Origin of the sequence: Cryobacterium arcticum (assembly GCF_001679725.1) — a bacterium.
GTDB classification, from domain to species: domain Bacteria; phylum Actinomycetota; class Actinomycetes; order Actinomycetales; family Microbacteriaceae; genus Cryobacterium; species Cryobacterium arcticum_A.
The window spans coordinates 2,918,337-3,145,355 of sequence record NZ_CP016282.1 but is presented as its reverse complement, the minus strand read 5'-3'; the positions used below and the strand labels follow the sequence as shown (position 1 = coordinate 3,145,355).

Annotated in this window: 213 protein-coding genes, 3 tRNA genes and 2 pseudogenes (1 of these 218 cut by a window edge); 120 read left to right on the top strand and 98 right to left on the bottom strand. The window is 69.4% G+C overall.

The window, feature by feature from the left end; translation table 11 throughout:
- Positions 1-48: 48 nt before the first annotated feature.
- The 5 genes from pstS to PA27867_RS14215 form a co-directional block, all read right to left on the bottom strand.
- Positions 49-1,146 carry a phosphate ABC transporter substrate-binding protein PstS gene (gene pstS / locus PA27867_RS14235; protein ID WP_066597396.1) on the bottom strand — a complete coding sequence of 366 codons (1,098 nt, stop codon included), beginning with the start codon at positions 1,144-1,146 and terminating at the stop codon, positions 49-51.
- Positions 1,147-1,359: 213 nt separating this feature from the next.
- A complete protein-coding gene (locus PA27867_RS14230) occupies positions 1,360-2,304 on the bottom strand; it encodes an NUDIX hydrolase (RefSeq protein WP_066597394.1) in 945 nt (314 codons plus the stop codon).
- On the bottom strand, positions 2,301-4,475 hold the full coding sequence (locus PA27867_RS14225) for an RNA degradosome polyphosphate kinase (RefSeq protein WP_066597392.1): 2,175 nt from the start codon (positions 4,473-4,475) through the stop codon (positions 2,301-2,303). The genes PA27867_RS14230 and PA27867_RS14225 overlap by 4 nt, the downstream gene beginning before the upstream one ends.
- 56 nt (positions 4,476-4,531) lie before the next feature.
- Positions 4,532-5,437: a mycothiol synthase gene (gene mshD / locus PA27867_RS14220; protein ID WP_066597390.1), complete on the bottom strand. Its 906-nt coding sequence runs from the start codon at positions 5,435-5,437 to the stop codon at positions 4,532-4,534.
- Positions 5,412-6,104 carry a winged helix-turn-helix transcriptional regulator gene (locus tag PA27867_RS14215; RefSeq protein WP_066597389.1) on the bottom strand — a complete coding sequence of 231 codons (693 nt, stop codon included), beginning with the start codon at positions 6,102-6,104 and terminating at the stop codon, positions 5,412-5,414. Before PA27867_RS14215 ends, mshD begins: the two co-directional genes overlap by 26 nt.
- A gap of 100 nt (positions 6,105-6,204) precedes the next feature.
- On the opposite strand from PA27867_RS14215, the gene PA27867_RS14210 reads away from it, so the two are divergent.
- Both PA27867_RS14210 and PA27867_RS14205 read left to right on the top strand, forming a co-directional pair.
- Positions 6,205-6,441, top strand: coding sequence for a hypothetical protein (locus tag PA27867_RS14210; RefSeq protein ID WP_084021183.1), 237 nt, complete (start codon positions 6,205-6,207; stop codon positions 6,439-6,441).
- 862 nt (positions 6,442-7,303) lie between these two features.
- A complete protein-coding gene (locus PA27867_RS14205; RefSeq protein ID WP_066597386.1) occupies positions 7,304-7,969 on the top strand; it encodes an FABP family protein in 666 nt (221 codons plus the stop codon).
- Positions 7,970-7,987: 18 nt separating this feature from the next.
- Here PA27867_RS14205 and PA27867_RS14200 read toward each other — a convergent pair whose 3' ends face one another.
- Positions 7,988-8,647 (bottom strand): Pr6Pr family membrane protein, encoded by a 660-nt coding sequence (locus tag PA27867_RS14200; RefSeq protein WP_066597384.1) that lies wholly within the window; start codon positions 8,645-8,647, stop codon positions 7,988-7,990.
- A 177-nt stretch (positions 8,648-8,824) separates the two neighbouring features.
- Between PA27867_RS14200 and PA27867_RS14195 the strand changes: the two genes are divergently transcribed.
- On the top strand, positions 8,825-10,006 hold the full coding sequence (locus PA27867_RS14195) for a YgfZ/GcvT domain-containing protein (protein ID WP_066597382.1): 1,182 nt from the start codon (positions 8,825-8,827) through the stop codon (positions 10,004-10,006).
- 76 nt (positions 10,007-10,082) lie between these two features.
- Positions 10,083-10,832 carry a phosphoglyceromutase gene (locus tag PA27867_RS14190; RefSeq protein ID WP_066597380.1) on the top strand — a complete coding sequence of 250 codons (750 nt, stop codon included), beginning with the start codon at positions 10,083-10,085 and terminating at the stop codon, positions 10,830-10,832.
- Between the two features lie 166 nt (positions 10,833-10,998).
- Here PA27867_RS14190 and phoU read toward each other — a convergent pair whose 3' ends face one another.
- Entirely contained in the window at positions 10,999-11,661 is a 663-nt protein-coding gene (gene phoU, locus PA27867_RS14185; RefSeq protein ID WP_066597379.1) for a phosphate signaling complex protein PhoU, read from the bottom strand.
- Positions 11,662-11,845: 184 nt separating this feature from the next.
- Between phoU and PA27867_RS14180 the strand changes: the two genes are divergently transcribed.
- Positions 11,846-13,000, top strand: a complete 1,155-nt coding sequence (locus PA27867_RS14180; protein ID WP_066597378.1) for a sensor histidine kinase — start codon at positions 11,846-11,848, stop codon at positions 12,998-13,000.
- Positions 12,997-13,677 (top strand): response regulator transcription factor, encoded by a 681-nt coding sequence (locus PA27867_RS14175; protein WP_066597376.1) that lies wholly within the window; start codon positions 12,997-12,999, stop codon positions 13,675-13,677. The genes PA27867_RS14180 and PA27867_RS14175 overlap by 4 nt, the downstream gene beginning before the upstream one ends.
- 159 nt (positions 13,678-13,836) lie before the next feature.
- On the opposite strand, the gene PA27867_RS21090 is transcribed toward PA27867_RS14175, so the two are convergent.
- Positions 13,837-14,388, bottom strand: a complete 552-nt coding sequence (locus PA27867_RS21090; RefSeq protein WP_084021181.1) for a hypothetical protein — start codon at positions 14,386-14,388, stop codon at positions 13,837-13,839.
- A 192-nt stretch (positions 14,389-14,580) separates the two neighbouring features.
- Here PA27867_RS21090 and PA27867_RS14165 point away from each other — a divergent pair, with 192 nt between their 5' ends.
- The 4 genes from PA27867_RS14165 (at position 14,581) to rlmB (ending at position 18,924) form a co-directional block, all read left to right on the top strand.
- The gene (locus PA27867_RS14165; protein ID WP_066597369.1) at positions 14,581-15,063 is read left to right on the top strand and encodes a CarD family transcriptional regulator; all 483 of its coding nucleotides are present in this window, start codon (positions 14,581-14,583) and stop codon (positions 15,061-15,063) included.
- 107 nt (positions 15,064-15,170) lie between these two features.
- Positions 15,171-16,412, top strand: coding sequence for a bifunctional 2-C-methyl-D-erythritol 4-phosphate cytidylyltransferase/2-C-methyl-D-erythritol 2,4-cyclodiphosphate synthase (locus PA27867_RS14160; protein ID WP_066597367.1), 1,242 nt, complete (start codon positions 15,171-15,173; stop codon positions 16,410-16,412).
- On the top strand, positions 16,409-17,824 hold the full coding sequence (gene cysS, locus PA27867_RS14155; protein ID WP_066597365.1) for a cysteine--tRNA ligase: 1,416 nt from the start codon (positions 16,409-16,411) through the stop codon (positions 17,822-17,824). The genes PA27867_RS14160 and cysS overlap by 4 nt, the downstream gene beginning before the upstream one ends.
- The gene (gene rlmB, locus PA27867_RS14150) at positions 17,824-18,924 is read left to right on the top strand and encodes a 23S rRNA (guanosine(2251)-2'-O)-methyltransferase RlmB (RefSeq protein WP_066597363.1); all 1,101 of its coding nucleotides are present in this window, start codon (positions 17,824-17,826) and stop codon (positions 18,922-18,924) included. The genes cysS and rlmB overlap by 1 nt, the downstream gene beginning before the upstream one ends.
- Positions 18,925-19,185: 261 nt before the next feature.
- Here the strand turns inward: rlmB and PA27867_RS14145 are convergent, their stop codons facing one another.
- Both PA27867_RS14145 and PA27867_RS14140 read right to left on the bottom strand, forming a co-directional pair.
- A complete protein-coding gene (locus tag PA27867_RS14145) occupies positions 19,186-20,490 on the bottom strand; it encodes a DUF4032 domain-containing protein (RefSeq protein ID WP_066597362.1) in 1,305 nt (434 codons plus the stop codon).
- Between the two features lie 166 nt (positions 20,491-20,656).
- Positions 20,657-21,754, bottom strand: a complete 1,098-nt coding sequence (locus PA27867_RS14140; RefSeq protein WP_066597361.1) for an ABC transporter ATP-binding protein — start codon at positions 21,752-21,754, stop codon at positions 20,657-20,659.
- Between the two features lie 285 nt (positions 21,755-22,039).
- On the opposite strand from PA27867_RS14140, the gene PA27867_RS14135 reads away from it, so the two are divergent.
- The 3 genes from PA27867_RS14135 (at position 22,040) to PA27867_RS14125 (ending at position 23,710) form a co-directional block, all read left to right on the top strand.
- Complete coding sequence (locus PA27867_RS14135) at positions 22,040-22,954, top strand: DsbA family protein (protein WP_066597359.1); 915 nt, start codon at positions 22,040-22,042, stop codon at positions 22,952-22,954.
- Positions 22,955-23,051: 97 nt separating this feature from the next.
- Positions 23,052-23,127 (top strand) — tRNA-Thr (locus tag PA27867_RS14130).
- Positions 23,128-23,173: 46 nt separating this feature from the next.
- Positions 23,174-23,710, top strand: coding sequence for a nucleoside deaminase (locus PA27867_RS14125; RefSeq protein ID WP_066597356.1), 537 nt, complete (start codon positions 23,174-23,176; stop codon positions 23,708-23,710).
- A 5-nt stretch (positions 23,711-23,715) separates the two neighbouring features.
- Here the strand turns inward: PA27867_RS14125 and PA27867_RS14120 are convergent, their stop codons facing one another.
- A complete protein-coding gene (locus tag PA27867_RS14120) occupies positions 23,716-25,134 on the bottom strand; it encodes a chloride channel protein (RefSeq protein ID WP_066597354.1) in 1,419 nt (472 codons plus the stop codon).
- Positions 25,135-25,348: 214 nt separating this feature from the next.
- On the opposite strand from PA27867_RS14120, the gene PA27867_RS14115 reads away from it, so the two are divergent.
- Positions 25,349-25,747: a PLD nuclease N-terminal domain-containing protein gene (locus PA27867_RS14115; RefSeq protein ID WP_066599991.1), complete on the top strand. Its 399-nt coding sequence runs from the start codon at positions 25,349-25,351 to the stop codon at positions 25,745-25,747.
- Positions 25,748-25,814: 67 nt separating this feature from the next.
- On the top strand, positions 25,815-26,420 hold the full coding sequence (locus PA27867_RS14110) for a sugar O-acetyltransferase (RefSeq protein WP_066597352.1): 606 nt from the start codon (positions 25,815-25,817) through the stop codon (positions 26,418-26,420).
- Between the two features lie 9 nt (positions 26,421-26,429).
- Here PA27867_RS14110 and PA27867_RS14105 read toward each other — a convergent pair whose 3' ends face one another.
- Complete coding sequence (locus tag PA27867_RS14105) at positions 26,430-26,672, bottom strand: SHOCT domain-containing protein (RefSeq protein WP_066597350.1); 243 nt, start codon at positions 26,670-26,672, stop codon at positions 26,430-26,432.
- A 77-nt stretch (positions 26,673-26,749) separates the two neighbouring features.
- On the opposite strand from PA27867_RS14105, the gene PA27867_RS14100 reads away from it, so the two are divergent.
- On the top strand, positions 26,750-27,724 hold the full coding sequence (locus PA27867_RS14100; RefSeq protein WP_066597346.1) for an SDR family NAD(P)-dependent oxidoreductase: 975 nt from the start codon (positions 26,750-26,752) through the stop codon (positions 27,722-27,724).
- Positions 27,725-27,827: 103 nt separating this feature from the next.
- Here the strand turns inward: PA27867_RS14100 and PA27867_RS14095 are convergent, their stop codons facing one another.
- Positions 27,828-28,382 carry a nitroreductase family protein gene (locus PA27867_RS14095; RefSeq protein ID WP_066597344.1) on the bottom strand — a complete coding sequence of 185 codons (555 nt, stop codon included), beginning with the start codon at positions 28,380-28,382 and terminating at the stop codon, positions 27,828-27,830.
- Positions 28,383-28,387: 5 nt separating this feature from the next.
- Positions 28,388-28,789, bottom strand: coding sequence for a peptide-methionine (R)-S-oxide reductase MsrB (gene msrB / locus PA27867_RS14090; RefSeq protein WP_066597342.1), 402 nt, complete (start codon positions 28,787-28,789; stop codon positions 28,388-28,390).
- A gap of 207 nt (positions 28,790-28,996) precedes the next feature.
- Between msrB and PA27867_RS14085 the strand changes: the two genes are divergently transcribed.
- From PA27867_RS14085 to groL, 5 genes are all read left to right on the top strand, one after another.
- A complete protein-coding gene (locus tag PA27867_RS14085; protein ID WP_066597340.1) occupies positions 28,997-29,305 on the top strand; it encodes a DUF3263 domain-containing protein in 309 nt (102 codons plus the stop codon).
- 49 nt (positions 29,306-29,354) lie between these two features.
- Positions 29,355-29,933: a LytR C-terminal domain-containing protein gene (locus tag PA27867_RS14080; RefSeq protein ID WP_066597338.1), complete on the top strand. Its 579-nt coding sequence runs from the start codon at positions 29,355-29,357 to the stop codon at positions 29,931-29,933.
- 213 nt (positions 29,934-30,146) lie between these two features.
- A complete protein-coding gene (locus PA27867_RS14075) occupies positions 30,147-30,350 on the top strand; it encodes a cold-shock protein (RefSeq protein WP_066597336.1) in 204 nt (67 codons plus the stop codon).
- 144 nt (positions 30,351-30,494) lie between these two features.
- A complete protein-coding gene (locus tag PA27867_RS14070) occupies positions 30,495-31,541 on the top strand; it encodes a DUF3048 domain-containing protein (RefSeq protein ID WP_157109242.1) in 1,047 nt (348 codons plus the stop codon).
- Positions 31,542-31,682: 141 nt separating this feature from the next.
- The gene (groL, locus tag PA27867_RS14065) at positions 31,683-33,311 is read left to right on the top strand and encodes a chaperonin GroEL (protein ID WP_066597333.1); all 1,629 of its coding nucleotides are present in this window, start codon (positions 31,683-31,685) and stop codon (positions 33,309-33,311) included.
- Between the two features lie 104 nt (positions 33,312-33,415).
- Here the strand turns inward: groL and PA27867_RS14060 are convergent, their stop codons facing one another.
- From PA27867_RS14060 to PA27867_RS14050, 3 genes are all read right to left on the bottom strand, one after another.
- The gene (locus tag PA27867_RS14060) at positions 33,416-33,706 is read right to left on the bottom strand and encodes a WXG100 family type VII secretion target (RefSeq protein WP_066597331.1); all 291 of its coding nucleotides are present in this window, start codon (positions 33,704-33,706) and stop codon (positions 33,416-33,418) included.
- Between the two features lie 147 nt (positions 33,707-33,853).
- Positions 33,854-35,671, bottom strand: coding sequence for a sensor histidine kinase (locus tag PA27867_RS14055; protein ID WP_066597330.1), 1,818 nt, complete (start codon positions 35,669-35,671; stop codon positions 33,854-33,856).
- Positions 35,672-35,699: 28 nt separating this feature from the next.
- A complete protein-coding gene (locus PA27867_RS14050; protein WP_066597326.1) occupies positions 35,700-36,392 on the bottom strand; it encodes a response regulator transcription factor in 693 nt (230 codons plus the stop codon).
- Positions 36,393-36,555: 163 nt separating this feature from the next.
- Between PA27867_RS14050 and PA27867_RS14045 the strand changes: the two genes are divergently transcribed.
- From PA27867_RS14045 to PA27867_RS14035, 3 genes are read left to right on the top strand one after another with little or no spacing between them, the layout of a single operon-like run.
- Positions 36,556-37,833 carry an NAD(P)/FAD-dependent oxidoreductase gene (locus PA27867_RS14045; protein WP_066597322.1) on the top strand — a complete coding sequence of 426 codons (1,278 nt, stop codon included), beginning with the start codon at positions 36,556-36,558 and terminating at the stop codon, positions 37,831-37,833.
- Positions 37,834-37,881: 48 nt separating this feature from the next.
- Positions 37,882-38,790 (top strand): dihydropteroate synthase, encoded by a 909-nt coding sequence (gene folP, locus PA27867_RS14040; RefSeq protein ID WP_066597320.1) that lies wholly within the window; start codon positions 37,882-37,884, stop codon positions 38,788-38,790.
- Positions 38,790-39,572, top strand: coding sequence for a pyrimidine reductase family protein (locus tag PA27867_RS14035; RefSeq protein WP_066597319.1), 783 nt, complete (start codon positions 38,790-38,792; stop codon positions 39,570-39,572). The genes folP and PA27867_RS14035 overlap by 1 nt, the downstream gene beginning before the upstream one ends.
- Positions 39,573-39,596: 24 nt before the next feature.
- Here PA27867_RS14035 and PA27867_RS14030 read toward each other — a convergent pair whose 3' ends face one another.
- The 3 genes from PA27867_RS14030 to PA27867_RS14020 form a co-directional block, all read right to left on the bottom strand.
- Positions 39,597-41,261 (bottom strand): DNA repair helicase XPB, encoded by a 1,665-nt coding sequence (locus tag PA27867_RS14030; protein WP_066597317.1) that lies wholly within the window; start codon positions 41,259-41,261, stop codon positions 39,597-39,599.
- Between the two features lie 64 nt (positions 41,262-41,325).
- The gene (locus tag PA27867_RS14025; protein WP_066597314.1) at positions 41,326-43,173 is read right to left on the bottom strand and encodes a helicase-associated domain-containing protein; all 1,848 of its coding nucleotides are present in this window, start codon (positions 43,171-43,173) and stop codon (positions 41,326-41,328) included.
- A 5-nt stretch (positions 43,174-43,178) separates the two neighbouring features.
- Positions 43,179-43,454, bottom strand: a complete 276-nt coding sequence (locus PA27867_RS14020; protein ID WP_066597312.1) for a hypothetical protein — start codon at positions 43,452-43,454, stop codon at positions 43,179-43,181.
- 94 nt (positions 43,455-43,548) lie between these two features.
- Here PA27867_RS14020 and PA27867_RS14015 point away from each other — a divergent pair, with 94 nt between their 5' ends.
- Positions 43,549-43,929 carry a cold-shock protein gene (locus tag PA27867_RS14015; RefSeq protein WP_066597311.1) on the top strand — a complete coding sequence of 127 codons (381 nt, stop codon included), beginning with the start codon at positions 43,549-43,551 and terminating at the stop codon, positions 43,927-43,929.
- A pseudogene (locus PA27867_RS14010) lies at positions 43,922-44,539 on the top strand (DUF3027 domain-containing protein); the annotation flags it as partial. The gene PA27867_RS14015 and the pseudogene PA27867_RS14010, both read left to right, overlap by 8 nt.
- A 129-nt stretch (positions 44,540-44,668) precedes the next feature.
- Here PA27867_RS14010 and PA27867_RS21200 read toward each other — a convergent pair.
- Entirely contained in the window at positions 44,669-44,902 is a 234-nt protein-coding gene (locus tag PA27867_RS21200; RefSeq protein ID WP_157109241.1) for a DUF2530 domain-containing protein, read from the bottom strand.
- Between the two features lie 8 nt (positions 44,903-44,910).
- Complete coding sequence (gene serC, locus PA27867_RS14005) at positions 44,911-46,026, bottom strand: phosphoserine transaminase (protein WP_066597305.1); 1,116 nt, start codon at positions 46,024-46,026, stop codon at positions 44,911-44,913.
- A 74-nt stretch (positions 46,027-46,100) separates the two neighbouring features.
- Between serC and PA27867_RS14000 the strand changes: the two genes are divergently transcribed.
- The 8 genes from PA27867_RS14000 to PA27867_RS13965 all read left to right on the top strand — a co-directional run bounded on the left by PA27867_RS14000 (position 46,101) and on the right by PA27867_RS13965 (position 52,426).
- The gene (locus PA27867_RS14000) at positions 46,101-46,814 is read left to right on the top strand and encodes a metal-dependent transcriptional regulator (RefSeq protein WP_066597304.1); all 714 of its coding nucleotides are present in this window, start codon (positions 46,101-46,103) and stop codon (positions 46,812-46,814) included.
- A 299-nt stretch (positions 46,815-47,113) separates the two neighbouring features.
- Positions 47,114-47,920 carry a C40 family peptidase gene (locus PA27867_RS21085; RefSeq protein ID WP_084021177.1) on the top strand — a complete coding sequence of 269 codons (807 nt, stop codon included), beginning with the start codon at positions 47,114-47,116 and terminating at the stop codon, positions 47,918-47,920.
- Between the two features lie 364 nt (positions 47,921-48,284).
- A complete protein-coding gene (locus tag PA27867_RS13990) occupies positions 48,285-48,788 on the top strand; it encodes an HNH endonuclease (RefSeq protein ID WP_066597303.1) in 504 nt (167 codons plus the stop codon).
- Positions 48,789-48,931: 143 nt separating this feature from the next.
- The gene (locus tag PA27867_RS13985; protein ID WP_066597300.1) at positions 48,932-49,246 is read left to right on the top strand and encodes a hypothetical protein; all 315 of its coding nucleotides are present in this window, start codon (positions 48,932-48,934) and stop codon (positions 49,244-49,246) included.
- Between the two features lie 67 nt (positions 49,247-49,313).
- Positions 49,314-49,670: a three-helix bundle dimerization domain-containing protein gene (locus tag PA27867_RS20710; RefSeq protein ID WP_066597297.1), complete on the top strand. Its 357-nt coding sequence runs from the start codon at positions 49,314-49,316 to the stop codon at positions 49,668-49,670.
- Between the two features lie 171 nt (positions 49,671-49,841).
- Complete coding sequence (locus PA27867_RS13975) at positions 49,842-51,071, top strand: CHAP domain-containing protein (RefSeq protein WP_066597295.1); 1,230 nt, start codon at positions 49,842-49,844, stop codon at positions 51,069-51,071.
- A 96-nt stretch (positions 51,072-51,167) separates the two neighbouring features.
- Positions 51,168-51,242: transfer RNA gene (locus tag PA27867_RS13970), tRNA-Arg, on the top strand.
- Between the two features lie 200 nt (positions 51,243-51,442).
- Positions 51,443-52,426 (top strand): Gfo/Idh/MocA family protein, encoded by a 984-nt coding sequence (locus tag PA27867_RS13965; RefSeq protein WP_066597293.1) that lies wholly within the window; start codon positions 51,443-51,445, stop codon positions 52,424-52,426.
- 499 nt (positions 52,427-52,925) lie between these two features.
- Here the strand turns inward: PA27867_RS13965 and PA27867_RS13960 are convergent, their stop codons facing one another.
- The gene (locus PA27867_RS13960) at positions 52,926-53,195 is read right to left on the bottom strand and encodes a hypothetical protein (RefSeq protein ID WP_157109240.1); all 270 of its coding nucleotides are present in this window, start codon (positions 53,193-53,195) and stop codon (positions 52,926-52,928) included.
- A gap of 405 nt (positions 53,196-53,600) precedes the next feature.
- On the opposite strand from PA27867_RS13960, the gene PA27867_RS13955 reads away from it, so the two are divergent.
- Positions 53,601-53,873: a DUF2277 domain-containing protein gene (locus PA27867_RS13955; RefSeq protein ID WP_066597288.1), complete on the top strand. Its 273-nt coding sequence runs from the start codon at positions 53,601-53,603 to the stop codon at positions 53,871-53,873.
- 57 nt (positions 53,874-53,930) lie between these two features.
- Here the strand turns inward: PA27867_RS13955 and PA27867_RS13950 are convergent, their stop codons facing one another.
- Positions 53,931-54,812: a hypothetical protein gene (locus PA27867_RS13950; protein WP_066597282.1), complete on the bottom strand. Its 882-nt coding sequence runs from the start codon at positions 54,810-54,812 to the stop codon at positions 53,931-53,933.
- Between the two features lie 141 nt (positions 54,813-54,953).
- Here PA27867_RS13950 and PA27867_RS13945 point away from each other — a divergent pair, with 141 nt between their 5' ends.
- Complete coding sequence (locus tag PA27867_RS13945) at positions 54,954-55,154, top strand: hypothetical protein (protein WP_066597280.1); 201 nt, start codon at positions 54,954-54,956, stop codon at positions 55,152-55,154.
- A gap of 66 nt (positions 55,155-55,220) precedes the next feature.
- On the opposite strand, the gene PA27867_RS13940 is transcribed toward PA27867_RS13945, so the two are convergent.
- The 6 genes from PA27867_RS13940 to PA27867_RS13915 all read right to left on the bottom strand — a co-directional run bounded on the left by PA27867_RS13940 (position 55,221) and on the right by PA27867_RS13915 (position 60,168).
- Positions 55,221-55,418, bottom strand: a complete 198-nt coding sequence (locus PA27867_RS13940; RefSeq protein ID WP_066597278.1) for a hypothetical protein — start codon at positions 55,416-55,418, stop codon at positions 55,221-55,223.
- Positions 55,419-55,557: 139 nt separating this feature from the next.
- Positions 55,558-56,499, bottom strand: a complete 942-nt coding sequence (locus PA27867_RS13935) for a S1C family serine protease (protein WP_236900716.1) — start codon at positions 56,497-56,499, stop codon at positions 55,558-55,560.
- Positions 56,500-56,567: 68 nt separating this feature from the next.
- Complete coding sequence (locus PA27867_RS13930) at positions 56,568-56,867, bottom strand: hypothetical protein (protein WP_066597273.1); 300 nt, start codon at positions 56,865-56,867, stop codon at positions 56,568-56,570.
- A 118-nt stretch (positions 56,868-56,985) separates the two neighbouring features.
- Complete coding sequence (locus tag PA27867_RS13925; protein ID WP_066597271.1) at positions 56,986-58,554, bottom strand: tripartite tricarboxylate transporter permease; 1,569 nt, start codon at positions 58,552-58,554, stop codon at positions 56,986-56,988.
- Between the two features lies 1 nt (position 58,555).
- On the bottom strand, positions 58,556-59,191 hold the full coding sequence (locus PA27867_RS13920) for a tripartite tricarboxylate transporter TctB family protein (protein ID WP_066597269.1): 636 nt from the start codon (positions 59,189-59,191) through the stop codon (positions 58,556-58,558).
- On the bottom strand, positions 59,188-60,168 hold the full coding sequence (locus PA27867_RS13915; protein WP_066597266.1) for a Bug family tripartite tricarboxylate transporter substrate binding protein: 981 nt from the start codon (positions 60,166-60,168) through the stop codon (positions 59,188-59,190). Before PA27867_RS13915 ends, PA27867_RS13920 begins: the two co-directional genes overlap by 4 nt.
- Before the next feature lie 111 nt (positions 60,169-60,279).
- On the opposite strand from PA27867_RS13915, the gene PA27867_RS13910 reads away from it, so the two are divergent.
- From PA27867_RS13910 to tcuA, 3 genes are all read left to right on the top strand, one after another.
- Complete coding sequence (locus PA27867_RS13910; protein ID WP_167550847.1) at positions 60,280-61,956, top strand: sensor histidine kinase; 1,677 nt, start codon at positions 60,280-60,282, stop codon at positions 61,954-61,956.
- Positions 61,953-62,654: a response regulator gene (locus PA27867_RS13905; protein WP_066597261.1), complete on the top strand. Its 702-nt coding sequence runs from the start codon at positions 61,953-61,955 to the stop codon at positions 62,652-62,654. The genes PA27867_RS13910 and PA27867_RS13905 overlap by 4 nt, the downstream gene beginning before the upstream one ends.
- Positions 62,655-62,765: 111 nt before the next feature.
- Positions 62,766-64,235, top strand: coding sequence for an FAD-dependent tricarballylate dehydrogenase TcuA (gene tcuA, locus PA27867_RS13900; protein ID WP_066597259.1), 1,470 nt, complete (start codon positions 62,766-62,768; stop codon positions 64,233-64,235).
- Between the two features lie 113 nt (positions 64,236-64,348).
- Here the strand turns inward: tcuA and PA27867_RS13895 are convergent, their stop codons facing one another.
- Complete coding sequence (locus PA27867_RS13895) at positions 64,349-65,782, bottom strand: PLP-dependent aminotransferase family protein (RefSeq protein WP_084021170.1); 1,434 nt, start codon at positions 65,780-65,782, stop codon at positions 64,349-64,351.
- A 37-nt stretch (positions 65,783-65,819) separates the two neighbouring features.
- Between PA27867_RS13895 and PA27867_RS13890 the strand changes: the two genes are divergently transcribed.
- From PA27867_RS13890 to PA27867_RS13880, 3 genes are all read left to right on the top strand, one after another.
- The gene (locus tag PA27867_RS13890; protein WP_420480677.1) at positions 65,820-66,755 is read left to right on the top strand and encodes a DMT family transporter; all 936 of its coding nucleotides are present in this window, start codon (positions 65,820-65,822) and stop codon (positions 66,753-66,755) included.
- A 321-nt stretch (positions 66,756-67,076) separates the two neighbouring features.
- Entirely contained in the window at positions 67,077-71,063 is a 3,987-nt protein-coding gene (locus PA27867_RS13885; RefSeq protein WP_084021431.1) for a Pls/PosA family non-ribosomal peptide synthetase, read from the top strand.
- A 7-nt stretch (positions 71,064-71,070) separates the two neighbouring features.
- Positions 71,071-72,405: a M1 family metallopeptidase gene (locus tag PA27867_RS13880; protein ID WP_066597255.1), complete on the top strand. Its 1,335-nt coding sequence runs from the start codon at positions 71,071-71,073 to the stop codon at positions 72,403-72,405.
- A 160-nt stretch (positions 72,406-72,565) separates the two neighbouring features.
- On the opposite strand, the gene PA27867_RS13875 is transcribed toward PA27867_RS13880, so the two are convergent.
- Entirely contained in the window at positions 72,566-74,416 is a 1,851-nt protein-coding gene (locus PA27867_RS13875; protein ID WP_066597253.1) for an alpha/beta hydrolase family protein, read from the bottom strand.
- Between the two features lie 718 nt (positions 74,417-75,134).
- On the opposite strand from PA27867_RS13875, the gene PA27867_RS13870 reads away from it, so the two are divergent.
- Positions 75,135-75,770, top strand: coding sequence for a TetR/AcrR family transcriptional regulator (locus PA27867_RS13870; RefSeq protein ID WP_066597251.1), 636 nt, complete (start codon positions 75,135-75,137; stop codon positions 75,768-75,770).
- Between the two features lie 34 nt (positions 75,771-75,804).
- Here the strand turns inward: PA27867_RS13870 and PA27867_RS13865 are convergent, their stop codons facing one another.
- Positions 75,805-76,200, bottom strand: coding sequence for a hypothetical protein (locus PA27867_RS13865; protein ID WP_066597250.1), 396 nt, complete (start codon positions 76,198-76,200; stop codon positions 75,805-75,807).
- Positions 76,201-76,363: 163 nt separating this feature from the next.
- Here PA27867_RS13865 and PA27867_RS13860 point away from each other — a divergent pair, with 163 nt between their 5' ends.
- Positions 76,364-78,754, top strand: coding sequence for an HAD-IC family P-type ATPase (locus tag PA27867_RS13860; RefSeq protein WP_066599981.1), 2,391 nt, complete (start codon positions 76,364-76,366; stop codon positions 78,752-78,754).
- Here the strand turns inward: PA27867_RS13860 and PA27867_RS13855 are convergent.
- Positions 78,736-79,146, bottom strand: a complete 411-nt coding sequence (locus PA27867_RS13855; protein ID WP_066597249.1) for a hypothetical protein — start codon at positions 79,144-79,146, stop codon at positions 78,736-78,738. The genes PA27867_RS13860 and PA27867_RS13855 overlap by 19 nt on opposite strands.
- A 108-nt stretch (positions 79,147-79,254) precedes the next feature.
- On the bottom strand, positions 79,255-80,007 hold the full coding sequence (locus tag PA27867_RS13850) for a 4'-phosphopantetheinyl transferase family protein (protein ID WP_066597247.1): 753 nt from the start codon (positions 80,005-80,007) through the stop codon (positions 79,255-79,257).
- Positions 80,008-80,178: 171 nt separating this feature from the next.
- Here PA27867_RS13850 and PA27867_RS13845 point away from each other — a divergent pair, with 171 nt between their 5' ends.
- The 4 genes from PA27867_RS13845 to PA27867_RS13820 all read left to right on the top strand — a co-directional run bounded on the left by PA27867_RS13845 (position 80,179) and on the right by PA27867_RS13820 (position 86,769).
- Complete coding sequence (locus tag PA27867_RS13845) at positions 80,179-80,796, top strand: hypothetical protein (protein ID WP_157109238.1); 618 nt, start codon at positions 80,179-80,181, stop codon at positions 80,794-80,796.
- Positions 80,797-80,859: 63 nt separating this feature from the next.
- On the top strand, positions 80,860-81,876 hold the full coding sequence (corA, locus tag PA27867_RS13840; RefSeq protein WP_066597243.1) for a magnesium/cobalt transporter CorA: 1,017 nt from the start codon (positions 80,860-80,862) through the stop codon (positions 81,874-81,876).
- 99 nt (positions 81,877-81,975) lie between these two features.
- On the top strand, positions 81,976-85,725 hold the full coding sequence (locus PA27867_RS13835; RefSeq protein WP_066599980.1) for an ATP-binding protein: 3,750 nt from the start codon (positions 81,976-81,978) through the stop codon (positions 85,723-85,725).
- 510 nt (positions 85,726-86,235) lie between these two features.
- Positions 86,236-86,769, top strand: a complete 534-nt coding sequence (locus PA27867_RS13820) for a hypothetical protein (protein ID WP_066597239.1) — start codon at positions 86,236-86,238, stop codon at positions 86,767-86,769.
- A gap of 392 nt (positions 86,770-87,161) precedes the next feature.
- Here the strand turns inward: PA27867_RS13820 and mscL are convergent, their stop codons facing one another.
- The 3 genes from mscL to PA27867_RS13805 form a co-directional block, all read right to left on the bottom strand.
- Complete coding sequence (gene mscL / locus PA27867_RS13815; RefSeq protein ID WP_236900714.1) at positions 87,162-87,653, bottom strand: large conductance mechanosensitive channel protein MscL; 492 nt, start codon at positions 87,651-87,653, stop codon at positions 87,162-87,164.
- A 90-nt stretch (positions 87,654-87,743) separates the two neighbouring features.
- Positions 87,744-88,130 (bottom strand): FmdB family zinc ribbon protein, encoded by a 387-nt coding sequence (locus PA27867_RS13810; RefSeq protein WP_066597238.1) that lies wholly within the window; start codon positions 88,128-88,130, stop codon positions 87,744-87,746.
- 67 nt (positions 88,131-88,197) lie between these two features.
- Positions 88,198-88,776: a 5-formyltetrahydrofolate cyclo-ligase gene (locus PA27867_RS13805; RefSeq protein WP_066597237.1), complete on the bottom strand. Its 579-nt coding sequence runs from the start codon at positions 88,774-88,776 to the stop codon at positions 88,198-88,200.
- A gap of 51 nt (positions 88,777-88,827) precedes the next feature.
- On the opposite strand from PA27867_RS13805, the gene galU reads away from it, so the two are divergent.
- From galU to PA27867_RS13765, 8 genes are all read left to right on the top strand, one after another.
- Positions 88,828-89,721 (top strand): UTP--glucose-1-phosphate uridylyltransferase GalU, encoded by an 894-nt coding sequence (gene galU, locus PA27867_RS13800; RefSeq protein WP_066597235.1) that lies wholly within the window; start codon positions 88,828-88,830, stop codon positions 89,719-89,721.
- A gap of 63 nt (positions 89,722-89,784) precedes the next feature.
- Entirely contained in the window at positions 89,785-90,444 is a 660-nt protein-coding gene (locus PA27867_RS13795) for a GNAT family N-acetyltransferase (RefSeq protein WP_084021166.1), read from the top strand.
- Positions 90,445-90,498: 54 nt separating this feature from the next.
- On the top strand, positions 90,499-91,488 hold the full coding sequence (locus PA27867_RS13790; RefSeq protein ID WP_066597233.1) for a hypothetical protein: 990 nt from the start codon (positions 90,499-90,501) through the stop codon (positions 91,486-91,488).
- A 55-nt stretch (positions 91,489-91,543) separates the two neighbouring features.
- A tRNA-Ala gene (locus PA27867_RS13785) sits at positions 91,544-91,619 on the top strand.
- A gap of 291 nt (positions 91,620-91,910) precedes the next feature.
- Positions 91,911-92,324: an ankyrin repeat domain-containing protein gene (locus PA27867_RS13780; RefSeq protein WP_066597230.1), complete on the top strand. Its 414-nt coding sequence runs from the start codon at positions 91,911-91,913 to the stop codon at positions 92,322-92,324.
- A gap of 161 nt (positions 92,325-92,485) precedes the next feature.
- A complete protein-coding gene (locus PA27867_RS13775; RefSeq protein ID WP_066597228.1) occupies positions 92,486-93,265 on the top strand; it encodes a hypothetical protein in 780 nt (259 codons plus the stop codon).
- 87 nt (positions 93,266-93,352) lie between these two features.
- The gene (locus PA27867_RS13770) at positions 93,353-94,489 is read left to right on the top strand and encodes a hypothetical protein (RefSeq protein WP_066597227.1); all 1,137 of its coding nucleotides are present in this window, start codon (positions 93,353-93,355) and stop codon (positions 94,487-94,489) included.
- 497 nt (positions 94,490-94,986) lie between these two features.
- Positions 94,987-95,232, top strand: a complete 246-nt coding sequence (locus tag PA27867_RS13765; protein ID WP_066597225.1) for a hypothetical protein — start codon at positions 94,987-94,989, stop codon at positions 95,230-95,232.
- A gap of 84 nt (positions 95,233-95,316) precedes the next feature.
- Here the strand turns inward: PA27867_RS13765 and PA27867_RS13760 are convergent, their stop codons facing one another.
- The 3 genes from PA27867_RS13760 to PA27867_RS13750 form a co-directional block, all read right to left on the bottom strand.
- Positions 95,317-96,849 carry a threonine/serine ThrE exporter family protein gene (locus PA27867_RS13760; RefSeq protein ID WP_066597223.1) on the bottom strand — a complete coding sequence of 511 codons (1,533 nt, stop codon included), beginning with the start codon at positions 96,847-96,849 and terminating at the stop codon, positions 95,317-95,319.
- A gap of 67 nt (positions 96,850-96,916) precedes the next feature.
- Positions 96,917-98,110 carry an acyl-CoA dehydrogenase family protein gene (locus PA27867_RS13755; RefSeq protein WP_066597221.1) on the bottom strand — a complete coding sequence of 398 codons (1,194 nt, stop codon included), beginning with the start codon at positions 98,108-98,110 and terminating at the stop codon, positions 96,917-96,919.
- A 10-nt stretch (positions 98,111-98,120) separates the two neighbouring features.
- Entirely contained in the window at positions 98,121-99,038 is a 918-nt protein-coding gene (locus PA27867_RS13750) for a DUF4349 domain-containing protein (RefSeq protein ID WP_167550845.1), read from the bottom strand.
- Positions 99,039-99,201: 163 nt separating this feature from the next.
- Between PA27867_RS13750 and PA27867_RS13745 the strand changes: the two genes are divergently transcribed.
- The 4 genes from PA27867_RS13745 to PA27867_RS13730 all read left to right on the top strand — a co-directional run bounded on the left by PA27867_RS13745 (position 99,202) and on the right by PA27867_RS13730 (position 102,252).
- Entirely contained in the window at positions 99,202-99,414 is a 213-nt protein-coding gene (locus PA27867_RS13745; protein ID WP_066597220.1) for a hypothetical protein, read from the top strand.
- Positions 99,415-99,438: 24 nt separating this feature from the next.
- Complete coding sequence (locus PA27867_RS13740) at positions 99,439-100,323, top strand: alpha/beta fold hydrolase (RefSeq protein WP_066597217.1); 885 nt, start codon at positions 99,439-99,441, stop codon at positions 100,321-100,323.
- A 112-nt stretch (positions 100,324-100,435) separates the two neighbouring features.
- Positions 100,436-101,224, top strand: coding sequence for a GNAT family N-acetyltransferase (locus PA27867_RS13735; protein WP_066599970.1), 789 nt, complete (start codon positions 100,436-100,438; stop codon positions 101,222-101,224).
- Positions 101,225-101,265: 41 nt separating this feature from the next.
- Positions 101,266-102,252, top strand: a complete 987-nt coding sequence (locus tag PA27867_RS13730; protein ID WP_066597215.1) for an aldo/keto reductase — start codon at positions 101,266-101,268, stop codon at positions 102,250-102,252.
- A gap of 90 nt (positions 102,253-102,342) precedes the next feature.
- Here PA27867_RS13730 and PA27867_RS13725 read toward each other — a convergent pair whose 3' ends face one another.
- Positions 102,343-103,161 (bottom strand): aldo/keto reductase, encoded by an 819-nt coding sequence (locus PA27867_RS13725; protein ID WP_066597212.1) that lies wholly within the window; start codon positions 103,159-103,161, stop codon positions 102,343-102,345.
- Between the two features lie 110 nt (positions 103,162-103,271).
- On the bottom strand, positions 103,272-104,480 hold the full coding sequence (locus tag PA27867_RS13720; protein ID WP_066597210.1) for an MFS transporter: 1,209 nt from the start codon (positions 104,478-104,480) through the stop codon (positions 103,272-103,274).
- Between the two features lie 175 nt (positions 104,481-104,655).
- Here PA27867_RS13720 and PA27867_RS13715 point away from each other — a divergent pair, with 175 nt between their 5' ends.
- The gene (locus tag PA27867_RS13715; protein WP_084021160.1) at positions 104,656-105,654 is read left to right on the top strand and encodes a sulfurtransferase; all 999 of its coding nucleotides are present in this window, start codon (positions 104,656-104,658) and stop codon (positions 105,652-105,654) included.
- Between the two features lie 222 nt (positions 105,655-105,876).
- Here PA27867_RS13715 and PA27867_RS13710 read toward each other — a convergent pair whose 3' ends face one another.
- Positions 105,877-106,743, bottom strand: coding sequence for a PhzF family phenazine biosynthesis protein (locus PA27867_RS13710; RefSeq protein WP_066597209.1), 867 nt, complete (start codon positions 106,741-106,743; stop codon positions 105,877-105,879).
- Positions 106,744-106,941: 198 nt separating this feature from the next.
- Here PA27867_RS13710 and PA27867_RS20705 point away from each other — a divergent pair, with 198 nt between their 5' ends.
- The 8 genes from PA27867_RS20705 (at position 106,942) to PA27867_RS13670 (ending at position 115,113) form a co-directional block, all read left to right on the top strand.
- Complete coding sequence (locus PA27867_RS20705) at positions 106,942-108,018, top strand: FecCD family ABC transporter permease (RefSeq protein ID WP_236900713.1); 1,077 nt, start codon at positions 106,942-106,944, stop codon at positions 108,016-108,018.
- Positions 108,015-109,118, top strand: coding sequence for a FecCD family ABC transporter permease (locus tag PA27867_RS20700; RefSeq protein WP_157109237.1), 1,104 nt, complete (start codon positions 108,015-108,017; stop codon positions 109,116-109,118). The genes PA27867_RS20705 and PA27867_RS20700 overlap by 4 nt, the downstream gene beginning before the upstream one ends.
- Positions 109,118-109,987, top strand: a complete 870-nt coding sequence (locus PA27867_RS13695; RefSeq protein WP_084021158.1) for an ABC transporter ATP-binding protein — start codon at positions 109,118-109,120, stop codon at positions 109,985-109,987. The genes PA27867_RS20700 and PA27867_RS13695 overlap by 1 nt, the downstream gene beginning before the upstream one ends.
- 66 nt (positions 109,988-110,053) lie before the next feature.
- Positions 110,054-111,079 (top strand): iron-siderophore ABC transporter substrate-binding protein, encoded by a 1,026-nt coding sequence (locus PA27867_RS13690; RefSeq protein WP_157109236.1) that lies wholly within the window; start codon positions 110,054-110,056, stop codon positions 111,077-111,079.
- A 227-nt stretch (positions 111,080-111,306) separates the two neighbouring features.
- Positions 111,307-112,203, top strand: a complete 897-nt coding sequence (locus PA27867_RS13685) for an ABC transporter substrate-binding protein (protein ID WP_066597208.1) — start codon at positions 111,307-111,309, stop codon at positions 112,201-112,203.
- Positions 112,204-112,387: 184 nt separating this feature from the next.
- Positions 112,388-113,284, top strand: coding sequence for an ABC transporter substrate-binding protein (locus PA27867_RS13680; protein WP_066597206.1), 897 nt, complete (start codon positions 112,388-112,390; stop codon positions 113,282-113,284).
- 3 nt (positions 113,285-113,287) lie between these two features.
- The gene (locus tag PA27867_RS13675) at positions 113,288-114,322 is read left to right on the top strand and encodes an amino acid ABC transporter permease (protein WP_084021156.1); all 1,035 of its coding nucleotides are present in this window, start codon (positions 113,288-113,290) and stop codon (positions 114,320-114,322) included.
- 38 nt (positions 114,323-114,360) lie between these two features.
- Positions 114,361-115,113: an amino acid ABC transporter ATP-binding protein gene (locus tag PA27867_RS13670; RefSeq protein ID WP_066599952.1), complete on the top strand. Its 753-nt coding sequence runs from the start codon at positions 114,361-114,363 to the stop codon at positions 115,111-115,113.
- A gap of 115 nt (positions 115,114-115,228) precedes the next feature.
- Here the strand turns inward: PA27867_RS13670 and PA27867_RS13665 are convergent, their stop codons facing one another.
- Positions 115,229-115,606, bottom strand: coding sequence for a DoxX family protein (locus PA27867_RS13665; protein ID WP_066597204.1), 378 nt, complete (start codon positions 115,604-115,606; stop codon positions 115,229-115,231).
- A gap of 122 nt (positions 115,607-115,728) precedes the next feature.
- Between PA27867_RS13665 and PA27867_RS13660 the strand changes: the two genes are divergently transcribed.
- On the top strand, positions 115,729-116,205 hold the full coding sequence (locus PA27867_RS13660; RefSeq protein ID WP_066597202.1) for a MarR family winged helix-turn-helix transcriptional regulator: 477 nt from the start codon (positions 115,729-115,731) through the stop codon (positions 116,203-116,205).
- Positions 116,206-116,603: 398 nt separating this feature from the next.
- Here the strand turns inward: PA27867_RS13660 and hrpA are convergent, their stop codons facing one another.
- Positions 116,604-120,614, bottom strand: coding sequence for an ATP-dependent RNA helicase HrpA (gene hrpA, locus PA27867_RS13655; protein ID WP_066597201.1), 4,011 nt, complete (start codon positions 120,612-120,614; stop codon positions 116,604-116,606).
- A gap of 86 nt (positions 120,615-120,700) precedes the next feature.
- Here hrpA and PA27867_RS13650 point away from each other — a divergent pair, with 86 nt between their 5' ends.
- The 7 genes from PA27867_RS13650 to pnuC all read left to right on the top strand — a co-directional run bounded on the left by PA27867_RS13650 (position 120,701) and on the right by pnuC (position 125,929).
- The gene (locus PA27867_RS13650) at positions 120,701-121,357 is read left to right on the top strand and encodes a hypothetical protein (protein ID WP_066597200.1); all 657 of its coding nucleotides are present in this window, start codon (positions 120,701-120,703) and stop codon (positions 121,355-121,357) included.
- Entirely contained in the window at positions 121,357-121,653 is a 297-nt protein-coding gene (locus PA27867_RS13645) for a transcriptional regulator (protein ID WP_066597199.1), read from the top strand. Before PA27867_RS13650 ends, PA27867_RS13645 begins: the two co-directional genes overlap by 1 nt.
- The gene (locus PA27867_RS13640) at positions 121,650-122,639 is read left to right on the top strand and encodes an ABC transporter ATP-binding protein (RefSeq protein ID WP_084021154.1); all 990 of its coding nucleotides are present in this window, start codon (positions 121,650-121,652) and stop codon (positions 122,637-122,639) included. The genes PA27867_RS13645 and PA27867_RS13640 overlap by 4 nt, the downstream gene beginning before the upstream one ends.
- Positions 122,636-123,463: an ABC transporter permease gene (locus tag PA27867_RS13635; protein WP_236900712.1), complete on the top strand. Its 828-nt coding sequence runs from the start codon at positions 122,636-122,638 to the stop codon at positions 123,461-123,463. The genes PA27867_RS13640 and PA27867_RS13635 overlap by 4 nt, the downstream gene beginning before the upstream one ends.
- 161 nt (positions 123,464-123,624) lie before the next feature.
- Positions 123,625-124,458 (top strand): aldo/keto reductase, encoded by an 834-nt coding sequence (locus PA27867_RS13630; RefSeq protein WP_066597197.1) that lies wholly within the window; start codon positions 123,625-123,627, stop codon positions 124,456-124,458.
- Positions 124,459-124,598: 140 nt separating this feature from the next.
- Entirely contained in the window at positions 124,599-125,180 is a 582-nt protein-coding gene (msuE, locus tag PA27867_RS13625) for an FMN reductase (RefSeq protein ID WP_066597195.1), read from the top strand.
- A gap of 80 nt (positions 125,181-125,260) precedes the next feature.
- Positions 125,261-125,929: a nicotinamide riboside transporter PnuC gene (gene pnuC / locus PA27867_RS13620; RefSeq protein WP_066597193.1), complete on the top strand. Its 669-nt coding sequence runs from the start codon at positions 125,261-125,263 to the stop codon at positions 125,927-125,929.
- A gap of 30 nt (positions 125,930-125,959) precedes the next feature.
- Here pnuC and PA27867_RS13615 read toward each other — a convergent pair whose 3' ends face one another.
- A complete protein-coding gene (locus PA27867_RS13615) occupies positions 125,960-126,670 on the bottom strand; it encodes a hypothetical protein (protein ID WP_066597192.1) in 711 nt (236 codons plus the stop codon).
- A gap of 338 nt (positions 126,671-127,008) precedes the next feature.
- On the opposite strand from PA27867_RS13615, the gene PA27867_RS13610 reads away from it, so the two are divergent.
- Both PA27867_RS13610 and PA27867_RS13605 read left to right on the top strand, forming a co-directional pair.
- Entirely contained in the window at positions 127,009-128,859 is a 1,851-nt protein-coding gene (locus PA27867_RS13610; RefSeq protein ID WP_066597191.1) for a thioredoxin domain-containing protein, read from the top strand.
- A 395-nt stretch (positions 128,860-129,254) separates the two neighbouring features.
- The gene (locus tag PA27867_RS13605; RefSeq protein WP_084021428.1) at positions 129,255-130,970 is read left to right on the top strand and encodes a stealth family protein; all 1,716 of its coding nucleotides are present in this window, start codon (positions 129,255-129,257) and stop codon (positions 130,968-130,970) included.
- Here PA27867_RS13605 and PA27867_RS13600 read toward each other — a convergent pair.
- The 3 genes from PA27867_RS13600 to PA27867_RS13590 all read right to left on the bottom strand — a co-directional run bounded on the left by PA27867_RS13600 (position 130,900) and on the right by PA27867_RS13590 (position 132,898).
- Positions 130,900-131,838, bottom strand: a complete 939-nt coding sequence (locus PA27867_RS13600; protein WP_066597190.1) for a phosphodiesterase — start codon at positions 131,836-131,838, stop codon at positions 130,900-130,902. The genes PA27867_RS13605 and PA27867_RS13600 overlap by 71 nt on opposite strands.
- A 168-nt stretch (positions 131,839-132,006) precedes the next feature.
- Entirely contained in the window at positions 132,007-132,459 is a 453-nt protein-coding gene (locus tag PA27867_RS13595; RefSeq protein WP_066599948.1) for an Hsp20/alpha crystallin family protein, read from the bottom strand.
- Positions 132,460-132,670: 211 nt separating this feature from the next.
- The gene (locus tag PA27867_RS13590; protein WP_066597188.1) at positions 132,671-132,898 is read right to left on the bottom strand and encodes a hypothetical protein; all 228 of its coding nucleotides are present in this window, start codon (positions 132,896-132,898) and stop codon (positions 132,671-132,673) included.
- Between the two features lie 116 nt (positions 132,899-133,014).
- Here PA27867_RS13590 and PA27867_RS13585 point away from each other — a divergent pair, with 116 nt between their 5' ends.
- The 7 genes from PA27867_RS13585 to PA27867_RS13555 all read left to right on the top strand — a co-directional run bounded on the left by PA27867_RS13585 (position 133,015) and on the right by PA27867_RS13555 (position 141,561).
- Positions 133,015-133,851 carry a phosphatase PAP2 family protein gene (locus PA27867_RS13585; protein WP_157109235.1) on the top strand — a complete coding sequence of 279 codons (837 nt, stop codon included), beginning with the start codon at positions 133,015-133,017 and terminating at the stop codon, positions 133,849-133,851.
- 90 nt (positions 133,852-133,941) lie between these two features.
- Complete coding sequence (locus tag PA27867_RS13580) at positions 133,942-135,195, top strand: type III polyketide synthase (RefSeq protein ID WP_066597185.1); 1,254 nt, start codon at positions 133,942-133,944, stop codon at positions 135,193-135,195.
- A 49-nt stretch (positions 135,196-135,244) separates the two neighbouring features.
- Positions 135,245-135,940: a methyltransferase domain-containing protein gene (locus PA27867_RS13575; protein ID WP_066599946.1), complete on the top strand. Its 696-nt coding sequence runs from the start codon at positions 135,245-135,247 to the stop codon at positions 135,938-135,940.
- The gene (locus PA27867_RS13570; RefSeq protein ID WP_066597183.1) at positions 135,933-137,096 is read left to right on the top strand and encodes an FAD-dependent oxidoreductase; all 1,164 of its coding nucleotides are present in this window, start codon (positions 135,933-135,935) and stop codon (positions 137,094-137,096) included. The genes PA27867_RS13575 and PA27867_RS13570 overlap by 8 nt, the downstream gene beginning before the upstream one ends.
- Positions 137,097-137,707: 611 nt before the next feature.
- Positions 137,708-139,387 (top strand): DUF7059 domain-containing protein, encoded by a 1,680-nt coding sequence (locus tag PA27867_RS13565; protein ID WP_066597181.1) that lies wholly within the window; start codon positions 137,708-137,710, stop codon positions 139,385-139,387.
- A 132-nt stretch (positions 139,388-139,519) separates the two neighbouring features.
- Positions 139,520-140,968 (top strand): flavin monoamine oxidase family protein, encoded by a 1,449-nt coding sequence (locus tag PA27867_RS13560; protein WP_066597180.1) that lies wholly within the window; start codon positions 139,520-139,522, stop codon positions 140,966-140,968.
- Positions 140,969-141,291: 323 nt separating this feature from the next.
- Positions 141,292-141,561 carry a hypothetical protein gene (locus PA27867_RS13555; RefSeq protein ID WP_157109234.1) on the top strand — a complete coding sequence of 90 codons (270 nt, stop codon included), beginning with the start codon at positions 141,292-141,294 and terminating at the stop codon, positions 141,559-141,561.
- A 104-nt stretch (positions 141,562-141,665) separates the two neighbouring features.
- Here PA27867_RS13555 and PA27867_RS13550 read toward each other — a convergent pair whose 3' ends face one another.
- Positions 141,666-142,436: a Pr6Pr family membrane protein gene (locus PA27867_RS13550; RefSeq protein ID WP_157109233.1), complete on the bottom strand. Its 771-nt coding sequence runs from the start codon at positions 142,434-142,436 to the stop codon at positions 141,666-141,668.
- Positions 142,437-142,548: 112 nt separating this feature from the next.
- On the bottom strand, positions 142,549-142,818 hold the full coding sequence (locus PA27867_RS13545) for an acylphosphatase (RefSeq protein ID WP_084021150.1): 270 nt from the start codon (positions 142,816-142,818) through the stop codon (positions 142,549-142,551).
- 119 nt (positions 142,819-142,937) lie between these two features.
- Here PA27867_RS13545 and PA27867_RS13540 point away from each other — a divergent pair, with 119 nt between their 5' ends.
- Positions 142,938-143,501 carry an alpha/beta hydrolase gene (locus PA27867_RS13540; RefSeq protein WP_066597175.1) on the top strand — a complete coding sequence of 188 codons (564 nt, stop codon included), beginning with the start codon at positions 142,938-142,940 and terminating at the stop codon, positions 143,499-143,501.
- A gap of 435 nt (positions 143,502-143,936) precedes the next feature.
- Here PA27867_RS13540 and PA27867_RS13535 read toward each other — a convergent pair whose 3' ends face one another.
- Positions 143,937-144,959 (bottom strand): LacI family DNA-binding transcriptional regulator, encoded by a 1,023-nt coding sequence (locus PA27867_RS13535; protein ID WP_066597172.1) that lies wholly within the window; start codon positions 144,957-144,959, stop codon positions 143,937-143,939.
- A gap of 190 nt (positions 144,960-145,149) precedes the next feature.
- Between PA27867_RS13535 and PA27867_RS13530 the strand changes: the two genes are divergently transcribed.
- The 7 genes from PA27867_RS13530 (at position 145,150) to PA27867_RS13500 (ending at position 154,719) form a co-directional block, all read left to right on the top strand.
- The gene (locus tag PA27867_RS13530) at positions 145,150-147,216 is read left to right on the top strand and encodes a beta-galactosidase (RefSeq protein WP_084021148.1); all 2,067 of its coding nucleotides are present in this window, start codon (positions 145,150-145,152) and stop codon (positions 147,214-147,216) included.
- Entirely contained in the window at positions 147,213-148,154 is a 942-nt protein-coding gene (locus tag PA27867_RS13525) for a carbohydrate ABC transporter permease (protein WP_066597170.1), read from the top strand. Before PA27867_RS13530 ends, PA27867_RS13525 begins: the two co-directional genes overlap by 4 nt.
- Positions 148,151-149,071: a carbohydrate ABC transporter permease gene (locus PA27867_RS13520; protein WP_084021146.1), complete on the top strand. Its 921-nt coding sequence runs from the start codon at positions 148,151-148,153 to the stop codon at positions 149,069-149,071. Before PA27867_RS13525 ends, PA27867_RS13520 begins: the two co-directional genes overlap by 4 nt.
- Positions 149,072-149,166: 95 nt before the next feature.
- Positions 149,167-150,498 (top strand): ABC transporter substrate-binding protein, encoded by a 1,332-nt coding sequence (locus PA27867_RS13515; RefSeq protein ID WP_066597168.1) that lies wholly within the window; start codon positions 149,167-149,169, stop codon positions 150,496-150,498.
- Between the two features lie 137 nt (positions 150,499-150,635).
- Entirely contained in the window at positions 150,636-152,735 is a 2,100-nt protein-coding gene (locus tag PA27867_RS13510; RefSeq protein WP_066597166.1) for an alpha-galactosidase, read from the top strand.
- Between the two features lie 114 nt (positions 152,736-152,849).
- A complete protein-coding gene (locus tag PA27867_RS13505; protein ID WP_066597165.1) occupies positions 152,850-154,055 on the top strand; it encodes an NmrA family NAD(P)-binding protein in 1,206 nt (401 codons plus the stop codon).
- A 124-nt stretch (positions 154,056-154,179) separates the two neighbouring features.
- Positions 154,180-154,719 (top strand): hypothetical protein, encoded by a 540-nt coding sequence (locus PA27867_RS13500; protein ID WP_157109232.1) that lies wholly within the window; start codon positions 154,180-154,182, stop codon positions 154,717-154,719.
- A 41-nt stretch (positions 154,720-154,760) separates the two neighbouring features.
- Here the strand turns inward: PA27867_RS13500 and PA27867_RS13495 are convergent, their stop codons facing one another.
- The 12 genes from PA27867_RS13495 to PA27867_RS13435 all read right to left on the bottom strand — a co-directional run bounded on the left by PA27867_RS13495 (position 154,761) and on the right by PA27867_RS13435 (position 168,940).
- Complete coding sequence (locus tag PA27867_RS13495) at positions 154,761-155,351, bottom strand: PepSY domain-containing protein (protein ID WP_066597162.1); 591 nt, start codon at positions 155,349-155,351, stop codon at positions 154,761-154,763.
- A 121-nt stretch (positions 155,352-155,472) separates the two neighbouring features.
- A complete protein-coding gene (locus PA27867_RS13490) occupies positions 155,473-156,921 on the bottom strand; it encodes a sensor histidine kinase (RefSeq protein WP_066597160.1) in 1,449 nt (482 codons plus the stop codon).
- Complete coding sequence (locus tag PA27867_RS13485) at positions 156,914-157,591, bottom strand: response regulator transcription factor (protein WP_066597158.1); 678 nt, start codon at positions 157,589-157,591, stop codon at positions 156,914-156,916. The genes PA27867_RS13490 and PA27867_RS13485 overlap by 8 nt, the downstream gene beginning before the upstream one ends.
- Before the next feature lie 443 nt (positions 157,592-158,034).
- Positions 158,035-159,702, bottom strand: a complete 1,668-nt coding sequence (locus PA27867_RS13480; RefSeq protein WP_066597155.1) for an MFS transporter — start codon at positions 159,700-159,702, stop codon at positions 158,035-158,037.
- Entirely contained in the window at positions 159,699-161,054 is a 1,356-nt protein-coding gene (locus PA27867_RS13475; RefSeq protein ID WP_066597154.1) for an NtaA/DmoA family FMN-dependent monooxygenase, read from the bottom strand. Before PA27867_RS13475 ends, PA27867_RS13480 begins: the two co-directional genes overlap by 4 nt.
- Positions 161,051-161,758 (bottom strand): cysteine hydrolase family protein, encoded by a 708-nt coding sequence (locus tag PA27867_RS13470; RefSeq protein WP_066597152.1) that lies wholly within the window; start codon positions 161,756-161,758, stop codon positions 161,051-161,053. The genes PA27867_RS13475 and PA27867_RS13470 overlap by 4 nt, the downstream gene beginning before the upstream one ends.
- Complete coding sequence (locus tag PA27867_RS13465; RefSeq protein WP_066597151.1) at positions 161,755-162,837, bottom strand: LLM class flavin-dependent oxidoreductase; 1,083 nt, start codon at positions 162,835-162,837, stop codon at positions 161,755-161,757. The genes PA27867_RS13470 and PA27867_RS13465 overlap by 4 nt, the downstream gene beginning before the upstream one ends.
- Positions 162,838-163,043: 206 nt before the next feature.
- The gene (locus PA27867_RS13460) at positions 163,044-164,141 is read right to left on the bottom strand and encodes an ABC transporter substrate-binding protein (RefSeq protein WP_066597149.1); all 1,098 of its coding nucleotides are present in this window, start codon (positions 164,139-164,141) and stop codon (positions 163,044-163,046) included.
- A 130-nt stretch (positions 164,142-164,271) separates the two neighbouring features.
- A complete protein-coding gene (locus tag PA27867_RS13455; protein WP_084021427.1) occupies positions 164,272-165,162 on the bottom strand; it encodes an ABC transporter permease in 891 nt (296 codons plus the stop codon).
- A gap of 5 nt (positions 165,163-165,167) precedes the next feature.
- Positions 165,168-166,061: an ABC transporter ATP-binding protein gene (locus PA27867_RS13450; RefSeq protein WP_066597147.1), complete on the bottom strand. Its 894-nt coding sequence runs from the start codon at positions 166,059-166,061 to the stop codon at positions 165,168-165,170.
- A gap of 4 nt (positions 166,062-166,065) precedes the next feature.
- Entirely contained in the window at positions 166,066-166,608 is a 543-nt protein-coding gene (locus PA27867_RS13445; protein WP_157109231.1) for a flavin reductase family protein, read from the bottom strand.
- Positions 166,609-167,437: 829 nt separating this feature from the next.
- Positions 167,438-168,940, bottom strand: a complete 1,503-nt coding sequence (locus tag PA27867_RS13435; RefSeq protein WP_066597139.1) for a PLP-dependent aminotransferase family protein — start codon at positions 168,938-168,940, stop codon at positions 167,438-167,440.
- 99 nt (positions 168,941-169,039) lie between these two features.
- On the opposite strand from PA27867_RS13435, the gene PA27867_RS13430 reads away from it, so the two are divergent.
- Positions 169,040-169,777 carry a pyridoxamine 5'-phosphate oxidase family protein gene (locus tag PA27867_RS13430; protein ID WP_066597138.1) on the top strand — a complete coding sequence of 246 codons (738 nt, stop codon included), beginning with the start codon at positions 169,040-169,042 and terminating at the stop codon, positions 169,775-169,777.
- Positions 169,778-169,994: 217 nt separating this feature from the next.
- Here PA27867_RS13430 and PA27867_RS13425 read toward each other — a convergent pair whose 3' ends face one another.
- Positions 169,995-170,408, bottom strand: a complete 414-nt coding sequence (locus tag PA27867_RS13425; protein WP_066597136.1) for a hypothetical protein — start codon at positions 170,406-170,408, stop codon at positions 169,995-169,997.
- Positions 170,409-170,708: 300 nt separating this feature from the next.
- Between PA27867_RS13425 and arsM the strand changes: the two genes are divergently transcribed.
- On the top strand, positions 170,709-171,473 hold the full coding sequence (gene arsM, locus PA27867_RS13420) for an arsenite methyltransferase (RefSeq protein WP_066597134.1): 765 nt from the start codon (positions 170,709-170,711) through the stop codon (positions 171,471-171,473).
- A 377-nt stretch (positions 171,474-171,850) separates the two neighbouring features.
- Here the strand turns inward: arsM and PA27867_RS13415 are convergent, their stop codons facing one another.
- On the bottom strand, positions 171,851-172,639 hold the full coding sequence (locus tag PA27867_RS13415) for an alpha/beta fold hydrolase (RefSeq protein ID WP_066597132.1): 789 nt from the start codon (positions 172,637-172,639) through the stop codon (positions 171,851-171,853).
- A gap of 507 nt (positions 172,640-173,146) precedes the next feature.
- On the opposite strand from PA27867_RS13415, the gene PA27867_RS13410 reads away from it, so the two are divergent.
- Entirely contained in the window at positions 173,147-173,737 is a 591-nt protein-coding gene (locus tag PA27867_RS13410) for an NADPH-dependent FMN reductase (RefSeq protein WP_084021144.1), read from the top strand.
- On the top strand, positions 173,734-174,384 hold the full coding sequence (locus PA27867_RS13405) for a flavin reductase family protein (RefSeq protein ID WP_084021142.1): 651 nt from the start codon (positions 173,734-173,736) through the stop codon (positions 174,382-174,384). The genes PA27867_RS13410 and PA27867_RS13405 overlap by 4 nt, the downstream gene beginning before the upstream one ends.
- A 376-nt stretch (positions 174,385-174,760) precedes the next feature.
- On the opposite strand, the gene PA27867_RS13400 is transcribed toward PA27867_RS13405, so the two are convergent.
- The gene (locus PA27867_RS13400) at positions 174,761-175,972 is read right to left on the bottom strand and encodes an MFS transporter (RefSeq protein WP_066597130.1); all 1,212 of its coding nucleotides are present in this window, start codon (positions 175,970-175,972) and stop codon (positions 174,761-174,763) included.
- 132 nt (positions 175,973-176,104) lie between these two features.
- Here PA27867_RS13400 and PA27867_RS13395 point away from each other — a divergent pair, with 132 nt between their 5' ends.
- The 4 genes from PA27867_RS13395 (at position 176,105) to PA27867_RS13380 (ending at position 179,427) form a co-directional block, all read left to right on the top strand.
- A complete protein-coding gene (locus PA27867_RS13395; protein ID WP_236900710.1) occupies positions 176,105-176,860 on the top strand; it encodes a GntR family transcriptional regulator in 756 nt (251 codons plus the stop codon).
- A 142-nt stretch (positions 176,861-177,002) separates the two neighbouring features.
- Positions 177,003-177,449: a VOC family protein gene (locus PA27867_RS13390; RefSeq protein ID WP_066597128.1), complete on the top strand. Its 447-nt coding sequence runs from the start codon at positions 177,003-177,005 to the stop codon at positions 177,447-177,449.
- 5 nt (positions 177,450-177,454) lie between these two features.
- Positions 177,455-178,123: a winged helix-turn-helix transcriptional regulator gene (locus PA27867_RS13385; protein ID WP_066597123.1), complete on the top strand. Its 669-nt coding sequence runs from the start codon at positions 177,455-177,457 to the stop codon at positions 178,121-178,123.
- Between the two features lie 503 nt (positions 178,124-178,626).
- Positions 178,627-179,427, top strand: a complete 801-nt coding sequence (locus PA27867_RS13380) for a nuclease-related domain-containing protein (RefSeq protein WP_167550844.1) — start codon at positions 178,627-178,629, stop codon at positions 179,425-179,427.
- Between the two features lies 1 nt (position 179,428).
- On the opposite strand, the gene PA27867_RS20290 is transcribed toward PA27867_RS13380, so the two are convergent.
- Both PA27867_RS20290 and PA27867_RS13375 read right to left on the bottom strand, forming a co-directional pair.
- Positions 179,429-179,917, bottom strand: a complete 489-nt coding sequence (locus PA27867_RS20290; RefSeq protein ID WP_084021138.1) for a DUF2809 domain-containing protein — start codon at positions 179,915-179,917, stop codon at positions 179,429-179,431.
- Between the two features lie 208 nt (positions 179,918-180,125).
- Entirely contained in the window at positions 180,126-180,983 is an 858-nt protein-coding gene (locus tag PA27867_RS13375) for an LLM class flavin-dependent oxidoreductase (RefSeq protein ID WP_066599924.1), read from the bottom strand.
- A 159-nt stretch (positions 180,984-181,142) separates the two neighbouring features.
- On the opposite strand from PA27867_RS13375, the gene PA27867_RS13370 reads away from it, so the two are divergent.
- On the top strand, positions 181,143-181,715 hold the full coding sequence (locus tag PA27867_RS13370; RefSeq protein WP_066599921.1) for a dihydrofolate reductase family protein: 573 nt from the start codon (positions 181,143-181,145) through the stop codon (positions 181,713-181,715).
- A 261-nt stretch (positions 181,716-181,976) separates the two neighbouring features.
- Here PA27867_RS13370 and PA27867_RS13365 read toward each other — a convergent pair whose 3' ends face one another.
- The 6 genes from PA27867_RS13365 to PA27867_RS13340 all read right to left on the bottom strand — a co-directional run bounded on the left by PA27867_RS13365 (position 181,977) and on the right by PA27867_RS13340 (position 188,643).
- Positions 181,977-184,310: a putative bifunctional diguanylate cyclase/phosphodiesterase gene (locus PA27867_RS13365; protein ID WP_066597122.1), complete on the bottom strand. Its 2,334-nt coding sequence runs from the start codon at positions 184,308-184,310 to the stop codon at positions 181,977-181,979.
- Between the two features lie 147 nt (positions 184,311-184,457).
- Positions 184,458-185,345, bottom strand: a complete 888-nt coding sequence (locus PA27867_RS13360; RefSeq protein WP_066597121.1) for a DUF2510 domain-containing protein — start codon at positions 185,343-185,345, stop codon at positions 184,458-184,460.
- Between the two features lie 85 nt (positions 185,346-185,430).
- Entirely contained in the window at positions 185,431-186,030 is a 600-nt protein-coding gene (locus PA27867_RS13355) for a hypothetical protein (protein WP_157109230.1), read from the bottom strand.
- A gap of 383 nt (positions 186,031-186,413) precedes the next feature.
- On the bottom strand, positions 186,414-186,854 hold the full coding sequence (locus PA27867_RS13350; RefSeq protein ID WP_157109229.1) for a hypothetical protein: 441 nt from the start codon (positions 186,852-186,854) through the stop codon (positions 186,414-186,416).
- A 281-nt stretch (positions 186,855-187,135) separates the two neighbouring features.
- On the bottom strand, positions 187,136-188,248 hold the full coding sequence (locus PA27867_RS13345; protein WP_084021136.1) for a hypothetical protein: 1,113 nt from the start codon (positions 188,246-188,248) through the stop codon (positions 187,136-187,138).
- 86 nt (positions 188,249-188,334) lie between these two features.
- Positions 188,335-188,643, bottom strand: a complete 309-nt coding sequence (locus tag PA27867_RS13340; protein ID WP_066597115.1) for a hypothetical protein — start codon at positions 188,641-188,643, stop codon at positions 188,335-188,337.
- A 229-nt stretch (positions 188,644-188,872) separates the two neighbouring features.
- Here PA27867_RS13340 and PA27867_RS13335 point away from each other — a divergent pair, with 229 nt between their 5' ends.
- Positions 188,873-189,259 (top strand): VOC family protein, encoded by a 387-nt coding sequence (locus tag PA27867_RS13335; protein WP_066597114.1) that lies wholly within the window; start codon positions 188,873-188,875, stop codon positions 189,257-189,259.
- A 165-nt stretch (positions 189,260-189,424) separates the two neighbouring features.
- On the opposite strand, the gene PA27867_RS13330 is transcribed toward PA27867_RS13335, so the two are convergent.
- The 5 genes from PA27867_RS13330 to PA27867_RS13310 all read right to left on the bottom strand — a co-directional run bounded on the left by PA27867_RS13330 (position 189,425) and on the right by PA27867_RS13310 (position 195,273).
- Positions 189,425-190,483 carry a magnesium and cobalt transport protein CorA gene (locus tag PA27867_RS13330; RefSeq protein ID WP_066597112.1) on the bottom strand — a complete coding sequence of 353 codons (1,059 nt, stop codon included), beginning with the start codon at positions 190,481-190,483 and terminating at the stop codon, positions 189,425-189,427.
- 857 nt (positions 190,484-191,340) lie between these two features.
- Positions 191,341-192,150 carry an ABC transporter ATP-binding protein gene (locus PA27867_RS13325; RefSeq protein ID WP_066597111.1) on the bottom strand — a complete coding sequence of 270 codons (810 nt, stop codon included), beginning with the start codon at positions 192,148-192,150 and terminating at the stop codon, positions 191,341-191,343.
- On the bottom strand, positions 192,147-193,202 hold the full coding sequence (locus tag PA27867_RS13320) for a FecCD family ABC transporter permease (protein WP_066597109.1): 1,056 nt from the start codon (positions 193,200-193,202) through the stop codon (positions 192,147-192,149). Before PA27867_RS13320 ends, PA27867_RS13325 begins: the two co-directional genes overlap by 4 nt.
- Positions 193,199-194,200: a FecCD family ABC transporter permease gene (locus PA27867_RS13315; protein WP_236900709.1), complete on the bottom strand. Its 1,002-nt coding sequence runs from the start codon at positions 194,198-194,200 to the stop codon at positions 193,199-193,201. Before PA27867_RS13315 ends, PA27867_RS13320 begins: the two co-directional genes overlap by 4 nt.
- A 44-nt stretch (positions 194,201-194,244) precedes the next feature.
- The gene (locus tag PA27867_RS13310) at positions 194,245-195,273 is read right to left on the bottom strand and encodes an iron-siderophore ABC transporter substrate-binding protein (protein WP_066597104.1); all 1,029 of its coding nucleotides are present in this window, start codon (positions 195,271-195,273) and stop codon (positions 194,245-194,247) included.
- A gap of 595 nt (positions 195,274-195,868) precedes the next feature.
- On the opposite strand from PA27867_RS13310, the gene PA27867_RS13305 reads away from it, so the two are divergent.
- Complete coding sequence (locus PA27867_RS13305) at positions 195,869-196,834, top strand: TIGR03557 family F420-dependent LLM class oxidoreductase (RefSeq protein WP_066597102.1); 966 nt, start codon at positions 195,869-195,871, stop codon at positions 196,832-196,834.
- Complete coding sequence (locus PA27867_RS13300; protein ID WP_066597101.1) at positions 196,831-197,493, top strand: HAD family hydrolase; 663 nt, start codon at positions 196,831-196,833, stop codon at positions 197,491-197,493. The genes PA27867_RS13305 and PA27867_RS13300 overlap by 4 nt, the downstream gene beginning before the upstream one ends.
- Positions 197,494-197,690: 197 nt before the next feature.
- On the opposite strand, the gene PA27867_RS13295 is transcribed toward PA27867_RS13300, so the two are convergent.
- The gene (locus PA27867_RS13295) at positions 197,691-198,026 is read right to left on the bottom strand and encodes a hypothetical protein (protein WP_066597098.1); all 336 of its coding nucleotides are present in this window, start codon (positions 198,024-198,026) and stop codon (positions 197,691-197,693) included.
- A gap of 73 nt (positions 198,027-198,099) precedes the next feature.
- Positions 198,100-199,101 (bottom strand): LacI family DNA-binding transcriptional regulator, encoded by a 1,002-nt coding sequence (locus PA27867_RS13290; protein WP_066597097.1) that lies wholly within the window; start codon positions 199,099-199,101, stop codon positions 198,100-198,102.
- Between the two features lie 273 nt (positions 199,102-199,374).
- Here PA27867_RS13290 and PA27867_RS13285 point away from each other — a divergent pair, with 273 nt between their 5' ends.
- The 6 genes from PA27867_RS13285 to PA27867_RS13260 all read left to right on the top strand — a co-directional run bounded on the left by PA27867_RS13285 (position 199,375) and on the right by PA27867_RS13260 (position 205,996).
- On the top strand, positions 199,375-200,631 hold the full coding sequence (locus PA27867_RS13285) for an ABC transporter substrate-binding protein (RefSeq protein WP_066597095.1): 1,257 nt from the start codon (positions 199,375-199,377) through the stop codon (positions 200,629-200,631).
- A gap of 29 nt (positions 200,632-200,660) precedes the next feature.
- Entirely contained in the window at positions 200,661-201,593 is a 933-nt protein-coding gene (locus PA27867_RS13280) for a carbohydrate ABC transporter permease (RefSeq protein WP_084021134.1), read from the top strand.
- Positions 201,590-202,492 (top strand): carbohydrate ABC transporter permease, encoded by a 903-nt coding sequence (locus tag PA27867_RS13275; protein ID WP_066597093.1) that lies wholly within the window; start codon positions 201,590-201,592, stop codon positions 202,490-202,492. Before PA27867_RS13280 ends, PA27867_RS13275 begins: the two co-directional genes overlap by 4 nt.
- Entirely contained in the window at positions 202,489-203,511 is a 1,023-nt protein-coding gene (locus PA27867_RS13270; protein WP_066597092.1) for an SDR family oxidoreductase, read from the top strand. The genes PA27867_RS13275 and PA27867_RS13270 overlap by 4 nt, the downstream gene beginning before the upstream one ends.
- 15 nt (positions 203,512-203,526) lie before the next feature.
- Positions 203,527-204,546, top strand: a complete 1,020-nt coding sequence (locus PA27867_RS13265; RefSeq protein ID WP_066597091.1) for an aldo/keto reductase — start codon at positions 203,527-203,529, stop codon at positions 204,544-204,546.
- Positions 204,547-204,736: 190 nt separating this feature from the next.
- Positions 204,737-205,996 (top strand): exonuclease domain-containing protein, encoded by a 1,260-nt coding sequence (locus PA27867_RS13260; protein WP_066597088.1) that lies wholly within the window; start codon positions 204,737-204,739, stop codon positions 205,994-205,996.
- Positions 205,997-206,543: 547 nt separating this feature from the next.
- Here the strand turns inward: PA27867_RS13260 and PA27867_RS21195 are convergent.
- A pseudogene (locus PA27867_RS21195) lies at positions 206,544-206,735 on the bottom strand (J domain-containing protein); the annotation flags it as partial.
- A 386-nt stretch (positions 206,736-207,121) separates the two neighbouring features.
- Between PA27867_RS21195 and PA27867_RS13255 the strand changes: the two are divergent.
- The 3 genes from PA27867_RS13255 to PA27867_RS13245 are packed head-to-tail and all read left to right on the top strand — an operon-like array spanning position 207,122 to position 209,947.
- Complete coding sequence (locus tag PA27867_RS13255) at positions 207,122-208,066, top strand: alpha/beta hydrolase (protein ID WP_066597087.1); 945 nt, start codon at positions 207,122-207,124, stop codon at positions 208,064-208,066.
- 4 nt (positions 208,067-208,070) lie between these two features.
- Positions 208,071-209,348, top strand: a complete 1,278-nt coding sequence (locus PA27867_RS13250; protein ID WP_066597085.1) for a sensor histidine kinase — start codon at positions 208,071-208,073, stop codon at positions 209,346-209,348.
- Complete coding sequence (locus PA27867_RS13245) at positions 209,345-209,947, top strand: response regulator transcription factor (RefSeq protein ID WP_066597083.1); 603 nt, start codon at positions 209,345-209,347, stop codon at positions 209,945-209,947. Before PA27867_RS13250 ends, PA27867_RS13245 begins: the two co-directional genes overlap by 4 nt.
- 141 nt (positions 209,948-210,088) lie before the next feature.
- Here PA27867_RS13245 and PA27867_RS13240 read toward each other — a convergent pair whose 3' ends face one another.
- The 6 genes from PA27867_RS13240 to PA27867_RS13215 all read right to left on the bottom strand — a co-directional run bounded on the left by PA27867_RS13240 (position 210,089) and on the right by PA27867_RS13215 (position 214,510).
- Entirely contained in the window at positions 210,089-210,688 is a 600-nt protein-coding gene (locus PA27867_RS13240; protein WP_066597081.1) for a class I SAM-dependent methyltransferase, read from the bottom strand.
- Positions 210,689-210,766: 78 nt separating this feature from the next.
- Positions 210,767-211,462, bottom strand: coding sequence for an alpha/beta fold hydrolase (locus PA27867_RS13235; protein WP_066597079.1), 696 nt, complete (start codon positions 211,460-211,462; stop codon positions 210,767-210,769).
- Between the two features lie 78 nt (positions 211,463-211,540).
- A complete protein-coding gene (locus tag PA27867_RS13230) occupies positions 211,541-212,509 on the bottom strand; it encodes a DUF3093 family protein (RefSeq protein ID WP_066597077.1) in 969 nt (322 codons plus the stop codon).
- Positions 212,510-212,512: 3 nt separating this feature from the next.
- Positions 212,513-212,863: a GntR family transcriptional regulator gene (locus PA27867_RS13225; protein WP_066597074.1), complete on the bottom strand. Its 351-nt coding sequence runs from the start codon at positions 212,861-212,863 to the stop codon at positions 212,513-212,515.
- 301 nt (positions 212,864-213,164) lie between these two features.
- Positions 213,165-213,470, bottom strand: a complete 306-nt coding sequence (locus PA27867_RS13220) for a CDGSH iron-sulfur domain-containing protein (RefSeq protein WP_084021130.1) — start codon at positions 213,468-213,470, stop codon at positions 213,165-213,167.
- Positions 213,467-214,510: an iron-containing redox enzyme family protein gene (locus PA27867_RS13215; protein WP_066597073.1), complete on the bottom strand. Its 1,044-nt coding sequence runs from the start codon at positions 214,508-214,510 to the stop codon at positions 213,467-213,469. The genes PA27867_RS13220 and PA27867_RS13215 overlap by 4 nt, the downstream gene beginning before the upstream one ends.
- Before the next feature lie 200 nt (positions 214,511-214,710).
- On the opposite strand from PA27867_RS13215, the gene PA27867_RS13210 reads away from it, so the two are divergent.
- Positions 214,711-215,409 (top strand): helix-turn-helix transcriptional regulator, encoded by a 699-nt coding sequence (locus tag PA27867_RS13210; protein WP_066597070.1) that lies wholly within the window; start codon positions 214,711-214,713, stop codon positions 215,407-215,409.
- A gap of 104 nt (positions 215,410-215,513) precedes the next feature.
- Positions 215,514-215,921, top strand: a complete 408-nt coding sequence (locus tag PA27867_RS13205) for a VOC family protein (protein WP_066597065.1) — start codon at positions 215,514-215,516, stop codon at positions 215,919-215,921.
- Between the two features lie 147 nt (positions 215,922-216,068).
- Here PA27867_RS13205 and PA27867_RS13200 read toward each other — a convergent pair whose 3' ends face one another.
- On the bottom strand, positions 216,069-216,548 hold the full coding sequence (locus tag PA27867_RS13200) for a DUF1579 domain-containing protein (protein ID WP_066597061.1): 480 nt from the start codon (positions 216,546-216,548) through the stop codon (positions 216,069-216,071).
- Between the two features lie 328 nt (positions 216,549-216,876).
- Positions 216,877-217,617, bottom strand: coding sequence for an alpha/beta fold hydrolase (locus tag PA27867_RS13195; RefSeq protein WP_066597060.1), 741 nt, complete (start codon positions 217,615-217,617; stop codon positions 216,877-216,879).
- A 73-nt stretch (positions 217,618-217,690) separates the two neighbouring features.
- Here PA27867_RS13195 and PA27867_RS13190 point away from each other — a divergent pair, with 73 nt between their 5' ends.
- The gene (locus tag PA27867_RS13190) at positions 217,691-218,389 is read left to right on the top strand and encodes a helix-turn-helix transcriptional regulator (protein WP_066597059.1); all 699 of its coding nucleotides are present in this window, start codon (positions 217,691-217,693) and stop codon (positions 218,387-218,389) included.
- A gap of 119 nt (positions 218,390-218,508) precedes the next feature.
- Here PA27867_RS13190 and PA27867_RS13185 read toward each other — a convergent pair whose 3' ends face one another.
- The 6 genes from PA27867_RS13185 to PA27867_RS13160 all read right to left on the bottom strand — a co-directional run bounded on the left by PA27867_RS13185 (position 218,509) and on the right by PA27867_RS13160 (position 224,912).
- Positions 218,509-219,744: an acyl-CoA dehydrogenase family protein gene (locus tag PA27867_RS13185; RefSeq protein ID WP_066597058.1), complete on the bottom strand. Its 1,236-nt coding sequence runs from the start codon at positions 219,742-219,744 to the stop codon at positions 218,509-218,511.
- A gap of 73 nt (positions 219,745-219,817) precedes the next feature.
- Entirely contained in the window at positions 219,818-220,606 is a 789-nt protein-coding gene (locus PA27867_RS13180) for a class I SAM-dependent methyltransferase (protein ID WP_066597057.1), read from the bottom strand.
- 9 nt (positions 220,607-220,615) lie between these two features.
- Positions 220,616-222,154, bottom strand: coding sequence for a putative bifunctional diguanylate cyclase/phosphodiesterase (locus PA27867_RS13175; RefSeq protein ID WP_066597056.1), 1,539 nt, complete (start codon positions 222,152-222,154; stop codon positions 220,616-220,618).
- Positions 222,155-222,193: 39 nt separating this feature from the next.
- Positions 222,194-222,565 (bottom strand): STAS/SEC14 domain-containing protein, encoded by a 372-nt coding sequence (locus PA27867_RS13170; protein WP_066597055.1) that lies wholly within the window; start codon positions 222,563-222,565, stop codon positions 222,194-222,196.
- A gap of 500 nt (positions 222,566-223,065) precedes the next feature.
- Positions 223,066-223,566 carry a hypothetical protein gene (locus tag PA27867_RS13165; RefSeq protein ID WP_157109228.1) on the bottom strand — a complete coding sequence of 167 codons (501 nt, stop codon included), beginning with the start codon at positions 223,564-223,566 and terminating at the stop codon, positions 223,066-223,068.
- A gap of 695 nt (positions 223,567-224,261) precedes the next feature.
- Positions 224,262-224,912: a TetR/AcrR family transcriptional regulator gene (locus PA27867_RS13160; protein ID WP_066599908.1), complete on the bottom strand. Its 651-nt coding sequence runs from the start codon at positions 224,910-224,912 to the stop codon at positions 224,262-224,264.
- A 151-nt stretch (positions 224,913-225,063) separates the two neighbouring features.
- On the opposite strand from PA27867_RS13160, the gene PA27867_RS13155 reads away from it, so the two are divergent.
- Both PA27867_RS13155 and PA27867_RS13150 read left to right on the top strand, forming a co-directional pair.
- The gene (locus PA27867_RS13155) at positions 225,064-226,719 is read left to right on the top strand and encodes an ABC transporter substrate-binding protein (protein ID WP_066597051.1); all 1,656 of its coding nucleotides are present in this window, start codon (positions 225,064-225,066) and stop codon (positions 226,717-226,719) included.
- A 75-nt stretch (positions 226,720-226,794) separates the two neighbouring features.
- Positions 226,795-227,019, top strand: the start of a protein-coding gene (locus PA27867_RS13150; protein ID WP_066597049.1) for an ABC transporter ATP-binding protein. Its footprint extends 600 nt past the window's final position; only the first 225 of its 825 coding nucleotides appear in the window; the start codon lies at positions 226,795-226,797; its stop codon lies beyond the right edge, outside the window.

Here is a 227,019-nt window from a genome sequence, read left to right as displayed (position 1 = left end):
GCGGAAGCCCGGCCGGGCAGGGTGCTGAGGTGTGGGCTCAGCGGATGTTTACTTGAGGGTGTCGAGAACCGCGGCGACCTTGGACTGCAGGTCGCTGGAGAGCGGTGCGGCGCCGGCGGAAGACGCGGCGACTTCCTGGCCGGCCTCGCTGGCCATGTAGCCGACGTACTCCTTGACGAGGGCGCCCTGTGCGGCGTCCGCGTACTCGGTGCAGACCACGGCGTAGCTGACCAGAACGAGCGGGTAGTGCGTCGCGTCGGTGGTGGTGCGGTTCAGCTTGATGGCCAGGTCGTTGTCGGCACGGCCGTCGACGAGCGGGGAGTCGTTGACGACGGCGGCTGCGGCCTCGGCGGTGTAACCGACGAATTCCTCGCCGACCTTGATCTTGGCGACTCCGAGGTCACCGGCGCGCGAGGCGTCGGCGTAGCCGATGGTGCCGGTGCCGTTGGTGACGGCGTCGACGACACCGGAGGTGCCCTGGGCGCCCTCACCGGACTGGTACGGGAACGGGTCGGCCGGCTTCTCGGTCCAGACGTCAGCGGCGTTCTGGTTGAGGTAGTCGGAGAAGTTCTTGGTGGTGCCCGAGTCGTCCGAGCGGTGCACGGCGGTGATCGCGGTGGCCGGAAGCTTGGCGTCGGCGTTCAGCGCGACGATGGCCGGGTCGTTCCAGGTGGTGATGTCGCCCTTGAAGATCTTGGCGAGGGTGGCAGCGTCGAGGTTGAGGTCGGTGACGCCCTCGACGTTGAAGATCACGGCGATGGGGGAGATGTAGACGGGGAGGTCGACGGCCGTGGTGTCCGGCGCGCAGGCGGCGAAGGTGCCGGCGAGCTCGTCGTCGTTGAGGTAGGAGTCCGAACCGGCGAAGTCGCTGCCGCCGGCGATGAAGGTCTCGCGACCGGCGCCGGAGCCCGACGGGTCGTAGTTGATGGTGACGTCCGGGTTGGCCGTCTGGAAGGCGGAGATCCAGGCCTCCTGGGCCGAGCCCTGCGACGAGGCGCCTGCGGCGTTGATCGTGCCGGACAGGGTGCTCTCGGTCGGGGCGTCGGAACCCGTGCTGGCGGGTGTTTCGTTCGACGCGCAGGAGGAGAGAACGAGGGCTGCGGCGATGGCAATGACCGCGGGGCGGCCAATACGCATGAGATTCACAAGGATCCTTTTCAGGTCGAATACAGGGAATGCGATCGCAGGAGAATCCCGCGAACATGGGCCGGTGCTGGCCCTCGTCAGACGCTATTCGCTGTGGTTAACGACACTCCCCCTCCCGGGTGAACGGGAGGTAAACGGCATCCGTCGCTTCGGGCTCGACGACAGAGCGCCCGCAGCCCGTTCCGGGGCTGTGGGCGCTCTGGTCGCGGCGGTCTATAGGCGCGGCGGGTGGGTCTCGATCGCGAGGATGCCCGCGCTCGGGTTGTCACTGGAGAGGTGCACGACGGAGAACCCGCTGGGCGCGAGCGCTGCGGCGTTGGAGACCTGCTGGGTCACCGGCGAACCGGTCGCCAGGGCGATCTCCCGCAGGATGTCGGGCAACACCGGTCCGTGGCTGCAGAGCACGGCGGTCTTGCGGGCGCGGATGCGTTTGCCCACGCTGTGGCGCACATCCGAGGTGCCGTCTTCCCAGGCGTCCTGGCTGATCAGGTCGGTGCGCTTGAACGGCACACCGGTGGCCGCCGACAGCGGGGCGACGGTGGTGACGCAGCGGGTGGCGGTGCTCGTGAAGATGCGCTGCGGATGCCAGGCGCTCACGGTGCCGGCCACGGCTGCGGCCTGCGTCACACCGCGTGCGCTGAGCGGGCGGGTGGCGTCGGGTCCCGGCCAGTCGTGCGGCGGGGTGGCCTTGGCGTGGCGGAGCGCGATGATCGCGAAGGTGCTCGTGATGCCCTGCGCCACGAGGCGGGCGAACGCGTCGATGATCTCCACGTCCTGGGCGTAGCTGAGGTAGGTCCTGGCCTTCTTGATGGTCACCCACTCCAGGGCGGCCACCTCGCCGTTGGGCACGAAGGTGGACTTGAGGATGTGCTCCGGCAGCACCTCGGCGGCCCAGTAGTGCACGATCTTGTCCTTGCCGTTGGGCATCGGGTACTCGGACACGCCCAGCGGCACGCCGAGCGCGATGGCCAGGCCGGTCTCCTCCTCGATCTCCCGCACGGCCGTGACCGGCAGTGTCTCGCCGGGGTCGACCTTGCCCTTGGGGATGGTGATGTCGCCGTGTACGGTGCGGTGGATCAGCAGAACGTGCATCTTGCCGTCGATCAGGCGCCAGCAAACTGCGCCGGCCGCGTACACGGCCGTGGCGGCGTCGCTCATCGGCGGCTCACCGGGCGCTTCCGCTGCCCGATCTGCTGCATCAGCCGGTTCTGCATGTCGTCGAGGGGTTTGCCCTCGGCGTCCTGGTGGTGCCGGGTCCACTCGCCGTTCTCGTCGAGCCACCACGACGAGGTGCGCTCGTCCATGGCGCGGGTGAACAGGGCGTCCACCTCGGTGAGGTGCCGCGGGTCGACCAGGCGCACGAGCGCCTCCACCCGGCGGTCGAGGTTGCGGTGCATCATGTCGGCGCTGCCGATGAACACCTGCGGCTCGCCCAGCGTGTGGAAGCAGAAGATCCGCGAGTGCTCGAGGTAGCGGCCCAGGATCGAGCGCACCCGGATGTTCTCGCTCATGCCGGGCACGCCCGGCTTGAGGCTGCAGATGCCGCGCACCCACACGTCGATCGGCACCCCGGCCTGGCTGGCCCGGTAGAGCGCGTCGATGATGTCCTCGTCGACCATCGAGTTCACCTTGATCCGGATGCCCGACGGCTTGCCGGCCGCCGCGTTCGCGGTCTCGTCGGCGATGCGCTTGAGCAGGGCCTTGCGCAGGTGCAGCGGGGCCACCAGCAGGCGCTTGAACTTCTTCTCGATGGCGTAGCCGGAGAGCTCGTTGAACAGCCGCGTGAGGTCCTTGCCGACCTGGTCATCCGCGGTCAGCAGCCCCATGTCTTCGTAGATGCGGCTGGTCTTGGGGTTGTAGTTGCCCGTGCCGATGTGGCTGTAGTGCCGCAGCACGCCCTTCTCGTAACGCACCACGAGCGCGAGCTTGCAGTGCGTCTTGAGCCCGACGAGCCCGTAGACCACGTGCACACCGGCCTTCTCGAGCTTGCGCGCCCAGGAGATGTTGGCCTGTTCGTCGAAGCGGGCCTTGATCTCCACCAGCGCGAGCACCTGCTTGCCCGACTCCGCGGCGGCGATCAGCGCCTCCACGATGGGGCTGTCGCCCGAGGTGCGGTACAGGGTCTGCTTGATGGCCAGCACATTGGGGTCGGCGGCGGCCTGCTCGAGGAACGCCTGCACGCTCGTCGCGAACGACTCGTACGGGTGGTGCAGCAGCACGTCGCCGCGGCTGATGGCGCGGAAGATGTCCGGGGTCTCGTTGGGTTCGCCGGTGAGCAACTGCGCGGCCGTGGTGGGCACGTGCTTCGTGTAGTGCAGGTCCGGGCGATCGATGCGCAGGTCGAACAGGCCGCCGAGGTCCAGCGGTGCGGGCAGTCGGTACACCTCCTGCTCGGTCACGTCGAGCTCGCGCACGAGCAGTCCCAGGGTCACCTCGTCCATGTCCTCGGTGACCTCGAGGCGGATGGGCGGGCCGAACCGGCGGCGCAGCAGCTCCTTCTCGAGGGCCTTGATGAGGTTCTCGGTGTCGTCTTCCTCGATCACGACGTCTTCGTTGCGGGTGACCCGGAAGACGTGGTGTTCGAGGATGTCCATGCCGGGGAACAGGTCTTCGAGGTGGTTGGCGATGAGGTCTTCGAGGGTGATGAACCGCACCTTGTCGACCGATTCGGTGCGGTCCACCCGCACGAAGCGGGGCAGCATCGAGGGCACCTTGAGCCGGGCGAACTCCTGCTTGCCGGTCTTGGAGCTGTGCAGCCGCACGGCCAGGTTGAGCGAGAGTCCGGAGATGTAGGGGAACGGATGCGCCGGGTCGACGGCCAGCGGCATCAGTACCGGGAAGATCTGGTTGGAGAAGTAGCCCCGCAGCGACCGGCGGTCCTCGTCGTTCAGGCTGTCCCAGGTGACGATGTCCACGCCGTGCTCGGCCAGGGCCGGGCGCACGAGCTCCTGGAACGCGTGGGCGTGCCGGTTCTGCAGCACGTGGGCGGCCTTCGAGATGTCGGAGAGCACATCCTGCGGGGCACGGCCGACGTTGGTGGGCACGGCCAGGCCAGTCAGGATGCGGCGCTTGAGGCCGGCGACGCGCACCATGAAGAATTCGTCGAGGTTGCTGGCGAAGATGGCCAGGAAGTTCGCGCGTTCGAGCACCGGAAGTGCCGGGTCTTCGGCCAACTCGAGCACCCGCTGGTTGAACGCCAGCCAGCTCAGCTCGCGGTCGAGGTACCGCTCGCTCGGAAGCGCCGGATCGTTTTTGCCGATCTGAGGGTCAAAATCGTCGTCAAGTTCACTCTCGAGCCCCGAGGTGCCTGGGATGTTGTCGCCGTCCATCTGTCCATCTTGACACCCGGCGCCGAGCGGGCGCGACGCCCACGGTGAACGGAGTCTTAACGCGGCGCCCTGCGGTACTGCACATCCACGGTGCGGTCGGCGAAACCGAGGCTGCGATACAGCCGCACCGGGCCGGCGCTTTCGGCCTCGACGTAAAGCTCGACGGCCGTGCAACCGCGCTCGCGGAGGCGCCGCAGGCCCGCGAGCATGAGGGCGCGGCCGAGGCCGGCTCCCGCGGCATCCGGGTGCACACCGAGCACGTAGATCTCACCGAGCGTGGCGCCGGGCTCTATCTTGAGCCAGTTGTATCCGACGATCCGGCCGGGCTCGCCGGCCTGGGTGTCGCGGGCCAGGAGCAGGTCGCCGGCGTCGAACCAGGGCTCGTCCATCCGATCGGCGAGGTCGGCCTCGGTGATGGCGCCCTGCTCCGGATGCGTGGCGAAGACGAGGGCGTTCAGCCGCACCCACTCCGCGGCGTCGCCGGCCGGTGCCGGGCGGAAGGTGTCGATGATCAGGCCGCTCGGCAGCTCCGGCGTCGTCTCGGCGTCCGCGTCCGTGAGCGGGCGTTCCAGTTGCAGCAGGGTGCGCTCGGCGCTGAAGCCGAACCTGTCGGCGAGGCGGCGGGCCGCGGGGTGGTCGCCGTGCGCCCAGGCGGTGAGGTCGCCGGACATGCCGCCCTCGTCCTCGAACAGGCGGCGCAGCGCGGCCGTGGCGTGGCCCCGGCGGCGGTATCGCGGGTGCACGACCAGGTCGATCTCGCCGCGGCCGAAGATCGCGGCGCCGACGGCGTCCTCGCCCTCGATCAGCAGCTGCGGCGAGCGCCGGCCGGAGCGGGCGTCGAGCATGGCCTGTTCGTTGAACGGGCGATAGCCATCCGTGTGCGCGCTCGCGTCGGCGACATCGTGGAACCGGGCCGCGAAGGCCGTGTCGGAGAGGTCAGGAGCCGACAGAGTGAGCGACACGTTCGCCGTCCTCCTCGTAGACGTTGAACCGGTAGCCGACGTTGCGCACGGTGCCGATCAGGGATTCCTGGTCGCCGAGCTTGGCGCGCAGGCGCCGCACGTGCACGTCGACGGTGCGGGTGCCGCCGAAGTAGTCGTAACCCCAGACCTCGCTGAGCAGCTGCTCGCGGGTGAACACCCGGGAGGGGTGCGCGGCGAGGAAGCGCAGCAGCTCGAACTCCTTGTAGGTGAGGTCGAGCGGCTTGCCGTGCACCTTGGCCGAGTAGCTGGCCTCGTCGATGACGACGCCGGCGGCGCGGATGGTGGGGGAGGGCTCGTTGTGCGGCGTGCGCCCGGCGGCCAGGCGGATGCGCGCATCCACCTCGGCGGGTCCGGCCGTGTCGAGCACGACGTCGTCCACGCCCCAGTCGGGGCTGACGGCGGTGAGGCCGCCCTCGGTGATGACGAGGAGCAACGGCACGCTGCTTCCGGTGGTGCGCAGGATCTGGCAGAGCGACTTGGCGGCCATCAGATTGGACCGGGCGTCGACCAGGATCAGGTCGGAATCGGGCGCGGTGATGAGCTGATCCGGCTGTGCCGGAATGAGTCGTGTGCTGTGCGACAGCAACGCCAGGGCTGGAAGAACTTCGTCGTTCATAGCCGAGGTTAGGATCAACAGCTGCGCCACGCAGGTCCTCCAAGTATCGTGCGGCCCATCCTAGCGTGCCACGGAAAGACACTTGGGCGTGCAGAATGGGACAGTGAGCTGGAAGCGTTTGAGTGTAGTGATGATTTGGCTGGTCGCCGTGGTCTGCGCGGTCCTGACCGGCGCGCTCGTCGCCCCGGAAAACCGGCTGGTCTGGGTCAGCCTGTCGCTGGCCGGCTGCACCATCCTCACGCTGGCCGCTCAGCTGTCCACGGGACAGAAAGAGGGCTACGTGCACCGGGTCACCCTCAGCCTGGTCGGCGCCGTCACAGTCCTGGCCACAGCCACCGGCGTGTTCGCCTTCTACGGTCTGGTCTGAGCCGCCCCCACAGACGTCGATCGAGCTTGTCGCGTTGATCGAGCCTGTCGCGTTGATCGAGCCTGTCGAGATCCCGCAACCACACGCTGATCGAGCCTGTCGAGATCTCGCCCCCATGCGTTGATCGAGCCTGTCGAGATCCGGCAACCCCACGCTGATCGAGCCTGTCGAGATCCGGCCCCCATCACTGCCCGTCACCAGGTCTCGACAAGCTCGACCGCCGAGGCGGGAACGACCCGTAGGTCGGCTCACGCACGGGTCGTCCCAACGCGTTGATCGAGCCTGTCGAGATCCCGCAACCATGCGTTGATCGAGCCTGTCGAGATCCCGCCCCCATGCGTTGATCGAGCCTGTCGAGATCCGGCCCCCATCACTGCCCGTCACCAGGTCTCGACAAGCTCGACCGCCGAGGCGGGAACGACCCGTAGGTCGGCTCACGCACGGGTCGTCCCAACGCGTTGATCGAGCCTGTCCAGATCCCTCCCCCATGCGTTGATCGAGCCTGTCGAGATCCCGCAACCATGCGCTGATCGAGCCTGTCGAGGTCCGGCCCCCATCACTGCCCGTCACCAGGTCTCGACAAGCTCGACCGCCGAGGCGGGAACGACCCGTAGGTCGGCTCACGCACGGGTCGTCCCAACGCGTTGATCGAGCCTGTCGAGATCCCGTGAGGCCGCGAAGCCACCGCACCACAGACTCTCCGCCCGATTCGGGCCTGCCGCGCCCGTCAGAGGCTAGAGTTGGGGCATGTCAACGCTCGCACTCGAAATCCTGTTCCTGGGCCTCCTCGCGCTGGCCAGCCTGTCGATCGCCTGGGTCTCCGGCGTCGTGCTGTTCAAGCTGTTCCGCGGCCAGCGGTAACGTGTACGAACTTCCGGTCGGCTTGCCGTCCGAGCTCGTCCCCCTGTCGTGGTTGATCGGGGTTTGGGAAGGATCGGGAATCCTCGACTACACGGTCGACGGCGAAACCGTCACCCGCGAGTTCGGGCAGCGCATCAGCTTCAGCCATGACGGCCTGCCGCACCTCAACTACAGCTCTTACACCTGGCTCGAGCCCGAGACCCCGGCGACGGATGCGTCAGCGCCCGACTCAGACGGCGCCACCGGTGAGCCCGTAGAAGCCGCGACCCCGATCCCACTGGTGACCGAGACCGGGTACTGGCGGCTCAGCCGTCCGCAGCAAGCCGGCGATGCGGGCCCTGGCCTGCTCCCCGGCGTCGGCCCCGCCCCGTTCCAGACCGCCGAGGCGGTGGAGACCCTGCGGAACACCGACGGCGGCTTCGACATCGAGGTGAGCCTCGTGCATCCCGGCGGAACCCTGGAGCTCTACCTCGGCCAGGTCAAGGGCCCCCGGATCGACCTCGCCACCGACGCGATCGTGCAGACCAGCGGCGCCAAGCCGTACGCGGCTGCGACCCGGCTCTACGGCCTGGTCGACAGCCACCTGCTCTGGGCGTGGGACATCGCCGCCCTCGGCCAGGACCTGCGCACGCACGCCTCCGGCCGGCTCAGCCGGGCGTCCTCCTAGGCAGACCGCCAGACCGGACTAGGCAGCCCGCCAGCCCGGCCCGGGCGTTTCGGCCGCCGGCGGCACCGTGAGGATGCGCACCCGGCTCAGGCCGAACACTGCCGCGCCCGCGGCGATGAAGGCCACCGCGATCAGCAGCACGTAGCCGAAGACCGAGCCGTACCCCATGGTCGGGCTGAGGAACGGGTACGGCACCCAGCCATCCGTCGCCCCGCGCAGCAACACCACAGTGGTCCAGAGCACCGGGTAGACCAGCACCGTCCAGAGCCGCCGCCACGGCTGGGCGCCCCGGTCGGCTACGAGCAGCCAGTCCACCAAGCAATACAGCGGGAACACCACGTGCAGCATGGTGTTGGCCCACGGCAGCGTGACCCCGCCGGTGAGGCCGGTCAACAGGGTGTTGTAGACGAGCCCGACCACGATTATGTAGGCCGTGGTCGCCGCGCGGGCCAGTTCCAGGCCGGGGGACACCCGCCGGCCCCGCAGGCCGAGCACGGCGGTGACGCCCAGCACGACGGCCGCGAGGATATTGCCCTGGATGGTGAAGAAGCCGAAGAAGTTGAACGGGTTCACCGTGCCGCGCCCGGCCGTGTCCAGGAACGTGGCGGCCACCGCGACCACCGTGGTCAGCGCCGCGAGCAGGCGGAGGGCCGCGACGTAACGGGCGGGAAGTGTCATCGGTGACTTTCGCTGTCTCACGGGTTCCGGCCGCCGGGCGGGAATACCCGATGCCGCACAGCCCGTTGGGTTAGCATATGGGCCTCGTGTTCCCGCTGTCGACCCTCCCGCATCGAGGCGCCGGATCGAGTGCCCGCCACCCAACGCCGTTGTAGACGCCGTTATGAAGGAGACCCGATGAGCACCGCCGCCCCGTCCGTACCCGCCGCAGCCTCACCGCTGCTGAGCCTGGACGGTGCCGTCGGAGCCGAGGGCATTGACGCCGGCGTGGCCGCGCACTACGGCGGACCGAACGCCGAACAGCGTCGGCTGTTGGGCGGCACTGCCGTCGTCGACCTGTCCCACCGCGGTGTGCTCTCCATCTCCGGCCCCGACCGGCTCACTTGGCTGAACTCCATGTCCAGCCAGGAGCTGCGCGGGCTCACCCCCGGCCAGTCCACCGAGACTCTGCTGCTCGACCCATCCGGGCACCTTGAGTACGCCATCGCGCTTGTCGACGACGGCGTCGAGAGCTGGCTGCTTGTCGAGGCCGCCGAGCTGCCCGGCCTGCACGCCTGGCTCGACCGGATGCGCTTCACCCTGCGGGTGCAGGTCGTCGACCACACCCTCGCCTACGCCACCATCGGCACCATGGCCGCCGACCCGGCCGCCGTGGCGCTCACCCCCGCGAGCCCGAACGGGGTGCCGCTCGTTTGGCACGACCCCTGGAACGCCGTGACCCCGGGCGGCTGGCAGTACGCCGCCGAGACCGGCCACCCCGGCGCGGCCTGGCAGTGGAGCGAGGTGCTCATCGACCGGTCGGCGCTGCCGGCCCTCCGCGACGCCGTGGCGGCCGGTACCGTGGCCGCCGCCGGTCTGCTGGCCCTGGAGGCGCTGCGCATCGCCGCCTGGCGGCCGCGCGGTGCCCTCGACGCCGACGAGCGCACCATCCCGCACGAACTGGACTGGCTGCGCACCGCCGTGCACCTCAACAAGGGCTGCTACCGAGGCCAGGAGACCATCGCCAAGGTGCACAACCTCGGCCACCCGCCCCGCCGGCTGGTGCTGTTGCACCTCGACGGCTCCGACTCCGTGCTGCCCGCCCACGGCGACGAGGTGCAGGGCGACCGGTTCGTCGCCGGCGGCGAGCCCGAGCGTCGCACCGTGGGCACCATCACCTCCAGCGCCATCCACTACGAGCTCGGTCCGATCGCGCTCGCCGTGATCAAGCGCACCGTGCCCGGCACGGTGACGCTGCACGTGCTCTCGCAGGGCCTCTCGATCACCGCCAGCCAGGAGGTCATCGTGCCCGAATCGGCCGGCTCCGTCGCCGAGATTCCCCGGCTGCCCCGGCTGGGCGTGCGGGCTCCCCGCGGCTGAGCGGGCGGCATCCGGCGGGACTTTCGTCACGCCGCCGGGTGCGGCAGGGCGGCGGACCGCTCGCTAGAGTTGGAGCATGTCTGCTCCTTATACCCTCATCCTCCTCCGCCACGGCAACAGCACCTGGAACCAGCAAAACCTCTTCACCGGTTGGGTGGATGTGCGTCTGAGCGACCAGGGCCGGGCCGAAGCGCTGCGCGCCGGCGAACTGCTGGCCGAGTCGGGCCTGCTGCCCGACATCCTGCACACCTCGCGCCTTACCCGCGCGATCCAGACCGCCGACATCGCCCTCGAAGAGGCCGACCGTCTGTGGATCGACGTCAAGCGCTCCTGGCGCCTCAACGAGCGCCACTACGGCGCCCTGCAGGGCCTGGACAAGGCCGAGACGCTGGCCAAGTACGGTCCCGAGCAGTTCCAGACCTGGCGTCGTTCGTTCGACGTGCCGCCGCCCCTGCTCGACGACTCCTCCGAGTGGTCCCAGGTGGGCGACGCCCGTTACGCCGACCTCGGCGACGACGTGCCCCGCACCGAGAGCCTCAAGGACGTCATCGCACGGATGCTGCCCTACTGGGAGTCCGACATCGCCGCTGACCTCCGCACCGGAAAGACCGTTCTCGTCACCGCGCACGGTAACTCCCTGCGCGCGCTGGTCAAGCACCTCGACGGCATCTCCGACGCCGACATCGCCGAGCTGAACATCCCCACCGGCATCCCGCTGGTCTACCGTCTCGACGAAGACCTCAAGCCCATCGGTGCGGGCGAGTACCTCGACCCCGCCGCCGCAGCGGCCGGCGCCGCAGCGGTCGCCGCGCAGGGCAAGAAGTAACCCCAGACCCCACAAGAAAAGCCCCCGTCGCAAGACGGGGGCTTTTGTCGTTGATCGAGCCGAAGCGGTGATCGAGCCGAACCGGTGATCGAGCTTGTCGAGATCCCTCACGAGGTCTCGACAAGCTCGGCCAGCGTGCAGGTCGAGACCAGCGGCTTGTCGAGATCTAGGCCTCGGTCGACGCCGGCTGCTGCCAGTCGCCGGTGCCCAGGTACTGCACCTTCTTGGCGATCGACACCGCGTGGTCGGCGAACCGCTCGTGGTACCGGCTGGCCAGGGTGGCGTCGACGGTGTCGGCGGCCTGGCCCTTCCAGGTCTCGCCGAGCACGGCGTCGAACACGCTCAGGTGCAGCGCATCGACCTTGTCGTCCTCGTTGCGGATCGCCTCGGCCAGCTGCATGTCCTCCGTGGTGAGCAGCTCGGCGAGCATCTTCGCGATCTTCACGTCGAGCGCGCCCATCTCGGCGAACGTCGGGCGCAGGCTCTTGGGGATCACCTTGTCGGGGAACCGGTACCTGGCCAGCTGGGAGATGTGCGTGGACATGTCGCCCATCCGCTCGAGCGAGGCGCTGATGCGCAGGGCGCTCACCACGATGCGCAGGTCGCGGGCGACCGGCTGCTGACGGGCGAGGATGGTGATGGCCAGCTCATCGAGTTCTACGGTGAGGGCGTCGATCTTGTCGTCGTCGGCGATGACCTCTTCGGCCAGCGCCACATCCGACTTGTTGAAAGCGTGGGTGGCCTTCTCGATCGAGATGGCCACGAGGCGCGCGATCTCGGCGAGACGATCCTGCACCTCGGCGAGCTCTTGCTGAAATACTTCACGCATGTGTTTGTGTGGTCCTTCCTGGTCGCGCCAAAGCGCGCGAACGCATGAGACCCGCCTGGCCCCCGGCCAATACTGGCGAACGCAGGTTAACGGCAGGTGCCGCACGATTGAACAGTTCCTAAAGTAGCGTGTGCTCACCCTTGCTGCTGCGAAAGCCCTGTGCAAGAGTCACTAATCTGGTGAAATGGAATCGACGTGGCTCGTGTTGCTGTCCCTGGCACTGGGCCTCACCGTCGGTGGAGGGTTCGTGACTCTCATCAATGTGGCCGAGCGGCACGGCAAACGGGCTGCCGAAGTGGTCAACCCCGCTGTCCCCGACGGCATCGACCAGGTTCTCGACGCCCTCGACAGCGCCGGCGTGGTGCTCGACCCGTCCAACAACGTCATCAAGACTTCTCCGGGCGCGCTGGCCATGGGCATCGTGGTGAACCAGCAACTGGCCCATCCGGAGCTCCTCGAACTGGCCCGCGGTGTGCGTCGCACGGGCGAATCGGTGTCGGAAGACCTCGTGCTCTCCCGCGGCCCGTTCGGTGACGCGAGCATGCACCTCAGGGTGCGCCTGGCCCGGCTGGGCTCTCGTTACGTGCTGCTGCTGGCCGAGGACCGCACCGAGGCGTTCCGGCTCGACGAGGTTCGCCGCGACTTCGTGGCCAACATCAGCCATGAGCTGAAGACCCCGATCGCCGCGGTGGGTCTGCTCGCCGAGGCCCTTGGGCATGCGGCGGACGAGCCCGTGCAGGTGCGCCGCTTCGCCGACCGGCTCACCACCGAGGCCGGCCGGCTGGCCCGGCTCACCCAGGAGATTATCGAACTGTCCCGGCTGCAGGCCCAGGATGCGCTGCGGCAGCCCGAGCTGCTCGACATCGACGACATCGTGGCCGCGGGCGTCGACCAGAACCGGGTCGTTGCCGACGCCGACCGCATCACCATCGCAGTGGGGAAGAAGTGCCGCGCCCAGGTGTACGGCGACGAACGCCTGCTCGTGATGGCCGTGCACAACCTGGTGGCCAACGCCGTGCACTACTCGACTCCCGGGTCCCGGGTCGGTGTGGGCGCCCGCGTCACCGACGGCGTGATCGAGGTCACCGTCACCGACCAGGGCGTCGGCATCCCGGAGAGCGACCTCGACCGCATCTTCGAACGGTTCTTCCGCGTCGACCAAGCCCGCTCCCGCAACACCGGCGGAACCGGGCTGGGCCTGTCCATCGTCAAGCACGTGGTGCAGATCCACGGCGGTGACATCCGCGTCTGGTCCCAACCCGGCAGCGGCTCGACCTTCACCATCCGCCTCCCCGAGGCCACCCACCCCGCTCCAGCGGCGACAGGAGACACCCCATGACCCGAATCCTTCTTGTTGAAGACGAGCAGGCGCTGAGCGAGCCGCTGAGCTTCCTGCTCGAACGGGAGGGCTACGAGGTGGCCGTTGCCGAGGACGGCCCGAGCGCCCTGGCCGAGTTCGACCGTGCCGGCGCCGACCTGGTGCTGCTCGACCTGATGCTGCCCGGGATCCCCGGCACCGAGGTGTGCCGCGAGATCCGCACCCGCTCAGCCGTGCCGATCATCATGCTCACCGCCAAGGACTCCGAGGTGGACATCGTCGTGGGGCTCGAGCTGGGGGCGGACGACTACGTCACCAAGCCGTACTCGACCCGGGAACTGCTGGCGCGCATCCGCGCCGTTTCGCGTCGGCACACCGACCCGGCCGACGCCGACGACAGCGTGCTGACGGCCGGCACCGTGCGGATGGACCTGGAGCGGCACACCGTGTCGGTCTCCGGCGCCGTGGTGAACATGCCGCTGAAGGAATTCGAGCTGCTCGAGTTCCTGCTCCGCAATGCCGGCCGGGTGCTCACCCGTGGCCAGCTGATCGACCGGGTCTGGGGAACCGACTACTTCGGCGACACCAAGACCCTCGACGTGCACATCAAGCGCATCCGTTCGCGCATCGAGGTGACCCCGTCCGAGCCCACGATGCTCGTCACCGTGCGCGGGCTCGGCTACCGCTTCGAGGCCTGACCCACAACAGGCTCCGGCCGCCCTGAGTTGCCGCAAGGTCCCCCTTCAGCACGTCCGGAGGGGGACTCTGTCGTATCTGGGCGGATGTCGTCCTGTCGAGAGGTGCAAAAATGCCCCCTGGCGCGCGGCCAGGGGGCATTCTGCTGCAACTCGAGCGGGCTACTCCGGCGCGGTGGTGGGTTCCGGCGTCGTGGTGGGGGCATCCGTGGGCGTCTCGGTGACGCCGGGCGTCGACGTCGGCACCACGGTGGGGGTGGGGGTGGGCACCAGCGTGGAGTACGCGTCGAGCGTGCCGTCGAGAACGGGAACGAGCAGCTCGATGCCGGTGAGGTCGCCGTACTGGAAGAACACCGGGAACAGCGAGCCTGCCGAGGCGTTGAGGCTCTGCACGCCCACATTCTCTCCGCCGGGCACGCCGATCTCGGTGGTGGCGTTGGGGTCGATGGTCACCCTCTGGGTGACCTTCTCGTCGGTGCCCTCGTACTGGACGAGCAGGTTGACGGACTTGGCGCTCTTGTTCACCACGTGCACGAGCAGGTTGGCGTTCTCACCGTCATCGGTGAGCAGGATCGCGTTGCGGATGGCCAGGTCGCCCAGGTTGCCGCTCACGCCGTCGCTCGCGTCGTAGTGGATCGTCGTCGCCTGGGGAGCGTACAGATTGCATCCGGTCGTTCCCAACAGGATTCCGGCCGCCACAACGACGGTTGCCATGGTTCGCGCTCTCACAAGACCTCCACAAGAGTTCAGCGTTCAGCCGAAGTGGCGTGAACGCTGCAGATTTCCGTTGAGTTTACCTTACGGATGCGTCCCGCCCGGGCGCGTCGTCTCCCCAGGCTCATCGGGCTCTCCGGAGGGTGTCGGAGTGGGGTGGTATCATAGACGTTGCTGAAGGGATATCAATACATGTTATTTGAAGTCGGCGAAACGGTCGTTTATCCCCACCACGGCGCTGCGACGATCACCGAGGTGAAAACTCGCATCATCAAGGGTGAAGAAAAACTGTATTTGAAGCTCAATGTCACCCAGGGGGACCTCACCATCGAGGTTCCGGCGGAGAACGTCGACCTCGTCGGCGTTCGCGACGTCATCGGGCAGGACGGCCTCGACAAGGTCTTCGAAGTCCTGCGCGCCCCGTTCACCGAGGAACCCACCAACTGGTCACGGCGGTACAAGGCCAACCTCGAGAAGCTCGCCAGCGGCGACGTGATCAAGGTGTCCGAGGTCGTGCGCGACCTGTGGCGCCGCGACCAGGACCGCGGCCTGTCCGCCGGAGAGAAGCGGATGCTCGCGAAGGCGCGGCAGATCCTCATCTCCGAACTGGCTCTGGCCGAGAAGACCGACGAGGAGAAGGCCTCAACCGTGCTCGACGAGGTGCTCGCCTCGTAACCCCACCCTGTTCCCTGACAGGCGGCGCCCACCGGTGCCGCCTGTCGCATGTTCGGCCCCACCTTTTTCGCTCCGCCTCACCGCGCCCCACCAGATAGCCTCCAGACATGACTGAATTACCGGTTCCCGCCGTCGCGGTCATCGTCGTCGCCGCCGGCAGCGGCAGCCGGCTCGGCCGCGACCAGCCCAAGGCGTTCGTGCCGCTCGGCGCGCACAGCATCCTCGAACACGCCCTCACCGGGGTGTTCGGCCTGGACGAGCCCGCACAGGTGATCGTCGTGGCGCCCGACGCCCAGCTCGACGAGGCCCGCAGCATCGCCGCCCGCGTGGCCGGGCCCGCCGCCGGATTCCTCGACGTCGTGGCCGGCGGCGACACCCGCCAGGCCTCGGTGGCCCGCGGGCTCGCCGCCGTGCGCGCCGGCGTCAGCGTCGTCCTCGTGCACGACGCCGCCCGGGCGCTCACCCCGAGCAGCCTCATCGCGGCCGTCGTCGCCGCGGTGCGCGCGGCCGGCCACGGCATCGTGCCCGGACTGCCCGTGGTCGACACCATCAAGAGCGTCACCGCCGACGCCACCATCCAGGGCACCGTCGACCGGTCGCTGCTGTCGGCCGTCCAGACCCCGCAGGGCTTTCCCCGTGCCATGCTCGACGCCGCGTTCGCCTGGGCCGCCGGCCTGCCGGGCACGGATGCCGCCGCGCAAGACCTCACCGACGACGCGGCGCTCGTCGCCGCGGCCGGCAACCCCGTCACCATGATCCCCGGCGACCCGCTGGCGTTCAAGGTCACCACCGCCTGGGACCTCCGCCGCGCCGAACTGCTGCTCGGCGAGAACGAGCCGGCCCCCGCCGCTCTGCCGCGCGTGGGCACCGGCCTGGACGTGCACGCCTTCGACGACACCAGCGCCCTGTGGCTGGCCGGCCTGCACTGGCCGGGGGAGCGGGGCCTGTCCGGGCACAGCGACGGGGACGCCGCCGTGCACGCCATCTGCGACGCCCTGCTCGCCGCCGCGGGCCTGGGCGACATCGGCCAGGTGTTCGGCACCGCCGACCCCCGCCTCACCGACGCCCACGGCGAGGTCTTCCTCGGCGAGACCCTGCGCCTGATCGACGAGGCCGGGTACCAGGTCGGCAATGTCACCGTGCAGATCATCGGCAACCGGCCCAAGCTCGCCCCGAGGCGGGCCGAAGCCGAGGAGTTGCTCAGCGGCATCCTGCACGCCCCGGTGTCCGTAGCGGCCACCACCACCGACGCGCTCGGCTTCACCGGGCGCGGCGAGGGCATCGCCGCGCTGGCCACGGCGGTCATCTACCCGAGCATTTACCGGCCCTCGCCTAAACTGGGCCAGTGAGCATGCGACTATACGACTCGAAGGCCCAGGCCCTTCGCGATTTCCTGCCGATCGTCCCCGGCCAGGTGGGTATCTACGTCTGCGGACCCACCGTGCAATCGTCCCCTCACATCGGTCACCTGCGCAGCGCCCTGGTCTACGACCAGCTGCGCCGCTGGCTCAGCTACCGCGGCAACGACGTCACCTTCGTCCGTAACGTCACCGACATCGACGACAAGATCCTGCTGAACGCCCAGGGCACCACCGAGCAGTGGTGGGCGCTGGCCTACCGCTACGAACTGGAATTCACCGCGGGCTACCAGAAGCTCGGCATCCTGGCCCCCACCTACGAGCCGCGCGCGACAGCGAGCGTGCAGGAGATGCAGAACATCATCGGCCGGCTCGTCGATGCCGGCCACGCCTACCCGGCCGCGGACGAGTCCGGCGACGTGTATTTCGACACCCAGAGCTGGCCCGCCTACGGCGAACTCACCCGGCAGAATCCCGACAACATGGAAGCCGCCGCCGACGCCGACCCACGCGGCAAGCGCGACGCCCGCGACTTCGCCCTCTGGAAGGGCCACAAGGAGGGTGAGCCCTCCTCGGCCGCCTGGGCGTCCCCGTGGGGTTCCGGCCGGCCCGGCTGGCACATCGAATGCTCCGCCATGTCGGCCCGCTACCTCGGCCCGCACTTCGACATCCACGGCGGCGGTCTCGACCTGCGCTTCCCGCACCACGAGAACGAGCTCGCGCAGTCCACCGCGGCCGGCGACGCGTTCGCCAACTACTGGGTGCACAACGGCCTGGTCAACACCAACGGCCAGAAGATGTCCAAGTCGCTGGGCAACTCGGTCTACGCGGCCGAACTGCTCGACCAGGCCCGCCCCATCGTGGTGCGGTACTACCTCGGTGCCGCGCACTACCGCTCCACCCTCGACTTCCACGAGGGATCCCTCGCCGAGGCCGAGGCCGCCCTCGAACGCATCGAGAGCTTCCTCGACCGCGCCGACCGGCGCCTGGCCGACACCCGCTTCGCCGGCTCCGGCGTCGAGATCGTTCCGGATGCCTTCGCCGAGGCCATGGACGACGACCTCGCGGTACCGCAGGCGCTCGGCGTGCTGCACGACACCGTGCGCGCCGGCAACGCGGCCCTCGACGCCGAAGACCTGCACGCCGCGGCGACCGCCCGCGGCCAGGTGCTCGCGATGAGCGAGGTCCTCGGCATCAACCCCCTGTCGCCCGGCTGGGCCGTTGCGACAGACGAACCCGCCATGGTGGCCCTCACCGCCCTCGTCGAGCGCCTGCTCGACGACCGGGAGACCGCCAGGCAGAGCCGCGATTACGCGGCCGCAGACCGTATCCGGGACGAGCTCGTCGCCGCCGGCATAACCATCGAAGACACCCCGTCGGGTGCACATTGGAGTTTTGACTGATGAAGAACACAGACCGCAAGTCGCGCACCGGCGCGGTGCGCAAGGGCAGCAGGGGACCGCAGGTCGGCTCCGGCGGACAGGGCCGTCAGGCCCTCGAGGGCAAGAAGCCCACCCCCAAGGCCGAAGACCGGCCGTACCACCCCGCCGGCAAGGCCAAGGCCGCCAAGGACCGCTTCGCCGCGGCCGGCGGCGGACGCAGCCGCGCACCCGGCGGCTCCGGCTCCGGCGCCCCGCGCTCGGGCCGCAACACCGGCACCGGCAACACCGGCGGCGGCGGCTCCTCCACCCGCAAGGCCAAGTCCGAGGCCGAGTTCGAGGTCGTCACCGGCCGCAACTCGGTGCTCGAGGCCCTGCGCGCCAAGATCCCCGCGTCGGCGCTCTACGTGGCCACGCGCATCGAAATGGATGACCGGGTCAAGGAAGTCCTCAAGCTCGCGACGACCCGCAACATCCCGGTGCTCGAGGTCATGCGCCCCGAGATCGACCGGCTCTCGGGCAAGGACGCCGTGCACCAGGGCCTCGCGCTCAAGGTGCCCGCGTACGAGTACGCGCACCCGGTGGAGCTGCTCGACCTCACCATCAGCCGCGGCCACAAGCCGCTGTTCGTGGCCCTCGACGGCATCACCGACCCGCGCAACCTCGGTGCGATCATCCGCTCCACCGCCGCGTTCGGCGGCCACGGCGTCATCGTGCCGCAGCGTCGCTCGGTGGGCGTCACCGCGTCGGCGTGGAAGACCTCGGCCGGTGCGGCCGCGCGCCTGCCCGTCGCCATGGCGAGCAACCTCACCCAGACGCTCAAGGCGCTCAAGGAACGCGGCATGCTCGTGATCGGCCTCGACGGCGGCGGCGACACGCAGCTGCCCGAGCTCGGCCTCGGCTACGCGGAGCGCCCCATCGTCGTGGTCGTCGGCAGCGAGGGCAAGGGCCTGTCCCGCCTCGTCACCGAGACCTGCGACGCCATCGTCTCGATCCCGATCAACGCGAACACCGAGTCGCTGAACGCCGGAATCGCCGCCGGCGTCACCCTGTATGAGATCTCCAAGCTGCGCGCGGACGCTCTTGCAGCGAAGGTCGCGAAGGCGGCCGCCGCGCAGGCGTAACAGCCCGCCCTGCACCCGAAACGGCGCAGATCATCCCGCTGGGTTGGTCTGCGCCGTTTTTTCCTGGCCACCGGAGAAGATGGCCGCGTGCTGCATCGGCACGACCAACCCGGCCTCCAGCCGTGACTGGCCCATTATTGCTAGTCGGATGCGTCCCCGGACTAGCGAATTTGGGCCACCCAGTGCGGGGGCAGGGTGCCGAGGGGCGCGGCGGTCGATGTGAATGACATCACCGTCCGCGCGGGCGGTCGGGGCCGGCGGTCAGACGTTCAGACGCCAGTCGTCGGCCTCGGCCTCGTCGGCGTCGATGCCTTCGGCTTCGAGGTCGGGGAGGCTGATCGGCGTGGTGGGCGGATCGATGACGGTGGCCTCGTCGCGACGGTGCCGCAGCACATCCTGCACGTACGAGGTTACGGCCTCGGCCAGCGGGATATCCCGGCTGGCGTTCTGCGCCATGTACCAGCGGTGGTCGAGCAGCTGGTGGAACACCTCGGCGGGCTCGAGCTTGCCCTTGAGCTCACGCGGGATGGCACGCACGACGGGTTCGAACACCCGCACCAGCCACTCGTGCGCCATCATCTCCTCGTCGGCGTCGGGGTTGCCGTAGGCGACACCGTAGGAGTCGAGGTCGTTGAGTAGACGGCGGGCCTGGTTCTCCTCGGCGTCGAGGCCGGTGAGGCGCAGCAGGCGGCGCTGGTGGTGGCCCGCGTCGACGACCTTGGGCTGGATGCGCACCGTCGTTCCGGTCTCATCGGTCTTGATGGCCAGTTCCTCGATGTCGAAGCCCAGGTGGTTGAGGCGCTCGACGCGCTCCGTGATGCGCCAGCGCTCGCTGCTCGCGAACGACTCCGACCCGGTGAGCTCCTTCCAGAGCAGCCGGTAGGCGGCGACGATGCCGTTGCTGACGATGATGGGGTCGAGTTCGTTGGCGACCCGGCCGCCGGCCTCGAGGTCCATCAGCTCGCCGGCGATGTTGACGCGGGCGATTTCGAGGTCGTTCTCGCGCTGGCCGTTGGAGAGGCCGCCCGGATAGAGCTGCCCGGTCTCCGCGTCGACGAGGTACGCGGCGAACGCGCCGGCGTCGCGGCGGAAGAGGGTGTTGGACAGCGACACGTCGCCCCAGAACAGGCCGACCATGTGCACGCGCACGAGGAGCAGGGCGAGGGCGTCGACGAGGCGGGTGGCCGTGTCGGGGCGGAGGGCCTGCGAGTACAGCGCCCGGTAGGGCAGCGAGAACTTGAGGTGCCGGGTGACGAGGACCGAGTTGAGCGGGTCGCCGTCTTCGTCGGTGCGGTTGGTGATCACCGCGAGCGGTTCGACGCAGGGGATCTCGAGGCTCTGGAGGGTGCGGAGCATGTCGTACTCCCGCTTGGCCATCTCGCTGGTGGTCTCCTTGATGGCCACGACGCGTCCGCTCAGGTGGGCGAATCGTACGAGGTGGCGGGAGAGGCCCTTGGGCAGTGAGGCGATGTTCTCGTTCGGCCACGCATCCAGCGGCAGGTGCCAGGGCAGGTCGAGCAGGGCCGGATCGGCCGTTGCCGAGGTGATGTTCAAGGAACCGCTCATGAAGCGCCTAACTGTCGGCAGGGCGGTGAAGCCCCGCGGGTGGCCTCGGCCGGGGTGGGCTCACAAGGCGCGGGATGTGCTGCGGCGCCGTCCACGGGGAACAGGCGCCGATACGACAAACTCGACCGCCGAAAAGTACCGGCGGTCGAGTTTGTCGTGATGGTGCTTAGTCGCTGACGGCGCCGCCGAGACGGGCACCGGACTCGGCGTCGAACACGTGCAGGTGGTTCGGCGTCGGGGTCAGGTAGACGGTCTCACCGGCGGACGGGTGCGAGCGGCCGTCGACGCGAGCGACGATGTCGGTGCGCTTGCCCTCGACGGTGGAGTGGCCGTACAGGTAACCGTCGGCGCCGAGCTCCTCGACCAGGTCGACGTCGACCGCGAGGCCCTCGCCGAACGTGGTGGACAGGTGGATGTCCTCGGGACGGACACCGATGGTGACCTTCTTGCCGGTGGCGCCGGCGAGGGTGTCGCGCTGCACGGGGACCGTGGCGGTGCCGAACTTGATGCCACCGTCGACGGCGTCGGCCAGGAACAGGTTCATGGCCGGGCTGCCGATGAAGCCGGCAACGAAGACGTTGTTCGGCTTGGCGTACAGGTCGCGGGGGGTGCCGACCTGCTGCAGGACGCCATCCTTGAGCACGGCGATGCGGTCGCCCATGGTGAGCGCCTCGGTCTGGTCGTGGGTGACGTAGACCGTGGTGACGCCCAGGCGACGCTGCAGCGACGCGATCTGGGTGCGGGTCTGAACGCGCAGCTTGGCGTCGAGGTTCGACAGCGGCTCGTCCATGAGGAACACCTGGGGCTGACGCACGATGGCGCGACCCATGGCAACACGCTGACGCTGGCCACCCGAGAGGGCCTTCGGCTTGCGGCTGAGGTAGGGCTCGAGGTCGAGGAGCTTGGCGGCCTCGAGAACGCGGGCGGCGCGCTCGTCCTTGTTGACGCCGGCGATCTTGAGCGCGAAGCCCATGTTCTCGGCGACGGTCATGTGCGGGTACAGCGCGTAGTTCTGGAAGACCATGGCGATGTCACGGTCCTTCGGGGGAACGTCGGTGACGTTGCGCTCACCGATGAAGATGTCGCCGTCGTTGACCTCTTCGAGGCCGGCGAGCATGCGGAGCGACGTGGACTTGCCACAGCCGGAGGGGCCGACCAGGACGAGGAACTCGCCGTCGGCGACCGACAGGTCGAGGTGGTCGACCGCGGGGCGGGTGGAGCCCGGGTACAGGCGGGTGGCCTTGTCAAAGGTTACTGAAGCCATTATTTCGTTATTCTCCTTCACCGGCAGGTACGTGCCGGACGATCCGTTGTGATGGGATTTGCTGTCCGGCTGACGTAGCACCAGCGCAAGACCTTCCTAGTATGGCATGTCCCGCGTGAGCGTCGCCTGAATCGGCTGCCGGAGTGCCGCCAGTGTGTCCCCGGTGAACCCCCAGAGAGGCCGCTGTGAAGCCCCGGTTGGTTAATTCCCAGACTGGGGTCCTACTATTTGGAGTGCAATCGCGCGCATTCGCGAGCGCACCCCCTCAACTCGGAGTGATCATCCATGACAACTGGTGGCCCAGGCGAACCTCGCCCCTCGAAGAATCAGCGACGCGACGCCGCACGCACCAAGGCCGCCCAACTCCGAGTCGAGCAGAAGAAGCGCGACCGTCGTAACCGGGTGTTCCTGCAGGGCGGCATCGCCATCGCCGCCATCGCGGTCGTCGCCGTGATCGTGCTGATCATCGTCAACTCGGTGCGCCCCGACGGCCCCGGCCCGCGCAACATGGCCAGTGACGGTCTGCTCGTCGGCGAGGGCCTCACCGCCGTCACCACCCCGGCCCTGCAGCCCAAGGCCGACCCGATTCCCTCCACCCCGGATGCGTCGGGCAACGTCGCCGACATCCGCATCTACATCGACTACCTGTGCCCGTTCTGCGGACAGTTCGAGACCACCAACGCCGACCAGATCTCGCAGTGGGTCGACTCCGGTGCAGCCACGGTCGAGGTCCACCCCATTTCGATCCTCACCAGCAAATCCGCTGGCACCCAGTACTCGCTGCGTGCGGCCAACGCCGCCGCCTGCGTGGCGAACTACTCGCCGGACGACTTCCTTTCCTTCAACGCCGCGCTCTTCGCCGACCAGCCCGTCGAGGGCACCGCCGGCCTCAACAACGACGACCTCAAGGCTCTCGTGAAGAGCTCGGGAGTGTCAAAGAGCCTGTCCGAGATCAACACCTGCATCGACGAGACCACGTACAAGTCGTGGGTGCAGGATGCCACTGATCGCGCCCTGAGCGGACCGATCCCGAACTCCTCCCTCGAGGCGATCACCGGCACCCCGACCGTGCTGGTGAATGGCAAGCAGTACGTGGGCGCCCTGGACGACCCGAAGGAGTTCGCGGCGTTCGTCTTGCAGGCGGCCAGCGAGGCATACTCCACCGCCACGCCGACGCCCACGCCCACTCCGGCCGGCTGACCGCACCGGCCCGGCCGGTGACGGCGGGACCGAATGGGTCGGCACGAGAGTGCCGAGTGATTTAGGATGAATGCTCGAGGTGCTTCGTGCGCCTCATGCCGGCCTGGCGCAATTGGTAGCGCACCACTCTTGTAAAGTGGGGGTTACGGGTTCAAGTCCCGTGGCCGGCCCCATTGCCCGTGTTTCCCCGGGCTTCGCAGAACAGCGACGAGGAGCGGAATGACCAGTCCACTCGACGAGGTCAGCCCGCTGGGGTCCTTCGCGCAGGTGCCCACGAGCATCTCGGCCGCCGACGAGGCACACCTGCTGCGGGCGATCGCCGTGGCGGCACTGGCTCGCGCAAATGGCAACCACCCGTTCGGTGCCATCCTGGTCACCGCCGACGGCACCATCATCGAGAGCCAGAACAGCGTGGTTACCGGCAACGATCCCACCGGACACGCCGAGACGAACCTCGTGCGCCTGGCCAGCGCCCGGCTGGACAAGACCGCGCTGCGCTCGAGCACCCTGTACACGAGCACCGAACCCTGTGCGATGTGCTCCGGCGCCATCTACTGGTCCGGGATCGGGCGGGTCGCCTACGCGCTGCCCGAGCAGGACCTCGGTGCCATGGTGCCCAGCCAGGACGGCGAGCCCACGCTGGACCTGCCCTGCCGCGAGGTTTTCGCCCGCGGCGGCGGCACCGTGGTCGTGGCCGGCCCGGCGCTGGTCGCGGAGGCGACCGAGGTGCACCGGGGATTCTGGGACGCCCGCTAGATCCGCTAGCCCAGGCTCGGAGCGCTCGTCGCCGGCCCAGGAACGGTCGGCTCCGGGTCGCGGCGGAGCCACCGGCCCGGCGGCTCAGGCAGCCGGCCGGTGATCACATGTGCCACCACCACGGCCACAATGACCAGCGGCATCACGGCATAGGCATCGCTGGTGAGCAGCACGGTGGCCAGCAGAACGCTGGTGAGCGGCAACCGCAGCATCGACACGCACATGGCGCCGATGCCCACCCCCACAGCCGGAACCAACGCCATGCCCGGCAGGTGGGACGCCATGATGCCCAGGGCCGCGCCGATGAACATGGCGGGAAACACCGGCCCGCCCCGGAACGCGCTGAGGGACAGGCCGTAGGCCAGGGCCTTGCAGAGCGCCAGCAAGCCCAGCGCGCCGATCGGCCAGGAGGCGCCGTTGCTGATGAGCGCGGGCAGGGTCGACTGGCCGGAGAAGAGCACCTGGCCGGTGTCCTCCCCGGTGACCAGCGCGAACCCGATCGCAAGCCCGGCGATGAGCAGACCGAGCACCGGGGTGACGAGCAGCCGCTGGGCGTGCACCGCGGGGCGCACCACCCGCGCGAGCGCCTTGATTCCCCAGGCCAGGAGCGGGCAGGCCACCCCAAGTACGAGCGCCCAGAGGAACATCGCCAGGGTGGGTGTGCTGAACGCCGGCAGGTCGGGGATGGCGAGGGAGAAGGTGCCCAGCCCGGTCCAGGAATCCAGGCCAACGAAAACGAGCGAGCCGATCCCCGCGGCGAGCAGCCCGGGCAGCAGGCCCACCCCAAGCATGGCGCCACCCAGACCGGATGCCTCCATCAGGAGGAAAGCGCCCAACAGCGGCGAACCGAGCAGGGTGCTCACCGCGGCAAAGCTGCCCGCCGACGCGATGACCGCGAGGGCGGTGGGCGGCGAGTCCTTCTTGATCAGGAGCACCGCGAGAGCGCCCAGCCCGCCGCCGAGGGCGATCAGCGGTGCCTCTGGGCCGAGCACCGCGCCCAGGGCGAGCGTGGCCAGCGCCGCCAGCACCACGCCCGGCAGCTCCGGCGGGCGCGGGAACCCGCCGGCCGCGAAGCCCTCCGACGGCGGATGCCCGCTGGTTCCCGGCAGGAACCGGATGCAGAGCGCCACCAGCAGGCCGGACAGGGCCAAGAGCGGAAGCGGCCACCACACCGGCACGCTGTCGAACCCCAGGGTGGCCGGCAGCTCGGTGAACAGGTAGCCCTGCAGCCAGGAGACCAGGGCCAGGAACCCGTAGGAGACCACCGACACCGGCACGCCGATGAGCCCGGCCAGCAACAACACGCGCAGGTAGCCGCGCGAACGGATGACCGCCAGCGGGTCGACGGTCTGGGCCGGGTTGGCCGGGTGGCCCGCCGCGGAATCGGGGGCGGGGGTCGCCGGTGGCTCGGGATGCGCGGGCATGTCGCGGTCCTCCTCGGCCGGTCTCCTCCGCCGATCTGGCACTGTTGCTGGACCGGTCCGGGTCGGTCGGTCCCGGGTTCGGCCGGCATCGCTGCCCACGCTGGCCCGGTGTCCGTGCGGGCGCAAGCCCCTCGGCGGCCCCTCGGCGGCCCCGCGGGTGCCCGCGGAAATGGGGGCTGGTCGCCCGTTCACAGCGGTCACTAAGCTGACCGCCATGTATGCGCTGCTCTCCTTCGTGCTCCTGGTGCTCGTCGTGGCCGCCCTCGTGGACATCATCACCCGGCAGGACGGCCAGGTGAAACACCTGCCCAAGGTGGTCTGGGTGCTCCTGGTGATCTTCCTCCCCATGATCGGCAGCCTGCTCTGGTTCGTGATCGGACACGACTACGACACCCCGATGGCGCGTCCCCGCTCGGGTGCGCCCCGGCGTCGCACGGGGTCGACCTCGGGCGCACAGGCGACCCCCACGGCCCAGGCGGAACGGCGGATCACCAGCACCGAGGAGCAACTGGCCTCGCTGGACCGCGAGATCGAGTTCCATGCCGAGCAGGCGCGCATCCGCCGGATCGAAGCCGAGCTGGCCGAACGCCGCCGGCTGGCCGACGGGACCTGACGGCGGATCGCCGCGCGAAGAGTCGCGGCGACGGGCTAGGCTCGTGTTTGTGGTTACAGACAACAAAATGCCCCCGGTTCTCGTTCGCTCCGAGTACGACAAGATGGTCGCGGGGGAGTGGTACCGCTACCGGTCCGGGCCCGAACTGGCCGAGCTGACGACCAGCACGCAGCGCACCTGCCGCCAGATCACCGCCCTCTACGACGACGACCAGGCCGCCGCGCACGCCCTATTCGTGGGGATGCTCGCGAGCGTCGGCGACGGTGCCGACTTCAGGCCGCCGCTGTACCTGGACTACGGCTCCCGGCTGCGGGTCGGCGCCAACACGTTCATCAACGCCGACTTCCTGGCCCTCGGCGGCGGCGAAATCACCATCGGTGCCAACGTCCTGGTAGGTCCAAGTGCCCGCTTCTACACGCCCAGCCATGCCGTCGACGTGGTCGAGCGCCGGGCCGGGTACGAGCGGGTCTCCCCGATCGTGATCGAAGACGACGTGTGGCTCGGCGGCAACGTCGTGGTCTGCCCGGGCGTCACGATCGGCGCGGGCAGCATCATCGGCGCCGGCTCCGTGGTCACCCGCGACGTGCCGCCCGGGGTCATCGCCGTGGGCAACCCGGCGCGGGTCGTGCGGGCCATCGGTCCCGACGACCGGGTCGGGCTCGACATGCTCTGATCCGTCGGCTCAGAGCAGCCCGAGGATCTCCCGGCGCTTGGCATCGTATTCGGCCTCGGTGACCAGGCCTTGGGCGCGCAGCTGATCGAGCTGCGCCAACCGGGTCGCCGGATCCGCCATGCCGCCGGAACCCGCCGGGCGTCGCCGCGCCAGGTGCACGATCAGGAACACTATCGCCAGCGCGATCAGGAGCACCGCGGCGAGGACGCCCGCGATGATGAGAAAGTGCCAGCCGGTCAGATTGCCAAACATGTGAGTCCCCCTGCGCCGGCGCGTTCGGCCGCACGGCGAAAGTCTATCCAGGGGGCGAGCGAGCGTACGCTGGAACGATGACAACCACACCCCAGCACGCCCTCCCCTCCGGGTTCGGAGCGCGCAGCACCGCCACCCAGGTACTCGCCGGCATCGACCTGAACGGCCGGACGGCCATCGTCACCGGCGGCTATTCGGGGCTGGGTATCGAGACCGTCGCGGCGCTCGCCGCCGCGGGCGCCCAGGTCCTGGTTCCGGCCCGTCGCCCCGAGGCGGCCCGGGACGCGCTCGAAGCCCGTGGGCTGGCCGACGTCGAGGTCGAGACCCTCGACCTGGCCGACCTCGGCAGCGTGCGCGCCTTCGCCGACCGGTTCCTGGCCTCCGGACGCAGCCTCGACATCCTGATCAACAACGCCGCCATCATGGCCTCCCCTGAAGCCCGCGTCGGCGACGGCTGGGAATCCCAGTTCGCCACCAACCACCTGGGCCACTATGTGCTGACCAACCTGCTCTGGCCCGCCCTGGTGGCCGGCGGGGGCGCCCGCGTGGTGGCCCTGTCGTCGACCGGGCACAAGCTCAGCGGCATCCGGTTCGACGACCCGCAATTCGAGACCGGCTACGACAAGTGGCTGGCCTACGGTCAGGCCAAGACCGCCGACAGCCTGTTCGCCGTACAGCTGGACGCCCTCGGCGCCGAGCACGGCGTGCGCGCATTCGCCGTGCACCCGGGCGGCATCATGACCGAGTTGCAGCGGCACCTGCCGCGCGAGGAGATGATCGCGTCGGGGTGGATGACCGAGGACGGCACCGTGAACTCCGTGTTCAAGACGCCTGAGCAGGGCGCCGCGACGGCGACCTGGGCGGCGACCTCCCCGATGCTCGACGGTCTGGGCGGGGTCTACTGCGAGGACTGCGATATCGCCGAGCCCACGGTTCCGGGCAGCGAGACCGCTCGTATCCGGGGTGTGGACGCACACGCGATCGACCCCACGGATGCGGCCCGCCTCTGGGCTCTCTCGGCCGAGCTCACCGGTGTGAACGCGTTCGCCTGACCTCACGCGCGTGCCCGACTGGTCCCGAAGCGGACGATTGGCCCCGGTGTGCCGGGTGCAATTGCCCGCACCGCGTCCAGTCGCGGGGGCGCGAGCGGGGCGGTCAGTCGGGCAGGGCGCTGAGGTGGTCGCCCGCGTCGACAGGCTGGCGCACAGCGGGCTTGACGTTCTCGGGGATCCCTCCGACGTAGAGCCAGCCGAGCAGCTCCTCGCCGTCGGCGAGTCCGTGCACCTGCCGCACCGGTTCGGCGCGGGTGTGGCCGCCGGTGCGCCACATCACGCCCCAGCCCGCATCCTCGAGCAGCAGGCTGAGGAAGTGGGCGACGCCGACGGCCGCCGCGTCCTGCTCCCAGGCCGCAACCTTGTGGCTCGGCCGATGCCGGGCCACCAGGGCCAGCAGCAGTGGAGCGCGCAGCGGCTTACCGGCGAGCTTGGCGGCGGCCGGCCCCTCGAGGCCCGAGGCCGCCACGAGCGCGTCGCCCAGAGCGGCCCGGGCGGCGCCGCGCACCTCGATGATCCGCCAGGGGCGCAGTGCGCCGTGGTCGGAGGCGCGGGCGGCCGCCTGGATCAGGGGAACCAACTCGTCGCGGCCGGGCGCATCCGCGGTGACCACGGGATACGACCGGCGCGACAAGATCGCGTCGAGAACCGCCGACAAGACCGTTACTCGACGGGCGTGAAGTTGAGCGAGATCGAGTTCATGCAGTACCGGTCGCCGGTGGGCGTGCCGAAACCGTCATCGAACACGTGGCCCAGGTGCGAACCGCAGGCGGCGCAGCGCACCTCGGTGCGCACGACGCCCAGCGAGCGGTCTTCGATGAGCTCGACGGCCTCGGGGCGCACCGACTCGTAGAAGCTCGGCCAGCCGCAACCGGAGTCGAACTTGGTGCCGCTCTTGAACAGCTCGGCGTTACAGGCGCCACAGGTGTACACGCCCGACCGGCCCTCGTCGAGGAGTTCGCCGGTCCAGGCGCGCTCGGTCGCAGCCCCGCGTAACACGGCGTACTGCTCGGGGGAAAGCTCGGCCTTCCATTCGGCGTCAGACTTGGTGACCTCGTAGTCCATGGTGCGTCCCTTCACTTACTTCTGTGCGGCATTACTCTTGCGGGCAACTCAGCGGGCAGATTGCTGCCTCCAGCCTAAACTCGGCCGGGCCCCCGGACATTCCCCGGGCCGGGGGATTCCCAGCCGGCGGTCATCCCGGCCGGAGCGGGCGACGACCGGCGGGACAGGCCGCGCCGGTCAGCGAAAACCCAGTCCCCGCCAAATAGGATGACGCGTATGGCGACCAGCGAACACGGCGAGAGCGATCGGGGCGCCGACGGCGTCACGGCGCTCAGTCCGCGCGACACCGCCGTGCTCGCTTTCGAACGGCGCTGGTGGTCCCACCCTGGTGCCAAGGAGCAGGCGATCCGGGCCGAGTTCGGCCTGTCGGCTGCCCGCTACTATCAGTTGTTGGGTGCCCTACTCGACTCCCCGCTTGCCCTCGCCCACGATCCCATGCTGGTGAAACGCCTGCAGCGGATGCGTGACGCGCGGTCCCAGGCCCGGTCGCGCCGGGCCATCCGCCCCATCGAGTAGGACCCTCCTACCGCGTGTTCAGCTAACCGAGGATCGAACCAGACTCACGATGCCCACTTCGTACCCGAAAGACCGCTTCGACGACCTTCCGCACAAGCTCGACCGCGTGGGGGCGCACCGGGCCCCCGGCCGAAAGGGGCGCCGCTGGGTGGCGTTCTGGTGGGCGCTCGCCGCAACGGCCCTGCTCGTGGGCGTGGGAGCGGTCGGACTGACCGTGCTGAACAACCGGCTGAACTTCACCATCCCCGGCATCTCCAGCGAAACCAGCACCGGCACGGAGGCCGCCACCGAGGCGCCCACGGCCGAGGCCGTGCCCACAGCAGAGCCCACCACCGACCCCGATGCGAGTGTCACCGTGCTCAACGGCACGGCCACCAGCGGTGTCGCCCGCTCCGTGGGCGAGCTGCTCACCGACAGCGGCTGGAGCGTCGGCACCATGAGTGACGCCGACACCGAAGACATCACCACCACCACCGTGTACTACGCGGATCCCTCCCTGGAAGGCGCTGCCCGCGGAGTGGCGGCCCTGCTGCCCGGTTCGGCGATTCTGCTCTCCAGCGACTTCGCAGGCTCGGACGCCACCCTGACCGTCGTGGTCGGCACCGACTACGCGATGCCGGAGGGCTGACCGCCGGATTCCTACTGGCGTTGAGCCCGCCAGTCAACCCCCTATTGATCCCCGCTTTCGTTACTACTATCTGCAGTGGTCGCTCATTTTATGCGAGTCGCGTTCTCGACCTGAGAGCGCTCTTTCGCGGACGGTGGACGCAGCTACTGCGCCAGGCCCGGTAACACCAGCGGGTGAAAGCCGAAAGTCAACACTGCATTAGGGGAGTTTCACATGGCGAACGGAACCGTCAAATGGTTCAACGCTGAAAAGGGTTTCGGCTTCATCACGGTCGATGGAGGTGGGCAGGACGTTTTCGTCCACTACTCCGCCATTGACATGCACGGATACAAGGTTCTTGAAGAAGGCCAGCATGTCGTCTTCGAACTCGGTACCGGAGCCAAAGGTCCGCAGGCAGAGTCGGTTCGTCCGGCATAGCCCACGCGTAGAACAGTCGGCCTCACGGGGCGGGCAGCACACAACTGAACAGGCGCCGACGATGTATCGGTTGCCGTGAAGACCAGCACGCCACCCACCTTGCCCCGCTCGGCAGACATACCTCGCGGAGCTAAGGTGTGTGGCGTGACTGCGTTACGGATGACCACCCCTGCTCGACGCCTCCGCTCCCGCCGCACCGGCTCCCGCGCCTGGGCTGCCGTCGTGCTGATCGGCGCCGCCTGCGCCCTGACCGGCTGCGTCACCGCGCCGCCCACCGAGACGACGCCCACCGCGGCGGCACCCGCCGTGGCCCCGTTGCGGGGCACCCCGATCGACCCGGCCGACGCGGAGCATCCGTCGTTGGCCGTGAAGATCGACAACCTCGCCGCCGCCCGGCCGCAGATCGGCCTCGAACGGTCGGACCTGGTCTTCGAAGAGCTGGTGGAGGGCGGGCTCACCCGGTACGCCGCCCTCTGGCACTCGGACGTGCCCGACGACGTCGGCCCGGTGCGCTCGATCCGGCCCATGGACCCCGACCTGCTGAGCCCGTTCGGCGGCATCGTGGCCTACTCCGGCGGGCAGCCGCAGTTCATCGAGGCCATGCAGAACACCCCGGTGCTCAACGTGATCTTCGACCAGGACGACAGCGGCGTGTTCCGGCGCGTGGACGACCGGGAATCCCCGCACGACGTGGTGCTCAGCGCCGCCGAGCTCATCGACCGGCATGCCGACCTGGCCCCGCCGGAGCGGCAGTTCGACTACGCCGACAGCGCTGCTGCCGCCGGGGCCGCCACGGCCGGGGAGGCCGCCGGCACCATCGTCACCCGGTTCTCCGACTCGAGCGAGCGCTCCTGGACCTGGGATCCCGCCGGCGTCGCCTACCTGCGCAGCCAGGACGGCGCGCCCGACCTGGACGCCGACGGCGGCCGGCTGGCCGCCACCAACGTGGTGGTGCTCAGCGTCAGCGTGGACCGCAGCACCGACGTGCCCCGCACCATCCTGGACGGCACGGGCCAGGCGTGGGTCTCAACCAACGGATCGACCCTGCCCGCGACGTGGACCAAGGACGCCCCCGCAGCCCCGATCCGGTTGACGGATGCCGATGGTGCGGCCATCGAGCTCGCACCGGGCAACACCTGGGTCGAACTGGTGCCCACCGACGGTGGCGGTGCCGTGGAGATCCTGCCGTAACCCCGTCCTACAGCGGCATCGTGCAGCCCCCGTTCACTTGCACTCTCGACCCCAGAGTGCCAGAATCGGTTTAGCACTCTGCTGTTTGGAGTGCTAACCCATCATCGTTTTGGTAACGTCCGGGAGGGACGAGAAACACATATGGCAAAGATCATTGCTTTCAATGAAGAGGCCCGTCGCGGCCTGGAGCGCGGCCTGAACATCCTCGCTGACACGGTCAAGGTGACCCTCGGCCCGCGCGGACGCAACGTCGTGCTGGAGAAGAAGTGGGGCGCCCCCACGATCACCAACGACGGCGTGTCCATCGCCAAGGAGATCGAGCTCGACGACCCGTACGAGAAGATCGGTGCCGAGCTCGTCAAGGAGGTCGCCAAGAAGACTGACGACGTCGCCGGCGACGGTACCACCACCGCCACCGTCCTCGCTCAGGCGCTGGTCCGCGAAGGCCTGCGCAACGTCGCAGCCGGCGCCGACCCGATCAGCCTCAAGCGCGGCATCGAGAAGGCCACCGCTGCGGTCATCGCAGAGCTCATCTCCAGCGCCAAGGAGATCGAGACCAAGGAAGAGATCGCGGCCACGGCCTCCATCTCCGCCGGCGACGCCGAGATCGGCGCGATCATCGCCGAAGCCATCGACAAGGTCGGCAAGGAAGGTGTTGTCACCGTCGAGGAGTCGAACACCTTCGGCACCGAGCTCGAGCTCACCGAGGGCATGCGCTTCGACAAGGGCTTCCTGTCGGCATACTTCGTCACCGACCCCGACCGTCAGGAAGCGGTCTTCGAAGACCCCTACATCCTCATCGTCAACTCCAAGGTCTCCAACATCAAGGACCTGCTGCCGATCGTCGACAAGGTCATCCAGAGCGGCAAGCAGCTGCTCATCATCGCCGAGGACGTCGACGGCGAGGCCCTGGCCACGCTCGTTGTGAACAAGATCCGCGGCATCTTCAAGTCGGTTGCCGTCAAGGCTCCGGGCTTCGGCGACCGTCGCAAGGCGCAGCTGCAGGACATCGCCATCCTCACCGGTGGCCAGGTCATCTCCGAGGAGGTCGGCCTCAAGCTCGAGAACGTCACCCTCGACCTGCTCGGTAACGCCCGCAAGGTCGTCATCACCAAGGACGAGACCACCATCGTCGAGGGTGCCGGCGACGCCGACGCCATCGCCGGTCGCGTTCAGCAGATCCGCAACGAGATCGAGAACACCGACTCCGACTACGACCGTGAGAAGCTCCAGGAGCGTCTCGCCAAGCTCGCCGGTGGCGTTGCTGTCATCAAGGCCGGCGCCGCGACGGAGGTTGAGCTCAAGGAGCGCAAGCACCGCATCGAAGACGCCGTCCGTAACGCGAAGGCAGCCGTCGAAGAGGGCATCGTCGCCGGTGGTGGCGTTGCACTCATCCAGGCCGGCAAGACCGCATTCGAGAGCAAGGCCATCCTTGACCTCGTCGGCGACGAGGCAACGGGCGCGAACATCGTGCGCGTCGCCATCGACGCTCCGCTCAAGCAGATCGCCCTCAACGCCGGCATGGAGCCGGGCGTTGTCGCCGACAAGGTGCGCAACCTGCCCGTCGGATTCGGCCTCAACGCCGCAACCGGCGAGTACGTCGACATGATCGCTGCCGGCATCAATGACCCGGTGAAGGTCACCCGCTCCGCGCTGCTGAACGCATCGTCGATCGCCGGACTGTTCCTCACCACCGAGGCCGTCGTCGCCGACAAGCCCGAGAAGAACCCGGCCCCGGCCGGCGACCCCTCGGGTGGCATGGACTTCTAAGTCCCGCCAGCAGCACAGCAGTACCGCACGACCACAGGCTGGGCGTCTCCCTCGGGAGGCGCCCAGCCTTCGTCGTACCCCCGCCAGGCGCTCTCAGGCCGCCGCTAGCGCGCGAAGAGCCGGGCGTTGGCCTGCTCCACCTCCGCGTATTGCTGACCGGCCTGGCCGAGCGCCTGATTCAGGGCGTCCGCGCTCTGTTCCACATGCTGCTGCGTCGTGCGCCAGGCCGACACCGCACCCTGGAACTGGGTGGCGGCCTGCCCCGACCAGGAGCCCTCCAGGGCGGTGAGCTGCCCGAGAAGGGCGGCCACCTCGGCCTGGATGCGGCCCATGGTGGCGCGCGCCGCACCAGTGGTGCTGATCAATGCCTCGCTGTCGACCTGGAACTGGGTCATGGTTCTCTCCGCTCGCTCGCCCGGGCGACCGGTCGGCCGCCCGCGGGCGACGCTACGCACCCGGGCAAAGCAGATGCACCGGCACGGCCGCACTGGGGAGAGAACCGGCCGGGCCCCGCTTGGGGAGGACCGGCCGGGACGTCCGGCTCAGCCCTGGGGGACCGGCAAGGCCTGCGGGGCCGCGGGGGACTCCGCCAACGGGAACCAGACCCGGAAGGTGGCGCCGCCACCCGGCGTCTCGACGACCTCGACCGAGCCGTTGTGGCTGGCCACGATGGAGGCCACGATCGCCAGCCCCAGCCCGCTGCCGCCGGTCTCCCGGGCGCGGGAGGTGTCGGCGCGCCAGAACCGCTGGAAGATCTTGTCGCGAATCTGCGGCGGGATGCCCTCACCGTGGTCGATGACCGAGACGGATGCGCGCTGGTTGCGCCGGTCCACGGCGACCTCGAGCTCCACCGGGCTGTCGGCCGGGCTGAAGCGCAAGGCGTTGCCCATCAGGTTGGTGATCACCTGGCGTACCTTGTTCTCCTCGGCCATGATCACCGCGTCGAGAGCCGGCGGAGCCTCGGCGACGTCGGGGGTCTCGACGGAGGGAACCGTCGCATCCGTGCGCTTGGGCTTGCGGGTGCGCAGGCGCGCAAGGGTCGCGCCGGCGAAGGAGATCGTGCCAGTCGTGGAGCCGGACTGTTCGGGCTTGACCGGGGCGGGCTTCGACGTGGTCTTGGCCGTCGCCGCGGCAGCCTTGGCAGCGGCGGCTGCGGCCTTGGCGGAGGCGCCGGCGGGCACAGCCGCGGGCTCGGGAGTACGAGGCGCGACGTCGACGACCTCACCCGTGGAGTGGGCCAGATCGATCGGGGGCGCGACGGCCTCATCGTTGTACTCGGCGGGGTGGCTGGTGCGCACGGTGACGCTCCGGCCGGGGGACGAGGCCATGGCGTCGAGCGCGGCGTCCTGGGCGAGGGGGAGCAGGTCGACGCGAGTGAGGGCGAGCGGCTTGGTCTCGTCAAGCCGGGCCAGTTCGAGCAGGTCCTCGACAAGGCCGCCCATCCGGATGGCTTCCTTCTCGATGCGCTCCATCGCCTGGGCGACGTCTTCGGGGGTCTGCAGGGCGCCCATCCGGTAGAGCTCGGCGTATCCGCGCACGGAGACCAGCGGGGTGCGTAATTCGTGGCTGGCATCGCCGACGAACCGGCGCATCTGGTCGATCGTGCGGGCACGGTCCTTGAATGCCCGGTCGATACGGCTGAGCATGGTGTTGAGCGAGCGGTTCAGCCGGCCCACCTCGGTGTTGGGCGTGGCCCCACCCAGGCGCTGGCTGAAGTCGCCGTCGGCGATGGCCGCCGCGGTGCGCTCGGCCTCGCGGAGAGGAGCGAAGGTCGTAGTGACGAGCAGGCGGGTGAGCATCGCGCCCACGAGAACCACGCCAACGCCGAAGCCCAGGAAGATGCTCAGGTAGGTGTTGACGGTGTTCTGTGCCGACTGCATCGACAGCGCGAGCAGCACGGTGCCGTAGGTTCCGGTGGCGTTGATCACAAACGGTACGGCCACGGCGTGGAATTCGGTGTCGCCCTGGGCGTTGAAGAGCTGCTGGATGGATCCGTCCAGCTCGTAGGAGCTGTGCAGGTCCATCGGGATCGTCACGACAGGCAGGCTGGCGCGCGGCCGGTCCTGCCAGGTGCGGTTCTTGAGCACGCCGTTCTGGTCGAACACGGCCACGAAGTAGTCGGAGTCCCCGACCCCGTCGACACTGCTCGTGTCGAACGGGGAGTCGAGGTAGTTCGACGTGAGTCCCTGCGCGGATTCCTGCAGGCGGGCATCCACTTGCTGCACCATGTAGTTCTGCAGGATCACCATGGTGCCCACGCCGGAAACGAGCAGGCCGAGCGTGAGCATCAACACCGTCACACCGGTGATCTTGGAACGGAGCGAAACCCGGCTCCACGGGTCCATCAATGGCACACGCATGGGTCCAGTCTAAGAAGGGAAACTGGGTCTATGCCTTGGCAGCCTTGAGCATGTAGCCGAAGCCACGCTTGGTCTGGATCAGCGGCTCGCTGGAGTGCATGTCGACCTTGCGGCGGAGGTACGAGATGTAGGACTCCACGATGCCCGCGTCGCCGTTGAAGTCGTACTCCCAGACGTGGTCGAGGATCTGCGCCTTGGAGAGCACCCGGTTGGGGTTGAGCATCAGGTAACGCAGCAGCTTGAACTCGGTGGGGCTGAGCTCGATGGGCTGGTCGCCGACGAGAACCTCGTGGGTGTCCTGGTCCATGGTCAGCTCACCGGCACGGATGACGGCATCCTCGTCGGCGTGCATCGTGCGACGCAGGATGGCCTTGATGCGGGCCACGATCTCGTCGAGGCTGAAGGGCTTCGTGACGTAGTCGTCACCGCCGACCGTGAGGCCGGTGATCTTGTCCTCGGTGTCATCCTTCGCCGTGAGGAAGAGGATGGGCGCGGTGTACCCGGCCGAACGCAGGCGCTTGGTCACGCCGAAGCCGTTCATGTCGGGCAGCATCACGTCGAGGATGATGAGGTCGGGCTCTTCCTCGAGCACGGCGGAGATCGCCTGCGCACCGTTGCCCACGGCTCGCACGGCGAATCCGGCAAAGCGGAGGCTGGTGGTGAGGAGATCCCGGATGTTGGGTTCGTCGTCAACGATAAGGATGCGGGGGCCGTCAGTCATGTCCCCAGTATCTGCGCGTTAGCTGGTGCTTTGCTGTGAGTGGCCGGTACAGGGCCGGGGGAAACGGGGATAGGGCTTTCGGAGTGCGCCGGATGCCTCTACCGTCAAGCGCAGAGAGCCGGGTGTGTGCCGACGACGGGCAGGGCGGGAGCGGGAGCAACGGATGAGTGAGGCAAGGCAGCAGGGCGCGGCGGGCGACGACCCCGTGGTCATCGTGGGCGCCGGACTGGCCGGGGCGCGGGCGGCCGAGGCCGTGCGCGACGGCTTCGGCGGGCGGGTCGTGCTCGTGGGCGAGGAGGTCGCCGCGCCGTATATCCGGCCGCCGCTGTCGAAGGAGTACCTCGCCGGCCGGGCGGACCGGGAATCAGTGGACGTGCATCCGCTCGCCTGGTACGCCGAACAGGAGATCGAGCGGATCGCCGGCCACCGGGCGGCCGTGCTCGACCGCGGTGCCCACCGGCTCACCCTCGACGACGGACGCAGCCTGCGCTACAGCCGGCTGCTGCTGGCCACGGGCGCGTCGCCGCGGCCGTTCCCGGGCCCGGGCGCGAGCCTGCCCGGCGTGCACTACCTGCGCAGCGTGGACGACTCCAGCAAGCTGCGCACCGCCCTGGCGGAGGGCGGCCGCCGGGTGGTCATCGTGGGCAGCGGCTGGATCGGACTCGAGGTCGCGGCCACCGCCAAGGGCTACGGCAACGACGTCATCGTGCTCGGCCGTGGGCCGGTGCCGCTGGAGTCGGCCATCGGCGCCGAGCTGGGCGCGGTGTTCGACCTGCTGCACCGCGACCACGGGGTGCACATGGGCAACAACACAGCCGTGGTGGAGCTGGAGGGCGAGATCCGCAGCGGCGGCACCCGGGTCACCGGGGTGCGGCTGAGCGACCGCACCCTGGTGCGGGCGGACCTGGTGGTGGTGGGCATCGGGGCCACGCCGAACACCCAGCTGGCCTTGGGCTCCGGCCTCGAGGTCGACGACGGGATCGCCGTGTCGGCCACCTTCGCGACGAGCGACCCCGACGTGTTCGCGGTGGGCGACGTGGCGAGCGTGTACCACCCCCGCCTCGGTCACCGGCTGCGGGTGGAACACTGGGCGAACGCCGACACCGCCGGGGCGGCCGCGGGCCGCGCCGTGCTCGGCGACACCACCGACTATGACGCCATCCCGTACTTCTACACCGACCAGTTCGACCTCAGCATGGAGTACTCGGGGTTCGGCGAGCTGGCCGCAGGCGCCGAGCTGGTGTTCCGCGGCGACAGGTCTACGCGGGAGTTCGTGGCGTTCTGGCTCCGGGACGGCCATGTCGTCGCGGGCATGAACGTGAACGTCTGGGACGTGAACGAGACCGTGCAGCGCCTCATCCGTTCGGGCGTGCGGGTGGACCCGAAGCGGCTCGCGGATGAGACGATTGCTCTGGAGGACCTGCTCGTCGCATCCGAGTGATCCGGCCCGCAGACCCCGACCAGCCCCGACCACCTCCGAGGAGTACAGATGGCCCGTTCGACCGCCGCCGCCGGCGTCATCCTGCCGCGGTTGGACGTGCCGGTGCGCACGATCGGCGGACGCGACTTCGACTTCGCCCGCGAGATCGCGGTGATGGCCGTGATCAACCGCACGCCGGACTCCTTCTACGACCAGGGCGCCACATTCGCACTCGACGCGGCCGTGGCCGCGGCCCGGGCCGCGGTCGCCGACGGCGCCGACTGGGTCGACATCGGCGGGGCCAAGTTCGCCCCGGGGCCGCCGATCCCCGTCGCGGAGGAGATCGACCGGGTCGTCCCCGTGGTCGCGGCGCTGCAGGGCTCCGGCGCGGTCATCTCCGTCGACACCTTCGACCCCGACGTCGCGCTGGCCAGCATCCGCGCCGGCGCCCACGTCATCAACGACACCACCGGCGTGCACGACCCGCGGATGGCCGAGGTCGTTGCCGACAGCGACGCCACCCTGGTGATCACGCACAGCCTGGCGCGCCCGCGCACGCCCTACCCGGCGCCGCAGTACGACGATGTGGTGGCCGAGGTCGCCGAATTCCTGCTCGCCCGCGTCGACCGCGCCCTGGCGCACGGGATGCCGGCCGAGCGGCTGGTCATCGACCCGGGCCACGACCTGAACAAGAACACCCGGCATTCCCTCGAGCTCACCCGCCGGCTGGGCGAGATCACCGCGCTCGGCCTGCCGACGCTCGTGGCGGTGTCGAACAAGGACTTCATCGGCGAGACCCTCGACCGCGACAGGGACCGCCGCGTGGAGGGCACCCTCGCCGCGGCCGTCTACTGCATCCTGCAGGGCGCCCGCATCGTGCGGGTGCACAATGTCGCGGCCGCCGTGGACGCCGTGCGCATGACCGAGGCCATCCTGGGCTTCCGCGAACCCGCCTACCTGCGCCACAACCTCGCCTGATGACCGCCGCTCCCGGCCCCGAGGGCTTCGACCCCGCCGTTCCCGGTCCCACGGATTCCAGCCCCATGGGTCTGGACCCCGCCGAGGTGCTCCGTCGTTACCTCGTCACCGACCGGGCCACGCCGCACCTGCGGGTCAACTTCGTCAGCAGCCTGGACGGCGCCGCCACGCACGACGGCGTCAGTGGCGGCCTCGGCGACGACGCCGACCGGCTGGTCTTCGACACCCTGCGGATGCTCACCGATGTGATCCTGGTCGGCGCCGGAACCGTGCGCGCCGAGGGGTACGGTGGGATCCGGTTCAGCCCGGAGGCCGTGGCCTGGCGGCTCGCCCACGGGCTGCCGGAGCACCCTCCGGTGGCGATCGTGTCCGCCCGGCTCGACCTCGACCCGGCGCACCCTGTGTTCACCCGCGCGGCCACCCGGCCGATCGTGGTGACGCGGGCACAGGCCCCCGCCGAGCGGCGTGGGGCGCTGGCGGCGGTGGCCGATGTGCTGGTCTGCGGGGACGCATCCGTGGACCACTCGCTGATGGTGGCCAGCCTCACCGAGCGGGGCTACCCGCAGGTGCTCTGCGAGGGCGGACCCAGCCTGTTCGGGTCGCTGCTGGCCGCCGACGCCGTGGACGAACTCTGCCTCACCCTGGCGCCGCTGCTCGAGTCCGGCTCCGCCCGGCGCATCGCCGCCGCGACGGAGGCCACACCGCGCCGGATGCGTCTCCTGCACGCCCTTCCGGCCGCCGACACCCTCCTGCTCCGCTATCAGCGGTCCCGCGAACAGTGACCTCAGCCCAGTTCGCGGTGGGGGTTACGGGACTGGGGCGTCGAGGGCGCGGGTGTCGAGCGCGTGCGCGTCGAGGATCGTGTACGAGTAGCCCTGCTCGGCGAGGAAGCGCTGCCGGTTCTGGGCGAAGTCCTGGTCGACGGTGTCGCGGGCCACGAGCGTGTAGAAGCTCGCGGTGAGGCCGGACTCCTTGGGGCGCAGCAGCCGCCCGAGCCGCTGGGCCTCCTCCTGGCGGGAACCGTAGGAGCCGGACACCTGGATCGCCACCGACGCCTCGGGCAGGTCGACCGAGAAGTTGGCCACCTTGGAGACCACGAGCAGGTTCTCCTCGCCCACCCGGAACGCTTGGTACAGCCGTTCTCGTTCGTTGACGGGTGTGGCACCGGTCAGCGTGGGGGCCTGCAAGACCTCGGCGAGCTCGTCGATCTGGTCGAGGTACTGGCCGATCACGAGGATGCGTTCGCCCGGGTGCATCGCGACCAGCTGCTTGACGACATCCAGCTTCGCCGGCGCCGTCGCGGCCATCCGGTAGCGCTCGTCATCGGGCGCCGCGGCGTAGCTGAGCCTTTCGGCGTGCGGCAGGTCGATACGCACCTCGTAGCAGGCGGCGGGGGAGATGAAGCCCTGGGCCTCGATCTCCTTCCACGGGGCGTCGAAGCGCTTGGGACCGATCAGGCTGAACACGTCGCCCTCGCGGCCGTCCTCCCGCACCAGGGTGGCGGTGAGCCCGAGCCGGCGGCGCGCCTGCAGTTCGGCGGTGAGCTTGAACACCGGCGCGGGCAGCAGGTGCACCTCGTCGTAGATCACCAGGCCCCAGTCCATGGCGTCGAGCAGTGCGAGGTGGGCGTACTCACCCTTCCGCTTGGCCGTGAGGATCTGGTACGTCGCGATGGTGACGGGTTTGACCTCCTTCACCTGGCCGGAGTATTCGCCGATCTCCTCGGCCGTGAGCGTGGTGCGCTTGAGCAGCTCGTCGCGCCACTGCCGGGCGGACACCGTGTTCGTCACCAGGATCAGCGTGTTGGTCTTAGCGGTGGCCATCGCCCCGGCGCCCACCAGGGTTTTGCCGGCGCCGCAGGGCAACACGACCACCCCGGAGCCGGCGTCGAAGAAGTTGGCGACAGCCTTGTTCTGGTAGTCGCGCAACGCCCAGCCGTTTTCGAGCAGCGCGATGTCGTGTGGGGTGCCCGGGGTGTAGCCGGCGAGGTCTTCGGCAGGCCAACCGAGCTTCACCAGCTCCTGCTTGAGCTGCCCGCGCGCCCACGGCGCCACCAGGAACGACCCCGGCGTGGGGTGCCCGATCAGGAGCGGGGCGATCCGGCGGGCGCCGGCCACCTCGGTGAGCACGGGGGAGTCGGTGCTGCGCAGCACAAGCTGTCCCTCGTCGTCCCGGTCGATGACCAGGCGGCCGTACCGCCCGACGGTCTCCTCGAGGTCGACGGTGACCGACGCCGGAATCGGGAACTTGGAGTACTTCTCGAGCGTGGCCAGCATGTTCGCGGCGTCGTGTCCGGCCGCGCGCGCGTTCCACAGGCCGAGCCGGGTGATCCGGTAGGTGTGGATGTGCTCGGGCGCGCGCTCCAGCTCGGCGAACACGGCCAGGTCGTGCCGGGCATCCTCGGCCTGAGGGTGCGCGACTTCGAGCAAAACCGTGCGGTCACTTTGGACGATCAGCGGGCCATCGGACATAACCGTCAATGGTACGCCCGTGGGCGGCGGGCCTCAGCCCCACAATGCGGGGTGACGCCGCCGCTCAGGGCGCGGGCAGGATGCTGACGATGCTGGACAGCGGCAGCGTGCGTTCGATGTCGGCCCGGCGGTCGCGGGCGCGGAACCGGCCGCCGCCGACGCTGGCGGGTTCGAGGAGGTAGTCCACGACCTCGCCGTCTGGCATCTGCACGCTCACCTGCACGGTCTGGCGGTGCTTGATGGCCGAGTCGAGTTGCCGGGCCAGCCAGGCGTGCGCGGCCTTCGCCTCGCCGCCGTCGGTGGCGCGCAGCTCAGCCACGAGGGCCACGGTGGGGTCCGGCGACGTCGGGCGCTGCGTCGGCACCCGCGGGTGGCGGCGCAGGTGCACGATTTCGCCGGTGGGAGTCTCTGCAGCCACCGGATAGCGGGCGTCGGTGAGCGCCCAGAACACGGCTTCGGCCGGGTGTGAGCTGCTCAGCCGGGTGGGCGAGTGCGTGGTCAGGGCCAGGGCAGCGAGCGTCTGGTCGACCGCGATGGCGCCGAGCATCGCCGTGTCGTCGGACCTGATGTAGCTGGGCCCGCCCGGCTGGGTCGCATCCACGCTGCCCACGCGCACCCGCCCATACCGGTCGGCGGCGTCGCGGATGAGGTAGTCCACCGGCTGCGGGATTCCGGTGAGCGAGATGGAACCGAGGAAGGCCAGCAGCGACTCGGCGTCATCGCCGGTGGCCAGGGCGCGATTGACGGAGGGGCCGCTGAGCCGGTAGCTGGAGGCCAGTTCCCGGCTTTCGACATCCGCGAAGGTGCGCAGCCGCGCGTCGATCGCCGGCGACAGCGGGCCGGGCGCCACGATCGAGAGGTCGTGCTGCAGGTAGACCGTGCCCACCTCGGCGGGCAGCGAGGCGGTGATCAAGCGGATCGCGCCGTCGATGTCGCCGGCGAGAACGGATGCGCCGGCCGCGCTGGTGGCCTGCCGGGCGGTGATGCCGATCAGTTCGCCGTCGCGGGCGAAGTCGGCGATGCGGGCGTCCATCCAGGTGCCGCCGGCGGGGTAGAGCCAGGCGACGAAGCGGTGCAGCGCGTCGCCCCAGGCGACCTCGGGGCGACCCGCCACGATCTGCCGGATATCCGCGGGCAGCGCCGCGAGCCAGGACCGGGCCAGCACACCCCAGCGGGCCCCGGCCCCGTCGACCAGCCAGGCCTCGCCGGCGGCGGATTCGGACCAGTAGCCGGCGTCGAGCACCACCAGTTCGGCGCGGGCGGCGATGGTGACCAGCGCGGTGACGTCGTCGAGATCGACGCCCATGGCCGCGGAGAGCCGTTTGCTGTCGGGCAGGCCGAGCCCGCCGCGGCTGAGCTCGCGGGCCGGTTCGCGGTCGAGTTCGGTGAGCAGCTCGGCGATCGCGGAGACCGAGGCGAAAGCGCGCTCGGCGGCGAGCCGCTCGGTGAAGCGGCCCTCGGTGGCCGAGAGCGGCGCCAGCGGCGTGGGGGCGGGAATGCCGGCGAGGTCGGCGGCGCTCGGCAGGCCCTGGGCGGGCCAGTCGCGCAGTCGGGCGGTGACGGCCGGGTAGGGCCGCACGGTGTCGTCGATGCGGGCGAGCAGCATCAGGTCGGCGAGCCGGTCGATGCGGGCGTTCATCTCCTCGGCGGAGCCGGTGTCGTGGCCGAGGTCGGCGAGCCCTTCGGTGAGCTCGTCGAGAGGGGGCGCGCCCAGCTCGCCGGCCACCGCCAGCACGGCCAGCGTGCCGCGGTCCAGATGCGAGAGCGTCGCCTGGATGGCGTCGGGGTCGAGCAGGGCCTCGGCGAGGTCGAAGAAATCGTGGATGCCGTGGGCCGGGATGGATCGCAGGGCGATCGTGCGGCGCAATGCTGCGTCGTCCAGTGCGCGGAGGCGTGAGGCGAGCGTCAGCATGGGTGTTACTCCCGGTTCTGTCGAGCCTCGCGTGCACGGCGGATTCCACTGACGATCATCAGCGAGATGATCAGGAGGAAACCGAGGGGGAGGCCGAACAGGGGCAGGGTGAGCACGGCGGGCCACACTCCCTGGCTGAACCCGTCGTTGTCGCCGGCGCCGGCGGCAGTGCCGAGGATCACGGCGAGGAACGCGAGGATGGACAGGCCGACCACACCCGCGACCATGTACGCCAGGATCTTCTCGAGCCGGCCGGGGTCGTGTGGAGTTTGAGTGGTCACAGACCAAGGATACGGGGCATAGTCAGCTACAACGGAATAAGCTGGGTCAGGTTGGCACGCATTCTGCGCGCCCCAAAATCACAGCGAGGTTCAGATGCCCACCGGCAAAGTCAAGTTCTACGACGAGGAGAAGGGTTTTGGCTTCATCAGCTCCGATGACGGCCAAGAAGTCTTCCTGCACGCATCCGCGGTGCCCGCCGGAGTTACCGTGAAGGCCGGGATGAAGCTCGAGTTCGGCATCGCCGACGGCAAGCGCGGCGCACAGGCGCTGTCGGTGCGGGTCATCGAGGCTCCGCCGAGCCTGGCCAAGCTCAGCCGCAAGCCGGCCGACGACATGGCCATCATCGTGGAAGACCTCGTCAAGCTGCTCGACGGCATCGGCTCGAGCCTTCGCCGCGGACGTTACCCCGACAGTGCACACGGCAAGAAGATCGCGGCGATGCTGCGCAAGGTTGCCGAGGAACTGGATGCGTGATCCGTTCGATCCCACCCCGCCGCCGGCCCAGCCTGTTGAGACGCCCGTCGAGGGCGCGCTCGTGGACGAGACGCCCACTGACAGCACTGTCCCCGACGCGACTGCTGCCGACGCGCCTGCTGACGACGCGGTTGCTGCCGACACGGATGCGTCCGACGCGCCCGCCGACGACGCGGCACCCGCGGAGGATGCCCCGGCCGGCGTCGACGCCGTCACGGAGGTCGACGACGACGAGGTCTTCGAGGCCGACGAGGTGCTCGTCGGCGCGACCGACCAGGCCCGGGCGGCTTTGGAACTGATCACCCCGGCCGACACGATCGGTGAACCCATCGGCTACATCGTCGAGGGTGAGCACGTGCTCTCGCTGCTCTTCGATTGCCTGATGACCGGATACCCGGGATGGCGCTGGACGGTCAGTCTGTCGCGGGTCGACGGCGAGTCCGAACCGCAGGTGCTCGAAACCGAGCTCATGCCCGGCGATGACGCTCTGCTCGCCCCGGAATGGGTGCCGTGGAGCGACCGCCTGGCCGATTCCAAGCTCGCCGAGGAACTCGCCGCGGCCGCGCTGACCGACGACGACAGTGATGACGACGACAGCGACGACGACAGCGATGACGACGACAGCGACGACGATGACGACGACGACAGCGATGACGACGACGATGACAGTGACGACGGCGACGAGGCCGACCTCCACGCCGACGACATCGCCGATGACGGCATTGACGTCGACGAGGCCCTAGCGGCGTCGGAGCAGCACGAAGGCGAGTCCAGCCAGGCCGAGGCCCAGCCCGATGGCGGCGCACCACAGCCACCAGCCCAGGCCGGCGTCGCTCAGTTCAGTTCGGAAAACGACCGCTAGCACCAGCGCAACCAGCCAGACGGCCGAACCCACCGCCACCGCTTTCCGCGCATTCGCGCGGGCGGGCACCGGGTCCGGCCGTCTTTCGCTGTCCTTGAGCCAGAGGCGCATGAGTGCGACTAACCCAGGTTGGCTACTACGTACTCGATCGACGAGACGAGCTTCCGCACATCCGCCGGCTCGATGGCCGTGAAGGTGGCGACGCGCAGCTGGTTGCGGCCGAGCTTGCGGTACGGCTCGGTGTCGACGATGCCGTTGGCGCGCAGCACCTTGGCGATCGCCGCGGCGTCGATGGCGTCGTCGAAGTCGATCGTGGCGACGACCTGCGAGCGGTGGCTCGGGTCGGTCACGAACGGGGTGGCGTAGTCCACGGTCGCGGCCCAGTCGTAGAGCACGGATGACGATTCCTGCGTGCGCGCCGACGCCCAGGCGAGTCCGCCGTTGCCGTTGATCCAGTCCAGCTGGTTCTCCATGAGCAGCAGCGTCGACAGCGCGGGGGTGTTGAGCGTCTGGTTGAGGCGGGAGTTGTCGATCGCGTTCTTGAGGCTGAGGAACTCGGGAATGTACCGGCCGCTGGCCGCGATGCGCTCGACGCGTTCGATCGCCGCGGCGGAGAAGAGCGCGAACCAGATGCCACCGTCGGAGGCGAGGTTCTTCTGCGGGGCGAAGTAGTAGACATCCGCCTGGTCGGCTTCGAAGTCGATGCCCGCGGCGGCGCTCGTGGCGTCGATCACGGTGAGCGCGCCGGCATCGCCGTGCACCCGGGTGACCGGGGCCATGACGCCGGTCGAGGTCTCGTTCTGCGGCCAGGCGTACACGTCGACGCCCTCGGTGGGAACGGCCTCGGCCCGTGACCCGGCGGGGGCCTTGATCACATCGGGGGCGGTGAGGAACGGTGCGGCGGCGGCCGCGGCGAACTTGCCGCCGAACTCGCCGAAGACGAGGTTCTGGGCGCGGGTCTCGATGAGCGAGAAGGCGGCGGCGTCCCAGAATGCGGTCGACCCGCCGTTGCCCATGATGATCTCGTAGCCCTCGGGGGCGCGGAACAGGTCGCTGAGGCCGGTGCGCACGCGCCCGACCAGGTTCTTCACCGGTGCCTGACGGTGGGAGGTGCCCAGGATGCTCGCGCCGGCGCCGGAGAGGTAGTCGAGCTGCTCCCGGCGGATCTTGGACGGGCCGCAGCCAAAACGTCCGTCGGCGGGCAGCAAGTCAGTGGGGATCTGTAGGTCCGGCATATCTGGATTCTAGTTGGCCGGGTCGCACGGGTAGTGTTGTGGCGTTGCACATATGGCCGAGCGGGAGGCTGCGGATGACTGACCTTATCGACACGACCGAAATGTATCTCCGCACGATCCTCGACCTCGAGGAGGAGAACATCGTTCCCCTGCGCGCGCGCATCTCGGAGCGCCTCGGCCACTCAGGCCCGACGGTGTCCCAGACCGTGGCCCGGATGGAACGCGACGGCCTCGTCGTCGTCTCCGGCGACCGTCACCTCGAACTCACCCTGAGCGGCCGCAGCAAGGCCGTACACGTCATGCGCAAGCACCGTCTGGCCGAGCGGCTGCTCAGCGACGTCATCGGCCTCGAGTGGGAGTTCGTCCACGACGAAGCCTGCCGCTGGGAGCACGTGATGAGCGAGCAGGTCGAGCGCAAAATCCTCGAAATCCTTGGTCACCCCACGGAATCCCCGTACGGCAACCCCATCCCCGGGCTCGATGAGCTGGGCGATTCGCCCGCCGTCGCGTTCATGGCCGGTGTCACCAACCTGCTCGACGTGGTTGCCGCGTCGACCCAGCCGGTGAGCGCCGTCATCCGTCGCCTGGGCGAGCCCGTACAGTTCGACCCCGAGCTGCTCTCCCAGCTCAAGCAGTCCGGCGTGCTGCCGGGCAACACCGGTACCTTCTCCGCCGCGGGCTCGTATGTGCTCGTGCAGGTGGAGGGTTTCGGAGACGGACTCGAGCTGCCCAACGAGGTCGCCGGCCACATCTTCGTGACCACACCGGTCGCCGTCGCAGCGGCCTGACGAGGCCCCGGAAGTTCTGCAGGAATTCACAGGTTTGTTACCAATTCGTTAGATTTCGGCTTTTCGGAGTGACAAACGGAAACCTGTGACGTAGCCTCAAACCTGCTCATAGATCAGAAAACGATCGTCGGGCCCGCTCAAGACGTCTTTACCCTCCCGTCTCTTGCTGCGGAAAATTCACGCGCTCACACGCATTGGACGGGGGCAACTACCTAGTGTTGTCAAGGCGCCGGAGGTTCGATTTGGCTGTATTAGGTAGAAGACTGTCCCGACGCGGTCGGCGCTCAACGGCTGTTGCCGTGCGTCCCGCCCCCCTCGACCCGCTGCGTGCAGCGCAGACCGAGGTCAACCCGCGCATCGTGATGCGCCCGGGGACGCCCGTGAAGCGGCCCGCCCGCCGCAACGCCGTGGGCAACATCGTGATGATGACCCTCGCCACCGGCCTTGTCGCCACCATGGCCCTGCCGGCCTACGCCTTCGCGCCGTCCGACAACGCCGAGAGCTTCGCCGCCACTGACGCCACCGAACAGGCCAAGGCCGGCGAGCAGGCTGTGGCCGTGGACGACACCGCAGCCACCGTCACCGTCGCGGAGGACGCCTTCGCCGCCACGCCCCAGGCCGAGCTCGACGCGGCCGACGCCGCCGCAGCCGCAGCCGAGGCCGCCGAAGCGGCGCGTACCGCCGCCGCCAGCTCGATGACCTCCTACGCGGCCTCCTACAGCGGCCCGACCGCGGCCGACTACCTGGCCAGCCCGGCGTACCCGAGCTTCAGCCTCTCGTCCGTCTACAGCGTCGCCCTGCAGTACCAGGGCGTGCCGTACGTCTACGGCGGCGCCACCCCGGCCGGCTTCGACTGCTCCGGCTTCGTGATGTACGTGTACGCACAGTTCGGCATTTCCCTGCCGCACTCCTCCACCGGGCAGGGCGCCGCAGGCACCCGCATCTCCCTGGCGGACGCACAGCCCGGCGACCTGGTCATCATGGATGGCCACGACGGGTTCTACGCCGGGAACGGCAACATCCTGCACGCGCCGTATGAAGGCGCATCCGTGCGGGTGCAGCCGATCTGGACCAGCGATTACTACATCGTCCGACTGGGCATCTGAGCCGCTTGACCTTCCCAGACCGGCCTCCGCGGTAAACACTGGGTAACGCCTAGCACAAATGGTGCGCCACGATACCGTGGCGCACCATTTGTGGGTTAACCTATTGCCCTGATGTTCTGCGGGATTTTGGGAGAGCCAATGCGCAAGCTACGCACGATCCACACCATGGATGTGCGCGGACACTTCGCGCTGCGGCACAGCAGTCAAATCTGTTGCGAGTTTCGTGTGCCGCCAGCACACCGGAGCCCGTGGGGCGTTGTCATGATGACGACGCCCTTTTTGTTTGCCCGCATCTCCTCCCCGCGCTCGCCAGGCAGCAGTTCGAATGGCTGGAAGCCGTCCAGCCCTTTTCGAAAGGGAGCGCATGCGCACACTGGTCCTCAACGCGGGATATGAACCCCTCGCGGTCGTTTCGTTCAAGCGGGCACTCGTCCTCGTCATGAACCAGAAGGCCACAATCATCCAGGCCGATCAGGGCCACCCGGTCTGGGCGGCAACAGGGTCGTGGGAGCGGCCCAGCGTCATCCTGCTCACCCGGTACGTGCGCCTGCCGCGCTCACGGGCCGTACCGGTGAGCCGCAGGGGAGTGCTGCGCCGCGATGAACACCGCTGCTGCTACTGCGGGAAGTCGGCGAGCACGATCGATCACGTGCAGCCGCGGTCACGCGGCGGGCGGGACACCTGGGACAACCTGGTGGCCTGCTGCCTGCGCTGCAACAACCTCAAGAGCGACCGCACGCCGGCCGAGATGGGGTGGGAGATGCATTTCGACCCGCGGATGCCGCAGGGCACCACCTGGGTGGTCAGTGGTGTGGAGCGTTCGGTGCCGCAGTGGGACGAGTTCCTCGCGCCCGCCGTCGCGGCGTAGCCCACCGACACGTCGGTCGGCATGGTCAGGCCCGCCGGCGGGCGGCCTGGTGCACGCAGGCTCACGCCGTCTGCCCCGGTATTCCCAGCTGACGCCCACCCCTCGTTAACCTGGTGCTTACCTTCAGGGCTGAGGATCACGTCATGATCACCATGACAGCTATCGTGCGCCCGGTGGAACCACTCCGCAGCTTCCCCGTCCTCGGACAGAATCTTCGCCGTCACTACGAACACACCCTGCTCTTCACCGATCAGATGTTTGTGATCTTCCCTGGTATCGGCGCGGTCCTCGTGACCGAGCACGCCAACAACTATCGCTTCGACGTCGTCGGCAACGACCAAGCGATTGCCGATCACCGCATCATGAAGCTAGAGGCCTACATCCTCAACGAAACGGGAGGTCAGCGCATCCGGTTCGACTGGGCCAAAGCGGCCCGTGTTCCCCTGCCTTTCCGTTAGCCGGGAGTGTGGTCGAGTCCACGTCCGGGCGGTTGCCCCGGGTGCCCAAGCGCTCAAGAATGACGTTGTGAGCGAACTAGACGAAACTCAGGCCATCGGCCAAGTGATCGACCGGCTGTCGCAGCGGTTCCCGGGCCTGGGGCGAGCCCACATCGCGAACATTGTGGAAGAGGAGCACGGGCGGCTCGAGGAGGGTCGAGTACGTGACTTCGTTCCCGTCCTCGTCGAGAAGGCCGCGAAGAATCGGCTGAAGAAGGAAGCCACCGAAACGTTCGTCCCGGTCCAACAACCGCAACCGCTCGTTCCGTCACAGGACGGTGCCCCAGACCCGGAACCGATGGAAGTGGAGCGGGCAAGCCGTGCGGCGCAGGGCAGCCATTTGTTCGGCGGTCTTGTCGGGGACTCCGGAGAGAACGAGCGCTGACCGACTTCCTCGCGCCCGCCGTCGCCGCCCGACCGAGGTGCGGTCAGGTGCCCGGCACCCCGTTGTAGTCACATTGTCACGAAAACGTAACGCTCAAGGTGACATCGGGTGCGCTCATCCCATATGGTTGTGAGGTCCCCCCACCGGTTGTGGCTGTTAAGAGGATTGTCTGTGACTCATTCCGGCCCCGCCGGCTCGCCCGAGAGCGACGGTGTACTCCCCACGCGCCGTGAGGCCCGAGCCCTCCGTGCAGCCGCCGAAGCCGCTGCCCTCGCCGCCACCGCCGACCTCGCCGTGAGCGCGACCCCGGCCACCGCGCCGGCTTCGGAGCCCGCTGTGCCCGTGCCGGCCGTGCCTGTCGTGTCGGTGTCGCCCGATCTGGCGGCCGTTGTTGAGAGCGCGATCACGTCCAGCATTCCCGTCGTCGCGTCGGCACCGCTCAGCCGCCCGGAGACCGCCCCGCCGGGCTCGACGATTCCCGAACTGTCCGTGCCGGAATCCCTGCTGCCCGATCAGACCGCAGACGTCTTCCCGCCCTCCCGCCGCGACGCCCGTCAGCGTGCCACCGTGCGGCCGACGCCGGCAACCCGGGTGCTGCGGGCGCCGACCAAGCCGACCAAACCGGCCGCCGCATCCGCCAAGCCCGCCGGGTCGGTAGCCGTGCGCCGCGCCAAACGCCACAAGCCGCTGGCCAAACTCGTCACCCTCATGGCCATCCCCGCGGTCTTCCTCACCGCAGCCCTGCCCGCCTACGCGTTCTCGCCGCAGGGCTCCGCCGGCTTCAGTGCCCAGTCCGAGGTCGACACCCAGGCCCTCACCGTCGCGTCCGCCGCGGCCGCCGTGACCATCTCGGCCGACGGGTTCTCCGCCACGAGCCAGGCCGAACTCGACGACATCGAGGCCGGTCTGCAGGCCTCCCAGTCGCAGCAGCGCGCGGCCGAACAGGCGCGGGCCTCCGCGGCCGAGTACGCCGTGTACGGCATCCGTGCGGAGCGAGACGACTACCCGTGGCCCACAGCGGCGACGGATGCGCAGGGCGGCGGGCTCTCCCCGCTGGGCTACTACTACCGCGAATGCGTCGACTTCGTGGCCTGGCGGCTCAACCGCGACGCCGGCAGTACCGGCAGCCCGTGGAAGTGGACCTGGAACTCGATGACCCCCGGCGGCGGAGACGCATCCTCGTGGGCGAACGCCTGGTCGGCCAAGGGCTGGCCCACCAGCAAGACCCCGATCGTGGGAGCGGTGGCCTGGTTCACTTACAACCACGTGGCCTACGTGCAGTCGGTGCCCGGCGACGGCACCGTGGTGCTCGAGGAGTACAACTGGATGGGTTCGCACGCGTATCACACGCGCACGGTGCCGATCAGCGAGGTGCCGATGTACCTCTACCCGCCGTCCTAGGCGCTGCACAGTCGCCGCCGGAGGGTTCCCTGGTCGTAGGGTGGCGTGATTAGTGGACTAAATCCCGCGCCGATTGAAGATAAACTTGCCCGGTCAGCCTCTGTAGCTCAATGGAAGAGCAGTTCCGTCCTAAGGAAAGGGTTGGGGGTTCGAGTCCCTCCAGGGGCACCATCCGTCGGCCGCGGAATCGCACCACATTCCGAGGAAATAGTGCGATTGACAGGGCCGGTTTTGACGGAGCGTCCTTGGATCTCACCGAACTCCTTGTAAACGTTCGTTGCTCAGCCGTCCGCGACGAGACCGAGGTGTGGTTTTCGGGCCGGGCGTAGCTGCCGGCATCCGCCCCACCGCGGGCTTGGTAGCGTGACGGCATGACAACTACACGGTGGGCAATCCTCGGACCGGGCGATATCGGCGGCTGGTTCGCACGGGCGTTGCCCGGGTCGGCGCACGGCACGCTGCACGCCGTCGGCAGCACCAACCCCGGCCGGGCGGCCGATTTCGCGGCTCTGTATGGTGCGCCGGTCACCGGGACCTACGACGAGCTGCTCGCCCGGGACGACATCGACGCCGTGTACATCTCGACGGTGAACACAACCCATGCCGACCTGGCCGTGGCTGCGCTGCAGGCCGGCAAAGCCGTGCTCTGCGAGAAGCCCGTCGCGCCGACTCTGGCCGATGTGGAACGGGTGTTGGCCCAGGCCGCGGCCTCCGGCCTGCCGTTCGTGGAGGCGTACAAGCACCGGTTCGGGCCGTTCGCCCGGGCCCTCGACGCCGCCGTCGCCGACCGCGAGGTGGGCTCGGCGCTGCGGTTGACCGCGTCGTTCGGCTTCGCCGCGGGCGAGCGCTCCGGCCGCCTGTTCGACCCGGGCCTGGCCGGTGGGGCAATCCTCGACGTGGGCGGCTACCCCGTGTCTCTCGCGGTGGGCCTCGCCGCCGCCGCCGGCCTCGACCCCGCCGACCTCACCCTCACGGCCGCGGCGGGCCGGATCGGGGACACTGGGGTGGATGAGCACGCCACCGCAACCGTGTCGGCGAATGGTTTCACCGCGGAGGTGGCCTGCTCCATCGTGACCGAGTTGCCGAGGTCGGCGACGCTGTCCGGCAGCGCCGGAAGCATCGACCTGCCCGACGTGTTCGGCAGTCGGGCTGCCTCGGCGGCATCCTTCACCGTGCACACCGGCGCTGGCGATCGCGTTGTCGAACCGGCGACGGTGGACCCGTTCGCCGCGGAGGCCGACGCCGTGTCGCTGGCCTTGCTGGACGGCCGGACCGAAGCGGCCGAGGTGCCCTGGGCGCACAGCCGCGCCATCGCGCGCCTGCTCGATCAGTGGCGCGCGGGGCTCGGAGGCTGAACGCTACGCGCGGGTCGGGCGCCGCTGCGCGCGGGGCGTGCCACCCGCGGGGCGTCGCGGTGCCCGCGGAACGTAGTACCCGGGGCGCGGTGCCCGCGGAGCGGCGCGGTGCCCGCGGAACGTTACGCGCGGGTCGGGCGCCGTTGAGCGCGGGGCGTGCCACCCGCGGGGCGGCGCGGTGCCCGCGGAGCGTAGTACCCGGGGCGCGGTGCCCGCGGAGCGGCGTGGTTCCCGCGGAACGTTACGCGCGGGTCGGGCGCCGTTGAGCGCGGGGCGTGCCACCCGCGGGGCGTCGCGGTGCCCGCGGAGCGTAGTACCCGGGGCGTGCTGCCCGCGGAGCGGCGCGGTGCCCGCGGAACGTTACGCGCGGGTCGGGCGCCGTTGAGCGCGGGGCGTGCCACCCGCGGGGCGGCGCGGTGCCCGCGGAACCCTTGAGACCGACGGCACCCGGTGCGCCGCCGAAGCCGAGGCTTCGGGGCGCACCGGGGGCGCGGGCGGATCATCGGAACTGCGTGAGCTTGAGAACCAGGTACTGGTCTCGAGCGTTCTCCAGGTCTCTCCGGGCCTGCACCGACTCGGGCGAGAACACGGGGCGTTCCCGACGGGGTGTGCGCACGGGGCGTCGACCCCACGCGATGAGGGCCATGCCCAGGTGCATCGCGGCACGGTCGAGCGGGCCTACGCGGCGCACGGGCCGCGGTTCGGGGTGCGGGACGGGTTGGGGCGGGTGATCGTGACGGCCCGGACGGGGCGCCAGTTGGGTATTCATGGTGGTGATTCCTTCGTGAAGGGTGCGAATCCGGGCACGCCGAAGAGCGTCCGGGGTCGCCGGATGAGGGTGGCCGCTCGAGGCGGCTAGAGGCGCGGCGCGCGAGGAACGCGCGACGCGAGCGGGGTGAATGACCCTGGCGGCAGGCACACGAGTGCGGATGCTGCCTGGTCGGGCTTCGAGAGCGTCACCACCGTCTGGACCGGTGGGTTACCTACTGGCCGATCAGGCGGTGAAGACGCCGACGAAGCCGGCGGTGGTGCGGATTGCGATTGCAGTCATCTGACTAAACACGCTGGGCTCCTTTCGTCGTATGGCGTAAGCATCACCGTAGTGGGAGGACCGGTCGCGCTGCAACACTTTTTCGCACTTTCGCCGTTGTGCCGGTCTGGCTACCCTTAAAACATGTGTCGGAACATCCATCAGCTGCACAATTTCGAGCCGGCCGCGACGGACGACGAGGTACACGCCGCCGCCCTCCAATTCGTGCGCAAAATCAGTGGGTCCACGAAACCGTCCCAGGCCAACCAGGACGCGTTCAACCGTGCGGTTGAGGAGATCGCCCACATCTCCCGGCATCTTCTCGAGGACCTGGTCACGACCGCTCCGCCGAAGAACCGCGAGGTCGAGGCGGAGAAGGCCAAGGCGCGTTCGGCCAAACGGTTCGCCGCGGCCTGACACCGGCGCCGCTCAGTCGGCGCGGGCCGCCCGTCGGTACCGGATGCGTGGGGAGCGTCAGTCCGGGGCCGCCAGCGCATCGGCGGCTGCCCGGGCCTCGTGGGCGCGCCGGCTCGTCGCATCCGCCTCGGCCTGGGCGGCGCTGCGCGCGTGGACCAGGGCCTGTGCGTCGTCGGCGACGGCCGTGAGGGTGGACTCCGCCTCCCGCAGCTGCTCCCGCAGTTCCGCCGCCTCGGCCTCCAGGCTTTGCCGACGCAGCTCGAGCCGGTGGGCACGACGGTCGAGGGCATCGAGCTCCGCGGCCGCGGCCTCGGCGTCACCCTCGAGACGTTCGGCCTCCCGGCGTGCCTCTTTGCGGAGGCGCGCCTCGTGCAGCTGCACCGGCGGTGGGCTCCCGGAGGAGGCTGGTTTCGACGAGGGAACGGCAGCGGCGCCCGGCACCGCGACCGCATCGAGCAGGTTGACGGGTTCGAAGCCCACGGCCCGCAGAGCACGCACGAGCAGACCGGCGGTAACCGCTGCCGCGGCATCCGGGTCGGAGGTGGCCGCCTGCAGCGTCTGCTCGACCTCGCCGAGCACGCTCGCGGTGGGCGGATGCCCGGCCGTATCGGCCAGATCCGCCGCCTCGCGGGCGAGACCGGCCACGGCTTCCCGGCGTTCGGCGCCGAGCCGACGGAGCTCGTTTCGGTCGAACTGCTCCTGCGCCTGCCGCATCTGCTCGCCGAGCCTCAGGAGCGACTCGAGCTTCCCCGCTCGCTCCCGCGCGATCAGGTTCACCACCCACGCCGCGGGCGACGGTTTGCGCAGGGTGGCGACCTGCTTGGCCAGTGCGGCATCCGTCGGCTTGAGGTCTCGTGCCCGGGCATTGCGTTGGGCCGTGAAGTCTGAGGGGGCGAGACCGTAGAGTTCCCGGGCGATTGCGGTGAGCGAAACGGCCATGGCACCATCCTCACCCGCGGGTGCGCCCGCCGCCAGCGGCCGCACCGGCAATCGGGTGCAGGCCGGGGGTTTCGCCCGAGCCCCTGCACGGCTACCGTGAGCGGGAGAACCGGTCGGCCAGACCAGCAGAAGGAGCGCGTGATGACGACGGATGGGCGGGGCCGCGTAATCGTACGCGACGGATCGTGGGGCTTCTTTTTCCTGCTCGCCTACATCGGGGCGGCGATCTACTTCATCTCGATCTCGGACGGCTCGTTCTGGGGCTTCATCCTCGGCCTGCTGCAGGCCATCGTTTGGCCGGCCTACGCCACGTATCACGTGCTGCTCCTGCTCGGGGCGTGACCGGAGGCCGCGGCCCGAACGGCGGCGCGGGCAGCGGGCGCCGGTCACCCCCGAGGGGTGTTGGGCTCAGGCGGTACGACCGAGTTCGACCGGTTGGGCCGTCCACAGGGCCACCCGGTCGAGGGAATGCGCCGGCGCCCGGTCCACAGAGGCGGGCAGATCGGCCGGCCCGTGCGTGCCGGCGGGCACCGCCACGACGCTCGCGGTCATCACGATGGGGTACAGGGACCGGTGGGCGGTACTGGTGCGCAGCAGGGTGGTCATGGTCTGTCCTCTCGACGGAACGGTCCGACCCAACGCGTCCTGATCGGTCATTCCATCGTGCCGCCCGCGCTACCGTCACGGCATCCGCCAGACGGATGAACCGGCGTGCTCCGTTCGGTGTAGTCGCCGCGCCGCCGGCTCAGCTGTCGGCGAGCTCCCGGGGCACCGTGATGGCGTCGACCAGGGCGCCGTTTCGCCACACCGTGATCTCGATGGGCTTGTCGATGGCGTCTTCGACCATGAGCTGCTGCACGGCCGTGGTGGTGACGACGGGTTGTCCGGCCAGCTCCACCACGATGTCGCCGCGGTGCAGGCCAGCTTCGGCGGCTGGGCTGCCCGGTGACACCCCGGCCACCTGCAGGCCAGTGGGTGACCCGATCCGGGCGGCCAGCTCCGGAGGCAGCGGAACCTGGGCGCCGGCGATACCGAGCCAGGCCCGGCGCACCCGTCCCGTGCGCAGCAGCGCGGTGATGATCTCCCGGGTAGTGGTGTTGATGGGCACGGCGAGGCCCACCCCGATGCCCGCGACGGCCGTGTTGACACCCACCATGCGTCCGGCGCTGTCGGCCAGCACGCCGCCGCTGTTGCCGGGGTTGAGTGCGGCGTCGGTCTGGATGACCTCGTCGACCACCCGCCCGGACCGGGTGGGCAGCGACCGGCCCAACGCCGAGACGATGCCGGCCGTGACGCTGCCGGCCAGGCCCAGCGGGTTGCCGAGCGCCACGACGACCTGGCCCACCCGGAGCCGGGACGCATCGCCGAGCTCCACGGGCGGCGGGGCATCGCCGAGCGCCCGCAACACCGCCAGGTCGGAGAGCGCATCGCTGCCGACGATCTCAACCTCGACGGTGGTGCCGTCGGTGAATGCGGCCTCGGCCCGGGTCGCCCCGGCGACCACATGGGCGCTGGTGAGCAGAACCCCGTCAGCGGTGATCACGCTGGCGCTGCCCGCTCCGGCGCCGCGGGGACCACGCACGGTGATGCTGGCGACGCTGGGCAGCACCCGGGTCGCCACGGCCATGACGGTTTTCGAGTAGGCGTCGAGGAGCCCGTCGTCACTCATCGGTGGCAGATCGTTCATGGCACCAGAGCGTACGTCGCGCCGGGGCGGAAGTGGGTCGCGTTCGCTTCAGGCAGACGCGGAACGCGTTATCGGCCTCGGGACTGGAGGAAGACCATGACGAGGGTGCCCGCTCCGTAGAGCAACAGCTTGCCGCGGTAGCCGGCCCACCACTGGCGCTGCACGGGCTGTGCGTCTTCGGGGTTCTCGGTCGCGTCGGCGTCGGCGTCGGCCGAGACGTTGCCGCTGGTCTGCCCCTGAGGGGCGGGCCGGGGAGGCAGGCCGGTGGTGGGCCTTCCGCCGAGACGTTCGAACGGCCGGGCCAGAAACTCGGGAATCTGGATACGGTCGAACTCGTCGCGCGGTTCGTCGCTCTTGTCCTTCTTCATCCGGATCACGCCCCCTTCTGTCCCAGTCTAGGGAATCCGCGGCGCCGTCGAGACGCCGCGGTCCCTGCGTGCCGCTGCTGTCGGAGGACGCCCAGTTTTCTGGCGTCGTGCACGCCGGTCAGCGGCGTGCCGAGGTCTCGGTGTCGCTTGACACGGTGTCGTCAGCGGATCGGTCGAGGTTTGAGCCGGCCGAACGCCGCTTTCTCAGATGCTGCACGATCGACACGACGGTGATGATGACGAGGATCGAGTACAGGGTGATCGTGAACGGACTGGAGACCAGCACGGCCGGGTCACCCGCAGACACGGCCAAAGCGCGCCGTAGCTCGGTCTCGGCAAGAGGCCCCAGCACCACGGCAATCATGACCGGGGCCAGAGGAATGCGGAAGCGTCGCATCAGCAGGCCGATGAGCCCGATCGCGATGAGCGCCCAGACGTCCACAACCGATGACCCCATGGCGTACACCCCGAGGACGGCGAGCACCGTGATGCCTGCGTAGAGGTAGTGCTTGGGCACCAGGAGCAGCTTCGCCCAGAGCGACGCGAATCCCATGTTCAGGATGAGCAGCGCGACCAGGCCGATGAACAGCGACGCGATGAGGGTCCAGACGAGTTCGGGGGTGCGCGAGAAGAGCAGCGGCCCCGGCTGCAGACCGTACTGCTGGAAGGCAGCGAGCATGATCGCTGCCGTGGCCGACGTGGGCAGGCCGAGAGCGAGGAGCGCCCCCATTGCAGTGCCGGCCGTGGCGTTCGCCGCGGCCTCGGGTGCGGCGACACCGCGGATGCTGCCGATCGAGCCGAAGTTCTTGTCACCGCGCGCCTTCGCCAGACGCTTCTCGGTGCCGTAGGCGAGGAAGGTGGGAACCTCGGCGCCGCCGGCCGGGATGATGCCGAAGGGCAGCCCGAACGCCGTGCCCCGTAACCACGCAGGAGCGGCGCGCCGGAGGTCCGAGAGGTTCAGCCAGGCGCGGCCCTGGCGGATGATCTGTACCGACTTGTCTTCGCGGTGGATGCGGGAGGCCACCGAGAAGACCTCACCCAGGGCGAGCAACCCCACTGTTATGACGACGATGGACAGGCCGTCGAAAAGCTGGGGCAGACCGAAGGTGAACCGTTCGGTGCCGCTGGGCCCGTCGATGCCGACCAGCATGAGCGCCAGCCCGACTGCGAGGGAAAGCAGTCCGCGCACGATCGACTCGGAGACGACCGAGCTCACGGCGAGGAACGCGAATGCCGCCAGTGCGAAGTACTCGGCGGGGCCGAACATCGTGGCCATTGACACGAGCAGTGGCATGGCGAAGACCGTCACGAGGGTGGCGAGCGTGCCCCCGAAGAAGGCGCCGAGGGCCGCGGTGGCCAGAGCCTTGCCGGCACGCCCGCTCTTGGCCATCCGGTTGCCCTCAAAAGAGGAGGCGATGGCCGACGAGTTCCCCGGTGTGTTGAGCAGGATGCCGGCCGTAGAGTCGCCGAACAGGCCACCGAAGTAGATGCCGGCGAACATGATGAACGCGGCCGTCGGGTCCAGGCTGAAAGTCACCGGCAGCAGGAGGGCCACCGCCATCGATGAGCCGAGTCCGGGCAGCACCCCCACGGCGGTGCCGAGAACGGCGCCGACGAGCACCCAGAGCAGGTTGATCGGGGTGAGGGCTCCGGAGAAACCCTCGAGAAGAAGCGTGATCTGGTCCATGTCAGAACATCCATCCGAAGAAGCCGGAGGGAAGGGCGAGGCCCAACCCGGCGCTGAAAGCAAGTTGTACCGCCGAGCTCAGAATGAGGGCGACGCCGATGTCGAATACGGGCCGGCGACTGCCGAGCGCGTACGAGACCAGCCAGAAGAGCAGAGCCGCGCTGCAGATCCAGCCCACGGGGTTGAGCAGCACGGCGAAGAGCACAACGGCGCCGAGCACGAGACCGAAGGTGCGCCAGTCGAACGCGGTCTTGTCATCCTCGGCCTGGGTGGCGTGCCGGCGATCGAGTTTGATCAGTTCGGTGTCGGTGCCCGCCACGTCGGCGAGCATGTCCTTCGAGATATCGGGGGAGTGCCACACCTGCCTGTCCGCACGGCGAGGCAGGAGCGCCTGCACGGTGACCCAGCCGCCGCTGAAGAGCAAGAGGCCGATCACGATCACCGGGAAGAACTGCGGGCCCGGCTCCTGCTGACCGCGCACGTTCATGGTGATGGTGCCGACCGTGAGCAGAGCCGCAGCCACCAGGGCCAGGATTCCCACGGAGAGTTCGCCTCTGCCGGTCCACCAGGACCGCCGACGGATGCCGGACTCCTGGCCGGGGCGGGCACTCACGGGGGTTGTGGATGGTGTCGTCATAGTCCGAGCTCCCCGATGATCACGTCAATCTGTTTCTGCTGGTCGATGAGGAAGTCCTCGAAGTCAGGCCCGACCAGGTAGGAGTCGGTCCAGTTGTTCCGTTCCAGCACCTCGCGCCAGGCCGGCGACGCCTGCATCTCCTCGACGATCGCCGCAAGTTCCGCCGTCTCCTCGTCGCTCAGACCGGCCGGGGCCACGTAGCCCCGCCAGTTCGACATCGTGACGTCGACACCGAGTTCCATGAACGTCGGCACGTCGACTCCGGGCATCCGTTCGGGGGAGGAGACCGCGAGAACCCTCAGCTGCCCCGCCTCCACTTGCCCGGAGATCTCGTTGTAGCCCGACATGCCCCCTGTCGTGGTGTGCGAGAGCATCGCGGAGAGAGCCTCCCCGCCGCCGGAGTAGGCGATGTAATTGGCCTGCTTGGGGTCCAGCCCGATCACACCCGCCAGCAGGCCGGTCATCAGGTGGTCGATGGATCCGAGGGAGCCGCCCGCTATCGAGGTTCCGGCGGGGTCGGCCTGCCACTCGTCGATGAAGTCGTCGAGCGAGGTGATAGGCGAGTCCGCCGGCACGACCAAGGCGGCGTAATCGTCGGCGACCCGGGCGATGGGGGTGACATCCTGCAGGGTCTCCGCGGTGTCACCCAGCGAGATCGCGCCGATCATCACCCCGCCGGTGGCCATCAGGATGTCGTCCCGGCCGGTCATCTGGACCAGTTGGGCGAGCCCGATGGTGCCGCCGGCGCCGGGGACGTTGGCGACCTGGACGTTGTTCACGATGCCCTCGGAGCGCAACGCCGCCTGGGATTCCCTGGAGAAGCCGTCCCATCCGCCACCGGGTGAGGCGGGGGCCATCACGGTGAGCTTGTTGCGCACCGTCGAGGACGATCCGGTGGAGACCGCATTGACCACGGCGAAGCCTGTGATGAGCGCGACCGCCGTGCTGAACACGACGGTGCGTAATACTTGATTCACGAGAGCACACCCTTACGACGTTGTAGGAGATCGATTGAGGCACCAACTTATGGCGACTCAACGCCCCACGCCTGGTTGCGCACATATCTCGCCATATTGGACATTTCGGTCGTGACGGACTCAGCAGAACAGCTCTCCGGACGTGTGTCGCGGGGTCGCCCGCGGTTTCGCGTGCGCCCCGAACGACGTGCGGCCGCTCGCCGCGGGGGCTTCGCCTTCGGCCTGTTCGTCGCGCAGGTCGGGGTGATCACGCTGATCGCCGCGGTCGCGGCGGGTGTCGCGGTCGCCGTGCAGACCGATCAGGTACGTCGCTCGGCGGAGGGCGATTTGGAGGTGCTGGCCGATTCCGTCGCGACGCTGCCGGTTGTGATCGAGGGCCTGCAGTCGCCGGATCCGCACGCGCTCATCCAACCCATCACCTCGGCCATGCAGAAGGCCTCCGGGGTGGAATACATCACCGTGGTCGACCTGAACGATCTCCGGGTGGCCCACCCGTGGCCCGAGCTCGTCGGTCAACGTGTCTCGAGCGACCATTCCGGGGTGCGCCGGGGCGAGCGTTACGTCGGAGCAGAGGAAGACGGCCCCGTGGGTCTGACCCTGCGTGCCAAGGTTCCGGTGATCGCCCCGGACGGACGCATCGTCGGCACCGTCTCCGCCGGCGTGCCGGTTCGCGCCGTGCAGCAAGAGGTGACAGGTCGGGCGCTGCAGATCATCGTGCCCACTCTCGTTGCGGTGCTCCTGGGACTCATCGTCTCCTGGACGGCGACCGCTCGGCTGCGTCGGCGGCTCTACGGCATCGAGCCGGGGGAGATGCTCGCCCTCGTGCAGTCCAGGGCCGCGATGACCGACGGGGTTCAGGACGGATTCGTCGGCATCGACGATGACGGCCGCATCGCTTTTATGAACACCGGCGCCAAACGACTGCTGGCCGTCACCGGTGACGTCGAGGGCGAACGGGCGACAGAGGCGCTCCCTGCTCCCATCGTGAGGATGCTCGACACCGAGGGCCAACCGGACACAAGACAGCTCACCACAGCGGGACGAACTCTCGTCGTGACCCGGTCCACCGCGGTGGCCGACGGCCGCGACGTGGGCACGACCCTTGTCATCCAGGACCGCAGCGAGCTGGAATCGATGCTCGCGACCCTGGGCGACGAGCGCGCCAGGTCCGGCCTGCTGCGTGTCGAGGCGCACGATTTCGACAACAGGATGCACGTCGTGTCCGGCCTGCTCCGGCTGGGTGAGTTCGACGACGCCCGACGGTACCTCGACAGCCTGCCGCGCGCGCAACGACCGGGGGCGGCGGAACAGTGGCACCGCATCGAGCCCCCGATGCTGGCGGCACTGCTCGCGTCCAGGCAGGCGCAGGCGGACGCCGAGGACATCACCCTGGACATTTCCGCCGACAGCAGGGTCGGCGCTGCTGTCGCCGTGGGAGCGGAGGAGCTCACCGTCGTCGGCAATCTCCTCTCCAACGCCATCGAGGCCGCCGACTCCAGCATCGACGTCTTCCTGGTCGGCGACGCGGACGGCCTGGAACTCATCATCGAGGATGACGGCCCGGGGCTGAGCGACCAGGACGCTCAACGTGTGTTCGAACACGGTCACACCTCCAAACCCGCCGACGGCTGGCGGCACGGTATCGGCTTGAGCGTCGTGCGCGAGCACATCGTGCACCGGGGCGGCGAGATCAGCATCGAACGTGCCGACCTGGGCGGTGCCCGGTTCGTGGTGCGGCTGCCGGCAGCATCCGCTTCACCCCCACCCATCAAGGAGCATCCCGCATGACCGACACGATCCGGGTGCTCATAGTCGAGGACGACTTCGCCGTCGCCGCCCTGCATCGGCGGTTCCTCGCAACGCTCGATGGTTTCAGCGTCGTGGGCACCGAGCTGACCGCGGCTGCCGCCGCCGCCGCAATCGAGTCGGGCGACGTCGACCTCGTGCTGCTGGACATGTTCCTTCCGGACGCATCGGGACTGGACCTGCTGCGCACGGTGCGCGCGGCATCCTCGGGTCAACTCGACGTCATCATGGTCACGGCCGCGCCGGATCCGGAGCTGGTCAGGCAGGCTCTGGAACTGGGCGTGGTCGACTACCTGCTGAAGCCGTTCCTGCCCGACGATTTCACCGCCAGGATGCGCCGGTACGCCGACCGACGCCATGAGGCCCTGGCCTTGGACAGCGCCGATCTGACCCAGGCTCAGATCGACTCGATGCAGGGCAGGAAGGCGCAGGTTCCCCGCCCGGCCCTGCCCAAGGGGCTCTCAGAGAACACGGCCCGGCTCGTCAGCGAGACCCTGCTCGCCACTGACACCCCGGTGACGGCGACGGCTTTGGCCGAGACCCTCGGCCTCTCCAGGGTGAGCGCCCGACGGTACCTCGAGCACTTCGCCGTCGTGGATCTGGTGGAGGTGACCGCGAAGTACGGCGACGTCGGCCGGCCGCAGAACCTATACCGCTGGACCGGCAGTAGCGGCTACTAGACGAATCCTTCGGCGGTTACGTCCAATATGGCCTAAATCGTCCTCGCGACGGTGAGCGTCCTACGATCGATAAAGAATCTCGATGTCGAGATATTCGTCAAGGAGGATGAAATGGCCGAGGATGACACGACCGCGATCGACGTAATCGTCGTGGGCGGAGGAAACGCCGGATTCAGCGCCGTGCACGCAGCAGCGGAGCGCGGCCGCCGGGTGCTGCTGCTGGAACGCGGCGAGCAGAACGAGGCCGGCGGCAACAGCTTCTACACCGCCGGGGCCACCCGGGTTCCGCACGACGGTCTCGACGATCTGCGTCCGCTGGTGCAGCCCGACGACCGCCACGACCGCTCCATAGTTCCGCCGTATTCCATCGACGACTTCAGGGCAGACCTGGTGAAGGTCACCGAGGGGGGCAACGACCCCGACCTCACCGAGGTACTCGTACACGAGGCGCGACCGACGGTCGAGTGGCTCGCGAGCCTGGGCTTGAAGTACAGGCTCATGTACGAGCGTCAGGCGTACGACAGGCCCGACGGCTCCTACCTTTTCTGGGGAGGCCTGCACATCGGAAACGTCGGCGGTGGTGAGGGTCTCATCGCCGATCACACCCGGGTCGCCCTCGCGGAAGGCGCCGAGATCCGGTACGGCCAGCACGTCGTCGATCTGGTCACGGGCGACGCGGGCGAGGTCGTGGGTGTGCGCCTGGCCGACGGAACCGAGCTGTACGCTCAGACCGTCGTCATCGCATCTGGTGGGTTCGAAGCCAGCCCTACCCTCCGCGAGGCGGAGATGGGCGCGGGGTGGCAGAACGCCAAGGTGCGCGGCACGCCGTTCAACACTGGCGAGCTGCTCGAGGCCGGGCTGCGGCTCGGCGCCGCCCGCGGCGGCGACTGGACGACCTGCCACTCGGTGCAGTGGGATGCCTTCACCGCGCAGAACGAGTCCAACCGGGAGCTGACCAACCGGCTCACCCGCCAGTCCTACCCGCTGGGAATCCTGGTCAACCGCGAGGGAGCACGGTTCCTGGACGAGGGCGCCGACTTCCGCAACTACACCTACGCCAAGTACGGCCGGGAGATTCTCGCGCAGCCGGGTTCGGTGGCTTGGCAGATCTTCGACGAGACGCTGCGCCCGATGCTGCGCACCGAGGAGTACGACATGCCTGGTATCTCGGTCGAAACCGCCGACACCCTGGAGCTCCTGGCCGAGAAGATCGGCATTCCGGTCGAGCCCTTCACCCGTACCGTGACGGAGTTCAACGAGTCCATCGATCGCTCCGTCGCCTTCGACCCCACGGTCAAGGACGGCCGGCGAGCCGCGGTGCAGCCGCCCAAGAGTAACTGGGCGTCCCCACTGGAGACCGGACCGTTCTACGCCTTCGGCGTGACGTGCGGCATCACCTTCACGTTCGGCGGGCTGAAGACCGACACCCACGGTCGGGTGCTACGCGAGGACGGCACAGAGATCCCTGGTCTTTTCGCCTGCGGCGAGGCTCTGGGGGGTCTGTTCTCCAAGAACTATCCCGGCGGCTCCGGCCTCACCGCCGGCATGGTGTTCGGGCGCCGGGCGGGCCAGCTGGCGTAGCGGCTTCCAGGGCTGGGCCGGGTCGGCCCGGCGCGGGGTGCCACGAAACCTGTCGTGTCGAGGCCGGCCCAGGCCCGACCTGCCGAGGCTGCAGCTCCACAGCGTCACAAGGATCAGGGCAGCAGTCCGGCGATGGTCGCCACGGCCTCCTCGAAGATCTCGGGGCGGGCGCGTGAGTAGTTCAGCCGCAGGAACGAGCCGGTGGGTTCGGCGGGGAACCAATCGTCGCCGGGGGAGAACAGCACGCCGGCCGCGCGGCTGCGGCGGGCGAGGTCGCGCATATCGACGCCGTCGCCTGCGCGCACCCAGAGGTTGAGGCCGCCCCGGGGAACTAGCTCGAGCGCATCCGCGCCCAACTGGCCGCGCACCTGCCGGGCCATCTCGTCGCGGCGGGCGCGCAATGCCCCACGCAACCGGGCGAGGTGGCTGCGCCAGCCGGGATCGGTGAGCACATCGACGGCGGCGGCCTGCAGGATGCCGCTGACATAGAGGTCGTCGACGGTGCGGTCGGCCTGGATGCGGGCCAGCGCCGGCCCGCGCGCCACGACGGCGCCCACGCGGATGGAAGGGGAGAGGCTCTTGGTGAGCGACCGCACGTACACGACGTGCCCATTGGCGTCGTCGGCAGCCAGAGGCACGACCTCGGCGTCGATGCCGAAGTCGTGCGCCCAGTCGTCCTCGATGAGGTACACCCCGCGGGCCCGGACCACGGCCAGGACGTCGGCCCGTTCGGTGCTCGTCCAGAGCGCCCCGGTGGGGTTCGCGAAGTGCGGTTGGGCGTAGAACAGCCGCGCCCCGCTGGCGGCCAGGGCGTCGTCGAGGTCGCCGGCTGCGGGCGCCCGTGCGCCCCGGCCGATGGGCACCACCCGCAGTCCGGCCTGGCGGGCGGCCGCCATCGCACCCCAGTAGGTGGGCGATTCCATCACGATGGCGTCGCCCGGGGCGGCCAGTGCCCGGAAGATCGACGACAGCGCGCTCTGCCCGCCCGGTGTGATCACGACGTCGTCGGCTGTGGGCGGGGCGACGGCGGATGCGCCGGCGGGCGCCAGCTCCGCGGCGAACCAGGTGAGCAGCTCGGGCAGCCCGGCCAGGGGAGCCCGCTCGACGGCGGTGCTCGTGCGGGCCGCGCGCACGAGCGCCGACCGCACCAGCCGGGTGGGCAGCAACTCCTCGGCCGGGTAGCCGGAGTGCAGGGAGATGACCCCGGGGCCGGCGGTGGCCAGGGCGGCGCCGATGGCATCGGCGCCGGTGCGCGGGGTGCCCAGCGCGGTGGTCTGCCAGCCGAAGTCGGCGCGATGCACGCCCGGTCGCCGGGCCACGAAGCTGCCCGCACCCGGCCGGGTCTCCACGAGTCCTTCGAGCACCAGCCGCTGCACGGCCCGCTGCACCGTGAGCGGACTGGCCGCGTGCTCCATCACCAGGGTGCGGGTGGAGGGCAACCGCTCACCGGCGGGCCGGGTCGCCGCCAACCCGCGCAACCGCCGTTCGATTGCCAGGTGGGCAGATTCGCCGGACGGGCCGTCGGCCGTGGTGCTATCCTCGTGCATGAAACCAGACAATAGCGCTATCGTCGCTCGGCCGCCAGTGTTATCCGGCCCCGGTCCTGCCCCGGCCACGGGTTCTACGGTTGCTTCCGCGTCGGCGCCGCACGGCTCGTCCGCCGCCGGGTTGGGGTTCGGTCTGCTCGGCGTGCTGGCGTTCTCGTTCACCCTGCCGCTGACCCGGGTGGCCGTGGGTCAGATCGACCCGCTCTTCGTCGGCGCCGGCCGGGCCGTAGCGGCCGGACTCCTCGCGATCCTGGTGCTCGCGGTGTTGCGGCAGCGGTTTCCGCGGGGCCGGCAGTGGGCGCGCCTGGCGCTCGTGGGGGCGGGTGTCATCGCCGGGTTCCCGATTCTCACCTCGTACGCGCTGCAGACGGTGCCGGCCGCCCACGGTGCCGTCGTGATCGGTCTGCTGCCCGCTGCCACGGCCGTGGTCGCCGTGCTCCGGGCCCGCGAACGGCCGACGCCCCGGTTCTGGCTGGCCAGCGGCCTGGGCGTGGCCGCCGTGGTGGGGTTCGTGGCGGTTACCGCCGGCGGCCTCGAGGCTCTGCAGCCGGCGGACCTGCTGTTGGCGGGCGCCGTGGCGCTCGCCGCGATCGGTTACGGCGAGGGTGCCCTGCTGTCCCGCGAGCTCGGCTCGTGGCAGACCATCTGCTGGGCCCTGATCGTGGCGTTGCCGGTGATGGTGCCGCTGATGCTCGTCGGGCTCGGCTCCGGCTGGCCCCGGGCGGATGCGCCGGCCTGGCTGGCCTTCGCCTACCTCGCCGGGGTGAGCATGTTCCTCGGGTTCTTCGCCTGGTACCGCGGGCTGGCAATCGGGCCGATCGCCCGGGTGAGCCAGATCCAGCTTGTGCAACCTGTGCTCACGATCGTGTGGGCCGCCCTGCTGCTCGGGGAGCGGCTGGACCTCGTGGTGCTGGTCGGCGCGGTCGCGGTGATCGCCTGCGCGGCGACCGCGGTGCGCGCCCGCATCCGCTGACCGCGCCCCGTCCGCCACCGCCACCCGAAAACGGTGCCCCGAGTTCCTGCAAACTGACCTGGCTGCACCCGACAGCCCCCGGAAATCCGCGGTGGGGGCCGACCGGGCGGAGAAATTGCAGGAGTTATGCGCATCGGCGGGCGGGATGGGGCGGGTTGGGGAGGAGAATGTGCCTGTGTGACGTGCGTTCACCCGCCGGTTACCTGATCGTCTTACGGTGGGCGCGTCGCGGTTTGTCGCGAAAACCGGACAGGAGCGTGCGTGACCCCGAACCATTCAGAGCCCGATATGCGCTCCGACTCACTCGCCAGCACCGTCTCGATGTCTGCCACCGCGTCGGCTCCCGGCACCTCGAACGCAGACTCGTACGTGCAGGCGCACGAGCAAGGCGTGCTGGATGCCGGCCACCTGGTGCACCCGGAGCGCACCCTCGTCGACATCCTCCGGGCGACCGCCGAGGAGCACCCCACGGCTCTCGCACTCGAGGACGCCGCCGGGGCCCTGAGCTACCGCCGCCTGCTACGGCTGGTCAATGACCAGGCCGTCCAGCTCAGCCGCGCGGGCGTGCGCCGCGGCGACACCGTGGGCATCCGCATCCCGTCGGGCACCCGCGAGCTCTACCTGTCGATTCTCGCCACCCTCAGCGTGGGCGCCGCCTACGTGCCGGTGGACGCCGACGACCCCGAGGAACGGGCCCGGCTGGTGTTCGGTGAGGCCCATGTCGTGGGGGTGATCGGGGCCGGCGGCCGGTTCGCGGTGCGCGACGGCCTCGACGCCGGCGTGCTCACCGAGCGTCCCGTGCCGGCCGGCGAGGACCCGTCGCTGGCGCACTGGGGCGAACCCATGCCGAGCCCCGACGACGACGCCTGGATCATCTTCACCTCCGGCTCCACCGGCGTGCCCAAGGGCGTCGCCGTGACGCACCGCTCCGCCGCGGCGTTCGTGGACGCCGAGGCCGGGCTGTTCCTGGCCGGCGAACCGATCGCGCCGGGCGACCGGGTGCTGGCCGGCCTGTCGGTGGCGTTCGACGCCTCCTGTGAGGAGATGTGGCTGGCTTGGCGGAACGGCGCCTGCCTGGTACCGGCCCCGCGCTCCCTCGTGCGCAGCGGCGCCGACCTGGGCCCCTGGCTGATCGCCCACGGCATTACCGTGGTCTCCACGGTGCCCACTCTCGCCGCGCTCTGGCCCGAGGAGGCGCTGGAATCCGTGCGGCTGGTGATCTTCGGCGGCGAGGCCTGCCCACCCGAGCTGGCCGCCCGCATCAGCGGCCGCGGCCGCGAGGTCTGGAACACCTACGGCCCGACCGAGGCCACCGTCGTGGCCTGCGGCGCCCTGCTCGACGGCAGCGACCCCGTGCGCATCGGCCTACCGCTGGACGGTTGGAGCCTCGCCGTGGTCGACGCCGACGGCGCCCGGGTGCCCGCCGGCGCGACGGGTGAGCTGATCATCGGTGGGGTGGGCCTGGCCCGCTACCTCGACGCGACGCAGGATGCCGTGAAGTACGCCCCGCACGCCGGCCTCGGCTGGGACCGCGCCTACCGCAGCGGCGACCTGGTGCGGTTCGACCCCGCCGGGCTCGTGTTCGTGGGCCGCGCCGACGACCAGATCAAACTCGGCGGACGCCGCATCGAACTCGGTGAGATCGACGCCGCCCTGCAGGCCCTGCCCGGCGTCGCCGGCGCCGCCGCGGTGGTGCAGACCACCCCGGCCGGCAACCAGGTGCTGGTGGGTTATCTCTCGCTCGTCGATCCCGCCCCGGCCGGCCTCGAGGCCTTCGACCTCACCGCCGCCACCGAAGCCCTGCGCATCGCGCTGCCGGCCGCGCTCGTGCCGCTGCTCACCGTGGTCGACACCATTCCCACCCGTACCTCGGGCAAGGTCGACCGGGCCGCGCTGCCCTGGCCGTTGCCCAGCCTGGCCGGTGCCGGCACCGACACGGATGCGCTCACCCCGACCGCCGCCTGGCTCGCCGAGCACTGGGCCGCGATCCTCGGGCTGCCCGTGGCCGACGCCGACAGCGACTTCTTCGCCTACGGCGGCGGTTCGCTCTCGGCCGCCCAGTTCGTCTCCGCGATCCGGGAACGCTACCCCGACACCCGGGTCAGCGACATCTACGACCACCCCCGCATCGGCGCGCTGGCCGCCGAACTCGACGGCCGCACCCCGCCGGTGGCCCGCCGCAGCCGCGCGGTGCTGCCCACCCCGGCACGCAGCGGTCTGCTGCAGAGTCTGCTCGGCATCCCGCTGCACCTGCTCGTGGGCGCCAAGTGGCTGGTCTACCTGGCCGCGGCCAACAACGTGCTCTCCGCCGCCGGCGCATCCTTCGCCCCCACCGTGTCGTGGTGGTGGATCCTCGCCGGGTTCCTCCTTCTCGTCACTCCGCTGGGCAAGATGGGCATCTCGGTGGCCGCGGCCCGGCTACTGCTCCGGGGCGTCAAGCCGGGCGCCTACCCGCGCGGCGGGTCGGTGCACCTGCGGCTGTGGCTGGCCGAGCAGGTGGCCCAGTTCGTCGACGCCGCCAGCCTGGCCGGGGCGCCGTGGATCAGCTACTACGCCCGCCTGCTCGGAGCCCGCATCGAACCCGGCGTTGACCTGCATTCGGTGCCGCCGGTCACCGGGATGCTCAGCATCGGCGAGCGCGCCGCCATCGAACCCGAGGTGGACCTGGCCGGGTACTGGCTCGACGGCGACACCCTGCGACTGGGGCAGGTGAAGATCGGCCCCGAGGCCGTGATCGGCTCCCGCAGCACGCTGCTCGGCGGCGCCAAGATCGGCGCCGGCGCCGAGATCGAACCGGGCTCCGCGGTCTCCGGCCGGGTGCCGGCCGGCGAACGCTGGGCCGGCTCACCCGCCGCCCGGGTCGGCTCCGCCCGGCACGCCTGGCCGGCCGAACGCCCGCCGAGTGCCCGCCGCTGGCTGCTCGCCTACGGCGCCGGCTCGGTCGGTCTCACCGCCATCCCTACCATTGCGGTGCTGCTCGGCGTGCTCATCGTCGGGGCGTTCGTGGGGGATGCCGCGAGTCTGGGCGCCGCCGTGGGCCGGGCCGCCCTGGCCGTGCCGTTGGCCGTGCTGGCCGCCGGCCTGTTCTACGCCGGGGCCGTCATCGGCGCGGTGCGGCTGCTCGGCCTGGGCCTGTCCGAGGGCCACCATCCGGTGCGCAGCCGCGTGGGCTGGCAGGTCTGGATGACCGAACGCCTGCTCGACGGCGCTCGCACCCTACTCTTCCCGGTCTACGCGAGCCTGCTCACCCCGGTGTGGCTGCGGTTGCTCGGCGCCAAGGTCGGCCCCGGCGTCGAGGCCTCAACCGTGCTGCTCGTGCCCGCGCTCACCACCATCGCGCCGGGCGCGTTCCTCGCCGACGACACCATGGTCGCCTGCTACGAGCTCGGCGGCGGCTGGATGCGCATCGACCGGGCCAAGATCGGCCGCCGGGCGTTCCTGGGCAACAGCGGCATCGCCGGCCCGGGCCGCACCGTGCCGCGGGACGGCCTCGTGGCCGTGCTCTCCTCCACCCCGCGGAAGGCCAAGCGCGGCTCGTCCTGGCTGGGCAACCCGCCGGCGCGGCTGCGTCGCCGGGTCACCGACATCGACGAGGCCCGCACCTTCCACCCGCCGGCGCGGCTGCGCCTGGCCCGGTCGCTCTGGGAACTGCTCCGCCTGGTGCCGGTGTTCGTCTCCGCGTGGATCGCCCTCGGCGTCCTCGCCGTGCTCGAGGCGCTGTGGCTTGCGGTCGGCCCCGGCTGGGCGCTGCTGCTGTCCGGGTTCGTGCTCATCGGGGCGGGCGTGGTCGCGGCGGCGGTCAGCACGGCCGCGAAGTGGCTGTTGGTGGGCCGCATCCGCGCCACCGAGCATCCGCTCTGGTCATCGTTCATCTGGCGCAACGAGGTGTCCGACACCTTTGTGGAGATGGTGGCGCGGCCCTGGTTCGCGCAGAACGCGTCGGGCACCCCGGCCCTGGCGCTGTGGCTGCGCTCGCTCGGCGCCCGGATCGGCCGGGGCGTGTGGTGCGAGTCGTACTGGCTGCCCGAGGCGGATCTGGTCACTCTCTCCGCCGGCAGCAGCGTCAACCGCGGCTGCGTGGTGCAGACGCACCTGTTCCACGACCGGATCATGCAGCTGGACACCGTGCACATCGGCGCCGGCGGCACCCTGGGGCCCAACAGTGTGATCCTGCCCGCGGCGCGAATCGACGACCATGCCACCGTCGGGCCCGGCTCCCTGGTGATGCGCGGCGAGCGGGTGCCCACCGACTCGCTCTGGGCCGGCAACCCGATTGCGCCGTGGCACCGTCCGCCATGGAAGACTTGACCCCGTTATGTTGTCTCCCACGCCTCCCATCATCGGCTCCACGTCAGCGGGCGACCCCTACCTGCCGGCGAGTGGGAACGGCGGCTACCAGGTCGAGCACTACGACCTGGTGCTCGACTACCGGGTCTCCTCCAATCGGCTGACCGCCACCGCCACGATCACCGCGCGCGCCCTCACCCGGCTCGACCGGTTCAGCCTCGACCTGGCCGGCCTCAGCGTCGACAAGGTCACCGTGGCCGGGCGGATGCCCACCAAGACCACGCACACCGCGCGCAAGCTGGTACTCACCCCGGCCGTTCCGCTGCAGCCGGGCGAGCGGTTCGACGTGGTCGTGGCGTACCGCGGGGCGCCGCACCCGGTGCGCAGCCACTGGGGCGAGCTGGGCTGGGAGGAACTCACCGACGGCGTGCTCGTCGCCGGGCAGCCGAGCGGCGCACCGTCGTGGTTCCCCTGCAACGACCATCCCAGCGACAAGGCCACCTTCCGCATCCAGCTCAGCTGCGAGGCGCCGTACACCGTCGTGAGCAACGGGCCGCTCGTGGCCAAGAGCAGCCGGTCCGGCCGTACCACCTGGACCTTCGACGTGCGCGAGCCCATGGCCGCGTACCTGGCCAGCGTGCAGATCGGCCGGTACCGCCGGCAGGACGTGACCGCCACCCCGGTGGCGTACAGCCTGTTCTACCCGCCCGCGCTGGCCCGGCCGGTGTCGGTGGACTTCGCCCGGCTGGGCGACATGATCTCCGTGTTCGGGGAGGCGTTCGGCCCCTACCCGTTCCCGGCGTTCTCGGTGATCGTCACGGCCGACGAGTTGGAGATCCCGCTCGAGGCGCACGGGCTGGCCGTGTTCGGCCGCAACCACGTGGACGGCCTGCACGGCAGTGACCGGCTCATCGCCCACGAGCTGGCGCATCAATGGTTCGGCAACAGCCTCACCCTCACCCGGTGGGCCGACATCTGGCTGCACGAGGGCTTCGCCTGCTACGCGGAATGGATCTGGGCCGAGGCCAGCGGCGGGCCCACCGCGCACGAGAGCGCCGTGCTGCACCGGGCCGAGCTCGACCTGCTGCCCAAGAACATCGTGATCGGTGACCCCGGTCCACAGGACATGTTCGACGACAGGGTCTACAAGCGCGGCGCCCTGGCCCTGCACGCCGTGCGTCAGGCCATCGGCGACGAGGCCTTCTTCACGGCGCTCCGCGCGTACACCCGCAGCCACCGGCACGGCAGCGTCACCACCGACGATCTGCTCGGCTGCTTCGATGTCGCCTCCGGCACCCGGGTCGCCGACAAGATCATCGCCCGCTGGGTGTCCGGCAAGAGCCTGCCGCCGCTGGCCGCCTGACCTGCCGCTACGGGGGGCCCATCCTGCCCGCAACGGGTCCCCGAGTTGCCGCGAAGTTCCCCTTCGGCGCCCGGGAGAGGGCGCTTCGCGGCAACTCGGGAATGTGTTCTTCCCGAGTTGCCGCGACAGCAGCCGTCAGCAGACCCGGTGGCTTGTCGAACTAGCTGGCGACGGTGAGCGTGTTCGTCACGGAGATGACGGTCACCACCGCGGCCATGATGAAACCGCCGATATAAGGACTGTTCGTAGCCCGGAAGATCTTGCGGGTGATGACCGCCGAGGCGGCCAGGATCACGATGACCGGGAACAGCCAGATGCTGAAGATTCCCCCGAAGCCGCCGATCAGGTCGCCGGTGGTGAAGAAGGTCCAGTACTGCGCGATCACCAGGATCAGCGGGGCCAGGGAGTTGAACAGCGCGAGGATCGCGGTGTTCACCCATTCCTTCTCGCGGATCGTGAACCGGTTGAAGCTATTGATCGCGACGGAGTTGGCCACGTAGTACACGAGGAACAGCGGCAGGTACAGGAACGCAATCAAGACCTTGTCGGGGGTGAACGCCTTCACCGCGAGCACCCAGAATCGGAAGTCGGTCTTGAAGAAGTAGTCGACGGCGAACACGATCCCGAAGGCCGCCACCACAACCACCGCGGACAGTCCCAGTCCGTGCAGGAACGGCTTCCAGCCGGGGAACACGCCGACCTCCCTGAGGTTCTGGCCGCTCTTCCGGCCGAACAGCAGGTAGGACACCACCATGACGACGATGCTGAAGACACCGTTGACCGCCGCCCAGAGTCCGATGAAGAACGGGGCGCCCTGTGGGATCCAGGTGGGGGCCGCGTTGAACACGATCGGCGCGAGCGCCGCCGACTGGCTCAGGGCGACGTAGCTCCAGCCCGAGAACAGGGCGGACACCACGAGGGCGCCCCAGAACCAGTACAGGCCCTTGCGGCTGCTCGGTGCGAGCTGGAACGGTTCCGTGCGGCGAAGCCCGGCGAAGGCGCGGGTGACGAGCAGCGCCTTGGTGAACGCGACCAGGAACATCCCGAAACCGATCAGGCCCAGCGCGTTGAAGAACGCCTTGAGCTGCCAGGTCTGCGATCCGGCCGGAATGGGGTCCGGGGCGCCGAAAGCCTCCTGGAAGAAGTCGATGGTGTACTCGGTGGTCTGCTTCGAGAACGGTCCCCACGGGTGGGTCTGGGCGGGCGTGTAGATCACGCGGAGGGCGTCCGTGCCGTCGATGGTCTCGGTGTAGAGCTTGTCGGCGGTGCGCATCTCGGAGTCATCGGTGGTGCCGAAGTTCAGGAAGGACTGGGCATTCGGAGTCCCGATGAACTCGCGGGGCGGGGTGAGCTGCTGGCCGTTGGCGTCGTAGCTGCGGAAGAAGAACTCGTCATACTGGTCGGCGACGAGTCCGACGTCACGTGAGCCGTAGTTGTTGACGTACTTCGCCGGGTCGGTCAGATCGCTGTAGAAGGCTTCGTTGTCGACCAGGAGCACGGCCGAGATCAACGGCTTCTCGGCCTCGTTGTCGGCGACGACGGCGTAGTTCGCCGCCCGCGCGCCGTTGGAGTGCCCGGAGACGCCGATCTGTGTGGCGTCGATGTACGGCAGCTGCGCGACGAGCTTCACGGCGTCGTACATTCCCGTGCCGTTCTCGGCTTCCATGCCGAGCGGAAGGGGGTCGGAGTTGCCGTGACCGTACATGTCGATGGACACCACGACGTAGCCGCGCTTGGCCAGTTCAACGTAGTTGGCGTCCTGCATTTCCCGGGAGTTCCACCACCCGTGGCTGACGATCACGACGGGGGCCTTGTTTTCGGGGGTCGCGGAAGCGGGCTTGTACAGTAGGGCGCTCAGTTCGCGGCCGGAGCTGGTTTCCCAGCGCATGTCCTTGACGGCGACGGTTGCGCCGTTGGTCTGCACGAAGAATGCGCCGACTGCTGAGACCAGGCAGAGGACGAGCGAAAGGATCAGCCAGAAGCTGTTCTTTCGTACGAATGGGGTGGGCATGGGGCTGTGCTCCTAGCATTTTGGGTCGACAAGAGGAAAGAAGGGGTCGCCGGCGGGGACCGGGCTGCCGGGTCGTGCCGCAGCGGGGTGGGCGGGGCCGAGGGCGACAATGAGAGTTGGGCCGGGACGCGCACCTGCCGCTGGTTGGGGGAGCGGGGTGTCTGGCGGTCGCGGCGGGGAACCTGCGGAGTGAGCCGGCTATCGCACGGTGGCGAGCAGTGCGCTGCCTGACCGGCGGTGGCACGGCGGTCGGTTCCGCGGGTGTCGGATGCTGTTCATGCGATCTCCTTTGATCATTCGTTTCTGGTTTCCGTCACGGGTGTGCGGGCCGGGCTGCGGGGGCAGCTCGCGCCGAACCGGGACCGTGCGCCGGTCGTCGGGACACCGGCTGGCGCACCCGTTCGGCGGGTCGCGCCCGGGTGCGGTGCCGGGCTGGATTCCCACCCATCCGTCACGGATTCTTCGTACAGCGCACGGTCGACATCCGGGTTGATTTGTCGATGCTACCGGCCTAAATGGGCCGGGCAACAGGCTTCGCCGTGCACGATTGTGCGGGTCTGGCGGGCCGTCGGCGGCGCGTGCCCGGTCATCCGTCGGGTTGCGCCCAGAACGTCTGCACGAATGTGCAGTCGGCCGAACTGCACGCACAGATTTCACTTGCGAGTGGTCACTAAGCGGGTGGGGATCCTCGGCCAGGCAGGGCGACTACATTGGGCGTGTGAGTGAAGAGCGCGTTCCGGCCGGCGAGAGACGGCGGCAGGCGATTGCCGCGGCGATCCCGCTGTTCGCCTTCTCCGGGTACGTCGGTACCCCGGTCAGTCGGGTGTCCGGGGAGCTGGGCATCTCGCAGCCCTACCTCTTCCAACTCTTTCCGACCAAGCAGGCGCTGTTCATGGCGTGCATTGACGCCTGTCAGGATCAACTGGAGGAGTTGGCCACCGACTGCGCCGATCGCGAGCGGCGGGCCGGCCGTGTGGTCACCCTCGACGCCCTGGGTCGGGAATACGCCGAGCTCATCCGGGACGACGTCGTGCTGATGTTCCAGCTGCAGGCGTGGGCCGCCGCACGGAACTGTGCGGAGATCGAAACGCTCTGCCGAACGCGCATGACCGGGATGATTCAGCTCGTCACCGCGCTCACGGGGGCTCCCCAGCGAGACATCGACCTGTTCTTCGCTCGCGGGGCCCTGCGGATCGTGCGCTCCGCGCTGCGAATGCCGATGCCGGACACGTTGGGCCTGGACGAGCTAGGGCACGTCGATCACACGGCTCCGGCCGAAAAGCCCGTCACAGGCGCGAAAACCGAGCGCGTCGCGGACCCGCTCTTCCTGTCTGCACCCGCCGAGACCGAGTAACGTCCGGACGGCCCTGACGCACCGGGTCGCCGCGCTACACGGCGTCGGGCTCGAAGACCTCGAGGAGCGCCGTGCAGGCCGCGATGGCGCGGTGGGCGGCGGGAACACAGGAGGTCCAGTGCGGGCGGCCCGGCAGCATCCGCTCGCAGGCCGCAATCGAGACGGATGCGGCCTCCCGACAGGCCTGCAGCATGGCCTGAGTCGTGGGCCCGTCGCTGCGGGAGCGCCACCCGAGCAGCCGGTTGGTCGCCGCGCAGACCTCCACGCAGTCCAGATCGGCCAGGAAGCACTCCGTGACATCGTCGTCGCCGCCGTGCAGCCGCAGACAGGCCTCCGCGCAGTCCTCGCTGATTCTCTCCAGGTCGGTGCAGGCGTCGATGCAGTCCTGCACCTCCACCGGCGAGGCAGCGGCGAACAGGTTGGCGTTCATCTCTTCACGCTAATCCCGAAGACCCACAGGGTGCTAGCCCCACACTGACTCGGGTGCAGGCCCTGGCCCCACTGACGCCTCGACAGCGAGGGTGCACACCGAGGTGACCGGAGGTAATGTGGCCGGTGCCGGCCGTGGCCGGGCGGGTGAGAAGGGACACACGGTGACCATTGCTGCGACCGGGTTGAGTGCCTCTGAGGTTGAGGAACGCGTAGCCAGCGGTCGCACCAACGCCTTCGTGCAAGACACCAGCCGCAGTGTCTGGAGCATCCTGCGGGCCAATGTGCTCACCCTGTTCAACGGCATCATCCTGGCCTGCTTCCTCGTTCTCCTCGCGATCGGGCGATGGCAGGACGCGTTGTTCGGCTTCAGCGCCATCGCGAACGCGGTCATCGGCACGGTGCAGGAGTACCGCGCGAAGCTGGCGTTGGACCGGTTGGCGCTCCTCAACGCTCCGAACGCCCGGGTGCTGCGCGCGGCGGGGGAGGAGGAGATCGCCATCGAGGCTGTCGTGCTGGACGACATCCTTGTGTTGCGGGCCGGCGATCAGGTTGCGGCCGACGCGATCGTGACGGGCTCCCGCGGCCTCCAGCTCGACGAGTCCATGCTCACCGGCGAATCCGATGCCGTGGAGAAATCGCCGGGCGACCGGGTGCTGTCCGGGTCCGTCGTCGTGGCTGGGGCGGGCACCGGCGCTGTCGACAGGGTCGGAGCCGACTCCTTTGCCAACTCCCTCGCCGCCGAAGCGAAGAAGTTCTCCCTCGTGGCGTCCGAGCTCCGATCCTCGATCAACCGGGTGCTCACCTGGGTGGCCTGGATCATCGGGCCGATCGCGCTGTTGGTGCTGAACGCCCAGATGGTCGCGCAGGGCGGCTGGGAAGAGGCGACCGCCAGCGGAGCCTGGCGGGACGCGGTCACCGCCACCATCGCCGCCGTCGTGGCGATGGTGCCGCTCGGTCTGGTGCTCATGACCAGCATCACCTTCGCGGTGGGCGCCGTGAAGCTGGCGAGGCAGCAGGTGCTGGTGCAGGAACTGCCCGCCGTCGAGGGCCTGGCGCGGGTGGACCTGATCTGCCTCGACAAGACGGGAACCCTCACCCAGGGTGACATCGTCTTCGACGCGGCGCATCCGTTGACCGCCGTGGCCGGCTGGGAGCGGGTGCTGGCCTGGTACGGGGTGCAGAACGACGCGAACGCCACCGCACGCAGCCTGGCCGGCCGGTTCGAGCAACCGGGCGAGGAGGAACCAACGGACCGGATCGCATTCTCCTCCGCCCGCAAATGGAGTGCCGTGATCTTCGGCGACGGCATGTGGGTTCTCGGCGGCCCCGAGATGGTTTTCCCTGCCGCTGCGTCCGGGGACCCGGCGCTGCAGGAACTCGACCGCCGGGCCGGCGAGCTCGCCGCGACCGGCCGGCGCACCCTGGTTCTCGCGCACGGCAGCCCGACCCACGACGAAACCGTGCCCGTCGACGCGGTTCCGGTCGTTCTGCTCACCTTCAAGGAGAACATCCGGCCCGACGCCGCCGAGACACTCTCGTTCTTTGCGGCGCAGGGAGTGGGCGTGCGGATCATCTCGGGGGACAACCCCCAGACCGTCGCGGCGATCGCCCGCGAGGTGGGTCTGCATGCGCCATCCGGCTTTGATGCCCGCCAGCTGCCCGACACCGACGCCGAGCTGCTCACGGTGCTCGACGACTACCTGGTGTTCGGCCGGGTCACGCCCGATCAGAAGCGTCGCATCGTGGTGGCGCTCAAATCGGCCGGGCACACCGTGGCCATGACCGGCGACGGCGTGAACGACGCGCTCGCCATCAAGGAAGCGGACATCGGGATCGCCATGAACTCCGGCGCGGCCGCCACGAAGGCCGTGGCCCGGCTGATCCTGCTCGACGGGCGGTTCTCGCACCTGCCCAGCGTCGTCGCGGAGGGGCGGCAGGTGATCGCGAACATCGAACGCGTCTCGATGCTCTTCCTCACCAAGACCTCGTACGCGACGTTCTTGGCGATCACCTTCGGCATCCTGCTGTTGCCGTTCCCGTTCCTGCCCCGGCAGCTGTCGGTCACCGACGGGCTGACCATCGGCATCCCGGCGTTCTTCCTCGCATTGCTGCCCAACGCGCAGCGGTACGTTCCCGGGTTCCTCCGCCGGTCCCTCACCTTCGCGGTGCCCGCCGGCCTCGCCGTGACCTTCGGCCTGGCCGCCTACGCCCGGCTCGCGGCGGACGCCCAGATCCCCGAGGCGGAGATCCGCAGCGGGTCCACCCTCATCCTCACCATCATCGGCCTCTGGATCCTGGTGGTGCTGTCCCGTCCCGTCACGCGGTTCAAGGGGATCGTCATCGGAGCCATGATGATCGGGCTGATCCTGATGTACTCGCTGCCGATCAGTCGGGACTTCCTGCAACTGGTCGACCTCACCCTGGCCACGGCGGTGCTGGCGCTGGGCACCTCACTGGTGTGCATCGCCCTGATCGAGATTGTGCGGTTCGTGCACCGGCGGGTCTCCCGCCGTGACGCGGAGCGGGCGTCGTCTCAGCGCGCCGCGAAGTAGCGCCGGCCCGACCCGACCCACAGCGGCAGGATCACGGCGGCCACCAGGATCAGCTGAATCGTCACCCCCGACCAGTCGCCATCGTCGGCGACGACCAGGTCGGTGATCGCGAGCGCCAGCCCCAGCAGGATCACCACGGTCGCGCTCAGCCGCGACACCCGGCTGCCACGCGCCACCCCCGACGCGAGGGCCACCACGAACAGGCCGAACAGGATGATGCCGGCTCCGACCAGCGTGACCCCGAGCGCGATACCGTCGGCGGCGACATCGGGGGCATAACGCAGGAACAGGGTTACGATCCCTAACGCGATCTGGGTGATCCCGCCGATGTACATCAGAACCACGGCCCAGGTCACCCAGCCGGGGCGCCGCGGGTGCTCTTGACCCGTCATAGCCGGTTCCTCCTCACTGGGGAACGCCCGGCTCCTCCCCGCCGAACCGACAGGGCAGCCCGAACCGTTCGTGCGCCCAAAATACCGACGCCGAGGCCGTCTGCGCAATCACCGTACGGGTGGCGCCACCAGGAGCAGGGCGGGGCGGAGGGCGCAGACGACGGCGACGGTGGCCACGGTGCCGTGCGGGGCGGCCACGGGCCAGAGCTGCACGTCGTGGTCGGGGAACGGGGCCTGCGGCCAGGACACGGTCCGACTGGCCGTCCGCGGCGAGCGACCGTCGGTCGGGCCGGCCGTCGCGAGCGTGACCGTGAGCTCACGCGGGTCCACCCGGAGGCCCAGCCCGGCCGCCTTGAGCACGGCCTCCTTCGTCGTCCAGATGTTCGCCAGCGCCTCCGCCGTGGCGGCCGGCCGCAGCGGGGCGAGGGTCGCGGCTTCGGCGGGGGAGAGCGCCACGGCGTCCAGCGGAGCGCGGGCGAGGTCGGCGAGCGACTCCACGTCAATGCCCACCGGGCCGGCCGCGGTGACAGCCAGGGCCAGCCGCCCACCCGCGCGGGCCAGGCTCACCCGTGGCACGACGGCGGGGGAGCCGGCGATTCTCACCCGCAGCGGACCGTGGTCGCCCGCGCCGCAGTGGGGGCACCGTTGGGTGAGGCCGACGGATGCGGCGGCCACGCCGGTCAGCCGGGCCACGAGGCCGGTGAGCAGGGCATGATCGCCGGCCCTCGTCTCCGCCCGGTCACCCACCGCCACGGCCACGGTGCGCGACAGCTCGATCGCCGAGGCGCTGCTAGGCGGCAGGGCACTGCCAGGCAAACCGGTCGCCGGCGGACCGTTCACGGGGTCAGGAGCATCGGGCACGCCCTCACCCTAACGCCGCCGGCATCCGTCGCGGTCGGTGCCCGAACCCGTCGGCCCGCGTGGCCCTTGTTCGGGGGCCGTGCCGGTGCAAGAATCAACGGGACCAGCCCTTCTGGATGCACACCGGCGTGCGGGGCTGTCGAGGCTGCAGGCGCGGTGGGTGAGGTTTCAGTGAAGAGATTCGAAGGTCTGGCTAGGCCATCCACTCTCGCGGCCGGGGTGGTCTTCCTCGCCGGCGGCATCCTCGACCTGGCCTTGCGCCTCACCGGTGACCCGGCCAGCGAGCTCGTGCAGACCCCCGTCTTCGCCGTGCGCTCCATCGCCCTGCTCGGCGGGGCGCTGCTCCTGATCCTGTCGTTGGTGTCGATCTACGAGCGCCACGCCAAGCAGATCGGCCCGTTCGGGTTCTCCGCGGCGATCGTGGCCGGCACGGGCACCATCCTGATCAGCGGGCAGTTCTGGGCCGAGGCGTTCCTCTATCCCACGCTGGGCCGCGTCGCCCCCGGACTGCTGGACGGCACCGACCGCGCCGGCTCCTACGCGTTCGGGCTGATGCTCACCGCGGCGGTGTTCGGGGTCGGCTGGCTGCTGCTCGGCACCGCGATCCTGCGCGCACGGGTCTACCGGGTGCTTCCCGCCGTCGTGATCCTGGCCGGCGGGGCGGTCTCGCTGCTCCCCGGCAACGCGCTGGGCCAGACCGTGCTCGGCGCCGGCCTGGTGCTGCTCTCCTTCAGCCCCAGCTACCGCAAGCACGAGGGGCCCAAGCGGCAGGCCAGCCCAGCGCGCTGACACTCGGCTGTGCGGCGCGCCTCTTCTCGGGTGGCACACTTGTACGGCGAGTGAGGAGCAGCCGTGGCGCTGATTGATGACGCGATCTATGTGGATGGTCGTCGGGTGGCAACCCCGGAAACGTTGCAGGACGTGTTCGAGGTGCTCAAAGAGAAGGACGGCTTCGCCTGGATAGGCCTGTACCGGCCGACCGACGACGAAATCAGGTCGGTCGCTGACGAGTTCACGCTGCATCACCTCGCGATCGAGGATGCCCTGAAGGGCCACCAGCGCGCGAAGATCGAACGCTACTCCGACACCCTGTTCCTGGTGCTCCGCCCGGCCCGCTACCTCGACTCCGAGGAGCGCGTGGAATTCGGCGAACTGCACGTGTTCGTCGGCCCCGACTTCGTGGTGACCATCCGGCACGCCGAGTCGCCCGACCTCGCCTCGGTGCGGCACCGGCTGGAAAGCACCCCCAAACTCCTCGCCTTCGGCCCCCAGGCGGTGCTCTACGCGATCCTCGACCAGGTGATCGACGAGTACGCGCCCGTCGTGGCCGGCCTGGAGAACGACATCGACGAGATCGAAGACCAGCTCTTCGACGGCGACCAGGCCGTATCCCGGCGCATCTACGCGCTCTCGCGGGAGGTCATCGAGTTCCAGCGTGCCACCCAGCCGCTGATCGGCATGCTCGAATCGCTCCAGGAGGGCTTCGAGAAGCACAACGTGGACGTGGAGCTGCACCGGCACCTGCGGGATGTGCTCGACCACACCATCCGGGTCGTCGAACGGGGAGATGCGTTCCGGCAGCTGCTGCAGAACGCGCTCACGGTGCACAGCACCCTCGTCGCCCAGCGGCAGAACGACGAGACCCGCCGGCTCTCCGAAACGGGCCTGGCGCAAAGCGAAGAGGTCAAGAAAATCTCCAGTTGGGCGGCGATTTTGTTCGCCCCCACCCTGGTCGGCACCATCTACGGCATGAACTTCACCCATATGCCGGAGCTAAAATGGCAGTTCGGCTATCCGTTCGCGATCACCTTGATGGTCGCCATGGGGTTCGGGCTCTACGCGGTCTTCAAGCGCAAAGACTGGCTGTAGGCACCCGATTGTGCTCAATCGCCCCCAGAATCCTGCGAATGCGGTAAATAACCGGGTGGCCTAACCGAGATCCGACCGGCGGAGAAATAGGGTGTGGGTGTGTGGCGCCTCGATAGAAAACCAGAAGATGACGATTTCACATCGGATTACCCCGATGTGTCCTCGCCCGGCTCGCGTCAAGCGACCTCCCCGGACTCGGTGAGCCTGGGGGACCCATCGCTGGTCGCCGGGAACATCGCAGAACCCACCTGGCAACGCTGGCGGGACGAACTCGCCCTGGTCGGCGGGCACTCCCCGCTGCTGCACTTCGGTGACAGCCCCCGCTCCCGCATCGAACTCTCCGCCACCCACCCGGGCGGACTGCCCCAGTTCATCACGGGCAAGACCACCCTGCTCTCCAACCTGATCCGCGACGAGCTGGCCCTCCGCAACGCCCGCCTGGCCGCGAACGAGATCACCCAGAAGGGCATCGAACTGCGCTCCATGCGCGGCATCGAGTCGGTGCACCTGGCCATCGGCCTGGCCCAGTGGCGACACGGCGACGTGGAGTTCACCGCGCCGGTGCTGCTGCGGCCCCTCGCCATCCGCCGTTACGGCCGCGACTTCGAGCTCAAGCTCAAGGGACAGCCGTTCCTCAACCCCGAGCTGGCCCGCGCGCTGCATGACCAGTTCCAGATCACCCTCGACGCGGACGCGTTCGTCGCCCTCGCCGTGACCAACGGGGCGTTCAAGCCGCAGCCCGTGATCGACCGGCTGCGCGGCCTCACCTCGCACCTGCCCTGGTTCAACGTGGTGCCCCGGCTAGTCGCGTCCTCCTTCGCCGACGTCGGACGCGCCATGGCCGTCGATGCGCAGAAGCTCACGCATCCGGTGCTCGACGCCGTCGCCGGCAACCCCACCGCCCGCCGCGCCATCGAGATGGCCTACAACCCGGTGCTGCCGATCGGCCAGGACGTGCGCCCGCCCGGCACCGACACGCTGCTGCTGGATGCCGACGCCGAGCAGGAGAACGTCGTCGCGCAGATCAGCGCCGGCAACTCCCTCGTCGTGAAGACGCTGCCCGGCACGGGCGGCACCCAGACCATCGTGAATGCCATCGGTTCGCTCATCGCCCAGCACAAGCGGGTGCTCGTGGTCAGCGCCCGGCGCTCCAGCCTCGACGGCATCGCGCACCGGCTCGTGCAGGTGGGCCTGCCCGGCGTGGCCGTCACGCCCCGCACCCTTCGCCGCGACCTGATCCAGTCGATCACCCGCAACGAGAAGGCCGCCCAGCCGCGCGTCGGCGACGTCGACGACGCCCTCGTGCGCCTGCGCAAGGTGCTGCTCGACTACCGCTCCGCCCTCACCCGCAAGGACGCCGCCCTGGGCGTCTCGGTGCTCGACGCGCTCGGCGAACTCGCCCGGCTCGCCCAGCTGCCCGCCCCGCCGTCGACCACCGCCCGGCTCGACCGGGTGGCCCTCGAGCGCCTCGCCCACGACCGCACCAGTGCCGCCGCGATCCTGATCAAGGCCGCCGTCCTCGGCCAATTCCGCTACGGCCCGGGCGACTCGCCCTGGTACGGCGCCTCCTTCTCCTCCACCGCGGATGCCGGTGCCTCGCACGAGCTCGCCAAGCGGCTCAGCCAGACCGATGTGCCCCGGCTGCTCGAGCGCGCCGGTCACCTGGTCGGCCAGACCCGGCTGCGCCCGTTCGAGACGGTGCACGAGCTGGGCATCTACCTGCGTCTGCTCCTGGACATCCGCGAGACCCTGGACAAGTTCCAGCCCGCCGTGTTCGACCGGTCGCTGACCGAACTCATCGCCGCCACCTCGGCCCGCCGTGACTCGCCCGAGATGACCTCGAGCAACCGGCGCCGGCTGCGCAAACTCGCCGACGAGTACCTGCGGCCCGGCGTGCACGTGAGCGACATGAACGAGAGCCTGCGCCGCATCCAGCAGCAGCGCACCCTGTGGCAGCGCTACGCCGCCGCGGGCGTCACCCCCGAGGTGCCGGTGGGCATCAACGATGTGCACGTGGCCTTCCAGCGGGTCTCCGAGGACCTCGGCAAGCTCGATGTGCCGCTCGGCAACGCCGGCACCCCGCGCCAGCTGGTCTCCCGGCCGGTGAAGGAACTGCTGCGCACTCTCGTGGGCCTGGCCGCCGAGAGCGAGGTGCTCGCGAACCTGCACGAGCGCACCGCCCTGCTCGCCACCCTGCGCGAGCACAACCTCGACCCGCTGATGACCGACCTGTCCCAGCGGCACGTGTCGGAGGAGAACGTGGCCGCCGAGCTCGAACTCGCCTGGTGGCAGTCGGTGCTCGAGGTCATGCTCAGCGGCGACCGGGCCCTGCTCAACGCCAACACCCAGGTGCTCGACCGGCTCGAAGCCGACTTCAAGCTCGTCGACGAGGCGCACGCCTCCACGACCGGACAGATCCTGGCCTGGCTGCTCGCCGAGACCTGGAAGATCGGCGTGGTCGACTGGCCCGACGAGGCCGACCAGTTGCGCCGGCTGCTGCGCGCCGACCGTGCCACCCCGGGCCGCATCAACGAGGTCGCCCCGCACCTGGGCCGCGTGCTCGCGCCGGTCTGGCTCGCCTCGCCGTACGAGGTCGCCGGGCTCGACGACAAGATGACCTTCGACGCCGTGCTGCTCGTGGACGCCGGCGCCACCACCCTCGCCGAGAACGTCGGCGCGATCCGCCGTGCCAAGCAGGTCGTCGCCTTCGGTGACCCGGTCACCCAGACGCCATCGGGCTTCGAGACCGGCATCGTGGAACCGGCCGACGTGCCCCGCCCGCAGGAGACCAACGTCGACGCGCTGCACGCCGACTCCGCGCTGGCCCGGTTGGGCGAACTGCTGCCCACCCTCACGCTCACCCGCAGCTACCGGGCCGGCGGCGAGGACCTCGCCGAGCTGGTCAACCACAGGTTCTACGGCGGCCGCATCGACTCGTTGCCCTGGGCAGGGAGCTTCCTCGGTCACGGCAGCCTCACGCTCAACTACGTCAAGGGCGGCCACGGCATGCCCGACGTCGACAGCGGCGCCGTCGAGAGCGTCGACGCCGAGGTGTCCAAGGTCGTCGACCTGGTCATGGACCACGCCGTCAAGCGCCCCCGCGAATCCCTCATGGTGATCACCGCCAGCGCCCGGCACGCCGTGCGCGTGCACCAGGCCGTGCTCGCTGCGTTCGCCAAGCGCACCGACCTCAGCGACTTCATCCTCAAGGACCGCGCCGAACCGTTCACGGTGCTCACCCTCGAGCAGGCCGTGGCGCAGAGCCGCGACCGGGTGATCTTCTCCATCGGCTACGGCCGCACCCCGCATGGGCGCCTGCTGAGCAACTTCGGTTCGCTCGGCGAACCCGGCGGTGAACGCCTGCTCGCGATCGGCATGACCCGTGCCCGCCGCGCCATGGACATCGTCTCCTGCTTCCGCCCCATCGACATCGACGCCGACCGCCAGCGGCACGGCATCCTGGCCCTGTCGCAGGTGCTCACCGAGACCGAGGCACGCCGCAACGAGGTGGCCGTGCCGGATGCGCGCGAGGCCATGCTGGTCGACCTCGCCCGCCGTCTGGAACGCCAGGGCCTCACCGTGTCGCTCGGGCACCGTGGCAAGCTCGCGCTGGCCGCCTCCCACGCCGGACGTGCCGTGGTCGTGGAGACCGACGCCGTGGTCAACCGCGCCAGCCTGCGCGAGTCGCTGCGGCTGCGCCCCGAGGTGCTGCGCCGACTCGGCTGGCACTACCTGCGCGTGCACAGCTTCGAATTGTTCAGCAACCCGGATGCCGTCGCCGCCCGCGTCGCCGCCCTCGCGGGTGTCGTGCCGGCCGAGGGGTCTGGCGGTCCGGCGCACCGTGCCTGACCGGGCGGTGGAGCCGCGCCAGTCGGTGATCCGGTCCGCCGGTGCTCGGCGCGCACGCCTGACGCCCGCGCCGAACACCGACACCAGCCCGGAGCCGCCCTCCCGCGAAGAGGGCGGCCAAACCGCCGGCGACGGCTCGTCGACCAGCGCGAACGACGCCCGACTCCGCCAGGACAAGCCCCCGCACTGGTAATCGCTTGTGTCATCCCCGCCGTTCCGGAGCGCGGCCGTCGGCTCCGTCGGCTTCACGGGCGACAGCCACGACAACGCGATGGCTGAAGCGTTCAACTCCATCTCTAACGCCGAATTCATCCGCAACGGCGGGTCTTGGCGGGGCATCGACGATTTCGGAACAGGTCTGACCGAACCCCACAAACCCGGGGCCTGACAAACAGCCGTCGCCCAGGGCGGATTTGACAGGAGTCGCGTTCGTGAGCCGGTCACATGGGCCTGTGCCAAGCTGTCGCTTGCACCGTAACTTTGTTATCGGGCATACCTGGGGTGGAAATAATGCAACTCAATATTCGGACCGTTTTGGCGGTCATCACGACAGTGGTCGTGGTGTGTTTGTTGTCCGGGTGTGCAATGTCCGAGGCGCAAAAGGCAGAAGTGGCGGCGGCTCAGGAAGTTGAACTGAAGGGGTTGATCGACCAAGCCCGGGACTGGAGCGAGGATATCGTTGCGCAGATCCCTCCCGCCGAGGTGGAGAGCATCTCTGTTGAACTCAGTGGAGGACCGTGGCAGGTCTACCATTCCGATGAAAAATTGCCGGGAAAGTATGACTGGGTCAATTGGGTCATCCTTCTTCCGGATGGCCCTCGGACGCCGACCGAGTTGGCTGATGATCTGAAGCCTTGGCTGACGGAACAAGGCTGGGTGCGAAACCGGGATACCGAATCGGCAGCGCGAAAGGAAAGCTTTGAGCGCCACTACACCCGCGGGCCGTATTTCCTCACGCTGGAGGTTTACACGGCCGCGCCGCCGCAGGCTCAGTCGTTCAACTTCACTGTCTCGACGCCACAAACCGACATTGAAGCGCAGTGAGCAACTCCGAAGGGGCCATGATTCGCATCAAGAATCCACTCAGTGTCCGGGTCTTGTTGTCGATCGAATGCCGGCCTCTGTTGCAGGTGCTTCCCTTCTGGTGAATTCGCGCCACACGGGAGGCCGGTTGGCAAAAGATGAGGCAGCCCTGACTGGCGTCGAGTCATAGCGCCACTCGCTAACCCTGACCGTAGAGCTCTCTACGCTGCCGCGGTCCTCGGCACCCCTGCGGACCTGGCCGACGTCAAACGTGCCAAGGCCGTCGACGCGCTGCAGGACTTCGGCCTCCTCGATCAAGAGGGGGAACGCCGTCATCACTATGTTCAACGAACTGCTGGCGGGTGCACCAGGGGGCGCAACCGTCCAGTCACGGCTGCCGGGTGGGTCTCAGACTAGAGGGTGTGCTTGGCGCCCTCGGGCGCGGTGCCGACGGTGTAGGGCGCGGGGGCATCCGCCGCGGCAACGGGGGTGACGGCGCCGCTCTGGGCGGCGAGCAGGTCCCGGATTTCGGTGAGCAGGTCGAGGTCGGTGATGGGGTTCTTCTTCGGGTCCAGCGGCACTCCGGCCTGACGGCGACGGGCCTGGTGTTCCTTGAGCGTGTTGAGCGGCATCACGAAGGCGAAGTACACGACCGCGGCCACGAGCAGGAACTGGATCAGCGCGGCCAGGACGAGTCCGAACGAGATGGTGCTGGCGCCGAGCGTCACGTTCATGGAGTCGTTGAGCGACTCGGCGTTGAAGATCGCGCCGATCAGCGGGTTGAAGATGCCGTCGACGATGGCCTTGACGACCCCAGTGAATGCTGCCCCGATGACGACGGCGACGGCGAGCTCGATGACGTTGCCGCGCATGATGAATTCTTTGAAGCCGTTGATCATGCCCATTCGATTACTCCTTGTTGTGCTGCGGTGCATTGTGCTGCGGTGCGCGTCCGTGGCCGTGCTGATGTGTAGGTGTGCGGGTGCCTGACGAGGTCAGGACGACTTCGGCGCCGGAGTCGGCGACGAGCTCGAGGAAGAGGAAGACGACGACGAGGACGACCCGCCTGACGACGACCCGCTCGACGACGTCGATGCGGCCGCGCCGGACTTCTCGGCCGGCTTCGCAGCCGGGGCCGAGTCGGACTTGCTGTCGGACTTGCCCGCGCTCTTCTCCGCGGACAGCGAGGACTTGCCGCTCGACTCGGCGCGCGAGTCGTTGCGGTAGAAGCCCGAGCCGGTGAAGCTCACCCCGATCGACGAGTAGACCTTGCGCAGCTTGCCGCCACAGGTGGGGCACTCGGTGAGGGTGTTGTCGGTGAACGCCTGCTGGATATCGAAGGCGGTGTCACACTCGGTGCAACGGTAGGAATAGGTAGGCACTGCGTCTTTTCGGTTTGTGAACACGGGTGGTTCGTGGCTCAGGCCGGCAGGTGCCGGTCGGGAAAGTCTAGAAGACGACGATGCGAGTGGGGGTGACGAGACCGTTCACCGGCTGGTCGTGCACCTCGCGCGGCACCTCGTCCACATACTCATTGTCGTAGACGACGGCGTACACCGGCGGGCATTTCTCCATGGAGCCGAGGGTCTTGTCGAAGTAACCGCGACCCCAACCCATCCGCAGACCGGTCTGGTCGATGGCCGCCGCCGGAACGATGATGAGGTCGACATCGTTGATGGCGATGGGTCCAAGCAGTTCGCCCTGGGGCTCCGGGGCGCCGGAGATGCCCTGCACCTCGGTCTCCTCCTCGCCGACGGTCCAGTCGAGCAGGCCGTCGTCGCGCGAGACCGGAAACAGCACCCGGATGCCGCGGGCCTCGGCCCAGTTCACGAACGGGCGCGTGTTGGGCTCGGTGGGGCTGGAGAGATAGCAGGAAATCGACCGGGCGGACAGGTCGAGCACGATGCTCTGCAGGTTTTCGGTGAACCCGGCGGTGGCCGCGTCGCGTTCAGCCGCCGTCATGGTGTGCCGGCGCTCCCGCAGCTCTGCGCGGAGCGCCCGCTTTCGGTGCTCGATGTCAGAATCCATACAAGTCATCCTAGGTGCGTAAGCCTTTCGGCTTGCCGCTAACCTAATGCCATGGTTACTCACATTACGAAGGCCGTTATTCCCGCTGCCGGTATGGGAACCCGGTTTCTGCCGGCGACCAAGGCCATGCCCAAAGAGATGTTGCCGGTGGTGGACAAGCCCGCCATCCAGTACGTCGTCGAAGAGGCCGTCGCCGCCGGACTGACCGACGTGCTCATGATCACGGGCCGCAATAAGAACGCACTGGAGAACCATTTCGACCGGGTCACCGAGCTCGAGGCGGTGCTCATCCAGAAGGGTGACCGCGACCGTCTTGCCAAGGTGAACGAGTCGACCGACCTCGCCGACATGCACTACGTGCGTCAGGGCGACCCGCTGGGCCTGGGGCACGCCGTGCTCCGCGCCAAGATGCACGTGGGCAACGAGCCCTTCGCCGTGCTCCTCGGTGACGACATCATCGACGCCCGCGACCCCCTGCTCGACAAGATGCTCGCCGAGCAGATCGGCCGCAACACCAGCGTCGTCGCGCTCCTCGAGGTCGACCCGTCGCAGATCCACCTCTACGGCGCCGCCGCGATCGAGAAGACCGACGACCCCGACGTGGTGCGCATCACCGGCCTGGTCGAGAAGCCGTCGGCAGCGGATGCGCCGTCGAACCTGGCCATCATCGGCCGCTACGTGCTGCGCCCCGAGGTGTTCGACGTGCTCGAGCACACCGCGCCGGGCAAGGGCAACGAGATCCAGCTCACCGACGCCCTGCAGGAGATGGCGGTCAACCCGGAGACCACGGGCGGCGTCTACGGCGTCATCTTCCGCGGCCGCCGCTACGACACCGGTGACCGGTTGGACTACATCAAGGCCATCATCCAGCTCGCCGTCGACCGCGACGACCTCGGCACCGAGCTGCGCCCCTGGCTCAAGGAGTTCACCGCCACTCTCGAGTAGGTCGGACGCGGGCTAAGCTGCGACACATCATCGGGCCTCGGCCCCCAAGTAGACGGGCTCATCGTGCCGACCGCGATACCTACGCTCCGTGAGGGCGCAGTGACCCTGCGCCCGATCCGCCTGCGCGATGCCCGCGCCCTGGAGCGCGAGCTGATGGCGAACCGGTCCTGGCTGCGCACCTGGGAGGCGACGAGTCCGTACGCGCCCATGTCCTTCGACACCCGGGCGAGCATCCGCAGCCTGCTCGCCCACTCGCGCACGGGCAGCGGGCTGCCGTTCCTGATCGAGTACAACGGGGAGCTCGCCGGCCAGCTGAACGTCTCGTCGATCACCTGGGGATCGCTCTCCAGCGCGTCGATCGGCTACTGGGTGGGCGAGGAGTTCGCCGGCCGGGCGATCACGCCCACCGCCGTGGCGCTGGCCACCGACTACTGCTTCGCTCAGTTGGGGCTGCACCGGATGGAGATCTGCATCCGCCCCGAGAACGGGCCGTCGCTGCGGGTCGTGGAGAAGCTGGGCTTCCGCTACGAGGGCCTTCGCCGCCGGTTCATCCACATCAACGGCGCCTGGCGCGACCACTTCGCCTTCGGCCTGGTGGCCGAAGAGGTGCGCGGTGGGGTGCTGCGCCGCTGGCAGGACGGCCTCGTGCCGCCCGGAAACGCCACCGTGAACGAGTACGACCGGGCCGCCTCGCAGCATCCGTTGCAGGTGGCCGACAAGTGACACACCCCTCGGTAATCAGGCACGGAGGGGCGCGGGACTCATACCGTAGGGAGCATGAGTAGCGAAGTCCTGGGTGGGGGAGTGATGGTGGCCGTGGCCGCCGCGCTCTGGGTGACGTATCTCATGCCGACATGGGCGAGACGACGGCAGTATCTCGCCACCGAACGCAATGCCGTGCGATTGCAGCAGACCCTGCGCATTCTCGCCGAGACGTCGGAAATTCCCCAGGAGGTACGCGTGGAGACCAACGCGCGCGGTGTGTCCGCCCAACGCAAACTGCTGGCCCAGGCGGAAGAAGACGCCCGGATCGCCTCCAAGGCCGCCGGCGACGCCGCCACGGCCGCCCGTCGTGCCGCGGTGCTGCGTGCCGCCGCCGCCCGGCCCAAGGCACTCACCCCGGCCGGTAAGGCCCGCCGCCTGCGCGCCATGCGGGCCCTCTCGACCCTGCTGCTGCTCATCGGCCTGGTCAGCGCCGTCGCCGGGCTCACGCTGCTCTCTGCGGGCCTGTGGACCCTGCTGGTGGGCGGCCTCGTCGCCGCCGGCACCGCCGTCGCCGCGCTCGGCCGCCTGGCCAGCGTGAGCCGGTCGGCTCGCGCCCCGCGCCAGGCGACGGATGCGGTGGCCACCGAAACCGGCCGCCGTGTGCCCGCGGGCGGTCGGGGCCAGCGCTTCGAACCCGTGCACTTCGAGGAGGCACCCGTGGCGGCGCCGACCCCGTGGACCCCGCAGCCGCTGCCCAAGCCCCTGCACCTCTCACCCGGCTCGATCGCCCAGGCGGCGATGGCATCGGTGGATGCCGCGGCCCAGCTGCGCCAGGCGGCCGCTGAGGCCGAGCTGCAGCGCCGGGCGCAAGCCCTGGCCGAGGCCATCGCACCGTCGGAGGTCACCCCGATCACCCGCCCGGTGGCCGCCCGCGCCGCCGCGGCCAAGGCGTCCCCGCAGGCCGCTCCGAGCCGGTTCGCCAGCATGGGCATCGTCGGCGAGACCGAACCCGGCATGACCAACCTGGACGACGTGTTGCGCCGCCGCCGGGCCGTCGGCTGAGGACCCGCCCGGTTCGAAGCGGCAGCGCTCGCGTGATATTGTAAATACGCAGTCTGGGGCTATGGCGCAGTTGGTAGCGCGTCTCGTTCGCAATGAGAAGGTCAGGAGTTCGAATCTCCTTAGCTCCACCACTGAAGTAGAAGGACCGCAGCCCCCGGGTTGCGGTCCTTCTTCGTTCCCCCGGCGTTCCGTGCCGCGGCCTGCCTGAGCCCAGTGTCCCTGGCACCAGTCCCGGCCCATCCGTGCCTGTCTGCGCATAACTCCTGAATCACGCGCGTGCGTCGGCGCCCCGGGGAAGGCGTTGTGCACCCCGCGGGGCGGGCTGGCCGGGCGGAGGCGTTGGTTAGGATTGGGGGCACTGCCGGGGCCGGGCAGGCTGGGGAGCCTCGCGGTTCCACTGTTCGAGACAAGCGGAGACGATCATGACAGCGCACCAGGACCAGCCGGTGACGGCACCGCCCGCAGAGGTCGTGGAGGGCGTCTTCGCGCTGGCGAGGGACGGCCGCACCGGCCCGCTCGGCGAGATGCTCGACGCCGGGGTGCCGCTCGACCTGGTCAACGGCCGCGGCGACAGCCTGCTGATCGTGGCCGCGTACGCGCAACACCGGGACACCGTGCTGGAACTCCTCCGACGCGGCGCCGACACCGCTGTGGTGAACGCCATGGGCCAGACCGCCCTCGCCTGCGCCGTGTTCCGGGGCAACGAGGCGATCCTGCTCGACCTGCTCGCGGCCGGCGCCGACCCCGACCTGGGCAGCCACACGGGCATCCAGATCGCCGACCAGTTCGCCCTGCCGCGGATGCGCGAGGTCATCGAGGCCCACACCGGCGCCTGACCGGCCCTCCGCGCACCCAATTGCGGACATCCCGCCTTCGCCGACGAAACGAAGGCCGGAAATCCGCAACTCAACTTGCGCACCCGGGCGCCGATGTCGCCGGTCGTGGTTACCGTGGTGGCACCTCGACTTCGAGGTGCAGCGGCGACGGGCGGATGCGGATGGACGAGGACTCGGGCACGGCGGGCATCACAGTGCGGTTCCGCTGCGGGCACGGGGCGGATGCCGCCGAGGCGCGGATCACCCTGCAACGCGCCTGCCCGCTGTGCATGCTGCTCGGCGAGACCAAGCGCAGCCGCGAGGAACTGCTCCGCCGCGCGGCGCCCGCCGGCCGGGCCGCGTTGGCGCAGGAGACCCGCATCGGCGCGAGCTACCAGTGGATCTGCACGCGCGGGCACTCCCGGTACGAGGCCACGGTGCGGGAGACCCTCACCGGGCCCGGCTGCCCGAAATGCCAGAAGAACGCACAGGCTCCCGCGGCCCGGCACGAGGGCGGCGTGCCGTTCATGAAGCCCGGCCTGAAGACCCGCACGTCGCAGGCGGAACAGAAACTCCGAATGCTGCTGGGCGAGCGCATCCGGCTGCCGCACCGGGTGAACGCCATCCGGATCAACCGGAGCTTCTACGGCAAACCCGAGGTGTGGCCCGACATCATCATCCCGGGGCTGAAAGTGGCGATCGAATACGACTCGCCGGGCCGGGAGCGCACCGCTCACCGGGGCCTCAAGGAGGCGTCCGACCGCGAGAAGGACGCGGCCCTCGCCGAGGTGGGCTGGGCCGTGATCCGGGTGCGGGCCGACGGCCTGGAGCCGCTTGGACCGTACAGCATCGCCTGCGCCGGGGTGACCGCCGCCGTGATCGACGAGGTGCTGAGGTTGCTCGTGCTGATCCGCGGGGAGGAGGCCGTGGCCGCCCTTATGCGAACAGATTCGAGTGGCTAAAGTGGGCCGGTAAGAGGCTCACGGTCGAGCAGGGGTTGAGCAGGGGGTCGGCACGTGGGCACCCTCGCCAATCGAAGGAGCCTGGTCGTGCTGCACACCGATATACCTACCCGAGACGACGTCGACACCCTGGCCGCGGTGCGGCAGCATCCCTGCGTCTCGGTCTACCTCAGCACCACCCCGCTGCCGCAGGATTCGGACAAGGCCAGGGTGGAGCTGAAGAACTGCCTGGCCGAGGCGGTGCAGCAGCTGCGCGACGCGAAAACCGACAAGGGCGTCATCGAGGCCGTGCAGGAAACCCTGGGGGACCTTGTCGAAGACTCCGACTTCTGGCGGTCCCTGTCGTACAGCCTGGCCATTTTCGCCACGCCGACGAGCGTCCGTACGTTCCGGCTGCCCAACCGCCTCAGCGGCGCCCTGGAGGTCTCCGACCGGTTCTATCTCAAGCCCCTGCTGCGAGCGGTCACCTTCCCGCAGTCGGCGTTCGTGCTCGCGCTGGCGCAGAACTCCGTGCGGCTGCTCGAGATCAGCGCGGAGGGCCCCGTCTACGCGGTGCCCGTGCCGGGGCTCCCCAGCGATGTGGCCAGTTCGGTGGGGCTGCCGTCGATCAGCGGCCGCAGCCAGGACGGCCACAGCATGAACGGGCGCATCCAGGGCGGCGAAGGCCAGAAGGTGCGGATGCGCCAGTACGCCAGGGCCATCGACCGGGCGCTCCGCCCGGTGCTCAGCGGCCTCGACCTGCCGTTGGTGCTCGCCGCCGCGGAACCCCTTGCGGGCATCTACCGGTCGGTGAACAGCTACCCCAATCTCACCGAGGGCATCATCGCCGGCAACCCCGAGGAGACCCCGGACGAGGAGCTCGGCAAGGCGGCGCGGGGGATCCTCGACCAGCTCTACGCCGCCGAACTCGAGACCCTCAAAGATCGGATGGCCAGCCGGGCCGCGCACGGCCGCGCCGTCACCGACCTCAGCGACGTGGCCCGGGCGGCCACCTACGGCGCGGTCGAGACTCTCTTCGTGGACATCGACCAGAGCGTCCCCGGGGTGGTCGACGAGCAGACCGGGGCGATCACCCTCAGCGACACCGAAGACGCCGTGAGCTACGGCGTGGTCGACGAGATCCTGCGCCGGGCGCTTCTGTCGGGCGCCGAGATCTTCGCGGTGCGGGCCGACGACATGCCGGGCGGTGGCGCGGTGGCGGCCGGGGTGCGGTTCGTGGTCTGAGGCGCCGGCGGGCCTGTGTCGGGCCGGTGCCGGCCGTTCTCGTACGTGGCCGCCGACCGGTGGGGCGAGAAAAACCGGTGCCGCCCGAGAACGGGCGACACCGGTGAGTCTGGCGGGTCGGGCGGATGCGCCCGGCCGGAAGTGGTCAGCGCTTGCGAGCCTTCTCGGTCTCAGCGGACTTGGCCTGCTTGTCGGCGCGCTTTTCCTTGAGCGACTTGCCGGCGACCTTCTTGGTCGCATCCTTCTTGGGTGATTTGTCAGCCATGTGTACTCCTTCGGACCCGGCCGTGCGGCCGGATGCTTTGACCCTACGCGGGTTCGAGACAAAGAGCATCTCGACGCGGCGGGGCTGCCCCGCCGGCTCCCCGAGCGGCATCCTGATCGGCATCCCAAGGCGCGCTGCGCGTGCCCTGTGCCTTTTGATCGTGTCGACGTAGGCTGTCTGCGATGAGGCGCCTCGTCAGTGGGACGGGAAGGCGCAGGAGAGCCGGGAGATCATGAGCTCACAGGGAACATACAAAGCAGTGCTGTTCGGCCCGAACGTGATCGGGTCGGGCACCGAGGTGGAACTGCACTTCGCCAACGGAGAACACCAGGACGTGGTGGTGCTCGAGGCCGTCGAGGACGGCCAGAAGATCACCCGCACCTACAAGAAGGGCCGGGAAACGGAAGAGCCGATCCCGTACCGTTTCGTCGACGAAGACGTCAGCGACGAGACCGCCGAGGGCGAAGTCCCCAACTAGCCGAGCGGCATCACGCGGCAGAAGGGCGTCGCACGGCACCGCGGATGCGTGGCCGTGCGACGCCCTTCTGCGCCCGGGGCCGGGTCAGATGCGGGTGCCGGGGCCGGGGTTGCGGCCCAACCGCACGGGCAGGGCCATGAGCGGACCGACGAAGCGGCGCTGCAGGCGCCGGCCCGGACCCCAGACGTACTGCACGATCAGCTGCGCCAGGATGGCGCTGGCCGCCAGCGCCACGGCGATCGCGCCGGCGGTGAGCAGGTTCAGCAGCCCGTTGATGTCGCCGTCGGACATCTGCAGCAGCCCGCGGAACAGCGCGAGGCCCGGCACCAGCGGCACCAGGGCGCAGACGATGATCACCAGTGGCGGGGTGCGCACGATGCGCGCGCCGACCGCGGCGAGCAGCCCTGCCCCCATCGCGGCCGCTCCGGAGGACCAGACCAGCCCGAACCCGGAGTTCGTGGCGCCCAGGTAGATGGCCTCGGCCACGGCACCGAGCAGGGACACCACCCAGACCGCCCGCCAGGGCACCTGGGTGGCCAGTCCGAAGCCGACCACGATCACCACGGCGGCGACCAGCTGGATGGCGAGGTTGCCCAGGGTGGGGGAGACATCGGCGTTGATGCGCAGGTCGAGGCCGAACCGCGCCAGCAGCAGTGAGGATCCGGCGACCCCGGCGACCAGGCCGCCGGTGATGAGCAGCGCCTCGATCAACCGCGCGGTGCCGGTGAGGTAGAACCCGGAGAGCGTGTCGTGCACGGCTCCGAAGGTGGTGACCCCGGCCAGGAGCATGATGATCGTGGCGACGACGACGAGCGACGGGGTGGCGGTGGGGTCGACCAGGGGCACGAACGCCGCGAAGAGCGGCCCGATGGCCCCGCCGACGACGGTCTGGTAGAACAACGGCACCCGCCGGTTGTCCAGCGCGGTGGTGAGCAGGTCGATCACGAATGCGGCGACGAAGGCGGCCAGGACCACGATCGGGCCACCGCCGATCAGCGCGGCGGCGCCGGCCCCGACCAGGCTCCAGCCGAAGCGCCGGTACAGCGGCGGAACCTGCGGCTTGGAGGAGACGATGGTGGCCAGGCGTTTGCGGGCCTCGGCGACATCCGTGGGTTCCTCGATGAGATCGGCGATGAGCTCGGAGGTGGCGGTCAGCTTGGCGTAGTTGAGGGTGCGGTACTTCACGTCGCGGCTGCGGGAGATGGCCTCGTGCGTGGACTGGTCCTCGTGGGTGAGGGTGATGATGGTGTGCGTGATGTTGGCGTCGGTGCCGCGCAGCCCGTAGGCGCGGGTGAGCGCGTGCATGGCTGCGGTGGCGTCCTCGGCGCCGGCGCCCGACGCGAAGATCACCTCCGCCAGCCGCATCGTGAGGTCGAGCACCGAGCGGGTGTACGCGGCGATGTCGATTACCGGAACGGCGATCGTGGAGGTGCTCGGCGCATCCTCGTAGGCCCGCACGGCGGCGATGCCGCTGGCGTCTGCGCGGAGGATCGGGATGCTCGTGGTGACCGGTCGCGGAGTGGTGGGGTGCGGCGCCCGGTAGGGGGTGCGGGCGACGTTCACCGGTTCGGTGGGGGTAGGGTTCGGCGCGGTCACGGGCGGGGTGGTCGGGGGCACAGCAGTCAACGGGACAACTTCAACACTTCGGGGATCGGTCATGCGGGTGGGAATCGGACGGGTGCGCTCACTCATCGAGGGGACCGAGCCAGGCGGCGGCCACGGTGGCGTGGGCGGAGTCGGCGTTGGACGGGTGGAACAGCCCGGCCAGCACATCGCGGTAGAGCCGGCCGAGCTCGTCGCCGGTGAAGTAGCTGGCGCCGCCGTTCACGCGCACCATGAGGTCGACCACCTCTTTCGCGCTCTCCACCGCCCGGTGTTTCAGGCCGGAAAGCCGGGCGAACCAGAACGGTCCGTGGTCGATGACGGCGTCCACATCGCGGGAGAGCGTGTCGATCTGCGGGTACAGGGCGTCCAGCAGCATCGCCGCCTTCGCGATGCGGCGACGGATGTCGGGGTCCTGGCTGAGCGATCGACCGTCGTTCTTGGCCGACCGGCGTCGCTTCGCCGCCTCGACGCCCAGCTCGAGTGCCCGTTGGGCCAGGCCCGTGTACACGGAGGCGAGGAGGATCTCGAACGTGGCGAAGATGCCGAAGATCAGCGGGTCGGCCACCGGGCCGGGCGGGAGCTTGCGCACAACCCGGTGGGCGGGCGCATACGCCGCGTCGAGCCGGGTGGTCTGGCTCTGGCTGCCGCGCATGCCCAGGGTGTCCCAGTCGTCGGACCGGGTGATGCCCGCTTCGGCGCGGTCGAGGAACGCCCAGACGATCAGGGGCCGGTCGGGGTCGCTGGAGTCCAGCCCCATGGTGCCCAGGCTGGTCCAGACCGGGGAGAGCGAGGTGAAGACCTTGGTACCGGTGAAACGGTAGCCGCCGTCGGGCTGGGGTTCGGCATCCGTGCCCGACCCGAACAGCACCAGATCGTTGCCGGGTTCGCTGACCCCGAAACCGAAGATCGCGCCGGCGGCGGCCTCGGTGAGGACGAAGTCGAGGGCGGTGTCGCCCCGGTCGTGCATCGCCTTGGCGACGCCGGTCCAGACCAGGTGCATGTTGACGGCCAGTGCCGTCGCGGGGGCGTGCGCGGCGAGCCGGGCCTGTTCGGCGGCCAGCTGCGGCAGGGTGAGGCCGAGCCCGCCGAAGCGGGTGGGCACCAGGGCGCGCAGGTAGCCGGCCTCGGCGAGTTCGGTGACGTCGTCGAACGGGAAGGTGTTGGCGGCGTCGTGGGCCGCCGCGCGCGCACGGATGCGGGCCAGGAGTTCGTCGTCGAGCAGCGCCGGTGGGCCGGCGGGGGATGGCGCTGCGGGGCGGGAAGACTCTGTCACACCTGCAAGCCTACGTAGCCTTTCCCTTGCGGGTGAACAGGCGCACGATGAGAAAGACGATCCCGCCGAAGACGGCGACGATCGCCAGCCACGGCAGGGCGAATCCGATGCCCACCAAGAGGCCGCCGAGAGCCACCACGAGGGTGTTCCAGCCGGCCACGATGCCGGTCCAGAAGTTGTCAGGGGCGCCGGGGGCGACGGTGCCGGTGGAGTACAGCTCGAGACTCACGGTGGAGTACTCGACCTGATCGCTGAGGTAGTCGCGCTGCGAGCGCATGCTCTCCAGTTCCGCCTGACGGGTGGAGAGCTCGCCCTCGATGGCGACCAGGTCGGTGGTGCTCGTGGCCTGCGTCATGAGCGCGAGCAGCCGGTCGACCGAGGTGCTCAGTGCGGTGATGCGGGCGTCGAGGTCCTGGCTCTGCTGGGTGACGTCGGAGGCGTTCAGCGACACGTAGTTGACGGTCCCCAGGGCGCGGAGTTCGTCGAGGGTGCGGTCGAGGTCGCCGGCGGGGATGCGCAGCGACAGGTTCGCGCTCGCGGGCTGGTTCTCGGTCTTGGGGTTCTCGGTGCGGGAGTCAACGCGGCCGCCGGCCTCCTCGACGATGGTCACCGCGTCCTCGGCCGCGCCGATCGGGTCCTCCACTGTCACCGACACCGAGCCGGTCGTGATGACGGACCGGTCGGCGGTGGCCGCATCTCCGGCCGCAGCCTCGCCGGGCGCGACCAGCTGGCCGGGCACGGTGCCGGCATCCATCGACTCGGCGGACTGGGGTCCCAGGCTGTCGGAGGTGGACGTTGTGCAGCCGGCCAGGAGGACGGCCGCCAGGATCACCCCGGCGGCCAGGCCGAGGCGCGGGCTGCGGCGTCGCGCGCGGACGCCGGCCGTGCTGCTCGTGGCCGGGCTGACTGTCTCCGGGGTGTGGCTCATGGCCCCACTGTAGGGTCGGGCCGCATCCGGAATCTGGGTGGATTCTGGGAGTCGGATCACAATCGAGTCTCGGCCGGGACCGGCGTCGTACGCTCGAAGAGGCGCCGGAATCGTGCGGCGCCAATGCCCGATCACCGATTCAGTTCGTGTTCTAGGAGGAACCATGGGATTCGCAGACGACGCCAAAGATGCCCTCGCGGCCACCGGCCAGAAGATCGGACGAGCCGCCGAAGACGCCAAGGAACGCGTCTCCGACAAGGTCGACGAGGTCAAGGCGGACGCCGAGGTGAAGAAGGCCGAGGGCGACGTGAAGCGCGCCGAAGCCGAGCGTGACGCCACGAAGGCCAAGAACGACTACAAGGAAGAGCTGCGCTAGACACAGCGGAGCAGACGCTGCCTGATGCCGCCCAGCGAGGGTGAGGGGCCGGCGCCGACGGGATGGTTCCGTCGGCGCCGGGCCCCGCGTCTGAACGTCCACTCCGACACCGGCTCTGGCCCGGTCGTGATCCTGGTGCACGGCATCGCCTCCACCGCGGTCACCTTTCGCAAGGTCGTTCCGCTGCTCGCCCCGAACCACCGGGTCATCACCGTCGACATCCTCGGCCACGGCGCCTCGCCGAAACCGGCCGGCTGCGAGTACACCCTCGACGATCATGTCGCGGCGCTCGCCGCGACCATCCAGCACCTCAGGCTGCGGGAGCCGTTCGTGCTCGTCGGCCACTCGTTGGGCAGCCTCATCGCCACCCGCTACGCCTCGGAGCGACGCTGGTTTTCCCCCTCGGGCAGCCGGGTCTCCAGGTTGATCCTGGTGGGCCCGCCGATCTACCTCTCACCCACCGACATCGGCGACCCGTGGGTGCGGGCCCGGGTCACCGCGTACCTGCGCGCCTACGAGTTCCTGCGGGCGAACAAGGACTTCACCCTCGCCAACGCCGCCGTGCTGGCCCGCCTGCTGCCCAAGGGCATCCTGGAACTCACCGCGGAGAACTGGACGCCGTTCGTGAAGTCACTCGAGCACTGCATCGAGTCGCAGACCATGGTGAGCGACATCGCCAGTCTGCACGTGCCCGTCGATCTGATCTACGGGGCCCTCGACGCCTTCGTGGCGCCCGGCAGCCTCCGGGTGGTCGAGCGGATGCGGCACGTCACCACGCACCGGGTGGAGGCCAACGACCATATTGTGCGCAGCCGCATCGCCAAGGTGCTGGTGCGGGTGATCGACGGTACGCCCGGCCCGGCGACCGACACCCCGGGCGGTCCGACGACGGCTGCGGTGGCGGGCTGAGACGTCCTGAGTGCCCGGGCCGCTTGTCCGGGCCGTGAACGGCGCCTCGATCGAGGTTCCTGGACCGAGTTGCGAGTTGCCGGGGGACCGGCGTGCTGTCAGCATGGACCCGATGACACTAGCCACGGATTACCTGCAGGCCTACGACGCTCAACTCCGCACCGATGCCGAAACGCCCAGCGCCCTCAGCGTCACCCGACTGGGCCCTCTCCGGTTGGTGACCTTCTCCGGCGGGCGGGGCTTCATCACCTACCAGGATCTTGACGGTGCCGATGAAGCGGCGATCGCGGGTCTGGTGGGGGAGGCGCTGGAGCACTTCCGAGCCGACCGGGAGATTACGACCGCGGAGTGGAAGACCCGCGGCCACGACCGGGCACCCGGGTTGCACGAGGCATTGCTGGCGAACGGGTTCTCCGCCGACGAGCCGGAGTCGATCATGATCGGCCCGCTGGAGGCCCTGTGCCGCAACGCTCCCACACCCGCCGGCGTGACCCTGCGGCAGATCACCGCCGAGGCCGACGTGCGCGCAATGAGCGCGGCGGTCGATGAAGCGTTCGGGGAGGCCGTCGACACCCGGATGGCCCAGGCCCTGCTTGATCGCCTCGCCCGTGACGACGGAATGGAACTGTGGGTGGCGGAGACCGCCGGCCGGATCGTCTGCGGCGGCCGCCTCGAGCCGGTCCCCGGCACCGACTTCGTCGGCATCTGGGGCGGCGCCACCCTCCCGGCCTACCGAGGCCGCGGCATCTACCGCGCCCTGACGGCCGCTCGTGCCCGCTCCGCGCTCGCGCTGGGCAAGAAGTTCGTGCACAGCGACTCCACCGAGGACTCGCGGCCGATCCTGGAGCGGTCCGGGCTCCTCCGGGTGTCGACGACCACGCCGTACAACTGGACCCGGTAAGTCGACCGGGTTCTGTCAGGCCCCGTCGTTAGGCTGGCCCTATGGATAAGAGAACACTGGGCAGAACCGGCCGCACCGTCTCCGTCATCGGACTGGGCACCTGGCAGCTGGGCGCCGACTGGGGCGACGTCACCGAGGCCGACGCCACCGCCGTGCTCGCCGCATCCGTGGATGCCGGCGTCACCTTCTTCGACACCGCGGACGTCTACGGCGACGGACGCAGCGAGCAGATCATCGGGCACTTCCTCGAGCACGGCGCCCCCGGCGTGGACATCACCGTGGCCACCAAGATGGGCCGCCGCCTCGAGCAGCTGCCGGAGAACTACGTCCTCGACAACTTCCGCGCCTGGACCGAGCGCTCGCGCCGCAACCTCGGCACCGAGACCCTCGACCTGGTGCAGCTGCACTGCCCGCCGAGCGCCGTGATCGAGTCGGGCGAGGTCTACGACGCCCTCGACACCCTCGTCGACGACGGCGTCATCGCCAACTACGGCGTGAGCGTGGAGACCTGCGCGCAGGCGCTGGAGGCTATCAGCCGGCCGGGCATCGCGACGGTGCAGATCATCCTCAACGCCTTCCGGCTCAAGCCGCTCGACGAGGTCGTGCCGGCCGCACGCGCCGCGGGCGTGGGCATAATCGCCCGGGTGCCGCTGGCCAGCGGGCTGCTCACCGGCAAGTACACCCGCGAGACGGTGTTCGCCGAGAACGACCACCGCAACTACAACCGCGACGGCAGCGCCTTCGATGTGGGCGAGACCTTCTCCGGTGTCGACTACGAGACCGGCCTGGCCGCGGCGGCGGAGTTCGCCGCCCTGGTGCCGGAAGGCCTCACACCGGCTCAGGCCGCGCTGGCCTGGGTGGCGCAGATCGACGGGGTGTCTTCGGTGATCCCCGGCGCCCGGTCGGTGAAGCAGGCTGAGGGCAACGCATCCGCCGGCGCCGTGCCGGCACTGCCCATCGAGTTCATGGAAGGCGTGCAGTCCATCTACGACCGCCTGCTGCGCGAGTCCATCCACCACCGCTGGTAACCCGCCACCCCTCCCGCCAACTGTGACTCAAGCACGCCTCCGAGCCCCGGAGGCGTGCTTTTCTCATAGTTCGTGGTGTGGTCGCGAGGGTCAGTCGAGGTCGTCGGGGTCTTTTCCGGTGCGTTCGCCGGCGTCGAGCCGAGCGATGGCCTCCCGGTCGGCCGCATCCAGGGCGAAGTCGAAGACGTCGAGGTTCTCCCGGATGCGCGACGGCGTCACCGACTTGGGAATCACCACGTTGCCGAGCTCGAGGTGCCAACGGATCACGACCTGGGCGGCGGACTTGCCGTGCCGGGCGCCGATGGCGTCGAGGGTGGCGTTGCCGATCGCACGGCCCCTGGCCAGCGGCGACCAGGCCTCGGTGAGGATGCCGTGGGCGGTGTTGTACGCCCGGGTCTCGGTCTGCGACAGCCACGGATGCAGTTCGATCTGGTTGACCGCCGGCACGATGTCGGTCTCGGCGAGGAGCCGGTCGAGGTGGTGCGGGTGGAAGTTGGAGACCCCGATCGACCGGGCGCGGCCATCCGCCCGCAAGCGTTCGAGCGCGCGGTAGGTCTCGACGTACCGGTTCTGCTGAGGTGCCGGCCAGTGGATCAGGTAGAGGTCGACGTAGTCGAGGCCGAGCTTGGCCAGGCTCTCGTCGAAGGCGCGCAGGGTCTCGTCGTAGCCGTGCCGGTCGTTCCAGACCTTGGTGGTGACGAAGACCTCGTCGCGGGGCAGCGCCGCCCGGGCCAGGCCCTCGCCGACGCCACGTTCGTTGGCGTAGAGCGCGGCCGTGTCGATGTGCCGGTAACCGTCTTCCAGTGCGATCTGCACGGTGCCGGCGGCGAGGTCGTCGGGGATCTTGTAGACGCCGAGTCCGAGCTGGGGGATGACGTGACCGTCGTTGAGCGTCAGAGCATGTTCCATGCCCCCATTAAACCCGCCCCCGCTGTGTCCCCGCCCCGTTCCGCGAACTGTGAGCACAGCCCCAAAAATCCCGAAAATCCCGGGCTTTGCTCAAGGTTCGCGGGAGGGGACTAGGAGACCTGGATGCTGATGGGCTCGGTGTCGGGGATGGGGCTCACATCGCGTCCGCGCAGGTCGGGGTGCCAGCGGCGGCCGAGCGCGGGGATGAGCGTGCCCAGCGCGGCGAACCCGGCGGCGACGTAGATTGCCGCGCCGGCGCCGGAGTGGTCGATCGCAAAGCCCGCCAGGGCCGAGCCGAGCGCGGCGCCGATGAGCTGGCCGGTGCCGATCCAGCCGTAGGCCTCGGCGGTGTCACTGAACTTGACGCTCGCCGAGACGATGCCGAACAGCACTGCGAACGACGGCGCGATGCCGATGCCGGCGATGAGCAGTGCACCGGAGAGCCACCAGAAGTTCAGGAAGAGGCCCGCGACGGCCAGGCCGATCGTGACGATGAGCATCCGGCTGGCCAGTGCCCACGGGCCGATCGGGAGGTGCCCGAGGGCGAGCCCGCCGATGAGCGAGCCGACGGCGAAGATGCCCAGCACCCAGCCGGCGTTGGCGCTGCCGTGGCCGAACACGGCGACGACGCCGGCCTCGACGGCGGCGCAGGCGGCAACGAGCATGAAGCCCACGACGGTGCTGAGCAGCACCTCGGGCTTCTTGAGCACCACGCCGAGCTTGCGGCGGCTGCGGGGGATGCGTACCCGGCCCACCTCGGGCAGCGCCACGAACCAGATGCCGCCGGCGACCAGGAAGAACGCGGCGAGCAGGATGCCCGCGGTGGTGCTGACCTGGATGGCGACGAAGGTGGCGATGACCGGGCCGAGCACCCAGATGATCTCCTGCGCCGAGGCATCCAGGGAGAACAGCGGGGTGAGCTGGCGGGAGTTGACGACCTTGGGGTAAATGGTGCGCACGGCCGGCTGGATGGGCGGCATCGACAGGCCGGCGATGAAGCCGATGATCATGAGCCCGATGATCGGCAGCGGAACGAGGGCCATCGCCACGATCGACGCGGTGCAGATGACCATGGTGACGATGAGCACCGGGCGCATGCCCAGGCGGCCCATCAGTCGGGAGGTGAGCGGGCCCGCGATGGCCTGGCCGATGCTCATGGCGGCCAGAACGAGCCCGGCCGCGGCGTAGGAATCGAAGAGCTTCTCGATGTGGATCAGGAATGCCAGCGAGAGCATCCCGAACGGGAATCGGGCGGTGAGCTGGGCTCCGATGAGACGGGCAACGCCCGGAGTTTTCAGAAGGGTCCAGTAGCTGCTCACAACCGTCCAGTCTACGGCCGGAGTGGGGCTCGGCGTATCGCGGGATGCCGAGGTCGGTGGAGGGGCGGGCGCGCGGTAACGGGTGGGGGCTCCGCCGAGTCTGCCGGGTCTGCCGGGTCTGCCAGGTCGCCGGGTCGCCCACCGAAGAGCCGCCGGCTACGGCTAACGTGAACGGGTGCACACTCTGATCACGCCGGCGGATCTGGCCGCGCTCCTCGTCGTCGGGCCCGCCCCGCGCATCCTCGACGTGCGGTGGAAGCTCGGCGGCCCTCCCGGCCGCACGGAGTTCCGCCGCGGTCACCTGCCGGGAGCCGTGTACGTGGACCTCGACACCGAGCTGGCCGGGCACGGTGAACCGACCGATGGTCGGCATCCGCTGCCCGCACCGGATGATCTGCAGGCCGCGGCGCGCGGATGGGGCCTGAACGACGGTGATACCGTCGTGGTCTACGACGACCTGGGCAACATGTCGTCCGCCCGCGCCTGGTGGTTGCTGCGGAACGCCGGTGTGCGCGACGTGCGCCTGCTCGACGGCGGGCTCGGCGCCTGGCGCGCGGACGGCCTTCCCGTGGTGGAGGGCGAGGAGCCGGTGACACCGGGTTCGGTGACCCTGGGCTTCGGCGCGCTGCCCACGCTCGACGCGGATGCCGCGGCCGCGCTCGCGCAGGACGGCGTGCTCCTCGACGCCCGCGCTGCCGAACGCTACCGGGGCGACTCCGAGCCGATCGACCCTCGCGCCGGGCACATCCCCGGTGCGGTGAACGCGCCGACGGGCGGCAACCTCGACGCCGACGGACGTTTCCTGCCGGCTGCCGAGCTGCGTGCGCGGTTCGAGGCGCTCGGGGTGCGCGCTTGGCCCGGGGCGGATGCGGCGGCTGGGCGGGTCGGGGAGCTCGCGTCAGCTGGTGCCCCCGCTTCACCGGTGGGAACGACGTCTGGCGCAGCGGATGGCGACGAGACGGAGGCTGGGCCCGACGCATCCGGTGGCGCCGCGGCGGTGCCCGACGCAGGGTTCGACGTGGGCGTGTACTGCGGATCCGGGGTGACGGCGGCGCACGAGGCGGTGGCGCTCACGCTCGCGGGCTTCGCTCCGGCGCTGTATCCCGGCTCCTGGTCGCAGTGGTCGAACATGCCCGACCGGCCCGTCGCGACTGGCGACGCCCCCGGCCACTAGTCCGGAGCATTTCATTCGCGCACGATGCGTCTCGCAGCACGTGATGACCGTCGCAGTGGGCAGCGTGCAGTGGCGCTCGCAGCGTGCATTAGTGCTCGCAGCGTGCGGTAATACGCTGCTTTTCGCACGCTGCGAGCACTTTCGCACGCTGCGAGCACTTTCGCGTGCTGCGAGCCAGGGATGCGCCGCGAGGTTCTTCCTGCGCCGCGAGGCCTAACCAGGTCAGGCGATCTCCGTGGCGGCGCCGCTCACGACGATGCCGCCGGTGGCGGGCACGTCCACCAGGAGCAGGCTCGGCCGGCCCACGTGCCGGCCCTGGTGGATGACCACCCGGGTCGGCGGGCGTACCAGCCCGAGCTCGCGCAGGTAGCCGCCCACCGAGGCGGCGGCCGATCCGGTGGCAGGGTCCTCGGTGAGGGTGCCGACCGGGAACAAGTTGCGCGCCTCGAACTCGGTGTCTCCCAACACCGCCAGGGTAGTCACGGTGCCGGCCCAGCCCTGCTCGTCCATGAGTGCGCGCATGGCCGCGGGGTCGAAGCCGAAGGCGTCGAACTCGGTCTGGGACGAGAACACCAGCACCGGATGCCAATTGCCCGCGAAAGCCAGCCGGGGCGGGTACCCGGGGTGCAGCGACGACGGGGTGGCCCCGAGCAACTCCAGGAGCCGCGCGAGCACCTCGGGTGCGATGGGGCGCACCTGCGGGTCGACGCTCGTGAACGACGCGGTGAGGCCGGCATCCGTGGCCCCGGTCTGGATGGTGATCGGGCCGACGCTGGTCTCGAAGGTGAGGGCGCCCACCCCGTCGCGGCGGGCCAGCGCCACGGCGGTGGCGACGGTGGCATGCCCGCAGAACGGCACCTCGGCCACGGGGGAGAAGTAGCGCAGTCGGCTGTGCCGCGGGTCGCCGCCGACCGAGCGCTCCGTGACGAAGGCGGTCTCGGCGTATCCGACCTCGGCGGCGATCGCCTGCATCGCGGCCTCGTCGAGTGCGCTCGCGTCAAGCACGACCCCGGCCGGGTTGCCCCCGGCGGAGGCATCGGTGCGGGCAGGGTCGGTGAAGGCGGCAAGGCGCAGCACGGGCACGGTCATGACTCCATGCTGGCAGGGGTAATCAGTGCGCGCCCAGGCCAATTCGTAACTCGTGGATGCTTCCCGCCCAGACTGGCCCGGAATTGCTAGTCGGGAGGGGCATCCGACTAGCGAAAGTGGGCCAGTCATGGCGTGGGTTGCCTGCGATGCGGCCGCCGGGAAGGGTCGCTGGCCAGGCCGGGCTGTCATACTTAGGTAATGCTTACCTCAGCACAGGCCGGGATGACGGGCGCGCCCGCTCGCGGCTCGGCCCTGCCCACCGAGGCCCTGCGGATGCCGCGCCGCCGGCAGCTGGCCGGCCTCCTGATCGCGGTGGTGCTGCTGGTGGTCGCGGTCACCGCCTCGCTCGTGGTGGGCAGCCGCGACATCCCGCTGGGCACGGTGCTGGACGCGCTGCTGCGCCCCGACCTCAGCCTCACCGACCACACCGTGGTGCTCGACCTGCGTGTGCCGCGCACCGCCATCGGCCTGCTCGCGGGCCTCGCGCTCGGCCTAGCCGGCGCCCTCATGCAGGGCATCACCCGCAACCCGCTCGCCGACCCCGGCCTGCTGGGCGTCAACGCCGGGGCCTCACTGTTCGTCGTCGCCGGCATCGCCTGGTTCGGCGTCAGCTCGGCCCTCGGCTACGTCTGGTTCGCCTTCGCCGGCGCGTTCGTCGCGGCGGTGATCGTCTACGTGATCGGGTCACTCGGCCGCGAGGGCGCCACCCCGGTGAAGCTGGCGCTGGCCGGCACCGCGCTCACCGCGTCGCTCACCTCGCTGATCACCATCGTGCTTCTCGGCGACTCCGCGGCCTTCGACAAATACCGGTTCTGGTCGGCCGGCTCCCTGGTGGCCCGCGACCTCGGCTCGGCCCTGCAGCTGGCCCCGTTCGTCGGCGTCGGAGTGCTGCTGTGCGTCCTGGCCGGGCGGATGCTCAACGCGCTCGCCCTCGGCGACGACCTGGCGCGCGGCCTCGGCCAGAACCTGGTCGCGGCGCGCATCGTCTGCGCCGTCGCCGTGGTGCTGCTCTGCGGGTCCGCCACCGCGCTGGCCGGCCCGATCGTGTTCGTGGGCCTGGCCGTGCCGCACATCGCCCGCCGCTTCACCGGCCCGGACTACCGCTGGATCCTGCTCTACTCCGCGGTGCTCGGCCCTGTGCTGCTGCTGACCGCGGACGTGCTCGGACGCGTGATCGCCCCGCCCGGCGAAATCGAGGCCGGCCTGGTCGTGGCCTTCCTGGGCGCCCCGATGCTCATCGCCCTGGTGCGCCGCGTGAAGCTGGCCGGCCTGTGAGCGCCGGCCGCGGAGCATCCGTGCGCACCGGCCCGCGCACCGGAGCCGCCCACCTGACCCCCGGCACGGATGCCGCAGCCCCGCTGGTCCTGGCCCGGGCCGTGCGGCACCGCCGGGAGCGCCGGGTGGCGCTGGTGCTGGCCGTTCTGGTGCTGATCGTCGCTGCCGTGAGCCTGATGGTGGGCGCCTACAACCTCAGCGTGCCCGACCTGCTGCGCACCCTGGTGGGCCAGGGCACCACCAGCGAGAACTTCATCGTCTTCAAGCTGCGGCTCCCGCGGCTCACCCTGGCGATCCTGGTGGGCGTCGCGTTCGCGGTCTCCGGAGCCCTGTTCCAGACCGTGCTGCGCAACCCGCTGGCCAGCCCCGACATCATCGGCGTCACCGGGGGAGCGAGCGCCGCCGCGGTGTTCGGCATGCTCGTGCTGGGCCTGGGCAGCGTGGCCACCTCGTTCATGGCGTTCGGCGGCGCGCTGGTGGTGGCCTGCGCCATCTACCTGCTGGCCTGGCGCGGGGGCGTGGCCGGCTACCGCTTCGTGCTCATCGGCGTGGGCGTCGCGTTCATGGTGCAGGGCCTGCTCGGCTACCTGCTCTCCCGAGCCGACCTCCGCAACGCGCAGGACGCCCTCACCTGGCTCGTCGGCAGCGTCAGCGGCGCGCGCTGGCCCGAGATCGTGGTGCTGGCCGCCTTCCTCGCGGTGCTGCTGCCGGGTGTGGCCGTGTTGGCGGGGCGGATGCGGATGCTCCAGCTCGGTGACGACTCCGCCAGCGCCCTCGGCGTGCGCGCCGAGCGATCCCGGCTGGCGTTGCTCGTGGTCGCCGTGGCCCTCGCCGCCCTCGCCACGGCCTTCGTGGGGCCGCTCGCGTTTGTCGCGTTCGTGGCGGCCCCCATCGCCCGCCGCCTCGTCGCCACGGGCAGTCTCGCCCTGGTGCCGGCCGCGCTCATCGGCGTGCTCATCACCACGGTGGCGGACTTCACCGCCCAGCACCTGCTGCCTGGGTCGCTCGACCTGCCGGCCGGCATCATCACCGGCGCCATTGGCGCGCCCTACCTGCTCTGGCTGCTGGCCACCCAGAACCGAATCGGAAAGGGAGCCTGATGCCCCAGCCCACCGACCAGCCCGCCACCGTGGCCGCCGCACCCGGCCCCGTCGCCGCGCCCGCCGCATCCGCCCGCCACGAACTCACCGCCAACGGCCTCAGCCTCGGCTACGACGGCGCGTGCATCGTCGACGGCCTCGACCTGGCGATCGAACCCGGCGCGGTCACCGTGATCGTGGGCGCCAACGCGTCGGGCAAGTCCACCCTGCTGCGCGGACTGGCCCGGCTGCTGCCGCCGCAGTCCGGCACCGTCACCCTCGACGGCCAGGACATCGCGAGCCTGCCCAGCAAGCAGGTCGCCACGATCGTGGGCCTGCTGCCGCAGCAGCCCGTCGCCCCCGACGGCATCGGCGTGGCTGACCTCGTCGGCCGCGGACGCTACCCGCACCAGGGCTGGTTCCGGCACTGGTCGAGCACCGACGACGCCATCGTCGCGGCGGCGATGGCCGCCACCCAAACCCTCGAGTTGGCTCCGCGGCGCATGGAGGAGCTCTCCGGCGGACAGCGCCAACGGGTGTGGATCGCCATGGCCCTGGCCCAGAAGCCGGACATCCTGCTGCTCGACGAGCCCACCACCTTCCTCGACGTGACCCACCAGATCGAGGTGCTCGACCTGCTGCACGAGCTCAACCACGAGCAGGGCACCACCGTGGTGATGGTGCTGCACGACCTCAACCTGGCCGCCCGGTACGCCGACCGGCTCGTGGTGATGCGCGCCGGCCGCATCATCGCCGAGGGGCCGCCCGCCGAGGTGCTCACCGAGGCCGTGGTGCTCGAGGCGTTCGGGCTCACCGCGCGCATCATCGCCGACCCGGTCTGCGGGTCCCCGATGATCGTTCCCGTCGGACGGTTCCACGGCACCGTCTGACCCGCTATATTAGGTGAGGCTACCCTAATCACGGGCGGCCTTCCTTTTCCAGAACCGGAGTTACCTGTGCCCAGACGTCTGACCACCGTGCTCGCCGCCGCCGCGGCCATCGCCGCCCTCACGCTCAGCGGATGCTCCGCCACGCCCGCCACCGACACGGCCACCGACGGCGCAAGCAGCGATGCGTTCCCGGTCACCATCGAGCACGCCTTCGGCGAGACCACCATCGACACCGAACCCACCCGCGTGGTCACCTGGGGCTGGGGCAGCGCCGACGACGCCATCGCGCTCGGCGTCATCCCCGTCGCAATCCCGTTCCAGGCCTACGGCGGCGACGACAAGGGCGTGCTGCCCTGGATCTCCGAGGCCCTCGACGAACAGGGCGTCGAGACACCCACGGTGCTCTCCGACTCCACCGAGCCGCCCTACGAAGAGATCGCGGCCGCCGCGCCCGACGTGATCCTCGCCGCGTACTCCGGCCTCACCGAGGAGCAGTACGAGCTGCTCAGCGACATCGCCCCCGTCGTGGCCTACCCCGACGAGCCCTGGTCCACCGACTGGCGCGAGCTGATCACCATCACCGGCACGGCCCTCGGCAAGTCCACCGAAGCCACCACGCTGCTCAGCGACATCGACGCCACCATCGCCGAGAAGGCCGCCGCACACCCCGAATTCGCCGGCAAGTCCGTCGCGCTCACCTCCGACAGCGGCGGAGTCTTCTACGTCTACACGGATGCCGACCCGCGCGTGACCTTCGCCACCGACCTGGGCTTCACCAGCGCTCCAAGCGTCGCCACCCTCGCCAACGGCGAGTCCTCCTTTTACTACACGCTCAGCTACGAGCAGCTCGACCTGCTCTCCAGTGACGTGCTGGTCAACTTCGGCGCCACCCAGGAGGAGTCCGACGCGTTCCTGAGCGCCGGCTACGCCCAGGTCATGCCGCAGGTGCAGTCCGGCGCTGTGGCCTCCCCGGTCGGCGCGGCCTTCATCTCCTCGGTGTCGCCGCCCACCGGCCTCTCGCTGCCCTGGGGCATCGATGACTACGTCGACCTGCTCTCCACCGCAGCCCTCGCCGCGGACGCCGCCAAGTAGCACCACCGCTCGCACGAGCCAGCGCCCGGCCGGATTCGGCCGGGCGCAGTGTGCTGCCTGGAGCGCGATAACCTTGACACGCGTCCGTTTCGACTGATCCCGAAGCCGCGATCGTACGAGCCGCATCCCAGCGCAGGGATTCTCAGGCTCGCTCCAGTCGAACCATTCACGGACCGCTCAGTCGACTCGATCCCGTGAGGCCTCGAGACCCACGAAAAGGTTGTGCCATGCGCGCTAAATACGTTCTCCCCGCCCTCGCCGCCGTAGCGGCGCTCACGCTCACCGGATGCGTCGACAACTCGACGCCCGCGACGTCCGGGTCCGCCGCGAGCACGGCTGCCGCGATCGTGAAGGACGACGCGGCGGCAGCGCTGGTCCCGGCCGAGGTCGCCGATCGTGGCACCCTCATCATCGGCACCGAACCGACCTACGCGCCGAACGAGTTCAAGAACGAGGCCGGAGACCCCATCGGCTGGGACATCGAGCTCGCCACCGGCATCGCCGCCAAGCTCGGCCTCGAGGCGGAATTCCAGGTCGCGAAGTTCGACAACATCATCCCGAGCGTCGCCGGCGGCAAGGCCGACATCGGCGCCTCCTCCTTCACCGACACCGTCGAGCGCGAGCAGCAGGTCGACTTCGTCAACTACTACAACGCCGGCATCCAGTGGGCGTCGGCCACGGGCACGGATGTCGACCCCGACAACGCCTGCGGCCTGAAGGTGGCCGTGCAGACCGCCACCTACGAAGACACCGATGAGGTGCCCGCCAAGAGCGACGCCTGCGTCGCCGCCGGCAAGCCGCCGATCGACAAGCTGAAGTTCGACACCCAGGCCGACGTGGCCAACGCGGTCGTGCTCGGCCAGGCCGACGCCCTCAGCGCCGACTCCCCGGTCACGCTGTACGCGATCGCCCAGACCGGTGACAAGTTGCAGGCGGCCGGCAGCACCTTCGATGAGGCCCCGTACGGCATGGTCGTCGCCAAGGGTTCCGACCTGACCGCCGCCGTGCAGGCAGCACTGCAGTCCATGGTCGTCGACGGCAGCTACACGGCCATTCTTGATGCCTGGGGTGTCACCGACGGTGGCGTGGCCGAGATCACGATCAACGCAGCCGCGAACGGCTAACCCCGGCAAGACGCCCCCAGGAGTCCGGCCCCGCGGGACGCGGTAGCCTTGGCGGGCGTCCGTTGGGCTGTTCCCGAACCGATATCGCCGAGCCGTTCCCCCAGCGCAGGGGTGTATTAGGCTCACTGCAGTCGTACCGTCCAGTCGAATCGAAACCTCGACGCCCTACGAAGAAGGTCGTGCCATGCGCGCTAGATACGTACTCCCCGCCCTCGCCGCCGCTGCGGCCCTGATGCTCACCGGCTGCGTCGACAACTCGACGCCCGCGACATCCGGGTCCGACGCCAGCACAGCCCCCGCCATCGCAAAGGACGAGGCCGCGGCGGCGCTGGTGCCCGCCGAGGTCGCCGACACCGGCAAACTCGTCATCGGCACCGACCCGACCTACGCTCCCAACGAGTTCAAGAACGAGGCCGGCGAGCCGATCGGCTGGGGCGTCGAGATCGCCAGCGGCATCGCCGCCAAGCTCGGTCTCGAGCCCGAGTTCCAGGTCGCCAAGTTCGACAACATCATCCCGAGCGTCTCCGGCGGCAAGGCCGACATGGGCTCGTCGTCGTTCACCGATACCGTCGAGCGCGAGCAGCAGGTCGACTTCGTCAACTACTACACCGCCGGCATCCAGTGGGCTTCCCAGGCTGGTAAGGACGTCGACCCCAACAACGCCTGCGGTCTGAAGGTCGCCGTGCAGGCCACCACCTACGAGGACACCGACGAGGTACCCGCCAAGAGCGACGCCTGCGTTGCCGCCGGCAAGCCCGCCATCGAGAAGCTCAAGTTCGACACCCAGGACGCCGCGACCAACGCCGTCGTGCTCGGCCAGGCCGACGCGCTGAGCGCCGACTCCCCGGTCACGCTCTACGCCATCTCGCAGACCGGCGACAAGCTGCAGCTGGCCGGTGAGACCTTCGACGTGGCCCCGTACGGCATGGTCGTCGCCAAGGGCTCCGAGCTCTCGAAGGCCATCCAGGCCGCCCTGCAGTCCATGGTCGACGACGGCAGCTACACGGCGATCCTCGATCAGTGGGGCGTCGCGGACGGCGGCATCGACGAGATCACGATCAACGCGGCCGCGAACGGTTAAACCGTGAGCACCACGAACGTGAACGAACCCGCGGCGGCGACCCCGCCGCGTGGCGAACCCACACCGAGTGAGCCGATCAAGGCCATCCGGCTGCGACACCCATGGCGCCTCGTATTCGCCGTGCTCCTGGTGGCGATCTTCGCGTGGTTCGTCGTGGATGCGGCCTTCCGCCCGGCCTACGACTGGCCGTCGGTGGGCAAGTACCTCTTCGACCGACGCATCTCGATGGCCGCGCTGGTCACGATCGAGCTGACGGTGTTCTCGATGGTGATCGCCATCATCCTCGGCGTGATCCTGGCCGTGATGCGGCTCTCGCCGAACCCGGTCGTCAAGAGCGTGGCCTGGTTCTACCTGTGGATCTTCCGCGGCACCCCGGTGTACGTGCAGCTGACCATTTGGGGCCTGATCTCGCTGATCTACACGAGCATCGACATCGGCCTGCCGTTCATGACGCCGTGGATCTCGTTCAGCACCAATGCGGCGTTGAACACCTTCACGTTGGCCGTCATCGGTCTGGCCCTGAACGAGGCCGCGTACATGGCCGAGATCGTGCGTGCCGGACTGCTCTCGGTCGACAAGGGCCAGGAAGAGGCCTCGGTCGCCCTGGGCATGAGCTGGTCGCAGACGATGACCCGGGTCATCCTGCCGCAGTCGATGCGGGTGATCATCCCGCCGACCGGCAACGAGGTGATCTCGATGCTGAAAACGACCTCGCTGGTCACGGCCGTGCCGTTCAGTCTCGAGCTGTTCACCCGGTCGCGGGACATCTCGGCGGAGACCTTCAACCCGATCCCGCTGCTCATCGTGGCGTCGATCTGGTACCTGTTCTTCACCTCGATCCTCATGGTGGGCCAGTACTTCCTGGAGAAGCGGTTCTCCCGTGGGGTGGGGGACCGGCAGACCGACAAGAACGACGTGGGCACCGGCACCGGCGTCATCACGGGCGTGGTGCCCGTGGTGGGCGCGGGCCAGCCGACCGTGATCGCGCCGCCGAAGACCGACAATCCGGGTGCGCCCGGCGACGGGGGAGCACGATGAGCGACACGACAGTGGGGGGCGTCGCATCCGACGTGCCGATGGTGCTGGCCGAGCAGGTGACCAAGAGCTTCGGCTCGCACGAAGTGCTCAAGGGCATCACGCTCGAGGTCAAGCGCGGCGAGGTCATGTGCCTGGTCGGGCCCTCGGGCTCGGGCAAGTCCACGTTCCTGCGCTGTATCAACCACCTCGAGGTGCTGTCGGCCGGGCGGCTGAGTGTGGACGGTGAGCTGATCGGCTACCGCGAGGCCAATGGCAAGCTGTACGAGATGGCGCCGAAGGAAGCCGCGAAGCAGCGCCGGGACATCGGCATGGTGTTCCAGCGGTTCAACCTGTTCCCGCACATGACCGCGCTGCAGAACGTCATGGAGGCGCCGATGCGCGTCAAGGGCCTGCCCAAGGCGAAGGTCGAGTCGAGCGCGCGCGAGCTGCTGGCCCGGGTGGGACTGGCCGACCGGGCCGACTACTACCCGGCGCACCTCTCCGGTGGCCAGCAGCAGCGTGTGGCGATCGCCCGGGCACTCGCGATGGAGCCCAAGCTGATGCTCTTCGACGAGCCCACCAGTGCGCTCGACCCCGAACTCGTCGGCGAGGTGCTCGACGTGATGAAGGGCCTGGCCAAGGAGGGCATGACCATGATCGTGGTCACGCACGAGATGGGCTTCGCGCGCGAGGTCGCCGACTCCCTGGTGTTCATGGATGCCGGCGTCGTCGTCGAGTCAGGCCTCCCCTCGGAGGTCCTGGCGAACCCGCGGCACGCCCGCACCCAGGCGTTCCTCTCCAAGGTGCTCTGAGTAACGACCGCAACCAAGGAAAAAGGCGGCAAAAAAGGACGAAATCTGGGATTTCGTCCTTTTTTGGTCGCTATTTCCTATTTTGTCGGTGTGGCCCACGCAGGACGGTGTGGGCTTAGAACGCCCAGGGGCCGAAGCGGGTGATGGCCACGACGAGGGCCAGGATGCCGAGGATCACGCTGGGCATGGTCTCCTTGGCGCCGTCGCCGGCGCGCACGTGCCAGACGACCGCGCCGATCATGATCACGGTGAGGGCGGCCGCGGCGATGGGCACCAGGATCGGGGCGATGCCGGTGACCGCGGGCAGGATCAGGCCCAGGCCGCCGAGCAGTTCGGCGAGGCCGACGAGCTTGACGCCGGCATCCGAGTAGTCGTTGGTCCAAGCCATGCCGCTGGCGGCGAGCTTGGCGCGCGGCTGGGCGACCTTCATGATGCCGGCGCCGATGAAGGCGAGGGCGAGCAGACCGGTGATGATCCAGATGGCGATGTTCATGGGGGACTCCTGGGGTGGTGGCCGGGTCGGGGCCGAGGTGATTGCATCCGAATTAGTTGACGCGTCAAATAAGTTAGCGCGAACTACTTTCTGTGTCAACTAATTTTCGGTAGGCTGGGGTCATGGCTGAACCGGTGTGGCTGACCCCCATGGAGCACGACGCCTGGATGGCTCTGGCCGAGGTGCTGTTCCGGCTGCCGGCCGGGCTCGAATCACAGTTGCAGCGGGACGCCGGGCTGGCCATGGCGGACTACATGGTGCTCGTGATGCTCTCGGAGCGGGACGACCACTGCATGCGTATGAGCGAGCTCGCGACATCCGCCAGCACGTCACAGTCACGGCTGTCGCGCATCGTGGCCCGGCTGGAGGCCGCGGGGTACGTGACCCGCGAGATGGCGCCGGATGATCGGCGGGCCGTGATCGCGACCCTCACCGAGTCGGGCTTGTCCAAGCTGGTGGCCGCGGCGCCCGGTCACGTGGCCCAGGTGCGGAGGCTCATCTTCGACCGCCTCACGCCCGCCCAGGTGGCCTCGCTCACGGAGGTGGCGCGAGCCCTCGAGCACCCCGACGACTCCGACGCCTGCGACGGGGCCCCCTAACCCAGACAGGGTCACCGGGTCTCGACAAGCTCGACCAGCGTGTGGGTCGCGACCAATCGTTGATCGAGCTAGTCGAGCGCTGTACTGAGCTTGTCGAAGTGATCCCGTGGGCCGGCCTCTGAACGCGGGCAGGGTCGCCGGGTCTCGACAAGCTCGACCAGCGTGTGGGTCGCGACGGCGGGTATTTCGCGGGGTCTCGACAAGCTCGACCAGCGTGTGGGTTGCGACGGCGGGTATTTCGCGGGGTCTCGACAAGCTCGACCAGCGTGTGGGTCGCGACCATTTCGTCGGTCGAGCTTGTCGAGACCCCGCAAGGTGCCTCAAATCGCGCCCACTCGCTGGTCGAGCTCGTCGAGCGCCGTACTGACGCTGTCGGGGTGACACTTCGCGAGGCGACGCTACGAGGCGAGGACCTTCTGGATGCGCTGCAGGGAGACGGACTCGGCGGCGCGCAGCTCCTGGGCGAAGAGACTGATGCGCAGTTCCTCGATCATCCAGCGGGCCCGCACCAGGTTCGGCGCCGCGGTCTCCGGCAGCGGGATGCGCCCACCGGCGTCGGTGAAGCGCGCCGTGGCGGATTGCACCTCGTTCATCCACACGCGGTCCCGGTTGGGGTTGTCGAGGAGCTTGTCGATGCGCGCGCTGATGCCGCCGAGATAGCGCGGCAGGTGCCGCAGTTGGGCGAGACCGGTGGCGCTGACAAAACCGGGGTAGACCAGCCCGTTCAGCTGTTCGCGGGCATCCGTGAGGGCGGCGAGCAGGGCCATGCTCGTGGAGGCTTTGAGCGCCTTGTCCGCGGCGCGGGACGCGGTGAGGATGCGGGCGACGAGGCCGACGGTCTCGAACATCGAGTCCATCACCACGCCGGAGACGCGGTCGCGGATGCTGTCGAACTCGGCCTTCATGAACACCTGACCGTCGGGCCGCACCCGGTAGAGCACGTCGTCGACGGCGGCCGCGAGGCAGTCGTCGAACAGGGCCTGGGTGGAGCGGTACGGGCTGGTGGCTAGCGAGAGCTTCTCGCCGCCCTTGAGGTGCTGCTGCACGTACGCCACCGGCGACGGGGTCGCCAGCAGCAGCAGCCGGCGCACGCCGCCTGGCAGCGTACGGGCCTGCTCGTCGACGGTGCTCATCATGCGGATGCTCACCGACGTGCCGTCGTCGATCAGGGTGGGGTAGCCCCGGATGGTGTTGTCACCCTGCTTGGTGTCGATGAAGCGGGGCAGCTCGACGAAATCCCAGGTGGTCAGGCCCGAGCGCTCGATCGCGTTCGTCGGCACGGCGGCGGAGGCCTTGGCGACGGACTCGCGCACCTTGTTGCCCAGGCGCCGCTGCAGCTCACCGAGGTCCTTGCCACTGGCGACGCTCTTGCCGCGCTCGTCGACGACCCGGAACGTCATGCGCAGGTGCGCGGGCACCCGGGAGAGGTCGAAGTCGCGCACGCTGACGGGCACGTAGGTGAGGCGCTGGATGAGCGCGGCGAGGGTTTCGGCGAAGGAGGGGTCGGTCGTGTCGCCGTGAGTGTTGGTGCGATTCGAGGCACCTTGCGAGGTTTCGACAGGCTCAACCAGCGAGCCTCCCACGACACCGGGGGCCGGGGGCAGCTCGGCGAGCAGGCGCACGGCCCAGTCGGCGGCGGGCACGACGTTCCGGCGGATGGCCTTGGGCAGCGACTTGATCAACGAGGTGACCAGGTCTGCGCGGAGGCCCGGCACCTGCCAATCGAAGCCGGTGGGGGAGACCCTGGCCAAAAGGGCCAGCGGCACCTGCACGGTCACGCCGTCATCCTCCGCGCCCGGTTCGAACCGGTAGCTCAGAGCGAAGCGCTGGTCGCGCTGCTGCCAGGACGGCGGGAAGAGCGCCTCGTCGATCTCCGGCGCATCCTCGGGCACGAGCGCCTCGGCGGTCATGGTGAGCAGGTCGGGCGTCTGGGCGCGGGCGACACGCCACCAGGTCTCGAAGGTGCGGGTGCTGTGCACCTCGGCCGGGATGCGCCGGTGGTAGAACTCGAAGACGGCCTCGTCGTCGAAGAGGATGTCGCGGCGCCGGGTGCGCTCCTCGAGCTCGGCCAGCTCCTTGCGGAGCGCCGTGTTGGCGCGGTCGAACGCGGTGACCCGCTGGTCGACCCGGTCGAGGTCCCACTCGCCGTCGACGAGGGCGTGCCGGATGAACAGCTCACGCGCGTAGGCCGGGTCGACCCGGGAGAACTGCACCCGGCGGCGCGGCACGATCGGCACGCCGTAGAGGGTGACCCGCTCGTAGGCGACAACGGCGCCCTGCTTCTTCTCCCAGTGCGGCTCGGAATACGACCGCTTGCAGAGATCACCGGCGAGCTGTTCGGCCCAGGCCGGGTCGACGACGGCGTTCATCCGGGCGAACAGCCGGCTGGTCTCCACCAGTTCGGCACTCATCACGGCGTTGGGCTGCTTCTTGGCCAGCGCGGAGCCGGGGAACAGCACGAAGCGCTGCTGCCGGGCGCCGATGTAGTCCTTCTTGGCCACGTCCTTCAGGCCGATGTGCGAGAGCAAACCGGAGAGCATCGACCGGTGGATGCCGTCGGGGTTCACCGCCGGGTCGCCGATGTGCAGGCCGAGCGGCTTGGCCAGCTGGCGGAGCTGCTTGTAGACGTCCTGCCACTCGCGCACCCGCAGGTAGTTGAGGTACTCGTTTTTGCACAGCCGCCTAAAGGCGCTGGAGCCGAGCTCCTTCTGTTGCGTCTCGAGATAGTTCCAGAGGTTCAGCAGCGAGAGGAAATCGCTGGTGGGGTCCGCGAACCTGGCGTGCTTCTCGTCGGCGGAGCCTCGGCGTTCGAGCGGGCGCTCGCGCACGTCCTGGATGGTGAGACCGGCCACGATGGCCATCACCTCGCGGCTGGTGCCCTGCACCTTGGACTCGATCACCATGCGGCCGAACCGGGGGTCGATGGGCAGCTGGGCGAGCTGCTGCCCCACCCGGGTGAGACTGTGGGTGCCGGCCGTCACGGCCATCCGCCCGCCGCCACGTGAGCCGCCGTCACGGCCGCCGCGCCCGCGCCCGCCGTCACTGCTGGACCGGCCGCCGGCCTGGCTCGGGTCTTCGGTGGGCGTGCCGGTGGGTGCGACAACGGCCTTGACGGCGCCGAGCTCGGTGAGCAGGTCGAGGCCGTCCTTGATGTTGCGGGAGTCCGGCGGGGTGAGGAACGGGAACTGGGCGATGTCGCCCAGGCCCAGCGAGATCATCTGCAGGATCACCGCGGCGAGGTTGGTGCGCAGGATCTCCGGCTCGGTGTACTCGGGGCGGCGGGTGAAGTCTTCTTCGCTGTACAGGCGGATGGCGATGCCGTCGCTGGTGCGGCCGGAGCGGCCCGAGCGCTGGTTGGCGGACGCTTGGGCGATGGCCTCGATCGGCAGTCGCTGCACCTTCGAGCGCACGCTGTAGCGGCTGATGCGGGCGGTGCCGGCGTCGATGACGTAACGGATGCCCGGCACGGTGAGGCTGGTCTCGGCCACGTTGGTGGCGAGGATGATGCGGCGGCGCACCCCGGCCACGGTGGAGGGCTGGAACACCCGGTGCTGGTCGGCGGAGGAGAGCCGGCCGTAGAGCGGCAGCACCTCGGTGGGGCTGGTGCGGTCACCGCCGGCGAATTTGCCCTGCAGGGCGTCGGCCGCGTCGCGGATCTCGGTCTCGCCGGAGAGGAACACCAGAACGTCGCCGTTGGACTCCCGCTCGAGCTCGTCGAGCGCGGCGGAGATGCCCTCGATGTAGTCGCGGTCCACGCTGGGCGCGGCATCCGAGATGTCGTCGTCGTCGTCGATCGGTGCCTCGGCCACGAGCGGGCGGTAGCGGATCTCGACCGGGTAGGTGCGGCCGGAGACCTCGATGATGGGCGCCGGGGTGCCGTCGGCCGCCGCGAAATGCTTGGCGAAGCTGGCCGGGTCGATGGTGGCCGACGTGATGATGAGCTTGAGGTCGGGCCGCTGGGGGAGCAGCTGCTGCAGGTAGCCGAGCAGGAAGTCGATGTTGAGGCTGCGCTCGTGGGCCTCGTCGATGATGATGGTGTCGTACTTGCGCAGCATCCGGTCGCGGTGGATCTCGTTGAGCAGGATGCCGTCGGTCATCAGTTTGATGCGGGTGTCGGCGCCGACGCGGTCGGTGAAGCGCACCTGGTAGCCGACGAGCTCGCCGACCTCCTGGCCGAGTTCCTCGGCGATGCGCTCGGCGATCGTGCGCGCGGCGAGCCGGCGCGGCTGGGTGTGCCCGATCGACTCCCGGCCCAGCTCCAGGCAGATCTTGGGCAGCTGCGTGGTCTTGCCCGAGCCGGTGGACCCGGCCACGATCACGACCTGGTTGTCGCGGATGGCGCGCGCGATGTCGTCGCGGCGCTGGCTGATCGGCAACTCGGGCGGGAAGGTGATCTTGACGGGAATCATTAGCCCTCCATGTTATTGCCTCGCGGGCATACCCCACTTCGAGTCAGACACTTGTCGCGCAAAGTACTTTGTGTTACAAAGTACATATGGATGACACCAGAACCCCCGCCGTAGACCTCGACGAACCCCTGGGCGACCCGCGCGAGATGCTCGCACTGCTCGAGAAGCAGCAGCGCCAGGTGACGGATGCGCAGATCGCGCCCGTCGTCTGGCTGTACTTCATCTGGGGCATCGCCTGGTTGGTCGGCTTCCTCGCCCTCTGGTCGGGCGACGCCGACGGCAACCCCTGGTTCACGATTCCGGCTGGGGTGGCGACACCGCTGTTCATCGTGCTGCTGGTGATCTCGATCGTGTCCTCCGCCGTGATCGGTATGCGGATCAACCGGGGCGTGCGCGGGGTCTCCAGCTTCTCCGGCGCCGTCTATGGGCTGTCCTGGTCGGTCTGCGGCACCGCGTTCGCTCTGCTCGGCACCGCACTGATCAGCCACGGCATGTCCACCGACCTCGCCAACCTCTACTTCCCGTCCGGCTTCGCGCTGATGTGCGGAACCATCTACCTCGGCGGCGCGGCACTCTGGCGGGAGAAATCCCAGCTCATCCTCGGCCTGATCATGCTCACCGTCGGCGCGGCCGCACCGTTCGCCGGGTCGCCCGGCAACGACCTGGTCTTCGCCCTCGCCGGCGGCGGGGCCTTCCTGGTCGTCGCCGCCGTCATGGCCGTGCGGCTACGCCGGAACCGCTGATGGACGAACTCGACCCGGTGATCCACGCATCCGCCCGGCTCAAGATCACCGCCACCCTGGCCACTCTCGAGGTGGGCGACCAGATCGCCTTCCCCCGCCTGCAGGAACTGCTCGGTATGACCGCCGGCAACCTGTCCACGCACCTGCGCAAGCTTGAAGACGCGGGCTATGTTGACGTCATCAAGTCGCACCAGGGCCGCACCCCGGCCACGTACCTGGCCCTGTCGCGCACGGGCCGGCGCGCATTCGAAGACTACCGAGAAGCTCTGCGCGACCTATTGGGAGAATCCGCATGACAGTTCTAGCCCGCCTCGACCACGTCACCCGCCGCTTCGGCGAGGTGCTCGCCGTCGACGACGTCACCCTCGACATCCACTCCGGCAGCATCCTGGGCCTGCTCGGGCCCAACGGCGCCGGCAAGTCCACGGTGCTCACCATGCTGCAGGGGCTCCGCAAACCGAGCTCGGGTACCGTCACCCTGTTCGGCGGCTCGCCCGGCGACTACCGGATGCGCCAGAAGCTCGGCGGCACCCCGCAGGAGACCGCTCTGCCGCCGACCCTGCGGGTGGGCGAGGTCATCGACTTCGTCGGCCGGCACTTCGACGACCCGCTGAGCACCGCGGCCGTGGCCGAGGAATTCGGCCTGGGAGACCTGCTCAAACGCCAGACCGGCGCGCTCTCGGGTGGCCAGAAGCGTCGGCTCAGCGTGGCGCTCGCGTTCGTGGGCCAGCCGCGGCTGGTGCTGCTCGACGAACCGACCACCGGGCTCGACGTGGATGCCCGCCGCACCCTGTGGGACGCCGTGCGCCGGCAGCACGACCGCGGCGCCACCGTGGTGGTGACCAGCCACTACCTGGAGGAGATCGAGGCGCTCGCCGAACGAGTGGTGGTGATGGGGCACGGCCGGGTGATCGCCGACGACACCGTCACCGCCGTGATCAACCAGGTGTCGCTGCGGCAGGTGCGCCTGGTGACCGACCAGCCCGACCGGGTGAGCGGACTGCCCGGCGTGGTCGGCCGCGACCTCGGCGACAACGGCAGCGCCACGTTCTACGCCAACGACAGTGACCGGCTGATCGTGGAGCTGGTGCGCTCCGGTATCCCCTTCTCCGACCTCACCGTGCGCGGCGCCACCCTCGAAGAGGCGTTCCTCACCCTCACCGGGGCGACGGATGCCGCCACCGGGCAACCGACCCGGCCGTCAGACCCAGAGTCGCCGGAGCCCGCCTCCGCCCGCACCACTCCGGCTACCCGCACCGCCCAGAAGGAGATGAACCGATGAGCACTCTCACCCCCACCCCGGCCGGCACCGCACCCGGCGCCGGCGGCCGCGGACCGGTTCTCGGCGGGCGCACGGGCATCCTGGCCCTCACGCTCGTGCACGCGCGGATCATCCTCGTCGAGACCTTCCGCATCCCGGCGGCCCTGATCGGGTCGCTGGTGTTTCCCGGGCTGTCGCTGCTGTTCTTCGTGGTGCCGCAGCGTACCGTGGCCGACAATCCGGAGTTCGCCACCCAGGCGGTGATCGCGCTGAGTGTGTTCGCGCTGATGTCGAACTCGCTGTTCAGCTTCGGCCTGAACATCTCGGCCAACCGGGAGCAGCCCTGGGACCCGTACCTGCGTACGCTGCCGGTGCCGGGTATCTCCCGAGTGCTCGGGCAGATCTGCTCGACCGGGCTGATGGGCCTGGTGTCGATCCTCCCGGTGATCGCGATCGGGGCGTTGTTCACGGCCGCCGAGGCATCCGCCCTGGGCATTCTCGCGGGGATCGTGGCGCTGGGAATCTCGGCGCTGCCGTTCATGTTCATCGGCATCTCGATCGGCTACTCGATGTCGTCCAAGGCGGCGATCGCGGTGGTGCAGATCGTCATGTTCGGCCTGGCGTTCGCGGGTGGGCTGTTCCTGCCGCCGTACCTCTTCGCGGACTGGCTGGACACGCTGTCGAAGTTCCTGCCGTCGCGGCAGGCCCGCGAGTTCGTGATCTGGGCCGTGCAGGGCGGCGAGCTTGAGCCGTGGGTATGGGTGGGCATCCTGGTCTGGACCGCGGCGACGTTCGCCCTGGCCCTGCTGCTCTTCCGCCGCGACGAGGGCCGCCGCTACCACTGACCCCGTGCCGCTCTCATGACTGGCCCATTTTCGCTAGCAAGACGGCAGGTTTACTAGCAAAAGTGGGCCAGCCTGGGATTGTGGGGCCGTGGCGATGGGCAGGATTACGCTATCGGCGTGCGTGACGTGCGCCCCGGCCGCGCGCTCCGTAGGCTCGTTGGATGACGAATTCTGTACCCCTCATCACCCTGAACGACGGCCACACCATCCCGCAGCTCGGTTTCGGGGTCTTCAAGGTCGACCCGACCGAGACCACCCGGATCGTGTCCGACGCCCTCGAGGTGGGCTACCGCCACATCGACACCGCCGCCATCTACGGCAACGAGGAGGGCGTGGGCCAGGCACTGGCCTCCTCCAACATCGACCGCTCCGAGCTGTTCATCACCACGAAGCTCTGGAACGACAAGCAGGGCACCCAGTCGGCGCTGGATGCGTTCGACGAGAGCCTGGAAAAGCTCGGCCTGGATTACGTCGACCTCTACCTCATCCACTGGCCCGCTCCCGCGAACGACAAGTTCGTCGAGAGCTGGAAGACCCTCGAGAAGATCCGCGAGTCCGGCCGTGCCCGCTCCATCGGTGTTTCGAACTTCCTGGTGCCGCAGCTGGAGCGCCTGCTCAGTGAAACGGATGTGGTGCCGGCGGTCAACCAGATCGAGCTGCACCCTGCGCTCCAGCAGGCCGAGCTCACCGAGTTCGCCCGCGCCAACGGCATCCACATCGAGGCCTGGGGCCCGCTCGGCCAGGGCAAGTACCCGTTGCTCGAGGAGGGCGTGGTCACCGCCGCGGCCGAGGCGCACGGCAAGACCCCGGCGCAGGTCATCATCCGCTGGCACCTGCAGACCGGCAACATCGTCTTCCCCAAGTCGAACCGCCGCGAGCGCATGATCGAGAACTTCGACGTGTTCGACTTCGAGCTCAGCCACACCGAGCTCGCCACCATCACGGCCCTCGAGCGGGGCGGCCGGGTCGGCTCGCACCCCAACGACGTCAACTAGCCCCACCCGGCTCGTGACTTGCCGCTAACGGCCCCTTCCGCATGCCGGAAGGGGCCGTTTCCGAGCGGGCGGCATCCGCCGTCTTACGCCGTGTGTCGGCGCGGGTGGCGGCATCCGTGGCGCGCACTTAGCGTCGAAGCATGTCGTACACCCTGAACGTCGTCGCTGTCTCCGGCAGCCTGCACTCGCCCTCCAAGACCACCGCGCTGGTGCGGGCGATCCTTGCCGCGCTGGAGCGCGAGCTGTCGATCGACGTGCACCTGATCGAGCTCAGCCAGGTGGGCCGCGAGTTCTCCGGGGCGCTGCGCCGTGACGAGCTCTCCGCCGCGGCCGAAGCGGACCTCGTGCGCATCGAGGGTGCCGACCTGCTCATCGTGGCGTCGCCGGTGTACCGGGCCTCGTTCACGGGCCTGTTCAAGCACGTCTTCGACTTCGTCGACCAGTACTCGCTCGTCGACAAGCCCGTGCTGCTGGCCGCAACCGGCGGTAGCGACCGGCACGCGCTCATCCTCGAGCACCAGTTCCGGCCCCTGTTCAGCTTCTTCCAGGCGCTCACTCTGCCGATCGGGGTCTACGCCAAGGACGCCGACTTCACCAACTACGAGGTGACCAACATCGAGCTGAGCGAGCGCATCGACCAGGCCATCCGGCGGGGGCTGCCGCTGGTGCGCGCGAGCCTGCCCGCCGTGCTCTCCGCGGACTCCGCCGCCATAGTCTGGTGACGCCCGGGGAATAGGCGCCCGCCTCCGCGCCTTACATTGGGACGTGCACGGATGCCAGCCATCCGGGAGAGAAGTATGTTGTGTCCCTGATCACCTGGCTGTTCGACGCCCAACTGCAGATCGGCACCCAGACCATCCTCTGGCGGGAGATCATCGGCAATGTCTTCGGCATTGCCAGCGCCGTCGGCGGCATGCGCCGCAAGCTCTGGGCCTGGCCCGTGGGCATCGTCGGTAACGCGTTGCTCTTCACGGTGTTCCTCGGCGCGGTGTTCGGCACGCCCAACCCGGTGAACCTGCTCGGCCAGGCCGGCCGGCAGGTCATGTTCATCGTGGTATCGGTCTACGGCTGGGTGCAGTGGTCGCGCAGCCGTTCCACCGGCACGGCCGCCGTCGCGCCGCACTGGGCCGGCGCCCGGGCGCGCATCGGCCTGGGTCTGGGCCTGGTCGCCGGCACCCTCGTGCTCACGCCGATCTTCCGGGCCCTCGGGTCGTTCGAACCCGTCTGGGCGGATGCCTGGATCTTCACCGGGTCGCTGCTGGCCACCTACGGCATGGCCCGTGGCTGGACCGAATTCTGGCTGATCTGGGTGGCGGTCGACATCGTGGGGGTGCCGCTGCTGATCAGCGCCGGCTACTACGCCTCGGCCGTGCTCTACCTGTTCTACGGCGCGTTCACCATCACCGGTTTCGTGATCTGGACCCGGGTGCAACGCCGCCGGCAAATGCTTCTCGAGGTCGCGCCGCTCTGACCACGGCGGTCTCACGCAGGCCCCAGCCGCTCAGCCGACCGGACGCGGCGGGGGAGCCGGCGAGACCGGGCCGAGACGGCGGCGCAGCTGCTTGGGCCGGCCGAGGGCCACGAGCCCCAGCACGGGCGCGATGAGCAGCTGCAGCGTCACGAGCGGACCGAACGACGCGAACAGCACCGTGAGCACCGCCGTCGCGGCCCCGAACACCAGGACTCCCACGAGGAACACCGGCCGGCCGGTGCGAGCGAAGGCCACGCTGGCCAGGCCGAGCGGCACCACCCGCAGCCAGAGGTCGGCCGCTGATTGCGGCAGCGGCCCGCCCAGGTACGAGATCGCGGCCGCAAGCCCGAACAGGCCCGTCCACACCCAGAACAGCCACGGCCCGGCGGGCAGCGCAGGTTCGTAAGGCTCGTCGGCCGCCCAGTTCGGATCCGCCCAAGCGGAGCTGTCGGCCGAGTTTCGGCCCGGTGCAGCGGATGCGCCCGAGGCCGCGGGCTGCCGCGGCTGTGCGTCGGCGGGGGAGGGGCGCATCCGCTCGGCGTCGGCCTCGCGCAGCAGCGCGCGTGCCTGGGTGAACCTGTCGAACCGGGCGGCGGCTGCGGCCAACTCCGCCGGGCTGGCCGAGGTCATCCGATCCGGGTGCGACCGCTGCGCTTGGAAGCGGTAGGCGCGTTCCACCTGCTCGGGATGCGCATCGACCGCGACCTCGAGTAGCGCCGCGGCTTCGGCGAGGGTCATCATGGACGGCACTCGATCCGGTCAGCGCCGCCACGCCGCGAGTGCGCACGGGAATTCGTGTCGCTGCCCGGAACCCGTGCCCAGATCTCCATCGCGCCCCTCCCTCCCTCCAAGTCTCACAGCAGCAATCCGGCGCGGCAAGCCTCTTCTGCGGCCCGCTTCCGGGGCGCGAATCCGCGCGCACGCAGCATCCGCTTGCGGCGCAGTGCCCCTTCGGGCGCCGCGAAGGGGCGATATGCGGCAACTCGCGGGTGGGCGGCACCCGCGGACAGAGCCACGAACCACGCCACGACCAGCGGCACGACCAGCGGGCGCGGAGGCAGCGGAGTCACAATGGAGGCATGACGAACCGCCTCGCCGACGCCATCAGCCCATATCTTCGTTCACACGCCGAGAACCCGGTGGACTGGCAACCCTGGAGCGCGGCCGCGTTCGACGAGGCCCGGGCCCGCGATGTGCCCGTGCTCGTGAGCATCGGCTACTCCACCTGCCACTGGTGCCACGTCATGGCCCGCGAGAGCTTCAGCGATCCTGCGATCGCCGCCTACCTCAACGAGAACTTCGTGAGCATCAAGGTGGACCGCGAGGAGCACCCCGACGTGGACGCCAGCTACCTCGCGGCCGCCGGAGCCTTCACCCAGAACCTCGGTTGGCCGTTGAACGTGTTCGTCACCCCGGCCGGCCGGCCGTTCTACGCCGGCACCTATTCACCGCCCGCGCCGATGCCCGGGCACCCGGCCTTTCGCGAGGTGCTCGCCGCCGTGACGGATGCCTGGACCACCCGCCGCGACGCCGTGGAAGAAAGCGCCGCCGGACTCACCGAGGCCCTCGCCCAGGCCGCGCCCGACCCGGGCGTCGGAGAGCTGCCCGGCCAGGACCGGCTCGCCGAGAGCGTCGACCTGCTCGCCACCGCCGAGGACCCGGTCTACGGCGGCTTCGGCGGTGCCCCCAAGTTTCCGGCCTCACCCACCCTGGCGCTGCTGCTGGACCGCGCCGACGGGCGCGACCTTGCCCTGCGCACCCTCAAGCGGCTGGGCGCCACCCCCCTCCGCGACTCCGTCGAAGGCGGGTTCTTCCGCTACGCCGTCAACCGGGACTGGAGCGAGCCGCACTACGAACGGATGCTCTACGACAACGCCCAGCTGCTCGAGCTGTACACCCGGGCCTGGATGCACACCGGCGAAGCGTGGGCCCGGCTGGTGAGCGAGGGACTGGTGCGGTTCCTCGGCGAGGTGCTGCAACTGCCCGACGGCGGTTTCGCCAGCGCACAGGACTCGGAGAGCACCGTGGACGGCGTGCGCGTGGAGGGCGGCTACTACGCGCTCGACGAGGACAGCCGGCACGAGCAGGTGCCGCCGGCCCTCGACACCAAGATGCTCACCGGCTGGAACGGCCTCGCGATCGGTGCGCTCGCGCTCGCCGGGGCGGCCTTCGACGACGACACCGCTCTCACCCTCGCCCGCCGGGCGGCGGACCGGCTGCTGCAACTGCACCGGCGGGAGGACGGCGCGCTGGTGCGCGCATCCATCGACGGCCGACTCTCGAGCGCCGTGGCCACGCTCGAGGACTACGGGATGCTCGCGGCCGGTCTGCTCGACCTCGCGACGGCCACCGGCGAGGTGAGCTACGCGGTCGCGGCGCGCGAACTGGTTGACCGCACCCTGCCCGACCGCACGTCGGTGGTCTTCGTCGCGCCGGAGGGCGCCGACCCGGTGCTCACCGGCCACGGCCTCGACCTGGCGACCGACCCCTCCGAGGGCGCCTACCCGTCCGGGCTCAGCGCCATCGCGGCCGCGGCCTGGCGGCTGTACCTGCTCACCGGGGCGGCCCGGTATCACCAGGCGGCCACCGCGGCCATGGTGCGCCTGGTGGGGGCGGGCAGTCTCAACCCGCTCGCGTTCGGTGCCGCCCTGCGCCTGGTCAACGCGCTCACCTCGTCCGTGCGGCAGCTCGTGGTGGTGACCCCGGACAGCACGGCGGCCGGCGCCACCTCGCGCGGCGACCTGGTCGACGCGGCCCGGCGCCGGAGCGGCCTCGTGGCCGTGGTCACCGAGAAGCAGGGGCGCGACTGGGCGGCGGCCGGGTTCGAGCTGTTCGCCGATCGCGGCATCCGCGACGGCGTGCCCACCGCCTACCAGTGCCGGGAATTCGTTTGCCGGCTGCCTGTCACGGAGGCCGCAGACCTGGTCTGACCGGCCTCGTCGGGCCGCCCGCAGCCCCGGTCCGGCGCGGGTCGCGAGGGGACGGCGAGCAGGACGTACACTAGGTCTTACGACACTGTTTCCGGCGGGCTCGATGCCCGGCCTGGTGCGGTGCGGGGGATGCCCGGGAAACCCGGGCGCACATTCCGGGGCCTGGCGCATGGATGCCCGCCCAACGGATCCCTCTCGACGACCTGTTACGAATCACCGCATCTGAATCGCAGCCCGACTGCACCCCTTGCCCGTTCCACGCTATTGCTCCAAGGAGGACCATGGCTCGCTTTGACCGCACCGACTCCGCACGACACGCTCGCAGCGCCTCAGGCAGCGGCTTCTCCGAGGCCCAGCCGGCATCCTTCGAGGAACCGGCTCCGGACACCGCGTCCATGCCCATCCTCTCCCTGAGCAACGAACCCGAACCCGTACTGCTCTCGCTCGACGAGCGCACCCGCCGCTTCGACCGCGACGACGTCGTCGTACGAAAGGGCGAAATCGCCCTCATCAACGGGCACTTCACCCCGCACGAGTCCATGGTCATCGACCTGCTCGCCCTGAGCGCCGCCCTCGACGCCGCCGGCATCGAGTACCTGCTCGTGCGCGGCGACCACGACCGCCCGGTCATCGCGGTCAACCGCAAGCGACGCAAGCAGATCAGCAAGATCCTCGGCGCGGCGTTCGCCGACGCCCCCTTCTACATCAAGCCGCTCGACAACGACGAGGCCCGGGCCGGACTGCTCGCCGATGGCGCCCTCGCGCAACTGCGCAAGTCCGACGTCTTCCGCGCCTACCAGCCGCGCATCGAACCCATCGGGCGGCTCCGCTACGGCGCCGAGACCGCCTTCCAGCTCGAGCTCTGGACCTTCGGCGAAGACGAGATCATCGCCCCCGTGGAGAACGTCTTGATGCGGAAGCGCCTGCCCCGCTCCGAGGCGCGCGAGACCACCGTCGAGATGTTCGGCCGCAGCTGGCGCACCCTGCAGAACATGTTCGACGACCTCGTCAGCGACATCAGCTTCGACATCGACCTGGTCTTCTCCTGGGTCGACGGTTCGTCCACCGACTTCCAGAAGGCCCGCGCGGCACGCATGAAGGGCTACGTCGTCGGCTCCGGCGACGAGTCCGAGGCCCGGTTCCGCCAGATCGACGAACTCAAGTACGCCCTGCGCAGCGTCTACATGTTCGCGCCCTGGGTGCGCCGCATCTTCATCGCCACCGACTCGCCGGCCCCGGAGTGGCTCGTCGACCACCCCCGGGTGACGATCATGAACAGCGAAGACTTCTTCCCCGACACCAGCGTGCTGCCCACGCACAACTCGCACGCCGTCGAAAGCCAGCTGCACCACATCCCGGGCATCGCCGAACACTTCATCTACTCCAACGACGACATGTTCTTCGGCCGCCCGGTGGGCCCGGAGCTGTTCTACTCGCCCGGCGGCATCACCAAGTTCGTCGAAGCGGCCACCCGCATCGGACTCGGCGACAACGACCCGAGCCGCAGCGGCTTCGAGAACGCCGCCCGGGTCAACCGGGCGCTGCTGCGCGAACGGTTCGGCAAGGTCACCACCCGGCACCTGGAGCACACGCCCGCGCCGCTGCGCAAGAGCGTCATGTTCGAGCTGGAGGCCGAGTTCCCCGAGGACTTCCGGCGCACCATGGCCAGCCAGTTCCGCTCCGCCACCGACATCTCGGTGACGAACTCGCTGTACCACTACTACGCCCTGGCCACCGGCCGGGCGGTGGAGCAGACCCAGGCGCGCTCACTCTACGTGGAGACCACCCTCAAGCTGGCCCTACGCCAGATGAGCAAGCTGCTCAAGCGTCGCGACCAGGACATGTTCTGCCTCAACGACGGCAGCTTCCCCGAGATCTCCGACGAGGTGCGCACCGAGGCGGTCACCGACTTCCTCGAACGCTACTTCCCGATCGTGGCGCCGTGGGAGCGCGAAAGCGTCATCGCGGAAAGGCAGCACGGCGAGGACACCCTCATCGAGAGCGTCCTCGGCAGTGGCTCCGCCGCGTTGGCGGGCGACGTCAGCGCAGAACCGGGATCGGCCTGGTCATTGGCGGCTCGCGGTACGCGGGCAGAGACCCAGCAGGCATAATCTCGATACCGGATGCGGCCAGCCGGCGGGCGCTTTCGGCCGGGTCGATGTAGTCGAGCGCTTCGAAATCGCCCAGCGGCACCACCGAGTGCAGCACGGTGTCCGCGTAGACGTGCACGAGGTTGAACGCCCGGGCGCCGTCGCGGCCACGGGTGCCGCCGACGGGAACGTTGAGGTCCTGCGTGTAGCAGGTGGCCGAGGCCACCGACACGGGGATACCGGCGAACGTCGCGGTGGAGGAGTAGTGCAGGTGCCCGGCCAGGATGCTGCGCACATCCGTGCCGCGCAGCACCTGCGCGAGGCTGGCCTGGTCGCGCAGCTCCACCGACACCGACAGGTCGAGCATGCTCGGCACGGGCGGGTGGTGCATGGCGAGGATGGTTCCGTCCGGCGCGGGGAAGCTGAGCTGTTCGCTGAGCCACTCGAGCTGTCGCTCGGAGATCTCGCCGTAGTGGCTGCCCGGAACCGTGGTGTCGAAGGTGATGATGCGCAGCCCGCCGACGTAGTCGACGTGGTCGATCGGCGCGAGGCTGGGCTCCTGGCCGAGCAACTCGGTGCGGAAGTTCGCCCGGTTGTCGTGGTTGCCCATCACCCAGAGCACCTTGGCGCCGAGTCGTGCCGCCGCGGGCTCCACGATGCCGCGCAGTTGCGCGTAGGCATGGGGTTCGCCCTTGTCGGCCAGGTCGCCGGTGATGATGATGGCGTCCGGCTTGCTGCCCGACGCCTCCACATCCGCAAACAACCGTTGCACGTGTGCGGCACTGTCCACGCTGCCGTACAGACGGTTACCGTCTGCGAGCAGGTGCGTGTCACTGAGGTGGAGAAGGAAATAATCCGGCCTGGGGTATTCGGCCGTTCGAATGCTCACGGAGCTTCCATTCGTTTGGTACTTAGGCACTTTACGGGGATTGCGCTGCGGATGCTACAAATTCAGTCGATCAGAGAAATATGAACATAGCGTGTACAACACGCGAAAAGACAGGACCCGGAGGGAATTCCCTCCGGGTCCATGGGTCCACCGGGCGGATCCGGCGGCTTACTTCCCCAGGTGCTTCTCGCCTTCCTTCACTGTCAGGGTCGCCTGCTGGTCAGTGTTTTCGGTGCTCACCTCGATCTTGCGGGGCTTGGCGGCCTCGCTCACCGGGATGGTCACCGACAGCACGCCGTTGGCGTACTTCGCGCTGATGTTGTCGAGGTCGATGCCCTGCCCCAGGTTCAACTGGCGCAGGAACGACCCCGCGGTGCGCTCCCGGGTGAGCCACTTCACGTTGTCGTGGCTGGCCAGGGTGCGCTCGCCCCGGATGGTGAGCAGCTGCCCGTCCACATCGATGTCGACCGAGCCGGGATCGATGCCGGGCATGTCGGCATCCAGCACGTACACGTCACCGGACCGGTACAGGTCCATGGGCATCACCCGCGGGCCGCGCACATCCATCAGGGCACCGGCGACGCGATCCAGTTCGCGGAAGGGATCGTAATTCATGGCCATGTTCAACTCACTTTCCTCGTTACGTCGGCCCGGACCTGGTGGCCCGGCCGTGGGTTTCAAACTTGAGCCGAGTCGACTCAACTACAACTATTATTTGTCGCGACAGGACGCCTCGCAACCCGTGCACGTGCGCGCTCAGCGAAGTCTCAGCCGCGCCCGCGGGCACGGTAAACCACCGGATGCGCTCCGGGAGAATGCCACCGCCCAGCGGTCAGGGGTGGGTGAGGCCGGGCGTCGTGGACGGCAGCACCGGGGTCTCGCCCTCGCCGTGCTCGTACGGTTCGCCGTGCTCGTTGCTGGCGGTCTCTGCGCGCCGACGCTCCGACTCGAAGTCGCCTTCCAGCCCGGGGAAGCCGCCGCGGTCGCGGGGGTCATCGGGCTCCCGACGCCGCACGGCCGCGCCGTCGGCGCGCGCCTGCTTCGTCTTCTTACTGAACATGTTCCGACGCTACGCCGCCGGTATCCCCTGTCAAGGGGTGGCCGGCACGACGGCGCATTCACTACTTGTGCACCGCGCTTTCACGGTTCACCCATGCTCGCGTGGGACAGTAGAGGGTGTCTTCGCCCTCCCGCCTCACCCCTGCTCGTTACGTGAGCGCCGCCGTGCTCTGCGCCGTCGCATTCCTCGCGCTGTACCTGTTCTTCGTGCGTGACGAGACCGGGCAGGCCATCGACCAGCTGGCGTTCAACGGGGCCGAGAACGGCACGACGGGAACCACGGTCACCCTCAGTCTGCTCGACCTGATCCCCTCCGTCATGGTCGGCGTCGGTGCGATCGTGAGCCTCGCCATCGCCGCCGTGCGAAGGGCTTGGTTCCCGCTGCTCGTGGCCGTCGGCAGCGCCATGGCCGCGGTGATCACCACCCAGCTGCTTAAGAACATCGTCCTCACCCGGCCGGACCTCGGCGTGGAGGGCTACGTGTCCAACTCATTCCCGTCCGGGCATACGACGGTTGCGGCCGCCTCCGCGCTCGTGGTGTTCCTCGTGGCCAGCCCGCATACCCGGTGGCTGGCGGGCACCATCGGCGCGGCCTTCGCCGTGGCGGCGGGTGTCTCCACTCTGGTCAGCCTGTGGCACCGGCCCAGCGACGTGATCGCCGCCCTGCTCGTGGTGTCGTTCTGGGGATGCGTCGGCGGCGCCGTGCTCACCCGGGCCGGCGGCCGTCAACGCGCCGCTCGCACCCCCACCCCGGCGCGGGTGGGCCTGCGCCTGCAGACGTGGATCGCCGTGTTGGCGGCGATCGTCACCGCCGTGGCCGTGGGGATCGGCGCGACCGGCGCGTTCGGCACCTCAGCCGCTCCGGCGGCCTACCTCGGCGCGGTCACCGCCATCGTGGCCGTGGGATTCGCCCTGGCCATCACCGCGACCCGGCTGTTCGACCGGCTGCCGTAACGGCCGGACCGGACCCGGGCGGGCGCATCCGTTCGCGCCGCGCCGGGCCAGGGGGGTGTGCGCCCACGAAAGTGCGTGTAACACTGGGGCATGGCCGTCACGCTGAGAGCGCTCCAGACCGTTGTACCGCCCACCGTCCTTGTGCAGGAGCAGGTACGGGATATCTTCGCCGCCCAACCGGGCCTGAGCCGGTTGGCGCAGCGGTTGGTCACGGCCTCCTTCAACCTGTCGGGCATCGACACCCGGCATACCGTGATCGAGGAACTCACCCTCGATTCCACCGTGGCCGAGCCGCAGTTCTTCGACGCCGCCACCCAACGGCTGCTCGTGCCGGGCACCCGCGTGCGCAACGAGCTCTACATCGAGCAGGCCACGAAGCTCTTCGTGGAGGCCGGCCGCCGGGCCATCAACGCGTGCCCGGGCCTGGAGGCCTCCGACATCACCCACGTCGTGACCGTGTCCTGCACGGGCTTCTACGCCCCCGGCCCTGACTACATGCTCGTGCGCGAACTGGGCCTGGCGCCGTCGACGCAGCGTTACCACCTGGGTTTCATGGGCTGCTACGCGGCGATGCCGGCTCTGCGCACGGCCAAGCAGTTCGTGGAGGCCGACCCGAACGCCGTGGTGCTCGTGGTGAGCGCCGAGCTGTGCTCGCTGCACCTGCGCACCTCGAGCGACCCCGACACCATCGTGGCCTCGTCCCTCTTCTCGGATGGCGCGGCCGCCGGCATCGTGAGCAGCCGCCCGCCGGCCGCCGGCGAGAACGCCCTCAACCTCGACCACTTCGAAACCGTGATCACGCCAGTCGGCGAGGGCGATATGGCCTGGAAGATCGGCGACGAGGGGTTCGAGATGATCCTCAGCTCCTACGTGCCGCACATCATCGACGAGCACATCGAGTCGGCGCTCGCGCCGCTCTTCGGCCGCGACGAGTCGCTCACCCGGACCCTGGCGGCGGGAGTCCTCGCCGAGGCCGGCGCGGTCACGGCGCAGGCTCAGGACGACACGGCGGCGACCAGCTCCTCCGCCGAACCCGGCCAGGTGCTCACGGCCGCGGCGCCGGGTTCCCCGTTGAGTACCGCGATCGCGCACTGGGCGATCCATCCGGGCGGGCGCAGCATCCTCGACAAGACCGAGGCCAAACTCGGCCTCACCGAGACGCAGCTGGTGCCCTCGCGGGAAACCCTGCGCACCAACGGCAATATGTCCAGCGCCACCATCCTCTTCGTCATGAAGGCGATTCTCGAACAGGAGAACGCCGCCGACGGGGACAGGGTCTGCGCCATGGCGTTCGGACCGGGCTTGACCGTGGAGTCGAGCCTGATGACCGTGCTGCGCGGCTGACGCCGTGCGTTTCTCGTTGCGGGACCGTGCGGTGGATACCGTCGAGATCATGGACGATCCGGACTGCGACCCCGACATGCTCCGCCGCACCTACGCGAACTTCCGGTACGTCAACGCCGTCGTGTCCGGCCTCCGGCACACCTACCGACACGACATCCGACCGCTGCTCTCGGCCGAGGTGCCGCACACGCTGCTGGACATCGGCTCCGGCGGCGGCGACGTGGCCCGTTCGCTGGCCCGTTGGGCCGCGAGGGACGGCTTGCGGCTGGCCGTGACGGGCATCGACCCGGATGCCCGCGCGCACGATTACGCCACGAGCCAGCCGTCGCTGCCCGGGCTCACGTTCCGCCGGGCGCTGAGCAGCGACCTCGTGGCCGCGGGGGAACGGTTCGACATCGTGCTGTCCAACCACGTGCTGCACCACCTCAGCGCCGGCGAACTCGGCGGGCTGCTGGTCGACTCCGAACGGCTCAGCCGGGCCCTGGTGCTGCACGGCGACATCGAGCGGGCGCCGCTGGCGTACCTCGGCTTCGGGCTGGGCACCTGGCCGTTCTTCCGGCGCTCGTTCATCCGCGATGACGGGCTGACCTCCATCCGGCGCAGCTTCACCCGCGCGGAGCTGGCCGCGTCGGTGCCGCCCGGCTGGACCGTGCACCGGGAGGTGCCCTACCGGCTGATGCTGCGCTGGAGCGCGCCGCCGGTGACCCTGACCGCGGCGCGGCAGACGGGGCGGGCCCATGCGTGACGTGATCGTGGTGGGCGGCGGGCCCGTGGGCATCCTGTTGGGCTGCCTGCTGGCCGAACGCGGGGTGGACGTGGAGGTGCTCGAACGGCGCACCGAACCGTCGATGCACGCCAAGGCCATCGGTATCCATCCGCCGTCGATGCGGGTGCTGCGACAGGCCGGCGTGGCCGAGGAGGTGCTCTCCCGGGCGGTGCGCATCGAGTCCGGCAGCGTGCAGAGCGGCGGCCGCACCCTCGGCCGGCTGTCGTTCGCGCAGGTCACCGGCCGGTTCCCATTCGTGGTGACCCTGCCACAGCACGAGACAGAGGCCGTGCTGCGGGAGCGGTTCGCGGCGCTCAAACCCGGAGGGCTGCGCTCCGGCGTGGGTGTGGGCATGCTGCAGGACCGCGGCGACCACGTTGACGTGCTCGCCGAGCCCGGCGGAGCCGAGGCGGAGACCGACGACGGCGGGCAGGAGATCGTGGCGCAGGCCCGGTACGTGGTGGTCGCCGACGGCGCCCGCGGAGCCCTGCGCGACGCGGTGGGCATCGAGTCCCGTGCGCTGGGCGGCGCGGGCACCTACCTCATGGCCGACTACCCCGACATCGGCGAGCACGGCGACGAGGCGGTGCTGTTCTTCGAGGAGGGCGGCGTCGTCGAATCGTTCCCTCTGCCCGGCGGCCGGCGTCGTTGGGTGGCCGCGACGCCCACGCTGCGACCGCACGCGTCCATCGACGACCTGACCGCGCTCATCGAGCAGCGCACGGGCGTGCGCCTGCCGCCCTCGGAGTCCGTGCCCAGCTCGTTCTCGGTGCGGCAGCGGCTCGCGTCGACCATGGTGCACGGGCGGGTGCTCTTGGCCGGGGATGCGGCGCACGAGATCAGCCCGATCGGCGGGCAGGGCATGAACCTGGGCTGGCTCGACGCCGTGGCGCTCGCGCCGGCGCTCAAGCACGCCCTGGCCCAGCCCATCGAGGCGGCGGTGACGCTGGCCGGCTACGACCGGCGGCGGCGCCGCAGTGCCCGCATGGCCGTGCGGCAGGCCGGGTTCAACATGGCCATGGGCCGGCCGGTGAGCGGGCTGCGCCTGCGCGCGCGGAACGCCCTGGTACGCGCCCTGGCGCTGCCACCCCTGAACGCGCTGCTCTCCCGCGCGTTCACCATGCGCTGGCTCTAGCCGCTCTCTCCGTCACCCGTGAGGCGATCCGTCTCGCGGGTCGAGCGCGTCGAGACCTGGTGACCTGTTCTGCGGGTCGTGCCCCCGTCGTCGGTCGAGCTCGTCGAGACCTGGTGACCTGTTCTGCGGGTCGTGCCCCCGTCGTTGGTCGAGCTCGTCGAGACCCGGTGACCCGGTCTGGAGGCCGGTGGACACGCTCGTGGGGTCTCGACAGGCTCGACCAACGTGTGCTCGCGGGGTCTCGACAGGCTCGACCAACGTGTGCTCGCGGGGTCTCGACAGGCTCGACCAACGTGTGGTTGCGTGTCGAGACCTGGTGACCTTGTCTGCGGGTCGTGCCCCCGTCGTCGGTCGAGCTTGTCGAGACCTGGTGACCTTGTCTGCGGGTCGTGCCCCCGTCGTCGGTCGAGCTTGTCGAGACCCGGTGACCTGGTTTGCGGGTCGTGCCCCCGTCGTCGGTCGAGCTTGTCGAGACCTGGTGACCCGGCCTGGAGGTCCGTAGACACGCTCGCGGGGTCTCGACAGGCTCGACCGACGTATTGTCGCGGGGACTCGACAGGCTCGACCAGCGTGTGGTTGCGTGTCGAGGGCCGGGCCGCGGGTCTCGCCACATGCCGGGCGTGCAGTTGAATGGAGGGGTGACTGCACCCCTGATCGACCAGCTCCGCGCCGACCTCACTGCCGCCAACTTCTCGGTGACCGCTCTGACCGGGCTGTGGGGCACCGACGCCGATGCGGCGCTGCACCGCAACCAACGGGTGCCGGCTCTCCGGGCGCTCGCCCGCCTGCGCGGCAGCCTGGTCGTGCTCGAGCCCAACATCGTGCTCGCGCAGCTCTTCGTGCTCGGCCTGCCCGTGGAGCGAGACGAGCTGAACACCGCCCTGCCCACCCTCGGTGTGGCGGGAGCCGAAAGGCTCGGCCTCGTCAGCGCGCACCACGCGCACGGCGGTAGCGCCGAGAATCCCCCCGTGGACACCGGACCCCGGCAGGTGGAACCTCTGGTGGACCTGCGTCCGTACAGCTTCGTCGACGCGCACGGGGCCGGCAGCTGGTGGATCACCTCCGACCTGGGCGAACTGGCCCTCGGGCATCCGCTCGGCGAGAACCACGTGCTTGGCGTGGGCGGCGCCTCGCTCACCCTCAGCGCCCTGATGATCCCCGCCCCGGTCGACAGCGCGCTCGACCTGGGCACCGGATGCGGCATCCAGGCGCTGCACGCCTCCCGGCACGCCGCCCGCGTCGTGGCCACCGACATCTCCGAGCGGGCCCTCGAGCTCGCGGCCCTGAACGCCCGGTTGAACCAGGTCGAGAACATCGAGTTCCGGCTGGGCAGCCTGTTCGAACCCGTGGCCGGTGAGCGGTTCGACCACATCATCTCCAACCCGCCGTTCGTGATCACCCCGCGGGTGGAGGGCGTGCCCAGCTACGAGTACCGCGACGGCGGCCTCGTCGGCGACGCCCTCGTGGAGGCCGTGGTGCGCGGCGCGGCCGCCCACCTCACGCCCGGCGGCGTCGCCCAGCTGCTCGGCAACTGGGAGTACCACGACGACGCCGACGCCTTCGCCCGGCTGACCGGCTGGATCGACGCGCCATACCGCGAGGACGGCGCGGGCGACGTGGCATCCGCCCCGCTGGACGCCTGGATCATCGAACGTGAGGTGCAGGCGCCCACCGGGTACGCCGAAACCTGGATCCGCGACGGCGGCACCCGCCCGGAGACCGCCGATTTCGACAGGCTGTACGGCGCCTGGCTCGACGACTTCGAGGCCCGCGGGGTGCGCCAGGTGGGCTTCGGCTACATGCTGCTGCGTCGGCCGGCCACGGATGCGCCGGCGCGCCACTCCGGGCACGTGCGGCCCCGCCTGCTGCGCCTCGAACGCCTGCCGGAGGCCCTCGGCCACAACGCGGCCGGGATCGGCAGCCACCTCGCCGAGTGCCTGGCCGCCCACGACTGGCAGGCCGGTCTCGACGACGATTCGCTGTCGCGCAGCACCCTCACGGTGGGCGCGGACGTCACCGAGGAGCGGCACTTCTGGCCCGGCCAGGAGGATCCGACCCTGATGACGCTGCACCAGGGCGGCGGATTCGGCCGGTCCGTGCCGCTGGACACAGCCCAGGCCGCCCTGATCGGCGCCTGCGACGGCGAACTGCCGGTGGGCGCGATCATCGACGCCATCGCCCAGCTGCTCGACGCCGACGCCACGGCCCTCCGCGCCGAACTGCTGCCGCGCGTGCGGGCCCTGCTCGACGACGGCTTCCTCGAACCGCCCGCGGCCGGCTCCGGCGCCTGATCTGCCTGGGGCCGCGGGTGGACGCGCCGGGTCGCGGCCGAAGCCCGGCGGCCCCGGCCTGAGGTAGCGTGATGGGTACCACTTCGAGGGGCCGAGAGGAGTGCGTCAGCCGCCGGTGACGCGAGTGCAGCCATGGAACGACGGACCTTTCTGATCAGCTCCCTCACCGGGCTGTCGCTGCTCGCGCTCAGCGGATGCGTGCCGCCCAAGCCCACTCCCACCGGCCCGCCCAGCCCCACCGCCACGCCCGCACCGTCCCTCGTGCCGCAGCCGGCGGGGATGCTCCGCAGCTCCTGGTCCGAGGACCCGTTCGCCCGCGGTTCCTACAGCTTCGCCACAGTGTCGTCCACTCCCCAGCAGCGGGAGGACCTCGCCGAACCCGTTCTCGACCGGCTCTTCTTCGCCGGAGAGGCGGTCTCCGCCGACGCGCCGGGCACGGTGCAGGGTGCCAGGGATGCCGGCCAGCGCGCCGCCCGGCTGCTGCAGTCCGCCGCCGAGTCGGGGGAGCGGGTGGCCGTGATCGGCGCCGGCGCGGCCGGCCTTGCTGCCGCCCGGCAGCTCACCGACGCCGGATTCTCGGTGGTGGTGATCGAGGCGCGCGACCGGCTCGGCGGCCGCATCGACACCGTGACCGACGACGCCTGGCCCGTGCCCGTGGAGCTCGGCCCGTCGTTCATCGTGGGCGCAGACACGAGTTCCCTCGACGAGGAACTCACCGGCCTGGAGATCTCGCACGCCCCCTTCCCGCTCACGCCGGAGGCACGCACCGCGGCCGGCGCCGTGACCGAGGTGTCGACCGTCGGCGCCGACAGCGTCACGGCCGCGCTCACCTGGGCCGCCGCCCAGGCTCAGGACACCTCCCTGGCCAAGGCCCTCGTCGCCACCGGCTCGGCCACCCTCTCCCAGACGGATGGCGATGCGGGAATCTCCGACGCCGACTGGCTGGACTACCAGCTCGCCACGTCCACCACCCTGGAGTCCGGCGCCCCCGCCGACGAGATGTCCGGCTGGTACACCCCCACCCCGCAGGCCTCCGCCGCCGCGGACGTGCGCATCGTGCTCGGCGGCTACAGCGCCCTGCTCAAGGAGGACGCCACCGACCTCGACGTCATCTACTCCAGCGTGGTGACCCGGGTGGCGTACACCGACGCATCCGTGAGCCTGCGCCTGGGCACGGGGGAGTCACTCACCGTGGACCGCGCCATCGTGACCGTGCCGCTGGGCGTGCTGCAGCGCGACGTGATCGAATTCGACCCGGCGCTGCCGTTCGCGCACCGCGGGGCGATCGCCGCGCTGGGCATGGGCACCGTGGACAAGATCTGGCTGCGCTTCGACGAACCCTTCTGGGACACCGAGGCGGCCCTGTGGACCACCGTCGGCGACGACACCCTCGCTTTCCGGGTGTGGGTGAACATGATGCCGCTCACGAACGAGCCGGTTCTGGTCGGTTTTGTCAGCGGGGACCAAGCGCTGAAGCTGGCGAAGTCCGGCAACACCGAATTCACCGACGCCGCGTTGCGCAGCCTCGAACCTTTTGCGGCACTCCCGACGGACAGTGCCACACCCAGCCCTGCGGTCTGATCGGGCGTTATGCCGGAGGCGACCGGAACATGGGTTCCGTTGCTGAAAACCTAACCGAGCAAAACTCACAATAGGCGTGTAAGCTCACCGAAACGTCTAGTCGGTGAAGGGGCCGTCCGTCCAGGGACGCCCCGCGGGGATGATCCAGTCGTTTCCCGATCACACGCGCCGACGGAGTGCGGTCGGGTCAGTTCAGTGCTGCCGTTCCGTCAGGTTCGGCACAGCGAACACAGTGTCCTCCGCCGTCGGCCGTCGGGTGTGGTCGCGATCCCGACGTCCCCTAGCTCCGCGGCCAGTGCCTCTCCTGATTGACCGTGTGAACCATGTATATCCTGACGAATCTTGATGCGATGTCGTTACTCGACTTCGACACCAATCTGCCCTGCGAGGGCAGCCACCACCATCGCAGCCTGAGCGGACACTCCGCTGCCGAGCCGGGCGCCTTCATGGTGATCTCGCCGTGCTGCGGCCCCAAGGTGATCCAGTGCTCGCCCCGGGTGTCGGCCATGCAGGCCTCCGGCGTGCTCTACTGCGGCACCTGCGAAACCGAACACCTCACCAGCCAGTACACCTTCGTTCCCGTCGAGGCGTAGCGGCGGATGCCGGCCGGCCGGCGGCGCATCCGTGTGCTGCGCCGCCACAGCCGGGGTCTACCGCACGGGCGGACGCACCGGGCCGCCGGGCTCGCCAGTCGGGCCTAGTTGGGCACGGATGAACTGCGGTCACCGCGCGAGCGGGGACGCCAGCTGAGCCTCGACGTGGCCACAAGCACCGAGGCGATGCCGAGGAACAGGGCCACCGCGATCAGGCAGTAGAGCACCGTCTCGAGCGGGCCGCTGACCTGGGCCGGGTCGAGAAAGAAGTACGGGTACCAGCCCACGAAGGATCCGCGCACGAGCGTGAAGATGCCCCAGGCGAAGGGGTACGGCAGGATCCAGCGCAGGAAGCGCCAGGACAGCCGGGCCTTTCCGGTGTCCGTCAGCCAGTCCAGCAGCGCGAGCGTGGGGATGTAGAAGTGCAGCACCTGGCTGGGCCAGGGCACCTCGATCGTGTAGTCCCGTGACGACGACTGGATGACGATGGTGAGAAAGACGATGCCCGACACGATGATGTAGGTCGTGACGAGGGCCCGGAAGATGTCGAGCCACTGCGGATCCTTCTCGTGCCGGAACGCGACGACGGCGCCGAGAATGAACGCGACGACCGCGGCGATGGCGCTCTGCACCGTGAAGTAGGTGAACACGTTGTACGCGGCGAAGGTCGGAAACAGCAGCACGTATTCGTAGTTGCCGACCAGTCCGACGATGCCGGCGATGGCCAGCATCAGCCGCCCGTAGCCGTACCCGGCGCGGAGCGTCAGGCGTCGGCGCGCGGGCAACGGCTTGCGCGCCGTCGGTTCCGCCCGGGTGTCGGGGGAGTGGCGCACCGTTGGTCCCGTCCGGCCGGGACCGGATGCCTGCGCGCCCATGCTCCCACGCTACGCCAGAGAGTCGGTCGCCCGCGGCCACCGGCCCGACAGTCGCGGTCTACCCGTCGTTCAGTCGCGCTCCACGCGCCGTTCAGACGTCCCGGGCCGCCGGTCAGATGCGGATGCTGAAGCTCGCCTCGCCGTGCTCGGTCAGGTCGGTCACCTGCACCGATTCCACGCTCGCCGAGCGCGGTCCCTGGTGCAGCCAGGTCAGCATCCGCTCGACGGCTTCGTCGTCGCCCTCGATCTCGGTCTCCACGGCTCCGTCGGACCGGTTGCGCACGTACCCGCCCAGGCCGAGCGAACTGGCCTGCGCCTCGGTGTAGTACCGGAAGCCCACGCCCTGCACCATCCCGTTCACGATCACCCGCTTGCGACTCACGGCACCATTCTGCGCGTCCGCGCCTGCCCCGACAACCCCGCGTGCCTCGTGCGCCGGGTGCACTTGTCCGTTGCGGGAACAGTCGTGCCGGGACGCAGTGAGGGTTGTAGCGTCGAGCCATGACCTCTTACGTGTGGGCCCGGGCCGATTCGGCGGATGCGCCGGTCGCGGTGCTGCTGCCCGGGGTGAACTACTCGGTTCAGGCGCCTCTTCTCTACTGGTGCGCCACCATCCTCGCGGAGCGAGGCTGGCACGTGCAGGCCGTGGAGTGGACGGTGGACGACGAGGCGCGCGCGCATCCGTTGCCGTTCGTCGAGCGGGCGGTGGCTGACGCGTTCGACTCCTGCCCTCCGAGCTCGCGCCGGCTGATCGTGGCGAAGTCCTTCGGCACCTACGCGCTGCCGTGGGCCCGACGCGCGGGAATCGCCGGCGTGTGGCTGACGCCACTGTTGAGCGAAGAGCCTGTGTGCCTGGCCGTGCGAGAAGCCACGACCGCCGACCTGGCGATCGGCGGTGAGCTGGATGCGTTCTGGCGGCCGGACAACGTCGCCGGTACGGAAGCGCAACTACTGTCGGTGCCCGGGGCTGGGCATGGGCTGACGCGTCAGGGGGACTGGCAGGGCTCGCTCGAGCTGCAGAGTAGCGTTCTGAAGCGGATCGAGTCGCACCTCGACGGGACCTAAGGTGCAGCCTCCTGCGAGTCGCACCCAGCACGTTGGTTGAGCCTGTCGAAACCTGGTGACGTGCGTCGACGAGTCGGCTCGCGGGGTCTCGACGGGCTCGACCGGCGTGTGGTGGCGTTACCGGGTGTGGCTGGCGGCGGTCGTGTGGGATGCGGCCAGTGCGTTGGTTGAGCTTGTCGAAACCTGGTGACGTGCGTCGACGAGTCGGCTCGCGGGGTCTCGACGGGCTCGACCGGCGTGTGGTGGCGTTACCGGGTGTGGCTGGCGGCGGTCGTGTGGGATGCGGCCAGTGCGTTGGTTGAGCTTGTCGAAACCTGGTGACGTGCGTCGACGAGTCGGCTCGCGGGGTCTCGACAGGCTCGACCGACGATCGGGCGCCGACGGGCTCGACCGGGCTCGACCGATGTTTGAGCCCGGGCCCTGCCACCTGCGCGGTCAGGCGGAGTCGCGCCAGACGATCTCGGTGTCGAGCAGGATGCCGCCGAGCTCGGGGGCCTCGCCGCGGAGCTGGCTGAGCACCGATTCGGCCGCACGCTGGCCGAGGCCGTTGGCGGGCTGACGCACCGTAGAGAGCAGGGGCTGGCAGCGCAGCGCCCAGGCGCTGTCGTCGAAGCCCACGATGCCCACGTCGCCCGGCACGCTGCGGCCGGCCTCGCGCAGGGCGTTGAGGGCACCGGCGGCGATGACGTCCGAGGCCGCGAACACCCCGTCGATCAGCGGGTCCTTGGCCAGCAGGGCACGCATGCCGTCGCGGCCGTCGGTGTAGGTGTACAGCGGCACCGGGGCCACCAGGTCGGGGTCGAACCGGTCGCCCAGCGCATCCGTGAACCCGGCCAGTCGGTCGGAGCCGGAGTCACGGTCGAGGGCGGCGGCGATCATGCCGATGCGGCTGCGGCCGGTGCCGATCAGGCGCTCGGTGATGGCCCGGGCGGCGGCCCGGTTGTTGATTCCCACGTACGGCAGGTCGCGCAGGTCCTGCGGATGCCCGACGAAGGCCGCGGGCAGGTCCAGGCGTTCGATAACGCGTGTGATCGGGTCTTGTTCTCGCGCGGAGACCACGACGACACCGTCGACGAAGCCGCCGCTGAGGTAGCGCGCCACCCGTTCGGTGTCGCGGTCGGACTCGATCACCAGGCTGACCATCTGGTAGTCCGCCCGGGAGAGCGCGCTGTTGGCGCCGAGCAGGATCTCGCCGATGTTGGGGTCTTCGAGGAACAGGGAATGCGGCTCGTGCACGATCAGGCCCACGGCCTGTGAACGCTGCATGACGAGGTTGCGGGCGGCGGTATTCGGCACGTAGCCGACCTTCTCGATGGCCGCCTCGATCGCGATGCGCGCCTCGGCCGACACGTAGGGTTCGTTGTTCACGACCCGGCTCACGGTGCCGCGGGAGACCCCCGCCTCCGCGGCGACATCGTGGATCGTCGCGCGCTTGCGCCGGCCCGGAATTGTCACCATTCGATAACTGTACCGGGCGTCCGGCTTGACATCGATGCCGCGCTGTACTTACTCTGTGTACGTTCACAGACACTCAACGAGGAGTCATTTGCTCCCCGACCTGTGCACGTTCACAGAACGTCAGACCGAGGATGGCCCGTCAGGGCCGGCCGCCGGGCCGGCACCGCACACCCCGTCCAAGCAGGAGCACATGAACACCCCAGTAGCCACCCCGGTCGTGACGCCCCAGGTCACCCGGACGACCCCGTTCGTGCAGAACGGCATCGCCTACGGCTGCGACTACAACCCCGAGCAGTGGGGTCCGGAGGTCTGGGCCGAGGACGTGCTGCTTATGCAGCAGGCCGGCGTCGACCTGGTGGCGATCAACATCTTCGGCTGGTCCAACCTCGAGCCCGCGCCCGGCGTGTACGACTTCACCCTGCTCGACACCATCGTCGACCTGCTGCACGCGCACGGCATCCGGGTGAACCTCGGCACCGGCACCTCGTCGCCGCCGCCGTGGCTGACCACGCTGCACCCCGAGATCCTGCCCGAGACCGAAGACGGCACCACCCGCTACTCCGGCGGCCGCCAGGCCTGGTGCCCCAGCTCGCCGGTCTTCCGCGAGCACGCCCTGCGCCTGGTGGAGAAGGTCGCCGAGCGTTACGGCGCCCACCCGGCCGTGGCCCTCTGGCACGTCTCCAACGAACTCGGCTGCCACAACGCGCTCTGCTACGACGACGACACCGCCGCCGCGTTCCGCCGTTGGCTCGAGCAGAAGTACGGCAGCATCGCCGCGCTCAACACCGCCTGGGGCACGAGCTTCTGGAGCCAGCGCTACAGCGCCTGGGCCGAAGTGCACACCCCCCGGCTCACCCTCTCCAGCCGCAACCCTGGCCAGGTGCTCGACTTCCACCGGTTCAGCTCCGACGAGCTGCTCGGCTACTACCGCGCCGAAGAGGCCGTCATCCGCCGGCACAGCGAGGTGCCGGTCACCACGAACTTCATGGTCACCGCGCACATCAAGAACCTCGACTACTGGTCCTGGGCATCCGCCGTGGACGTCGTCGCGAACGACCACTACCTCGACCACCGCCTCGCGGACCCCACCACCGAACTGGCCTTCGCCGCCGACCTCACCCGCGGGCTCGCCGACGGCGACGGCTGGCTGCTCATGGAGCAGGCCACCAGCGCGGTCAACTGGCAGCCGCTGAACGTCGCCAAGACCCCGGGGGAGATGACCCGCAACTCGCTCTCCCACGTGGCCCGCGGCGCCGACGGCATCTGCTACTTCCAGTGGCGCGCCTCGCAGCAGGGCTCGGAGAAGTTCCACTCCGCCCTGGTGCCGCACGCCGGCACCGACACCGTGCTCTGGCGTGAGGTGGTCGAACTGGGCGCCACCCTCGACAAGCTCGACGAGGTGATCGGCACCCGTGTCGTGGCGGATGCCGCGATCCTGTTCAGCTGGGAAGCCTGGTGGGCCGGCGACAACGAGTCCCGCCCGTCCCAGTCGGTGAAGTACCTCGAGCAGGTGCACGCCGCCTACACCGCGCTGCACCGGCTCGGCGTCACGGTCGACATCGTCTCCCCGGATGCCGACCTCAGCGCCTACAACCTCGTGGTGGTGCCCGCGCTGTACCTGGTCACCGACCAGCAGGCCGAGAACCTCGCCGGGTTCGTCGCCGCGGGGGGCCACGCCCTGGTGACGTTCTACAGCGGCATCGTCGACGAAGACGACCGGGTGCGCCTCGGCGGCTACCCCGGCGCGTTCCGCGACCTGCTCGGCATCACCGTGGAGGAGTTCTCCCCGCTGGCCCCCGGCCACCCCGTGCTTCTGGACGGCGGCCTTGCCGGGCTGTCGGACACCGCCACCGGCACCCTGTGGAGCGAACGGCTGCGGCTGACCGGCGCCGAGGCCCTGGCCAGCTACGCCGCCGGGCCCCTCGCCGGCGTCCCCGCCGTCACCCGCAACGCGCACGGGGCCGGTGCCGCCTGGTACCTGGCCACCGCGCCCGACGCCGACGGCTACCGCGACCTGCTGCGCACCATCGCCGGGCAGGCCCGCGTCACCGCGGTCGGCCCGGAGGGCGACGGCCTCGTGGAGGTCATCCGTCGCGCCGCAGCCGACCGCTCGTACCGCTTCATCATCAACCACGGCGACACCGACGTGGAGGTGAGCGCGGCGGGGGTCGAGCTCGTCACCGGCGCCGACGTCTCCCGCACCCTGCGCGTACCGGCCGGAGCCGTGCGCGTTCTCAGAGAGGACACCGCATCATGAGCGCACCAGCCCTTCCGGCCGCGGATGCCCGGAGCGCGGCACCCCGCAGCCCGGCACCGAAGCCCCGCAAGATCAAGGTGGCGCACCCGAAGGCGATCGCTGTCTTCATCGTGCCGTTCGCCGTCTTGTTCACGCTGTTCTACCTGATCCCGATCGGGTACGCGATCTACCAGTCGCTGCTCGTGGTGGAGCGCGACGGCACCTTCGGCAAGGCCACCCAGGTCTTCGGCGGCCTGTCGCAGTACATCGCCGTGTTCCAGAACGGCCCGTTCTGGGAGTCCATCGGCCGGGTGCTCGCCTTCGGCGTGGTGCAGGTGCCGGTGATGCTCGGCCTGGCGCTGCTCTTTGCACTGCTGCTGGATTCCCCGCTGCTCCGCGGCAAGCGTTTCTTCCGGCTCGCGTTCTTCGTGCCCTACGCCGTTCCGGGCGTCATCGCCGCGATCATGTGGGGCTTCCTGTACTCGCCCAACCTGTCGCCGTTCACGGCGCTGACCAGCAACATCAGCTTCCTCTCCGCGGACCTGGTGCTCTGGGCCATCGCGAACGTCGTCACCTGGGTCTACGTGGGCTACAACATGCTCATCATCTACTCGGCCCTGCTGGCCATCCCCACCGAGATCTACGAGGCCGCCCGCCTCGACGGTGCCGGGCAGCTGCGCATCGCCTGGTCGATCAAGATCCCGCTGATCATGCCCGCGATCGTGCTCACCGGCATCTTCTCCATCATCGGCACCCTGCAGCTGCTCGCCGAGCCGCAGGTGTTCCGCACCTTCAGCTCCGCCGTGACGAGCACCTTCACCCCGAACCTGATGGTCTACTCCACCTCCTCGATCCCCAACGTGAGTCTCGCCGCCGCCTTCAGCGTGGTGCTGGCCCTGGCCACCTTCGTGCTCTCGTTCTCGTTCCTCAAGTTCACCCAGCGGAAGGAAGGCAAATGAGCGCCCTCACCGAGTCTCCGGCCGTCTCCCGGGCGTCCAAGCGCGCCAGGAACGCCGCCAACCCCGCCCCGAAGGGACCCAAGGAGAGCCCGCTCTCCCGCATCGGCGCGATGACCGTGATGCTCGTCTTCACGCTCTACTTCCTCATCCCGATCTGGTGGCTGTTCATCGCCGGCACCAAGTCGAGCAGCCAGTTCACCAGCACCAACCCGCTCTGGTTCGCCGACTTCAACCTGTTCGCCAACATCGGCAACTTGGTCGCCTACCGTGACGGCGTCTTCCTCAAGTGGATGCTCAACAGCGCCCTCTACGCCGGCGCCGGCGCCCTGCTGGCCACCCTGTTCGCCGGCATGGCCGGCTACGCCCTGGCGAAGTACCGCTTCCCGGGCCGGGAACTGCTCTTCAACATCGTGCTCGGCGGGGTGCTCGTGCCCGCCACCGCGCTGGCGCTGCCGCTGTTCCTGATCTTCAGCCAGGTCAGCCTGACCAACACGTTCTGGGCGGTGTTCCTGCCCAGCCTGGTCAGCCCGTTCGGCGTGTACCTCACCCGCATCTTCGCCGCGGCGAGCGTGCCGGACGAACTCATCGAAGCCGCCCGCCTCGACGGCGCCGGTGAGGTGCGCACCTTCTTCACCGTGTCGGTGAAGCTGATGTTCCCCGCTCTGGTCACGGTGTTCCTCTTCCAGTTCGTGGCCATCTGGAACAACTTCTTCCTGCCGCTGATCATGCTGCGCGACGAGACCCTGTTCCCCGTCACCCTGGGCCTCTACGCCTGGAACTCGCAGGTCAACCAGATCCCCGAGCTGCGCGGCTACGTGCTCATCGGCGCCCTGCTGTCGATCATCCCGCTGATCATCCTGTTCCTGCTGCTGCAGCGCTTCTGGCGCAACGGCCTCGGCGCCGGCAGCGTCAAGTAACCTCTCGACTTTTCGACCGTACGACCAGCCTTACCCGCACCATCCGCACAACCTTGCACCACTCCTTTTCAGCGAAACCCCAACAAAGGAAAACAATGCGAATCACGAAAAGAGCGGCCACTGTTGCCCTGCTCACCGCTGCGACGGTCGCCCTCACCGGCTGCTCCACCGCCGCATCGACCGGCGGCAGCGCCGATGCTGCCGACTGTGCTCCCTCCGATGGCAAGGTCAACCTGACCTTCACGTCGTGGATCCCCGGCATCGAAGACGTCGTCGACGTCTGGAACAAGGCCAATCCCGACATCCAGGTGGCTGTGCAGACCGGCCCGAACGGCAACGGCGGCACCTACGCCAACTTCTTCAACCAGCTCGAAGCCGGCAACGCGCCCGACCTCGGCCAGATCGAGTACGACGCACTGCCCAACTTCCGCGTGCAGGACGGCCTGATGAACCTGGCCTCCTGCGAGGGCGTCATGGACGCCAAGGCCGACTTCGTCGACTGGACCTGGGGCCAGGTCAGCTTCAACGAGGACGACTCCGTCTACGCGATCCCGCAGGACTCCGGCCCCATGGCCATGTTCTACCGCGCCGACCTCTTCGCCGCGAATAACATCGCGATCCCCACCACCTGGGCCGAGTTCGCCACGGCGGCCGAGCAGGTACGCGCTACGGGCTCGTACATCACCAACTTCTCGCAGAGTGACATCAACCAGTTCGCCGGACTCGTCTGGCAGGCCGGCGGCACTTGGTTCGGCAACGACGGCACCGACTGGAACGTCGACCTGACCGGCGACGAGTCCATCAAGGTCGCCGACTACTGGCAGGACCTGATCGACCGGGACCTCGTCTCGACCCAGCCGCCGTGGACCACCGAGTGGGACAACGCCTACAACACCGGCGCAGCGTGGACCTGGAACTCCGCAGCCTGGGGTGCGAACTCCATCGCCAGCGGCGCGCCCGACACCGCGGGCAAGTGGGCCGTCGCGGCCTCCCCGCAGTGGGAAGCCGGCGATGAGGCCAGCGGCAACTGGGGTGGCTCGTCCACCGCAGTGTTCACCGGCTCCAAGCACCCGTACGAAGCCGCCCAGTTCGCCCTGTGGCTGAACAGCTCCAGCGAGTCGCTCACCATGCTCAACGAGTCGGCCAACCTGTACCCGGCCGCCAAGGACGGACTCGACCTGCCCGTTCTCAAGGAAGGCGTGGAGTTCTACGGCGACCAGCCGATCTACGACGTCTTCGCGAAGGCATCCGGCGAGGTCTCCAGCGACTTCGTCTGGGGTCCGACCATGACCCAGACGTACAACGACGTCTCGGACGGCTTCAAGGCCGCAGTGAGCGGCAACGGCACCCTCGCCGAGGCCCTCACCACCGGTCAGAGCGCTACCATCAAGGCCCTGCAGGCGCAGTCCATTCCCGTCAAGGAGTAGACATCGCTTGATCGCCTGAGTTACCCGTACCGCCCGGCGCGTTTCGCACCGGGCGGTACGGTCGTGTGGGTCACTGGGTCTCGACAGGCTCGACCACCGACACCTCCCCGTCATCCGCCCAGCAAGAAAGCCGCACCATGATCTCCCACCTCCGCGCCTCCGGCAGCAGCCTCGTTCTCGACGCCACCGGGCCGGGTGCGCCGGTGATCGTGCACTGGGGCGCCGACCTCGGCGAGCTGACCGACCCCGAACTGCTGACCCTGGCCGCGGCGAGCGTGCCGCCCGTGGGCCCCAGCTCGATCGACTCGCCGCTCAGGCTCTCCCTGCTGCCGACCCTGCACGAGGGCTGGAGCGGACGCCCCGGCCTCGGCGGGTTCCGGCCCGGGGCAGGGCACACCGACCCGGCCCTCGAGCTCGTCGACGTGCGGGCGCGGGGCGCGAACGCGGTGACCGTCGAGATGGCGGATGCGGCCGCATCCGTGAGCGTCGCCACCGAACTCGAACTGACCGTGCAGGGTGTGCTGCGCCTGCGGCACACGCTGACGAACACCGGCGACAGCGGCTTCGAGCTCGCCGGCCTCGAGGCCATCCTTCCGGTGCCCGACCGCGCGGGGGAGATCCTCGACTTCACCGGACTGTGGAGCCACGAACGCCGCCCGCAGCGCAGCACCCTCGGCCAGGGCGTCTGGAGCCGGGAGTTCCGGCACGGCCGGCCCGGCCACGACGACTCCTACCTCACCGTGGCCGGCACGCCCGGTTTCGGGTTCCGGCAAGGTGAGGTGTGGGCCGTGCACCTGGCCTGGAGCGGCGACAAGCGGGTCTGGGCCGAACGCAGCGCACTCGGTTACGCCGTGCTCGGCGCCGGCGAATTGCTCGCGCCCGGCGAACTCAGCCTCGCCGCCGGCGAGAGCTACACCAGCCCGTGGACCGTGGCGGTCTACTCCGACGCCGGCCTCGACGGGCTCAGTGCACGCCTGCACCCGTGGATCCGCTCCTGGTCCACCGTGCGCGGGCCGCGGCCGGTGCTGCTGAACACCTGGGAGGCTGTGTACTTCGACCACGACCTGGAGACGCTCGGCCGGCTCGTCGACGCCGCCGCCCGGGTGGGTGTGGAGCGTTTCGTGCTCGACGACGGCTGGTTCTCCGGCCGCACCGACGACCAGCGCGCGCTCGGCGACTGGTTCGTGGACGCCGCCAAATGGCCCGAGGGCCTGCACCCGCTGGTGCGACGCGTCACCGAGGCCGGCCTCGACTTTGGTCTGTGGGTGGAACCCGAGATGGTCAACCCCGACTCCGACCTGGCTCGCGCGCACCCGGACTGGCTGCTCGGCTCGGCCGCCGCCCCCACCTGGCGCGGCCAGAGGGTGCTCGACCTCGGCAACCCCGATGCGTTCGCCTGGCTGCTCGAACGCCTCACGGCCCTCCTGGCGGAATACCCGATCAGCTACCTCAAATGGGACCACAACCGGGACCTGCTGGGCGGCTCCGCGCACCGGCAGACCGCCGCGTTGTACCGGCTCATCGACGCCGTGCGCGCCGCGCAGCCGGGCCTGGAGATCGAGTCCTGTGCCTCCGGCGGCGGCCGCATCGACCTGGGGATCCTCGAGCGGGTGGACCGGGTCTGGACCAGCGACACCAACGATCCGCTGGAGCGCCAGCAGATCCAGCGGTACACGAGCGTGCTCGTGCCGCCGGAGTACCTCGGCGGCCACCTCGGCGCCGCGACAGCGCACACCACCGGCCGCACCTCCGCGCTGGGGTTCCGGCTGGCCACGGCCCTATTCGGCAGCGCCGGCATCGAGTGGGACCTCACCCAGGCCAGCCCGGCGGAGCTCGACCAGATCGCCGCGTGGATCGCCGTGTACAAGGAGCGCCGCGCCCTGCTGCACGGCGGGGTCGTGGTGCACACCGACGGGTCCGATCCGGCGATCGAATTGCACGGGGTCGTCGCGGCGGATGCGTCCTCCGCGGTGTTCGCGCAGGTCGCGCTGGCCGCACCCCAGGCAGCGCTGCCCGCGCCGATCCGGTTCGCCGGGCTCGACCCCGAGCGGCGCTACCGGGTGCAGGCGTTGCTCGTGGGTCCGGCGCCGCACGCTTTGCAGACCGTGCCACCGGCCTGGTTGGCCGAGGGCGCGCCCGAGCTGGTGCTCACGGGCGCCGTACTCTCCCGGGTGGGCCTGCCGGCCCCGCTGCTCACTCCGGAGCAGGCCGCCCTGTTCACCCTCGACGTGGTCTGACCCGACCCGCCCACATCCGCGAAAGCGGTCGTCTGGCTGCTTCGTGGCGCTGAGGTGACCACACGCCCGCTTTCGCGAGGTGGTGGGAGCTCTCGCGGCGCTAACGTAAGGGACATGACCGACGCCCGCCCCGCCCCGTCGTCGCGCCGTGCCGCGGGGGTGCTCGTCACCGGGGCCTCCGGCACCATCGGTCGGGCCGTCGTCGACGCTCTCGTCGAGGCCGGGGAGCCCGTGGTCGCCGGGATGCGCGACCCACGCGCCTGGATCGCCGACGGCGCCCGGCGCGCGAGTGGCATCTCTGCCGGGGGAGCCTCCCGCACGTCAGGCGGTGCCGCCGCCGGCAGCGGATTCGGCGGCAGCGGCGCCAGCGGCGTCGGCGGCCGAGCCGGTGGCGGGCGCCCCGAGAGCTCCGGCCCGGGCCGGCCCCTCGGCAAACCGTCCCGGGCGCCCAACCAGAAACCCCTGCAGAACCCCACCCGCAAGCCCGGCACCACGGTCGGGCCGGCCGCAACGGCGGCGAACGGCCGGCCGGGGGCGCTGCCCGCGGCCGGGCATCCGGGTCAGACCGTCGCATCCGCTCTGCCAGCCGGGGCCCAGGCGGCAACGGTGCGGGCGTTCGACTTCGCCGACCGGGGCACCTGGGCGAGCGCATTGGCCGGGGTGGACCGGGTCTTCCTGGTGCTCCCGCCGACCGTCGGCGAGGTGGGCCGCACCCTGATCCCCTTCATCGACACGGCCATGGAGAGCGGAGTGCGACAGATCGTGTTCCTGTCGCAGCAGGGCGTGCCGTTGCAGGCCCGGTCGCCGCAGCACGACGTGGAGCGCTACCTCAAACGCACCCGCACTCCCTACACGGTGCTGCGGCCCAACGTGGTGTTGCAGAGCCTGAGCAGCACCTACCGGGACGACATCCGCCGGCGCCGTGAGATCGCCCTGCCGGCCGCCGCCGCCCACGTGGCGTTCGTCGATGCGCGGGACGTGGCCCGCGTCGCCGCCCGGGTGCTCGGCGAGTCCGGCCACCTGCGCAAGAGCTACGCGCTCTCCGGCGAGCAGGCGCTGGGGTACACGCAAGTCGCGGAGCTGCTCGGCGAGGTGCTGGACCGGCCGATCCGCTACACGCCCACGACCGACGCCGACTTCGAGCAGCGGCTGGCCGGGCTCGGCGCCTCGCCCACCGAGATTGCCCGGCAGGCTTCACTTTTCCGGTCGGTGCGGCTGCGCGCGCTGCGGCTGCCGAACCGCAGCATCCGCCGGCTGACCGGCCGGCCGGCCACCACCGTGCGCCGCTTCATCGAGGACCACCGCGACTCCTGGCTGTAGCTCTCCCCGAATGCGGGGGACCCGAATTGGGGGAGATTGGATGCCCGTCCGGGGGCCCCCCGATTGGTACGGTCATCACTGGGTCACTGACCCGGGCAGCAGGTGCTGAGGGGATGGGGACCACATGGCTGGTGTGACTACGGGCGCGCAAATGTTCGGCGAACTCGCCGCCTACCCGGCCGTCGTTCTGCTTTGCGCTGTGCTGCCGTTCGCGGTCTCGTTCGTGATCGACGCGGTGAACCTGATGGTGCGCCGGGAGCGCTCCGCGGTCCCCGCTCTCGTCACCGCACTCGTGCTTTCCTTCGTCGTGGCCGCCACCGGGTTCCTGCTCCTGGAGCTGAGCCTGGTCGGCATCGGTTCGGATGCGGCGGTGCTGGCCCGGTTGACCTCGGTAGGTGTCGGGCTGCTGCTCGTCTGTTCTCCGCTGGCCCTGGTGGCCGCTGTGGCCCGCCTGTTCATCTCGATGCTCCGCGCTCGGGCCCTGGCCCGCCGGGCTACCGATGCGGGTGGCAGCCTGCCGGAGGCCAAGCCGGGGAGTACACCGGGGACACTGCCGGGTGCGTTGCCCAGCCTGGCGGGAACCCTGCCCGGTGCCATGACAAGCCCGGTGCCGTCCCGCAGCGGGACCACGATGCTGGCCCGTTTCGCCGACCACGTGGCCTGAACCGCCGGCATGACCCCGCCAGCCTGACCGCGGGTAGGTGGCTAGGCCGTCGGTGCGTCGTCGATCTTGACGACCGCGAAGTCGGCGTCGAGTTCGACGTCGATGTCCTGGCCGTTGTCGAGCGTGATCTCCACCTCGTAGGCGTGATCGAAGTCGTCGCTGCGCTCGACCTCGGTGACGGTGCCCACGGTGCCCGGCGTTATCGCGGCCAGGGCCGCCTCCGACGCGGACGACCGGTCTGCCTCGGTGAGGGGTGCGAGGTCGGAGCCGCCATTGTCGTCGGTTCCGGTGCTGGGGGAGCCGTCCGTCGGGACCGCGGTGGCCCCGGCCGTGGGCAGGCCGTCGACCCAGAGCACGGCGAACGACTTGTCCAGGGCGACGTCGACGTCGGTGCCGTCCGCGAGGGTCACCTCGACCTCGAAGGCCTGGGCGGTGTTGTCGTCGGTGGTCTCGGTGTCGGTGACCGTGCCGCTGCCCACGGCGTCGAGCGCGGCGGCGCTGGCCTTGTCGAGGGTGCTTCCGGTGAGCGGGGCGTCGGAATCGAACGTGTCGGCGATGGCCAGCCCCGCGCCCCCGGCCACGAGTACGGCGGCGACGGCGGCGGAGGTGATCCAGATGGTCTTCTTCTTCACGAGGTGTCCCTTGGTCGAGTGTGTCCACGCGGTGCGCGGCTGTTCCCCTACTCTGGCGGGGCGGTGCTGAAGCCAGGCTGAAGCCCGCTGAAGCCGGTTTCAGAAAGCGACTTGAGCGGTTTTAGGCGAGACCGCCGGATGCGTCGTCGCCGGCCGCCGTGCCGCGGTCGGGCTTGCTGCCCGTCGCCTCCGGGCGCGGGGCGTCGACATCGGGGCCGGTGCCTTCCGCGGAGCCGTCGTCGGCCGCGGGCAGCCGCACCTCGAACCGGGCGCCGCCGAGGGCTCCCGCCGTGACCAGCACGGTGCCGCCGTGCGCCTGCACGGTCTCCCGCACGATCGCCAGCCCCAGGCCGGTGCCGCCGGAGGCGCGCGCCCGCGACTCGTCCAGCCGCACGAACCTCTCGAACACCCGGTCCCGCTCCTCGGCCGGTATCCCGTGCCCGTCGTCCTCCACCACGAGCACGACCTGGGTGGCCGTGACCCCCACGGACAGGTTCACCCGGCCCACGGCGTGCTGGGCGGCGTTGTCCACGAGGTTCCGCACCACCTGCCCGAGCAGGTTCTCGTCGCCGTGCACCCGGGCCGCTCCGACGGCGGTGGCGTCGATCGTCAGCGCCATGGTGTCCCGCAGCCGGCGTGCCTCGGCGAGCACGAGGTCGTCCAGGTCCACGGCTCGGCCGGTGGCCTGCAGAGAGCGCTCGGTGACCTGCGCGAGTAACAGCATCCCGCGCACGAGGCGTTCCAACCGGGCGCCCTCGTCGAGCACCGCCTCCGAGAGGTCGCCCAGGCTCATCCGATCGGGGTGCGCCTGGGCCACCTCGGCGTATTGGCGCAGGGAGGCCAGCGGGGAGCGCAGCTCGTGCGAGGCATCCGACACGAACTGGCGCTGCGTCCGCTGCGAGGTGTCGAGCCTGTCGAGCATGCTGTTCATGGTGCGGGCGAGCCGGCCGATCTCGTCGCCGCGGCCCGGATCGGCCACCCGCCGGTCGAGGTTGGCGGCGGTGACGGCGTCGACCTCGCGGCGCATCCGTTCGACCGGCGCCAGGGCACGGCCCACCACGATCCACGTGAGCAGGGCCACGACGCCGAGCAGCAGCGGCACCGCACCGGCGAGCAGCCAGGCGACCGTGCTCACCGACTCGTCGATGGTCTCCAGGCTGCGACCGGCGGCGATGGTGACGTCGTTGTCTTCGTCGACAGCCACGAGATAGGCGGCATCCTCGCCGGGCAGCCGCACGACCTGGGCGTCACTGTCTTTCTCGAGCACGACCGGCGTGCCGTCGAGAGCCTCGCTGCCGGTCACCAGGGCGCCGGATGCGTCGGTGACCTGCACGAAGATCTCGTCGTCATCGACGTCGAAGCCCGTTGCCGCGCCCGTGTCCTCCAGGGTGGTCTGCAGTTGGGAGAGGTCACGGTCGACCGCGTTGTTTACCTCGTCGAGCAGCACCGTGCGCAGCACCAGCACGAACAGGAGCGCCCCGACCACGAGGGTGGCGGCCACGATCGCGGTGGAGACGAGGGTGATACGGCCGCGGAGCGACCGGCCGCGGGTGCCGCGCCGCTCAGCCACCGTCGGCCGCCAACCGGTAGCCGGCGCCGCGGAGGGTCTCGATCGCGGCCCGGTCGAACGGGCGGTCCACCTTGTTGCGCAGGTGCCGCACGTAGACCTCGACGATGTTGGGGTCGCCCTCGAAGTCGAAATCCCAGACGTTGTCCAGCACATCGCGTTTGCTCACAACGGAGCCCCGGTTGCGCATCAGGTACTCGAGCACGGCGAACTCGCGGGACGTGATGTCGACAACGGTGTCGCCGCGGCTCACCCGGCGGGTGGCGGGGTCGAGGTGCAGGTCGCCGGCGCGCAGCACGGTGGGCCTGGCGGTGGCGCCGCGACGGATCAGCGCGCGCATCCGGGCCAGCAGCACCGCGGAGGAGAAGGGTTTGGTGAGGTAGTCGTCGGCGCCGGTGTCGAGCGCCTCGATCTGGTCCCACTCGCCGTCCTTGGCGGTGAGCATGAGGATCGGCGTCCAGTTCTGCTCGGCGCGCAGGGTCTCGCAGACGCGGTAACCGCTGAGGCCTGGAAGCATGATGTCGAGCAGGATCACCGCGTATTCGTTCTCGCGGGCCAGCCAGAGCCCGTCGGGTCCAGTGCCGGCCACGTCGACCGCGAAGCCCTCGGCCTCGAGGCCGCGCTTGAGCCCGGTCGCCAGCCGCACCTCGTCTTCCACCACCAGCACTCGCATCCGGCCCCCATCGTCGTGTCGGTCTTGTCGTGTCGGTGCGCCGCTGTTGCCGCGGCTATCCGGCTCAGTCTGGCGGATGCCGCTGAAGGCAAGCTGAAACCGCCCTGCCCGGCCCTGCGCTGATGCGCGCGGCGGCGCGTCTATGGGTCATGCCCCGCGCGTCGGTCGAGCCCGTCGAGACCTCGTGACGTGTCTGTGTGTCGTGCCCCGCTCGTCGGTCGAGCCCGTCGAGACCTCGTGACGTGTCTGTGTGTCGTGCCCCGCTCGTCGGTCGAGCTTGTCGAGACCTCGCTGGGTGCGCACCGGCATCGAACGTCGTCGTCGTGGTGCGGCCGCGTTTGATTTCGGGAGAAAGCACGGTTGGCGGGGGCTGGCACCGTGCTTTTTCCCGAAATGAGTTTGCGCAGGGCGGATGCGGCGCGGCCGCCGCCGCTGAAGCGGCTCTACTTCTGGCGCCCGCGGGTATGTAGGAGCAGCCGGGCCAGCGAGAGGTTGGCTAGGAGGAGCAGCGCCACGATCACGAGAATCGCCGGCCAGAGCCCGTTCGAGTCGTAGACCGCCAGGGCCACGAGCGGCCCCGCGACCGCGCCGAGGTCGCCGGCGGTGCGGGTGATGCCCACCACCAGTCCGCTCTGCCGGGCCGGCACCGCTTCGCTCATGAGCACAGTCGGCACGATGCCGGCCACGCTGGTGGCGAGTCCGTAGAGCACGATCGCCAGGGCGAACAGCCACGGTCCGTTGGCGATCGGGAAGATCAGCAGAGCGGCCGCGGAGGCGATCACCCCGGGCACGAGCACGGCGAGCCGGTAGCCGCGGTCGATGAGCGAGCCAACCACGGGCAGCGCGGCCAGGGACAGCAGCGTGGCCGCGGCCAGTGCGACGCCGAGCGTGAGCGGAGTGAGACCCCCGGTGTCGTAGGCCGCCACGGGCACGAGTCCTTGCTCGCCGCCGAACCGGGCGAAGAAGGTGGCGAAGGAGCTCAGCGCCAGCGCGATGACGATCGCGGCGACGCCCACGCCTGCGTAGTTGGGCGCCGAGGGGCCGGTTTCGGATGCCGCGGGGCGCGACGCGAGATCAGCTCGCGGGGTCTCGACGGGCTCGACCAGCGTGGTGGGGTGCGTCGTGAGGTCGGCTCGCGGGGTCTCGACAGGCTCGACCACCGTCGGGGTCGCGTCGGTCTCGAGAGGCGCAGCACGCGTGCGGGTGGCGACCATCTCGTCGGTCGAGCTTGTCGACGCCGTACTGAGCTTGTCGAAGTAGACCTGGTGAGGTGCCTCTGAAGGCGAGGCCAGCATGTGGGTCGCGACCATCTCGTCGGTCGAGCTTGTCGACGCCGTACTGAGCTTGTCGAAGTAGACCTGGCCAGGTGTCACTGAAGGCTCGACCACCGTGCGGGGCGGGGTCTCGACAGGCTCGACCACGGTGCGGGGCGCATCCGCCGGCTGCGCGGACCGGCCGCGGGGGAGCCAGTAGTGTGCGGCGGGGCGCACGGCGTCCCAGGCGAGCACCAGGGCGAGGGGCACGCTGGCGACCAGGAACACCGCTTCGAGCGGGAACCAGGTGAGCACCAGACCGCCGAGGAACGACCCGATCGCCCCGGCCGACATCTGCACCGCGGTGACCGTGGCCATCACCCGGCCGCGCCGGGCGGGCGGGGCTCCGGAGACGAGGATAGCGAAGCCGATGGTGATCGCGGCGCCGCCGAGCACCCCGGCGAGCACCCGGGCACCGATCAGCCAATCGGCGCCGGGGGCCAGCCCGGTGAGGCCGGTCACCACCACGAGCAACAGGCTCACCGCCCAGAGATAGGGCCGTGGCTTCCACCACCGCAGCAGGATGCCTGCGGGGATGTTGGCCAGCACCCGTCCGAAACCGAACGCGGCGATGATCGGGCCGAGCACCAGGGCGGTCGCTCCGAAGCGGTCCACATAGAGCGGCAGCGCGGGCACGATGGTGCCCCACGTCATCTGGGTGGCGCCGATCAGGCAGCACAGCAGCAGGGTCTGCTCGGCGAGCGAGGGGCCGCGACCGCCGACCGGGTTGGCACCGATGTGAACACCACCACCGCGCGGGCCGGGGCCCGAGCGGCCCCGGCCCGCGCGGCGGCTCACGACGCCAGGTTGGCGCGCAGCGTCGAGCCGGGGTACGCCGCACCCATGGTGCCGCGGCGGCGGAGCTCCGGCACCAGCAGGTCGATGATGTCGGTGTACGACGCGGGCATGCTCAGCGGGTTGCCGATCATGTAGCCGCCGCGGGAGCCGGTGGCCGCGAAGTTCTCCTCGAGCTGGTCGGCCAGCTGGGACGCGGTGCCGCTGAGGGTCTGGTTGTAGCCCACGGCGTGCTCCCAGCCGCGCTCGAAGAACTCGGTGCGGGAGAGCGAGTGGTCGCCGCCGAGCTCCTGCACGAGTTGCCCCACGAACCCCGACGGGGACGCGTGGCCGGCCACGATCTCGGCCTGCAGCTCCCCGAGCACGATGGTGTCGCCCACGGTGGAGAAGTCGTAGCCGGCGTTGTACGACAGGTACGCGCCGACCGCTTCGTCACCCCAATAGGAAAGCATCTCCTTCTTGCGGGCCGTGGCCTCGTCTGCGGTGCGGCCGATCACCAGCTGGGTGGCCCAGAGGATGCCCACGTCGGCGGGGTTGCGCCCGTTGGCGGCGAGCTGCAGGTCGAGCTGCGACCGGTGCCGCTGCTGGCCGGCCAGGTTGCCGCCGAACCCGAAGATGAGGTCGGCGAACTTGGCACTCGTGGCGATGCCCTGCGGCGAGTTGCCGGCCTGCACGAGCACCGGGTGCCCCTGTGGGCTGGGCACGCTGGTGAGCGGCCCCTGCACGTCGAAGAAGTCGCCGTGGTGCCCGATGGCGTGCACCTTGCTCGGGTCGGCGAACCGGCCGGTCTCCCGGTCCATCACGATCGCGTCGGGCTCCACCGAGTCCCAGAGCTGCTGGCACACCGAGATGAACTCGTCCATGCGCTCGTACCGCTTGCTGTGCTCGAGCAGCTCGTCGAAGCCGTAGTTGGCCGCATCCGCTCGCCGGGTCGACGCCACGACGTTGAACGCGATGCGTCCGCCGGTGACGTGGTCGAGCGAGTTGAGCAGCCGGGCCACATAGAACGGATGCATGAACGTGGAGGAATACGTCAGGCCGAAGCCGATGTTCTGGGTCACGGCGCTCATCGCGGCGATGAACGGGCTCATGTCGTGCCGCGGCCACTGCACGCCCCACTCGACGGCGGCGTCGGGGGAGCCGCGCCAGGTGTCGGGAAGGCCGGTGCCGTCACCGAAGAAGAGCATGTCGATGCCGCCGCGCTCGGCGGTGATCGCGAGCTCCTGGAACATCTTGACGTCGGGGAAGGTGCGGCCGGTCCACGAGCCCGGCCGGGCCCAGCGGCCCTCCGAGTGCGTGAACGACAGGTCGAACGCCAGGTGCAGGTGCTTCGGGTCCTGCTCGGGCGCGGTCATGCCGACACCGCCGAGCCGGTCAGAACGGATGCCGCGGGCGCGCCGGGCGCCGTCGCATCCGCTACCGGCACGGGGAAGAACCCGGCCAGCTCGTCGCTCGTCACCACGTGCGCCGTGGTCAGGGCCAGGATCTCGAGGGCGTTCTCGTGCACCCGCACCTCATAGGCGGCGGTGGCGTCGCTGGGAATCAGCACCGGGTAGTCGAGCTGGAACGCGTCGGTCGCGGTCGCGGCGATGCAGCACTCGGTGGTGAGTCCGGCCACGGCCACCCACACCACGCCGAGGCCCTGCAGCAGGGCGTGCAGCTCGGTGCCCTGGAAGCCGCTGTAGTGCCGTTTCTGCACGCGCGGTTCGCCGGCGGCCGGCTCCAGGCCGTACCAGTCGGCGCCCGGGGTGCCGATCACGCAGGGTTCGGTGTCGTCCATCGGCTCGTCGAAACCGCGGCCGCGCAACCAGTTGCTGGCGCCCCAGAGTTGCTCCGGGTCCGAGGCCAGCTCGATCCAGACCACGGGCACGCCGGCCGCGCGGGCGGCGTCGACGAGGCCCGCGGTGCTGCGGATCGCGGCGTTGATGGACTCTTCTGCCGCGGTGTCGAGGCCGTAGTCGGCGAGGTAGCCCAGGTCGGCGAAGGAGCGCTGCACGTCCACGACGAGCAGGGCACCGGCCCGGTTGGACAGGCCCGCGAAGGCGTCGTCGGCGCTCACGAGGCGACCAGTCCGCTCGTCGTACGGGCGGCATCCTGTGCACGGAGGGTGGGCAGCACGGCCTCGCCGAAGGCGGGCAGATCGGCGTGGTAATCGGGGAAGATGAGCATCAGGCCGTCGAGTTCGGCGCCCTCGACGACGGTGTTGATGTGGTTGAGCACGGTGTCGGGTGAGCCGACCACGTACGGGGTCTGGAAGGCGTCCTGCCCGGTGGCGGACTCGGTCCAGGAGGTCGCGCGATCGCGCGGCATGCCCCAGGAGACCCGCATGTTGGCGAGGGCCTCCACGTCGACGCCGGAACCGATCACGTCGACGCGTCGCTGGGCGTCGGCATCCGTGTCGCCCATCACCACGGTGAGCATGGCGTAGGTCTTCACGGAACGATCGAGCGCCGCGGCCTGGTCGTGCACGTCCCGGGAGGACTCGCGCAGCTCCTCCATGGTGTCGCCGGAGAGGAACGCTCCGTCGCAGAGTTCGGCCTGGAACTTACGTCCGCGCGGCGAGCGGCCGGCGCTGATCAGGGTGGGCTGCACGCGCGGGTGCGGCCGTGAGACGCAGTCGGTGAGGGTGAACGTGTCGCTCTGCATGGTCACGGAGTCCTCGGTCCAGAGCCGGGTGACGGCGCGGGTCCAGTCCTCCACCATCTGGTAGCGGGCCTCCTTCGACATGGTGGCGTCCCAGAGCCCCATCTGCTCGAACTCGTCGGCGTAGGAGCCGGAGACGATGTTCATGCCGGCGCGGCCGTTCGAGATCTGGTCGAGGGTGACGAACATCTTCGCGGCGATGGCGGGGCTGTGGATGTTGGCGTGCACGGTGGCCCAGATCTTCACCTTCTCGGTGGCTTCGGCCAGGCCCGCCATCATGGTCATCGACTCGAGGGTGTTGCCCCAGTGGTCGGTCGAGCCGCCGAAGCCGCGCCACTTGGCCATCGACATGACGAAGTCGAGGCCGGCCTGCTCGGCGAGCACCGCGGTGGTCTTGTTGTACTCGTAGCTGCCGTCGGGATGCGGCGCGGTGGTGGACACCAACCAGCCGCCGTTGCCGATCGGGAGGAAGACGCCGTACTCGCGTGCTGACATGGGAAACACTCTTTCTCTGCTGTGGTGGAACACCGGGAGGCTGCGACGGAGACGGCGAGGGCCGAGACGGACGTGGTGCGGGAGGCTGATGAAGGTTGGGGTGGTTCAGTTGCGGACATCCCGCCTTCATTGCGAAGACGAAGGAGGGATGCCCGCAACTCAGTGCTACCGGGCCGCCGCTCAGCGCGGCGCCGCGGCGAGCCGGGTTACGGGGCCGGCCAGATGAGGGTGGTGCCGTCGTAGATCGCCTCGATGAAGCTGTTGTCGAAGTAGGCGGTCGGGTCGGCCGGGGCCTTGGCGATCTGGCCGCTGTCCACGAGGAACCCGGACTCAGCGGTGACGTTGTCGAAGTCGATCAGGCCGATCGGGGCATCCGTGGCCTGGTTCTCGGTGACGATGTCGTACTCGGTGGTCCAGACCTTGAGGTTGTGCGCGGCGTCGAAGCCCTCGCCGGAGAGGTCGGCGGCGAAACCGACGCACTCCTCGCCGTTCTCCCCGCAGTAGTCGAAGGCGTGCTGGCTGGCGCGGAGGAAGTCCTCGACCGCGGTGGGGTTCTCGGCGGCGAACTCGTTGTTCACGGCCAGGCTGCCCAGCGACCCGGCCACGCCGAAGTCGTAGGGGCGCCAGACGGTGACGTCTTCGCCGGCGGCCTCGAGCAGGTTGGGCTCGTTGGAGATGAAGCCGGTGAGCGAGTCCACCTGGCCGCGCGGCAGGATCGAGGGGTCGTAGCCCACGACCACCTGCTGGATCGAGGAGAGGTCGGCTCCCGCGTTGGTGAGCATGGCGCCCACGGCCGGCGGCAGGTTGCCCTTCTGGCCCAGGATGGTGCCGTCCAGCTGCGTGAGGTCGGTGATGTCCGTGCCGGTCATCAGGATCTCCAGGCCCACGTTGGAGTAGGTGGCGATGCCGGTGACGTCGATGCCGTTGTCCTGCGCGGTGATGAGGTTCTGCTCGTCGACGCTCGTGATGGTGACCTGACCGGAGGCGAGCAGCTGGGCATTCTGGCTGGTGTCACCGGTGCCGGGCTGGATGTCGACGTCGAGGCAGAGGGCGTCGAAGTAGCCCAGCTGGTCGGCGGCGATGATGTTGAGGATCGACACCGACGCCTGGTACTGGTACCCGGTGAGGAAGTTGATCGTGCCGGCGGCCTTGTTCAGCTCGCAGCGGTCGGCCGAGATGGCGCTGGCCGCGGCGGCCGTGTCGGTCGACGCGGCGTCGTCGGCTGCCGGGCTGCAGGCGGCGAGGCCGAGGGTGAGGGCGGCGATGGCAACGGCGGCCAACGCGTGGGTGGGGCGAATGGGCATAGCGGTCTCCTGGTGCGGTGGGGGAAGAGGGGACGGGTGATGCGGGGAGATGGTGCGTGAAACGGGTACGCGTGAAACAGGGCTGTGGTGCGGATGCTGCGGGTACTGCGGCAGAAAAGGTTCGGGGGTGTCAGCTCTTGGCGCCTTGGCGGGACTCGTGCCAGTGCAGCACGCGGTCCTCGATGGCCGTGATGATGAGCAGCAGCAGCGAGCCCATGATCGCCAGGCACAGGATGGCCGCGTAGACCACGGCGAGGCGGTTGTTCGAGGAGGCGACGCTGATCACGGTGCCCAGGCCTTCGGCGGCGCCGGGGGCGGAGAGCTCAGCGACCACGGCGCCGATGATCGAGAGCGGGAACACCACCCGCAGGGCGGTGAAGAGGTAGGGCAGGGCGCTGGGCATCCGCACGTGCCAGAGCATCTCGAGGCGGGAGGCGTGCAGGGTAGTGAAAACCTGCAGCACCGCGGGGGAGACCGAGCGAAGGCCGGTGGCCACGTTGATGAGGATCGGGAAGAAGCAGATCAGCGCGGTGACGATGAGCTTGGGCTCCGGGCCGAAACCGAACGCCACGACCAGGGCCGGGGCGATGGCCACGAGCGGGGTGACGCTGAGCACCACGGCGATGGGCATGATGGCCCGCCGGGCGATGGGAAGTTCGGAGACGAGAACCGCGAGGACGAACGAGGCGACGAAGCCGATGGCCAGGCCCACCAGCGCCACGGCCAGGGTGGCCCAGGCGTTGCTGAGATAGAAGCCGGGGTTGGCGGCCAGCGCCTCACCCACCGATGCGAGCGGCGGCAGCAGGTAGGGGCTGTCGGCGGCGGTGATGGTCCACAGGATGCCCAGCGCCACCAGCAGCACCGCGAGCGGCAGCCAGTAGGCGGGGCGGAGGAAGCCGAGCTGTTTGGGCAGGCCGGACTTCTTGGTGGACTTCTTGCCGGACTTCTTGCCGGACTTCTGGGCGGCCGGGGCCGTGGCGGCGGTCACGGGGCTCTCCTGGATCGTTGCGGGTTCGGTCATGACGCTCACTGGGCGGCTCCTGCCGGGATCGGGGTGGACCCGGTGATCGGGTTCTCCTGCCAGGCGGTCTGCAGGTGGTCGCGGATGACGTCTTCGAAGTGGTGGAACTCGGCAGTCTTGAGCATCGCCTGGCTGCGCGGGCGCGGCAGGGTGATGTCCACGGATGCGGTGATCCGGCCCGGGCGGGCCGACATCACGAGCACCTTGTCGGAGAGCCGCACGGCCTCGGAGACCGAGTGGGTGACGAAGACGACCGTGGTCTTGTTCTCGTCCCAGATGTCGAGCAGCTGCTCCTGGATCGACTCGCGGGTGAATTCGTCAAGCGCGGAGAACGGTTCGTCCATGAGCAGCACGTCGGGCTGCACGCCGAACGCCCGCACGATGGCGGTGCGTTGCTGCATGCCGCCGCTGAGCTGCGCGGGCAGCTTGTGCACCGCATCCGTCAGCCCCGCCTTGCCCAGCAGGTCGAGCATGTCGGGCGCGGGGCGTTCGAGGTGACCGTGGATGCGGCGGCGCAACTTGTCGGCGCGACGGTTGACCTTGGCGGGCATGCTCACGTTGCCCAGCACATCCTTCCACGGCAGCAGGGCGGGAGCCTGCGGAACCAGGCCGATCATCTTGGCGGCGCAGGCACGCTCAGGGGTGACCCCGAAGACCTCGGCGGTGCCGGAGTCGGCGGTTTCGAGGCCGGCGATGAGGCGCAGCAGGGTGGACTTGCCGCAGCCGGACGGGCCGATGATGCTGACGAACTGGCCGCGTTTGATGTCGACGTCCACGTTCTGCAGCGCCACGTGCTGGCTGGGGCCGGAGCCGTAGATCTTGACGGCGCCGCGGATCGAGATCGAGTCGGCCGTGCTGCTGGAGACTGCGGTCGGTGCGGAGGGGGAGGTGAGGGTCATGGGGTCAGACCAGCTTCCTGAACTCGCGGTTCTGATAGACGAGCGGGATGCGCTCGGTGCGGATGACCTCGTCGACCTGCACGATGATCATGAGGTGGTCGCCCACGGTCCAGCGTTCGTGCACCTGGCCCAGGAGCGAGGCCTGGGCGCCGGTGACGACGGGAACGCGGTCGTAGTCGCCGTGCAGGGTGACGGCGGAGAACTTGTCGATGCCCTTGGTGGCGAAGTGCCGGGCCACATCGCCTTGGTCGTCGGCGAGGATGTTGATGGCCACGTGGTCGGTGCGGGCGAACGCCGGGTAGCTCTCGGCAGTCTCGGCCAGGAACACGGCCACGAGCGGCGGGGTCACCGAGACGCTGGTGAAGCTGTTGGCGGTGAAGCCGTACGCGGTGCCGTTCATCGTCGTGGTGACGAGGGTGACGGAGGTGGCCATGCCGGCGAGGGCCCGGCGGAGTTCGGCCGGGTCGAAGATCGCGGTGCCCGGGGCGTCGGCGGGCACGGGGACTGGGACATCCGTCGTGGTGGGTCGGGGATCGGTTTGCTGCACGCTGGCCTCCAAGGCACGTTTCGAGAGATCGAGAGGAGGAGAGCGAGCGGGTGAAGTGATCAGCCGACTGAGTGAGTCGAGTGGCAAATGGCCCGCGGAGGTCCGTTGGCTTTCACAGTAGGCGGCGCAGATTTCGCGAAAGTCCGTCTGCTGTTACGCGCAGGTAAACTCACGGGCCGGGTGCCGGTGGTGTCGGTCGGGGTGCGTTGGTGCGTCCGCGAGGTCGGCTTAAGAGGTCTACTTCGACAGGCTCAGCACGGCGTCGACAAGCTCGACCGATGTGTGGTCGCGATGTGCTTGCGGGACGTGCCCATCCCGGTGGTCGAGGTGCGTTGGTGCGTCCGCGAGGTCGGCTTGCGAGGTCTCGACAAGCTCGACCGACGTGTGGTCGCGACGTGCCTACGCGTCGTGCCCATCTCGCTGGTCGAGCCTGTCGAGACCCCGTGACGTGCCTGCGGGGCGTGCCCATCTCGCTGGTCGAGGTGCGTTGGTGCGTCCGCGAGGTCGGCTTGCGAGGTCTACTTCGACAGGCTCAGCACGGCGTCGACAAGCTCGACCGACGTGTGGTCGTGACGTGCCTGCGGGGCGTGTCCATCCCGGTGGTCGAGGTGCGTTGGTGCGTCCGGGAGGTCGGCTTGCGAGGTCTACTTCGACAGGCTCAGCACGGCGTCGACAAGCTCGACCGACGTGTGGTCGCGACGTGCCTGCGGGACGTGCCCATCCCGGTGGTCGAGCCTGTCGAGACCCCGTGACGTGCCTGCGGGGCGTGCCCATCCCGGTGGTCGAGCCTGTCGAGACCCCGTGACGTGCGCGCGGACGCTCCCGCAACTCAGGTCCGGGCGGAGTGCGCGAGGAGCTGGGCGAGCACCTCGAGGGCGCGCCCGAGCTCCAGGTCGGTCGGCGCGCCGTAGCCCAGCACGAGGCCCTGCTGCCCCCGGTCGACAACCGCGTAGTCGGCCAGTGACGCGACCCGCACCCCGCGCGCGGCGGCGTGCGCGACGAGAGCGGATGCATCCGTGCCGGTGGTACCTGCCCCGGTGGCCGGCGAAAGGTGCACCACAACGTGCAGCCCTCCGTCGAGGCCGGACAGCCGCACTCCGGGCAGCGAGCCGAGGGCGCCGATCACCAGGGCGCGGCGGTGGGCGTACTCGCGGCGCACCCTGGTGACATTGCGGGCCAGACCGCCGCTGCCGAGGTAATGCGCGAGCGCCGCCTGCTGCACGCCGGACACCGACGGGCCGAGGTCGTTCCGCACCTCGTGCAGCGCCGCCCCGAGGTCGCCGGTGGCCACGATGTAGCCGCACCGGATCCACGGGGTGACGGTCTTGGAGAAGCTGCCGACGAGGGCGACCCGGCCCGACGTGTCGAGGGTGGCGAGGGCCGGCAGCGGCGAGGTGCCGAAGCGGAACTCGCTGTCGTAATCGTCCTCGATGACCGCGGCGCCGGATGCCCGGGCCCAGTCGAGCAGGTCCAGCCGCGCCTGAACCGAGAGGCTGCTGCCCAGCGGGTACTGGTGGCTGGGCGTGACGAGCACCGCGTGCGGCGCCGCGGTCACCGCGGCGAGCGCGGCCAGGTCGATGCCGTTCTCGTCGGTGCGCACCGGCTGCAGGCGTGCGCCCACCCGGCGCAGCACCCGGCGGGCGGTGGGGTAGCCGGGGTCCTCCACCGCGATCCGCGGGGCGGGTTGGGGCTGGTGTTCGCCGACGACAGTCGCGAGGGCAAGCCCGATGCTCGCCAGGGCGTCGCTGGTGCCGGCCGTGACGATTACATCCTCCGGGCGGCAGGCCAGGCCCCGCGCTCGCCGCACGTGTTCGGCGATCGCGGTGCGCAGCTCGAGTGTGCCGCTGGGCGGCGGCGAGTCGCTCCGCCCCGATGCGGCGACGGCCCACCGCCAGGCTGCGGTCCAGGCCGGGTCGACGAGGGTCTGGGTCGACGGATGCCCGGGGGCCAGATCGATCATCGGCGGGGGAGTGGGAAGAGGCGAGGTGTCCTGCGCCCCTCTGGGGGCCGGGGGCCGGGCCAGGTCTCGGGAGAGGGATCCGCGGCTGTCGACGACGGCGTCGGTGAGCGTCTCGGGACGCTCCACCATCACCCGCGTCGCCGAGCCCGGGCGGGCCAGCAGATAACCCTCACCGGCGAGCTGGTCGTAGGCGGCAACCACCGTTCCCCGCGACACCCGCACCGAGGTGGCCAGCATGCGGGTCGACGGCAGGACCTCGTCGTGGCGCAGCACTCCGTCGAGAATCGCGCGGCGCAGGGCCGTGGCGAGTTGGGCGGCGAGGGGCAGCTCCGACGCCCGGTCGAGCAGGATCGGCAGCTCGTGGGCGTTCATCGTGGTTCCTCCCGCGGTCGGCGCATCCGATAACCGGTCTAGTCGAAGTGGTCAGAACTGGCTCTATCGCCGATCCACTCCGCGCTTGATCCTAGTAGCATGCCCCACTCCACACAGCCCCGAACCGACGCGCCCGGCGCCACATCCGCCACGCTGCCCGTCACCGACCGCACCCGCATCACCCGCGCTCCCGAGCGCCAACGCACCGACCGGGCCGAGCTCTACGCCATCCTGGACGACGCCCTTGTCGCCCACGTTGCGATCGTGCGCGACGGTCTGCCTCTCGTGCTGCCGATGGGATTCGGCCGCGGCGATGACGCCATCTATCTGCACGGCTCCACCGGCAGCGGGATCTTTCGGGCGATGGCATCCGGCACCCCGATCTCGGTCACGGTGACCCACCTCGACGGCCTCGTCTACGCCCGCTCGTTGTTCGACAGCTCGATGAACTACCGCAGCGCCGTCGTGTTCGGCGTGCCGACCGTGGTCGATGCCGCCGACAAGGAGGAGGCCATGCGTGTCGTGTCCGAACACCTGATGCCCGGTCGCTGGGACGAGGTGCGCGCCATGACCAAACGTGAGCTCGCCGCGACCCTCGTGCTGCGGCTGCCTCTGGACGAGGCCAGCGTGAAGGTGCGCGCCCACGGCGCCTCCGAGTCGGCGGATGACGGAGACGATCGGTCGATCTGGGCCGGGGTGCTGCCGCTGCGGGCGACGGCCGGGGCACCGGAGACCTCGGAGCTCACTCCGGCTGGCACCCCGGTCTCGGCCGCGGCGTTGGCCTACGTGGCCCGCCTCGCGTCCGTGTCGTCCGGGTCCGGGAGCGCGGCCGGATGATCGTCGTCTTCTGCGCGGGCCTGGTCACCCTCGCTGCTGTCGGCGTCGTCTGCACGCTCAGGGCCACCGTCACGGACGGTCATCGCCGGATCCCGCCCCGCTGAGCGCCTCCGACCGCGCGTTGTGCGCTCAGTTCGGAACGTCGCACAGTGCGGCGGCCCGTCACCCGTGCGAAGTTCCCAACTGAGTGACTTGACGGTGTTCCGAAGGCCAGGGCTCAGCGGGTGAGGAGCTCCAGCGGCGCGCCCGGCCGGAAGATGTAGACATCCACGTGCATATCGGCCGCGGCGGCACTCGGCCACGACGCGGGGGTGAAAAAGCGGGCCAGCGGCTCGCTGATGCAGATCACCAGGCGCGGCCTCGTGGGCAGCACGCCGCGCAGCCAGACCAGCTTGAGCATGTCGGCAATGGCCTTATTGCGGTGCGACGACTTGGGCGTGCCGGTGTTGGCCACGAGCTGTACGAGCACGCTCGCGGCGGGGTCGATGCCCTCCACCTCCACGCGCAGTCCGCCGGGAACCGTGAGGGTACGCGACTCGAGGGCGACGCCGAGGCGCTCGCCGAGGGCGCGCAGCATGGCGTGCTCGGTCGACTCGGGCTGGATGCGCCCGGTGGCTCCGATGTCCGTCATGCCGCTGGTCCTCTCGCCGCTGTGTACTCGATGGCTCAGTGTACGGCCCGCGGTGTGCGCTCTCGCCGCCGGGATGGTGCCGGGCGGACGGGGCACTGGCGTGCGCGCGTGCGAAGGGCCGGCGCAACAGGTCCCGCTGTGGACAGATGGTCCCGGCGCACCGGGCCATATCTCCGGATGGGCAACAGTTCTGTCTGAGCGGTGCGCCCGCCGGCACTCCGCCGAAGGACGGTCATTGACGACCGTCGATCTTCTCGCCATACTGGCTATATCGATATACGTCTATGTCTGGAGATGCGCATGACCGAGAAGACCGCAACCGAGAAGACCGCGATCACCGAGCTGGTGCGCGAGCGCTATGCGGCGCAGGCGCTTCAGGTGACGGATGTCAGCGCATCCGGCGGCTGTTGCGGCACGCCCTTGGAGACCGGCGCGGAATTCGGCTCGGCGCTGTACAGCGGAACCGAGCAGTCCGAGGTGCCCGACGAGGCGATGCTCGCCAGCCTCGGCTGCGGCAACCCCACCGCCGTGGCCGACCTGCTGCCAGGCGAGACGGTGCTCGACCTCGGCTCCGGCGGCGGCATCGACGTGCTGCTCTCGGCCCGCAGGGTAGGCCCCATGGGTTTCGCCTACGGCCTCGACATGACCGACGAGATGCTGGCCCTGGCCCGCGCGAACGCAACCAAGGCCGGCGCCACGAATGTCGAGTTCCTCAAGGGTTTCATCGAAGAGATCCCGCTGCCGGATGCCACGGTGAACGTGATCATCTCCAATTGCGTGATCAACCTCTCGGCCGACAAGAACGCCGTCGCCCGCGAGATGTTCCGGGTGCTCGCACCAGGCGGACGCCTCGGCCTCTCCGACGTGGTGGCCGAGAACCAGCTCAGCGAGGCCGAGCGGATTGAGCGGGGCTCGTACGCGGGCTGCATCGCCGGGGCGCTGTCCGAGGAGGAGTACCGGGTGGCGCTGGGCACGGCGGGTTTCACCGACGTCAGCGTGGAGTTCACCCACGAGGTGGCCCCGCAGATGCACGGCGCCATCATCAAGGCCGTCAAGCCGAGCTAGCCGGACCGCCGCGCGGTTACGTCGGCAGGCCGTCTCGCCGGGTCTCGACAAGCTCGACCAGCGAAATGGTTGCGCCCACACGTCGTCTCGCTGGGTCTCGACAAGCTCGACCACCGAGATGGTCGCGCCCACGCGTCGGTCGAGCTTGTCGAGACCGCGTGACCTGCGGGATGGTCGCGCCCACGCGTCGGTCGAGCTTGTCGAGACACCGTGACCTGCGGGGTGGTCGCGCCCGCGCGTCGGTCGAGCTTGTCGAGACCGCGTGACCTGCGGGATGGTTGCGCCCATGCGTTGGTCGAGCTTGTCGAGACCCCGCGACCTGTTTGCGCGTCGCGCCCACTCGTCGGGCCACCCCGGCGGGACGGTCGGGCCCGCGGTCAGTCCGAGCCGGGCAGCCCCAGGAACTTGATCGCCGCATCCCGGAACGCCCGGGAGGTGGGCGCGTTGAAGTGGTTGCGTCCGGGGATCTCGAAGAACGCCGCCCGCGGGGTGGCCTCGGCCAGGGCGCGAGAGGCCTCGAGGATGCGGTCCTCGCTGCCGGTGGCGAAGAGCACCCGCTGCTCGGGCGCGTTGGCGGCGTGCGGCTGCGGGCCGTCGCGCATCCCTTCGACCAGGGCGATGAGCGCCTCGAGGTCGTTGTCACGGATGGCGCCGGCCATTTTCAGGTACGCACCGGTGAGCACATCCGTCACCGGGGTGCCCTCGCGCACGAACGCGAGCGCCTCATCGACCCGGAACCGGGTGAGCGGATCGCCATCGGGGATGCCGCCGAAGACCGCGCGGTTGATGCGGGTGGGCATGAATCGGGCGGCGTGCCAGCCGACCCGGGCGCCGAGCGAGTAGCCCACGTAGTCGACCTCGTCGAGCATGAAGGTGTCGAGCACGGTGAGCACGTCGGTGACGAGCAGGTCCATCGAGTAGGCGTCCGAGGAGTGCGGCTTGTCGCTCTGGCCGTGGCCGCGCTGGTCGATCGCGATCACGTGGTAGCCCTCGCGCACGAGGTCGCGGATCCAGCCGGTCGCGTGGAAATTGGCCAGCGCGCTCGAGGCGAAGCCGTGCACCGCGAGCACGGTGGGGGCGTCGGGGTCGCCGAATTCGTAGGTGGCGATCTGCACGTTGTCGGGGGAGATGACAGTGCGGGCGGGCGGGGCTGGGGGAGTATGCATCGGCTCTATTGCACCATACGCCGCGGGCTCGATGCCCGCAGCCACGGCGGGTGCGGTGGGTGCGGTGCCGCTGCAACGGATGCCCGCACATCCGCCCGCCGCCCGCAGCCGGGGTCGTCTGTCCAGGCAGAGAAGCTCGCGAGACGCCGTCGCAGCGGCCGGCGTACCGCGGCGTCTCATGAAATTGCCCGCGTTTATCGGCACCATCTCCGGCGTGAGATCGCAAAACACCCGGTCAGACGGCTGCTCACCCTGCCGGGCAACGGCGAAACACAGACGTAATAAACGGGACACGTCACGGCAACCCGGCGCCCGCAGACTATGAGTGCGACGTAAGCCGTTGCTCACCATCTGAGACACCAATCCTCAGTGGCTCACTCATCGAATTCGATGACGAAGCTATGCACGTCGGTGCTTGATGTGTGCGTTCTGCGCACACCTGAGCACCCGGATTGGTAGCCGGCATCGAGTTCGAGACCTGATCCAGTGGTTCGATGGAGGAACACGATGCTGAAAATTACCATTCTGGTGGGCAACCCCAAGCCCCAGAGCCGCACCCTCAAGCTTGCGGAAACGCTGGTCGACGAGCTGCTCGTCGCCGGTACCTACGACCTGCGGGTCATCGACCTGGCCGAGTACTCGAGCCACATCTTCGAGTGGCCCTCCGCCGAGATGGCCGAGCTCAACCAGGCCGTCGCCGACAGTGACCTGCTCGTCGTCGCCACCCCCACCTACAAGGCCACCTATACGGGCCTGCTCAAGGGCTTCCTCGACCGGTACGCGGCCAACGGCCTGCGCGGCGTCACCGCGATCCCCGTGATGACCGGCGCCGACCTCAGCCACTCGATGGGCCCGGACGTGAACCTGCGTCCGCTGCTCGTCGAGCTCGGCGCGAGCGTGCCCACCAAGGGCCTCTACTTCGTCACCGGACAGATGGAGAAGATGGAGGAGATCGTGGCCGCCTGGGCCGCCGAGAACCTCGCCGTGCTCCGCCTGCTGCAGCCGCTGGTGATGGGCATGCTGGGCAAGAATCCCGAAACGGATGTCGAAACCGCCGCCGGCGCATCCGCCCCCGTCTCGAACGGAGTGAGCGCATGAGTCCCCGCGACCGCACCGACGCAGCGATCGATCTGGACCTGGAACCGACGCTGTCCGCCCAGCCGCTCACCCACACCGAGCGCGACATCGACCTCGACCTGGACATCGTCACGGCCCTCGAACCGACCGATCAGCACGGCCTGCAGACCATCAGCAGCGACCCGAGCGACATCCGCGGGGCGTTCGGCAAGTTCCCCTCCGGGGTGGCCGCGCTCTGCGCCGTGATCGACGGCGAGCCGACCGGTCTCGTGGCCTCGTCGTTCTCGGTGGGCGTCTCGTACGAGCCGCCGCTGGTGCTGTTCTCGGTGCAGAACAGCTCCACCACCTGGCCCGTGCTGCGCCGCGGCGAGCGCATCGGCGTCTCGATCCTGGGCAGCGACCACGGCCGCGAGTGCTACCAGCTGGCCTCCCGCAAGGGCGACCGGTTCGCCAACATCGACACGCGCACCACCGACCTCGGTGCGCTGTTCGTCGAGGGCTCGTCGCTCTGGCTCGACTGCGAGATCTACTCGGAGACCCCCGCCGGCGACCACACGATCGTGCTGCTCGAGGTGAAATCGCTCAAGGTGAGCGACGACCGCGACCCGCTGATCTACCACTCCGCGGCGTTCCGCAGCCTGGTTCCCGCGGAGCCCAAGGCCGCGTAACCGGCTTCGGCCCCCATCGGCCGGCGTGGCACCTCACACCTCGTGCCACGCCGGTTCTTCTTCCGCGCCGGTGCCGTTGCCATCCCCGCGCCACCGTCGTCGCGGACATCGCACCGGCGCGGATGCTGGCGCGCCGCTCAGCGCCGCGCGACTTGCGCCTCCTGCCTCGTCGCTGACTTGCCGCATAACGCCGTTTCCCGGATGTCGAGAGGGCACTTCCCGGCACGTCAGCAAGTACCTTTTTGCCGAGTTGCCGCATGGTGCCCTCTCGTGGGCGCTGAAGGGGCACTTTCCGGCAACTCGCGGATGCGGCCACCGCGCTGGCTACACGCATCCGGCTCGCGACGGCCGTGGCGCGCCGCCGCATCCGCACCGACTAAAGGTGGTCGTGCTCGGCGTGGGCGCGGGGCACCACCGGCACCGCGAGGGCCGGGAAGATCGCCGCAGTGGCGAACGTGAGCGGGTAGCCGACCACGCCGATCAGCGCACCCATCAGCGGCCCCACCAGCGACGCCGCGATGAACTGGCCGGTGTTCTGCACGCCCAGAGCCTTGCCCGACCAGCCCGGGCCAGCCATTTCGGCCACCGAGGTGAACGCCAGCCCGTTCGGCGCCACGGTCACCGTCGTCGCCAGCACGAACACCACGGCGGCGGCGCCCCAGTGCGCGGCATCCACCGCGGCCAGCACGAGCAGGACGCTCGCCACGCTCACCGCCACCCAGCGCAGCGGCCGCACCCGGCTGCCCACCCGGTCGCTGACCACGCCGATCACGATGCGCCCGATCGCGCCCACGAACTGCGCGGCGCCCACCAGCACGCCGGCGGCCAGCGCATCCCACCCCTGGTCGCTCACCAGCCAGACCAGCCCGAAGGTGGAGATGGTGAACTGCGGCACCACCAGCAGAACGGATGCCGCGTGGATGCGCCAGAGGAAACCGCTGGTGCGGTACGGGTTGCGCGCAGGCACGACCGGGGCGCCCACCGGCGGGGCGACGCGGGGCGGGTTGGCCAGCCCGATGGCACAGGCGAGAGCCAGCACCGCGGTGAGCGCGAACGGCACGACCAGGGCGGCGCCCACCCCGGAAGCGGCGGCGATCACCGGGATGGTGACGGCCGCCACGGTGACGCCGAGCGGCTGCGACATCTGGCGGATGCCCATGGCGAGTCCGCGCTTGTGCTTGGGGAACCAGCCCACCACGATGCGTCCGCTGGCGGAGTTGGTGCTCGCCGAGGCCATGCCGCCCAGGAGCAGGAACACACCCAGCGCGATGTAGCCCTCGGACAGGATCGCGCCGCCGGCCGCAAGCGCCGTGAGCAGCAGCCCGCCGGCGATCACCCACTTCTCGCCGATACGGTCGGCCAACGCGCCCCACAGGATGAGCGTGAGCACCATGCCGAAGGTGGGGATGGCGGCGAGCAACCCGGCCTGCGCCAGGGTGAGCCCGCGCTCGGTGTGCAGCAGCGGGATGAGGAACGCCGGGGCGCTCACGAAGACCGTACCGGCGGTCTGCGCGGCCACCCCGAGAGCGAGCACGACCCAGGCGCGAGCGCTGACGATCTGCGTGTCGGTGGTCGGGCTGGCGGTCATGGTGGCTCCTCGAGGGTTCCTGCTAATCTTCTGGTACACCACGGTGGTATACCAAATTGACGAATGCCGCCAGCGCAGCCCGCCCCATCCGCGAACACAGTTCGCGGGAGGGGGTGGGGTTTGAGGAAGGGAATGATGATGACGGCGAACGGGGCCAGCTCGCAGACCGTGCAGCTGTACGACCGGCTGCGGGCGGCCATCCTGTCGCTGCAGCTCGCGCCGGGGGAGCGCCTGACCGAGCGCGGCCTGGAGGCGAGCTTCGACGCGTCCCGCACGCCCGTGCGCGCCGCGCTGGGCCGGCTCGACGCCGAGGGGCTCGTGCAACGCGACGGCCGCGGCTGGATCGTCTCGCCCATCGACCTCGCCGAGATCGGCGCGCTGGCCGAGCTGCGCGAGGCCGTGGAGGCCGCCGCTGTGCGCCTGGCGGTCGTGCGGGCATCCGACGACGACATCGCCGTTCTCGCCGCGGTGCTCGACGCCGCGCGTCCCGCGCGCGCTGTGAGGGCCGACGTGGCGGATGCGCCGACCAGCGGGGATGACGACGCCGAGGAGGGCGTGCGCGCCGGCGGCGACTTCCACGTGGAGCTCAGCCGGCTCTCCGGCAACCCCGTCATGGTCGACGCCGTACGCAATGCCATGACCCGGCTGGCCCGCACCCGGTGGCTCGAGGTGCGCACCCCGGCCGCCCGCGAACAGGCCTGGCGGGAGCACCGCGCGGTGCTCGACGCGCTGGAGGCTCGCGACGCCGACGCCGCCGCCGGGTTACTGACCGACCACATCCGTGGCACCAACGACCGACTGCTCGCCGCGCTCGCCGCCGACACCCGCCGGCTGCGTGGACACGGTCTGGCGATCGTGGCGGATGCGCCGGTGGGCGCCGTTCACTGACGGCCTGCGTCCTGCGGGCAGCGTCCTGCGTCCTGCTTCCTGCGTCCTGCGGGCTGAAGCGGACCCTTGACAGCTCACTTGCTTTTTGCAAGTATCGCTGGCAGCAACGGACACACCAACGGGACTCACTAAGGAGACCATCATGCCCTCAATGTTCGTCAACCTGCCCGTGACCGACTTGGAGCGCGCGAAGGCGTTCTACACGGCGATCGGCTTCACCATCAACCCGGCGTTCTCGGACCACAACGCGGCCTGCGTCGTCGTCGAGGAGGACCACAGCTACTTCATGATTCTGGTGCGGGAGTACTTCCAGACCTTCACCGAACTGCCCATCGGCGACCCGGCGGTGCACCCCACGGCGTCGACCGCGATCTTCCTCGACAGCCGCGAGGCGGTCGACAAGTCGATCGTCGATGGGATCGCCGCCGGCGGAGCGGAGCCGCAGCCGGCCTCGGACTACGGCTTCATGTACCAGCGCCAGCTCACCGACCCCGACGGCAATTCCCTCGAGTTCGGCTGGATGGATCCGGTGGCCGCCGCCCAGGGCCCCGAAGCCTTCGCGGCCCAACAGGCGACTGCGCAGGACTGAGGCACATGGCGGCACGCGACTACGGACAGTACGGCGGCGTCACGCGAGGACTTGAGCTCGTGGGCGAGCGATGGGCGCTGCTCATCGTAAGGGACCTACTCGTGGGGCCGCGCCGCTACGGCGAACTCGCCGCGGGACTCGCCCGGATCCCGAGCAACATCCTGGCGGCCCGGTTGAAGGAACTGCAGGCGGCGGGGATCATTCGCCGGGTGCCGCACTCACGCGTGATCGTCTACGAACTCACCCCGTACGGCCGCGAGCTCGAGCCGGTGGTGCTCGCGCTCGGGGCCTGGGGCTTCAAGGCCCTGGGCGACCCACGCGCCGAGCAGGTCATCACGCCCGACTCGATGACGATGGATCTGCGCACCGCCTTTCGGGCGCACGTGGCGGAGACCCTGCCGGCGACCGCCTACGCGGCCCGGTTCGGGGAAGCCGAGCTGCTGATCCGGGTCGATGGCTCCAGCCTCGACGTGACGCGCGGGGGCTCCAGCCTCGACGTGGCGCGCGGGGACGGCCCCGTCGACCTTGCCTTCGCGGCAGGTCCGGACATCCGCCGGCTCATCTTGGGGGAGCTGGCCCCGGAACGCGCGATCGAAACCGGCGTCGTCGAGGTGCTGCGCGGCCGCCGCGCCCTGCTCACCCGCTTCGCAAGCACCTTCCACCTGGCCGCCTGACCCGGCCCGGGCCCCGGGGCGGGTCCGGTGGAGCGATTCGCGGGCCGGGCGCCGCTGCGCGGGTGGCGCGCAGGGGGCGAAGCGGCGCCGTGCCCGCGCACCCCACCACCAGGTGCCGGACGGCCGTTGCGTGCCGTCGATCCCCACCGAGATCCCCGGTCCGGCCGGCCCTAACTGGTACCGATACGGATATCTGCACCCGGCGCACCGGCACCAGTTGTCCGATCGGGCAACAGTCGTGCGTCGAGGCGCGGGATTGCCGCGCCGGGGCCTGGGCCACGGCCATCCGGTGTGCGCCGTGCCTCGTTATGGGGGTGCCGCCGGGGGCTCCGCTCTCGCTAACCTCAGACCACCGAACGCGGTGGGCGTTTCGCCCGCACTGCTCCCCGGATGGTTTGCACGCCCCGAAGCGGCGCACATTTTGGAGGCAGTCTCTGCACGACCGCCCCGTCCACGCGCAACTCCCGGGCGCAGCCGTGTCCGGGCACGCCCGAAGGAGCACTGTGACCCTGCACCCACCCGCCATGCGCAATCGCGTCGCAGCCCAACTGGTCATCGAACACCTCCTTTCTCGCCAGACCGCGGTGCCGCCGCGCACCCCGGTGGCCCGGCTGTTCGGCAAGTCACCGCTGTGCCCCGAGAGCGTGAGCTGGTACCTGGGCGCACAGGGCGAGATCACCGTGGGCAAGGTGCTGGCCACCCTCCCGCCCGACTGGACCGCCTTCCACGCGGTGCCGATCGGCAAGAACGACACCGACATCGACCACATCCTGGTGGGCCCCGGCGGCATCTTCACTATCAACACCAAGCATCACTGCGGCAAGCACATCTGGGTGGGCACGCGCACCGTGATGGTCTCGGGCCACAAGAAGGCCTACCTGCCCGCCGCCGAACACGAGGCCGAGCGGGTCACCACGGTGCTGCGTGAACGGATGCCTCTGCTCGCGCCCGTGCAACCCGTCATCGCGCTGGTCGACCCCAAGCAGATCACCTTCCGTGACAAGCCCGTGCAGGTGAAAGTCCTCGACGCCCGGGTGCTCCGCCGCTGGCTGCTCAAGCTGCAGCCGGTGCTCAGCGATGACGAGATCGCCGAGGCTGTCGTGATCCTGGACAGCCCGGCCACCTGGCGGCAGCACCCGAGTCCGGCGCCCCACGACGTCATGGCCCGGTTCGCCGCGCTCGACGGCCAGGTGCGCCGCGCGCGCATCCGCCGGGTGAGCTGGTCGATCGTGGCTTCGCTCGGGCTGTGCGGCGGCGCGGTGACCGCGGCCCTGCTGATCGAACAGGCGATGCTGGGCGGCTGACTCAGTCCAACCGGCGCCAGGTGGTCACGCCGGCGGCCACGAGAACCCCGACTATGTATGCAACCAGGTCGAGGGGATCGAAAGCGGTGCCGAGCACGAAACGCGCCGGGGGAAACACTGTGGCGATCTCGACGGGCAGACCGGTGAGCTGGAACAGCTCGATGCTCGCGCAGATCAGGATCGCGATGAAGGCCACCCGCCAGCTGTTCATCCGCACGAGGATGAACGACACGAGCAGGAAGATGAGCACCGCGTAGAGCGCGTCGCCGACCAGATCACCCACGAATCCGACGGTTGCGTAGGTCACGACGAGTCCGGTGATCAGAATCAGACCGGCGGCTGCGGCCAGGGTCAGGCGACGCCGCACAATGAGCTGCGCCGCGGTGGGCTCGACCGGTGCCAGCTCGAGGAGCGGATTGTCGCGCTCGTCGCCCATGCCGAAGATCGGTCTCACGCTGCCGAGGTCCGACGTGCCGATCTTGCGTCCCATAGCCACACCGTATCGTGCCCAAGTGCATGCCAGGCACCGCTCTGGGTTACGAATGTGTTGCGCTGGAGCGCGGCCGACCCTTACCGGGACGGCCCACGCGCGCGGCACCCGGGTCGCGCTCCCCGCGCCCCGGGTTCCAGCCCGCCCTCGTCGAACCTCTGTCGAGCGAAACTCGACGCTGACCGCGTAAATAGCCTCCGATTCCCGCTCAGCGACGGGCCGCGTGCACGAGCGCGCGGGTGGCCGGCGCCACGGTCTCTCCGAGCCGGGCGATGGCGCTCGAGTCGTCCGTAGCGACGATGAACGTGTCGATTCCGTAGCCGAGCGCGAGCTCCGCCAGCCGTTCCGGTTCGGCGTCGTCGGCCGCCACGTTCAGCAGGCGACGGATGCTCGCCGGCTCACGTCCGGCCGCCCGTGCGGCGTCGTCGATGCGGGCGTTGCCCTCGCCGAGCAGCTCCGGCGACGCCAACCGGCCGAGCGAGGGCAGCCAGCCGTCGGCCGTGCTGCCGACGAGCCGCAGCATCCGCGGGCCGTACGCGCCGAGCCAGACCGGAATCGGATGCGCCGGTGCGGGCCCCCGCTTGGCGCCGCTGAGCCGGTAGAACTCGCCGTCGCGAAAGATGCCGCCGCGGGCGTCGGTGTTCCAGATCTCGCGGATCACCCCGATCGCCTCCTCCAGAGCCGACACCGCCTCACCGGGGCTGCGCCGGTCCGCGCCCATGGCCACGATGGCGTCCCAGAACCCGCCGGTGCCCAGCCCCAGGGCCATCCTCCCATCGGTGAGCAGGTCGAGCGACGCGGCCGCCCGGGCGAGCACGGCGGGCGGCCGGAGCGGGAGATTGTGCACATCTCCGGCCAGGTGCACGCGTTCGGTGCGGGCGCCTACCCAGGCGAGCAGAGTCCAGGTGTCGAGAAAACGGGGCTGGTACGGATGGTCCTGGAACGTGACGAGGTCGAGCCCGGCCCGCTCGGTAGCCACGGCCAACGCCACCGTGCCGGCCGGGTCGGCGGCGGAGGGCGTGATGAAGGTGCCGAAACTCAACGGTTTCCCGTAGTCGCCGTTCATGTCATTCTCCCTTTCCGCGCCGGTCTGGCCTTCGCGCAGCCGAGCGGTCGTCTCCGCACGACCGTAGACACGACGGTAGAACCATCCGCCGGCATCGGCACCCCCGTGGGCTCCCGTGGCCCCCTCGACCATGTCGGCGGCCGCTGCTACCGTGCTGGCATGAGCAACACCGAGTCCTCCAACCCTGACGCACCCGTGGTCGGCTGTGTCTTCGTCGGCACCAGCCTCGACGGTTTCATCGCCCGTGAGAACGGTGATTTGGACTGGCTCACCGATGCCGGCGATGCGCTCGGCGAGACCGGCTACGACGAATTCTTCTCCGGGATCGACGCCATGGTGGTCGGCCGCGGCACCTTCGACACCGTGCGCGGTTTTCCCGAATGGCCCTACGCCGGCAAACGGGTGCTCGTGCTCAGCCGCACCCTGTTGCGCCGGGTCGATGCCGAGCAAGAGCCCGACACGACCGTGCACGCTACCCTCGCCGAGGTGATCTCGACGTTGCAGGAGGAGGGGCGCCGCCGGGTGTACGTCGACGGCGGCCGCACGATCCAGAGTTTCCTGCGCGCGGGCCTGATCCGCGAGATCACCATCACCCGGGCGCCTGTGCTGCTCGGGTCGGGCATCCCGCTGTTCGGCCCGCTGGGCACCGATGTGCACCTGCGACACGTGGGCAGCCGGGAACTCGGCGCCGGGTTCACGCAGTCCACCTACGAGGTGCTCTCGGCCGAGTAGCCGGTCACGTTCGTCGAGCCGGTGTGGCGCGATAACCGGCGGCTTGCGGGGTCTCGACGGGCTCGACCGACGAGATGGTTGCGACGCAGGATTGGCCTGAGTTTCGCTGGTTGAGCTTGTCGAAACCCGGCGCCCTGTCTCGCCGGTTGAGCTTGTCGAAACCCGGAGAGGTGTGTTCACAGGTCGGCTCGCGGGGTCTCGACAAGCTCGACCAGCGGCAGTAGCGGTGGGCTCAGCGGATGTGCCCGCCGAACGGTGTGCCTAGCTGATGTGGCCCCGGTCGACGCGTGCCAGCCAGTCCCGCAGCTCGGGCAGCGGAACCGCCTGGCAGTAGAGGTGGCCCTGGGCCGCATCGGTGCCGATCTGCGCCAGCAGCTCCTGCTGGTCCAGCCGCTCGACACCCTCGGCGATGGTGCTGATACCCAGCTTCGCGGTCATCTGCACGATCGCCTCCACCACGGTGTGGTCTACCGAGTTGCTCAGCGCCCCGGCGACGAAGCTCGCATCGAGCTTGACCACGGTGATCGGTAGCGACCGCAGCGTCGCCAGCGATGAGTATCCGGTGCCGAAATCGTCGATGGCGATCTGGATCCCGTGCGTGACGAGGGTCCGCAGCCGCTCCACCGCCGCGATCGACTCCAGCACCACCGTCTCGGTGAGCTCGAGCACCAACCGTTCGGCGGGCAGCCCGCTGTCGGCCAGGCACCAGAGCACCGAGTCCACGAAGTGGTCGGACTCCAGCTCCCGCGCCGAGACGTTCACCTGCACCGTCATGGGTACGCCAGGCCGGGACTCCGGCCAGGTCACCGCATCCGTGCAGGCGCGCCGCAGCACGAACGCGCCCACGCCGAGGATCGCGCCGGTGGACTCCGCCAGCGGAATGAACTCAGCCGGCCGCAGCAGCCCGCGCTCCGGGTGCTGCCAGCGCACGAGCGCTTCGGCGCCGGTGCAGTGCAGATCGGTGAGCGACACGATCGGCTGGTAGTGCACGACGAGTTCGCCGCCGCCGGCCGCGCGGCCTAGCTGGCGTTCGAACGACACCAGGGTCGACTCGTTCTGCAGCAGGCCCGGCTGGTACAGCTGCACCTGGCCCTTGCCGTTGGCCTTTGCGGTGTACATCGCCACGTCGGCCTGGTGCACGAACTCGTCCAGGTCGATGTCGGGGATGGCGGTGGCCACGCCAACGCTGGCGCCCACCCGGCAGGGCCGGCCGTTCACGATGATCGGCGCGGCCAGCGAGTCCACCATGCGCTGCGCGATCGCGGCAGCCGCGGCATCCGTGGTGCCGGTGAGCACCACCGCGAACTCATCGCCGCCGAGCCGGGCGCAGATGTCCTGCGGCCGGGTGCAGTGCCGCAACCGATCGGCCACCTCGGTGAGCACGGTGTCGCCGGCGCGGTGCCCCATCTGGTCGTTGACGTCTTTGAAGTCGTCGAGGTCGAGAAACAGAACGTGCAGGCCGCCGGATGCGTTGTGGCGGGCAAGCTGCACGCCCAACTGGTTCGTGAACGAGAGCCGGTTGTCCAGCCCGGTCAGGGTATCCCGCAGCGCCTGCGCGGTGAGTTGGTGGTGCGACAGGCTGTTGCGCAACGCCAGGTTCACCTGGTTCACCAGGCTGCGCACCGAGGTGATGGTGCCCTCCGGGATGCGTTTGGGCGCGCCCACGAGCAGCCACGCGTCCTCGTCCTGTTCGGTCAGCGGCACCCCCACCCAGATGAGAGTGGCTCCGACGGCGTCGTTGAGCGGGCCGGGACGCACGATCTGCACGGCCTGATCGGAACCGGTTGTTCTCAGCACCTCGGCCGGCAGCGTCGACGGCTGCGTGGCGAAGTCGCCTGTGAGGGCGTCCACCTGCAGCGCGTCGCCGGTGCTGACGACCTTGAGCACCCGGAGTCCCGGGGTGCACTCGCCGAGTTCGGTGGCGGTGGTCCAGGCCAGGGCGCGGATCTGGGCGGCATCCGTGATGCCGAGCAGCCGTGCGCCGGTCTCGGTGAGGGCCTTGTCGCGTTCGATGGCCCAGTCGTGCGACTGCAGCCCGGTGCGCAATTGTCCGGCCACGAGGATGGTCAGCAGCATGATCGAGAGTGTGCCGGCCTGCCGGGTCCAGTCCGGGGAGGTGGCGTGGGCGGACAGCAACGGCCACAGCGCGGTGATCGCCACGATCGCCGCCGAATACAGCACTCCGCGGGCCACGGACCGCCACGCCGAACCGTAGAGCGTGCGCAGCCACGCGGCCGCGAAGATGAGCGGGGCCGCCGCCGAGGGCACCGGCCCGGCCAGGGCGAACGCGGTGAGCGCGACAGCGTCGACCACCTCGAGCGCGAACGGAACCTGCTGTCGCAGGAACCCGTAGACCCAAGACCCCACCAGCGCCAGAACGGATGCGACCGCCAACAGCAGCGCCAGCGGGCTCACGGTGACCATGGGCAGCAGCGCCGGCACGCTGACCGCCAGCGATAGCAGGCCCAGCCAGGTGAACAGCCAGCGGGTGCCCTGCAGGATGCCGGTGGGCCGGCGCCACAGGGTGCGTCCGGCTGTGGTCGAGCCGGTCCGGCGGAGCCTGTTTTCCGTGCCGGTTTGCGCGACTGCGACCATCCGAGTGTGTCCTTATCGTGCTGAACTGCCGGCAAAGTGGCTGGGTGCGCACCGACATGTTCGTCGAACGTAGCAGTGAGTCGCGCTCAGTGTTTGGTCCCGCGCCGTGTCGCCGGCCCACTGGCAGAACCGGCCCTGGGCGGCGTCTTAGGGGACCCGGTAGCTGAGACCCACGAGCGTCAGCACGTACAGCACGGCGCCCGACGCGAGCAGCAGGTTCACCAGCCACACCCACAGCGGGGCGGACCCGAGCCCGGCATGTCGGCGCAGCACCACGGTGCGGGCGATGAGGTATGCCGGCGCGCCGAGCAACGACCAGGCCCAGTGCGCCACGGTGCGATGCCGCCAGATGCGGAGACGCAGCACATCCCGTTGGGCCGCCGCCAGGGTGAGCAGGAACGGCAGCAGCACCGCGCCGAGCTGCCACCACCAAGCGGCCGGCGACACCGCCACCAGCATGAGCGCCGCGAAGGCGGTCAGCAGGGAGATCCAGGGCATGAACGCGATCAGCCACACGGATGCGCTGCTCCAGCGGCTGGGGATGTCGAGGTACCGGTCGGCGGGGATCTCCCGATCGGCCGGCTGCGCGGACATGCGGTACCCGAACCGGTCCTCGGACGGGTCCGACTCCCGGTCCCAGCCGTAGCTGGTGATGGGCGCGATCCGCGGCACCGGCGGCGGCAGCGCCCGCGTGGCATCCGCCTGCTCGTCCAGCAGGCGGCGCTCGCGCCGGGTCAGCGGGCGGTCCGGGTCCGCGTCTGGGAAGGCATCCGTGGCAGAGGTGCGTGGCGAGGCATCCGGGTCGGGGGACGCATCCGAGGTGCCGGGCGGCGCATCCGTGTCGACGCTGTCGCGCCCGCTGGTCTGCCGACGGTCGTCGCCGACCGACGGCCGGGGGTCGGGATCGGCCCGGTGCTCGACCATGGGCGCGCAGTGGTCGGTCCAGTCCAGGCCGCTCCACCAGCGCAGCTGGCCACCGTCGCCGGGGTCGACATACCACCCGGCCGGAGCCACGTATCCCGGATGCTCGCCCACCTGATCCCCCGATCGGGCGTTTGCCCACCCTCCAGAGTGGCTGCCGCGGACCCCGGGCGCTCACCCCAGTGCGGGGCGGGGCGGGTCAGCAGGTGATGGTCTGGATGCCCGCGAACTCCGCCGCCGTGCTGACACCCTCCTCCACGATCAGGAAGGGGACCTCCGCTTGTGCGGCCACCTGCCTGGTGGTGGTGCGGGTGGCCACACCGTCGGGGGTGTCGGAGAAGCCCACGGTCACGGTCGCGACGGGACAGTCCGCCCGGGTCGTGACCGACCAGACCCAACAGCCGAACTCCGAGGTGCAGTTCGCCATCAGGGTCGCGTGGTCTACCACCGGCAGCACGGATGCCTTCAGCATCATGTCGGTAGCGGCCTCAACCGGCGGTGGAGCCAGCACCTGGGTGATGCCAGGGGAGAGCTGGTCGCTCAGCAGCATCGCCAGGTACGCGCCCACCCCGAGCACCCCCACCACCGCGACGAGCACCAGCCACGGCGTGCGGGAACGCCGGGGCGCGGGGCGCCAGGGCTCGCCGGTGGCTCCGGGCGGAGCCGGGGGAGCCCAGTCCCGCGGCCCGCTGGGCCGTGCGGGATACACGCGTGTCGTCGGATCGCCGGGTTGTCCTAAGGGGTTCGCGTAGACCCAGGAGGCGGCATCCCTGGCGCGAACGTAGTCGGCAAAGCTCATGGTGCGTGCCTGGCGTGGCAACGGTTCGCTATTTTCGGCGCCGACGCGCGAGTCGCTTGGCCGGCTGGAATGCCGACCCTGTTGTGCTGTCTGGCCTGCGCCAGACGGCCGTCCGGGCCGAGGGGCACTGGCGGCGCGAGCCGCGGACGCAGACCGTGCGGCGTCGTCGGCTATTCGTCGGTGCAACGCCTCCCGGGCATCGCAGACCCGGATGAAGACGGCGCTCGCCGCCGCTTGCTCGGCCTGGGAGGATCCGGCGAACCGGTCTGGGTGGCAGACCCGCGCCCGCAGTCTGAATGCCCGGTCCACCTCCGCGCGAGTCGCCATCGGCCCGACCTCCAGTAGCGCCGCGGCGGTCTCCACCGACATCCGTACCGGCCGCATCAGTCGTCGCCGTTGGAACGTAGGTATTGCTCGTAGTGCTCGCGGTCGGACTGGATTCTGACCCTCTCCGCGCCCTCGCGGACGTTCACCAGCAGCGCGTCCTGGATCCGTCGTGACGACGCGCGAGCTTGGGTGAGTTGCAACAGCGCTGCCAGAATCAGTCCTCCGGCCAGGACGCGAAGCACGGGCGATTGCTCAATGGGTGAGAACAGCGGTGGCAGCACGGGCTGGAGGACACCAGCCGTTGTCACCACGATCCCGCCCAACAGGGCGATGACACCCAGCGAAGCCGAACGGCGGGCACGGCGCAGGTAGGGGCGCGCCATCCGTTGCCAGGCCGCCTCGTTGCGGCTCCAGAATGTCCAGCGCGGCGGCGAGTGCGGGCAGCCGGGTACGGGCACCCAGCCCGGCGGCGGTTGCCAGCCCAGGTGGGTGTTCACCCACTCGAGGGTGGGCGTGGGCCAGCCGGGTGGACCGTGAAAGACCAGTGGTAGGTGCTCGGCAGCGGTCTGCGCAGTGGGCGTGGTCGACACCCGCCGAGGCTAGCGGTGTGCACCAGGCGGCGCCAGAACCCCGTCCGGGGCGGGACCGCGTCTCGTTCAGAGGCAATAGCGGGATTAATAGGACGTTCTCGCGCAGAAGGTCCTCATAACCGACCGATCTCCTCATAATCCGGCGATGCCCGGCGCCGATCCCGAGCCGCTCGGCTCACGCCCGAGCGCTAGAGCAGATTGGCCAGCACCACGAGAACCAGCAGCACCACAACGGGGACTGCCCAGATCAGCGCCCGCGCGCCCAGAGACATCCGCAGTCGACGCCCGGGCTTGGCCACCGTCGCGGCCGGAGCGGCAGCGGCACCTGCCGTCGCCTCCGCGCCCACGGTCGAGCCGGGCGTAACCTCTGGCAGCCGGTCGTCTCGCCAGCGCTCCCACCGGGCAATCTTGTCGCTGAGCGCGGATGTCGCATCCGCCAGCCCTTGCCAGGTCCCCGGATTCAGGGTGACCACGTCGCGTCTGGTGACGAAGAACAGCCAGTCGTCGATGATCTCCACATCGAAGCCGCGAACCCGGTCGATGAGGCGGGCCATCACGTCAGGGGTGAAGAGGTAGAGCGCATCCCGCTCGTACTCAGCGGGGCAGTACAGCGTGAAGTGGTCATCGAAGTTGCCCTCCAGCGAAAGGCGCTGGCTGCTGGCGGGCAGTGTCGCCGCGGAGAAGAGGGGACCGCCGCGCGCCTGCAGAACGATGTGCGGCAGGGATGTGGTCAGTCGCACGGCGCAGAAACCACCGAACTGCGTGTTCCGGCTTCCGGCCGGGCCGGTGCGTAGCTCGTAATTGGCGAACTCGAGCGAGCGCGGTGACGCCGTGCGCATCACTCGAGTGAGCGAGAGGGACCCCCGGTCGGCCCACGGTGTGAGGTGTGCGCCGGAGAGCGGTCCGGGCCGATAGGTCATGACGTTCTGGGCCGCGAACCGGGCCAGCCGGTAGTGCCTCATCGGGGTGCCCCGGCGCGTGGTGGTGCGGACGTAGAACCAGGCCAGCACAATGCCCGCGATCAGTAGCAGGCCGCCGATGACGGACATGCCCAGCAGCTGACCGACCATGTCCGGCCTGCCCTCGTCGACCTCTTGCGACACCCCCGTGGCCAGGGCGAGTAGGCCGATGACCGCGGCGGCGCCACCCACGAAAGCGGCCACCCGCCGCGCCGGGGTGAACGGGCTCCGCACCGATGGATGCTGGTCGGCGAACGGGCGGTACCACCGGCGCACTGCGCGGCGGCTGACCCGCTCGGTGAGCGCCTGGGTGCGAAACGTCGTCGTGCTGTGCTCGGTCACCGGCATCCGTCCCACCCCATGTGCTCGGGCGCCGACACCCGACCCCTTCTCGAGGGTACCGTCCGGCCAATGCCGCGCGTGTCGGCTCAGGGCACCACATTGCTGAGCGCGAGAATCGCGTTCGCCAGAACCCAGGGGCCGATCTGCACGAGAAGCACGCCCGCGCCGAGGAGGAAGCCCAGCAGCGAGAACGCCGTGCCGCGCAGCGTTTCGTCTTGTCGCAGCTCCCGCCGTGCGGCCCCGGCGATGAGCACCGCGATACCGCCGAGGAGCATGTTGAACGGCGCAGGCAGGAACACCGCGACCAATCCGGCCGGGAACGCGAGGACCGCCTTGCCGGAGTAGCGGGGCGCGGAGGTCCCGCCGGGTGCTCCGGTGCTGTCCTCAACGGTCATGGTGCCCAGGCTACTGTGCGGGCCGCGCGGCTGGCCCCCTGGGCTGGGTCCAGCGGCCTTGCCGAGTGGGACGGGCATCCGTCAGAGTGGAACCAAGCCCGCGTCGCGGCGGTGAATGCGGAGATTCTCGCCACACGCCGGTGTCGAGGGCGGCGGATGCGGCGTTTCGCGAAGACGTCGCCTGTACGCACTCGTCGCAAGTGACGCCCTAACAGGAAGAGGGAACGACATGAGGATTCAGATGGCCAGCGTGTTCGTCGACGACCAGGCGAAGGCGCAGCAGTTCTACACCGAGGTGCTCGGCTTCACCACGAAGCACGACATTCCGCTGGGGGATGACCGCTGGCTCACGGTGGTGTCGCCGGAGAACCCCGACGGCACCGAGCTGCTGCTCGAACCCAGCGGCCACCCCGCCGTGAAGCCGTTCACCGAAGCTCTTGTAGCCGACGGCATCCCGTTCACCCAGTTCACCGTCGATGACGTCGCTGCAGAGTACGACCGGATGCTGGCGCTCGGGGTGCGCTTCACGCAGTCGCCGACGGAGATGGGCCCGGTGACCACCGCGGTGTTCGACGACACGTGTGGCAACCTGATCCAGCTGGTCAGCCCGGTCTGAGGTCGGGACGGGAGCGCAGCGGCGGCCCCTGCGTTCAGTTGCGGACTTCGCACAGTGCCCGGGCCGTTTCACTGTGCGAAGTCCGCAAATGAGTGGACTCCGCGGGCGAACGCATCCGTCAGCGGCCACGTCGGGCCGCACCGCCCGCCTCACGCCCTCGCCGGGCTACAGCCAGCGGCGCTGCTTGAAGATGCCCCAGAGGCCCAGCCCCATCAGCGCCATCGCGGCGACAGCCAGGGGGTACCCGAACTGCCAGTGCAGCTCGGGCATGCTGTCGAAGTTCATCCCGTAGATGGTGCCCACCAGGGTAGGCGCGAACAGGATCGCCGCCCACGCGGAGATCTTCTTCACCTCCTCGTTCTGCGCCAAACTCACCTCGGTGAGCCGTCGGGTTTCTTCGTTCTGAGCCAGTCCGGCCTCGGAGAGCCGGCGCATCTCGTCGTTCTGCTGCTGCGTCACGAGGGTGGAGTGCACGGTCAGCGCGTTCTCCAGCAGCACCCGGAACGAGTCGGCCCGCTCGCCCACACGCAGCACGTGGTCGAGCACGTCGCGGAACGAGCGCTGCAGTTCCTCGTCGACCCGGTACTTGTCCGAGCCGCGCAGCAGCCCCTCGAGCATGCCGCGCAGCGGCCCGGTAGCCCGCTGGAACGCGATCACCTCGCTGAGCAGCTGGTAGATGCGCCGCGACACGTTCGGTTCGCCGCCGAAGAGCTGGTCCTCGATCTCATCGATGTCGTTCTCCAGGCCCGCGATCACCGGCCCGTAGCCATCCACGACCTCGTCGAGCACGGCGTGCAGCACGGCCTCGGGCCCGCGGGCCAGCAGCGCCGGGTTCGACTCCATCCGGCGGCGCACATTCGCCAGGTCGGGGTTCTCGGCGTGCCGCACGGTCACCACGAAGCCCGGCCCGATGAACACGTGCACCTCGCCGAACTCCACGGTCTCCTCGGCGTCGAGGTACCAGGCCGGACGCAGCACCACGAACAACGTTTCACCGAAGCGCTCGAGCTTGGCCCGCTGGTGGCCCTTGAGCGCGTCCTCCACGGCCAGCGGATGCAGCGAAAACTCGTCGGCCACGCTGCGGATCTCACTCGCATCCGGGCGGTACAGGCCGATCCATGCCATGCCGGCATGCGCGTGTAACTGCGCGTAGGTCTCGTCGAGGCTGTGCGGGCTCGCGGTGCGTCGTCCGGTCACGTAGATGCCGTTGTCGATGAGTGCCATGGTCGTACTCCGTCGGTCGGTCGACGAGAGCGCGCAAGCAAGCCGGGGGAGGAACCGCGCGTCAGGACTCGACGGCAGACGGAAGGCCACCCCACGCAGGGAGGTTCAGGAGGCGCACCATCTCAGCGCGGGCTGCTCCCGATGAAGTCAGAGAGACAGGACGAAGACGACACCCGCAGGGGAGATGGAGCGCGGACTATCACCAGCCACGGCCGCTCACCCGCCTTCGATCGAAGTGTGTCGTGGCCCTGCCTGGGCCTCGAATACCGTACCACCCGAAAACGACGGATGCGGCGCGCTTCGCTGCACCCCGTACGGCGGGATGCGCCACCTATAGCTGGCGCATTCAGCCGTACGGGGTGCACCGGCCATCCCAGGACGGTCCCGAGCGGGCTTGCGGGACGCAACCGACACGCTGGTCGAGCCTGTCGAGACCCCGCGAGCTGGTTTCGGGGACTCTGCCGCGGCATCCGCAGGGCGGGTCGCTGGGTTTCGACAAGCTCAACCACCGTGTGGGCGCGTCACGTAGGGAAGGCGCGAGCCGGTCTCGGCAGCGCAACCCCACGCTGGTCGAGCCTGTCGAGGTCATCGCGGGACAGCCTGCGGGACGCAACCGACACGCTGGTCGAGCCTGTCGAGACCCCGCGGGTCGGTCTCGGGGACTCTGCCGCAGCATTCGCAGGCCAGGTCACCAGGTTTCGACAAGCTCAACCACCGTGTGGGCGCGTCACGCAGAACCGCCGCGAGCCGGTCTCGGCAACGCAACCCCACGCTGGTCGAGCCTGTCGAGACCCCGCGGGACAGCCTGCGGGACGCAGCCGACACGCTGGTCGAGCCTGTCGAGACCCCGCGAGCCGTTAGACCGGCGCGACCACGTTGTGCCGGCCGATGGGCAGCATCATCGGGCGGCCGGAGGTGGGGTCCTCGAGCACCCGGCTCGAGAGCCCGAACACCGCCTGCACCGTCTCCTCGGTGAGCACCTCGTGCGGGGTGCCTACCGCATGCACGCGGCCATCCGCCAGGGCGATCAGGTGGTCGGCGTACCGGGCGGCGAGGTTGAGGTCGTGCAGCACCATCACGATGGTGGTGCCGCGGGCCCGGTTGAGATCGGTGAGCAGGTCGAGCACCTCGATCTGGTGGCTCACGTCGAGGAACGTCGTGGGCTCGTCGAGCAGCAGCAGGTCGGTCTGCTGGGCCAGCGCCATCGCGATCCACACCCGCTGGCGTTGGCCGCCGGAGAGCTCGTCCACGGCCCGGTCCGCCAGCACCGCGGTCGAGGTGGCGTCGAGCGCCGCGGCGACGGCCTCGTCGTCCGCAGCGCTCCAGCGGGAGAACATCCGCTGGTGCGGGTTGCGGCCGCGGCCCACCAGGTCGGCCACGGTGATGCCCTCGGGCGCGATCGGTGATTGCGGCAGCAGCCCCAGCGTGCGCGCCAGTTCCTTGGCGGGCATCCGGTGCACCTGCTTGCCGTCGAGCAGCACCTGGCCGGCCCGCGGCGGCAGCAGCCGCGACATCGAGCGCAGCAGGGTGGACTTGCCGCAGGCGTTGGCGCCCACGATCGCGGTGATCCGCCCGGCCGGCACGACGAGGTCGAGGCCGTCGATCACGGTGTGGTCGCCGTAGCCGAGGGTGAGGTTCTCCACCGCGAGGGTATGAATGACTGTCACAGGGAGCCTCCGGCGCGGTTGGTGCGGATGATGAGATAGATCAGGTACGGCGCTCCGAGAACACCGGTGACGACGCCCACGGGAAACCGGGTGCCGAACGCGTACTGGCCGGCGAAGTCGCCCACCAGCACGAGCAGCGCGCCCACGAGCGCGGCCGGCACGAGCAGCGAGACGCCGGGTCCCACGATGCGGGATGCGATGGGTCCGGCCAGGAATGCGACGAACGCGATGGGCCCGGCCGCGGCGGTGGCGAACGCGATGAGCCCCACGGCGGCGATGATCATGATCACTCGGGAGCGTTCCACGCGCACCCCCAGCGCGGATGCGGTGTCGTCGCCGAGCTGGCTCATCGACAGGTTGCGGGACTGGCCGAGCAGCACCGGTGCGAGCACCAGAAGAGCCACGAACACGGGCAGGGTCTGCGTCCAAGTGCTGCCGTTCAGGCTGCCGGTGAGCCAGCGCATGGCCACCTGCAGGTCCCACTCGGCGGCCTGGGAGAGCACGTACGCGGTCATGCTGTCGAGCATCGCGGCCACGCCGATGCCGATCAGGATCAGCCGGGTGCCGGCCACCCCGCCCTTGTACGCCAGAGCGTAGATGGCCAGCGCCACGACGAGACCCGAGACGATGGCGACGATCGAGACCGCGGTGGACCCGTAGCCCAGCACGATGATCGCGAACGCCGCGGCGGCACTGGCGCCGGAGCTGATACCGATGATGTCGGGGCTGGCCAGCGGGTTGCGCAGCATGGTCTGGAACGTCACGCCGCCCAGGCCGAAGCACAGCCCGGCGAGCACGGCCAGCGTGGCGCGGGGCAGCCGCAGCCGGCCCACCGTGAAACCGGCGCCGGGCACGTCCTGGCCGAACACCACGCCCAGCACATCGGCGGGGGAGTAGTTGGTCTGGCCCACCATCAGGCTCACCAGGTAGCCGGCCACGATGAGCAGCGCCAGCACGGTGATCACGGTGCGGTGACGGATGCGGCGGCGCGCGCGGCTCTGGGCCACGGTCTGCGCCGTCGAACCGGTCGGGTGGGTCGCCAGAAGGCTCACAGTTCACGCACCTTGCGGCGGCGCACGATGTAGATGAACACGGGGGCTCCGATGAGGGCGGTGAGGATGCCGACGTCGATCTCCGCGGGCCGGGCGATGATGCGGCCGATCACGTCGGCCCCGGTGAGCAGGGCCGCGCCGAGCACGGCCGAGAACGGCAGCAGCCAACGGTGGTCGACGCCCACGAGAAGTCGGCAGGCATGCGGCACGACGAGCCCGACGAAGCCGATGGGCCCGGCCACGGCGGTGACCGCGCCGCAGAGCACGACGGCGCCGATCGCCGCAGCGCCGCGGGCCACGGCCACCCGTTCGCCCAGACCCGCGGCGAGGTCATCGCCGAGCGCCAGCGCGTTGAGCGCCCGGGCGGAGAGGAAACTGAGCACAAAACCCACGATCAGGAACGGCGCCACGACGCGGATGTTCTCCATCGTCGCCCCGCCGACGCCGCCGATCTGCCAGGAGCGCACGCTGCCGGCGATGTCATTGCGGGGCAGCACCACGGCGGTGACGAACGAGGCCAGCGCCGCGGAGGTGGCCGCCCCGGCCAGCGCGAGTTTGAGCGGGGTGGAGCCGCCGCGGCCGAGCGAGCCGATCGTGTAGACGAACAGCGCGGTGGCGCCGGCGCCCACGATGGCCACCCAGATCATCGAGGTGGCGCTGCTGAGCCCGAAGTAGGCCATGCCGCTCACCACGGCGAGGGCCGCGCCCACGTTCACGCCCAGGATGCCCGGGTCGGCCAGCGGGTTGCGGGTCACGCCCTGCATCACCGCGCCCGACATGCCCAGAGCGGCCCCGGCCACCACGGCCAGCAGCGTGCGGGGGATGCGGGTGGCGACGGCGGCGCGGTCGAAGCCAGCCGTTGCCCCACCGAGCGCCGCGAGAATGTCATCCCAGCCGACCTCGCGGGAGCCGATGGTGATCGACGCCAGCATCAGCAGGGTGAGCACACCGAGTGCGGCGAGCAGCCACAACGACCGCAGCCGCTTCGGGCGTCGCACACGGGCGACGCTCGAAGCGGCTGATGAAACAGGGGAAAGAAGGGTCACTTCGCGTTGTCGGCCGCAGCGGCGAGCAGTGCCGCGTAGTCGTCGAGGATGTACGAGATCGACAGCGGGGTGGGGTTCGCGGCGGTGCCCATGGGGCCGTCGCCGGAGAGGTTCACGATGGACTTGTTGGCCACCGCGGGGATCTGCGAGAGCAGCGGGTCACCCTCGAGGGTGGCGACCAGGTCGGCGCCGCCGTAGGTGACGATCACGTCGACGTCGTTGAACGCATCCGCCTGCTCGGCGCTCTGGGTGAGCGAGTACAGGTCGGTGGTTGCGGAGGCCTTGACGATGCTCGGGGCGCTGACCATGCCGAGGTCGTCGAAGAACATCGTGCGGGTGTCGTGCGTCGTGTAGAAGCTGACCTCGCTGAGGTCGGCCTCGTCGACGTGGGTGAGGAACATGACGGTTTTGCCCTCGAGCGACGGGTACTTCGCGGCGGTGTCGGCGATCTCGGTCTCGAGTTCGGCGATGAGATCGTCGCCCTCGGCGACCATGCCCAGGCCGGCGGCGTTCTGCGAGATCATGTCGCGCCAAGACGTACCCCAGGCGTTCTCCGGGTAGGCCACGACCGGCGCGATGGCGCTGAGGGTGTCGTAGTCCTCCTGGGTGAGGCCGGAGTAGGCGGCGAGGATCACGTCGGGATTGGTGTCGGCGACGGCTTCGAAGTCGATGCCGTCGGTTTCGTCGAAGAGCACGGGGGTCTCGGCGTCGAGCTCATCGAGCTTGGCCTTCACCCAGGGCAGCATTCCGTCGTCGTCATCGTCACCCCAGGTGGCTGCGGCCATGCCCACGGGCACCACGCCGAGGGCCAGCGGCACCTCTTGGTTGGCCCAGTTGACGGTGGCCACGCGCTCGGGCTTGGCGTCGATCACGGTCTCGCCGAAGGCGTGCTCGATGGTGATCGGGGTGAAGTCGCCGGATGCGGCGTCGGCCGAGTCGGCGGCGGGGGAGGACGAGCAGCCCGCCAGTCCCAGGGTGAGAACGGCGGCGGCCGTGAAGGCTATGAAAGCGGATGCGCGGGGCATGGTTTTCCTCGTGATCGTGGTGCAAAGGGTCAGGGAGTGGACCGACGGCGCTGTGATGCCGCGCCCCGCCGTCGCGCGCAGGGGTCCAGCCCGGGCGCTGCGTAAGGGTTGCCTAACCTTACCAGGACGCTGCGGCCCGTCCGCAAGTCGCTGGATCTCGACAAGCTCGATCACCGATGGGTCGCGGCTGTCCCGTCCGTCGCGCCCGTCTCGCCCGTCCCGTCGGTCGAGCTTGTCGAGACCTGGTGACCCGCTCTCGAGTCGCGGCCATCCCGTCGGTCGAGCTTGTCGAGACCCGGTGACCCGATCTCGAGTCGCGGCCGTCCCGTCGGTCGAGCTTGTCGAGACCCGGTGACCCGCTCTCGAGTCGCGGCCGTCCCGTCGGTCGAGCTTGTCGAGACCTGGTGACCCGCTCTCGAGTCGCGGCCATCCGTCGGTCGAGCTTGTCGAGACCCGGTGAGGGCCGTTGCGACAGCAGAATGGGCCTCGGGACCTCGGCGCCCTCGACCGCCAGCAGGGCTCTCGCACGTATCGCACTGGCCGCGCGCCACGCAACCGGGTTGTCGGTGTCGGTGCGGGTCCGTACCGTTGAAGGATGAAAATCGGATACAAGCTGATCGCCGAGGGATTCGGTCCCCAGGAACTCGTCCGCCAAGCCGTGCGCGCCGAACAGGCCGGCTTTGATTTTGTGGAGATGAGCGACCACTTCCACCCCTGGGTGGAGGCCCAGGGCCACTCGCCGTTCGTGTGGAACGTGCTCAGTGTGATCGCCGCGAAGACCACCACGCTGGAGCTCGCCACCGGGGTCACCTGCCCCAGCGTGCGCTACCACCCGGCCATCATCGCCCAGGCGGCTGCCACCCTGGCGCTCCTCTCCGACAACCGGTTCACCCTCGGTGTCGGTGCTGGTGAGCGCCTCAACGAGCACATCGTCGGTCGCGGTTTCCCCGGTATCCACGAGCGGCACGCCACCTTCGACGAGGCCCTGGACATCATCCGGTTGCTTTGGAAGGGCGGCTACCAAAACTACGACGGCAAGTACCTCAAGCTCGAAGACGCCCGTGTCTTCGATCTGCCCGACGTGCTTCCCACCATGGCCGTGGCGGTGAGCGGGCCCAGGTCCGTCGCGCTGGCGGCCGAGCACGGCGACGGGCTCTTCGCCACCGAGCCCAAGGCCGACCTCGTCACCGGATACCGTGACGCCGGCGGCACCGGGCCGCTCTTCGCCGAGGCGCCGCTGGCCTGGGCGCGCACCGAGGAGGCCGCTGTGAAGGCCGCCCACTCCACCAATTCCTGGGCGCTCGGCGGTTGGAAGGTGATGAGCGAGCTGCCGAACCCGGTGAACTTCGAGGCCGCAGCCGCCACGGTGCGTGAGGACGACATCCGTGAGCAGTTCGCCTGCGGCCCGGATGTGGACCGGCACCTCGAGGTGATCGGCCAGTTCACGGATGCCGGCTTCGACCACATCGCCCTCATGAACGCCGGCCCCGACCAGGATGGCTTCTTCGACTTCTTCGAGCAGGAGCTGCGGCCCCGGTTGCTCGCCGAGAGCACCCGATGAGCCCGGCGAAGGCCGTGCTCTTCGACATCGACGGCACCCTGGTCGACTCCAACTACCTGCACATCGACGCCTGGCAGCGCGCCTTCCAGACGCTCGACACCGACGTCGAGGCGTGGCGTATCCACCGGTCGATCGGGCAGGATGCCGGCCAGCTGCTGACGTCGCTGGTGGGGGAGCGGCCGGACGACTGGGTGAGCCGGGCGAAGGAGCTGCACGCCGAGAACTACAAGCAACTCGCGCCTCGGTTGCGGGTCTTTCCGCAGGCGCGGGAACTGCTCGCCGCCCTGGCCGAGCGGGGAATCACGGTGGTGCTCGCCACCTCGGCGCCCGAGGAGGAGCTGAAGATCCTGCTCGATCTGCTCGACTCCGATGACGCCATCCACGCCACGACTAACTCCGATGACGTGGATGTGGCCAAGCCCGACCCCGACATCGTGCGGGTGGCCTTGGAACGGGCTGGGGTCGAGCCCGCCGAGGCGCTCTTCATCGGCGACTCGGTGTGGGACATGCAGGCGGCGGCCCGGGCCCGGGTGCGGTCGCTCGGCGTGCTCTCAGGCGGTATCGCCGACGAGCTCCTCGTCGACGCCGGCGCCTGGACCACCTTCGAGGGCCCCGCCGCACTCCTCGACCAACTCGATGCCCTGGGCCTGAGCGCCTGACCCGGCGCCGAGCCGCCCCGCCCACCGTCGGTCGAGCTTGGCTTCCCTGATCGAGCCGGCCCATCGTCGGTCGAGCTTGTCGAGACCTCGTGAGCCGACCTGCGGACGCGGGCGCGCCCCCGGTCTCGACAAGCTCGACCAGTGGGACAGGCCCGACCTGCGGAGAACGCCCACTCCGCGATGAACGAGAGCATGTCCTAGTCGAACTCGCCCTGGTAGGCGCGGTAGACCCCGTGCGGAGCGCCCGGGTAGACCTTGAGCGTGCCGTGCTCCACCAGCTCCGCCGACTTCAACGCTGCCGCGGCGATCGGCACGATCTGGTCGTCGTCACCATGCGCGAGGAAGATCGGCCTCGGTGAGGTCTTGGTAGAACTGCGAGCGGTCCTTGAGTACACCGGCGCGGATGCCGTCGAACGCCTCGATGGGGTGCCCTCGGGATTGCTGTCGGTCATTGCCATTAGCGGCGGAACGGCCCCGGCGGTGATGACCTTGGCGACCCGTCCTTTGCCGTGCTGGGCTGCGTAGCGCACCACTTCGCCGCCACGTGGCTCCGGTGGCCTACTATCTCCGCGTCAGCCGCGGCACCATGTACTGAAGGCCGGAAAGTTACAACGTGCCGGTGCTTGACCGCGCAGTCAAGACCGTCTCCAGTATCGTGACACCCGAGTTGTCGGCCTCGAGGCCGTGAATCTCGTCCAACAGCTTGCGCGCGGCCAGGGCGCCGATGTCCTCGAATGGCACGTTGATCGTGCTGAGGTCGAGCAGGGCGGACGTCTCATGGCCGTCGAAGCCGATGATCGACACGTCGCGACCCGGCGTCAGGCCGCGGTCCCGCAATGCCCGGATCGCTCCGTAAGCCATTTCGTCAGAGAAAGCGACGACTGCGGTCGGGGGATCGGCAGCGTCAAGCAGCCTTTGCATAGCCTGTGCGCCCCCTGCGATCGTAAAGGCGCCCGGCACAACCATCGCCGGATCAACGGTGAGGTGAGCGCGCGCCATGGCGTCGTTGAAACCCAGGTGGCGCTGGTATTCCAGAACACCAGGATCGTGCGCCTCGCGGCCATGAATCAGGGCGATACGAGAGTGGCCGAGGCCTATGAGGTGTTCGGTCGCGACGACGGACGCGGCACGGTCGTCGATCTGAACGCTCGAGCCCCACGGGCCTTGATCGCCGAACAGAACTAACGGCATCTTTAGCTTCGAGATCTCTTCGACATCGGGGCTGTGCAGGGCGAGGGACAGCACGATGAAGCCGTCGACTCTCCGCGCTAGACGTTTCCGGGGCGGAACGGGGTGCGGGTCGCTGGGGTCCCCGGTGCAGTACAACAGGAGGTCCATGTTGGTTCCCCGCAACGCGCTTTCGATCCCTGTCAGCATGCGTTGAAACGCCATCCGGTCCACAAAGGGCGTGATCACGCCGATGCTGTCCGCGCGACCGGTTGACAGGGCCGCTGCCGCGGGCGAGCCAACGTAGTTGAGGCGGTCGGCGACCTGCTGTACGTGCTGCTGGATCTCCGGGTCGACGGTCGCGAACCCACGCAGCGCGCGGGAAACCGTCGCCGTCGACACTCCCGCCACACTGGCGACGTCTTTTAGCGTGACGCTCACGGCCCCTCCTCGCTATCTACGCTGCCCAGCATACAGTGAGCGCGCATGCACTGCGTAAGCGATTACTTGCCGTTATAAGTTCGCAACATATGTCTTTAAAGCGTTGCTATCAGGTTTTTTCTATTTTGCCCGTGAAGATCAATCACTACAAAGTAATCGGTTACTTGACAGATTTGAGATTAGCTTGCATTCTTTTCATGCCGCGCAGCACGAGCACGAAGACCCGTCGTCTGACCCGGCCAGGCCGCAACACAGCTCAAAGGAGAGATTGAAATGCACAGCAAGAAGCGCCTTGTCACTACCGCAGTCGCCACAGCGACTGCGGGCCTGCTCGTAATGCTCACAGGATGCTCCGGATCTGCATCTGAGGGATCCGACGACGGCAAAGGGCCCATTACCTTCGCGTCAGGGAAAGACCTGACCGGGGCTATGCCGCAACTCATCGACATGTGGAACAAGGAAAACCCCGATCAAAAGGTCACCTTTTTGGAGTTGTCCGCCTCGCCTGATGATCAGCGCACATCGTTTGTTCAGGACTTCCAGGCCAAGAGCGGCAACTACGACGTCGTCTGGGGCGATGTTGTCTGGACCTCGGAGTTCGCCGCCTACGGATGGCTGGAGGAGCTCGATCCCGCCAAGGTCGCCGGCGACGATATTCTCCCCGCCGCAGTGGAATCAGCAACCTACGACGGCAAGGTGTGGGCTGCTCCCTTCATGACTAACGCCGGATTGCTGTACTACCGGTCCGACCTGATCGACACGCCGCCCACCACCTGGGCGGAGCTCGCGGCCGACTGCGAGATCGCCAAGGCGAACAGCATGGACTGCTACGCCGGTCAATTCGCCCAGTACGAGGGCCTGACCGTGAACGTGGCCGAAGCGATCAACTCCGCGGGAGGTTCGTTCCTGAGCGAGGACGGAAAGTCCGTGGCCGTGGACTCACCCGAGGCCCGCGCCGGCCTGGGGCACTTGGTGGACATGTTCAAGAGCGGTGACATCAACCCCGCCGGCATCACGTACCAGGAGCAGGAGAGCGCGACTGCCTTTCTCGACGGCGATGTGATGTTCCTGCGCAACTGGCCCTACGTGTTCACCGCGGCGAGCGAGGAAGGCTCGGCGATCAAGGGCAAGTTCGGCATCGCTCAGCTGCCAGGACAGGACGGGAACGGCGTGTCATCGCTCGGCGGTATCAACCTGGGCGTCTCGGCGTTCTCCAAGCACAAGGAGACGGCCAAAGCCTGGGTCGAATGGATGCAGTCCGACGAAGCGCAGCGCGTGCTCGTCAGCGTGATGAACCAGGCCTCGGTACGTAGTGACCTGTACTCGGATGCCGAACTGGTCACGGTGTCCCCGTACCTGCCGACCCTCGAGCAGTCCGAACTAACGGCCGTTCCGCGCCCCCGCACACCTAACTACAACGCCGTGAGCCTGGCCATTCAGAAGAACGCCTACGCCGCCCTGCAGGGCACGATGTCGGTGGACCAGGCGATCACCCAGATGGCTGCAGACCTCGGACAGGCCATCAAGTAGAACCCGCACCCAGAACCAGAAGGCGAGTCATGTCGATCTCACTGAGGCCCGCTCTGCGGCGCACCCAAAAATCCCGCCCCGGTCCCGAAAGGGATGGCGGACTCGCCTTCTGGCTGGTCATTCCGTCGATAGTCGTGCTGACGCTGGTCATCGCCTTTCCCGTCGGCTCGTCTATGGTCCGTTCCCTGTTCGGCGACGGGATCGGCGAGGTCCCGTTCGTCGGCCTGGACAACTACGCGCAGGCGCTCTGGGGTTACTACGCCCCGGAATTCTGGGCGGCCACCGGTGTGACCTACCTGTTCGCCGCGGTGACCATCGTGCTCGAGACCCTCATCGGGCTCGGCATGGCCCTCGTCGCCAACCGGGCCTTCCGCGGGCGCGGGCTCATTCGCACTAGCGTTCTCATCCCCTGGGCGGTGCCCACCGCCGTGGCGGCCGTGCTCTGGAAGTGGGCCTTCGACCCGCAGGGTATCGTCAACGCCCTCACCGGATCGGACATCATCTGGACCGGATCGGCGGTTCCGTCCATGGTGGCGATTATCGTCGCCGATACCTGGAAGACCGCCCCGTTCATCGCCCTGCTGGTGCTCGCCGGCCTGCAGGTGATCCCCGATGAGGTTTACGAGGCCGCCAAGCTCGACGGCGCTGGGGCGTGGAAGCGGTTCGTCTTCGTCACCCTGCCGCTAGTCAAGCCGGCGCTCCTGGTCGCGGTGCTGTTCCGGCTGCTCGATGCCCTGCGTATGTATGACCTGCCCGAGATCATGACCAACGGCGCGAACGGCACATCCACCCTGTCGGTGCTGGTTGTGCAGTCCACGCTCAGTCAGCTGAAACCCGGATACGGCGGCGCGCTTTCGACGCTGACATTCATTCTTATCTTCATCACGGCCTATCTCTTCGTGCGGCTCCTCGGAGTGAACGCCGTCGAGCAGGCCGGCGGCAAGAAAGGCCAAGGGAAATGACCTCGTCAACCCTCCTCGAGTCGACCCCCGTTCGCAGGACCGCCCGGCCGAACGCTACCCTGCGGGCGCGTCCAGCTCCCACGTGGGGCACTATCGGCACCTACACTGCGCTGGCCGCGATCACGATCTTCTGCCTGGCACCGTTCTACTGGATGCTCGTCACCAGCCTCAAAGGCCCCGCCGACATCTTCGACAACTCGCTGCTGCCGCTCGCGCCGACGCTGGAGAACTACGCGGCCGTCTTCGGCGCGCAGAACACCTTTGTCTACGCGCTGAGGAACTCGCTGGTGATTGCGGGCAGTGTGACAGTCATCGCGCTGTTTTTCGGCGTCACCGCCGCCTACGCCATCGCCCGGCTCGACTTTCGTGGCAAGAACGCCGTACTGGGCCTGTTCCTGGCGACCTCGATGTTCCCCGGTGTGGCAATCCTCACCCCGCTCTTCCAGCTCTTCGCCGATCTGGGCTGGATCAACACCTTCCAAGCGATGATCATCCCCGATGTGAGCTTCGCCCTGCCGCTCGGCGTCTACATTCTGGTGAGTTTCTTCCGCGCCATGCCGTGGGAATTGGAGGCTGCCGCCCGCGTGGACGGATGCACCCGCGGTCAGGCGTTCCGCAAGATCATCCTGCCGCTGGCGGTGCCGGGAGTCTTCACAACGGCCATTCTCGTCTTCATCTCGGCGTGGAACGAGTTCATGATCGCCAACGCGATGTCGCAGACCCCAGACGCCCAGCCCGTAACCGTGGCAATCGCCCAATTCACCGGCATCTCGCAGTACGACAAGCCCTACGGCACCCAGATGGCGGCAGGAGTCATCGTGACCATTCCGCTGATCATCCTGGTGCTCGTCTTCCAACGCCGCATCGTCAGCGGTCTCACCGCCGGAGGAGTGAAATGAGCGGGCTGCGGGTTCTCATCGTCGGCGGCACGGGCATCATCAGCTCAGCGGTCGTCGCCGAGGCTTTGCGCAAGGGGCACGACGTGCACACGCTCACCCGGTCGGGCACCAACCCGCAGCCGTCGGTCACTACGGCACATCGGGCCGATGTGCGCGACGGTCGCTCCGTAGAGCGGGCCATCGCCGGGCTGCACTTCGATGCGGTCGTACAGTTCGTCGCCTTCGAGGCTGAACATGTGCGGGCCGACATCGCCATCTTCTCCGGCCACACCGACCAGTACATCTTCATCAGCTCAGCGTCGGCGTACCAGACCCCGCCGCGCAGTCTGCCTGTCACCGAGTCCACGCCGCTACGCAATCCGTACTGGGAGTACTCCCGCAACAAGATCGCCTGCGAAGACGAACTCGTCGCCGCCTACCGACACAGCGGGTTTCCCGTGACCATCGTGCGCCCCTCACACACCTACAACCACACTATGGTGCCCTTCGACGGCGGGTGGACGGTCGTAGAGCGCATGCGACAGGGTCGCCCCGTGGTGGTGCCCGGCGACGGCACCTCGCTGTGGACGATCACGCACCACACTGACTTTGCCCGCGGCTTTGTCGGCCTCTTCGGGCGCGACGAGGCGATCGGCGAAGCCTTCCACATCACGTCCGACGAAGCGCTCACATGGAACGCGATCTACGAACACATCGCGCGGGCCGCCGGAGTGCAGCCCGACCTCGTGCACATCGCCTCCACGGCCATCGCCGCCGCCGACCCCGTCTGGGGCGCCGCGTTGCTCGGTGACAAGGCCAACTCGATGGTGTTCGACAACACCAAGATCAAACGCCTGGTGCCCGAGTTCACCTGCCGCGTGCCGTTCGCCCGGGGCGCCGAGGAGATCATCGCCTGGCATGACGAGCATCCCGAAGCCCGCGTCACTGACCCGGGTGTGGATGCCGTCATGGATGCACTCGTCGAGGCCTACCGGCCACGCTCACCGCTTCAGTCGCGTTCACCGCTTTCGACCCTCTAGAAAGGCTGCTCCACCATGAAGTACACCACCCTCGGACGTTCCGGGCTCGCTGTCTCCACTCTCACGCTCGGCACGATGACCTTCGGGTCCGAAACCGAAGCCGAGGAAGCACACGCCCAGCTCGACCAGTACACGGCCGCTGGCGGGACCATGCTTGAAACGGCGGATGTCTACAGTGGCGGCCATGCCGAGGAGATCGTGGGCGAATGGCTGCGCGGGCAATCGAATGCCGCACGGGACCGGCTCGTGATCGCCGGCAAGGGTCGCTTCCCCGTGGGCGTTGACGCGCGCGATTCCGGCACTTCACGTCGACACCTTCGTCGCGCGTTAGAGGGCACTCTCGGGCGGTTGGGCGTCGACCACCTCGACCTGTACCAGGTACATTCCTGGGACCCGGTCACACCGCTGGATGAGACTTTAGGATTTCTTGACTCAGCAGTGCAGTCGGGCAAAATCAGCTACGCAGGACTGTCCAACTTCCTCGGTTGGCAGATCGCCCAGGCGGCGTCGAACGTGCGTGGGAGGTTCCCGCTCATTTCCATGCAGCCGCAGTACAACCTGCTCGCGCGCGAAGTGGAGTGGGAGATCTTGCCGGCTTGCGAGGCCAACGGGTTGGGCGTGCTGCCGTGGTCGCCTTTGGGCGGCGGATGGCTGGCCGGTAAGTACTCCCAAGAAAGCCGGCCGTCCGGCGCCACCCGACTCGGCGAGGATCCCGAGCGTGGGGTGGAGGCCTACGACCTGCGCTCAGGTGAGCCGCGCACGTGGCGGGTGCTGGAGGCGCTGCAGGGCATCGCTGAGGCGCACGGCCAATCGATGTCGCGAATCGCGTTGGCGTGGCTGAGCGCTCAACCCGCTGTCAGCTCCGTAATCCTCGGTGCACGCACCACTCGGCAGCTTGCCGACAACCTCGGCAGTGTAGAGGTCATGCTTTCCGCGGAAGATCTCGCGACTCTCGATAGGGCCAGCGACCCCGAGCCGTCTGCATGGCCTTACGGTGCGGCTGGTCGTGAGCAACGCTCCCGGGCTCTCGCCTAGATCAATCCGGAACTCGATCGCACCCGGGTGCCGGGCCTCGGCGCGTCCATCGCCGAGGCCCGGCGGCGGACTTCACCGACGCAGTCCTGACACACCACCACTGGGGAATGGACAGGACGGCCCCACCCTGGAAAGCTGAGCCGACGCCGCCATCACCCCGATGCCTCAGGCGCATGGGGGAGTGGACAATATGCGGCACAATTCTGCGTCGAACAGCAAGGGTTACGCGGTCATCGACTTCGAGACCACCGGCCTGTTCGCCAAGTCGAGCCACCGAGTCATCGAAGTGGCCGTGGTGCACGTCGACGAGAGCGGTCGCATCACCGGCAGCTGGGACACCCTGATCAACCCGAGCCGGGATCTCGGACGGCAGGACATCCACCGCATCCGGGCCGCCGACATCATGCAGGCCCCGGATTTCGCGCACGTCGCCCCACAGCTCATCGAACTGCTCTCCGGACGGGTGATTGTGGCACACAACGCGCGCTTCGACATCAGTTTTCTGCTCGCCGAGCTGGACCGCCTCACCTACGGAGCGGGCCTGAACCTCGAAGGCCTGTGTACCATGCAGCTGGCCCGCGATTTTCTACCGGGCTCCGGCCGCAAGCTATCCGACTGCTGCGCGGCCTATGACATCCCGCTCATCGACGCCCACCGAGCCCTCGCCGATGCGGTCGCCACCGCGCATCTGCTCGGCGCGTACATCGCCGACGATCCGGATGCGCCCATCTGGGCGGCGCATCTCGCCGCTGCGGCAGCCGCACCGTGGCCGCCCTTCCTAGGCGACCCTGCTGTCTGGGTGTCCCGCGATGATGTCGTGCCGTCCGGACCGGTGGTTCCTGCCTCCTGGCTCGACCGCATCACGGTGAAGATGCCTGAGTTCGCCGGCCCGGCGGAGCAGCTCGACTACCTCGCACTCCTCGATCTGTGCCTCCTTGACCGGGAGCTGTCCGCCCACGAGGCACAGGCGCTCGTGCAGCTCGCCGAAGACCTCGGCATCGACCGGGCCACCTGCGTGGCTCTGCACGAGCGTTACTTCACCGACCTCGTGGCCCTTGCCTGGGCCGACTCCGTGCTTACCGAGGGAGAAATTGCAGACCTCATCACGGTCGCTCAGCTGCTCGGGCTTCCTTCCAGCGCCGTGGCTGCAGCCCTACAACCTCCGCAGCTCATCGTCGCGGTGGCGCCGGCGGAGCCCGCACAAGCCCGTTTCATGCTGACCGTGGGCGACATCGTCGTGCTCACCGGGGAGATGCAGCGGCCCCGCGCCGACTGGCACGCCGAGCTCATCCACCGGGGGTTCGTGCCTGGCGCCGGGGTAACGAAGAAGTCCCGGCTGGTCGTCGCGGCCGATCCGGACTCATTGTCGGGCAAGGCACGTAAGGCCCGGGACTACGGCATCCCGGTTGTGAGCGAAGCCGGTCTGAGCTCGCTGCTCGAGCGCGCCTGAACCGCCTACCGGCACGTGATCGATTCAATCGCCGCGTATTCAGCGTCGATCTTGCTTCCATGTTCCACGAGCAGGAACCAACTTCAGCAACTATGGGGCGCAGCCTATGCGTTGATATCGTTGTCGCGCCGTCAGGCGTATCGCTCAGGTTTACGGTGATTGTCGCTGCCGGGCAGTCTTCACGCACAGTCACCGACCATGCCCAACAGCCGAATCCGGCCTGACAATCTTCGGGCAGGGATGCCGTTTCTGTGACCACTTCCACGTCGGCGCCAGAGAGAATATCGCTGGGCGCCACGGTCGAGTCGGGAGTCGTGTTGAAAGCCGTCCAGACGATGATCGCAAGGAGGACCGTCGCTGCAGCTATCAGACCCGTGGCTGCGAAGGCGGCAAACCTTGATCTGGGTGCTGCCGTCGATTGGGTTTGGGAAGGACGGTACGGGTCTTCCGTTGTCCACCGTGCCTGTTGCGATGGAGGCGGTGAATTGTTTGACTGAGTGGGCTCCGCATCGTCAGTCGCCGCCGCGGAGGCGGCGCGACCAGCGTGGGCCAGGAGAAACTCGCGTGCTTCGGTTACCCGGACGAACTCGGAGCTCGCGGCAGCCAGGTCCGATTTGGGCGCGCCAGCAAACCGGTCTGGATGGGTCATCCGCGCCCGAAGCCTATACGCCTGTTGAATCTCTGCTGCCGACGCCGTTGGTGGCACGTTGAGGATTGCGCTAGCGGACTCAGGGGTCATCTATCGAGCCAGTCAACGATGGGGGAGCATTCGCCTTGCAAGTCCAGGCTCGACCGGCTCACTCCGCGCGGACTCGCCCTTAGGTGCCAACGAGCTGGATGCATCACCAATATCCCGTCAGTTCCCAAGCGTTGGAGTAGTACCCATACCAAGGTAAGAGGGAATCTCGAGGGGCCGCCAACCCCAATGCGGGGCAGTCACCTCTCCGCCAGTCGCAGAGAGCGCCTGACCTCGGTTTGCTAGATCACTCACGTGAGCCGACCTAGCCGTGACAACTGTCACGGTCGGCGATGACACCAGGTCACTTCCGGGCGCCACCCGGACTTGATTGGCTGGTCTCACACCACCGCAGCGCCCCCGCCGCCCGGCCAACCGAGACGAGTCCTATGAAGAAACCCCTGCGCATCGCGCTCTCCACCCTCGGCGTGCTCGTGGCGATTCCGGTGCTGCTCGTCGCCACGACCGCTGTGGTCAACGCCGTCGCCACGGCCTCCGAGGCCTCCTCGATCGCCGACTACGGGCAGCGGGTTCCCGTCGACGGCAAGGAGATGAACGTGGTGCTCAGCGGCGACGGCGATCAGACCATCGTGCTGCTGCCGGGACTCGGCACCGCCGCGCCCGGCCTCGATTTCCAGCCCCTGATCGACGAACTCGACGACACCTACCGGGTTGTGGCGGTCGAGCCTTTCGGCACCGGACTGAGCGACCAAACCGACACCCCGCGCACCGCCGCGAACATCACCCGGGAGGTGCACGAGGCGCTCCAGTACCTCGACGTAAACCGGTACGTGCTGATGGGCCACTCCATCGCCGGCATCTACGCCGTCACCTACAGTGCCGCCTACGCGGACGAACTCGTCGCATTCGTCGGCATCGACAGCAGCGTGCCCGACCAGCCCGGCTCCGACGAGCCGATTCCGGCCGGCCTGATCTCGACGCTGAGCACCCTGGGCATCACCCGAGCCCTCACCGGGCTGGCACCCGACCCTTACCTGAGCCTGCCCTACGACGAGCAGACCATCGAGCAGATGAAGCTGCTCAGCAGTAAGAACGCGGGCGCCCCGACACTGGTGAACGAGATGGACAACACTCCCGCCAACTTCGCCGCGGTCAGCGGGCAAACCTTCCCCGCCGACCTCCCGGTGCTGCTCTTCGTGCAGTCCACCGACACCGATGTGGACGGTTGGGTCGCCCTGCACGACAAGCAGGCCGCGAGCGTCGACACCGGCCAGGTGATCCCCCTCACCGGCGACCACTACCTGCACCACACCCTCTCGCCCGAGATCGCCCAGGGCACCACGGACTTCCTCGCGACGCTCTCGATACGCTGAGACCATGACGCCCACCGCGCAGGCCGCGCCGACCGCCGACCTGCGCATGATGCGCCGCTCCACCGTGCTGACGCTCGGGCTCGTGGTGCTCGTCGGCGGCTTCGTGCAGCTGTTGTTGGGCGTCAACCTGCCGCCGACCCCGCGGATGATCCTGCTCGCGGTGCTCACGCTGGCCGCCGTCGCCGCCGCGCTTGCCGCCATTCCGCTGCTGCTCCGGGTGTCGGGCGAGGCCGCGCCGACGCATCCGCTCGTGCTCGCCCTGATCGGTGCCAGCGGAGCGGCGTGGCTGCTGGCCGTGCCGGCGCCGTTCGCGGGGTGGGGCTGGGCGTTCCTGTTCGCTTTGGCCGGCGGGGTGCTCAGTTGCCTGGTGAACGGATGGTGGAAGGCCACGGTGGTGCTCGGCACCTACGCGGTCATCGTCGGCGGCGGCCTGATCGGCCTCCTCACCGCCCCGGCCGTCGTCGCCTCGGCCGGTGCGGACGACACGGCCGACCTCATCGTGCTCGGCACCCTCGCCCTGTTCACGCTGATGCCGTTGAGCGCGGTCTGGGCGTTGCAGGTGGTGCTTCGGTTGGAGCACGCCCGGCAGACCGCGGCCGAGCTCGCAGTGGCGAAGGAGCGGCTCCGATTCGCCACGGACCTGCACGACATCCAGGGCCACAACCTGCAGGTGATCGCGTTGAAGAGCGAGCTGGCCGAACGGCTGCTCACCGCACGCCCCGAGCAGGCCGCCCGCGAGATCGCCGACATCCGGGTGATCGCCCAAGCGGCCCTCGACGACACCCGCGCGGTCGTGAACGACTACCGCACGGTCACCGTGGCCGTGGAGGTGCGCAACGCCGCAGCGGTGCTGCGCTCCGCGGGCATCCGCTGCGAGGCCCGCATCGAAACGCCCGGCATGCCCACCGGGATCGGCGCCGTGTTCGCCGTCGCGATCCGGGAGGCGGCCACGAACGTGCTCCGGCACAGCCGTGCCACCGAGGCCACTATCGAGCTGGTGCTCGCGGACGCGGAAGAGTACCGGTTGACGGTGAGCAACAACGCTGCCGGTGCCGTGCGGCCCGGCGGAACGGGCCTGTCCGGCCTCGCCCACCGGGTCGCCGCGCAACACGGCACGGTCGAGACCACCCGCACCGACGACATCTTCACGCTGGTGGTGCGGGTGCCCGCGACGGATGCCGCCGCCCCCGACCCGGCGCAGGCCGGCGCTTCTGACGATGGCACGCCCGCCGACGGCCGAGTCCCAGCCGCCGCACGAACCCGACGGGAGGCCAGCCGATGATCCGGATCGTGATCGCCGATGACGAGGAACTCATCCGCGGCGCCCTTGTGGCCTTGCTCTCGCTCGAACCCGACCTCGAGGTCGTCGCGGACGTCGCCGACGGGGAGGAAGCGATGGCCGCGGCGATCACGCACCGCCCCACGATCATGCTGCTCGACCTGGAGATGCCCCGGCTCGACGGCATCGATGCCGCCCAACGGCTGCTACGCCTGGTGGACACCCAGGTCATCATCGTCACCCGACATGCCCGGCCCGGCACCCTGAAACGCGCGCTCGCCGCCCGAGTGCGCGGCTTCGTGCCCAAGTCCACCCCGGCGTCGGAGCTGGCCACGATCATCCGCTCGGTTGCTGCCGGCGAGCGGTACATCGACGCGCGCCTGGCCACCGCGGCGCTCACCGAGGAGGAGAACCCGCTCACACCCCGCGAGGTGGACGTGCTCCGGCTGGCCCGGGACGGCCTGGCCACCCGGCACATCGCGAAGCAGCTCGGCCTCGCGCACGGGACGGTGCGCAACCACATCTCCGCCGCGATGGCCAAGCTCGCAGCCGACTCGCGCACCGCGGCGGCGGCGGCCGCGTGGGAGCAGGGCTGGATCTAGCTAGCGCGGGAATGCTGGCCTGGACGAGCCTGTCAAGTCCCCGGGAGGTGTCTGCGTGCGGGGCTCGCTGGGTCCACGATTCGTAGGTCGTCTCACTTGGTTTCGACAAGCTCAACCAGCGAAGCGGCCGCAGGCATCCGATTAGACGGAAACGCGCGCCATGATCGCCCAGTGCGGCCGATGCCCCGGCCCGGTGCGGGTATGGGTCTCGACGACGTCGAAGTGAGCGGAGCGCAGCTCATCACTCAGGGCGTCGACAGGCCAGCGATAGGCGGTTGTGACGGCGTGCTCGAACTGCTCGAGCGTCGGGCCCTCGAAGAACCCGAGCAGGAGTTCCCCGCCCGGGCGCAGCACTCGCGCGCACTCGGCCAGGGCGCCCCGCAGAGAGCTGGGCTCATGGTGAATGAGGGAGTACCAGGCGAGCACGCCGGCGACCGTGCCGGGTGCGTTGGGCAGCGCTCCAATGTCGCCGAGGTCGAAGGGCACCCCGGGATGGGTGCGTCGGGCATGGGCGATGAAGCTCGGGACCAGGTCCACGCCTTGCACGTCGACCCCACGAGCGGCCAGGTGGCCCGTCCATTGTCCGGGGCCACACCCGGCATCGATCAGGGGGCCGTCGAGCCGCTCAGCCCATTCGGTAACCACGTGCAGATCCAACATATGGACCGACGTCATCGAGCCCAGTCGCTCCGAGTACTCCAGGGCGCGGCGGGTATACGCGGCGGTGATGTCGGGCGTCATACTTCCGAGCCTAGGACGCAGGACACGCACACGTGGTGGCATTACTTCGGGATCGCGCGGGTCGGGGTCCGCTCCTGGCTAGAAGGCAGACTCGAGCCAATCGGAGACGGCGGCGCGGGCGGCGGCGGGTTGCTCATGGCTGAGGAGGTGGCCGGCACCCTCGATGACCGTGAACCGGGCTGTCGGCAGCGCGGCCGCCGTTTCTTCGGCGGCCGCGAGGGGGATGAGCCGGTCCTGTGCTCCATGGATGATGGCCGTGGGACACGTGATGGACGGCAGTATCGAGCGAAGGTCGGCGCGCTGCACCACGGCCTTCTGCTGGCGGAGAAAGGCCGCCGAACCGACCGGCTCGGCCATGGCGCGCCAGGTAGCTAGAAGGGCGCCGTTGGATTCGTTCTCCGCTGCGACAACGCCGGGAAAGGCAGCGTCGACCAGGGCGGTGAACTGCCCGTCTTCCACCAGGGCGGACTGGCGGGCCCGCGCCTGCGCTTGCTCGGCGGTGTCCGCGCGGGCGGAGGTGCTCACCAAGGCCAGGGCGGTGACCCGCTCGGGCGCCTGCCGGATCACTTCCAGGGCCACATACCCGCCCATGCTGGTGCCGAGAACAGCGAACTCGCCGGCATTCTCGCGCAGAATACGAGCGGCCATGGCCGCGATCGTGTCATCGCGGCGGGTGTCTGCCAGGGTGACCTGGCCATGGGTCCAGACGGTATCGAGCACGGGCGCGTACGCAAGGGCGGAGCAGAGCAGCGGTGGAATCAGGATTGTTTTCACGTGGTCAGTCTGGCCGGAGGCACCGACATCGGCCGGGTATGGCCCGACACGGCCACGGTGCTGTCCGAGGCCGGCAGGTTAGCGCGCCGCGAGGGTCGTGAGCAGCGCGGCCGGCAGTTCCGGCTCGGGCAGCGTCACCGCGAACAGGGTTCCGTTGGTGCGCTCCACGACGAGGGCGGGACCGCCCGCCACCACGATGGCAGACCGGCCGGGCATGATGCGGTAGCCCCAGCCGCCCCACTCCATCGGCACGATGGTCTCGGTGCGCGCCGACACGATCTGGTCGAGCCGCAACCGCCGCAGCGGCACCCCGAAAGCAGATATCACCCGCAGTCCGCGGCGGTCCACGCTCACCCGCAACCGGCCGAAGGCCAGGCACGACAGCGCTACCAGCCCCACCGTCACCGCGCCGCCGGCTCCCGGTCCGCCGAGCGCCACACTGAGCACCGCGAGCGCCACCGTGGCCAGGCCCAGAATGGCGGCGAGCCAGAGGAACAGTGGCACGTTCACCGTGGTGAACCAGGCGCCGGTCTCGCTCTCGGCCAGCGGCACCGAGACGGGGGAGTGCTGCTGGGGCTCAATCGGGCGCCGCGGCGACAGCACGAACGGAACCAGCCCGAAGGCGCCGGCCAGCACACCGAGCAGCGGCCAGCCGCCCGAGTCGGGTTCCGGCGTCCCGCTCACCAGGACGAGCCCGGCCGTCACCAGCCAGATGCCCGTGCCCAGTCCGGCAGCACAACCCGCGACGAGCAGCAGCGTGCGACGGATGTCGGCGGTGCGGCGGGAGAGAGCGGCCAGCCCGGCCAACGCGGCGAGGAGGGCGATGCCGCCGGTGATCGCCAGCATGAGCGCCTTCGGCGACGTGGAGGTGACCTCGGTCCCGTTCCACTGTCGGGGCAACTCGGCGGGAAGTTCGTCGTACCACTGCAGCGCCGTCACCAGGACGGTGACAACCGGCAGCCACAGCAACCCGACCGCGAGCCGGTCGCGCCCGGTGGCGCGCGGGTCGAGCGCCGGGACGGCGTCGATGGTGGTCTGGTCTGGCATGGCTCAGCCTCTCTTTTGGATCAGGGTCAGCACATCCGGCAGGGTCACGCCGAGCTTCCGGGCCTCGGCGAGCAGAGCGTCGGCCAGCTCGGCCAGGCGCACCGTGCCGGCGCCGGCATCCGCCCGCACCGAGGCGCCGCGGCCCTGCCGCATCTCCAGAATCCCGTCGTCCCGCAGCTGCTTATAGGCGCGCAGCACGGTGTGCATGTTGATGTCGAGGGCGCTGGCCAGCTCGCGAGCGGGCGGCAGCCGGGTGCCCGGCGCCAGGGAGCCGTCGGCCACCGACGCGCGCACCTGCACGGCCAACTGGTCGGCGATGGACACCGACGACGCCTGATCAACCCGAAACAACATGTTTGCAATGTTACTAGAACAATGCGACGTGCCAAGCCCCCGTCCGGCCTCACAGACCTCCGCGGCGGGTGCGCACTGCGCCGTGCCGGCGTCACTGCTCCTCGTGCCGCTGACCGCGCCCGATATAGCGGGTGCGGTCGCCGACAAGTGGTGCAGTGACGGATGGTCTTCCGCCTTCTCCCCGCATGTGGGAGCCGAATAGATCGTCCGGGTGCCGCCGCCTGAGGTCGTCCCGGTCAGAGACGGCCACGGCAGGGACTTCGTTCAACTTCCTGGGACCCGTGGCCCGCGCTCGAGGCGATCAGGACAACGGGGGCTGCGGCGCCGGCGGCTCCTGCTCCGTGCGGAACCCGATGGCCTTGTGGCTGCCGTCACAGAAGGGCTTGAGCGAGGAGACCCCGCAGCGACAGAGTGCCACGGTCTTCCGCCGCGGCGGAATCACCTCGCCCGTGGGCGTGAGAATCTCGAACGGCCCGCGCACCAGCAGCGGACCGTTCGGGTACGCGGTGATGCTCACCGGCTCGGTGGCACCGGTGTCGGGCTCGTCGTCCCACTGGTCGTCAAACCGCTTGGCAGGCCGGGCGTCGGGCTGGGCGGGCTCGGTCATGCGGGCACCGCGGCAGTCTGCTGCACTCGCAGGGCCGAGCTGCCGGCCGTCCAGGCGTCGATCTGCTGCGCGCCGGCCAGGCCGTCCACGTAGAGTCCGGCCGCGGCGCCGAAAAAGACGTCCTCGAGCAGCTCCGGTTCGTCGGTGGCGAGGGACCCGGCCAGGTCGCGGGCGGCGATCTGCTCGTGCACCGCATCCGCTTCGACGTGCTCGTCGAAGTAGAAGGTGACGTCGGCGTCGTAACCCAGCCGCCGGAATCCGTTGCCGTAGAGCCGGTTGGGCAGCGACGAGGTCATCTCGAAGGCGGCGAGGTGCCCGGCGATGGCGCCGCGCAGCCGGCGGTGGGTGCCGAACATGGTCATCATGTTGCTCGAGGCCAGCGTGATAGCCGGCACCACGTCCACGTAGTGGCCGTTGGTGGCGTCCAGGCCCACTCCGCGCATCGTTCGGGCGAACAGCTCGGCGTGCATGCGGTCGAACCGGCCGCCGCCGTACTCGTCGGCCTGGATCTCCACGAGGGCCGCCTTCGCGTGGCGGCGCAGCCGCGGGATCGCCCAGGTGTGCGGGTCGGCCTCCTTGAGCTGGTAGATCGAGCGCAGAATGAGGAACTCCCGCGCCTGCTCGTCGGTGGCCTTCTTCGCCAGGTAGCGGGAGACGCTCGGGCCGGAGTCCGACCCGGTCAACTCGAACAGGGCCGCTGCGACGCTCTCCACGCCGGGCTCGGGCAGCTCGGGCACGGATGCGCGTTCGCGCAGTGCCTGCTCGAACGGGGCTTCGATCGCCGCGCACAGGGCAAGCACCTCGGGGTGCCATTCCCAGTCGTCGTCGACACCGTGCAGGCCGCTGTAGCGCAGCTCGTACGCCAGGAACAGCGCGGTCTGCAGGTCGTCGTCCTGCACCACATCGACGGTTTCGGCCAGAGCGGCGGCGGTGCGCTCGCGCAGCACCGCGGCAAGGGCGGCGTCGGGCGCGGTGGGGGAGCTGTCGAGGAGCTCGAGCAGGGCACCGCTGACCGGGCCTCGGGACGTGGGGATGCGCATGTGCGTTACCTCGCTAGTCGGCTGGCTGGGCGCGCCCGGGTGGCTGCGCCGCCAAGATGGCCGACTCTACACGCGACCACCGACACCGACATCGACACTCGACCACCGACACCGGTGCCGGGCCCGTGGCGAACCTGCCACCTCACAACCCGAGCGGCGTCAGCGGCCCGAACCCAATAATGCCCGTAGTGTCAGAGCAAATGAATCGCACCGACCGTATGTACGCGATCGTGGAAGAGTTGCGGGCGATCGCCCCGCGACCTCGCAGTGCCGCCTGGCTGGCCGGCCGGTTCGAGGTGAGCACCCGCACCGTCGAACGCGACATCAGCGCGCTCCAGCAGAGCGGCGTGCCGGTCTGGGCCGAACCCGGGCGCACCGGCGGCTACTGCCTCGATGCGGCCATGACCCTGCCGCCGGTGAACTTCAGCCCGGACGAAGCCGTTGCCCTCGCGGTGGCGTTGCGCGGCCTGTCCGGCACACCGTTCCACCAGGCCGGCAACACCGCGCTGCGCAAGCTGCTGGTGGCCATGCGGGAGACGGACGCGCACGACGCGACCGAGCTGGCGGCACGCATCCACTTCGTCGGCGCGCGCCCCGAAGCGCCACCGATCCCGGCGGTACTCACCCAGGCAGTCACGGCCCGCCATGTTCTGCGGCTGCGCTACACCGACCGCATGGGCACCAGCACCGTGCGGGATGTCGAGCCGCTCGGGTACGTCGGCTCCACCACCGGCTGGTACCTGCTCGGCTGGTGCCGGCTGCGCGTGGGCATCCGGGCCTTCAAGCTCGACCGCATCGACCGGGTCACGGCCACCGCCGAACGCGCACCCCGGCGCACCGTGCGGCCCGACGAGATCCAGGTGCCCGACGGAGACCTGCTCACCCTCACGCTGCTCTGACGATGACGTCGGAGAAACACCGACATAGGGCTGTCGCTCCCGCCCGTAAGCATGGTGAGTGTCGCCGATGCCCCGCGCGCCTTGACCCGAAAGAGCAGCCCCCCATGAACCTCGTCTCCCTCCGCCTGATCACCGATGACGTCGACCGGCTGGTCACGTTCTACGAAACCATTACCGGACTCACCGCCGACCGACCGAACGCTGAGTTCGCGGAACTCCGCACCCACAACGGCACCTTGGCCATCGGGAGCACTCGCACCGTCGCCATCTTCGGGCCCGGTTCTGCCCGCCCGGCCGACAATCACTCCGCCATCGTCGAGTTCCTGGTGGCCGATGTGGACGCGCTCAGCGCGAGGCTCGCCGCCGGCGGCATCGAGCTACTCGGCGAACCGCGCGACCTGCCCTGGGGCAACAGATCCCAGCTGGTGCGGGATCCCGACGGCACCCTGGTGAACCTCTTCACGCCGGTGACCGCCGCCGCGATCGCCAAATTCGCGGCGGCCGGCGTCTGACAGACCGGGCAAGTTGGTCAGTCGAGCAGGACACCGCTGACCGGGCCTCGGGAAGTGGGGTGTCGCATCCACCGACACTGGTGCCGGGACGCGCCCTGCGCGCCTGATCGCCTGGTCGTCAGGGCGCTCCTCGTCCGCCGAGGTGGGCTACGCTCGCCGGAACGTCATCCGCCAGTTCGTCTCCCACGACAGGCCGGCATCGTTCGAGAACGCCTGTTGCCAGGTGGGCTCTGCTCCGGTCGCATCCCAGATGAAGCGCACACGAATGGGCACCCCGTGCAGCACGTCCTCGGCCAGGAAGGTGCCGATCCCGTCGGCGAACGCCCCACGCACGGGCGTATCGAGCGCGGTCGGATTGCGGCCGTCGAGCCACCAGATCGACCATTCGGCATCCGCCACGGAGTACGAGCGGAGGGCGGCGGCGCGAAAGTCGCCCGTCGAATGCTGGAGGAGGTTGTCTTCGACGTTGCCGAACCCGCCCAGAATGGTGCGCGTGCTGGAGAGCCCATCGAAGGTGGTCCAGGTATCGGCGCCACTGAAGATGCCGTCCAGCTTTTCGTGCCGAACCGTCCAGTCGCCGAGGATGAAGTCGAAATCGGAGGGGGCCTGCGGGCCGTTCGTCGACATAAGACCGTCCTTTGCTCGAAGCGCGATGTGCCGGGCCGGGTCACGCCTCGCCAATCGAATGAGGGAGCTCGGATGCCCCGGCCCTGACAACCTTCCCAGTTCCAGAGGCCGCCCCCAAGGCCACTTGGCGGCGAGAGTGCTGGACCACTGCAGTGAGCTAGCGAGCACTGCCGCTGAGCCGCGACCACTGCAGCGGTCGTGCTCCCAAGCCTGCGCAGTGCGCCCCGTGTGGCTGAATGCGCCCCCTATAGCTGGCGCATCCAGCCACACGAGGTGCAGCGAAGCCCCGACGGATGTGCGGCGCCCGGGCCGGCCGCCCCATGGCGGGTCAGTCGGTTCGAGACGCCGCCACCCGAATGGCCTGGGCGAGATCGCCGGGGCGGCTCCACATCGGCCAGTGGCCCGTCGGGAGGTCGATGACGTCGAGGTGCTCGAGGCTCGCAACCTCGGCGAACATGGGATGGCCGGATCGGGCCAGCTCCAGCATCTGCGCGCTCGGGATCGAGCAGCACACCAGGGTGGTCGGAACCGCGCGCCGGGCATCGTTCGTGAGCTCGAGGGGCTGACGAAGCACGGGGCCCGGCTCCGGGACCGCTCGGGCCCGGAAACGCTCGAGAGCCTCGGCGCTCAGCCCTTCGAGGCTCGCCTGCGGGGGGAAAGCGTCGAAGGGCGGCAGCGGAAGCTCCGTCATCCCCTCCGGTAGATCGGCAGCGAAGACGCTTCCCGGGGCTACCGGCCCGGAGTCGACCCACACCACTCGCCGCACAAGCTCCGGGTGCCGGTCGAGCACGAGGCTCACGGGAAAGTTCGCCCCGCTGTGAGCGACGATGATCGCGGGCTGGTCCTGGGAGACCCCGAGTCGAGCGAAGAGATCCAGGATCGCGGTGGCTTGATCGTCGAGGGTCTTCGTCGCCCGCTCGGGATCGTCCCCGTCGAGACCGGGCAGGGTCATCGCGACGGCCCGCGCGTGGTCGGTTGTCAGGTGGTCAAGGACGTCATCCCACGCCCACGCGCCGAGCCAGTGGCCCGCGATGAGAACGATGGTGGGACTGCTCGTTGTAGTTGTCATGTCACTACTCTCGTAGGCGCTACCGGCAGGTGTATGTCACTATTTATGTCATGAATTTGCGGCGGGCCGAACGATGAAGCGAACTGAACGGCTCCACGCGTTGTCGGAGATGCTACGCCGCAACGGCTCACGGGGCTGCTCCGCCGACAGGCTGGCGAGAGAGTTCGACGTCTCCGTGCGCACGGTCAAGAGAGACCTCGCCGCGCTCGAGCGCAGCGGTGCACCTCTGTGGTCGCGCCCAGGTCCGGGTGGCGGCTACGGACTTGCCGTCGGCGCATCCCTGCCACCGGTCAGTCTGTCCCCGGCCCAGGCCGTGGCGCTCCTGGCAGCCGTGTCTGCTGCGCCCGATGCCCCCTACGCCGATCTGGCTTCGGCCGGCATCCAGAAGATCCTGGACGTGCTCGACCCCCGAACCCGAGCGCGAGCCGACGAATTAGCCGGCCGAGTCTGGGTCAACGCGCCTCCCTCCTCCTCCCGCGCGATCAGGTCGGCACTGGAGGAGGCGATGGCCGAGCAGCGAGTGATCCGGCTTCGCTACACAGCGGCAGACGGGACCACCACCACACGCGACGTCGAACCCGTGCTCTTCGCCTCCACGAACGGCCAGTGGTACCTGGTTGGGTGGTGCCAGCTCCGCAATGTAATGCGCTGGTTCACCGTGTCGCGTATCGAGCGCGCCAGCGTCACCAAGGCGGCCTGCAACGGCCACACCCTCCAGGAGGTCGGAGAGCCCCCGGCGAACGCCAGACCGGTGCACGCGCGCGGCGAGTGACGAGGGAGCCCGGGTGGTGCCTGGGCCCGTTCAGTGCGCCCCCTGTGGCCGGATGCGCCAGCTATAGCTGGCGCATCCGGCCATACGAGGTGCAGCGAAGCCCGGCTCGGCTGCCCCGGCTACTTCGGCGCCGCCCCGATCGACCAGATCCGGTTGGGCTGGGTGCCGTTGACGACGTAATCACCCACGATCCGCGCCTTGAATACCCACGGGTTGTGGCTGGCCGCGGTGCGGGCATTGCGCCAGTGCCGGTCCAGGTTCTTCGACCGGGACACCCCTGACGCGGCCAGCGCATCGAAGATATCGGAGGTGGCCCGGGTCGCCAGCGCCACCAAGACCACCTGCGCCTGCGCGGTCGCCAGCTCGGCGAGGTCGTTGAGCCGTTCCTCCTCGACCACATCACTCAGGAACGCGCCCTCGAAAGCCCCCTGCAGTGCCCAGGCCGCCTTCTCCACGATCGCCTCGGCGGCGAACGCCTGCGCGGACACCTCGCCCACCACCTGGAGAATCTGCGGGTCGGTGGCGAATGATTGCGAGTTGCCGTGCGAGAAGATGCGGGTGCGGGCCTTCACCTCGGCCGCGATCTCCACCTCGGCGGCCTTGACCGTGCCGGCCAGCACCGCCAGCAGCACCGCCTGGTAGAACGCGGTCTGATACTTGAACCGGGTGTCGAAGTCGATCACGTTCTCTTCGGTCACGAGGGCATCCACGAAGGTACTGGTGCCGCTGCCGGTGGTGCGCTGACCGAAGCCGTCCCAGTCGTCGCTGTGCGTGACCCCGGGCTGGTGCGCGTTCACCACGGCGATCACGTTCTTGCCGGTGTCGCCCACCTGGGCGAAGGTGTCGATCCAGTCCGCGAAGATGCTGCCGGTGGAGTAGTACTTGGTTCCGTTCACGACCAGTTCGCCGGGCTTGCCGCCCACCGCCGGGCGCACCCGGGTGATGACATCGCCCACGGTGACGCTGCCCACCTCGGTCCAGGAGTTGCCCACGATCTCACCCCGCACGAACCGGGCCAGCCACACGTCCCGCTGAGCGCCGGATGCCACGAGACGGTCCTCGACGAACGCGAAGTGGCCGCGCAGCGCCTGGGCGATGTTCGAGTCCGCCGCGGCCAGCTCGGTGAGCAGCCGAAACAACTGCGGCAGGCTGGCGCCGAGCCCACCGTCGGCGACGGGCACGCGCAGGGCACCGAAGCCGGCCGCCGTGAGTTCCTTGATCTGCTCGGCGGGCAGCCGGTGATCCTGCTCCCGAGCGGATGCGCCCGCGGCGATCCGGGCGAAAACCGGCCGGAAACGCGCGGCCAGGCCGGCGAAGTCGACGGGGGCAACGGTGGAGGAGGTGAGGGTGCTCATGCACAGGACACTAGGGCAGTGGCTCCTGAAGCCGGGGCGAGATTACGGTTCGTGTCTGCCCACGGTGAGGTGACTATGCGCCGGCCAGGAGAGCGAAATATCCCGGAACCTGCTGCGAGTGGCCGCTCGCGTTCATGGGAGTCACTTCGATGTGCGCCGGGCCGTCCGCGATCAACTGCCAGTCAGCGTCCGGAAACGTGTTCTGCCGTTCCTGCACACCGAAATGGCCCGGGCGGGGCAGGTTCTCCAGGGCCCTTTGCAACTGCGGTGGCATGCTTCGCCGGGTGGCGCCCAGCTGTTGCAGGTAGGCAAGACTGCTTCCGGGGAAGTTGGTTTCGGCAAGGAATACCCGACCACTATCCCCGACAACGGTGCGGAGGTTGGCAGCCAATCTGGATTGCTTGTCGGGCTTGAGCACATGAAAAACTCCGCGGACAAACACATTGGCGGGCCCGACCAATTCCAGCAGGCGCTCTCCCACGCCTGCCTCCGTTGCATCCATCACCATGAAGTCAACGTTGTGGAGGCCTGCTGCTTCGCGTCTCGCCAGCTCGATCGCGCCGACGGATACGTCGATCCCGACAACGCTGGGGAACAGACCAGCAAGCCAGCGGGTATTGGTTCCGTTGCCACACCCAACGTCGATGACGGGAAGAGCCGGATTGAAATGGCCCATGAGGACGTCGGTGTACTGCTCGTGCTCGGTCTGGGACCCGGAGTCCCACAGCACGTCTCCCGAACGGCCCGTGGTGAGGATTCCGCGCCAGTACCCGTCCCACGCCACTGACGGGTCCTTCGGTGCCCGGGAGGTGAGGCGTACCACCGTCGGGACGAGTAGCATCCGCTCCCAAAGCTTTGACATGCTCTCACTCTACTGACGGTGCGCGCGCCTCTTGAGCCTTCCCATAACCGTCTCGGGCGGTAGCGGGCGGTCATAGAAATAGCCTTGTCCGTACAGGCAGCCCAGGGTCTGCAAGAGAGCCGCCTGTTCGGCGGTCTCAATGCCTTCCACGATCGCCTTCAGCCCCGCCGAGTGAATCAGTTGAAGAATGGCGGCGACGAATTTTTGCTGCTGAGGGTCGGACACCATGTCCTGAATGAGGGAACGGTCGACCTTCACTGTGTCTGCTGGAAGCGTTCGAAGATAGCTGATGGACGAATAGCCGGTGCCGAAGTCGTCAATTTGCAGACCCACTCCGAGATCCCGCAGCTCGCCCAGAACCTGTTCTTCCGCAGTTCCCTTCGACATCAACACGGACTCGGTGATCTCCAGAACCAATCGCTGCGGAGCCACGTGATTGCGAGCGAGCGTCTCGGTGACATCTTCCAGCAGGTCACTGCGAAGCAGTTCGACGGCGGAGAGATTGATGTGAAGACAGAAGTCTGTGAGCTCAGGCTCGGTTGCGCTCCAGCGCCGTAGCTGGGCGACTCCTTCGTGCAGCACCCACCGCCCCACCTCCAGGATCAGACCGGTTTCTTCCGCGATGCGGATGAAGCTATCCGGCATGATGAGTCCGCGCACCGGATGGTGCCACCGAAGGAGCGCTTCGAAACCGATGACTGTTCCTGTGCCCAGTTCGACCACCGGCTGGTAACACAGGGCCAGTTCGCCGCCGGCGACGGCCGTACGAAGTTCGGCTGTTATGCGGGCGCGTTCACGAACGCTTTCGAGCATGTCGGGGTGGAAGAACTGGATGTTGTTGCGGCCTCGCGCCTTTGCCTGATACATGGCGATGTCAGCATCCCGAATCAGCGACTCAGCTGGAAGGCCCGGCGTGCCTATGCGCACTCCGATGCTGGCCATCGCCCAGACGGTTTCGGTTCCTACCCGCACGCTGTCCTGAAGCTGCGCCGACGCCCGGTGCGCAATGGCGAGCACTTCGTCTTCCGTCGCGTCGGTGAGGAGGATGGCGAACTCATCCCCACCCAGACGTGCCACGGTATCGACGGCACGTACGGCGCACTGGAGGCGTCGGGCAACTTCGATCAGAACGGCATCGCCGGCCCCGTGGCCCAGAGCGTCATTGACGGCTTTGAAAGAATCCACGTCCAGCACCAGCACAGCCGGGGGTTTTCCACTGTCCTTGCTGGCCGCGATCGCCTCGTGGATTCGCTCGTTGAGCAGGGTCCTGTTCGCAAGACCCGTGAGGTCATCAGTCTTGGCCATCTGTTCCAGCTCAGCCTGAGTTCGCTGCAGCATGGCGGTACGGTCGGAAACCCGCTGTTCCAGATCTGAGTAGATGTAGCTGAGTTCCTCGGCGAGGAGGTTGACGCCCGTGATCACAGCGTCGATGTCATCCCTCAACTCCGACGGTTCTATGCGTGCGTCCAACTCGCCGGCGGCTAAACGGACAACACCGTCCACCAACTGCTGCAAGCGGGGGTCATCGACGCCTTGTGCCGAGCTCATATCGCCCAAAGACGCACCCCGCAGAGCGATTCTGGAGGCTCAGACACCGGCGGTGAGCCATTCCATGGCTTCGCTGCGCGAGGTGAAGAACCGAGTCGGGCACGGCGGCACATGCACTCCGAGAAAGAAGTTCGCCAAGACTCGGTCGACAGGTGATTTGCCCAAGAGCGCAATGCGTGAGGCGCTGCAGGGAATCGACCACACGGCCCTGGCCTCACGGCTCACCGAACCGACCGCTGCCATATCTACGAGCATGCCCCGCCGCTCGGTCCCGCACGCGTCGTTCACTTTCGCCATCGCGGCTTGGGCGTCTTCGACCTGAATGTGAACCCCGGGCCGCCAGCGCAGATGAAGAAGGCCGTCTACTGCTTCGAGAGTCTCTTTTGCGCCGTTTGCATCGACCTGGCCCATTGCAACGTCCTCCCCCCGAGCACGCAGCCGAACAGTTCAGCCACGCCTCAAGGCTACTCGTGTGCCGTTGCGAAATTCATCATTCATGGATGTGGCTGGTTCGAGTGGAGAGGCTGAACGGCTGAACGAGGTCGCCCCGAGGCCCCGAGTAGGGCATCGCACCACTCAGTGCGCCTCGTGTGGCTGGATGCGCCACCTATAGCGGGCGCATCCAGCCGCACGAGGTGCAGCGAACTCTCCGCCTCCACGAGCGGCCAACCCTTGCAGCGTCCCCTCCGTCACGTCGCGATGGAAGCGCGTGTGCATGCCCATGGGTGGGTCACGCGCCGTCAGCGACCCGGCCGGCCGCGGCGGCGACCTCGGCAAACGCCGCACGCAGTTCGGGTGGAGCCAACACCGTCAACGGCCGGTTGAGCAGCAACAGCCAGCGTGTCATCGCGCCGTAGGTGTCGGCGACTCTAGAACGACCGCCACAACGCCGGTACCGACGCCCGTCCAGCTCACGTCAGATCGGGCACCACGCTGGGCCGGTCGGGTGACGCGCGCACCGATGTGGGCAGACGAGTCAGGCGCTGGGCCACGTCGCGGCGAGCCTCGGCCCCTTCCGCGAGGATGTAGGAGAGTTCGGCCGGCCGAAGGGGCGAAATTCCCACAAGGTGTACCGTGCCATTCGGGATGTCGACGCTCACCGGAACGTCGTCCACGGGAAGGCCGAGGAGCACCCCGAGGGTTCCGTCCTCATCGAGCCAGTCCGCGGGTGCCGAGCTTCCGGGCAGGCTCAGCGACAGGGCCCCGTAGCGCTCCAACTGTGGGCCGAGTTCGACACGCATGGATGCGATGTTCTGCGCTACCTCATACACGGTCTCGAACGGCCACAGGCTACCCAGATCGCTCACCGGGGTGTCCGCGAACAGGGTCGAGCAGAAGTACACCTCCGCGCCCAGTCCGGGGCCGGCCGCAGGGTCATCGAGATCGGGGTCGGCGAGTCCATCGGAGGCCACGATCGCCAAACCGTCTGCGCGGGTGACTTTTCTGAAGGCCTGTCGAAGACCCGGCCACTGCGGACCTCCCATAAACGCAGGGTTGATCAAGTGGGCGACGACATAGGGATCGACCGTCCCGACAGACGACCACGCAGCATCCCTGGCCGCGATAACAGCTGCCAGCTCCGAACTCGTGTCATCACCGCCCGGTGACTCGGCGCCACCCTCCGGTGACGTGTTCTTCTTCCGCCCAAATCCGAACATGAGTCATCCCCTCAACCACACTTGTTACGAATCGCTCACTCTATCGGCCAGAGGGCATTCACCCCTGAAGGTCATACCTGAAACGAGTCCTCATGGCCGCGCAGGATCGCGCGCAGCTCGCGCCCGCAAATCTCAGCTGCGCGTGCCCACCACCACAAAGAGCTCGCGGCACCGCCGCGGTCAAGCTGCTCGCCGATGTGCCCGACAACGCCGGCCGGGGCCTGCCGACCCAGCGTCCGATGATCGTGGTGCTCGACCCGGTTCAACGGTACTCCCGGCCGCGCGCGGTCATCGGCTGGTCGAGCCTGACCCGCTGGTCGAGCCTGACCCGCTGGTCGAGCCTGACCCGCTGGTCGAGCCTGACCCGCTGGTCGAGCCTGTCGAGACCCCGTGAGGTGCTGCACACCGGGTTTCGACAAGCTCAACCAGCGAACATGACCGGCTCGGCGTCACCCGCGGGAGTAGTCGGCGAGGTCCGGGCCCGGATGCAGCACGGCGTTGACGATGGCCCGGATGGCGAACTCGCTGGCCTCGGCCAGCTCGATCTCCTGCGGATGAAGCAGCCATTGCAGCTGCAGTCCGTCCATCACCGCGAGGATGCTCGCCGAGGCGGCGTCGATCGTCGACGGCTCCGCGACGCCCTCCTGTGCGCACAACACGCGGAACGCCTCCGCGACCTCGCCTCGCAGCGTCGAGTACCGGCGCTCGAAAAACGAGCGTGCCGGGTGATCATCGGTGACGGACTCCGCGGAGAGCACCGTGTACACCTGCACGATGCCGGCCCGGCGCGAGTTCACGACAGCGGTGCGCACCAGATGCAGGAAGAGCTCCGGCCCATCCGGGATGTGCTGTTCGTCCAGGTCGGCGACGTCGGTCTGGTCGCGGTAGGCGAGCATCTCGAGGAGCAGATTCTGCTTCGACCCGAAGTGGTGCAGCACCCCGGCGTGGGTGATGTCCACCTGTTCGGCGATGTCGGCGAGAGTTCCGTTCGCGTAGCCGCGATTGCCGAAGATGTCGATCGCGGCGTCGAGAATCTCGGTGCGTTTGCGCTGGGTGGCAGGCCTGGGGCGGGGGGTATGGCCCGTGTTTTCGTTGCTCACGGCACTCCCTTCGACGATGAATTTGTTGTGCGAAACCACACACTTGTCATGTTACTGACTTGTTGGTAACGTCTGTCCTAATTACTTACTTACCAGCAAGTAAGTTAACTCGGAATGGGCACCATGGCGGTGCATCACCAAAGGAGAAGCAATGAGGCTTAAATCCACATTCATCGGGATCGGGATGGTGGCGGCTCTGGCCCTCACCGGCTGCAGCGCAGACACGGGCACCGCATCAAAGCCCGAGTCCGGAGCGGCACTGACCATCGCGAAGCCCGACGGCGCCATCGCCACGGAGTCGAACAACCCGTGGATCGGTGATTCCTCGGCGAACAAGCTCGGCTACAAGAACGTGGTCTTCGAGCCCCTCGCCATGGTGAACGCCGTCGGAGAGAACGAGACCACTCCCTGGCTGGCCGAGAAGGTCGAATGGAACGCGGACTTCACGCAGCTCACGGTCACCCCGCGCACCGGCGTCACCTGGAACGACGGGGAGGACTTCACCGCCGACGACGTCGTGTTCTCCTTCAACATGATCCGCAACACGCCCGCCTTCGACACGGGCAACCTGCAGCTGACCGACATTGTGAAGGACGGCGAGAACGTCGTGCTCACCTTCGCCGAGTCGAAGTTCGTCAAGCAGGCCCAGGTGCTGCACATCCCGATGGTGCCCGAGCACATCTGGGCCGACATCGCCGACCCCACCACCGAGACCAACCCCAACCCCGTGGGCACCGGCCCGTACACGCTGGAGAGCTTCAGTAGCCAGTCCGTCACCATGACGGCCCGCGACGACTACTGGGGCGGCGACCTCGCCGTGCCCACCCTGTACTACGTCTCCTACAACGACAACACGGCGCTCACCACGGCCCTCGCCAACGGCGACGCCGACTGGGCGCAGGCCTTCATCCCCAACGTGGAGAGCGCCTTCGTCAACAAGGACCCCGAGCACAACGTGTTCTGGGCCGCCAACGTGCTGGCCCCCGACGTGCTCTTCCTCAACCACCAGCAGAAGCCGTTCAACAACGTCGCCTTCCGCCAGGCCGTCAACATCGTCATCGACCGTGCGGCGCACACCGAGATCGCCCGCGAGAAGGCCGGCCCCGAACTGTCGTCGGTGACCGGCATGCCCACCCCCGTCGGTGACAAGTACATCGCTCCCCAGTACGAGGGCGAAGAGTTCTCGATGGACGTCGAGGGTGCTCGCGCGATCCTCGAAGAGGCGGGTTACACCTGGGCCAAAGACGCCCTGATCGACCCCGATGGCGAACCCGTCTCGTTCACCCTCGAGGTTCCGCAGGGCTGGAACGACTACGTCACCGGCATCAGTCTCATCGCCGACCAGGTGACCAAGACCCTCGGCGCCGACGCCAAGGTGAACACCCCCGACGCCGACACCTGGTGGGCCAATAAGCGCTCCGGCAACTTCGACGCCATCATGCACTGGACCGACAGCGGAACCACGCCGTACGACCTCTACTCCGACACCATGGACGGCCGTTGGCTGCTGGCCGGCGACGAGGTGGACTACAACTTCGGCCGCTACGAGAACCCCCGGGCCACCGAACTGCTGAACACCTACGCCACCGCGGCCACCGATGAGGAGCGCACCGCGGCGCTCGACGAGATCCAGACCATCTTCGTCGATGACGTGCCGGTGATCCCGGTCGGCACCCACCCGGTGCTGGGCGAGTACAACACCCGCAACTACGTGGGCTGGCCCAGCGAAGACGACCAGTACGCCACCGCCGACCCCGTGCAGGTCACCGTGCCGCTGATCCTCACCAAACTGACACCGGCCAAGTAGCTCGAATCGACGACGGGGCGGATGCACGCGCATCCGCCCCTGAATCGCCGACCTTCACGAAAGCGACGACCCCCAATGTCAGACCCCCTGCTCTCCGTGCGCGATTTCTCGATCGAGTACGACGTCGACCCGCCCGTCAAAGCGGTCAAGAACATCACCCTCGAACTGCAACGCGGTGAGATCCTCGGGCTCGCCGGCGAAAGCGGATGCGGCAAGACCACCCTCGCCTACGGCCTGCAGCGCCTGCTGCGCGCGCCCGCTGTCATCACGGGTGGCAGCGTCACCTTCCACGACTCGTCC

Bases quoted from the DNA above. Each gene is read 5' to 3' on its own strand.
- hrpA (WP_066597201.1), bottom strand. From the start codon at position 120,614: ATGATTCCCGTCAAGATCACCTTCCCGCCCGAGTTGCCGATCAGCCAG.
- PA27867_RS13580 (WP_066597185.1), top strand. From the start codon at position 133,942: ATGGCCGTCACGCTGAGAGCGCTCCAGACCGTTGTACCGCCCACCGTC.
- PA27867_RS13330 (WP_066597112.1), bottom strand. From the start codon at position 190,483: ATGGCACTCATCGACAACGGCATCTACGTGACCGGACGACGCACCGCG.
- PA27867_RS13525 (WP_066597170.1), top strand. From the start codon at position 147,213: ATGAGCGCACCAGCCCTTCCGGCCGCGGATGCCCGGAGCGCGGCACCC.
- PA27867_RS13205 (WP_066597065.1), top strand. From the start codon at position 215,514: ATGAACCTCGTCTCCCTCCGCCTGATCACCGATGACGTCGACCGGCTG.
- PA27867_RS14135 (WP_066597359.1), top strand. From the start codon at position 22,040: ATGACAACTGGTGGCCCAGGCGAACCTCGCCCCTCGAAGAATCAGCGA.
- PA27867_RS14230 (WP_066597394.1), bottom strand. From the start codon at position 2,304: ATGAGCGACGCCGCCACGGCCGTGTACGCGGCCGGCGCAGTTTGCTGG.
- PA27867_RS13935 (WP_236900716.1), bottom strand. From the start codon at position 56,499: ATGAACGATCTGCCACCGATGAGTGACGACGGGCTCCTCGACGCCTAC.
- PA27867_RS13335 (WP_066597114.1), top strand. From the start codon at position 188,873: ATGAGGATTCAGATGGCCAGCGTGTTCGTCGACGACCAGGCGAAGGCG.
- PA27867_RS13635 (WP_236900712.1), top strand. From the start codon at position 122,636: ATGAGCACTCTCACCCCCACCCCGGCCGGCACCGCACCCGGCGCCGGC.
- PA27867_RS13300 (WP_066597101.1), top strand. From the start codon at position 196,831: ATGAGCCCGGCGAAGGCCGTGCTCTTCGACATCGACGGCACCCTGGTC.
- PA27867_RS13180 (WP_066597057.1), bottom strand. From the start codon at position 220,606: ATGTCAAAGCTTTGGGAGCGGATGCTACTCGTCCCGACGGTGGTACGC.
- PA27867_RS13415 (WP_066597132.1), bottom strand. From the start codon at position 172,639: ATGCATACTCCCCCAGCCCCGCCCGCCCGCACTGTCATCTCCCCCGAC.
- PA27867_RS13745 (WP_066597220.1), top strand. From the start codon at position 99,202: ATGGGATTCGCAGACGACGCCAAAGATGCCCTCGCGGCCACCGGCCAG.
- PA27867_RS13210 (WP_066597070.1), top strand. From the start codon at position 214,711: ATGAATCGCACCGACCGTATGTACGCGATCGTGGAAGAGTTGCGGGCG.
- PA27867_RS14050 (WP_066597326.1), bottom strand. From the start codon at position 36,392: ATGACTGACGGCCCCCGCATCCTTATCGTTGACGACGAACCCAACATC.
- PA27867_RS13925 (WP_066597271.1), bottom strand. From the start codon at position 58,554: ATGGACCAGATCACGCTTCTTCTCGAGGGTTTCTCCGGAGCCCTCACC.
- folP (WP_066597320.1), top strand. From the start codon at position 37,882: ATGGCCCGTTCGACCGCCGCCGCCGGCGTCATCCTGCCGCGGTTGGAC.
- PA27867_RS13555 (WP_157109234.1), top strand. From the start codon at position 141,292: ATGTATATCCTGACGAATCTTGATGCGATGTCGTTACTCGACTTCGAC.
- PA27867_RS13775 (WP_066597228.1), top strand. From the start codon at position 92,486: ATGGACGAGGACTCGGGCACGGCGGGCATCACAGTGCGGTTCCGCTGC.
- PA27867_RS13595 (WP_066599948.1), bottom strand. From the start codon at position 132,459: ATGGCCATGAATTACGATCCCTTCCGCGAACTGGATCGCGTCGCCGGT.
- serC (WP_066597305.1), bottom strand. From the start codon at position 46,026: ATGCCGGACCTACAGATCCCCACTGACTTGCTGCCCGCCGACGGACGT.
- PA27867_RS13455 (WP_084021427.1), bottom strand. From the start codon at position 165,162: ATGACCGAACCCGCAACGATCCAGGAGAGCCCCGTGACCGCCGCCACG.
- PA27867_RS14085 (WP_066597340.1), top strand. From the start codon at position 28,997: ATGACGCGTATGGCGACCAGCGAACACGGCGAGAGCGATCGGGGCGCC.
- PA27867_RS13710 (WP_066597209.1), bottom strand. From the start codon at position 106,743: ATGACCGTGCCCGTGCTGCGCCTTGCCGCCTTCACCGACCCTGCCCGC.
- msuE (WP_066597195.1), top strand. From the start codon at position 124,599: ATGTCGTACACCCTGAACGTCGTCGCTGTCTCCGGCAGCCTGCACTCG.
- PA27867_RS13520 (WP_084021146.1), top strand. From the start codon at position 148,151: ATGAGCGCCCTCACCGAGTCTCCGGCCGTCTCCCGGGCGTCCAAGCGC.
- PA27867_RS14115 (WP_066599991.1), top strand. From the start codon at position 25,349: ATGTATGCGCTGCTCTCCTTCGTGCTCCTGGTGCTCGTCGTGGCCGCC.
- PA27867_RS13725 (WP_066597212.1), bottom strand. From the start codon at position 103,161: ATGGAACATGCTCTGACGCTCAACGACGGTCACGTCATCCCCCAGCTC.
- PA27867_RS13680 (WP_066597206.1), top strand. From the start codon at position 112,388: ATGCGCGCTAGATACGTACTCCCCGCCCTCGCCGCCGCTGCGGCCCTG.
- PA27867_RS14160 (WP_066597367.1), top strand. From the start codon at position 15,171: ATGACTGAATTACCGGTTCCCGCCGTCGCGGTCATCGTCGTCGCCGCC.
- PA27867_RS13270 (WP_066597092.1), top strand. From the start codon at position 202,489: ATGAGCGGGCTGCGGGTTCTCATCGTCGGCGGCACGGGCATCATCAGC.
- PA27867_RS20705 (WP_236900713.1), top strand. From the start codon at position 106,942: ATGCTTACCTCAGCACAGGCCGGGATGACGGGCGCGCCCGCTCGCGGC.
- PA27867_RS13880 (WP_066597255.1), top strand. From the start codon at position 71,071: ATGTTGTCTCCCACGCCTCCCATCATCGGCTCCACGTCAGCGGGCGAC.
- PA27867_RS14125 (WP_066597356.1), top strand. From the start codon at position 23,174: ATGACCAGTCCACTCGACGAGGTCAGCCCGCTGGGGTCCTTCGCGCAG.
- PA27867_RS13195 (WP_066597060.1), bottom strand. From the start codon at position 217,617: ATGACAACTACAACGAGCAGTCCCACCATCGTTCTCATCGCGGGCCAC.
- PA27867_RS14025 (WP_066597314.1), bottom strand. From the start codon at position 43,173: ATGCTGACGCTCGCCTCACGCCTCCGCGCACTGGACGACGCAGCATTG.
- PA27867_RS14120 (WP_066597354.1), bottom strand. From the start codon at position 25,134: ATGCCCGCGCATCCCGAGCCACCGGCGACCCCCGCCCCCGATTCCGCG.
- PA27867_RS13215 (WP_066597073.1), bottom strand. From the start codon at position 214,510: ATGCGCATCCCCACGTCCCGAGGCCCGGTCAGCGGTGCCCTGCTCGAG.
- PA27867_RS14200 (WP_066597384.1), bottom strand. From the start codon at position 8,647: ATGACACTTCCCGCCCGTTACGTCGCGGCCCTCCGCCTGCTCGCGGCG.
- msrB (WP_066597342.1), bottom strand. From the start codon at position 28,789: ATGGACTACGAGGTCACCAAGTCTGACGCCGAATGGAAGGCCGAGCTT.
- PA27867_RS13950 (WP_066597282.1), bottom strand. From the start codon at position 54,812: ATGGCCGTTTCGCTCACCGCAATCGCCCGGGAACTCTACGGTCTCGCC.
- PA27867_RS13245 (WP_066597083.1), top strand. From the start codon at position 209,345: ATGATCCGGATCGTGATCGCCGATGACGAGGAACTCATCCGCGGCGCC.
- PA27867_RS20290 (WP_084021138.1), bottom strand. From the start codon at position 179,917: ATGGGACGCAAGATCGGCACGTCGGACCTCGGCAGCGTGAGACCGATC.
- PA27867_RS14080 (WP_066597338.1), top strand. From the start codon at position 29,355: ATGCCCACTTCGTACCCGAAAGACCGCTTCGACGACCTTCCGCACAAG.
- PA27867_RS13670 (WP_066599952.1), top strand. From the start codon at position 114,361: ATGGTGCTGGCCGAGCAGGTGACCAAGAGCTTCGGCTCGCACGAAGTG.
- PA27867_RS13730 (WP_066597215.1), top strand. From the start codon at position 101,266: ATGGATAAGAGAACACTGGGCAGAACCGGCCGCACCGTCTCCGTCATC.
- phoU (WP_066597379.1), bottom strand. From the start codon at position 11,661: ATGCGTGAAGTATTTCAGCAAGAGCTCGCCGAGGTGCAGGATCGTCTC.
- PA27867_RS13175 (WP_066597056.1), bottom strand. From the start codon at position 222,154: ATGAGCTCGGCACAAGGCGTCGATGACCCCCGCTTGCAGCAGTTGGTG.
- PA27867_RS13275 (WP_066597093.1), top strand. From the start codon at position 201,590: ATGACCTCGTCAACCCTCCTCGAGTCGACCCCCGTTCGCAGGACCGCC.
- PA27867_RS14225 (WP_066597392.1), bottom strand. From the start codon at position 4,475: ATGGACGGCGACAACATCCCAGGCACCTCGGGGCTCGAGAGTGAACTT.
- PA27867_RS14105 (WP_066597350.1), bottom strand. From the start codon at position 26,672: ATGTTTGGCAATCTGACCGGCTGGCACTTTCTCATCATCGCGGGCGTC.
- PA27867_RS13605 (WP_084021428.1), top strand. From the start codon at position 129,255: ATGCCCATCCTCTCCCTGAGCAACGAACCCGAACCCGTACTGCTCTCG.
- PA27867_RS13485 (WP_066597158.1), bottom strand. From the start codon at position 157,591: ATGCGAGTGCTGGTGGTGGAAGACGAGGTGCGGCTGGCGACCGGGCTC.
- PA27867_RS13630 (WP_066597197.1), top strand. From the start codon at position 123,625: ATGACGAATTCTGTACCCCTCATCACCCTGAACGACGGCCACACCATC.
- PA27867_RS13660 (WP_066597202.1), top strand. From the start codon at position 115,729: ATGGCTGAACCGGTGTGGCTGACCCCCATGGAGCACGACGCCTGGATG.
- mscL (WP_236900714.1), bottom strand. From the start codon at position 87,653: ATGGGCATGATCAACGGCTTCAAAGAATTCATCATGCGCGGCAACGTC.
- PA27867_RS14110 (WP_066597352.1), top strand. From the start codon at position 25,815: ATGCCCCCGGTTCTCGTTCGCTCCGAGTACGACAAGATGGTCGCGGGG.
- PA27867_RS13590 (WP_066597188.1), bottom strand. From the start codon at position 132,898: ATGTTCAGTAAGAAGACGAAGCAGGCGCGCGCCGACGGCGCGGCCGTG.
- PA27867_RS13435 (WP_066597139.1), bottom strand. From the start codon at position 168,940: ATGAACGCCCACGAGCTGCCGATCCTGCTCGACCGGGCGTCGGAGCTG.
- PA27867_RS13225 (WP_066597074.1), bottom strand. From the start codon at position 212,863: ATGTTGTTTCGGGTTGATCAGGCGTCGTCGGTGTCCATCGCCGACCAG.
- PA27867_RS13155 (WP_066597051.1), top strand. From the start codon at position 225,064: ATGAGGCTTAAATCCACATTCATCGGGATCGGGATGGTGGCGGCTCTG.
- PA27867_RS13390 (WP_066597128.1), top strand. From the start codon at position 177,003: ATGCCCTCAATGTTCGTCAACCTGCCCGTGACCGACTTGGAGCGCGCG.
- PA27867_RS13400 (WP_066597130.1), bottom strand. From the start codon at position 175,972: ATGACCGCCAGCCCGACCACCGACACGCAGATCGTCAGCGCTCGCGCC.
- PA27867_RS13735 (WP_066599970.1), top strand. From the start codon at position 100,436: ATGACACTAGCCACGGATTACCTGCAGGCCTACGACGCTCAACTCCGC.
- PA27867_RS14060 (WP_066597331.1), bottom strand. From the start codon at position 33,706: ATGACCCAGTTCCAGGTCGACAGCGAGGCATTGATCAGCACCACTGGT.
- PA27867_RS13510 (WP_066597166.1), top strand. From the start codon at position 150,636: ATGATCTCCCACCTCCGCGCCTCCGGCAGCAGCCTCGTTCTCGACGCC.
- PA27867_RS13565 (WP_066597181.1), top strand. From the start codon at position 137,708: ATGCCGGGCGTGCAGTTGAATGGAGGGGTGACTGCACCCCTGATCGAC.
- tcuA (WP_066597259.1), top strand. From the start codon at position 62,766: ATGGCCGAGGATGACACGACCGCGATCGACGTAATCGTCGTGGGCGGA.
- PA27867_RS13465 (WP_066597151.1), bottom strand. From the start codon at position 162,837: ATGTCAGCACGCGAGTACGGCGTCTTCCTCCCGATCGGCAACGGCGGC.
- PA27867_RS14145 (WP_066597362.1), bottom strand. From the start codon at position 20,490: ATGAGCGGTTCCTTGAACATCACCTCGGCAACGGCCGATCCGGCCCTG.
- PA27867_RS13265 (WP_066597091.1), top strand. From the start codon at position 203,527: ATGAAGTACACCACCCTCGGACGTTCCGGGCTCGCTGTCTCCACTCTC.
- PA27867_RS14100 (WP_066597346.1), top strand. From the start codon at position 26,750: ATGACAACCACACCCCAGCACGCCCTCCCCTCCGGGTTCGGAGCGCGC.
- PA27867_RS14075 (WP_066597336.1), top strand. From the start codon at position 30,147: ATGGCGAACGGAACCGTCAAATGGTTCAACGCTGAAAAGGGTTTCGGC.
- PA27867_RS13940 (WP_066597278.1), bottom strand. From the start codon at position 55,418: ATGACCACCCTGCTGCGCACCAGTACCGCCCACCGGTCCCTGTACCCC.
- PA27867_RS13410 (WP_084021144.1), top strand. From the start codon at position 173,147: ATGCTGAAAATTACCATTCTGGTGGGCAACCCCAAGCCCCAGAGCCGC.
- PA27867_RS14035 (WP_066597319.1), top strand. From the start codon at position 38,790: ATGACCGCCGCTCCCGGCCCCGAGGGCTTCGACCCCGCCGTTCCCGGT.
- PA27867_RS14190 (WP_066597380.1), top strand. From the start codon at position 10,083: ATGTCTGCTCCTTATACCCTCATCCTCCTCCGCCACGGCAACAGCACC.
- PA27867_RS13505 (WP_066597165.1), top strand. From the start codon at position 152,850: ATGACCGACGCCCGCCCCGCCCCGTCGTCGCGCCGTGCCGCGGGGGTG.
- PA27867_RS13255 (WP_066597087.1), top strand. From the start codon at position 207,122: ATGAAGAAACCCCTGCGCATCGCGCTCTCCACCCTCGGCGTGCTCGTG.
- PA27867_RS13920 (WP_066597269.1), bottom strand. From the start codon at position 59,191: ATGACGACACCATCCACAACCCCCGTGAGTGCCCGCCCCGGCCAGGAG.
- PA27867_RS13740 (WP_066597217.1), top strand. From the start codon at position 99,439: ATGCCGCCCAGCGAGGGTGAGGGGCCGGCGCCGACGGGATGGTTCCGT.
- PA27867_RS13340 (WP_066597115.1), bottom strand. From the start codon at position 188,643: ATGACCGTTGAGGACAGCACCGGAGCACCCGGCGGGACCTCCGCGCCC.
- PA27867_RS14015 (WP_066597311.1), top strand. From the start codon at position 43,549: ATGCCCACCGGCAAAGTCAAGTTCTACGACGAGGAGAAGGGTTTTGGC.
- PA27867_RS13430 (WP_066597138.1), top strand. From the start codon at position 169,040: ATGCCCCACTCCACACAGCCCCGAACCGACGCGCCCGGCGCCACATCC.
- PA27867_RS14030 (WP_066597317.1), bottom strand. From the start codon at position 41,261: ATGTCCGATGGCCCGCTGATCGTCCAAAGTGACCGCACGGTTTTGCTC.
- PA27867_RS13610 (WP_066597191.1), top strand. From the start codon at position 127,009: ATGACGAACCGCCTCGCCGACGCCATCAGCCCATATCTTCGTTCACAC.
- PA27867_RS13615 (WP_066597192.1), bottom strand. From the start codon at position 126,670: ATGATGACCCTCGCCGAAGCCGCGGCGCTACTCGAGGTCGCGGTCGAT.
- PA27867_RS13220 (WP_084021130.1), bottom strand. From the start codon at position 213,470: ATGACCGAGCCCGCCCAGCCCGACGCCCGGCCTGCCAAGCGGTTTGAC.
- PA27867_RS13570 (WP_066597183.1), top strand. From the start codon at position 135,933: ATGCGTGACGTGATCGTGGTGGGCGGCGGGCCCGTGGGCATCCTGTTG.
- PA27867_RS13990 (WP_066597303.1), top strand. From the start codon at position 48,285: ATGCGCACACTGGTCCTCAACGCGGGATATGAACCCCTCGCGGTCGTT.
- PA27867_RS13425 (WP_066597136.1), bottom strand. From the start codon at position 170,408: ATGACGGACATCGGAGCCACCGGGCGCATCCAGCCCGAGTCGACCGAG.
- PA27867_RS13965 (WP_066597293.1), top strand. From the start codon at position 51,443: ATGACAACTACACGGTGGGCAATCCTCGGACCGGGCGATATCGGCGGC.
- PA27867_RS13460 (WP_066597149.1), bottom strand. From the start codon at position 164,141: ATGCCCATTCGCCCCACCCACGCGTTGGCCGCCGTTGCCATCGCCGCC.
- PA27867_RS13640 (WP_084021154.1), top strand. From the start codon at position 121,650: ATGACAGTTCTAGCCCGCCTCGACCACGTCACCCGCCGCTTCGGCGAG.
- PA27867_RS13375 (WP_066599924.1), bottom strand. From the start codon at position 180,983: ATGAACGGCGACTACGGGAAACCGTTGAGTTTCGGCACCTTCATCACG.
- PA27867_RS13385 (WP_066597123.1), top strand. From the start codon at position 177,455: ATGGCGGCACGCGACTACGGACAGTACGGCGGCGTCACGCGAGGACTT.
- PA27867_RS13855 (WP_066597249.1), bottom strand. From the start codon at position 79,146: ATGACGGGTCAAGAGCACCCGCGGCGCCCCGGCTGGGTGACCTGGGCC.
- PA27867_RS13665 (WP_066597204.1), bottom strand. From the start codon at position 115,606: ATGAACATCGCCATCTGGATCATCACCGGTCTGCTCGCCCTCGCCTTC.
- PA27867_RS13550 (WP_157109233.1), bottom strand. From the start codon at position 142,436: ATGGGCGCGCAGGCATCCGGTCCCGGCCGGACGGGACCAACGGTGCGC.
- PA27867_RS13765 (WP_066597225.1), top strand. From the start codon at position 94,987: ATGAGCTCACAGGGAACATACAAAGCAGTGCTGTTCGGCCCGAACGTG.
- PA27867_RS14195 (WP_066597382.1), top strand. From the start codon at position 8,825: ATGAGCACCGCCGCCCCGTCCGTACCCGCCGCAGCCTCACCGCTGCTG.
- groL (WP_066597333.1), top strand. From the start codon at position 31,683: ATGGCAAAGATCATTGCTTTCAATGAAGAGGCCCGTCGCGGCCTGGAG.
- PA27867_RS13780 (WP_066597230.1), top strand. From the start codon at position 91,911: ATGACAGCGCACCAGGACCAGCCGGTGACGGCACCGCCCGCAGAGGTC.
- PA27867_RS13575 (WP_066599946.1), top strand. From the start codon at position 135,245: ATGGACGATCCGGACTGCGACCCCGACATGCTCCGCCGCACCTACGCG.
- rlmB (WP_066597363.1), top strand. From the start codon at position 17,824: ATGAAGAACACAGACCGCAAGTCGCGCACCGGCGCGGTGCGCAAGGGC.
- PA27867_RS13955 (WP_066597288.1), top strand. From the start codon at position 53,601: ATGTGTCGGAACATCCATCAGCTGCACAATTTCGAGCCGGCCGCGACG.
- PA27867_RS14210 (WP_084021183.1), top strand. From the start codon at position 6,205: ATGATTTGGCTGGTCGCCGTGGTCTGCGCGGTCCTGACCGGCGCGCTC.
- PA27867_RS14055 (WP_066597330.1), bottom strand. From the start codon at position 35,671: ATGCGTGTGCCATTGATGGACCCGTGGAGCCGGGTTTCGCTCCGTTCC.
- PA27867_RS13310 (WP_066597104.1), bottom strand. From the start codon at position 195,273: ATGCCCCGCGCATCCGCTTTCATAGCCTTCACGGCCGCCGCCGTTCTC.
- PA27867_RS13650 (WP_066597200.1), top strand. From the start codon at position 120,701: ATGGATGACACCAGAACCCCCGCCGTAGACCTCGACGAACCCCTGGGC.
- PA27867_RS14045 (WP_066597322.1), top strand. From the start codon at position 36,556: ATGAGTGAGGCAAGGCAGCAGGGCGCGGCGGGCGACGACCCCGTGGTC.
- galU (WP_066597235.1), top strand. From the start codon at position 88,828: ATGGTTACTCACATTACGAAGGCCGTTATTCCCGCTGCCGGTATGGGA.
- PA27867_RS13240 (WP_066597081.1), bottom strand. From the start codon at position 210,688: ATGACGCCCGACATCACCGCCGCGTATACCCGCCGCGCCCTGGAGTAC.
- PA27867_RS13370 (WP_066599921.1), top strand. From the start codon at position 181,143: ATGAGCAACACCGAGTCCTCCAACCCTGACGCACCCGTGGTCGGCTGT.
- PA27867_RS13305 (WP_066597102.1), top strand. From the start codon at position 195,869: ATGAAAATCGGATACAAGCTGATCGCCGAGGGATTCGGTCCCCAGGAA.
- PA27867_RS13645 (WP_066597199.1), top strand. From the start codon at position 121,357: ATGGACGAACTCGACCCGGTGATCCACGCATCCGCCCGGCTCAAGATC.
- arsM (WP_066597134.1), top strand. From the start codon at position 170,709: ATGACCGAGAAGACCGCAACCGAGAAGACCGCGATCACCGAGCTGGTG.
- PA27867_RS13450 (WP_066597147.1), bottom strand. From the start codon at position 166,061: ATGACCCTCACCTCCCCCTCCGCACCGACCGCAGTCTCCAGCAGCACG.
- PA27867_RS13885 (WP_084021431.1), top strand. From the start codon at position 67,077: ATGTCTGCCACCGCGTCGGCTCCCGGCACCTCGAACGCAGACTCGTAC.
- PA27867_RS13515 (WP_066597168.1), top strand. From the start codon at position 149,167: ATGCGAATCACGAAAAGAGCGGCCACTGTTGCCCTGCTCACCGCTGCG.
- PA27867_RS14175 (WP_066597376.1), top strand. From the start codon at position 12,997: ATGACCCGAATCCTTCTTGTTGAAGACGAGCAGGCGCTGAGCGAGCCG.
- PA27867_RS13960 (WP_157109240.1), bottom strand. From the start codon at position 53,195: ATGAATACCCAACTGGCGCCCCGTCCGGGCCGTCACGATCACCCGCCC.
- PA27867_RS13685 (WP_066597208.1), top strand. From the start codon at position 111,307: ATGCGCGCTAAATACGTTCTCCCCGCCCTCGCCGCCGTAGCGGCGCTC.
- PA27867_RS13930 (WP_066597273.1), bottom strand. From the start codon at position 56,867: ATGAAGAAGGACAAGAGCGACGAACCGCGCGACGAGTTCGACCGTATC.
- PA27867_RS13280 (WP_084021134.1), top strand. From the start codon at position 200,661: ATGTCGATCTCACTGAGGCCCGCTCTGCGGCGCACCCAAAAATCCCGC.
- PA27867_RS13355 (WP_157109230.1), bottom strand. From the start codon at position 186,030: ATGAGCTTTGCCGACTACGTTCGCGCCAGGGATGCCGCCTCCTGGGTC.
- PA27867_RS13230 (WP_066597077.1), bottom strand. From the start codon at position 212,509: ATGCCAGACCAGACCACCATCGACGCCGTCCCGGCGCTCGACCCGCGC.
- PA27867_RS13985 (WP_066597300.1), top strand. From the start codon at position 48,932: ATGATCACCATGACAGCTATCGTGCGCCCGGTGGAACCACTCCGCAGC.
- PA27867_RS13875 (WP_066597253.1), bottom strand. From the start codon at position 74,416: ATGCCCACCCCATTCGTACGAAAGAACAGCTTCTGGCTGATCCTTTCG.
- PA27867_RS13185 (WP_066597058.1), bottom strand. From the start codon at position 219,744: ATGAGCACCCTCACCTCCTCCACCGTTGCCCCCGTCGACTTCGCCGGC.
- PA27867_RS13190 (WP_066597059.1), top strand. From the start codon at position 217,691: ATGAAGCGAACTGAACGGCTCCACGCGTTGTCGGAGATGCTACGCCGC.
- PA27867_RS14165 (WP_066597369.1), top strand. From the start codon at position 14,581: ATGTTATTTGAAGTCGGCGAAACGGTCGTTTATCCCCACCACGGCGCT.
- PA27867_RS14000 (WP_066597304.1), top strand. From the start codon at position 46,101: ATGACTGACCTTATCGACACGACCGAAATGTATCTCCGCACGATCCTC.
- PA27867_RS13560 (WP_066597180.1), top strand. From the start codon at position 139,520: ATGGAACGACGGACCTTTCTGATCAGCTCCCTCACCGGGCTGTCGCTG.
- PA27867_RS13535 (WP_066597172.1), bottom strand. From the start codon at position 144,959: ATGGTGACAATTCCGGGCCGGCGCAAGCGCGCGACGATCCACGATGTC.
- PA27867_RS13250 (WP_066597085.1), top strand. From the start codon at position 208,071: ATGACGCCCACCGCGCAGGCCGCGCCGACCGCCGACCTGCGCATGATG.
- PA27867_RS13530 (WP_084021148.1), top strand. From the start codon at position 145,150: ATGAACACCCCAGTAGCCACCCCGGTCGTGACGCCCCAGGTCACCCGG.
- PA27867_RS13475 (WP_066597154.1), bottom strand. From the start codon at position 161,054: ATGACCGCGCCCGAGCAGGACCCGAAGCACCTGCACCTGGCGTTCGAC.
- PA27867_RS13895 (WP_084021170.1), bottom strand. From the start codon at position 65,782: ATGCACGAGGATAGCACCACGGCCGACGGCCCGTCCGGCGAATCTGCC.
- PA27867_RS13500 (WP_157109232.1), top strand. From the start codon at position 154,180: ATGGCTGGTGTGACTACGGGCGCGCAAATGTTCGGCGAACTCGCCGCC.
- PA27867_RS13865 (WP_066597250.1), bottom strand. From the start codon at position 76,200: ATGAACGCCAACCTGTTCGCCGCTGCCTCGCCGGTGGAGGTGCAGGAC.
- PA27867_RS13260 (WP_066597088.1), top strand. From the start codon at position 204,737: ATGCGGCACAATTCTGCGTCGAACAGCAAGGGTTACGCGGTCATCGAC.
- PA27867_RS13805 (WP_066597237.1), bottom strand. From the start codon at position 88,776: ATGGATTCTGACATCGAGCACCGAAAGCGGGCGCTCCGCGCAGAGCTG.
- PA27867_RS13905 (WP_066597261.1), top strand. From the start codon at position 61,953: ATGACCGACACGATCCGGGTGCTCATAGTCGAGGACGACTTCGCCGTC.
- PA27867_RS14180 (WP_066597378.1), top strand. From the start codon at position 11,846: ATGGAATCGACGTGGCTCGTGTTGCTGTCCCTGGCACTGGGCCTCACC.
- PA27867_RS13790 (WP_066597233.1), top strand. From the start codon at position 90,499: ATGAGTAGCGAAGTCCTGGGTGGGGGAGTGATGGTGGCCGTGGCCGCC.
- PA27867_RS13365 (WP_066597122.1), bottom strand. From the start codon at position 184,310: ATGGTCGCAGTCGCGCAAACCGGCACGGAAAACAGGCTCCGCCGGACC.
- PA27867_RS21200 (WP_157109241.1), bottom strand. From the start codon at position 44,902: ATGCGCCTCTGGCTCAAGGACAGCGAAAGACGGCCGGACCCGGTGCCC.
- PA27867_RS13405 (WP_084021142.1), top strand. From the start codon at position 173,734: ATGAGTCCCCGCGACCGCACCGACGCAGCGATCGATCTGGACCTGGAA.
- PA27867_RS13540 (WP_066597175.1), top strand. From the start codon at position 142,938: ATGACCTCTTACGTGTGGGCCCGGGCCGATTCGGCGGATGCGCCGGTC.
- PA27867_RS21090 (WP_084021181.1), bottom strand. From the start codon at position 14,388: ATGGCAACCGTCGTTGTGGCGGCCGGAATCCTGTTGGGAACGACCGGA.
- PA27867_RS13820 (WP_066597239.1), top strand. From the start codon at position 86,236: ATGCAACTCAATATTCGGACCGTTTTGGCGGTCATCACGACAGTGGTC.
- PA27867_RS13395 (WP_236900710.1), top strand. From the start codon at position 176,105: ATGATGATGACGGCGAACGGGGCCAGCTCGCAGACCGTGCAGCTGTAC.
- PA27867_RS13170 (WP_066597055.1), bottom strand. From the start codon at position 222,565: ATGGGCCAGGTCGATGCAAACGGCGCAAAAGAGACTCTCGAAGCAGTA.
- PA27867_RS13750 (WP_167550845.1), bottom strand. From the start codon at position 99,038: ATGAGCCACACCCCGGAGACAGTCAGCCCGGCCACGAGCAGCACGGCC.
- PA27867_RS13200 (WP_066597061.1), bottom strand. From the start codon at position 216,548: ATGTCGACGAACGGCCCGCAGGCCCCCTCCGATTTCGACTTCATCCTC.
- PA27867_RS13945 (WP_066597280.1), top strand. From the start codon at position 54,954: ATGACGACGGATGGGCGGGGCCGCGTAATCGTACGCGACGGATCGTGG.
- PA27867_RS13695 (WP_084021158.1), top strand. From the start codon at position 109,118: ATGCCCCAGCCCACCGACCAGCCCGCCACCGTGGCCGCCGCACCCGGC.
- PA27867_RS14140 (WP_066597361.1), bottom strand. From the start codon at position 21,754: ATGGCTTCAGTAACCTTTGACAAGGCCACCCGCCTGTACCCGGGCTCC.
- PA27867_RS13285 (WP_066597095.1), top strand. From the start codon at position 199,375: ATGCACAGCAAGAAGCGCCTTGTCACTACCGCAGTCGCCACAGCGACT.